Raw genomic sequence first — 229,678 nt, 5'->3', positions numbered from 1 at the left:
AGTGTCACCGCGGAGAGCAGGATGCCGATCGCCACGAACAGCGCGATGGGCGGCGCGGCGATGTCGAACGCGCCGTAGAGCGTGCGCAGCAGGCGCTTGTTCATGTCCCTCGGCCGCGTCGTGGTCACCAGCGCGTACAGCACGCCCGCGAGCATCGACGGGATGATCGGCAGCTCGAAGCCGAGCGCGAGCACCAGCGGTACGAGCGGGGCGAGCAGCGCGTACCAGGGCGCGTCGCCCAGCTGCTTCGCGCGCTTGCGGCTGCGGTCGCCCGCGGGAGCGGCCAGCGACCAGGCGTGCTCGACGCCCTTGCGGCGGGTCTCGACGAGCACGAACAGCACGGCGAACACCACCGCGAAGGGGAACAGCATGAGCATGAAGCCGCGCACGGTCTCCACCGGCAGGTCCAGCGTGGTGGAGAAGAACTGCCAGATCGGCAACTCGAACGGCATCCCGGCCGCGATTCCCATGAGGATGGTGCCCGCGGCGGTGGTCTTCGGCACGCCGACCGCGACCATCGCGGGGATGCCGATGATGCCCGCCATCATCGCGGCGGGCGCGGAACCGGTGACGGTGCCGATGAGCGCGGAGACGACGAGCACGCCGAGCGCGACCACCGTGGGCCGGTCGCCGCCGAACTCGACGATCTTGCGCACGAGTGTGCTGGCGATGCCGGTCTCGGCCATCAGCTTGCCCATCCACGAACCGATGAGCACGGCGATCATCGTGGCGGCCTGCGCGATGGAGCCTTCCTGCAGGACCGTCTCGAGGATGCTGTTCTCGCCGGTGAGCGGCGCGCCCACCACCGCCGCGATCGCCACGCCCAGCAGAACGAGGGCGAAGGCAGTGGGCAGTTTGCGCGTGAGCATCAGGCCGACGCCCGCGAGCATCAGCAGGAGAATGACGATTCCCATGGCGGTACCTCAGTCCTGTGCGAGGGCCCGGACCGCGCTCGCGAGCGCGGCGGTGAGCAGAAGGGGGCTGCGGCCGAGACCGCGGCTCGCGGCGGCGTAGCCGTGCGCGACGAGCTCGTCGGCACCGGCCACGTGTGCGGTGATCCGGAACCTGCCGAGGCGCAGGGCGGTGTGCCCGAGCCGCTCGCGCAGCGCGCGCCGCAGCGCGACGTCGCCGTGCAGTAGCAGGTGGGCTTCCTCGTGCGCGAGAGCGGCGGCACGCAGCGCGCCGTCGGCGTAGGACTCGCGCCAGCCCAGCAGGTCGACGAGCTCCTCGCCGAGAGCGAGGGTGTCGGTGAACAGCTCGACCGTGGGCACGGGACGGGACACGTATTTGGCGAGCAGGAGCTGCTCGACGCCGCCGGCGCGCTCGACGACGCGCGGCGCCCGGTCGCGGCCCTCGCCGACGAGCCCGGCACCGAACTCCGTGGCCACGCTCGCCCAGCGGCGCAACAGTTCCGGAGCGCGGTTCTCGTGGGTCGGCGTGTCGGCCAGCAGCCGGACGCCGAACTCCACATCGGACAGCTCCGCCAGCTCGGCGCACTCGGCGCGCAGTCGCTCGCGCCGGGCGCGGCCAAGCCGGTCGAGGGTCGCGACGGCGGAGCCGCTCATGCGCGGGCCTCCAGCACCGCGATCACCGGCTCGTCGGCGGCCCGCGAGCGCAGTTCGCTGCGCGCCAGCGCGAGCAGCGAGTCCGCGTCCAGTACACCGGAGAGGTCGGCGATGCGCGAGCCGAGCAGCAGTCGCAGAGCGGGGGCGCGCACACCTCCGTCGCCGTAGGACGTGGACTCGGTGATCAGCCGGGTCAGCAGCTCGGGAGCCTCGCCGACCGTGGTCGTCGCGACGTGCGCGTCGGCGGCGTGCAGGCGCACCACGCCGTCGCTGTCGAGGACCCGGACCGGGTGGCGCGGCTTGCGGAACCGGCGCCGTCGCGTGGTGCCGTAGACGGTGTGCGCGGGCGTGCCCGCGAGCACCTCCACCGAAGTCGGATCGACCTTGAGGCTCGTGGCCGCCGCGGTGAGCCGCTCGGTGTCGTCGGCGCGGTGGGCGCGGTCCTGGGTGCGCAGCTCGGTGGCTCCGGTGGCGACGGCGCGCACGGTGTTGGTCTGCGGATCCACCGTCACCTCCACCTCCACGGCCTCCGGTGCGGCGCCCTGCGCCACGACGGCGGCCTCGGCCTCACCCCGCACGCCGAGGATCTGCTCCTGCGTGGCACCGGGGATGATCCGCTCGACCTGCTCCCGCACCAGTGCGAGCGCGACGCCGATGGGGCTGATCACCTCGTTGTGCGCGGCGATGCGGCCCTCGAGACCGGTGTCGGCGGCCAGGTGCGGCGTGACGGCCGCCGCGCCGCCCCCGCCACCGACGAGGACGGCGGTGTCGCGGTCGAGGCGGTAGTCGCGGATCATCGTGTCCACCACCTGGCGCACCTGGCGCACGCCCGCGTCCAGCACCTGCGTCGCGGCACCGGCGACGTCCGTGCCGAGCGCCGCCGCGAGCGGAGTCAGCGCCGCCACGGCCACCTCCGGGTCGCACGCGGCGAAGTCGCCCTGCGGGACCCTGCCGAGCGCGTTGGCCGCGCAGGTCATGGTGATGGCGAACCGTCCGCCGGCGGCGTCGAGCACCACGTAGTCGGCCGGGTCGCCCTCCAGCGGGCGCACGGTGGACAGCGTCGCGTCGCGCAGGTCGTCGAGATCGGCGTAGCAGGCGTAGGGCAGGCCCGCGATGTGCGCACTGCGCGGCCCCACGGCCTGCACCTTGCCGCCGCTGAGCCGCACCATGGAGCCGCCGCCGACCCCGACCGTTCGGACGTCCAAAGCGGACAGATACGACGACCGGCCGAGGATCGTAGCGTGCTTGACCGAGACCTTGCCGCGGCGGATCACGCTGATGTCGGTGGACGTGCCACCGGTCTCCAGGAACACGCCCTCGCTGACGCGTTCCTGCATCAGCGCGCCCGCCACGCCCGCCGCGGGTCCGGAGAGGACGGTCAGCAGCGGGCGGCGGCGCATCTCGGCCAGCGACATGACGCCGCCGTCGCAGCGCATCACCATCAGCGGCGCCTGCACCCCCGCCGCCGTGATGCTCGAGTCCACCAGGTCCGCCGTGGCGAGCATCTTCGGCATGATCGCGGCGTTGACGACCGCGGTGCGGGTGCGTTTGCGCAACCCGTACAGCGAGGTGATCTCGTGCGCGGCCGTCATCGGCAGCCCGTACGGGCGGGCCGCCTCCAGCACCGCCTCCTCGCCGTCCGGCAGGTCCACGCTGAACGGCTCGCTGGCCACGAGCACCTCGGCACCGGCCTTGGTGACCTCCTCCACGGCCGCACGCACACCGTCGACATCACCGGGGTCAGCGACGTGCGCGTAGTGCAGTGGCAAGCGCTTGCCCGGCGTGAGCTCCAGGTTCGCGAGCCCGGCGAGCCGCTTGGTGGGCAGGGAGGCCGTTCCCGTGCCGATACCGACCAGGCCGACCGGCGCCACGTCCCCCTCGAGCAGGGCATTGGTGGCCTGGGTGGTGCCGTGCGCGAGGAACGCGACGTCGTCCGGTGTACAGCCGACGTCCTTGAGCAGCCGGTTCAACGCCTCGACGATGCCGTGCGCGACACCGTCGGCGTGATGGTGGCTGGTCGGGACCTTCACCTGCGCGATGAGCTCCAGCGTGCCGGAGTCGATCGCGACGGCGTCGGTGAAGGTCCCGCCGACGTCGATGCCGACGCGGATGCGGGATGAGGCCACAGTGGACACCTCCTTGTGTCGTGGGACGGCCTAGTAGCCGCGAACGTCCGGCCAGTGGCGCTGGACGCCGCCGCGGTCGAGCACGCGGGCGAACTCGTCGAACCGCTTGTCCTCTTCCTGGACCTGATGGGGCTGCACGTTCTCGGTGAGACAGTGCGCGGCGAGCGCGCCCGCGACCTCGCCGATGTTCCATTCGACGGGGTGCAGGCGGTAACAACCGTTGGTGATGTGGGTGGTGCCGATGTTCTTGCCCGCGGGCAGCAGGTTGCGCACCCGGCGCGGCACGAGCGCGCCGAGCGGGATCTCGAACGGCACGGAGCCGATGTCGATGTAGTTGTCACCGCCGGTGGACGGGTGCAGGTCGATGCGGTAGTTGCCGACGCCGACCGAGTCGCGGTGCTTGGTGCCGCCGTACGGCCCCACGAGGTCGATCGCCACGTCGTGCTCGGTGACCGTGGTGACCGCCTTGATGCGGCGGGCCTCGCGGACGTAAGCCGACTTCGCGAGACCGTCGGCGGTGCCGGTGATGTCGGGGCGGATCCGGAGCCCGGGAAAGCCCGTGCCGCCGTCGGTGCGCGGCGCCTCGGTCTGCAGCCAGTACAGCACCGACCGCGACAGCTCCCTGGCTCCCTCGAGCGCCTCGCGGGCCGTCTGCTCGCCGTCGCCGACGAGCGGCTTGAGCCAGTAGTCGTTGAGCGGCCAGTTGACGAGCGTGATGTCGGAGCCGAAGGCGCCGGGCCGGTGCAGCCCGCGGGCGAGGATGCGGCGGAAGCCCCACAGTTCCTTGTCGCCCGCGTCGGCGCTCTGGTCGGCGTTGACGGCCAGCGGGTCGACGTCCGGGTTGGGCACGAAGGTGCGGTCGACGGCCGCGAGCGAACGCGGGTCGGGCGCCAGGAAGCCGAGCAGCGGGCCGGGCCAGAAGTCGGGCCGGTACGAGCGCCAGAAGTCGTAGTCGGCGGGCCGGTCGATGGTGTGGTTCTCGCCCTCGTGGTGGGAGACGGCGAAGCAGACGGTGATGCCCTGCTGGTTGAGCGGGTCCGCGACGTCGGGGGCGTGCGGCTCGTCGTACTCGGAGCGGGCCTCGGCGCCGAGCACGTGCTCGACCCCGGCCAGCTCCAGCAGTTCACCGGTCTCGGTGGCGTCGATGACGTACGGAGCGGACACGGTGTGCCGGTCACCGTCGCGGACGTCCTCGAACGTGACGGCGCGAACGGTGTCGCCGTCGGCCTGCGCGCCGACAGGGCGGTGCTCGGTGAGCACGGTGAGCCTGCCCGCGGTCCGGTGCGGGGCGAGCATCGACTCCAGCACGGCGAGCGCGACCTTCGGCTCGTGGCAGAGCTTGCTGACCCGGCCCGCGCCCGGGTTGAGCCGCGGCAGGTCGAGCGCCTCGGCACGCATCGGGTACCAGCGGCGGTAGTGCTCGCGGATCGACTCGCGCAGCGCCCGGTAGGAGGCGGTGACGCCGAACTCCTCCACCCAGGGGTGCTCGTCCGGCGGCACGGCCTGCGCGGTGAGCTGGCCGCCGATCCAGTCGGTCTCCTCGGTCAGGACGGCCCTGCGCCCGGCCCGGCAGACGGCGAGAGCGGCGGCCACGCCGCCCAGTCCGCCGCCCACGATGAGGACGTCGGTCTCGGCCGGAGTGGCGGTGGGGGTAGGCATCGGGTGCGTGCTCCTTGTTCGTCGGGCTCGTTGTTCGCGTGCTGGCAACGGTTTTCGGGTCAGGGGGCGGGCGCCGGGCCCGCGGTGTTCCCGGGCCGGAAGGCACAGGCCACCAGGGGCGATTCGGTCTCGCCGGTGGCGAGCAAGGTCGTGAGCGCGCGCACCGCCGCGGCGCCGAGCTCGGCCCTGGGGATGTCGAAGCCGGTGGGCTCGGGTCGTTCGGCGAGGTCGGCCGGCGGCGAGCCGAGCAGCGCCAGTGAGAGGTCGGCGGGCGCGTCGAGCCCGGCGTCCTCGACCGCCGCGAGCAGCGCGCGCCAGGCGGCGCCGGTGTCGGTCTCCTCGGCGACGAACGCGGTGACGCCCTCGGTCAGGCGCCCACGCAGCCAGTCCGCGGTGATGTCCGTGGCCGGATCGGCGGCGCGGACGACGGCGTCTGTCGCGTCGAGCCCGGCGGCGTCGAGCGCCTCGCGCACGCCGCGCTCGCGGTCGGTGGACGCGGGCGCGTCGTCGTCCTCCCGCACCAGCACAACGCGGCGGTGGCCGAGCTCCGCGAGCCTGCGCACCACCTCGGCGCTGGCCTCGACGTAGTCGGCGCCGACCCAGGCCAGGCCCTCGAGCTCGTCGCGACGTCCGATGTGGACGGCCGGGTAGCCGTGCTCGACCAGCCTGCGCAGTTCGTCGGCGGGTACGTGGCGGCCGAGGAACAGGCACCCGTCGGCGAGCCGCACGCGCTCCAGCGCGCCGGAGGTGCCGGCCTGCGCGCCACCGGAACTGGACCCGGTGAACAGCACCAGGTCGTAACCGTGGACCGCCGCCTCCTGCTCCACGCCGACGAGGAACGGGTAGTACGAGTGCTCCACGGCCGTCGGGAACGTGGCGGTGAAGCTGAAGACGCCGAGCAGGTTGTTGCGGGCAGCGGCCAGCCTGCGCGCGGCCGGGTCGGGCACGTAGCCCAGCTCCTTGGCCGCCTCAAGCACCCTGGCGCGGGTGTCGGGGTGGAGCACGATGCCCTGCTTGTTCCCGCCGAGCACCAGCGACACCGTCGTCTGCGAGACCCCGGCCAGCCGGGCGACCTCCGCCTGCCGCGGTCGCCCTCGCCGCGCCTTCGCGGGTGGGTGCTCGGTCATGCGCACTCCTTCGACTAATACGCATTAGTTCCGGACACCAGGTCGTTTTTCGGTGCTAATGCGGATTAGCGAGAAGTGTGCTGCCGGGTCCCGGACCCAGTCAAGAGCAGCGAAAACCTAATATCCGGCTAATATCCCGAACCCCCTGGACCCGCCCTGCCCAGACTGCGGTGAAGGGCACCTTTACTGCGTTGAACGCAGTAAAGGTGCCCTTCACCGCAGGGTGGCGGCCCTGTTGGTGGGCCCGCTCAGTGCGCGAGCATCGGCGGGGTGGGGGCAGCCTCGTCGTCGCCGACCGGCGGGACCGGCGGGCGCTTCGGCAGGAACAGCGCCGGCACCAGGCACAGCGCCACCAGCAGCAGCGACCACACGAACGTGCTCGCGAACGAGTCGGCCGCGAGCACCGCCGCCGCGTCACGCGTCTGCGGGTTCTGCAGTGCGGCCGTGGCCGCCAGCTGACCCTGACTCGTCGGCACCCCGAACTTCCCGGCCAGCAGCGCCGCCAGGATGATCGACATCACCGCGGCGCCGATCGCGCCTGCCGTCTGCTGGATGATGTTGAGCGCGCTGGAGGCCTGGGCGACGTCGGAGTTGCGCAACGTCTGCAGCGCCGCCGACATGATCGGCATCATCGACGCGCCCATGCCGAGGCCGAGCACGAACAGCGACAGCATCAGCAGCCAGTACGGCGTGTCGGCACCGACCTGGGCGAACACCGCGAGCCCCGCGAGGATCACCACGAGCCCGGGCAGCACGATCTTGCCCGCGCCCGCGCGGTCGGCGAACCTGCCCGCGATCGGCATCATCACCATCGCGCCCAGACCCTGGGGCGCCAGCAGCAGACCGGCCTGCAACGCCGACTCCCCGCGCACGAGGATGAAGTACGTCGGCAACAGCAGCATCGCGCCGAAGAACGCCACGGCGAACAACGACATCGTGCCCGCCGCGATGGCGAACGTCCGGTTGCGGAAAAGCCCGAGGTTCACGAGCGGGTTCTCAACCCGCAGTGCGCGCACGATGAAGCCCGCGATCAGCACAATGCCCAGCGACATCGGCAACCACACGCTCGTCTCCCCGATCCCGCCCGCGGCGGGGATGTCGGAGACGCCGTAGATCAGCAGTGCGAGACCCGGCGAGAGCATCAGCATGCCCGGGAAGTCGAACCGGCCAGCGGGCTGCGGCTCGTCCTTCGGCAGCAGCCGCCACGCGAGGTAGAGGGCGACCGCGCCGATCGGCACGTTGATGTAGAAGATCCAGCGCCAGCTCACCGAGTCCACCAGCCAGCCGCCGAGGATCGGGCCCGCGATCGGGCCGAGCAACATCGGCACGCCGAGCACGGCCATGACGCGGCCGACCCGGTGCGGACCCGCCGCCTTCGTCATGATCGTCATGCCCGCGGGCATGAGCATGCCGCCGCCGAGGCCCTGCACCACGCGGAACGCGATCAGCGACTCGACGCTCCACGCCATTCCCGCCACCACAGAACCGACCAGGAACAGTGCGATCGCGAGCATGTAGAGGCGTTTGGTGCCGAACCGGTCGGCGGCCCAGCCCGTCACCGGGATCACGGTCGCGAGGGCCAGCATGTAGCCGGTCGCGACCCACTGGATGGTGTCGAACGACGTCTCGAACTCCAGCGTCAGCTGCTGCAGCGCGACGTTGACGACGGTCGTGTCCAGGATCGCCATGATGGCGCCGAGCACCACGACGCTGGCGACCTTCAGCACCGCCCGGTCGAGTTTGTCGTCAGCGGGCTCGGGTCGATCGCCCGAATTCAGTTCCGAAGTTGTCATCAAAAACCGTTTCTCGTGAAGAAGTCACAACGAAACGGGGTGTCAACAAGAATTCCCCCACTTCAGTGGAGAATCGTACTCGCGGACGATTTCGGCGGGCAACGCGGTTTCTGAGTGTGCGGCGTCACGCCCTCGGCACGGGCGTCGTCGCGACGCAGTTCCGTTCGAGGCTGCCGAAGTACAGCGTGCCCGCACGCTCGCGGACGCCGGAGAGCACGTCGAAACCGTCGATCTCGCCCTCTAGGCGGTGCACGACGTCGCCGAGCGCGGACACTGCGAGCACGCCACACGTGCTGGCCGGCGACGGTTGCAGCCACGCGGGCAGCGCGCGCACCGCCGTACGCACGGGCGCGGGCAGCTTGCGCACCACGTCCAGCACGGGCAGTTTCGAACTCGCCTGCGAGACCCAGATCAGGCCGTCACTGCCCGTGGAAATATTGTCGGGAAAACCGGGAAGATCGTCGACGAAAATGCCTTCGGTGCCCGTTTCCTCACCTTTCAGCCAGAATCGGCGCACGCGGCACGCCGACGTTTCGGCCACGGCCACGAACGACTCGTCGGGCGGCAACGCCACCCCGTTGGCGAATTGCAGCCCCCCGGCGACGCGCTCCACCCGGCCGTCCGGCGCGCGCCGGAACAGCCTGCCGGTTCCGGTCTGCTCGATGAGGTCGTCGCGGTAGCGCTCGATGGAGAACACCGTGGAGGTGTCGGTGAAGTAGATCGTGCCGTCGGAGGCGACGGCGGCGTTGTTGCAGAACACCATCGGCACACCGTCGATCTCGCCGACCAGCGTGCGCACCGCACCGTCGGCGACCGACACCACGAGCAGACCCCGATGCGCGTCACAGACGAGCAACTCCCGCTCGTCGCCGAAGAACTCGATGCCCAGCGGCCTGCCGCCGGTGTCGGCGATCGTGTCGATGCGGCGCCCGCCGGGCCCGACGCGGATGACGCGGCCGTCCTCGAGTCCGGTGTAGACACCGCCGTCGGCGTCCACCAGCACGTCCTCCGGCCCGCGCCCGTTGACCGGGTAGAGCTCCACCTTGCCGAACCGCGCCATGCCGACCGCCTCCTACCGATAGCTGAGCAGCCGCCTCGTCTCACCCTCGAAGTGGCCGTGCTCGTTGAACGACAGCAGGGTCGTACCCGACCTGCCCGTGACGAACTTGGTGATGCCCGCGTTGACGACCACCCGGTTGAACGTGATCAGGCCCCTCGCCGCGTCCCCGGTGGCCAGTCCGCACAGCGTCGCGATCACGCCACCGGAGGTGACGACCACCGCCTGCTCGCCCGAGCCCAGCCGCGCCACCAGCTCCTCGAACGCACCGCGCACCCGCCCGAGAAAGTCGGGCCACGGCTCGGCCGCCGGACTGGCGGCACCCGCCTCGGTCCACGCGGAGAGGGCCGTCTCCAGCGCGGTCTGGTACGCCCTCGGCTCGGCGCCGTCCTGCGTCACCGCGCCGCCGTGGTGGGCGGCGAGGTCGACGTGGTCGTACTCGTTCCATCGGGGGTCCTCCTTCGCGACGGCGTCCGGCGCGAAGCGCGCGAGTGCCTCGGCCGCGGTCGCCCGCTGGCGCGAGAGCGTGCCGCAGCAGACCTCGTTCGCCCGCACGCCACGCCTGCCGAGCTCGTCGCCGGCCAGGCGCGCCTGCTCGGCTCCCCGCTCGGAGAGTACGTCGTAGTCGGCGGCGCCGAAGGAGGCCTGCCCGTGACGCACCAGGTAGATGGCGCCCATGTCAGACGAACCTGCGCAGCTGACCGACCGGCATGAACCGCATGACGGGGCTCAGCAGCACCCAGGGAAACGTCGGGACGTAGGCCCTCGGCCGTTCTTTCTCGATGGCCTTGACCAACGCCGCCGCTCCGCGCGCGTTGCTGCTGAGCAACGGAGTGCGGCCGACCCCGCCGGTCATCTCGGACTCGATGTAGCCGGGCAACAGGGTGGTCACCGCGATGGGCGTGCCGTGCAGCTCGGCCCTGATGCCGTCGGCCAGCGAGGCGGAACCCGCCTTCGACGCGGCGTAGGCGGTGACGTTGCGGGGCAGGCCGCGCAGCGCGCTGAACGACGACACCACCACGAGGTGCCCCGCCTGCTGCTCGCGGAAGATCTCGACCGCGGCCTCGCACTGGGCGAGCGCGGCGACGAGGTTGGTCTGGACGGTCTGCCGGTTGACCTCGAAGGAGCCGGTGCCCACCGGCTGTCCCTTGCCGATGCCCGCGTTGACGATCACACGGTCGAGGGCGCCGAGCTCGTCGCGGAACTCGCGGAAGACGGTGAACACGGCCTCGTGGTCGTTGACGTCGAGCGCGCGGGTGACGACACGGACCCCGTGGCGGCTCTTCAGTTCGTCGGCGAGCTCCTCGAGCCGGTCGGTGCGGCGGGCGCACAGAGCCAGATCGCGCCCCTCGGCCGCGAAGCGGCGGGCCATGCCCTGACCGAGTCCCGCACTCGCTCCGGTGATGACGATGCTCTTCCGGTAGACCATGCGCCGACCCTACCGTTTGGTAACAAAGCCGGTGGCCCGGCGCGAGAGACGCGCCGGGCCACCGGTAGTACGTGCTGGCTGTTGCTGTTGTCCTACGCCGTTGCCGTCAGGCTCACTCGCCCACGTACAGCAGCTTGTTCGCGGTGCCGGGGCTCGCGTTGGTGATCTTGTCCGGCGTCGCGGACTCGGTCAGCGCGGTCTCGACGTCGGCGGGCGCCGCGTCCGGGTTCGCCGCGAGGTACAGCGCCGCGGCGCCGACCACGTGCGGGGTCGCCATCGAGGTGCCGCTGATGGTGTCCTCGCCGCCGTCGTTCCAGGACGAGGTGATGTCCACGCCCGGGGCGTAGAGGTCGACGACCTCGCCGTAGTTGGAGAAGTCGGCCTGGGCGTCGTCGATGTCGCTCGCGGCGACGGTGATGCCCTCCTCGACCCTGGCGGGCGAGCTGTTGCTCGCGTCCTGGCCCTCGTTGCCCGCCGCGATACCGAAGGTGATGCCCGCGGAGATCGCGCCGCTCACGGCGTCGTCGAGCGCCTGGTCGGCGGGGCCGCCGAGGCTCATGTTGGCGACGGACGGGCCGTTGGCGTTCTCGGCGACCCAGTCGATTCCGGCGACGACCTGCTCGGTGGTGCCGCTGCCGTTGGCGTCGAGCACGCGGACCGGAACGAGGTCGACGTCCGGGGCGATGCCGTACTCGGCGCCACCGATGGTGCCCGCGACGTGGGTGCCGTGACCCTGCTCGTCGGTCGGGTCCTCGTCGTTGTCGATGAAGTCGGCACCGCCGGTGACCCTGCCGCCGAAGGTCGGGTGGTCGGCCGTCACACCGGTGTCGATGACGTAGGCGGTGACGCCCTCGGCGCTACCGCTGGGGGCGTAGGTGTCGTCCAGCGGCAGGTCCCGCTGGTCGCTGCGGTCGAGACCCCAGGAAGCCGGGGCCTGCTGGGTGTGGAACCGTTGGTTCTGCGTGACGTACGCGACGTCGCTGTCCGCGGCGAGACGCTTGGCCTCGGCCTCACTGGCCTTGACCGAGAACCCGTCGAGGGCGGTGTCGAAGGTGCGCGAGACGTTGGCGCCATACTCGGACGCGAGGGTCGTCGCGGCCGACGACACGCTGGCCGTGCGAGCCGTGTCCTTGAGGACCACGATGTAGCTGTCCGAGACGGCGGTGGGGCTGTTGGCCGACAGGATCGTGCCTTCGGCCGGCGCCGCCTGCGCCGCGCCCATGTTGGCGGCGACCACGCCGGTGATGCCCGCAAGCACCGCTCCCGTGGTGACGCTCCGCCGTAGCTTTCGCGAGTTGCCCATTGGCTTCCTTCCTCGTCCCCAGCAGTACGGGAAACATGCAAGCTGGAAAGGTCACAGTTGGGCAATAATTCACAGTTACCAGTTGTAGGCCGTTCGGAGTAACCTCTGGTAGTCCGATAGGGGTCTTGATTACCCTGCGAAGCCAGCACCGTGGTCGTTACAGAGCGCTGCTAACCTTGTTCATATCGTTATGGCCGAACGCCGTCGGGGGGCGAGCCGGAAATTGGGTGGCACCGCATTCTCGGCGGCCCTGCGAGGCGCCATTTCCACGAGCGGACTGGGCCTCGACCGCATTCAGGCGCGGCTCCAGGAACACGGAATCACCGTCAGCGTCACCGCACTCAGTTACTGGCAGTCCGGAAAACGCCAGCCGGAACGGCTCAGTTCCATTTCCGCCGTCCGCGCACTGGAACAGATCCTCGCATTGCCCTCGGGAGCGCTACTCGGCCTGCTCCCGCCGCCCCGGCCGAGAGGCACGTCGTCGCGCAGGCGCGCTGACGACACCGCGCGGCCGCTGACGCTCGACGCCGACACCGGCATCGCGCTCGTCGGGCTCCACGATCGCTGCGAGGTCTCCCCTGGTGGCGCGCAGAGCACGGTCACGGCCAAGGCGGTCTTCATGGCGAGCGCGGACGGCCAGGACCGCTGGCTGCTCGCCTACCGCCAGGACGGCCCCGGCACCCAGGCGCCCGCGGTGAGCGCGCTGCGCAACTGCACGATCGGCAGGGTCGAGGTGGACGTCGAGGCCGGGCTCACGCTCGCCGAACTGATCTTCGCAACCCCGATCGACACCGGCGAGACCTATCTCGTCGAGTACGAACTGCGCTACGCCCACGTTCCCGGCCCGCAGTTCCGCAGCACCCATTTCCGCGAGTTCTGGCACCCCATTCCGGAATACCTTCTGGAAGTGCATTTCGGTGCCGGGGAGCCGCCCGCACAATGCTGGCGGTACTCCCGGCCGCGGGACGCCCCCGACGCCGAGACGACCGCGATCAAGATCGACGACGCCAACAGCGTGCACGCCATCGCGCTCGACTTCGGCCCCGGGGTCTTCGGGATCGGGTGGACGTAGCGTCCGCCCCACAACTTTCGTCGGGCGCTCAGCTCAGTTCGCCGCGCAGCAGCTTGCCGGTGGCGTTGCGGGGCAACTCGGCCAGGAACTCGACGTCGCGCGGCACCTTGTACCGCGCCAGGTTCCGCTTGACGTGGTCGCGCACGGTGTCGGCGTCGAGCGAGGCACCCCGCGCGACCACGACGAACGCCTTGAGCCGCTGCCCGTACTCGTCGTCGGGCACGCCGATAACGGCGGCCTCGACCACATCGTCGCGCTCGACGAGGAGGTTCTCCACCTCGACCGGGTACACGTTCTCGCCGCCGGAGACGATCATCTCGTCGTCGCGGCCGTCGATGAACAGCAGCCCGTCGGCGTCGAAGTGCCCGACGTCGCCGCTGGAGAGCAGGCCGTCGATGATCTCCTTGTGCCTGCCGTCGGTGTAGCCCTCGAACGCCAGCCCGCTGCCGACGAACACGCGTCCGGTCACGCCGGGCTCGGTGATCCGGTGGCCCTGCTCGTCGTAGAGCGCAACGCGGCAGCCGACGGGCGCGCGGCCAACGGTGCCCGGTGCACGACGCCAGTCCTCCGGCGTGGCGACGGTGGCCACCGCGACCTCGGTGGAGCCGTAGAGGTTGTGGATGACGTCACCGAAGATCTCGGTGGCCCGGTTGCCGACGCCGGGCGGCAGCGCCGAGCCCGCGACGAAGATGATGCGCACGCTCGACGTGTCGTGCCTGCCGATCACCTCGGGGCCGAGGTCGATGATGCGCTGCAGCATGGTCGGGACCAGCACCACGGCACTGCAGCGGTGCTCGGCGACGGCACGCAGCGTCTGCTCGGCGTCGAACTTGCGGCGCAGCACCACCGTGCAGCCGAGCGCCAGCGAGAGGATGAACTGGGAGATCCCCGTGCCGTGGAACAGCGGCGCGCCCATGAACGTCGCCTCGCCGACCCGCAGCGGGATGCGGTCGAGGAACTGCGCCGAGTGCAGCGGCGAGATCTTGGGCCGCGGCGCGCCCTTCGGTGTGCCGGTAGTGCCGCTGGTCAGCAGCACCAGCCCGCCCGGCTTCTCCGGCGGCGTCACGGGCCGGTCGTCGGCGCTGGCGATGATCTCGTCGAGCACGGGCAGTTCGTGGCCTGCCAGGTCGGAGTCGGTCCACGCGAGGTAGCGGTCGACGCCCTCGATCCCGGAGAGCAGGTCGGTGAACTCCTCGTCGTAGACCAGCACCTCCACCTTCTCGCGCGCGGCGACGTCGGTGAGCTGCGGCTTGGCGAAGCCGGTGTTGAGCAACAGCAGCGGCGCCCCGAGCTTGCCAGCGGCGAGCATGGTGAGGACCAGGCCGCGGTGGTCGCGGCACAGCACGGCGACGGCCGAGCCCGGCCGCACGCCGCGCTCGGACCACGCGCGAGCCAGCGCGTTGGACTGCTGGTCGAGCTGGGAGAAGGTGAGCGGCCCGCGCTCGTCGACGATGCCGACGGCCATCGGGTCGCGGTGGGCCGCGATGCGGACCGATCCGGCGAGCGGGCCGAAGCGGCGGGTCGCGACCAGCGAACGGATCCCCTCGTCGACGCGCGGGAGCGGGACGAGTCCCGCCCGCCACAGCACCTCGACACTGCGGGCCGTCTCGGACACGCGGCTGGCCAACTCGGCCACGGTGGGCGGCCTTCTCATCGGGGCACCTCCTCGAGCTCGACGAACATAACCTACCGGCAAGTAGCTACGGGCGTCGACCGCAACCTGTCGGTGCCCCAGCGCAGAATCACACCGTGCAGCTGATCCTCGCGCGCTCCTCCGGCGCTGTCCACGCCGTGCGCGCCCTCGGCGGCGAGCTCGCCGTGCCCGCCGAGCTGAGCGGGGCTGAACTGGTGGAACACGCCGCGCGCTGGGAGCGGGAACTGCGCCCGCGCTGGGTCTTCGCCTCGGTCGAGCACGACTATCCGCTGCTGCTGGACGGCGGCGTCCGCGTCCACCGCTGTCATGATCTTTCCCTGATCGAGGGAATCCTGTTGGCGCACGAGGGCAGGCACGAGCAGTCGCGCAGCCTCGCCGCGGCCTACGCGCGGGCCCGCGGGCTCGAGCCACCGCCCGACGAGCGGCCCTCCCACCCCGACCTCGACGAGCAGCCCACTCTGTTCGACCCGCGCGGCTCGGGCCTGCCCGACGGGGTGGAGCTGGTGGACGCGATGGAGGTGGTGCTCGCCGAGCAGTTGCGGCGCCTCGAACGGCTGCCGCACCCCGAGCGGCTGCGGCTGCTCGTCACCGCGGAGTCGGCGAGCGCGCTCGCCGCGGCGGAGATGTCTGCCGACGGCCTGCCGTGGCGGGCCGGCGCACACCGGGAACTGCTCACGGAACTGCTCGGCGAACGGGTCCCCGCCGGGCAGCGACCGCGCAAACTCGCCGAGCTGGCAGACCGGGTCCAGGACGCGTTCGGCGGGCGGGCGCTCAATCCCGACGCGCCCGGCAGCGTGGTGCGCGCGTTCGGCAGGGCCGGCATCTCCATCCCGTCGGCGAGGGCGCACGTGCTGCGCGAGCTCGATCACCCCGCGGTCGCGCCGCTGCTGGAGTACAAGGAACTCGCGCGGCTGCACTCCGCGCACGGCTGGGCGTGGCTCGACCAGTGGGTGCACGACGGGCGGTTCCGGCCGGTGTACGTCGTGGGCGGGGTCGTGTCGGGGCGCTGGGCCAGCCGGGGCGGCGCGGCGCTGCAGATCCCGCGCGTGCTGCGCTCGTGTGTGCGCGCCGATCCCGGCTGGAAGCTCGTGGTGGCCGACGCCGCGCAGCTGGAGCCCCGCGTCCTCACCGCACTGTCCGGCGACCGGCAGCTCGCCGAGGTGTCGGGGTCGACGGACCTCTACACGAGCCTGGCCGAGGCGATGTTCCCCGGCGCGGAGGCCTCCGACGAGAACCGCGGCCGCGCGAAGATCGCGATGCTCTCGGCGATGTACGGCGGCACAGCGGGCGAGGCGTCGTCGCTGCTCGCCTTGCTGCGCCGCCGGTTCCCGGCCGCCGTGTCCTATGTGGAGCAGGCAGCGGTGGCGGGCGAACGCGGCGAGCTCGTGCGGTCCCGGCTCGGCCGCACCTCTCCCCCGCCCTCGGCGGCGTGGCGTGCGCTCACCGGCGGCGCGGGCGACGAGGACCAGGCCCGCAGGGCCGCCCGCGACTGGGGCCGGTTCACGCGCAACTTCGTGGTGCAGGCCAGCGCGGCCGACTGGACGGCCGTGCTGCTCGCGACCCTGCGCCGGCGCCTGCCCCATCCGGCGCACCTGGTGCTCTTCCAGCACGACGAGGTGCTGGTGCACACTCCCGCCGAGCTGGCCGAGCAGGTGACCGAGTGCCTCGCCGAGGCGGTCCGCGAGACCGCGACGCGGGTGTTCGGCCCGTCGTGCCCGGTCCGTTTCCCGATGCCCGCCGCGATCGTGGACGCCTACTCGGAGGCGAAGTGAGCCGCTAGACGGCCGACCCCCGGCGCAGGAACTCGCCGTCCGTCAGGTCCAGCACCCGATGCGGGATGCGGCGCTGCCGCAGTGCGGCGGTGCCGTGCTCGGTGGTGACCACGGTGCCGCCCTGGCCCACCACGTGCTCGCCGTCGAAGATCACGGTTCCCGCCGCGACGGTGAGCCGCACCGTCCGCTGTCCACTGTCGACGATCACCAGGTCGGCGTCGGCTCCCGGTGCGATCGTGCCCTTGCCGCGCAGTCCGAACAACGCCGCGGGCGCACGGCTGGTCTTGTGCGCGAGCTGCGGCAGGCTCAGCGCACCGAACTGCACCAGCGCGAGTCCCTGGTCCAGCACCAGGTTGCGCCAGTAGCCGCCGTCGGAGGAGATGGCGTCCACCACGAACTCGCCCGTGCCGTCGAAGCGCACGGTGCCGCTCTCGTCGCGGCGCGCGCAGCTCTGCATGAAGCCGGAGAGCCGCCGGTTCACCGGGAAGCACAGCGACGCGCGCGCGGGGTCGCGCTCCCACACCGCGCGTCCCTCGTCGCCGGTGACCGGCACCGCCTGCCCGGCGTCCTGGCGCAGGCAGTGGGCGAACCCGTCGGCGAAGGCCCGCACGAGTCCCGCCCGGGTGGTCGGATAGCCGCCCATCCGCAGGCAGTTGACCACGATGTGGTCGGTGAACTCGTCGCCGTCGAGCCCGCCGAGGCACAGGTTCAGCGGGGCGAGATGCGCCTCGCTCACCACCTCGGGATGCTGGTGGAGCAGTGTCAGCGCGAGCTGGTTCTCCTCCACGAGCTCGGTGACCGCGCCGCGCAGATAGGCGTTGGTGTGGGCCAGGTGCAGCGGGTGCCCGTCGGCGAGCTGGAGTGCCTCGCGCATGCCGTCGAGGTTGCTGCCGTTGGCGGTGGTGCCCGCGTGGAAGGCGACATAGCAGCCCGCGTCGGCGCCCTCCGCGATGGCACGCGCCGAGGAGCCGGGGTCACTCGGGAAGTGCCCGCCGAGCAGCTTGATCCCGATCGCGCCGTCGCGCAGCGCCGAGCCCACGTCGTCGCGGATCCTGGCCGAGGGCGTGCCGTCGGTGTAGGCGGGCAGCCCCTGCAGACCGAGGATCGTCAGTCCCGCGGCCGAGGCGTGCCACTGGTCGAGCACGGTGCGGAAGTCGAAGAACTCCACCGCCGTCGTCACGCCTGCGCGGGCGAGCCGTTCGTGCGCGGGCGAGCGGCCCTCCGATCCGTGCGCGGCGAGATCGGTGAGGTGCACGTGGCTGTCGACGACGCCGGGCAGCAGCACCAGTCCGTCGGCGTCGATCTCGGTGGTGGCGCTCTCGGTCAGCTCCGGTTCGACGGCCGTGATGACACCGCCCCGCACGCCGACGTCGGCGACTCCCTGTTCCCCGTCGGCGTCGACGACACAGGCGCGGCGGATCAGCAGGTCGAACGTGCGGGTCATGCGGTATCCCTCCGGTGTGCGTGCCGGTCACGCTACGACAGCCCGAAACCTCGATGCAATATCTCTTGCGTATGTTCTTGCACGCGCAACTTTAGCCAACTACCGTCCCCGTTCAGCATCGAGCGCGAGGGAGCCCACCACATGTCCGACGTCCAGCACGAGGCCGCTCCGCCCCAACCGGACGCCGGTGACCGCGTCTCCCCCGGGCTCAAGGCGGCCAGGATCGGGCTGACCGCACTCGCGCTCGGCCTGAGCCTGATCGTCGGGTTCACCGTGGACGGGCCGACCCTGTGGGGGCTCGCTCCCATCGCGATCTACGCGATCCTGGTGCTCGTCGGGCTGGACATCATGCTCGCGAGCGTCGCCGCGCTGTTGTCGGGATTCCTGTTGCTGCACAGCAATCCCATCGACGCAGCGGGCATGCTCGGTGACGCGCTCGGCTCCGACATCGTCGAGATCGGACTGATCATCATGCTGGGCGCCGGGCTGGGCGAGGTGCTCACCCGCACGCAGGGCGCCACGTTCCTCGTGCGCATGATCGTCGACCGGTTCGGCGTGGACACCGCCGTGCGAGCACAGCTGAGCATCATGATCGCCTCGGGCGTGCTGGTGATCGCGCTCGGCACGCTCATCGGCGCCTTCGCCATCGCCGCACCCATCGTGATCCCCATCGCGGCCCGGCTCGGCTTCACCCGCTCCTCCACCGCGCTGATGATGTTCATCGGCGGGGCGTGCGGCATGTTCGTGGCGCCGTTCGTGGGCTCGATGGTGGCGATCAGGGAGTACTCCGGCATCAGCTACCCGGAGTACGTGCTCACCGCGGGCGGCCCGCTGACCATCGTGTGCTTCGCGGTCGGTTTCGTGGTGATCCGCTGGTGTCAGCGCCACCCGGTCTCGTCCGACGACTACTACGACGAGCGCGAGATCGGCGAGCCCGACGCGGTGCTGCCACCGAGCGCGCGCCGCAGCACCGTCGCGTTCCTGATCTCGTTCGCGGTGCTCGTCGTCTACGGCGTGGTCACCAAGGCGGGCACGTCGTTCGCCGTCGTCGCGCTGGTCCTGATGGCCGTGGTCACCGGGATCGCCGCGCGCATGCCGATCAACACCGTGCTCAAGGCGATCTACGAGGGCTGCGGCCGACTGGTCGACATGTTCCTGCTGTTCTGGATGCTGGCCGCGCTGCTCGCCGTGGTGGAGGAGCTCAAGCCCTACGACGTGCTGCTGGAGCGCTTCGGCACGGACCTGAAGGCACTGGGCGTACTGGGTTTTTTGATCGTGGTCGCGCTGATCGGCTGGCTCGGCATCTCGGGCGCGTCGGCGGCGCAGGTGATCGTGATCGACCGGGTCTTCGGCCCAACGGCCGACGCCCTGGGCGTGCCGGTGGCGGCGTGGGCCGTGGTGCTGCTGTGCTCCTGCCAGGCCGACACCTTCGGCCCGTTCCCCGGACCGAACATGATCTCGCCGATGGCGTTCGCCCGCTCCACCGCGTTGAAGCGGATGATCTACTGCGGCTGGATCCTGCTGGCGGCCTCGCTCGCCGTGTACGTCATCCAGCTCGCGCTGCTGTCGTGAGCCCCGCGGTCTAGACGGCGGCGTCGTCGAGCGCGCGCAGCACCCGCTTGACCGACACCGGGTAGGCGGTGCGCAGGGTCTGGGCGAAGAAGCTGACGCGCAGCTCCTCGATCATCCAGCGGATCTCGGCCAGCTCGGGTCCCGGCGCGGTGCGCGGCGGCAACGTGTCGAGCACCGCCCGGTACTCCTGCCACAGCCAGTCGACCTCCCGCAGGCGCTCGACGTCGCGCGCCGGGTCGCCCGGCAGCTTCTCCAGCCTGCGCTCGATCGCCCTGACGTAGCGCACCAGGTCGGGCAGCCGGTCGTACCCGGTCGTGGTGACGAAACCGTTGTGCACCAACGAGTCGAGGTGCGCTCGGATGTCGGCGAGCGACTCCGTGAGCGCGTCGCCACGGGTGTCGGCGAGCCTGGCCTCCACGTCGTGAGCGGCGCGCAGCACGTTCTCCACCTCGCGCAGCACGGTCAGCACCGTGCCGTTGAGGCTCGTGCGCACCCGCTCCAGCAGGGCCGCGAACCCGGCCTCGTCCCACGAGGGACCGCCGCCCTCGGCGACGAGCTTGTCCACCGCGCAGTCGACGCAGTCCTCCAGCAGCCCGGCCACGCTGCCGTGCGGATTGCGCGTGAGCACGAGTTTCGCCGTGTTGCCGAGGTTGCGGTTGAGGTACTTCATCGGCGACGGCACGTTGAGCCGCAGCAGCCGCCGGGTGCCCTCCCACATCGCCGTGCGCTGCTGGCCAGGGGTGTCGAGCATGCGCACGGCCACGCTGTCGCCCTCGTCGACCAGCGCCGGATAGGCCTTCACCTCGTGCCCGCGCCGCCTGGCCTGGAACACCTGGGGCAGCTCGCCGAACGTCGCCGTGGTGAGCCCGGCGCGCTCCACGCTGTCGGCCGCGGCGGAGATCGTCTTGCGCAGCCGGTCGCCGAGCCGGTCGCGCAGCTGTTCCAGGTCCTTGCCCTCGGCCAGCGGGCGTGTGCGCTCGTCGACGACGCGGAACGTCATCCGCAGGTGCGCGGGGATCGACTCCGGCTGCCACGCCTCCGGCGGCACGGCGACGCCGCGCAGCGCCTCCAGCTCGTCGGTCAGCACGTCGTACAGCGAGCCACGAGCCGGGTCCACTCTGGACAGTACTTCGCGCGCGGTGTCCGGTGCGGGCACGAAGTTGCGCCGCAGCGCCTTGGGCAGCGACTTGATGAGCGCGGTCACCAGCTCCTCGCGCAGGCCCGGAACCTGCCAGTCGAAGCCGTCGGCGCTCACCTGGTTCAGCACCGGCAGGGGAATGTGGACGGTCACGCCGTCTGCGCCTGCTCCCGGCTCGAACTGGTAGGTCAGTGCGAACCGCAGCTCACCCTGGGTCCACGTGTCCGGGTAGTCGGCCTCGCTCACCGCGTCGGCGGTGGCGTTGATGAGCATGGCCTTCTCGAAGCTGAGCAGGTCCGGCTGCTCCCGCCGCTGCTTCTTCCACCACGAGTCGAAGTGCCGCGACGACACCACCTCGGCGCCCACGCGCTCGTCGTAGAAGGCGAACAGCGTCTCGTCGTCCACGAGGATGTCGCGCCGCCGCGCCCGGTTCTCCAGGTCCTCCACCTCGTCGAGCAGGGCGAGGTTCTCGCGGAAGAACGCGTGGTTGGTGTCCCAGTCACCCTCGACGAGCGCGTGCCGGATGAACAGCTCCCGCGACAGCTCGGGGTCGATGCGGCCGTAGTTCACCTTGCGGCCCGCCACCAGCGGGATGCCGTAGAGCGTCACGCGCTCGTTGGCCATCACCGCGCCCTGCTTGCGTTCCCAGTGCGGCTCCGAGTAGTTGCGCTTCACCAGGTGCTGGGCGAGCGGCTCGATCCACTCCGGCTCCACCCGCGCGTTGACGCGGGCCCACAGCTTCGAGGTCTCCACCAGCTCGGCCGAGGCGACCCAGCGCGGCTGCTTCTTGAACAGCGCCGAGCCGGGGAACACCGCGAACCGCGTGCCGCGCGCGCCCAGGTAGTCGCCCTTCGCGGGGTCCTTGAGCCCGACGTGCGAGAGCAGCCCCGCCAGCAGCGAGGTGTGGATGTGCTGCGGGTCGCCGTCCACGGTGTTGAGCGTGATGCCGAGCTGCTTGGCGAGCTGGCGCAGCTGGCTGAAGATGTCCTGCCACTCCCGCACGCGCAGGTAGTTGAGGAACTCCGCGCGGCACAGCTTGCGGAACTGGTTGTTGGACAACGCCTTCTGCTGCTCGCGCAGGTACTCCCAGAGCTTGAGGTAGGACAGGAAGTCCGAGCTCGGGTCGGCGAAGCGCGCGTGCTGCTGCGAGGCGGCCTGCTGCTTATCGGCGGGCCGCTCCCTCGGGTCCTGGATGGACAGACCCGAGGCGATGATCATGACCTCGCGCACGCAGCCGTTCTTGGCCGCCTCCACGATCATGCGGCCCATGCGCGGGTCCACCGGCAGCTGCGCGAGCTGACGCCCGACCGGGGTGAGGCTGCCCGCCGTGGCGTCGAGTGCGCCGAGCTCCTGCAGCAGCTGCACGCCCGCGGTCACCTGCCGGCGGTCCGGCGGCTCCACGAACGGGAACGCCGAGATGTCGCCCAGCCCGAGCGAGGTCATCTGCAGGATCACCGACGCGAGGTTGGTGCGCAGGATCTCGGGGTCGGTGAACTCGGGACGCGCGTCGAAGTCGTCCTCGGAGTAGAGCCGCACGCAGATGCCGTCCGACGTCCGCCCGCAGCGGCCCTTGCGCTGGTTGGCCGAGGCCTGCGACACCGGCTCGATCGGCAGCCGCTGCACCTTGGTGCGGTGGCTGTAGCGCGAGATGCGCGCCGTGCCGGGGTCGATCACGTACTTGATGCCCGGCACGGTCAACGACGTCTCGGCGACGTTGGTGGCCAGCACGATCCGGCGCCCGCGATGCCGTTGGAACACACGATGCTGATCGGCCGCCGAGAGCCGCGCGTACAACGGCAGCACCTCGGTGTTCGGCAGTTGCAGCGCGGTGAGCGCCTCGCTGGTGTCGCGGATCTCGCGCTCCCCCGACAGGAACACGAGGACGTCGCCCTGTCCCTCGGCCAGCAGCTCGCGCGACGCGTCGACGATCGCCTGCACCTGGTCGCGGTCTTGGTCGGCGTCCGGGTCGTCGGGGTCGACCACCGGCCGGTAGCGCACCTCGACGGGATAGGTGCGGCCCGACACCTCCACCACGGGCGCGTCGTCGAAGTGCCGCGAGAACCGCTCGGGGTCGATCGTCGCGGAGGTGATGATCACCTTGAGATCGGGCCGTCTCGGCAGCAGCTGCTTGAGATAGCCGAGCAGGAAGTCGATGTTGAGGCTGCGTTCGTGCGCCTCGTCGATGATGATCGTGTCGTACTGGCGCAGCATGCGGTCCTGCTGGATCTCGGCCAGCAGGATGCCGTCGGTCATGAGTTTGACGAGTGTGTCGTCGCCGGAGGTGTCGGTGAAGCGCACCTTGTAGCCCACCACCGAGCCCGGCTCGGTGTTCAGCTCGCTCGCGATGCGCTCGGCCACCGTGCGCGCGGCGATCCGGCGCGGCTGGGTGTGGCCGATCTGCCCGCGCACCCCGAGTCCGAGCTCGAGGCAGATCTTGGGCAGCTGCGTCGTCTTGCCCGACCCGGTCTCCCCCGCGACGATCACCACCTGGTGTTCGCGGATCACCTCGGCGAGGTCGTCCTTGTGCTGGCTGACCGGCAGTTCGGCCGGGTATTCGAGCACGGGCACGACCTCGCGCCTGCGCTGGACCCGCAGCTCGGCGGTGTCGATGTCGGCGGAGATCCTGGCCGCGACGGCGTCGCGGTCGCGGGACTTGCGCGCGCCGTCGATCCGGCGGCGCAGCCGGTGGGCATCGCGCAGGGTGAGCCCGGACAGCCGGGGCCGCAGCTCATCAAGGGGGGAACGTGTGGACATACCGCGCACCAGCTTACTGGCTGGTGTTGCGCGGCCGGTCCCGCTGCGACACGCTCTAGGCGAAAGATCACGAACCGGACACCGGGGGGCCACGTGATCCGCTACGGCGTCCTCGGGCCACTCACGGTCGACGGCGAGACCGTCTCACCCGGCCAGCAGCGAACCGTGCTGGCCACGCTGCTGATCCAGGCCAATGAGGCTGTGCCCACCACCACGCTCGTCGACGAGCTGTGGCCCGACCGCGCGCCCGGCTCGGCCACCGTGATGGTGCAGATGTGCGTGTCCTCGCTGCGCAAGCTGCTCGCCCCCGGCGTGCCCGCGCGCGACCCGCTGCAGGTGCTGCGCACCTACCGGGGCGGCTACCGGCTCGACGTGCCCGGCGACGCGTTCGACCAGGCCCGGTTCCTCGCTCTCGCCGACCGGGGGCACCGGCTCGCGGAGCGACGCGACCTCGACGGGGCCGCGGACGCGCTGCGGGAGGCACTGGAGCTGTGGCGCGGGCCCGCGCTGCACGATGTCACGGGCGGAGCGGTGGTGAGCGCCCACGCGACGTGGCTGGACGAGCAGCGCGCGGCGGCGCTGGAGCGGCGGATCGCCGTGGAGCTCGCGCTCGGCAGGCACAGCGAGGTGATCGCCGAGCTGCGCGGGCAGGTGGTCGCCGAGCCGACGCAGGAGACGCTCGCCGCACAGCTCGTCACCGCGCTCGCCGCGGCGGGCAGGCAGAGCGAGGCGTTCGCGGTGTTCGAGCAGACGCGCCTCGCGCTGGCCGAGGAGCTCGGCGTCCGGCCGGGCCGCGCGCTGCGCGAGGCCGTGCGGCGGCTGCGCGCACCCGCCGGGGTGGAAGCCCCGACCCGGCCCGCGATCGCACCCGCGCAGCTGCCACCCGACATCGGCGACTTCACCGGCCGCGCCGAGCTGCTCGGCGAGATCGAGCGCGAGGTGCTGTCCGGACCGGACGGGGCACCGCGGGTGCTCGTGCTGTGCGGACAGGGCGGGCTCGGCAAGAGCGCGCTCGCCGTGCGGGCCGCCAACGCGTTGCGCGGGCACTTCCCCGACGCGCAGGTGGTCACGGGCGAGGGCAGCTCCCTCGACGTGCTGGGGCGGTTCCTGCGCGCGCTCGGCGTCACCGACGACGAGCTGCCGTCGTCGCTGTCGGACCGCCAGCACCTGTGGCGCAGTCGCACCGCGAACGCCCGCGTGCTCGTACTCGTCGACGGCGCGCGCGGCGAGCAGCAGGTGCGCGCCCTGTTGCCCGGCGGCAGCGGCTGCGCGGTGCTGGTGACCTCGCGCAGGCGGCTGCTCGGGCTCGAGGGCGCGCACACCGTCGAGGTACCGGAGCTGCCGGAGACCGAGGCACTGGACCTGCTCGCCGCGCTCGCCGGGCGCGCGCGGCTCGACGCCGAGCCGGAGCAGGCACGCGAACTGGTGCGGCTGTGCGGCGGACTGCCGCTCGCGGTGCGCATCGTGGGCGCGAAGCTCGCGGCCCACGCCTACGAGCCGATCTCCGAGCTCGTGGCGCGGGTCGCCGACCGGCACCGCAGGCTCGGAGAGCTGCGCGCGGGTGATCTGGACGTGCGCGCGACCGTCGACGTGAGCTACGCGGAATGCCCGGCGCAGCACCGGCGCGCGCTGCGCCTGCTCGGGCACGCGGGCCTGCCGAGCTGCACCCGCTGGACCGTGGCGACCCTGTTGGACTGCTCCGCCGACACCGCACGCGACGTGTGCGAGGGCCTGGTGGAGGCGCAGCTGCTGCAGGTGGCGGGCCGCGACTCCGTCGGGCTCGTGCGCTACCGGCTGCACGACCTCATCGCCGCGTTCGCCGCCGAACAACCCGAACCCTGCGCGGGCGAGGCGATGGAGCGGCTCGTGCACGGCTACCTCGAACTCGCGGCGCGCGCGCACGACAAGCTCAGGGCGAGCCGGTTCCCGCCCGTCGCGGCCCCGGCTCCCGCCTCGTCGGCCGCGTCCCGCGCGGTCCAGTCCGATCCGGGCGGCTGGCGGCACGAGGAGGCGGGCAACCTCGTGGCACTGACTCACTGGACCTACGCCAGCGGCTGGTGGCGCCACGCCTGGCAGCTGGCCGACGCGTTCGCGGGACTGGCCGAACGCAGGCCGTCGGACCCCGGCGTACGCGACGTCGCCGTTCTCGGCCTGCTCGCCGCCCGCCGCACCCGCGACCGCGCTGCCGAGGCGATGAGCCTGTGCGCACTCGGCGACCTGCGCTGGGAGAGCGGGCGGGCCGGCGTCGCCAGCCGCTACTACAACCTCGCCGGCGCCGCGTTCGAGGAGCTCGGCGACGACCGCGGCCTCGCCAGGGTGCTCACCGCCCGCGCCGACGTCGACATCGAACGCGGCAGGCTCGACCGCGCCCGCGAGGATCTGCGCACGGCGCTGCTGCTGGCCCAGCTGTGCGGCGACCAGGAATGCCGTGGCGACGCGCTGCACCAGCTCGGCTCGCTGCTCGCCGACATCGGCGACCTCTCCGCGGCGCAGGACTGCTTCACCGACAGCCGTCAGCTCGCCGAGTCGCTCGGCTCGCTCGGCGGCGTCGCCCGCGCGGAGAAGCGGCTCGCCGACGTGCTGCGCTGGCGCGGCGAGTACGACGAGGCCCGCGCCCTCCTCGAATCCGCGGTGGAGATCGCGCGCGAACAGGCCGACGTGCACTGGGAAGCGCACGTGCTGCGCTCGCTCGGCGAGGTCGACAGGGCCACGGGCAGGCTGCACGAGGCCGACGTCCGGCTGACCCGCGCGTGCGAGCTGTTCACCGAGCTCGGCCACCGGCACGCGCGGGCGTACGCGCTCTACTCGCTCGGAGAGCTGTACTCCGACCAGGACCTGCCCGACCGCGCGGAGCTCAGCCTCGCCGCGTGCCAGCAGATGTTCCACGCCCTCGACGACCGCCGCGGCCAGGCCTACGCGCTGCTCGGTCTCGGCAGGCTGTGGACTCGCCACGGCGAGAAGGAGGCGGCGATCGCCACCCTGCGCGCCGCCTCGGGCCTGTTCGCCGGACTCGGCTACCGCCGGTGCGAGCAGGTCGCGATCGCCGCGATCCTCGCGGCCGAGGGCCCCGCGCAGGACTCTGACCTGCGGCGTTGACCCGCTTAACGAAACTTTAGGTTTCGTTTAGGGCCTGCCTCTTTCCTTGTCGTCATTGGCAACCGCGTCAAAGGGAAGGAGAGCAGCGTGCGTACGAAAGCGACCACCGCGACAGCGGCCGCGTCCGTCACGGCGGTGGCGGCAGCCGTCGTACTGCCGTTACTGACCGCGGCACCGGCCGCGGCGGCCTCCCGGCAGGACCTGGCGAAGGACGTCCTCGCGGACGACGGCATCACCCTGCTGGACAGCCACGTGAGCGGCAACGATCATCCCGAGTCCACCGCGGAACAGAACGTCATCGACACCTCCGAGGGCAACCCCGCCTCCACCAGCCCCTGGAGCGACGTCGGCGTCACCGACGTCGACCTGTCCACGAACATGCTCGAGGGCATGGTGTCGCTCGGAAAGACCTACTCCTACCGCGTCACCACGATCGCGGGCGGCGACCACAGCGCCACCTCCTACCACTACGCGGGCACCGCGGTCGACATCGACCAGATCGACGGCGACCCCGTGAACTCCGGCAACTCCAAGGTCAGCGAGCTCAAACAGGCCTGTGAGGACCTCGGTGCCGTCGAGATCCTCGGGCCGGGCGACGCGGGCCACGACACGCACGTCCACTGCGCTTGGGAGTCCTGATGAGTACCAGCGGTAAGACCACCATTACCCGGATCGGTGCGATCGGCTCGGCCGCAGCGGTCTTGTTCGGACTGCTCAGCGCTCCCGGCGCGCAGGCGGCCGAGGACGCACACGGCATCGACGTCTCCAACCACAACGGCACCGTCGACTTCGAGGCGGTCAAGGCGGACGGGCAGGAGTTCGCGTTCGTGCTCGCCACCGACGGCACGTCGTTCACCAGCCCCGAATTCGACACGCAGTACGAGGGCGCGGCCGACGCGGGCCTGATCCGCAGCGCCTACCACTTCGCCAGGCCGGGCAGCGGCGCGGCGGCCGACCAGGCCACGCGCTTCCTGGACACGGTGAGCTTCTCCGCGGACGGCAACACGCTGCCACCCGTGCTGGACATGGAGGCCAACCCCGACGGCGCGACCTGCTACGGGCTCAGCGCCTCCGAGATGACCGACTGGATCACGGCGTTTCTGGCCGAGGTCAAGGAGACCACCGAGCGCGACGGCATCATCTACACCAGCCCCGGGTTCTGGAAGGAGTGCACGGGCGACTCCGACGCGTTCGCCGACAATCCACTGTGGATCGCCGACTGGGGCGTGGACAAGCCCTCCACGATCGGCGGCTGGGACGCGCACACCTTCTGGCAGTACAGCGACTCCGGATCGGTCGACGGCGTCACCGGCGACGTGGACGTCAACCGGTTCAACGGCACGGTGGACGAGCTGAAGGCGCTCGCCGCGGGCTCGGCGCGCGGCGCTGCCGGTGCCGCGGCTCCCGCGTCGGCGGAGACCTCCGCCGCGATCACGCGCGACGAGGTGATCGAACGGGCCAAGACGTGGTCCGACGACCCGGTGCCCTACAGCATGGAGAACTACCAGGACGGCTACCGCACCGACTGCTCCGGCTACGTGTCGCTGGCGTGGAAGCTCGACAGCAGCCTGAGCACGGTGACCCTGCCCGACGTGTCGCACCCGATCAAGAAGAGCGAGCTGAAGAAGGGCGACATCATCGGCAATCTCGGGCCGGGCACCGGAGGCGCCGCCGGTCACGTGGTGATCTTCGAGAAGTGGGCCAACGACGACAAGACCGAGTACTGGGCCTACGAGCAGACCCCGCCGGAGACCGTGCACCGCAAGCTGGCCTACCCCTACCCGGGCAAGGACAACTTCGAGCCGCACCGCTTCGACGACATCCAGGACTGAGGTCCACATACCGCCGCGCGGCGGGTCCCGGAGACGGGGCCCGCCGCGCGGTCGTCAGGCCCGGCGCAGCACGGCCGGCGTGAGCTCGGTGATCCGGCGATGACCGGACAGGCCCATGGTCAGGTCCAGGTCGGCGAGCAGGCTGCGCAGCACGTGCCGCACGCCGTCCTCGCCGCCGTGCGCGAGCCCGTAGACCCAGGGCCTGCCGAGCAGCACCGCCCGCGCGCCGAGCGCGAGCGCCTTCACCACGTCCGCGCCCGTGCGCACACCCGAGTCGAACAGCACCTCGAGCCGGTCGCCCACCGCGGCGACGATCTCCGGCAGCACGTCGAGCGAGGCGACCGCGCCGTCGACCTGACGGCCGCCGTGGTTGGACACGACCACGCCGTCCATCCCGGCGTCGGCGGCCCTGCGCGCGTCGTCGGGGTGCTGGATGCCCTTGAGCGCGATGGGCCCGTCCCAGTGCTCGCGCAGGAACGCCAGCGCGTCCCAGCCGCGGTCGGTGCCGGTGATCATCGAGATCCAGCGCAGCACCGCCGAGGGCAGGTCGTCCTCGGGCGCCTTGTCCAGCCGGGAGCGGAACACCGGGTCGCTGAACGGCACCGCCATGCCCTCGCCCTGGAGGAACGGCAGGTACCCGCTGTCGAGATCGCTCGGGCGCCAAGCCAGGGTCCACGTGTCGAGCGTGACCACCAGCGCCGTGTAGCCCGCCTCCCGAGCCCGGCTCAGGATGCTGCCGCACACGTCGGGATCGTTCGGCCAGTACAGCTGGAACCAGCGAGGCCCGTCGCCGGAGGCCTCGGCGACGTCCTCGATGCTGGTCGACGACGCCGTGGACAGGACCACGGGCAGCCCGAGCGCGGCGGCCGCCCGCGCGGTGGCGCGCTCGGCGTCGGCGTGCACGATGGACTGCACCCCGACCGGCGCGAGCAGCACCGGCGCCGGCAACGGCGTACCGAGCACCGTGCTCGAGAGGTCGCGCTCGGTCGCGTCGGTGAGCATGCGCGGCACCAGCCGCCAGCGGTCGAACGCCGCGCGGTTGGCACTGGCGGTGGCGCCAGAACCCGCCGCGCCCGCGACATAGGAGTACGCCTCCGGCCCCATGAGCTCAGCGGCGGCGGCCTCGAGTCTGGTCGCGTCGGTCGTGAACGGCGGTGCCGTCCCGCCGTAGCCCTGCAGGTAGATCTCGTTCTGATACCCCGCGAACTGACCAGCCACGCTGCCGCCTCTCACCGTTCTCGTCCGTGCGGACCAACCTATCGTTGACCTTCGAGCGACTCGAACGCCCAGAATCGGACACATGCACAGCATCAGCGCGTTCGCGCGCCGCGTCGGGCTCACTCCCAGTGCCCTGCGCTTCTACGACGACTGCGGAGTCCTCGCCCCGGCGCGGGTCGACCCGCTCACCGGCTACCGGTACTACAGCGCCGAACAGGAGGAGCGAGCCGTACTGCTGCGCGGACTGCGCGCCGCGGGGGTGCCGCTGGCCGACGTGGCCGTGGTGCTCGACGGCACGCCCGAGGCCGCGCGCGAGCTGCTCCACGCCCACGCCGCGAGGCTGCGCGAGCAGACCGACGCCGCCGGGGCCGCGCTGGCCGAGCTGCTGCGCGCACTCCCGCCGTCCGGACCGGTCCGCACGCGGCTCGGCGGCCCCGAGCTGGCCAGCGCCGTTCGGCAGGTGGTGCCCGCCGCCGCACGGGACGGCGCCGTGCCCGAGCTGCGGTGCGTGCTCATCGAGCTCGCCGTTACCGGGACCCGCCTGGTCGCCACCGACCGCTACCGGCTCGCCGTGCGCGAGCTGAAGCCGCTGGCCACCGACGGTGAACCGCGCGAGCTGCTGGTGCCCGCACCGGCGTTGATCGAGGCCGCGGCGTGGGCCACCCGCAGACCGGAGGTGACCATCGAGGCCGGCACCGGCGAGGCCCGGCTCGTCGCGGGCGACGACACGGCCCCGCTGCCGCTGGCCGAGGGCAGCTTTCCCGCCTACCGCGAGGTGCTGCGCGCGCTCGGCGAGCCCGCGCACCGGGTGCTCGTCGACCGGCTGGCCCTGCGCGACGCGGTCGACGCGGGCTCCTCGCCGTGGGTGCTGGACGTGCGCGCCGACGAGCTGGACGCGGGCGGGACCACGCTGCCCGCCGTGTGCGCGGGCCCGGCGCGCCTCGCGTTCGACCCCGCCGTGCTCGGCCCCGCGCTGGAGGCCGGTGTCGGGCCCGACGTGCTGCTCGAGATCACCGCCGCCGATCGCCCCGTCGTCGTGCGCTCTGCCGACCAGGGCAGCTTCACCACGCTGGTCATGCCCGTCGCCCACCCCTGACCGGAAGGACCTCCATGAACCCCGACAACCCCGTCATCCGCCTGTGCACCGAGGGCATGCGCGCCGAGGCCGACGGCGCCGACGACACCGCCCGCGAGCTGTTCGAACGGGCGTGGGACGCGGCGAGCGACGACTACGAGGCGTGCGTTGCCGCCCACTACCTGGCCCGGCACCAGCCCACGCCGGAGCTGACCCTGCACTGGAACGCCGAGTGCCTGCGGCTGGCGCAGCGGGTCGGCGACGAGCGCGTGGCCGCGTTCCACGCCTCGCTGCACGGCAACCTCGGCCGGTGCCACCGCGAGCTCGGCGACGACGACGCCGCCCGCGAGCACTACCGGCTCGCCGCGAGCCACCTGGCCGCACTGCCGGCCGGGCCCTACCGCGACTGGCTGCGCTACAGCGTCGCCGAGGGACTGCGCGAGCTGTCCGCGATCGAGCCCTCGCCCGCCGCGACCGGCTTCGAGGACCTGCTGCACGCGATGTGCGCGCGCCGCGACCTCCGGTCACTGTGCCTGGTGCTGCCCGCGTACTACGGCGACACCGGGTCCCCCGACGACCGGCAGCTCCTCGCCCAGTCGGCCAGGATGCTGCACTCCGAACGACGGCTGCCCGAACCCGACCAGCGCCGGCTCGGTGAGCTCGCGGCGCTCTGTGAATCCACTGTGGATTGAAAAACGGTCAGTCCTCATTTATCTCACCGGTGAAGAAGAGCAGCACGAAACCGATGAGGCCGAGCAGGAACCACCATCCGTCGGACAGCATGATGGCCGCGACGATGCCGAGCGCAGCGGCCGAGAACGCCAGGATGCGCGAATGTTCCATCGCGGTGCCTTCCCCGAGCTGACGGAAACCGGGTGCCGGTGGAGGACGGCGTCACTCCAGTCTGCCTCCGCTTCGGCGCGAGTGCGGCTCTCAGCGCCCCTCCCGGGGGACCGCACGCGACCGCCACCCCAGCGGTTACGCTCGGGCTCAGATCCCCGCGCCGGGCTCGGCGCGGTCGACGACGGGAGGCGTCAGGACGTGCGGCACGACGTGCTGAGGTGGGTGCCGGGGCTCGCGATACTGCTGCTCCTGGTGAGCGCCTGCGGCGGCGGGGAACGATTCGGGCAGAACGCACCCGTCGAGGCCACGGAGTGGAAGGTCACCAACCCCTTCACCGCGACCGGCGAGATCTCCCCCGAACTGAACATCCTCTCGGACGTGGAGGCGAAGTGCTCGCCCACCACGGTCATCACGAGCAACCCGGCCGCGCGCCGCTGCATCAGCTCGCTGCAGGTGCTGCACGATCCGTGTTTCCTCGACCCCACCGACCCCACGGTGGCCGTGTGCACGCAGAACCCGGCGCGCGACGAGGCCGTGCGGCTCTCGGTCGTCGACGACAGCACACCCGTCGTGCCGGGCTCCCCGCCTCCGGCGCCGCCCGCGACGCCCGAGCTCGAGTCCACCCCGTGGTACGTCGAGCTGGTCGACGGCAGGCAGTGCACGCGCGTGATCGAGCTGCACGACGACCTGCCGACCGTCGACGGCTTCCCGCCGAACTACGGCTGCGGCAACGACGACTACCTCTACGGCTGGCCCGAGGCCCCGTCCGAGGTGTGGACGATGGCCAACCGGCAGGGCTCCGAGGGCCGCACGCACAACGTCGCCGTCCGCACCGCCTGGTACTGAGCTCCCGCGGCTCCGCGACGGGGCACACCGCTCGTCAGGGGTCGCGGAGCCCCGGCCGAGGGGGGAGGGGCACCGGGGCTCCGCGCGGGCCCGCCCCTGGTGGTGGCGGGCCCTGTCCTGCACCGGTCCGCCCCCAGCGCGAACCGGTTGTTCATCAAGATGAACCGATTGGTTCAGCAGTGCACTAGGCCGAACGGGCAATCATTCGTTTCAGGAATATTTAGCACCCCTATGCAAGTTGTCCCGGTACGTGAGTACCGAGACCGCGACCAGACCCGCATCCCCGCCCCAGACCCGCCGCACCCGCACCGCCCGCTACGCACTGGTCCTCGGTGGCCTCACCGCGTTCGGTCCGCTGTCGATCGACATGTACCTGCCCGCCCTGCCCGCGATGGCGGGCGATCTGCGGACCGGTGACGCCACGCTGCAGCTCACGCTCGCCGCGTTCGTCCTGGGCGTCGGCATCGGCCAGCTCGTGCTCGGCCCACTGTCGGACGCCTACGGCAGGCGCAAGCCGCTGCTCGCCGGTGTCGCCGTGTTCGTCGTCGCCTCGGTGCTGTGCGTCGTCAGCCCCTCGGTGGAACTGCTCATCGCGGCGAGAGTGCTGCAGGCGTTCGGTGCCGCGGCGGGCATGGTGATTTCCCGCGCCGCCGTCCGCGACCTCTTCTCCGGCATCGCCATGGCCCGGTTCTTCTCGATGCTCATGCTGGTCACCGGCTTGGCCCCGATCCTCGCGCCCGTGCTCGGCGGCCAGCTGCTGGCGCTGACGTCGTGGCGCGGCATCTTCGGCGCGCTGGCCGCCTTCGGCGCGCTGCTGCTGGTGGTCGCCGCATTCGCACTGCCCGAGACGCTGCCCGAGCACCGGCGCAGGCCCGCGAACCCGCGCGCCATCGTGCGCGGCTACGCCAGACTGCTGCGCGACCGCGTGTTCGTCGGCTACGGCCTCGGCCTCGGTCTCTCCTTCGCCGCGATGTTCACCTACATCTCGGCGTCGTCGTTCGTGCTGCAGACCACCTACGGCCTCGACCCGCAGGAGTACGGCTTCGTCTTCGGCACCGGGGCCGTCGGCCTCGTGCTCGCCGGACAGGTCAACGGCAGGCTCGTCGGCCGCGTCCGCCAGCGCACGCTGCTGTTCGTGGGGCTCACGGGCAACGCCGCGGGCTCGTTCGCCGTCCTCGTCGCCGCGCTCTCCGGCCTCGGGCTGGAAGCGGTGCTGCCCGCCCTGTTCGTCGCGGTCGCCAGCGCCGGGCTCGTGATGCCCAACGCCACCTCACTCGCGCTGAACGACCACCCCGAGATGGCGGGCTCCGCCTCGGCGCTGCTGGGCGTCCTGCAGTTCACCGTCGGCGGCCTGACCTCGCCGCTGGCCGGGTTGTCCGGCGAGAAGTCGGCGCTGCCGATGGCCATGCTGATGACGCTGTTCGGCCTGCTCGCCCTGGTCAGCGTCGGCGTGCTCGCGCGCAGGCGCAGCTCAGACCAGCTCCCCCAGGTCGGCCTCGCGTAGCCGCTGGGCCGACACCCCGACCCTGCCGTCGACGAGCGCCTGCAGCTCGTCGCCGCCGTCCCACACGTTGACGTTCATTGCCGCGCTCACCTGACCGTCGCGCAGCCAGAAAGCCACGAACTCCCTGGCAGCGAGGTCGCCACGCACCACGAGCTCGTCGGTCGCAGGGTCGGCCAGCCCCCGGTACTCACAGCCGAGGTCGTACTGGTCGGTGAAGAAGTACGGGCTGCGCAGGTACGGCTCGTTCTCGCCAATGAGGTTGCCCGCCACGTGCGCGCCCTGGTTCTTCGCGTTGGCCCAGTGCTCGACGCGCACCCGTTGGCCGTAGCGGGGGTGGAAGTGCGAGGCGATGTCGCCCGCGGCGTAGACGTCCGGTGCGGCGGTGCGCAGCCCCGCGTCCACGGCCACGCCGCCGTCGGCGGCGGTCAGCTCGAGACCGGCCGACTCGGCGAGCTCGACGCGCGGCGCCGCGCCCACCGCCACCAGCACCACGTCGGCGGGCAGTTCCGTGCCGTCACCCAGGCGGACACCGCGCACGCCGTCGGCGTCGCCGGTCACCTCGTCGATGGCCGCTCCGAGCCGCCAGGTGACGCCGTGCTCGGTGTGCAGGTCGCGGAACACCGTGGCGACCTCGTCGCCGAGCGCGGCCCGCAGCGGCAGCTCGGCCTGGTCCACCACCGTCACCTCGGCGTCGTGCTTGCGTGCCGCGGCCGCGGCCTCGGTACCGATCCAGCCCGCCCCGATGATCACCACGCGGTCCGCCTTGCGGAACGCCTCGCGCAGCCCGAGCGCGCTGTCGAGGGTGCGCAGCGTGCGGACCCCTGGCAGGTCCGCGCCGGGCACCGGCAGCCGCTTCGGGCGGGAGCCGGTGGCCAGCAACAGCCGGTCGTAGCGGTGCTCGTCGCCGTTCGCGTCGAGCACGAAGCGCTCCTCCTGCTCGACCCGCGTGGCCGTGACGCCTCCGCGCAGGTCGATGTCGTGCGCCGGGAAGAACTTCTCGTCGCGGACCCAGTCGGGCTCGTCGGTGTCACCGAGCAGCAGCCCTTTGGACAACGGCGGCAGCTCGTACGGGCGATGTGTCTCGGAGCCCAGTACCAGCACCTCACCCGAGTAACCGCGCTCGCGCAGCTCGGCCGCGGCACCCGCGCCGGCGAGCCCGCTGCCGACGATGACGATGCGCTTGGGCTCGGACATCCTGATCCCTCCCCAACGAGAACCGTGATGTGGACCACTCGACGCTACACCTGTGGCGAGTACCGTCGCGGGCCGAAAAACTGATATGCCAGTTTCGCGGAGTTTCGCGTCATGGCTGCCGGGCACGCCCGTCGCACCCTCGCACGCACGAAGAAGACCGGGGACGAGACGAGAGGCTATCGACGTGACGGTGCGGGACGAGTGGGCGATCTCCTGCCGGGATCTGGCAGGCCGTAAACGCGAGATGACCGTCTTCGTGAGCGCCGACCGCGTGGTGGTGGTCGCGCCACCGGGTGAAACCGCGGTGCTCGCCCCGCTGGACGTCGGGCGCCTGCGCGCGGCCCTGCGCGACGCGGTGGTGCAGGTGGCCCGCGCCGAGGAGACCGAAGCACAAGAAGAATAATCCGCTTGTTCCACTGTGGACGATCAAGATCGCGGCTCATCCCCTAAGCTCGGCACCATGACGCAGCAAACCTGGGACGCCGTCGACAACTACTTCGCCACGCAGCTCGTTCCGTCCGACCCCGCGCTCGACGCCGCGCTGAAGGCCAGCGACGACGCCGGGCTGCCCGCCATCGCCGTCGCCCCCAACCAAGGCAAGTTCCTCTACCTGCTCGCCCGCATCGCCCGCGCCCGCACGATCCTGGAGATCGGCACGCTCGGCGGATACAGCACGCTGTGGCTGGCCAAGGCGCTGCCGAAGGACGGTCGCGTCGTCACGCTCGAGGCCGATCCCGCGCACGCCGACGTCGCGCGCCGCAACTTCGCGAACGCCGGCTACGCCGACCGCATCGACCTGCGCGTCGGCCGCGCCGTCGACACGCTGCCGGAGCTGCGCGACACCGCACCCTTCGACCTCGTGTTCGTCGACGCCGACAAGCCCAGCAACCCGGACTACTTCCGCTGGGCGCTCGAGCTGACCCGCCCTGGCAGCGTGATCGTGGTCGACAACGTGGTGCGGGCGGGCAAGGTCGCCGACCCCGGCAGCTCCGACGCGTCGGTGCGCGGCGTCCAGCACATGACCGACCTGATGGCGGCGGAGCCGCGCGTCGACGCCACCGCCCTGCAAACGGTGGGCACCAAGGGCTACGACGGCCTCGCCATAGCCCTGGTAACGGGCTAACCCCCGCGAGTCCCCCGCTCAGGCACGCGAGTCCCGCACTCCGGTTCGCGAGTCCCCCGCTGGGGCACGCGAGTCCCCCGCTCAGGCACGTGAGGTCAGCACTCCAGACCGCGAGTTGCCCGGTCCGGGGCGCCGCAGGCGGAGGGTGCCGCGCGATCGCGAGCCTGAGCGGGCAACTCGCGCGCCGGGGCGGGCAACTCGCGCGCCGGGGCGGGGGACTCGCGCGCCGGGGTGGGGGACTCGCGACTCGCCGGTCGGTCCGCGCCGCGCCCAGTCAGGCGCCCAGGGGGGCGCCTCGACGGCGTTGCCCGGCCGGGCGGGGCACCGCACGCATTCGGCCCGGCGGGGACGCCGGTTCGGCGCCCCGGCCGGGCCGGGTGCTCACTACTGCTCGCGGTCGCCCCCGCGAGCTCAGCCCAGGTCGGCGTACAGCGGGTGCTTCTGCGCGAGCACGTCCACACGCGAGCGCAGTTCGGCCTGGGTCGCGTCGTCGACGTCCGGGCGCAGCGCCAGCGCGATCACGTCGGCGACCTCGGTGAAGTCCTCGGCACCGAAGCCGCGGGTGGCCAGCGCCGGGGTGCCGATCCGCAGGCCGGAGGTGACCATCGGCGGGCGCGGGTCGAACGGCACCGCGTTGCGGTTCACCGTGATCCCGATGGAGTGCAGGCGATCCTCGGCCTGCTTTCCATCCAATGTGGACTCCACGAGGTCGACGAGCACCAGGTGCACGTCGCTGCCACCGGTGAGCACCCGGACGCCCGCGGACACGCAGTCCTGCTGGGACAGCCGGTCGGCGAGGATGCGCGCACCCTCGAGCACCCGCTGCTGACGCTCGCGGAACTCCTCGCTCGCGGCGATCTTCAGCGCCACCGCCTTGCCGGCGATCACGTGCTCGAGCGGCCCGCCCTGCTGGCCGGGGAACACCGCGGAGTTGATCTTCTTGGCGTACTCGGCCCTGCTGAGCACGATGCCGCCGCGCGGACCGCCCAGCGTCTTGTGCGTCGTCGTGGTGACCACGTCGGCGTGCGGCACGGGGCTGGGGTGCAGGCCCGCGGCGACGAGGCCCGCGAAGTGGGCCATGTCCACCATCAGCTTGGCCTCCACCGAGTCGGCGATGCGGCGGAACTCCGCGAAGTTCAGCTGACGCGGGTAGGCCGACCAGCCCGCGATGATGAGCTTGGGCTTGTGCTCGGCCGCGAGGCGCTCGACCTCGGCCATGTCGACGAGCCCGGTCTCTTTGTCGACATGGTAGGCGACGACGTTGTAGAGCTTGCCCGAGAAGTTGAGCTTCATGCCGTGCGTGAGGTGCCCGCCGTGCGCGAGGTCCAGCCCGAGGATGGTGTCGCCCGGCTGCAGCAACGCGACCATCGCGGCGGCGTTGGCCTGCGCGCCGGAGTGCGGCTGGACGTTCGCGTGCTCGGCGCCGAAGAGCTCCTTGGCCCGCTCGATCGCCAGCGTCTCCACCACGTCGACGTGCTCGCAGCCGCCGTAGTACCGCTTGCCGGGGTATCCCTCGGCGTACTTGTTGGTGAGCACGGAGCCCTGCGCCTCCAGCACGCCCGCGGGCGCGAAGTTCTCCGAGGCGATCATCTCCAGGGTCGACTGCTGGCGGTGAAGCTCGGCGGCGACCGCGTCGGCCACCTCCGGGTCCACAGTGGACAGATCAGCGTCGAACGAGCTCATTCTTCCTCAGTCCTCCTGGGTGAGTGCGGCGTACGCGGCTGCGTCGAGCAGCTCCGGCAGCGCGTCGGTGCGCACGCGGAACAGCCAGCCCTGATCGTACGGGTCTGCGTTGACGAGCTCCGGTCCGTCGACCACCGCATCGTTGACCTCGGTGACCTCACCGGTGACCGGCGAGTACAGCTCGCTGACCGACTTGGTGGACTCGATCTCGCCGCAGCTCTCCCCCGCCGTCACGGCGGCGCCGGCCTCGGGCAGCTGCACGAACACGACGTCGCCGAGCGACTCGGCCGCGAACGCGGTGACACCGACCGTCGCGACGCCGTCCTCCACGCGGACCCACTCGTGTTCCTTGGTGTAGCTCAGGTTCTCGGGAATGCTCATGACGACCTTTCGAAAGCTCTCAGGAACGCTGGTAGAAGGGCAGCGAGACTACCTTGACGGGCTCCGGGCGTCCCCGGACGTCGGCGGACAGCGCCGTGCCGGGCTCGGCGAACTCGGGCCGCACGTAGGCCAGCGCGATGGGGTGGCCCAGGGTCGGCGACAGCGCGCCGCTGGTGATCTCGCCGACGTCCTCGCCGTCGGCGAGCAGGCGGTAGCCGTGCCGGGGTGCGCGACGGCCGCTGCCCGTGAGGCCGACGAGCACGCGGTCCGGTTCGCGGCGCGTGTCGAGTGCGGCCCTGCCGACGAAGTCGCCGGGCTTGTCGAACTTCACCACGCGGCCGAGGCCTGCGTGGAAGGGAGTCAGCTCGGTGCTCAGTTCGTTGCCGTACAACGGCATTCCCGCCTCGAGGCGAAGCGTGTCCCGGCACGCGAGCCCCGCGGGCAGCAGACCGTGCGGCTCGCCGGCCTCGGTGAGCACGCGCCACACGGCGGCGGCGTGTTCGTTGGGCACGTAGAGCTCGAAGCCGTCCTCGCCGGTGTAGCCGGTACGGGCCAGCAGCACGTCGTGGCCGCCGACGACGGCGGGGATGCTGGCGTAGTACTTGAGCTCCGACAGATCGGCGTCGGCGAGCTTGCCGACGATCGCCGCCGACGCGGGACCCTGCACCGCGATCAGCGCCGTGTCGGCGGAGCGGTCGTCCACCCGCGCGTCGAAGTCGCGCGCCCGCGCGTCGAGCTCGGCCGCCACCACGGCGACGTTGCCCGCGTTGGCGACCACCAGGTAGCGGTCCTCGGCGAGCCGGTAGATCACCAGGTCGTCGAGCACGCCGCCGGTCTCGTCGCACAGCATCGTGTAGCGCGCGCGGCCCGGCTTGACGGCCGAGAGCTTGCCGACGAAGGCGTAGTCGAGCGCGTCGGCGGCCTGCGGGCCGCTCACCTCGATCTCACCCATGTGGGAGAGGTCGAACAGCCCCGCCGCCTCGCGCACGGCGCGGTGCTCGGCCAGCTCGCTCGAATAGCGAACGGGCATCGACCAGCCCGCGAAGTCGGTGAAGGAGGCACCGAGTCCGGTGTGGACCTCGTGCAGTGCGGTCTTCATGTATCAGCCCTCGTAGGAGTCGATGGGCGGGCAGGAGCACACCAGGTTGCGGTCGCCGTAGGCACCTTCGATGCGCCGCACCGGTGACCAGTACTTGCCCTTGGCCGCCGTCTTGCCCGGGTAGACCGCGAGGGCCCGATCGTAGGGCAGGTCCCAGTCCCCGGCGAGTTGCTCGGCGGTGTGCGGCGCGCCCCGCAGCGGGCTCTGCTCCACGGCCCAGCGGCCCGACGCGACGTCGTCGATCTCGCGGCGGATGGAGATCATCGCGTCGCAGAACCGGTCGATCTCGCCGAGGTCCTCGCTCTCGGTGGGCTCCACCATGAGGGTGCCCGCCACCGGGAAGGACATGGTCGGCGCGTGGAAGCCGTAGTCGATGAGCCGCTTGGCCACGTCCTCCACGGTCACGCCCGTCTGCTTGGTCAGCCCGCGCAGGTCGAGGATGCACTCGTGGGCGACGAGCCCGTTCTGTCCCGTGTAGAGCACCGGGTAGTGCGGGGCGAGGCGCGAGGCGACGTAGTTGGCGGCGAGCACGGCCACCTGGGTGGCGCTGGTGAGCCCCTGCGCGCCCATCATCCGCACGTAGGACCACGAGATCGGCAGGATCGACGCCGAGCCGTACGGTGCGCCCGAGATCGGGCCGACGCCGGTCTCCGGTCCCGCCGACGGCAGCAGCGGGTGGTTGGGCAGGTACGGCGCGAGGTGCGCACGCACCGCGACCGGGCCGACGCCGGGCCCACCGCCGCCGTGCGGGATGCAGAACGTCTTGTGCAGGTTCAGGTGCGAGACGTCGCCGCCGAACTCACCGGGCTTGGCCAGCCCCAGCAGCGCGTTGAGGTTGGCGCCGTCGACGTAGACCTGGCCGCCGCCGTCGTGGACGATGCGCGAGAGCTCGGAGATGTCGGTCTCGTACACGCCGTGTGTGGACGGGTAGGTGACCATGATCGCCGAGAGCGTGTCGCGATGCTTGTCCACTTTGGAACGCAGGTCGTCGAGGTCGACGTTGCCCTCCGCCGTGCAGGCCACCACGACCACGCGCATCCCCGCGAGCACCGCCGAGGCCGCGTTGGTGCCGTGCGCCGACGACGGGATGAGGCACACGTCGCGCTCGGCCTGGCCGTTGGCGCGGTGGTAGGCGCGGATCGCGAGCAGGCCCGCGAGCTCGCCCTGGCTGCCCGCGTTGGGCTGCAGCGAGACGCTGTCGTAACCGGTGACCTCGCACAGCCACCGCGAGAGCTGGCCGACGAGCTCGTGGTAGCCCTCGGCGTCCTCGGCTGGTGCGAACGGGTGCAGGCCCGCGAACTCGGGCCAGGTGATCGGCTCCATCTCGGTGGTGGCGTTGAGCTTCATCGTGCACGAGCCGAGCGGGATCATGCCGCGGTCGAGCGCGTAGTCCGAGTCGGCGAGCCCGCGCAGATAGCGCAGCATCGCGGTCTCGGAACGGTGGGTGTGGAACACCTCATGCGTCAGGTACTCGCTGGTGCGCGTGAGCCCGTCCGCCAGCGCACTGCCCGGCTCGGGCGTGCCGTCGGCGCCGAACGCGCGCAGCACCGACTCCAGCACGGCGGGCGTGGTGGTCTCGTCCACGGCCACGCGAACATGATCGTCGCCGTCCTGGCCGAGGTTGATCCCGGCCTCCCTGGCCGCCGCGACCACGGTGGCCGCCCGGCCCGGCACCTTCGCCAGCACGGTGTCGAAGAACCGCTCGTGCACCACCTCGACGCCCGCGGCACGCAGCGCGGTGGCGAGCCCGGCCGCGTGGCCGTGCACGCGCTCGGCGATGCGCTTGAGCCCGTCGGGACCGTGGTAGACGGCGTACATCGAGGCGATCACCGCGAGCAGCACCTGGGCGGTGCAGATGTTGCTGGTGGCCTTCTCGCGGCGGATGTGCTGCTCGCGGGTCTGCAGCGCGAGCCGGTAGGCGGACGCGCCACCGGCGTCGATCGACACACCGACCAGGCGGCCCGGCAGCGAGCGCTCCAGGCCCGAGCGCACCACGAGGTAGCCGGCGTGCGGGCCGCCGTAGCCGAGCGGCACTCCGAAGCGCTGGGTGTTGCCCGCCGCGAGGTCGGCGCCGAACTCGGCCGGCGGCGTGAGCAGGGTGAGCCCGAGCAGGTCGGCGGCCACGCAGTACAGCGCGCCCGCCACCTTCGCGGCCTCACCGATGCCCGAGTAGAAGCCGGGCTCGCGCAGTACGCCGGACGCGCCCGGGTACTGCACGACCACGCCGAAGAACTCCTCGGGCAGGCCCTGCGCGAGGTCCCGGACGTCCACCTCGATGCCGACGGCCTCGGCCCGCGCGCGCACCACCGCGATGGTCTGCGGCAGGCACTCCGCGTCGAGCACGACGACCTGGGACTTCGACTTGGACGCCCGGCGCATCAGCATCATGGCCTCGGCGACGGAGGTCGACTCGTCGAGCATCGAGGCGTTGGCGGTGGTCAGGCCCGTGAGGTCGGCGACCATGGTCTGGAAGTTGAGCAGCGCCTCGAGCCTGCCCTGCGAGATCTCCGGCTGGTAGGGCGTGTACGCCGTGTACCAGGCCGGGTTCTCGAGCACGTTGCGGCGAATGACCGCGGGTGTGACCGTGTCGTGGTAGCCGAGGCCGATCAGCTGCGTCATCGGCCGGTTGCGGCCCGCGAGCGCACGCAGTTCGGCGATGGCCTCCACCTCGGAGGCGGGAGCGGGAAGGTCCAGCTCGCCCGGCGTGCGGATGGCCGAGGGCACGGCCGCCGCCACGAGCGCGTCGAGGCTGCCGTAGCCGCACTCGGCGAGCATCTTGGCCTGCTCGGCCTCGCCAGGGCCGATGTGGCGGGCGGCGAAGGTCGACGACATGAGGAGCTCCTTGTCTCGCGCACGGTTGAAACACCCGTCCGTACTGGGAACTCCCCCTCTGTCATGGCACCTGAGAGTTTCACCGCGCGTACGCACGGCTTTCACCTTGGGTGAGGCTTACGCGAGCCTGCTTTCCAGAGTGGCCTAACCATGGGCGGTAGCGGTACCTGAGAGATTGGTGGGGAGCTTGCTCCTTCGGTGCCCCGTCGTACGGGGACTCTCCCGCCCTGGCTCGAACAGCCTCGATATGGACTTGTAGGCACGTAACCTACGCGTCCGGGATTCGACCGTCCACCAGAACCGCGCGGCAGTGATGAACAACGCGTCCCGCCACGCCCGGGCTCGGACGGTGCTAGCCCAGCGTGTCCATCAGCTCGCGCACGGCGGAACGACCCGCGCGGTTGGCGCCGACGGTGCTGGCGGACGGGCCGTAGCCGACCAGGTGCACACGCGGCTCGTCCACCACGCGGGTGCCGTCGACGCGGATCCCGCCGCCGTGACCGCGCAGGCGCAGCGGGGCGAGGTGGTCGAGTGCGGCGCGAAAGCCCGTGGCCCACAGGATCGTGTCGGCGCGCCAGGTGCTGCCGTCGGCCCAGTCGACCCCGTGCGGGGTGACGCGCTGGAACATCGGCTTGCGGTCGAGGATCCCCTCGTCGATGCCGCGGCGCGTCTCGGGCGTGAGAGCCAGGCCCGTGACCCCGACGACGCTGCGCGGTGGCAGGCCCGCGCGGACCCGCTCGCCGACGTCGGCCACCACGGCGCGGCCGTAGTCGGACGTGAACTCGTGCTCGAGGAACTCCGGTGGCCTGCGCGTCACCCACACGGTGTCGGCGGCGAACGGCGCGATCTCCAGCAGCTGCTGCACGGCGGAGCTCCCGCCGCCGACCACCACGACGCGCTTGCCGCGGAACTCGGCGGCGCCCGCGTAGTCGGCGGTGTGCAGCTGCCTGCCGAGGAAGGTCTCCTGGCCGGGGTAGTACGGCCAGAACGGGCGGTCCCAGGTGCCGGTGGCGTTGAGGATGCCGCGGGCGGCCCACGACTCGGTGGCGCTCTCGACGAGGAACCGGCCGTCGTCGGTGCGGCTCACCGATTGCACGTCGACGGGACGGTGCACCGGGAGGTCGAAGGTGCGCTCGTAGCGGTCGAAGTAGGCCGAGACGACCTCGGACGCCGGGCTGTCACGGTGGGCGGAGGTGTCGCCGAGGGCGAGGCCGGGCAGGTCGTGGATGCCGTGGACCTTGTCGAGCTTGAGCGAGGGCCAGCGGTACTGCCAGGCGCCGCCAGCCCGCTTGCCGTGGTCGAGCACGACGAAGCCCGTCTCGTTGGCCAGCCCCGCCCTGCGCAGGAAGTAGGCGGCCGACAATCCGGCCTGCCCCGCGCCGATGACGGCGACGTCGGTCTCGTGATCAGCCCGCATACCGCCTACAACCGGCCCCACCCGGCACACCTTCCCGCCGGCGCAGTGGCCCATCCCACGCCCGGCGCAGCCGCGCGCGAGCGCGTGTCGTGCACCCGGCCCCGCGAGTCCCCCGCCCAGGCACGCGAGTCCCCCGCTCCGGTACTCGAGTTGCCCGCTCGCGACCACGAGTCGCGCAATCGGGCGCGCTAGTCGTGCACTCCCCGACCGCGAGTTCCCCACGCAGGCGCGTAAGTCCCCCACTCCGGCCCACGAGTGGCCCGCTCGCGACCGACACCAGCTCGGGTCGGCGTCAGCGAGGATGGGCGAGGGAAACGCTTCCGGCGCGCGCGTCGCGCGCCGGCCTCCGCCTGCAGGCCCAGGACTCGTGCGTTCCGGCAGGGAGCTCGCGCGGCGAACGGAGAGTTCGCACGCAAAAGCGGGCGACTCGGGAGCCGGAACGGGGGACTCGCGAGCTGGAGCGGGGGACTCGCGGTCCTGAACGGGGGACTCGCCTGCCTGAGCGGGGGACTCGCGGGTCCGCGTGCGCGGCTCGCGGCTCGGGCGGGTGGGTTGTGCGGGCGTTAGCGGCGGCGGAGGGCTCTGATGATCGCCAGGACACCCAGGACCGCGGCTACGCCGACCACGACCGGGGCCAGCCGCTTCGCGACCGACGCTCCCGCGTAGTCGAAGAGGTCGATCGCCTCGGCTTCCTTGACCGGCTTGACCGACTCGAGCTTCGGCTTCTCGCTCTCGGGGCGGGCCTGCGGGGCCGCCGCACCCGCCGCACCCGACGACGCCGACGCCGCATCCGCCTGACCCGGCGTGGTGTCCGTACCCGCCGGCGCGGGAGCCGCGGGTTCGTCCTTGGCGCTCTTCGCGCCGAGCTCGTCGGCGAGGTTGGTCGCGAACGCGTCCAGGATCTTGCCGCCGACCTCGGAGATCATGCCGCGGCCGAACTGGGCGGGGCGGCCGGTGACGTTCAGGTCGGTGGCGACGGCGCCCTTCGTGGTGTCACCGTCCGACGCGAGCGTCACGGTGACCGTCGCGGCGGCCGTGCCCGCGCCGCGCGCGTCCTTGCCGGAGGCCTTGATCTTGATCTGCCTCGCGCCCTCGTCCTTCTCCAGGAACTCGCCAGATCCCTTGTACAGCAAGGAGACCGGCCCCAGCTTGACCTTCACCGTGCCCTTGAAGGTGTCGCCTTCCACCGACGTCAGCGTGGCCCCCGGCATGCAGGGCGCGACCCGTTCGGGGTCCAGTACCGCCTTCCACACCTCGTCGATGGGCGCCGGGACGGTGAACTCGTGGTCGAGCCGCACGGGCCGACCTCCTTCCTGAGTCGCGGTCAAGCTGCCCCCGAGGCCACTTTAGTTGCGCGGACGCACAACCGAAGTGGCCTCGAGGGGACGAAACTTCAGCCTGCCATGGCCGCGGAGATCGCGCGGCCCGTGAGCACCCGGGCGAGGTGCTGGCGGTACTCGACGTCGGCGTTGCCGTCGACGGTCGGGTTGGTGCCCTCGGCCGCGTGCTCGGCTGCCGCGCGGATCGCCTCGGTCGTCGCGGGCTGCCCGACGAGCGCCTGTTCCACCGCCGTGGCCCGCATCGGAATCGACGACATGTTCGTCAGCCCGATCTTGGCCTCCGCGATCGCGTCGCCGTCGGTGCGCACGGTCGCCGCCACGGCGACCATCGACCACGCCTGCGCGACGCGGTTGAACTTCTCGTAGTGGGCGTGCCAGCCGGTGTGTTTCGGCACCCTGACCTCGACGAGGATCTCGTCCGGCCTCAGCGAGGTCGTGAAGAAGTCCTCGAAGAAGTCGGCCGCCGTCGCGGTGCGCTTGCCGTCCATGCCCTGGATGACCACTTCGGCGTCCAGCGCGAGCGCCGGAGCCAGCAGGTCACCCGCCGGGTCGGCGTGGGCCAGCGATCCGCCGAACGTGCCGCGGTGCCGCACTTGCGGGTCGGCCACCGTGTCGGTCGCCCGCGCGAGCAGCGTCGCGTGCTCGGCGATGAGCGGGTCGCGCTGCACCTCGTAGTGCGTGGTCATGGACCCGATCACGAGGTGGTCGCCCTCCTCGCGCACGCCGCGCAGCTCCGCGACCTTGCCCAGGTCGATGATCTTCGTCGGCGCGGCCAGCCGCACGCGCAGCACCGGCAGCAGGCTCTGCCCGCCTGCCAGGACCTTGGCGTCCTCGCCCGCGTCGGCGAGCGCCCTGACCGCGTCATCCACAGTGGACGGCGCGACGTAGTCGAATGGTGCGGGGATCACTGAGCACCTCCGTGTGCCGCGTCGATCGAACCGAGACCTCCACCGGACTCGGCTCCGGGTCCGCCCGCCGCCTTCTCGCCGGTGCGGATCGCCTGCCACACCCGCATCGGGGTCAGTGGCATCTCGATGTCGTCGACGCCGTAGTGACGGACGGCGTCGACGACGGCGTTCACGACGGCCGGGGTGGAGGCGATGGTGCCCGCCTCCCCGACTCCCTTGACGCCCAGCGGGTTGGTGGTCGACGGCGTTTCGGTGCGGTCGGTGGTGAACTCCGGGAGATCCACCGCCGAGGGCAGCAGGTAGTCGGCGAACGTGCCCGAGGTGAGCGTGCCGCTCTCGTCGTACACCGCCTCCTCGTACAGCGCCTGCGCGATGCCCTGCGCGAGCCCGCCGTGCATCTGGCCTTCCACGATGATCGGGTTGACCACCTTGCCGACGTCGTCGACGCAAACGTACGAACGGATCCGCACGCGCCCGGTCTCGGTGTCCACCTCGGTGGCACACAGGTGGGTGCCGTGCGGGAACGAGAAGTTCTCCGGGTCGTACACCGCGTCGGAGTCCAGCGTCGGCTCGATGCCCTCGGGCAGGTCGTGCGCGGCGAAGACCGCGAGCGCGATGTCGCCGATGCCCGTGGACGTGTCGGTGCCCTTCACCGTGAACTTGCCACCCGCGAACTCCAGGTCGTCCTCGGAGCACTCCATCAGGTGTGCGGCGACCTTGCGGGCCTTGTCGATGACCTTCTCCGTCGCCTTCACCACGGCGATGCCGCCGACGGCCAGCGACCGCGAGCCGTAGGTGTCGAGTCCCTTGTGCGAGGACTGCGTGTCGCCGTGCAGCACCTCGACGTCCTCGAACGGAACGCCGAGCTGGTCGGCCACGATCTGGCTCCACGCCGTCTCGTGTCCCTGCCCGTGCGCGGACGCACCCGTGATCACCTCGACCTTGCCCGTGGGCAGCATGCGGATCGCCGCGTGCTCCCAGCCGCCGGCGCCGTAGTCGAGCGAGCCGAGCACCCGCGACGGCGCCAGACCGCACATCTCGGTGAACGTCGAGATGCCGATGCCGAGCTGGACGGGGTCGTTGCGGTCACGACGTTCCCGCTGTTCCTGGCGCAGCGACTCGTAGCCGAAGAGCTCCATGGCCTTCGCCGTCGCGGCCTCGTAGTTGCCCGAGTCGTAGGTCAGCGTCGAGACCGTGGTGTAGGGGAACTCCTCGTGTTTGATCCAGTTCTGCTCGCGCAGCCGCATCGGGTCCATGCCCAGTTCGGCGGCGAGCTCGTCCATGATCCGCTCGATCGCGAACGTGGCCTCCGGCCTGCCCGCTCCGCGGTAGGCGTCGGTGAGCGTGGTGTTGGTGAACACGTTGGTGCACGCGAAGTGATACGCCGGGATCTTGTAGATCGCGTTGAACATGAACGCGCCCAGGATCGGCACGCCCGGCCCGACCAGGCCGAGGTAGGCGCCCATGTCGGCGAGTAGTTCGACCTTGAGACCGGTGACCGTGCCGTCGCGGGTGGCCGCGATGGTCAGGTCCTGGATCTGGTCGCGGCCGTGGTGCGCGGCGACCATCGTCTCCGACCGGGATTCGGTCCACTTCACCGGTTTGCCGAGCTTCTGTGCCACCAGCAGGCACATGATCTCCTCGGGCAGCACGGCGATCTTGCCGCCGAAGCCACCGCCGACGTCCGGCGCGATCACCCGGATCTTGTGCTCGGGCAGGCCGAGTGTCAGCGCCGACATCGTCTTGAGGATGTGCGGGATCTGCGTGGCGGACCACATGGTGAGCTGCGGGGCGGTCGGGTCGACCATGCACGCGCGCGGCTCCATGAACGCCGGGACGAGGCGCTGCTGGCGGAAGCGCCGTTTGAGCACCACCTCGGCATCGGAGATCGCCTGCTCCACCGGGGCACCGGAACCGGCCTCGCCGGAGTCGAAGATCCACACGGCGTTGCGGTTGGTGCCCAGGTCCTCGTGCACGAGCGGCGCGCCCTCGGCGAGCGCGTTCTCCAGGCCGAGCACCACCGGCAGCTCGTCGTACTCGACGTCGATCTCGGCGAGCGCGTCCTCGGCCTCGGCCGCGCCGCGGGCCACGACCACGGCGACACCCTCGCCCGCGAAGTTCACCGTTCCCTGCGCGAGCACGGGCCTGCGTGGCGACTTCATGTCCGGCGTGATGGGCCAGGCGCACGGCATGCCGATGGCGCCGTCGGGGTCGAGGTCGTCGCCCGTGAACACCGCGACGACGCCCGGCATCTCCTTGGCCGCGGAGGTGTCGATGCTGACGATCTTCGCGTGAGCCATGGTGCTGCGCAGGACGGCGAGATGGACCAGCCCTGGCAGCGTCAGGTTGTCGGTCCAGCGCGTGCGGCCGGTGACGAGCCGCTCGTCCTCCTTGCGAAGCCGGCCTTTGCCGACCTCGGGTTCGATGGTGGCGGTCATCTACTCGCCACCTCCTCCGACGCTCGATGCCGTCCGGCTCCCGGTGTCGGCGACCCGCTCTGCCTCAGGGCCCGCGCCGGGGCGCATGTGGTGAGCCGCGTCGCGCACGGCCTTGACGATGTTCTGGTAGCCGGTGCAGCGGCAGAGGTTGCCCTCGAGACCCTCACGCACCGCGTGCTCGTCGGGGTCCGGGTTGTCGGCGAGCAGGTCGATGGACTGCATGATCATGCCGGGAGTGCAGAACCCGCACTGGAGCGCGTGGTTGTCGTGGAAGGCCTGCTGCACGGGATGAAGCTGGCCGTCGCGGGCGAGGCCCTCGACCGTGGTGACCTCGCTGCCGTCGGCCTGGACCGCGAGCACGGAACAGGACTTGACGCTGTGCCCGTCGAGGTGCACGGTGCAGGCTCCGCAGTTGCTGGTGTCGCAACCGACCACGGTGCCGACCTTGCCGAGTCGCTCCCGCAGGTGGTGCACGAGCAGCGTGCGAGGCTCGACATCGTCGGTGTAGCTGGTTCCGTCGACTGTGACGGTGATGCGCATGGGGCCTCCTGTGGTGGCTCGGCCCGCACGGGGCGGGCCGCTGGGGAACGGCCTGAGCCGATCACCGCCGCCGGTGATCGGCCTCACACTTCGAGCCTGCTACTTTCGGCCCAGTCGGACAACCCCCCGTCTGACGAGCCGACCCTGCTCCATCCGCAGGTGCGGATCAATGTGCGAGACTCGTTCCCGATTCGCGGATCGGGTCCCCCGATCGGTCATCAACTTTCCTGCTCTGCGCCAGATCCGCGTGGAACTACCGTTCCTGTTCGCCGTGGATCCGGCCGTCGAGATCGGACAGCCTGCGCCCGCCGCCGCCCCAGCGCTGCGCGATGATCTCCGCGCCGATCGACACCGCGGTCTCCTCCGGGGTGCGCGCCCCGAGGTCGAGTCCGATCGGCGACGCGAGTCGCTTGAGCTCGACGTCGCCGACCCCGGCCTCACGCAACCGGGCGATGCGGTCGTCGTGGGTGCGCCGCGAACCCATCGCGCCGATGTAGCCGACGTCGAGGCTCAGCGCGACCTCGAGCAGCGGCACGTCGAACTTGGGGTCGTGGGTGAGCACCGTGACCACCGTCCTGCCGTCGATCCGGCCCGCCTCGGCCTCGGCCGCGAGGTAGCGGTGCGGCCAGTCGACGACCACCTCGTGCGCCTCGGGGAACCGCGTCTTCGTCGCGAACACCGGCCGCGCGTCGCACACGGTGACCTCGTAGCCGAGGAACGTGCCCATCCGCGCCATCGCGGCGGCGAAGTCGATCGCGCCGAACACCAGCATCCTCGGCCGCGGCTCGAAGGTGTTGACGAACACCGCCATGCCCTCGCCCCTGCGCTGCCCGTCGGGGCCGTAGTGCAGGGTCGCCGAGCGGCCTCCGGCCAGCAGTCCGCGCGCGTCGTCGAGCACCGCGTCGTCGATGCGCTCCGAGCCGAACCCCCCGCTCGCGCGGTCGGGCCACACGAGCATGCGCCTGCCCAGCAGCGCGGGGTCGGCGTGCTCGATCACGGTGACGACCGCGACGGGCCGTCCCTCGCGCACCGAGGTCACCAGCTCACCCAGTTCCGGCATGGACTCGCGGTCGACGCGTTCCACGAAGATGTCGATGATGCCGCCGCACGTCAGGCCCACGGCGAACGCGTCGTCGTCGCTCACACCGTAGCGCTGCAGCACCGGTGTGGAGTTCTCCACGACCTGCTGGGCCAGTTCGTAGACGGCGCCCTCCACGCAACCACCCGACACGCTGCCCACGGCGGAGCCGTCGGCGGCCACCAGCATCGCCGCGCCGGGCGCCCTCGGCGCGGACGAGAACGTGGCCACCACGGTGCCCACACCCACCGTCTCGCCCTCGGACCACCGGCGGTGGAGTTCGTCCAGCACGTCATGCATCGCGGATCTCCCGGAGAAGTCGTTCCAACGTCGCCAGGCTGTGCCCGGCCAGCAACCGGTCGATGTGCGGGAGCGCGGCGGCGATTCCCGACTGGACCGGAGCGTAACCCTCGTGGCCCGCGTGCGGGTTCACCCAGAACACCGCATGTGCGAGCCTGCGCAGGCGCGCGGCCTGCTCGCCGAGCAGGGACACGTCACCGCGTTCCCAGCCGTCGGAGAACAGCACCACCACAGAACGCCTTGCCAGTCCGCGCTGGCCCCAGCGGTCGAGGAAACCGCGCAGCGTCTCCCCCAGCCTGGTTCCGCCAGCGAAGTCGGCGACGGCCTGCCCCGCCGCGAGCATCGCGCGCTCGGGATCGCGCTGGCGCAACTGGCGCGAGACCCGCGTCAGCCGTGTGCCGAGCGTGAACACCTCGACGTTCGCGGGCGCCGCGCGCACCACCACGTGGGCGAAGCGCAGCAACGAGTCGGAGTAGGGCTTCATCGAGCCGGACACGTCGACGAGCAGCACCAGCTTGCGCGCGCGGGCCCGGTGCCGCGAGTAGGCGAGTCTGCCGGTCTCGCCGCCGTCGGCGAGCATCGCGCGCAGCGTGCGGCGAGGATCGAGCGTGCCCCTGCGCGCGGGCCGGTACCGCGACGACGAGCGCGTCGGCAGGTGCGGCCGCAGGGTGCTCATCAGCTCGCGCAGGTGCCTGCGCTCGGCGTCTGTCAGCTCGCCGAGGTCGCGCTCGCGCAGGATCTCGACGTCGCTGGCGGCGACGGCGAGCTCCTGGCCCGGCTCCTCCTCGCCCGCGCCGCCGTCCTGGTCGCGGGCGACGAGCGCGGCGATCGTGGCCCGCTGCGGGGTCGGCACAGGCGTGCGCGAGCGCAGGGGCGGCGCGGCGGTGAACCACGCGTCGAAGGCCTCGTCGTAGCGCGGCAGGTCGTCGGGATCGGCGCACAGCGTGAGCCTGCCCGCCCAGTAGACCTGCTCCGGATCGCCCGCGTCGAGGCGTTCGACGGCGGCGAGGTAGGCCTGCACGCGGTGGGCGTCGCAGGGCAGCCCGGCTTCCCGCAGCACGGCCGCGAATCCGACGAAGCCGGGCAACGGGTCAACGGTCACCGGAGCGCCCATATCCGCCATTGTGCCCCTGAACCACGCTCCAGGTGGTGGGCACGACTACGCCAGCAGTGCGTCCAGCCTGGCGCGGACACGGTCGAGGTCCTCGCTGTACTTCAGCACTGCGCCCAGCGTGGCGGCTGCCGACTCGGCGTCGAGTTCGTCGCGGTCGAGCGAGAGCAGCGCGCGGGCCCAGTCGAGCGCCTCGGCGACACCGGGCGGCTTGAGCAGCTCCATCGTGCGCAGCCGCTGCACGGCCTCGGCGACCTGTTCGGCCAGCCGCTCGCCGACGCCGGGGATCCGGCTGCGCAGGATGGCGATCTCGCGGGAGAGCCCCGGATGTTCGAGCCAGTGGTAGAGGCAGCGGCGTTTGAGTGCGTCGTGCACCTCACGCGTGCGGTTGGACGTGAGCACCACGAGCGGAGGCACCTCGGCCCGCACCTCGCCGTACTCGGGGATCGTCACGGTGTTCTCGTCGAGCAGCTGCAGCAGGAACGCCTCGAACTCGTCGTCGGCGCGGTCGATCTCGTCGACCAGCAGCACACACGGGGCCGACTGCAGCGCGCGCAGCAACGGCCTGGCGAGCAGGAACCGCTCGGTGTAGAGCGACTGTTCGGCCTCGTCGACGTCGAGCCTGCCGCCCTCCGCGGCCTCCAGCGCCCGCAGGTGCAGCAGCTGGCGGGGGAAGTCCCACTCGTAGAGCGCCTGTCCCGCGTCGATGCCCTCGTGGCACTGCAGGCGGATGAGCGGAAGCGCGAGTGCCTCGGCCAGCGACACGGCCAGCGACGTCTTCCCGGTGCCCGGCTCGCCCTCGCAGAAGAGCGGTCTGCGCATGCGCAGGGCCAGGAACGCGGCCGTCGCCACGCCGTCGTCGGCCAGGTAGCCGATGCCTTCGAGCAGCTTCGTCAGGTCGTGCGGTGAGCCGACGGCTGCGGTGCTGTCGTCTGTCACACCCCGAAGCCTAGATGGATCTCGGTTCCCGCACGGAACGAAGTCGTCAGCCGACTCCGTGGCCGGGGGTGTCCACGTCGGTGCCGCTGCCGAGATCGGAGCACTCCACGAGCGCCACGTCGGAGCGGCCGGACAGCCAGCCGCGCGCGCCCTTGTCGCCGACGGCCTGCTCGGCGATCTCGGCCCACCAGCGTCGCCCGAACAGCACGGGGTGCCCCGGCACGCCGTCGTAGGCGGCGCGCGCCACCGCCTCGGGACCGCCGCGCGCGAGCAGCCGCGCGATCACCTCGGGGCCCACCCACGGCAGGTCCACGAGGTGCACCAGGCCCGCGTCCGGCCGTTCGCCGAGCACCGCCAGCGCAGCCAGTCCGGTGCGCAGCGAGGCGCCCATGCCCTCGGCCCAGTCCGGCGCGACGACCACGTGCGCGGCGTCCGGCACGAGCGGGCGCGCCTGCTCGGCACCGGCACCGAGCACCACGACGACGGGCGCGCACCCGCCTTCGGCGAGCACGCGCACCGCGCGGGTCACCAGCGCCTCGCCGTCGAGCTCGGCCAGCGCCTTCGGCTTGCCGAACCGCGTGCCCGCTCCGGCGGCGAGCAGCACGCCCGCGGTGCTCACGACACGCGCGCCGGCGAGGAAGGTGACGTCATGGCGAGGTCCTGTTCGATGTTCCGGGCCGCGGCGAGCAGCGGCGGCAACAGCTCGGCCCGCACCGACTCGGGGGTGTTGCGGCTGGCGTGCGTGGACAGGTTCACCGCCGCCACCACCTCGCCGCCCGGCCCGTGGATGGGGGCCGCGACCGAGCGCAGTCCCTCCTCCAGCTCCTGGTCGACGAGCGCGTATCCGTTGGCGCGCACCGACTCCAGCTCCGTGCGCAGCGCCCCGGCCGTGACGATGGTGTGCGACGTGAGCTGCTCGAACGAGGCCTCCGCGAGGAACTCGTCGAGCCCGGCTCGCGACAGCCCGGCGAGCAGGACGTGCCCCATCGACGTGGCGTGGGCGGGAAAGCGCGTGCCGACGTTGATCGTCACGGCCATGATCCGCGAAACCGCGACCCTGGCGACGTAGACGATGTCCGCACCCTCCAGCACCGACACCGAGCTCGACTCGTGCACCTCGGCCGAGAGCCGCTCCAGGTGCGGCTGCGCGACCTCGGGCAGCGACATGCTCGACAGGAACGCGTATCCCAGCTCCAGCACCCGGGCGGTGAGCGAGAAGTACTTGCCGTCGGTGCGCACGTAGCCGAGGTCGACCAGGGTGAGCAGGAAGCGCCGCGCCGCCGCGCGGGTGAGGCCGGTGCTCTTCGCGACGTCGCTCAGCGTCAGCGCGGGCGAACCCGCTCCGAACGCCGTGATGACCGCGAGCCCGCGCTCCAGCGACTGCACGTGGTGCGCGGCGCGAGTGGCTTCTTCTTCCATGCCTGACTCCAGCACAGTGGCGCACAGCGCCTCGACAAGGGGTGGCCTGTTCTAGAGCTCGCCCATCTCGGCCAGCGTGCGCGACGCGATGGCGTACGCCTCGTTGGCCGCGGGCACACCCGCGTAGACGCCCGTGTGCAGCAGCACCTCGGAGATCTCGTCGGGAGTGAGCCCGTTGCCGATCGCGGCGCGCACGTGCATCGCGATCTCGCCGTGACAGTGCAGCGCGGTGAGCACGGCGAGCGTCAGGCAGCTGCGGGTCTTGCGGTCCAGCCCGTCGCGGGTCCACACCGCACCCCACGCGGAGCGCGTGATGTAGTCCTGGAACGGCTGGGTGAACTCGGTCGTGTTGGCCACGGCGCGGTCGACGTGCTCGTCGCCGAGCACGTCGCGCCGGACCTTCATGCCCTCGGAATACGCGTCGTCGCTCATCGCACCGCCTTCAGATGGGTCGTGATCAGCTCGCTGAACCGCTCCGGCCGCTCGACGTTGCCGAGGTGCGCGGCCTGCTCCACGATCTCGAGCCGCGCGCCGGGGATGGACTTGGCGAGCACATCGCCGTGGCCCTCCGGCGGGGTGGCCGGGTCGTCGGCGCCCGCGATCACGAGCGTCGGAGCGGTGATCTCGGGCAGGTCGGGCACCAGGTCCATGCCGCCGATCGCGTGGCAGCACGCGGCATAGCCCTCGGCAGGCGTCGCGGCCGTCATGTGGTGGTACTCGCGACCGAGGTCGGGATGGGCCACGAGCCAGTCGGCGGTGAACCAGCGGCCGATGCTCGTGTCGGCGATGGCCGCCATGCCGCGAGCGCGGGCGTCGTCGGCCCGCTGCCGCCACGACTCCGGCGTGCCGAGCCTGGCCGAGGTGCAGCACAGCACCAGCCCGCCGACCCGCTCGGGCGCGTGCCGCCCGAGCCACATCGCCGTCATGCCACCGAGCGAGAGCCCCACGACGTGGGCGCGCTCGACGCCGAGCGTGTCGAGCAGCTCCAGGACGTCGCCGCCGAGTTCGGCCAGCGTCGCCGGGTGGTCGGGGACGGCGGTGCGGCCGTGGCCACGCTGGTCGTAGCGCACCACGCGGAACCCGGCCGAGATCAGCGGTCCGACCTGTGGGTCCCACATGCTGAGGTTGCTGCCGATCGAGCCCGACAGCACCACGACCTCGCCCTCGGGCGGGCCCTCGACCACATGGTTGACCTTCACTGCCTCTCCTTCCGCTCCCGGTGCGCGGCCAGCGCGCGCCGCACGAACATTCCGGCGCTGCCAAGGTAACCCGAGGGATCCAGCAGTTCCGCGATGCGTGTGCGGGAGAGGTGCTCGCCCACGAGCGGGTCGGCGGTGAGCAGGTCGGCCAGCTCGCCCTCGCCCGCGAGCGCGCGGTGGCAGCAGGCCGTCACCGCGTCGTGCGCGGCGAGGCGGCCCGCCTCGGGAGCCAGCTCGGTGGTGACCCGCTCGGCGAGCAGCACTCCCCCGCTGCGATCCAGGTTGGCGCGCATCGCGGTGGCGTCGACGCGCAGGCGTTCGAGGCTCGATCGCAGCCAGTACACCGCGGATCCGGTGGCGCGCAACAGTTCCGTGAGCGGCCGCCACTCCGAGTGCCACGCTCCGGCCGCGCGCTGGTGCTCCTGTTCCATCGCCGCCAGCAGGTCGGCGACGAGTCCCGGCGTCTGCTTGGCCGAGCCGAGCGCCGCCACGGCGGCCACGGGGTTGCGCTTGTGCGGCATGGTCGACGAGCCACCCGTTCCGGGCGGGCCCTGCTCGTGCACCTCGCCGACGTCGGTCTGCGCCAGCAGCACGATGTCCCTGGCGATGCCGGACACCGCGCCCGCCGTCGCGCCCAGCGCCCCGGCCAGTTCCGCGACGCAGGTGCGGTCGGTGTGCCACGGCAGCACCGGTTCGGCGAGGCCGAGCCGGTCACACAGGGCGCTCAGCACTGGCAGACCGTGCTCACCGAGCGAGGCGAGTGTTCCCGTGGCACCGCCCAGTTGCGCGGGCAGCCGCAGCGCGGCCAGCCGCTCGTCCACGGCACCGAGCGCGGTGAGCCAGCCCGCGGCGGCGAAGCCGAACGTCACCGGCGTGGCGTGCTGCAGCAGCGTCCGTCCGACCTGGACGGTGCCGGCGTGTTCCTCCGCGAGCCGGGCCGCGACGTCGGCGCAGGCGCGCAGGTCGGCGAGCAGCGGCACCAGCGCGCGCGTGGCGACGAGCATCGCCGCGGTGTCCACCACGTCCTGGCTCGTCGCTCCACGGTGCACGTGCCGGGCCGCGTCGCCGCCGACGCGCTCGGTGAGCGCCCGCACGAGCGGACCGGCCGGGTTGCCGATGCCCGTCGCCCGCCTGCCCAGCTCGGCGACGTCGAAGGCGTCCACCTCGCAGGCCGCGGCGATGGCGTCCGCGTGGGTGCGCTCCACGAGCCCGGCGTCGGCCTGCGCCGCCGCCAGCGCGGCCTCGAAGTCCAGCATTCCGCGCAACCACGCGGAATCAGAGGTCTCCTCACGCACGGCGCCTGCCGCGAAGAGGTGATCGAACAACTCAGACATCGAAGAACACTGTCTCGCCCTCGCCCTGCAGCCGCACGTCGAACGTGTAGCCGTCGCCGGACTCGGTGGCGATCAGCGTGCCCCTGCGATCCTCGGGAACCGCGGCGAGCACCGGGTCGGCCGCGTTGGCCTCGGCGTTGCCGGGGAAGTAGATCCGGGTCACCACGCGGTGCAGCAACCCGCGTGCGAACACCGACACGTTGATGTGCGGCGCCTCGCCGGGCAGCGCGCCGGGCACCACGGTGCGGATGCCGTACTCGCCCTCGTCGTTGGTGGGACAGCGGCCGAAACCGCGGAACCCGGACGTCGCACCGCGCGGGTCGTCGGGGTGGTCGAACCGGCCGTCGGCGTCGGCCTGCCACGTCTCGATCAACGCGTCGGGCACCAGCTTGCCCGCACCGTCGTACACGACACCGCGGATCCACACCGCGCCCGGCGTGCCCTCGTCCACCACCGAGGGTCCGTCGTCCCACGGCAGCCCGAGCCCGAGGTAGGGACCGACCGTCTGCGAAGGAGTGCTCATCAGTGCTCGTCCTCCTCTGTGTTCTGCGGGACACCCGCACCCGGTCGGACTCCGCGAGCCGAAAGGCGGAAAGTGTCGCTCACTCGTCCTCCTCGTCCTCGAACGGCGTGGCTTCCCTGCCGCGCAGCACGATGTCGAACTCGAAAGCCAGCGCCCACTCGGGCACCGTCCGGCTCAGGTCGAAGCGCGAGACCATGCGCTGGCGCGCCTTCTCGTCGGGCACCGAGTTGAAGATCGGGTCCTGGGAGAACAGCGGGTCGTCGGGGAAGTACATCTGCGTCACCAGGCGCTGGGTGAACGCGGTGCCGAACACGGAGAAGTGGATGTGCGCGGGCCGCCATGCGTTGTCGTGGTTCTTCCACGGGTAGGCGCCGGGTTTGATCGTGGTGAACTCGTAGCGGCCCTCGCTGTCGGTGACCGCGCGGCCGACACCGTCGAAGTTGGGATCCACCGGGCAGGGCCAGTTGTCCCAGACGTGCTTGTAGCGCCCGCCCGCGTTGGCCTGCCACAGCTCGACGAGCGAGTTCGGCACCGGGCGGCCGTCGCCGTCGAGCAGCCTGCCGTGCACGATGATCCGCTGCCCCTGCGGCTCCTCGGGGTGCTGCCGCGTCAGGTCGTTGTCGAACTCACCGAGCCTGCCCGGACCGAGCAGCGGCCCGGTGATCTCGGTGAGCTTGTGCGGCAGCAGCACGAGCGGCTGCTTCGGGTGCCGCAGTCCGGTCGACTTGTAGCCCGGCGAGTCCAGCGGAGGGTGCGTCCCCTCCGGATCCCGCCGGTACCTCGGCAGGATGAGACCCGAGTCCGACAACGCGGTCATGAAACCTCCTTGGTTCACGCCTCGAGGACGACGGCCAGCCCTTGGCCGACGCCGATGCAGATGGCGGCCAGTCCCCAGCCGCCGCCCCTGCGCCGCAGCTCGTGCGCCAGCGCGCCGAGGATGCGCCCGCCCGACGCACCGAGCGGGTGCCCGATGGCGATGGCGCCACCGTTGACGTTGACGATCGCGGGGTCCAGCTCGGGCCAGTCGGCCAGGCACGCGAGCGACTGCGCGGCGAAGGCCTCGTTGAGCTCCACCGCGGCCAGGTCGGCCCAGCCGATGCCCGCCCGCCGCAACGCCAGCTCCGCGGCGCGCACCGGGCCGATGCCGAACACGTCCGGGTCGACCCCGGCGGCTCCCCTGCCCGCGACGCGGGCCAGTGGCGTCGCGCCGAGCCGGCCGGCACCGGCCTGGTCGCCCAGCAGCACCGCCGACGCTCCGTCGTTGAGCGGCGAGGAGTTCCCGGCCGTCACCGTCCCCTGTGGACGGAAAGCGGGCTTGAGCTTGCCGAGCTTCTCCAGGCTCGAATCGGGCCGGATGCCCTCGTCGCGCGCGAGGTCGGTGCCGGGCACGGGCACCACGTGGCCGTCGTGGAAGCCCGCGTCCCACGCCGTGGCGGCGTTGACATGGCTGCGCAGGGCGAACTCGTCCTGCTCGTCGCGGCCGATGCCGTAGCGCTCGGCGAGGATCTCGGTGCTCTCCCCGAGCGAGACCGTCCACTGCCGCGGCATCGCCGGGTTCACCATGCGCCAGCCGAGCGTGGTGGAGTACATCGTCTCGTGGCCGTTGGGAAAAGCCTTGCCCGGCTTGGGCAGCACCCACGGGGCGCGGCTCATCGACTCCACGCCACCGGCCACCACCACGGAGGCGTCGCCGACCGCGATCGTGCGGCTCGCCTGTATCGCCGCGTCGAGCCCCGATCCGCAGAGCCGGTTCACGGTGCCGCCGGGCACGCTCGTCGGCCAGCCTGCCAGCAGCGCGGCCATGCGGGCGACGTTGCGGTTGTCCTCGCCGGCGCCGTTGGCGTCGCCGAGCAGCACCTCGTCGACGGCGGAGGGGTCGAGGTCGCCGCGCTGTGCGAGTGCGCTCAGCACATGCGCGGCGAGGTCGTCGGGCCGCACGCCGGACAGCGCGCCGCCGTAGCGGCCGAAGGGCGTGCGGACCGCGTCGAGCACGAAGACGTCGCCCGTCACTTCGCCTCCTTCAGCGCGCGCAGGGTGGCCAGCTCGGTCTCGCTCGGCGAGTCGGTGCGGGACAGCTCCGGTGAGACCGTGAGGTCCCAGCCGGTCGCCTCGCGCACCTGCTCCACCTCGACGCCCGGGTGCACCTGGCTGAGCACCAGTTCGCACGTCTCGGGGTCGGGACGGAAGATGCCGAGGTCGGTGATCACCAGCGTGGGACCGGCGCCGGGCAGGCCCAGCCGCTCGCGGTCGCCCTTGCCGGAACCGTGGCCCACCGAGGTCACGAAGTCGACCTTGTCGACGAAGCTGCGCTTGCTCTGGCGCACCACCACGTACACCTCGCGGCACGACGCGGCGATCTCGGGAGCGCCACCCGCGCCGGGCAGCCGGACCTTCGGGTTGGCGTAGTCGTCACCGATCACGGTGGTGTTGATGTTGCCGAACTTGTCGAGCTGCGCTGCGCCGAGGAAGCCGACGTCGATGCGGCCGGGCTGGAGCCAGTAGTTGAACACCTCGGGCACACCGATCACGGCGTCGGCGGTCTCGGCGAGGATGCCGTCGCCGATCGAGGCGGGCAGCCGGTCCGGTTTGGACCCGAGGGTGCCCGACTCGTAGATCAGCACGAGGTCGTGGGCGTGCGTGCGCCGCGCGAGGTTCGCGGCGGTGGAGGGAAGGCCGATGCCCACGAAACAGCGCTGCCCGGCGCCGAGCGCCCTGGCCGCGGCGATGGACATCATCTCGTCGGAGGTGTAGGTCTGCGCGTCGGTCGTCGTGCTCACTTGTCCGTCACCTCCATGTCGAACACCTTCTCGCGGAGCCAGTCCTCGAACGAGTCCCTCTTCCGCCCAATGGAATCCCATTCCTCGTAGTAGGCGTTGTCGCGGTCGTAGTAGCCCTGCGCGTACGAGGGGTGGGCGCCGTGCGGCGCCTCGGCGACGCACGTGACGGCCCAGCTCGGCAGGATCACCTGACCCGGGACCGGCTCCAGCTCGTCGACGACCTCCTCGACGGTCACCAGGCTGCGCTTGGCGGCGAGGACGGCTTCCTTCTGCACGCCCACCAGCCCCCACATCTGCACGTTGCCCGCACGATCGGCCCGCTGCGCGTGGATGACCGAGACGTCGGGGTTCAGCGCGGGAACCGCGGCGAGCTGCTCACCGGTGAAGGGACACGTGATCTGCTTGATCGTGTCGGTGTGCTTGGGCAGATCCGTGCCGGAGTAGCCGCGCAGCACCGCGAACGGCAGCCCCGAGGCACCCGCGACGTAGCGGTTGGCCATGCCCGCGTGGCTGTGCTCCTCGATCTCCAGAGGCACCGGCCACTCGTTCTGCACGGCGTCGCGGAACCGGTGCAGCGAGCCGACTCCGGGGTTGCCGCCCCACGAGAAGATCAGCTTGCGCGCGCACCCGGCGCCGATGAGCTGGTCGTAGACGATGTCGGGCGTCATCCGCACCAGCGTGAGGTCCTTGCGCCGCTGGCGGATGATCTCCTGGCCCGCCGCGTGCGGGATCAGATGCGTGAATCCCTCCATGGCGACCACGTCGCCGTCGTGCACGAGCCTGCCGACCCCCTCGGCCAGCGAAACGATCTCTGCCACGTTGCCACACCTCGATGTTCGCATTACGCACACAAGTTCTACATATGAACTTATCCGCCTCATCCCGCCCGCGTCAACGCAGTGAAGGGCACCTTTACTGCGTTGGATGCAGTAAAGGTGCCCTTCACTGCATGGGTGCGTCGGTGAACCCGCCAGTAAGGTGTCCTTCACTGCAGTGATGAACAGGAGTGGTGGATGACGCGGCCACGGATCGTGGTGACCAGGAAGATCCCGGAAGCGGCAGTGGAGATCCTGCGCGAGGCCGGAGACGTGTGGTCGCCGGAACCGGACCGCCAGCTCCCCGTCGAGGACCTGCACCGCGCGGCCGAAGGCGCCGACGCGATCGTCAGCACACTGCAGGACCCGATCGACGCCGGACTGGCCGACGCCGCCGGAGCGCGGCTCAAGGTCGTCTCGACCGTCGCCGTCGGCTACGACAACATCGACGTGCCCGCGCTCACCGACCGCGGCGTCGTCGTCACCAACACCCCCGGCGTGCTCACCGACGCCACCGCCGACCTCGCCTTCGGGCTCCTGCTCGCCGTCACGCGCAGGCTCGGCGAGGGCGAGCGGCTGCTGCGCGCCCGCGAGCCGTGGTCGTTCCAGCTCGGCTTCATGCTCGGCTCAGGACTGCAGGGCAAGACGCTCGGCATCGTCGGACTCGGCCAGATCGGGCAGGCCACGGCCCGGCGCGCACGCGCGTTCGGCATGGACATCGTCTACTCGGGCCGCCGTCGCGCGCCCGAGGACGTGGAGCGCGAGCTGCGCGCCACCCACGTCGACGGCGACGAGCTGCTGCGCACGGCCGACATCGTGTCGCTGCACTGCCCGCTCACGCCGCAGACCCGGCACCTGATCGACGCCGACGCGCTCGCGGCGATGAAGAGCTCGGCGTACCTGATCAACACCACCCGCGGCCCGGTCGTCGACGAGGGCGCGCTCGCCGAAGCGCTCGCCAACGGTGTCATCGCGGGCGCGGGCCTCGACGTGTTCGAGCACGAGCCCGACGTCCACCCGGGCCTGCTGGAGCTCGACAACGTCGCGCTCGCCCCGCACCTCGGCTCGGCGACGGCCGAGACCCGCACCGCCATGGCCGTGCTCGCGGCCCGCAACGCCGCCGCCGTGCTCGCCGGCGACGAACCCCTGACCCCGGTGAAGGGATGAACTGCATGCGCGTGGTGATCGCACCCGACAAGTTCAAGGGCAGCCTCACAGCGGTGGAGGCGGCCTCGGCCATCGGCGAGGGCGTGCGCGACGTGCTGCCCGACGCCGAGGTGGTCGAGTATCCGGTCGCCGACGGAGGCGAAGGCACCCTGGACGTCCTGCTCGCCGCGGGCGGCAAGCGCGTGGACCTGCGCGTCACGGGACCGCTGTCCGAGCAGGTCGACGCCTGGTACGTCGTGCTCGACGGCACCGCCTACCTGGAGTCGGCGCGCGCGTGCGGCATCGAGTACGTGCAGCCCTCTCCCGAGGTCTCGCTGGCCGCGCACACCTACGGCGTCGGCGAACTGGTGGCCCACGCGCTCGCGGGCGGCGCCAGGCGCATCGTGCTCACCGTCGGCGGCACGGCCAGCACCGACGGCGGCTCCGGCATGCTGCGCGCACTCGGCGCCATGCTGTTCGACACCGACGACCGGCCGTTCGAGTTCGGTGGCGGGCCGCTCGGCGCCGTCGCCGCCGTGGACCTGAGCGCCGTGCGCGAGCAGCTCGGCGACGTGGTCGTGCGCGTGGCCACCGACGTCACCAACCCGCTGCTCGGCCCCGACGGCGCCGCGGCGGTGTTCGGGCCGCAGAAGGGCGCGAGCCCTCGCGAGGTCGAGCAGCTCGAGGCGTCGCTGCGTGCCTGGGCGAGGGCGCTCGAGCGCGCGGGCACCATCGCGCTGGGTGACGTGCCCAGCGCGGGCGCGGGCGGTGGCGTCTCCGGTGGCGCCATGGCCGCGCTCAACGCGACGGCCGAGTCCGGTTTCGAGCTCGTGGTCGAGCTCACCGGCGTGGCGGACGCCCTGCCGGGCGCCGACCTGGCGATCACCGGTGAGGGCTCGCTCGACGAGCAGAGCCTCGCGGGCAAGGCACCCGCCGGGATCGCCGCGCTGGCGCGGCAGCACGACGTCGACGTGCTCGCCATCGCGGGCCGCGTCGCGCTGACGGACGATGACCTCGCCGCCGCGGGCATCGCGGGCAGCCGCGCGCTCATCGACCACGCACCGTCGCTGGAACACGCCCAGCGCGAGGCCTATCCGCTGCTGCGCGAGCAGAGCGCCGAGCTGGTCAGGCAGTGGCTGGTGGCCAGGGGCTGACCACGCACTAGGGCTGGAGCAGGACCTTGATCGCGCGGTCCTGCTTCTTCTGGAAGATCTCGTAGCCGTGCGCGGCCTCGTCCAGCGGGAGCCGGTGCGTGGCGAGATCCTCGACGCCCAGCGGATCGGCCTCGCCCGTGACCAGCGGCAGGACGTCGTCGATCCACGCCTTCACGTTGGCCTGACCCATGCGCAGCTGGATCTGCTTGTCGAACAACGTCATCATCGGCATGGGGTCGACCATGCCTCCGTACACACCGGACAGTGAGATCGTGCCGCCCCTGCGCACGATGTCGATCGCGAGGTGCAGCGCGCTCAGCCGGTCGACCCCGGCCTTCTCCGTGACCTTTGCCGCGACGGGGCTGGGCAGCAGGCTCGCGAACTGCTGGACCAGCGTGCCGAACGGAGCGCCGTGCGCCTCCATGCCGACGGCGTCGATCACCGAGTCGGTGCCCCTGCCGTCGGTGCGATCGCGGACGTAGTCGGCGAGATGCTTGTGCTCACGCAGATCGATCGTGTCGACCCCGTGCCGCCGCGCCATCTCCAGTCGCTCGTCGACGAGATCGACGCCCAATACAGTGCCCGCGCCGCGGAACCTGGCGATCCGGGCCGACAGCTGCCCGATCGGCCCGAGCCCGAGCACGGTCACACTGCCGCCCTGAGGAATACCGGCGTACTCCACGGCCTGCCATGCCGTCGGGACCACATCGGACAGATACAGGAACCGTTCGTCCGGCGGCCCGTCCGGAACCTTGACCGGGCCGAAGTGTGCCTGCGGCACGCGCAACAGCTCCGCCTGCCCGCCGGGGACCTGGCCGTACAGCTTCGTGTAGCCGAACAGGGCCGCGCCCTTGCCGTGCTCGCGCACCTGCGTGGTCTCGCACTGCGTGTAGAGCTTCTGGTCGCAGTACCAGCAGTGGCCGCACGAGATGGTGAACGGCACCACCACGCGGTCGCCCTTCGCCAGGTTCGGCACCGCACTGCCGACATCCTCGACGATTCCGATGGGTTCGTGGCCGAGGATGTCACCCGGGTCCATGAACGAACCGAGCACCTCGTACAGATGCAGGTCCGAGCCACAGATCGCCGTCGAGGTCACCCTGATCACCGCGTCGGTCGGTTCGCGCACCCGCGGGTCGGGGACCTCCTGCACGCGCACGTCCCGTTTGCCGTGGTAGGTCACGGCCTTCATCGTCGGCCTCCCTCCGCGTCGGGTCCGGTACGCGGTGGATACCCCGGATCGCTCAGCCCGACTCCCCAGCGGCGCGCCCGGCGGCGGTCGGCAGCACGACCGGCGGGCTCGGGGAGATCAGGAGCCCGCGGAGATCGACCCCCGCAGAAACGCCGGATGTCCATTGAGGACCGTCAAGCGACACGACACGGCTGGGATGGTCACCGTCCCCACGAACCGCGGGGACGGTGACCGGCCACTCGCCCGGTCAGGCCTCCGGCTGCTGCATCACAGCGAAGTTCAGCTGGCCCTGGTCGTCCTGCTGGACGTCGAGCACCTTGTCATCGAGGAACGAAGCCGCCTGGGGCTCAAGGAAAACCCGAGCACCGCTGTTGGTGCCGAGAACCTCGTCGCCCTCCTCGGGCGCCGGGGCGATCGACAACGCGAGCTGAGCCCCAGCGTCGCTCTCCTCCCGCACCGCGAACCGCAGTCCTGCGGCCTCCTGACCGTCCTGGGAGGTCAGAGCACTGATCGCCTCGACGGCAGCGTCAGTCATCGCAAGCATGTTCGGTGATTCCCTTCGGTTGCTTTCGTGCTGCCACCCCCCACCGTAGGAGAACATGCGCGAACGCGCCGCCCGGCCACCCCGGCGCGTCACCGCTCGATGGCCACGGCCACCGTCGCGGGATCGTGCGCCGGTCCGGGTGGTCGTTCGACGTCGGCGCCGTCGCGGGCTCGCGTGCCCGGCCGGCCGAGCGGCCGTTCTCGCTGCGCACGCGCCCGAATGTCCTTGCAGGGCAACGGCTGTCCGCCGCGGCGTCGGGGCGCCGGGCGGGCGGGGAACTCCGGTCCCCGGCGGGCCACGGTTGGCTCGCGGCTGCCCACCCTCACGAATTCTCTTGTGAATACCTGGTTTCCCGCAGAGTGGTCGCGCGAAACGGAAATGTTTCACCGCGCCGACCCGCCGGGGCTCAGTCCAGGTCGGCGCTCAGGACGTCGGCCCACATCAGCGCGTGCATCGCCACGTCGATCCTCGCCAGCGGATCGGGATCGGCGGCCACGAGGCCGAGATGGAAGTGCGTGTCACCGGGGGCCGCGTTGAGCGAGGCGAGCACCGCTCGCAGCAGCGCCCGCAGCGCGGGTGGCACGTCGTCGATGGACACGGCCTCGTCGTCGCCGTTCACCACATCGGCCACGAAGACACCGCACCCGGGGCGGGCACGGTGTTCGAGGCCGCGCACGACGAGCCCGACCAGCTCGGCCAGCACCGGTTCGAAGAGGTGCCGCTGCGGCCCGTACGACCCGGCGAGACCGGTCAGCACCGTGGTGAGGTCGTCGACGTCGCCGAGCCGCACATCCATCAGCAACTGGTCCGCGAGCCCGCGGACCGGTACCTCCCCCGTACTCACCAGTCCCCGCCTATAGGAGTCCGGATGGCGTCGGCGACCGAGCCGCCCGCCTGGTCCGCGTTCTGGCCCCGGCGGATCGCGGGGCCGCGTGGTTCCCGGGGGGAGTCCTCGGGGGCCACCGGTTCGGCGTCCTCGGTGACGTGGTCGATCGAGTCGTCCAGCTCGGTCGCCGGGGTCGCCGCCACTGGACGCTCGGGCACGTCCCGTTCACCGACGTCGGGCCGCTCCTCACTCAGCCGCTGATCGAGGCTCTCACCCTGCCGCTGCTCGAACGGCGTGGTGCCGAACCGGTCCGCCGCGCTCCAGTGTTCGGGCGGCTCGACGCCCTCCTCCAACGGGTCCACCCGCAGGCTGTCCTCGTCGAGATCCTCCGCGCTGCTCAGCGCGGCGGGGTCGGTCTCGACGGGGTCGGGTGAGCCCGTGTCCTGCGAGGACGCCGCGGATTCCTTGCCGTCGTTCATTCTGGCTTTCCTTCCCAACAGCTCGGGTACGGCTGTACCCGTGGGCCAGGCGCGACAAACGCGTCGCGGCCCCCCTGACGAGCGAGGTTGCGCCGGGCCTGGAAGGATTCCTACGGTTGGGGTCACGGTTGAGAACACAGCCGGAACTGAGGCGGACCATCGGCGAGCGTGCTCGCCTGGATGGGTTCCGCCGATCCCGCTTGTTCCCATCCGACCCTACGGAGGGCCAACCGTGCGAAGTACCGAATCCGACGGCCTCGCCGCCGAGGCGGCGGCCGCCCGAACAAGCTCCCTCGACATCCACGGGCTGCGGATCGAGGCCGACCACCGGCCCGACGGCATCGTGCTGGCCCGCGTCTCCGGGGAGGTCGACCTGCTGTCGGCCCCCGATCTCCGCGCCTGGATCCAGGAGGAGGTCGCTCCGCCGAGCAGCCTCGTGCTCGACCTCGACGGCGTGGGTTTTCTCGGCTCGGCCGGCCTGTCGGTGCTCGCCGAACTGGCCGAGCGCTCGATCGGCCAGCAGTTGCGCTGGGCGATCGTGGCCAGCAGCCGGGTCGTGCTCCGCCCGCTGGAGGCGACCGGGCTCGCCGCCCAGATGCCGGTTCACCCCACCCCGGACGACGCGGTGAGGTCCCTGGCCGCCGAGAACTGAAACGAAGGCCACACCGTTTAGACACTTGTCCAACTTCACGAGTTTGTGAATAACGAGTAGCGTCCCGCACATGGCATCGGTGACCGCGTCACCCGGCGAGCCCCGGCCCGCCGCGCTGGCGCGCATCCGCCATGGGTGGGTCCGCTACGCCCTGCTCTACCTCGCCGCGGGGGCGACGACGACGGGACTGCAGGCCCTCGTGTATCTCGCCGCGCGGGCCCCGTTCGACCCGCAGGCGGCCAACCTGGTGGCCATCGGGCTGACGACGTTGCTCAACACCGAGTTCCACCGGCGCATCACCTTCGCGAACAGCGAGAGCCCACCCGCACGCAGGCATCTGCAGACCGTCCTCACGTTCGCGTACTACGCGGCCGCCGGATCGGTGGCGCTCGGGGCGCTCGACGCGCTGAGCGGCTCGCCCACGCGACTGGAGGAGACCACCGTGCTGGTGGCGACCAGTCTCGCCGGCGGCATCTGCCGGTTCCTGGTACTCCGTTCGTGGGTGTTCGTCTCTCGCGTGAAGATGGACTCGTGACTGATCGCGACGACTCCAGCGCCGACACCGAACCCGACTACCGATTCACGCTGGCCAACGAGCGAACCTTCCTCGCCTGGATCCGGACCGCGCTGGGCCTGGTCGCTGGCGGGGTCGCGGTGCACCAGCTGGTCCCGGGACTGGCCTCGGCGGGCCCGAGGACCGGGCTGGCGACGCTCTGCATCGCGCTGGCCGCCGTGCTCGCCATCGCCAGCTACCCGCGCTGGCGTGCGGTCCAGCTCGCCATGCGCAGGGGTTCCGCGCTGCCGCGCAGCCTCATGCTGATCGTGCTCGCGTGTGGCGTCTCGGTGCTCACGATCTTCGCGGCAGTGCTGGTGCTCGTCGGATGACGGACGGGCTGCAACCCGAGCGCACCGGGCTGGCGTGGCAGCGCACGGCCCTGTCCACCGCCGCGTGCGGACTCCTGCTGCTGCACGCCGCGGCCCGCTCCGGCTGGGGCACGCTGGCCGTACCCGCCGTGGTGGCCAGCGCGAGCGCCATCGTGCTCGCGGTCGTCGGCTGGCGCCGTGAGCGCGTGCTCCGGCGCGACCCGGAACCGCCTCCGCCCAGCCGCGCGCTGATCCTCGGCGTGGCCTTGCTGGTCAGCGCCACCGCACTCACCAGCCTCGCGACGTTTCTGCGCTGAGCGCGCCAGCGCGTTCGTGCAATCGGGGCAACTTTTGTTGATATCTGGATTACCCGCTTGGACGCCTCTAGCATTACGCACAGTGGTCACCGGGCAGGTTGGCTCCCCGCACCTCCGGCCCGAGACCGAAACCCCGACAGCCCGCCGTCCTGGACCCCGGCGGCTACCGCATGTTCATGGTCTGGGAGCCGGCTATGGAAAGTGTCGCCACAGTTCTCGCCCCCGTCGCCGTCAAGGCGGGCAGCGAACCGCAGCCCCACAGGGGCGAGCAACAGCAGCAACTCACGAAAGCCGAACTCGACCCGGTGGTGCAGGCCGCTGCCGCCGGGGACGACTCGGCGGTCGCGACGCTGCTCACCATGATCACCCCCATCGTCACGCGCTACTGCCGCGCGCGCCTCGGCAGGCGTGACCTGTCGTACGTGTCGGCGGACGACGTCGCACAGGAGACGTGCGTCGCCGTACTGCGCGCGCTGCCCACCTATCAGGACCGGGGCGGCTCCTTCTTGTTTCTGGTGCACGCCATCGCGTCGAACAAGGTGTCCGACGCGTTCCGGCTCGTCTCCAGGGAACGCTCCGACCCGACCCCGGAGGTCCCGGAACCCGGCATCGGCGACAACGAGCCGGAACGCCGCGCGCTCAACACCGACCTCGGGCACCGGCTCAACACACTGCTCGCGCGGTTGTCCCACAACCAGCGCGAAATCGTGATCCTGCGCATCGTCGTCGGGCTCTCCGCAGGCGAAACCGCGGAGGCACTCGGCCTCTCCCCCGCCAACGTCCGCACCTCACAGCACCGCGCGCTCGCCCGGCTTCGCGCGCTCGTCAGCCAGGACGGCGGCTTCTGACCCCCGCGCGAGAGCGCACGGACGATCACTCCCCAGGGCCGATGTAGGGCCACCGGCGCGCCATCTTTAGAGTTGTCTCAACACGCGGTTGAGCAAGCAGCCGCAGCGCGCCAGGTGAGTCTCCGGCCGAGAAACCCGAGAGCCTCCCGGCGTTCGCGCGAAGCGAGGCGCTGCACGCTTGCACCGGCCGTGGTCTGCCCGGCTGGTCCAAACCCGTGAGTGACCCCGTGTTCGCGCCTGTCTTCGCGACTGCCGACCGAGGGAGCCACCCATGACATCCACGCACACCCTGCCGATCCCACCGCGCGGTCCCGCGCTCTGAACCGGGCGGTCCGACGCGTGGGGCACACCCGGGAAACTCGTGGCGGAGACGCGGATCTGCTCACCCAGGTCACCGACCTGCAGCAGGAACTCGACGGCCTGCGCCGCGCATTGCGCACGCGCGCCACAATCGAGCAGGCAATGGGCGTGCTCGTCGCCACGCGGCGTTGTCCGCCGCAGGACGCGTTCAAGATCCTCGTCCGGCTTTCCCAGCAGCACAACATCAAGCTGCACCGCATCGCCCAGGCGCTCGTCGAACTGGCTCAGCGCGTCGAGCAGGCCCAGCTCGATCCGCTACTGCACGAGGCCGCAACGAACGGCACGCTGCCCGGCGACGCCGATGGTGATGGGACGGTGTCCGCGAACGCGAGTGACGACGCAGTGCTGCGGCAGGCGCACGTGCTCGCCTCCGCGAGTGACGACGACGTCGACGACACACTGACGGCGCTGTACCAGGTGCTGGTCGATCACGGCTGGGTTCCGCCCCACGACGTGCTCAGCCGTTTGCGAGTGCGGGCTTGAACACCGCTGCCCGCGCCGCTTCCCGCAACGCGGGTAGCGGCACCCGCTTGGCGGTGTCGAGGAACTCGTCCTGGTGCTCGCCGCCGATCTGCCCGAGGGGCAGGTCGCTGAAGCCCGCTTTCCAGAACGGGGCGGCCGCGGCGACGATCCGCTCGGAGTCTGGACCACCAGGGACGGACGCCGTGACGTAGTTGGTGTGGCCGCCGTCGAAGAGATCGTTGAGCATCTCGTGCCGGACGTTGGCCGGGGCCGGCCCCCGCCGATCACGTGCTCGTTGAGGTTCTCGCCCGCTCCGAGGCCCCGCAGGAACGGGCCAGCTCCTGGGTCGTCGCGGCCTTCTGGGCCACGACGGCAGGGTGGTACCGCCTCGTCGGGCACGTCACGAAGGTCATGAGCTCCACGCGCCGGGTGGACTGAGTCACCGCCCCCAGGTGCTCCACGCATACGGCGCATGCCCCTGCTCATCGAGCCAGGGCGAGTGGTGATCGCTCATGACCTCGAAGTCGAAACCGGCCTGCTCCGCCGCGGCGGCGCCCGCCACCAGCTGCCGCGGCCCCGCCTGTTCAGTGAGCAGGGTGTAGCCGAACCGCACGCACTCCCCCTCGTTTCCTGGAGTTCCTCAGCCGAGTGCCGGCTCGACGACCACCGGCTCGGCGACCACCGGCTGAGCGTCGGTCTTGCGCCGCGCGATGGCGTCCCGCCGCTCGGTCTCGTCCAGACCGCCCCAGACGCCGAACGGCTCCTGCACGGTCATGGCGTGGTTCCGGCACTGGACGATCACCGGACAGGTCCGGCAGATCTCCTTGGCGCGAGCGACCCGGTCGGCTCGCGCGAAGCCGCGCTCTCCGTCAGGGTGGAAGAACACGGCGCTGTCGAGATTGCGGCAGTTGCCCTGCCGCTGCCATTCCCAGACCTCCGCGACGGGAGTGGGCAGGCGGGACGTATCGGTCATGCGGTCACCTCCGTGGAAGAGTGCGTTGCGCGCTCGCGCGCGCGGTTTACCCCGGTTTCCGGGAACTCACACCTCATGGCGGCCCCCATCCCCCAGCCGGGTCGTCCTCGTCGTCGAGTGGGACCGATTCGGCCTGGTCGGCGGCGTCTGCCGGATCCGCCTCCAGCGGCACGGAGAGCTCGGCGCGCTCCGCGTCGGCCTCCCGCCGGCACGCCACTGTTCCTCGGCGTCGGAGCGCGGAACCAGGTCGTCGTGCTGGGTCATGATCGGGATGTACCCCGCCCGCGCGGTTCTCAATCCGTACCGTTTCGGGGGTACCGCAAGTACCCCGTACCTCGGGTACCCTTCGCCGCGTGACGGACGGAGCGGACGACCCCGGAGACGGCCGCAGCGCACGCTGGCGCGAGCACCGTGAAGCGAGGCGGGCGCAGTTCGTCGACGCCGCGTTCCGGGCGCTCGACCGGCTGGGTCCCTCCGCGGGCATGGCCGACATCGCCAGAGAGGCCGGGGTCGCCAAACCCCGGCTCTACAGCCACTTCGCCGACAAGGCCGCGCTGCACGACGCCGTGTCGCGGCGGACGTTCGCCCTCGTGCGCGATCGCCTCGCGCCCGCGCTCAGCGGACCGGCGCCGATCAGGGAACGCGTGAGCGAGAGCGTGCGCGCCTATCTCGGCGTGCTCGGCGAGCACCCCAACGTGTTCCGGTTCGTCTGCGCGGCCAGGGCCGGGCGCCAGGCCAGCGAGGAGCGCACGGCGGCGGCCGGGCCCGTCGCGGCGATGCTCGGCGAGTACCTGCGGGCCTTCGGCGTCGAGTCCGAGGGCGCCTCACCCTGGGCCCACGGCATCGTCGGCGCCGTCGAGGCGGCGGGCAACTGGTGGCTCGACCACCCCGAGCTGCCCGAGGAGCAGCTCGCCGACTACCTCACCACCCTCGTCGCGGGAGCGATCGAGGCCGCACTGCGCTCGGAGGGTGTCGCTCTCGGCCCCGACGAGCCGGTGGACCTGCACAGGAAGGACACCCATGGCAGCCACCCGTGAGCACGACATCGTCCTGTTCGGCGCGACCGGCTTCACCGGCGGGCTCACCGCCGAGTACCTCGCGCGCCACGCGCCCGCCGAATGCCGCTGGGCCCTGGCCGGCCGCGATCGCGCCAAGCTGCAGCGCACGCGCGAGCGGCTCGCGGCGATCAACCCTGCCTGCGCTGACCTGCCGTTGCTCACCGCCGACGTCACCGATTCCACGTCGCTGCGTGCCGTCGCCGAATCGGCCCGCGTGGTGATCACGACCGTCGGGCCCTACCTCCAGTACGGCGAGCCGCTGGTCGCCGCGTGCGCGCAGAGCGGCACCGACTACGTGGACCTCGCCGGCGAGCCCGAGTTCGCCGACCGCACCTATCTCGACCAGCACGCGACCGCGCAGCGCACCGGCGCCCGGATCGTGCACGCGTGCGGCTTCGACTCCATCCCCTACGACCTCGGGGTCTACTTCACGGTCGGCAAGCTGCCGAAGGACGTCCCGCTCACCGTGACCGGCCAGATCAAGGTCAGCGCCCAGTTCTCGGGCGGCACCTACTCCTCCGTGCTCGCCGCGTTCTCGCGGGCCAGGCAGATGGCGCGCACCGCCAAGGCACGGCGCCGCGCCGAGCCGTGGCCGAAGGACCGGGCGATCCACACCCCGTTCGGCAGGCCCTCCAAGGACCCCGGCACCGGCCGCTGGCTGGTGCCGCTGCCGACGATCGACCCGCAGATCGTCGCCAGGTCGGCGGCGGCGCTGCCGCGCTACGGACCCGACTTCACCTACCGGCACACCGCGGTCGTCAAGCGCCTGCCCACCATCGTGGTCGCGGGCGCGGGGCTCGGCGTGCTCGCGGTGCTCGCCCAGATCCCGCCCGCCAGGAACCTGCTCGGCAGACTGCGCAAGCCGGGCGAGGGACCGGGTGAGCGGCAGCGGGCGAAGTCCTGGTTCAACGTCCGGTTCACGGGCGAGGGCGGCGGCACGAAGGTGGTCACCGAGTTCGCGGGCGGCGACCCCGGCTACGACGAGTCGGCGAAGATGCTCTCCGAGTCGGCGCTGTGCCTCGCCTTCGACGACCTGCCCGCGACCTCAGGACAGGTCACCACCGCCGTCGCGATGGGCGACGCGCTGCTGGAGCGGTTGCAGGCCGCGGGGCTGACGATCCGCGAGCTGGACTGAGCGGCTCAGGCGACCAGCCTGCGGACCACGGCGTCGGCGAGCAGCCTGCCCCGGTCGGTCAGCACCGCCCTGCCCTCGGCGATCCCGCGCTCGGTGAGCAGCCCCTCGGCCACGGCGGCGCGCGCCTCGCGCACGCCGTCGTCGTCGAGCGCCGACAGCGGCAATCCCTCGACGAGCCGCAGCTCGAGCATCACGCGCTCGAGGTGCCGGTCGGCGTCGGTCAGCAGCTCGTGGCCTGCGACCGGCGCCTCACCCTCGGCGAGCACCGAGGCGTAGCGCGCGGGGTGCTTGACGTTCCACCAGCGCACGCCGCCGACGTGACTGTGCGCGCCCGGACCGGCGCCCCACCAGTCCCCGCCGAGCCAGTAGCCGAGGTTGTGGCGGCACCGGGCACGCTCCGTGGCCGCCCAGTTCGACACCTCGTACCAGTGCAGCCCCGCCGCGCCGAGCAGTTCGTCGATCAGCTCGTAGCGGGAGGCCAGCACATCGTCGTCGGGTGCGGGCAGCTCACCCTTGCGCACCTTGCGCGCCAGCGCGGTGCCGTCCTCCACGATCAGCGCGTAGGCGGACACGTGGTCCACCCCGGCGTCGAGCACGGCTTCGAGCGAGCCGCGCAGGTCCTCGGGACGCTCGCCCGGCGTTCCGTAGATGAGGTCGAGGTTGACGTGCGCGAACCCCGCCGCCCTGGCCTCCTTCGCGGCCGCGACCGGCCTGCCGGGCGTGTGCACGCGGTCCAGCACGCGCAGCACGTGCCGCGCCGTGGACTGCATGCCCAGCGAGACGCGCGTGTAGCCGGCCTCGCGCAGGCCCGCGAAGAACTCGGGCGACGTCGACTCCGGGTTGGACTCGGTGGTCACCTCGGCGTCGTCGGCGAGCCCGAACGAGCCGCGCACGGCGCCGAGCACGGCGGCGAGTCCCTCGGCGCCCAGCAGCGACGGCGTGCCGCCGCCGACGAACACGGTGTCGGCGGGCGGCGGCCCACCGAGCAGGTCCGCGGCGAGGTCGAGCTCGCGGCGCAGGCCCTCGAGCCACGACTCCGGCGAGGCCGCGGTGCCGAGCTCGCCCGCGGTGTAGGTGTTGAAGTCGCAGTAACCGCAGCGGGTGGCGCAGAAGGGAACGTGGACGTACACGCCGAACGGCCGCGTTCCCAGTCCGCTGCGCGCGGAGGGAGGCAGGACGAACCGGTCGGGGGCTGCGGTGGTGCTCACCGCTCCAGTCTTCCACCGGCCTCGCCGGGCCTCGCGCACGCCGCCGACGTGCGCCTATGACGTTGCTCCCACCATGCGGGCGCATCTGGACCACATACTGAGCAGGTGGCACTCTGAGGCCATGACTTCAGCAGGTGTCGCTCTCGTGGTTCGCCGCCACGTCGACTACCTGCGCGTCTCCAGCAGTCTCTGCCGGCTCTGACCTACCGCGTCATTTGCCCGTTTCCGGACAACGTGACGCCGGTGTGCCGCGAACTGCTCCCACCACGGCCTCGTCCAGGGCGCTCCGGCACGCGCGGCGTCGTCCACCGCGATCACCCGCCCTGGAGGACAGGACACATGGCCCCGAACGCAGGCCGCCCCACCCGGACCAAACAGCGTCGCGGTGAGGGTCAGTGGGCCCTGGGCTACCGCGAGCCGCTGAACCCGAACGAGCGCTCGAAGAAGGACGACAACCCCCTCAACGTTCGCGCCCGCATCGAGAACATCTACGCACACGGCGGCTTCGACTCCATCGACCCCGGCGACCTGCGGGGCCGCTTCCGCTGGTACGGCCTCTACACGCAGCGCAAGCCCGGGATCGACGGTGGCCGCACGGCGACGCTGGAGCCCGAGGAGCTCGACGACAGCTACTTCATGCTGCGCGTGCGCCTCGACGGCGGCGCGCTCACCACCGACCAGCTCGCGCTGCTCGGCGAGATCTCCCAGACCTACGCGCGCGATACCGCCGACATCACCGACCGGCAGAACATCCAGTACCACTGGATCCGGGTCGAGGACATGCCCGCGATCTGGGAGAAGCTCGAGGCCGCCGGCATGACCACGATGGAGGCGTGCGGCGACAGCCCCCGCGTCATCCTCGGCTCGCCCGTCGCCGGCATCTCGGCCGACGAGGTCATCGACGGCACGCCCGCGATCGACGAGATCAAGCGGCGTTACGTGGGCGACCCGCAGTACGCCAACCTGCCGCGCAAGTTCAAGACCGCCATCTCCGGCCAGCAGGACGTGGCCCACGAGATCCACGACATCGCGTTCGTCGGCGTCGAGCACCCCGAGCACGGCCCCGGCTTCGACGTCTGGGTCGGCGGCGGGCTCTCCACCAACCCGATGATCGCGCAGCGGCTCGGCGCGTGGATCCCCCGCGACGAGGTGCCCGACGTGTGGGCCGGGGTCATCGGCATCTTCCGCGACTACGGCTACCGCAGGCTGCGCTCCCGCGCGCGCATCAAGTTCCTGGTGAAGGACTGGGGAGCCGAGAAATTCAGGGAGGTGCTCGAGAAGGAGTACCTCGGGCGCGCACTCGTCGACGGCCCCGCGCCGGAGGCGCCGGCGCGCCCGATCGACCACATCGGCGTGCACCGGCAGACCGACGGCCAGTTCTACGTCGGCGGCGCGCCGGTCGCGGGCCGTTCGTCGGGCTCGATGCTGCTCGCGGTGGCCAAGGCCGCCGAGCGGGCGGGTTCGGGCCGCGTCCGCCTGACCCCGCAGCAGAAACTCGTGGTGCTCGACGTCCCCGAGGCCGAAGTGGACGGGCTGAAGACCGAGCTCGCCGAGGCCGGGCTGCAGACGGAGCCGTCCCCGTGGCGCCGCAACGTCATGGCCTGCACCGGCATCGAGTTCTGCAAGCTCGCGATCGTCGAGACCAAGGCGAGGGCCGAGCGGCTCGTCGCCGAGCTCGAGGAACGGCTCGCGGGAATTCAGGACGGTCTGGACAATCCGGTCACCGTGCACCTCAACGGCTGCCCGAACTCCTGCGCCCGCATCCAGGTCGCCGACATCGGCCTCAAAGGTCAGGTCGTCACCGACGACGAGGGCAACCAGGTCGAGGGTTTCCAGGTGCACCTGGGCGGCGGGCTCGGGCTCGATTCCGGATTCGGCCGTAAACTTCGAGGACACAAGGTGACCAGCGCCGAGCTGACCGACTACGTGGAGCGGGTGGTACGGAACTATCTCGCGGGCAGGACTACCGGCGAGAGGTTCGCCCAGTGGGTCACCCGCGCCGAGGAAGCCGAGTTGAAGTGACCGAATCCACTCCCACCCGGGCTACGGCCTTCTACTGTCCGTACTGTGGCGACGAGGATCTCCGACCGGAAGAGAACGGCGCCTGGCTGTGTTCGTCCTGTCGGCGGGTGTTCTCGGTGACTTTCATCGGCCTGCAGATACCGGAGGTGACCCGATGACCGCGGCGGCATCGACCGAAGAACTGAAGGCACTGGCGGAGAGTGCGTCCGAGCGGCTTGCGGACGCGAGCGCGGACGAGGCGCTGCGCTGGGCGGTCGAGCAGTTCGGCGACGACCTGATCGTCGCCTCGAACATGCAGGACGCAGTGCTGGTCGACCTGGCGACCAAGGTGAAGTCCGATGTGGATGTGCTGTTTCTCGAGACCGGCTACCACTTCGCCGAGACCATCGGCACCCGCGACGCCGTCGCGATGGTCTATCCGGACATCACGGTCGTCAACGCCCAGGCAGAACAGACCGTCGCCGAGCAGGACGCCGAGTACGGGCCGAAACTGCACGACCGCGACCCGACCCAGTGCTGCCATCTGCGCAAGGTGGTTCCCCTGCGCAAGACGCTGTCCGGCTACTCGTGCTGGGTCACGGGTGTACGCAGAGTAGACGCACCCACCAGGGCGAACACACCGATCGTGACATGGGACGATCGCAACGGCCTCGTGAAGGTCAACCCCATCGCGGCCTGGAGTGACGAAGAGTTCAACGGCTACATCGCCGAGCACGGGATTCTGCAGAACCCGCTGGTCGACGACGGTTACCTCTCGATCGGTTGCGCACCGTGCACCGCGAAGGTGGCGGCGGGTGCCGACCCGCGCAGCGGCCGCTGGGCCGGGAAGTCCAAGACCGAGTGCGGGCTGCACGCCTGAGGAAGGATGTCATGACCACACTGGAGGCCGCGGCCGACGCGGCGCGGGACAACCTCACCGCGCTGGAATCGGAAGCCATCCACATCTTCCGCGAGGTCGCGGGCGAGTTCGATCGCCCCGTGATCCTCTTCTCCGGCGGCAAGGACTCGACGTTGCTGCTGCACCTGGCGATCAAGGCCTTCTGGCCCGCGCCGGTGCCGTTCCCGTTGCTGCACGTGGACACGGGACACAACTTCGAGGAGGTCATCGACTTCCGCGACCGCGTGGTCGAGAAGTACGGGCTGCGGCTGGTCGTCGCGCACGTGCAGGACTGGATCGACGACGGGCGGCTCACGGAGCGCCCCGACGGCACCCGCAACCCGCTGCAGACGCAGCCGTTGCTGGACACCATCACCGAGCACAAGTTCGACGCCGTCTTCGGCGGCGGCCGCAGGGACGAGGAGCGCGCCCGCGCCAAGGAGCGCATCTTCAGCCTGCGCAACGCCTTCGGCCAATGGGAGCCGCGCAGGCAGCGGCCCGAGTTGTGGAACCTCTACAACGGCAGGCACCGCCCCGGTGAGCACGTGCGCGTGTTCCCGCTCTCGAACTGGACCGAGGCGGACGTCTGGAACTACATCGCGCGCGAGGAGGTCGACCTTCCCTCGATCTACTACGCCCACCAGCGCAAGGTGTACCGCCGCGACGGCATGTGGCTCACCGAGGGACCGTGGGGCGGCCCGCGCGAGGACGAGACGGTCGAGGAGCTGACGGTGCGCTACCGCACCGTGGGTGACGGTTCCTGCACCGGCGCGGTCGAGTCCACCGCGTCCACTGTGGAGGACGTGATCGCCGAGGTGCAGGCCAGCAGGCTGACCGAGCGCGGCGCCACCAGAGCGGACGACCGGCTGTCCGAGGCCGCCATGGAGGACCGCAAGCGGGAGGGGTACTTCTAGCCATGAGCTCTTTGCTGAGGCTCGCCACGGCAGGCAGCGTCGACGACGGCAAGTCGACGCTGGTCGGCCGTCTGCTCTACGACACGAAGTCGGTTCTCGCCGACCAGCTGGACGCCGTGCAGCGCGCCAGCGTCGACCGCGGTCTGTCCACTCCGGACCTCTCGCTGCTGGTGGACGGCCTGCGTTCCGAGCGGGAGCAGGGCATCACCATCGACGTGGCGTACCGCTACTTCGCGACCCCGAAGCGCAGCTTCGTGCTCGCCGACACGCCCGGCCACGTCCAGTACACCCGCAACACCGTCACCGGCGCGTCCACGGCACAGCTCGCCGTGCTGCTGGTGGACGCCCGCAAGGGCGTGGTGGAGCAGACCAGGCGCCACGCCGCCGTGCTCGCGCTGCTGGGCGTACCGCGGCTGGTGCTCGCGGTGAACAAGGTCGACCTCATCGGCTACGACGAGGCCGCCTTCACGGTCATCGCCAAGGAGTTCGCCACGCACGCGGCGTCGCTGGGCTACGCCGAGGGTTCCGTCCTCACGATCCCCGTGTCGGCGCTGGTCGGCGACAACGTGGCCACGAGCTCGGAGAACACGCCCTGGTACACCGGCCCGACGTTGCTCGAGCACCTGGAGACCGTGCCGGTCGCGCCCGACCCGCACGAGGCGCCGTTCCGGTTGCCCGTGCAGTACGTGATCCGGCCGCGCACGCCCGAGTACCCGGACTACCGCGGCTATGCGGGCCAGATCGCGGCGGGCACGGTGCGTCCCGGCGACGAGGTCGTCGTGCTGCCGAGGGGCCTGCGCACCACCGTCGAGAGCGTCGGCACGGCGGACGGGCAGCTCGACGAGGCGGGAGCGGGCAGCTCGGTGACCGTGCTGCTCGCCGACGACCTGGACATCGCGCGCGGTGACCTGATCGCCTCGGCCGCCGACCGGCCCGAGGTGACCGACGAGTTCACCGCCGCGCTGTGCTGGCTGTCGACCAAGTCGCTCCAGCCCGGCGCGCGCGTGCTCGTCAAGCACGGGGCACGCACGGTGCAGGCGCTCGTCGAGGAGCTCAACTCGCGCTTCGACGAGCAGACCCTGTCCACTGTGGAGGGACCGGATTCGCTGGAGCTCAACGAGATCGGCAGCGTCCGGCTGCGGCTGTCGGAGGAGATCCCGGTGGACGACTACGCGGCGAGCGCCCGCACGGGCGCGTTCCTCGTGATCGACCCGAAGGACGGCGACACTCTCGCCGCGGGCCTCGTCGGCGAGCGCTTCAGCGCGCTGGGCGGTTCGGAGCAGTAGTGAGCCAGGCGCCACTCGTCGTGGTCGCGCACGGTAGCCGTGACCCCCGGTCCGCGGCCACCGTGCGCGCACTCGGCGACGTCGTGCGGGCGACAGCGCCCGGCCTCGACGTGCGCGTGGCGTTTCTCGACCTCTCCGAGCCGTCGGTGCCCGACGTGCTCACCACCCTGCACGCCGAGGGACACCGGCACGTCGTCGCGGTGCCCCTGCTGCTCGGCCGCGCCTTCCACGCGCGGGTCGATCTGCCCGGCATCGTCGACGACGTCACCTCCCGGCTGCCCCGGCTGCGGGTCTCGGTCGCCGACGTGCTCGGCGCTGACCCGCTGCTCGAGGCCGTCGCTCTGGACCGGCTGCGCGCCACCGGCGCCGACCTCGCCGATCCGGAGCTGGGCGTGGTGCTCTCCGCGGTCGGTTCCTCGCACGGCCCGGCCAACGACGTCGTCGCCCGCGTGGCCGAGCGCTGGCAGGCCTCCCACGAGTGCCTCGTCGCGCCCGCGTTCGCCAGCGCCACCAAGCCCGACGTGCCCGCCGCGATCGCCAAGCTGCGGGCCCGCGGCGCCCGGCACTTCGCGGTCGCGTCGTGGTTCTTCGCGCCCGGCCTGCTGCCCGACCGCATCCGCGACCTCGCCCGGGCCGCCGCACCCGGCTCCCCCGTCGCCGCCCCGCTCGGCCCGGAGCCGCGCGTGGCGCAGGTCGTGCTCGAGCGCTACGCCGACGCGGTCTCGGCGACCCTGCGTTCGGCCTGACGTCCGCGCCACGGCGTGTGCGAAGGTGTCGGCATGGCTGACGAACTCGTGCACTACGACGTGACGGGTGGGGTCGCGACGATCACGCTCGACTCCCCGCACAACCGCAACGCGCTGTCCGCGCAACTCCGCCGCGAGCTGAGCGACGGACTGGAGCGAGCCATCGCCGACGACGCGGTGCGGGTGGTCGTGCTCACCCACACCGGTTCCGTGTTCTGCGCGGGGATGGACCTCAAGGAAGCCCGCGGCGCGGGCTCGTCGGACCAGGGCGTCAACGAGTTCCCCGCGATCCTCGAGCGCATCTGGACCAGCCCCAAGCCCGTGGTGGCGCGGCTGGCCGGACCCGCGAGGGCCGGCGGCGTCGGCATCGTCGCGGCGGCCGACATCGCGGTGGCCTCCGACAACGCGACCTTCGCCTTCAGTGAGGTCCGCCTCGGACTGATCCCGGCGATCATCTCGGTGACGGTGCTGCCGAGGCTCACGCCACGCGCGGCCCACGAGCTGTTCCTCACCGGCGACGTCTTCGACGCCGAGCGTGCCGCCGTGATCGGGCTGATCAACGCGGCCGTGCCCGCCGAGGAACTGGACGCGACCGTCGAGCGCTACGTCCGCTCGCTCGCCCACGGCGGCCCCGTCGCACTCGCCTCGACGAAGGAACTGCTGCAGGGCGAGAGCGGCCGGGAGATGCCGAAGGCGTTCGCGGAGATGCTCGCCACGTCGTCCCGCTTCTTCGCGAGCGAGGAGGGCCAGGAGGGCATCACGGCGTTCGGCGAGAAGCGCAAGCCCAGCTGGGTCCCCGAGGCCTGAGGCGGCCGCGGCGGCGGGTCAGTCCGCCAGCACCACCGTCAGGGTGCGGCTGTCGCGACGCTCGCCGCCGGGCGCCAGCGCGCGCTGGGCGTCGGAGAGCACGCTGTGCACCGCGAGGTAGGAGCGCGGGTCGGCCTGCTTGAGCACGTCGGAGGCGACCCAGATCAGCACGTGCTCACCGGAGGGCAGCCAGCCCAGGTCGGTGAGGCAGTCGTAGAGCGCGTCGAGGTTGCGGCCGAAGTAGTCCGGGAACGACAGCGCGACGGCGATCGCGTCGATCGTGCCCGCCTTGTCCGCGTGAGCACTGCCGTCGAGCACGTGGGTGAACGCACCCCGGGAACGTGCCTGGTCGGTGACGGCCTGGACGTCAGGGCGAGGCGGGGTGCTCATCGCCTCGGGTCCACGACGAGGAACGACGCGTAGTGGTCTCCGGTGAAGTACAACTCGGTGCCGTCGCCGGTGACGAGCCTGCGGGCGCCGCGGTCCTCGCTGCCCGGCGTGTCGACCGTGTACTCGTGGTAGTAACCGGATGGCTTCTCAGGCAACAATTTCTCCCTATTGCCGAATGTCGTGCCGTCTTTTGCGGGATACGGGAAGGGTCCGCCCTGCTCGATGAGCTGCCAGGTCTGCTCCGCCTCGGGCGGCAGGCTCGACAGCGACACCACCTCGAGGCCCGAGTCCGCGCCCGGCAGGCTACCTGGGCCGTTCGGCGGATCGTCAACCGCCATCACGTCCCTGATCAGCCAGCCACCGAGCACGAGCACGATGAGTCCGACCAGCGCCACACTGATGCGCCTGCGGGAGAACACCCACGCCTCCCTAGGACGTTCTGTCCGCGCCCCGCGCCGAGTGCGCGCGGCCGCGGAACTTGCGGACGCGGTCGGCGACCGCGTCGACACCCCGGTGGATCAGCCAGGCCAGCCCGAAACACAGCGGCACCAGCACGACCATCACCAGGACGAACTGCACGGGAAACCACTGCTGTGCGAGCCACAGCTCGAGGCTGTCCCACCAGCTGGCCACTCCGTCGAACACAACGGAGAGCCTACGCCAGGTACTTTGACGCCATGTTCGCCGTCTATGCCAAAGAAGCCAACCCCGACGAACCGCTCGCCTCGCTGGTCGTGGGCGAACGACCCGACCCCGAGGTCCCCGACGGCTGGGTGAAGGTCTCGGTCAAAGCGGCCAGCCTGAACATGCACGACCTCTGGACGTTGCGCGGCGTGGGGATCAAGCAGGAGCAGTTCCCCATGATCCTCGGCTGCGACGGGGCGGGCGTGCTGGACGACGGCACCGAGGTGGTCATCCACTCGGTGGTCAACGACGAGTCGTGGCGCGGCGACGACACGCTCGACCCCAAACGGACCCTGCTCACGGAGAAGCACCAGGGCACCTTCGCCGACTCGGTGATCGTGCCCGCGCGCAACGTGCTGCCGAAGCCGGCAGGGCTGTCGTTCGCCGAGGCGGCGACGATGGGCACGGCGTGGCTGACGGCGTATCGGATGCTGTTCGTGAAGTCCGGACTGCGGCCGGGGCAGACGTTCCTCGTCCAGGGCGCCTCCGGCGGTGTGTCGACCGCCCTGGTCCAGCTGGGCCGCGCCGCGGGCTTCCGCGTGTGGGTCACCGGCCGCACCGACGAGAAGCGCGAACTCGCCGAGCGGCTCGGCGCCCACCAGACCTTCGAACCGGGCGCGCGGCTGCCCGAGCGGGTCGACGCGGTGTTCGAGACGGTCGGCAAGGCCACGTGGGCGCACTCGATGAAGTCGCTCAAGCCCGGCGGCATCATCGTGGTCTGCGGCTCCACCAGCGGACCCGATCCGAGCGCCGACCTGCAGCGCCTGTTCTTCCTGCAGCTGCGCGTCGAAGGCTCCACGATGGGCACCCGCGACGAGCTGGGCGACCTCCTCTCCTACACCGACCTCGCCGGGATCCGGCCCCAGATCGGTGCCGAGTTGCCGTTCGAGGAGGCCGAGGCCGGCTTCTCGGACATGCAGCAAGGTGCTACCGCGGGAAAGATCGTGTTTGTTCGTTAGTTTCCCATCAGTCGGCTGACCTGGGCATACATCCCACCGACACTGCGCCTTTACGGGTTCGTGTCCACGAAATGGGGCACGAAATTCCGTGTTCTGGTTAACCTGAAAGCATGATCGCAGCGCGGCGAACGGCTTCACCGGAAACGGTGGGACCCGACGCGCCCGGCCCGGAGATCCGGGGCGGGTACCGGCGCTTCGCCGGTTTCCGCACGCGGGTGCTGGAGGTCGGGCCCCGGCTGGTGGAGACCGGTGGCCGCAAGCGGCGGCGGCGCACGACCGCGAAGCCCGCTGGCCCCCGCATCGTGCTGCTGCACGGCTACTGCGACAGCGCCGACACGTGGCGCCCTGTCCTCGAGGAGCTCGCCGAGGCCGGACTGTCGGCGATGGCCGTCGACCTGCCCGGATTCGGCGAGGCCACTCCCCTGCGTCCCGGCGCGATGCTGCCCCAGCTCGACGCGTTCACGGCCGCCGTGATCAGGGAGCAGTCGGCGCTGGGCAGCGTCGTGCTCGTCGGCAACTCGCTGGGCGGCACGATGAGCCTGCGGGCCGCCCAGAACCACCGCCTGCCCGTGGACGGCGTCGTCTCGATCGCCGCTCCCGGCTTCGTCGACTCGTGGCTGATCCGGACCGTCGCGAAGTACCCGCTGGCGCTGCGCCTGTGCGCGTCGCTGCCGTTGCCGGTTCCCGGCTTCGTCGTCCGCTCCATCGCCCAGCAGGTGGTACCCCGGCTGCTCTACGCCGACCTGCGGATGGCCGACGCCGTGCACGTCCGCCGCTTCCTCGACCTGTTCCCCGACTACGACTCCACCACCAGCAGGCTCGCCGAGGCCCGCAGGCTGGTCTCCGAGCTCGAGTCGGCCTACCAGCTCGACCGCGTCACCACGCCGCTGCTGGTCGTCGCCTGCGGCAAGGACCGGCTGGTGAGCGCGGCGTCGGGACGGCAGCTGCACGCCCTCGTGCCGCACAGCAGGCTGCTGGAGCGCGAGGACTGGGGGCACTGCCCGCAGCTCGACGACCCGCGATCGGTCGCCGAGGTGCTCACCTACTTCGCGCAGGGCGCCCGTCGCGACAAGCCCGAGCGCGCGCCGCTGCCTCCCGCCGCGACCGGCGCCGCGGGCTGACCTGCCGGTTCAGGCGAACCGGTTCGCACTGCGGGCCAGCGCGGTCTCGGCCTCGGCGCGCAGCGTCTCGATGATCTCGGCGGCGGGTGCCTCACCGGCCAGCGCGTAGGTCTGGCCCGCCCACAGCGACATCCCCTCGGCGTCACCGGCGGCGCCCGCCGCCGCCCTGATCGGCTTGGTGAGGTTGTTCACCTGCGGGTAGGCCGCGGGCACGGCACCCGAGTGCTCGCGCAGGAAACGGTTGACCAGGCCGCGCGCGGGCCTGCCGCTGAACGCGCGAGTGAACGCGGTGGCCCTGTCCGCCTCGGCCAGCGCGCGCCGCTGCGTGGCGTTGGTGCCCGCCTCGTCCGCGCGCAGGAACGCGGTGCCCAGCTGGGCCGCGACGGCGCCAGCGGTGACCACGGCCGCCACGTCGGCGCCGTGGACGAGACCACCGGCGGCGACCAGCGGCAGGTCCGTCTCCACCGAGACGAGCCGCAGCGCGGCGAGTAGACCGTGCGCCTCACCGCCCTCGGGCCGCCCGGGGTCGTCGGTGAACACGCCGCGGTGACCGCCCGCTTCGAAACCCTGCACGCACAACGCGTCCGCACCCGCGGCCGTCGCGTGCCGGGCCTCCTCGGGCGTGGTGACGGTGACGACCACCGTGGTGCCCGCCTCGTGCAGCCGCTCGATGTCGGGCTCCTGCGGGACGCCGAAGGTGAACGACACCACGGGCACGCGGTACTCCACCAGCAGATCCAGCTTGGCGCCGTACCCGTCGTCGTCCCACTGCGCGGCACCGGCCGCGACGCCGTAGCCCTCGGCCTCGGCACGCATCCGCTCGACGTAGGGCCGCGCGTCCACAATGGCGCGAATGCCGGGCACGAAGAGGTTCACGCCCAGCGAGTCACCGCAGAGCTCCCTGGTCTTGTCGATCTGGTCCGCGAGCGCGGCGGCACCGAGGTATCCACCCGCCAGGAAACCGAATGCTCCCGCGTGCGAAGCCGCGGCGACGAGCTCCGGTGTGGACGGGCCACCGGCCATCGGAGCCACGACCACCGGGACACGCAAGCTGTCGAACATGGGCCAAGCCTACGAAGGCCTCGATCGCGGCTCTGACGCGCCCGGCTTCTGTGATTGTTACCGGCGGGTGAGAAACAACTTCACGGACATGACCATCGGGTAAATGCCTGTCACCCACGCAGGCGACCTCGCGTTTCATGATCGAAAATCGTCCGTAAACCGCCTTGTTAGCCCTTTTGGCCGAGTGCAAGCTGCTCTCGACGCGAGCGACGTTCGCGTCCAACCGAGAGGGAAGAGGACAGCATGACCGAAAACCAGGTGGCCACCCGGAGCACGGCGAAGCGCTGGACCCTGCGGGGGATCGCGGTGAGCGCGCTGATCGTGCCGATGCTCGCCGTCGTGGGCGGCCAGGCTTCCGCGGCCGAGCTGACCCCGATCGCCGAGTACCTGGACGAGACGATCGCGGCCACGTCCGCGTCGCTGGTCGAGGCGCTCGCCGCCCTGCTCGGCGTCTGACCGGCAGCACCGCACGCACACCCTGGGCCGCGCGAGGAACTTCCTCGCGCGGCCCTGTGCCGTCTACGGTGAAGCGATGTCGGCCGACCTCGAACTCGTCCGCGGCCTCGCCCGTGCCGAGCACGGACTGGCGACGCTGGCCACCACGCGGCCCGACGGGACGGTGCACGCGTCCGTGGTCAACGCGGGCGTACTGGACGACCCGGTGTCCGGCACGCCCTCGGTGGCCGCCGTCCTGCTGGGCGGGGCGCACAAGCTCGCGCTGCTGCGCCGCAGCGGCCACGCGACGGTCGTCTTCCGGCGCGGCTGGCGGTGGGCGTCGGTTCAGGGGCCGACGCGGCTCATCGGACCGGACGACCCCGAGCCCGCGGTGCCCGCCGACCGGTTCGCCACGTTGCTGCGTGAGATCTTCACCGCAGCAGGCGGCACGCACGACGACTGGAACGAGTACGACCGCGTCATGGCGGCGGAGCGCCGCACCGCCCTGTTCGTGGAGCCCGCGCGGATCACGAGCCCCTAGGCGGATCAGGAGAGGCGTCGGTCGCCCGGCCGCGGAGCGGGAACCGGTGGAGAACCGTGAACGCCAGCCCGGTTTCGGTGAAACAGATCTCGTCGACTCGCACGCTCGCCCCGACCGGTGCGCGCAGCTCCTGGGCGCAGGCCTCGCCGTGGTGCGATGTCCGCGGATGCGCCACGGTCAGGTGCGGCGGGAAGTCGACGGCGCGAAACGGTGCGGCGAGCAGCGTTTCGCGCAGGCGCGCCCAGCCGCCCTCCACATCCAGCAGTCCGAGGAACGTGCCTCCCTCGCGGGTGAATGACTGTGCCAGCGTCAGGTGAAACGGCGGCTGGTGCTCCGCCACTGCCGCCATCCTGTCGAGGAGCAGCCGTTCGTCGGTGACCTCCTCCGGGTAGCTGAGGGTCACGTGGGGCGGAGCCACCGCGGCCATGACGGGGTCCCAGCGGTGGCGGGCCACGTCGACCTCCTCGGCGACCGTGCCGCCGACGAGAGCGCACAGGTGCCGCCGAGGCCCGGTACGTACCGCCTCGATCAGCCCCCGATACGACGGGTCCGCCAGCGTCAGAGACTCCGTGTCGGCGGGCGCGAACCAGGCGATCGAGTCGTGTTCGTCGGGAGCGGCGTTGACCACGGTGCCGGTCCACTCGCGCACCACCCGGATCTCCACGACGACATCGTCGGTGTGGAGCTCGATGCGGGGTGCCGAGCTCAGAGTCCGTTGTCCGACGGTGATTCCCAGCTCCTCACGCAGCTCCCGGATCAGTGCGGTCGCCGGGTGCTCGCCGTCCTCGACGTGACCGCCGGGCAGATCCCACACGTCCGGATGCCACGCACGCCGGGATGACCGGTGTGCGAGCAGGACCCGCCCCTCGTGCACCAGCAGGGCCGCCACGCACCGGTGGGGCTTCCGCTTCATGCGGGCTTCTCGTGCGTTGCCCGTCGTGCCAGGAACAACAGGATCACCGGCACCAGCAGCAACGGGAACCCCGAGGGCTCCAGCAGGAGGCAGCAGACGAGGGTCCAGACCGTGAGTCCTCCGAGGAGGTAACCCGGCACGAGCTCCTTCGCGCGGCCCATTCTGATGATCAGCAATCCCAGAAGCGCCATCGGTACCGCGCTGCTGCCGATCGACAGCCAGAAGTACGACTGCGACTGCGACAGCTCGGCTTCCAACGTCTCGACGCTCAGCAGGCCGCCGGTCAGCCAGTCGGTCAGGTGCCCGAGAGCCGCGGCCTGGACCACGAAGATGACCAGGTGCACCGATCCGATCAGCACCAGGCTCCGGCCAGCCCAGATCGTCTGCGTGGCGGCTCTGCTGCTGTGGTGCTCCGCTGCCGGCTTCCCGACGCCCGGTGCGTCTTGTCCTCTGTGCACAGTGCTCACCCCACGTTCCCTATCCCGAGCACGCCGCGCACGGCTCGCTCGCCGAGCTCGACATCGTGACCGGTCTTTCCGGCCAGCTGGATCGCCACCGCGTCCACCACCGTGAGGTAGGCGAGGGCGGTGCTGTCGGACGGCGGTCCGGGCGGAATCGTGCCGTCCGCCCGTCCCTTCTCCACGAGGCCGATGCATCGTTCCATCAGCTGGTCGCGCATCTGGCCGATCGCCGCGCCGATGGCGTGGTCGCCGGTCCGGAACTCGTTGCGCAACGTCAGCAGGGCCCGAGCGGCCTCGTGGCGGCAGTAGGAGATGGTCTCGCGCGCCATGATGAGCAGGGCCGAGACCGGATCGGGTTCCACCAGCGCGGCCTGGCCGACCTCGAGCTGCCAGTTCTCGTCGATCCAGTGCACCACCGCCAGCGCGAGCTCCTCCTTGCTCGCGAACTGGTGGTACAGCGCTCCGCGGGTGTAGCCGGCGCCCGTCGCGACGCTCTCCAGTGACAGACCGGCATAGCCGTGCTGGGCGAAGCCCGCCGCGGCCGACTTCAGCAAGGCGTGACGACTCTGTGTGCGCCGCTCAGCCTGAGTGCGACGGGTGTCGTCGTTGCGCGGGGGCATTGTCAGGTCTCCCTGTCTTCCGGGCGGTACTTCAGCCTGCTCATGCGGATGATCAGTGGAATAGCCAGCCGGTAAGGCAGGCGGAGCAGGCGGCCGCGGATTCTGGGGTGCCGCTCCTCGTGCTCGACCCGAGCGCGGAGATGTCGTCCGCGACCGGGATCCGGCAGCGTCGCGCAGACCTCGATCCTGGCCACGTGCTTGATGTTCTTGTACCCGTACTGGCCGGGCGTGACGAGCCGCAACGGCGCGCCGTGGGCGGGATCAAGCGGTGCGCCGTCGAGCCGGTCCGCGAGCAGGACGTCGTGCCCCAGCGCGTCGCGCAGATCGAGCGCGGCGACGACACCGTCCTGGCCGTGCACCACGATCCCCGCCGTCTGGCCGCGAGCGCAGCGAGGCTCCACGAAGGCCGCCCAGAACTGCCCGAACGAGAAGCCCGACCAGGTCAATGACGGAGAGCTCCAGCCCGCGACGCAGTGGAAGTCCGCGACCTGCTCGACGCGCGGAACGGCCTGTTCCAGACGGTGGACCGGGACCCGGAACTCATGCCCAGAGGGGAGAACTACGAGCACCTCGGGTGCACTCGCGACAGCCGGGGGACGCTTCCGGTGGTGGGAGAAGCGCGGGAAGTCCCGGCGGCGCCGCTGGCCAGGCGGAAGAGACGAGCTCGAACCGGGGCCGCCCGTGGCGGTGGTGTGGTGCGTTTTTCGGGAGCGTGACGACTTCGGCATACCGGCTCCTCATACATACATACTTGTATGAATGTAACACGGACGCCAAGGGCTGCGGCATCGGTTGTGTGAGATACCGGGCCCGCCGGTTCAGCGTCGCGCTTCGGCCGACTCGAGCACGGCGACCGAAGCGACCCGATCCATCATCAGAGCCGCGACGTCGCCGAACGCCGCGTCATCGAACACTGGCGTGCTCCCCCACGCCGTGATCACCTCGACCACGGCGCGGTCCCGACCCAGGGCGCTACTTCTTGCCCTTGCCCTTGTCGCCACCGCCGCTGTCCTCAGTGGACAGTGCCGCGACGAATGCCTCCTGCGGCACCTCCACCCGGCCGACGGTCTTCATGCGCTTCTTGCCTTCCTTCTGCTTCTCCAGCAGCTTGCGCTTACGCGAGATGTCGCCGCCGTAGCACTTGGCGAGCACGTCCTTGCGGATCGCGCGAATGGTCTCGCGCGCGATGATGCGCGAGCCGATCGCCGCCTGGATCGGCACCTCGAACTGCTGGCGCGGAATCAGCTCCCGCAGCCTCGTCGCCATCCGGTTTCCGTAGCTGTAGGCGGAATCCTTGTGCACGATCGCGGAGAACGCGTCCACCGCCTCGCCCTGCAGCAGGATGTCCACCTTGACCAGCTCGGAAGCCTGCTCGCCCGACTCCTCGTAGTCGAGCGAGGCATAGCCGCGGGTGCGCGACTTCAGCGAGTCGAAGAAGTCGAAGATGATCTCGGCCAACGGCAGCTGGTACCGCAGCTCCACGCGGTCCTCGGACAGGTAGTCCATGCCGAGCAGCTGTCCGCGCTTGCCCTGGCACAGCTCCATGATGGCGCCGATGAACTCGGACGGGGCGATCACGGTGACCTTGCTGATCGGCTCGTGCACCTCGGCGATCTTGCCCCCGGTCGGCCAGTCCGACGGGTTGGTGACCACGAGCTCCGTGCCGTCCTCCAGGAAGACCTGGTACACGACGTTGGGCGCCGTGGAGATCAGCTCGAGGCCGAACTCCCGCTCCAGCCGGTCGCGCGTGATCTCCAGGTGCAGCAGGCCGAGGAAGCCGCAGCGGAAGCCGAACCCGAGCGCAACCGACGTCTCGGGCTCGTAGCTCAGGGCGGCGTCGTTGAGTCGCAGCTTGTCCAGCGCCTCGCGCAGGTCCGGGTAGTCGGAGCCGTCCATCGGGTACAGGCCCGAGAAGACCATCGGCTGTGGCTCGCGGTAGCCGGCGAGCGGCTCGGGCGCACCGCGGCGCTCCGAGGTGACCGTGTCACCGACCTTCGACTGGCGGACGTCCTTCACCCCGGTGATGAGGTAGCCCACCTCGCCGACGCCGAGTCCCTTGGTGGCCTTCGGTTCCGGCGAGATGATGCCGACCTCGAGCAGTTCGTGCGTGGCGCCCGTCGACATCATCTTGATCCGCTCGCGCGGCGAGATCTTGCCGTCGACGACCCTGATGTAGGTGACCACACCGCGGTAGGTGTCGTAGACGGAGTCGAAGATGAGCGCCCGCGCCGGACCATCGCCGTCACCCACCGGCGCCGGCACCTGGCGCACGACCTCGTCGATCAGGTCGCTGACGCCCTCGCCCGTCTTCGCCGACACCCGCAGCACGTCGGAGGGCTGGCAGCCGATGATGTTGGCCAGCTCCGCCGAGTACTTGTCAGGATCCGCGGCGGGCAGATCGATCTTGTTGAGGACCGGGATGATGTGCAGGTCCTTCTCGAGCGCGAGGTAGAGGTTCGCCAGCGTCTGCGCCTCGATGCCCTGCGCGGCGTCGACCAGCAGGATCGCGCCCTCACACGCCTCGAGCGCCCGGGAGACCTCGTAGGTGAAGTCCACGTGGCCCGGGGTGTCGATGAGGTGCAGCACGTGGTCCTGGTCCCCGAGCCGCCACGGCAGCCGCACGTTCTGCGCCTTGATCGTGATGCCGCGCTCGCGCTCGATGTCCATGCGGTCGAGGTACTGGGCGCGCATGGCCCGTTCCTCGACCACGCCGGTGAGCTGCAGCATCCGGTCGGCCAGGGTGGACTTGCCGTGGTCGATGTGGGCGATGATGCAGAAGTTCCGGATGTGCTCCGGCGGCGTGAACGTGGCGTCGGCGGACGGGCGTGTCTGTGTCACTCGTTACCTCAGGTCGCTCGCGGGTGGCGTCCTCCATGTTCCCATGCCGCCACACCGACATTTCCGGGTCATCCCCGATGCGAGCCTCGCTCGCTCCGTGCTGACCTCGAAATATGAGTTCTGTAGTCGACGAAGCACTGGACAGGGCATTCGGTCATCCCCGCGGTCTGCTGGGCAGACTCGGCGGGGCCCTGATGGCCCACGGCAACGCCGCGACCGAACGGCACGTCGTGGAGGTGGCGAAACCCGGCGACCAGGAGACCGTGCTGGTGCTCGGTCCCGGCCCGGGTGTCGGGCTCGCCGAGGCCGCCGGGCGCGCCCGGCTCGCCGTCGGTGTCGATCCGTCCGACGAGATGCTGGAGCTGTGCCGACAGCGGTGTGCCGACGCGGTGCGCGCGGGGTCCGTCGTGCTGCGCGCCGGCACGGCCGCGGCGACCGGTCAGCCCGAGACGTCGATGGACGTCGTGCTCAGCGTCAACAACGTGCAGCTCTGGGGCGACCGGGGCGCGGCGTTCGCGGAGCTGCTGCGCGTGCTGCGCCCCGGAGGCAGGCTCGTGCTCTCCGCGCACGAGAAGTGGCTGCCCGTGGCCAGGCACGACCTCGCCGCGGAACTGGAGGCGGCCGGCTTCACCGATCTGCAGACGTGGGTCTGGGATCCGCCCGGCCCCATCGCCGCCCGCGCCGCGCAGCTGCGCGCCTGGCGGCCGCTACCGCACTGAACAACCGTCCCGAACTACGGGCGGACGTCCACGCGCAGCGGATGGTCGGACGGGACCTCGACCAGCACGATCCGCGTGCCGTCCGGGTCGGCGATCGACGCCTCGTCGAGCCCCCACGGCTCCCGCCGCGGCCCGCGCTCCGGCTCGACGCCCTTCTCGCGCAGGTCCGCGAGAGTGGCCGCGAGGTCCCTGACCTGCAGCCACAGCGCGACGTCAGGCCCCGGCCCCGTGCTGCCCCTGCCGACGACCTCGAGGAATCCCCCGCCAAGGAAGAACACCGTGCCGCCGGGGAACTCGCGATAGACCGCCAGCCCGAGCGTGTCGCGGTAGAAGGCCGTCGTCACGTCCGGATCCCGGGGATGAACCAGCACCCTGCTGCTCAGCACGTCCATGACCACACCGTCTCACGCCACCCCGCGGACCGGCGCGACGAGCCTGACCAGCGACGAGTGGCCCACCTGGCCGGAGCCCGGACATGGTGCGTTGTTATGCTTTCCCGTCGTTGCCGTGTGGCGTTCCGCCAGGGAGGAAGCCCGGTGAGTCACCGGGGCCACGACAACGCGGCAACGACATCCCGCCGAACGATGTGAGGAGAGCCCCCGTGGCCAACATCAAGTCCCAGGTCAAGCGCATCACGACCAACGAGAAGGCGCGTCAGCGCAACCAGTCGGTCAAGTCGGCGGTGAAGACCGCGGTCCGCAAGTTCCGCGAGGCTGCTGACTCCGGCGACAAGGACAAGGCCGTCGAGATGCAGCGTGCCGCCGCGCGCAGCCTGGACAAGGCTGTGAGCAAGGGCGTGCTCCACAAGAACCAGGCCGCGAACAAGAAGTCCGCGATGGCCCAGCGCGCCAACAAGCTCTGACCCAGCGGACGAGCTTTCGCGAAGCCCCCGGTCGACCACGGTCGCCGGGGGCTTCGTCGTGTCAGGGATCGTGCAGGAGTTGGGTCCGGGTCGTGTCAGGGGTCGTGTCGGCCCGGATCGCGTCGGTCCGGATCGTGTCGGCCCGGGTCGTGCCGGTCCTCGTCGCGCGGGCCCGGATCGCGTCGATCCGCGTCCCGCCGGGTCCGCGTCGTACCGGGTCCGCGTCGTGCAGGTCCGGGTCGGTGCCGAGTCAGAGTCGGTCCGTCAGTTGATCGGTTGGCTCGGTTGGTCGGCCCGACGGTCCATCGGTCGGTCCGACTCGGTCCGCCGGACCGAGTGTTGGTCGGTCCGACTTGGTCCCTCGGTCCGTCAATTGGCCGGTCAGACTTGGTCCGTCAGTCCGCTCGTTGACCAGTCCGACTCGGTCCGTCAGACCGTCAGCTGGTCGGCCGCCGGTCCACGCCGATGCGCGGCTGGCGGCGCGAACGGAGCCGTCGCGACCACGCGTTCGGGGTCAGCGGCGTTCCTTGGCCGCGATGAGATCGAGCACGGCCCGTTCGATCGCGTAGTCCGGATCGGCCGCCGCGCCCTTCACCTCGGCGTTGACCCTGGCGACGATGCGCATGGCCTCCGCCAGCGAGGTTCCGTTCCAGCCACGCGACTGCCCCTGCGCCTTGCGGATCTTCCACGGCGGCATGCCGAGCTCGCCGGCCATCTGGTTCGGGTTGCCCCGGCCCGCCGCCGACACCCGGGCGATCGTGCGGATCGCATCGGCCAGCGCGTCGGCCACCAGCACATGTGGCACACCGATCTGCTGGGACCAGCGCACCGATTCGAGCGCGGCGGCCCGGTCTCCCGCCACGGCCTTCTCGGCGACCATGAAGCCGGTGACGTCAGCGCGGCCGCGGTGGTAGCGGCGCACGGCGTCCTCGTCGACCTTGCCGCCCGAGTCGGCCACGAGCTGCGCCGCGGCGGCCGAGAGCTCCCGCAGATCGGAACCCACGGAGTCGATGAGCGCGACCACGCCTGCCGCGTCGATCCGGCCACCCGCGGTGCGAACCTCGTTGCGCACGAACGCTTCGCGCTCGGCGGGCTTGGTGATCTTGTCGCACTCGGTGACGGTGGCGCCAGCCTTCTTCAGCGTCGCGGGCAGAGCCTTGGCCGCCTTGCTGCGTCCGCCGCCGGTGTGGACCACCACGAGCGCGATGCCGTCCGCGGGCATGGCCACGTAGGACATGACCGCGTCGGAGATCTCCTGCGAGACGTCCTGCGCGCTCTCCAGCACGATCACGCGCCCCTCGCTGAACAGGGAGGGGCTGACGAGCTCGGCGAGCTGCGGGGCTGTGAGTTCGGACACCCGCACCCGGGTCAGCTCGGCGGTGGCGTCGACCTTCCGCGCGGAGTCGAGCACGGCGCGCACCGCGCGCTCGACGAGCAGTTCCTCATCGCCGAGCACGAGGTGCAGTGGCTCTGGTGCGGTGGCTGACGCGGTCACGACGACGATCCTGCCACGGTGACCCAACCCGCACAGCCATGGCACGATCTGATCCTCATGACGTACGCTTCGAAGCGACGTCAGGCGGATTTCCGCCGACCGACAACCGAATACCGCTCATCCAGAGGGGCAGAGGGAACGGCCCGTTGAAGCCCCGGCAACCGGCGTCAGCCTGTCATCTCGATTCCGCGAGGTAGCTGACGAACACGGTGCCAATTCCGACCCGCGTCAGTGGGACAGATGAGGAAAGGACCTCGCGATGACTGCAGCGCTCGAAACCACCAAGTCCGTTGACCTCGGTCCGGCCGTCGAGCTCGTGTCCAAGGAAGAGGGCCACCGCCAGCCGCTGGCTCCGGAGTTCGTCTCCCCCGAGGACTTCTCGCCGCTCGAGGTGGCCTACGACTTCGGCAAGGTGCGCAGGGAGGACATCGAGTCCGGCCCGCGCAACATCTGGCGCTACAAGAAGCTGCTTCCGGTCCCCTCCAACGTCGAGGAGACCCCCAACACCGAGCCGGGCTGTACGAGGCTGGTGCGTGCCGACCGGCTGGCGAAGGCCCTCGGGGTCAAGCGCATCTGGGTCAAGGACGACACCGGCAACCCGACGCACTCGTTCAAGGACCGCGTGGTCGCCGTCGCGCTCGCCGCGGCCCGCGAGTTCGGTTTCGACACGCTGGCCTGCCCCTCGACGGGCAACCTCGCCAACGCCGTCGCCGCTGCCGCCGCCAGGGCGGGCTGGCAGTCGGTCGTGCTGATCCCCTCCTCCCTCGAGCGCGCCAAGATCCTCACCACGGCCGTCTACGACGGCTCGCTGATCGCCGTCGACGGCAACTACGACGACGTCAACCGGCTCGCGACCCAACTCGCCTCCGAGCACGAGTCGTGGGCGTTCGTGAACGTCAACGTGCGGCCCTACTACTCCGAGGGCTCCAAGACCCTCGCCTTCGAAGTCGCCGAGCAGCTCGGCTGGCGGCGGCCTGAGCAGATCGTCGTCCCGATCGCGTCGGGCTCCCAGCTGACCAAGGTCGACAAGGGCTTCCGCGAGCTGGGCCAGCTCGGCCTGGTGGACGAGTCGCCGTACAAGATCTTCGGCGCCCAGGCCACCGGCTGCTCCCCCGTGTCCACCGCCTTCCGCAACGGCCACGACGTGGTCCAGCCGGTGAAGCCCGACACCATCGCCCGCTCGCTCGCGATCGGCAACCCTGCCGACGGTCCGTACGTGCTCGACACCGTCAACCGCACGGGCGGCGCGATCGAGGACGTCTCCGACGAGGAGGTCGTCGAGGGCATCCGTCTGCTGGCGCGCACCGAGGGCATCTTCACCGAGACCGCCGGCGGTGTCACCGTGGCGACCGCGAAGAAGCTCATCGAGGCTGGCAAGCTCGACCCGGACGCCGAGACGGTCCTGCTCATCACCGGCGACGGTCTGAAGACGCTCGACGCCGTCGAGGGCAAGATCGGTCCGAAGGCCACCGTGCCCCCGTCCGCCGACGCGGTGCGGAAGGTCCTCGGCTACTGAGCCGGAGCCGGTGATCCGCGGCGGTCTTGCCCGTCGCGGATCACAGCGCGTGCCCGCCCGCGACCTGCAGCACCTGGCCGGTGACCCAGCGGGCCTGCCGGGACGCCAGGAACACCACGCCATCGGCGATGTCTCCGGGTTCGCCGACACGCCGCAACGGAACCAGATCGCTCACCTGCGCTTCCATGGCGTCGTCCATCCAGCCCGTCTGCACTGGCCCCGGCGCCACGGCGTTGACCCGGATCCCGGTGGGTCCCAGGTCGAGCGCTGTGGCCCGCGTCAGCCCGTCCAGCGCGGCCTTGGACGTGCCGTAGCCGATCTGGCCGGGGAAGGCCCTGGCCGCATCCGTCGAGATGTTGACGACGCACGGCGCGGGCCGCTCCGGCCGGTGGCGGCGGGCGAGCTCGCTGATCAACAGTGCTGGCGCCACCGCGTTGACCCGGTAGTGCCGTTCCAGCCCTTCGGCGGTGAGCTCCCCGATGCTGTCGGGTGTCTCGCAGTGCGCGGCGTTGTTCACCAGCACGTCCACGGGCCCGAGCCTGTCCTCGACGGCATCGAGCAATCGTGAGGCCGCGTCCGGCGCCGCGAGATCGGCCGCGACGCTGACCGCTCCCGTCAGTTCGTCGGCCAAACTCCGCGCCGCCTCGGCGTGCGGGGTCACATGTGCCCATCGGGCCCGCCCGGGCGGTTCCCGCTCCCCTGCATGGTGGTGCACCGCCACGCGCGCGCCCTGTGCGGCGAAGGCCCGGCTGATCGCCTCACCGATGCCACCGCTGCCCCCAGTGACGAGTACGACCTTCCCCGCGAGTCCGGTATCGATCATCGGGCCAGCGTGTCGGGTGCGCCGAAACCCCGGCAACCGAATTAGCGCCACGGCGGATCCCTCATGTCGACGGTCCTCTCCGCACCACGGCCGGCACTCCCCCGTCGGGAACCACGGCGGTGTCTCCGCCGGTGTCGGTACGGGCCACCAGCGCTCCTCCTCTCGTCAGGACGCTCAGCGTCGTGTCGTTGGGGTGTCCGTAGCTGTTGTCGGCGCCGACGCTCACCAGAGCCACCCGCGGCGCCACGGCACTCATGAACGGCGGAAGCGAGTAGCGCGAGCCGTGGTGCGGGACCTTCAGGATCTCGGCGCTCAGGTCCGTGTCCGCGTTGAGCAGATCGCTCTGCGCGGCGAGCTCGACATCGCCGGTCAGCAGCACGCGCCCGGCCGCGGTGTTCGCGCGCACCACCAGCGAGTTGTTGTTGATCTCCGTGCCTTCCTCCAGATCTCCCGAGTCGGGCGCCGCGTACCGCGGCCCGATCACCTCCAAACGCAATGACGGCCAGTCCAGCCGCTCACCCAGTCCGAGCTCGACGAGCGGAATCCCGCGCGTGGACGTCTCCGCCGCGACCTCCCGCCACGCCCAGCGCGGCGAACGGCCAGGACCGACGGCGACCGCACCTACCGCACGCCCTTCCAGTACCGACGCGAGCCCGCCGACGTGGTCGGCGTGGAGATGACTCAGGACCACCAGCGGAACCCGGTCCACACCCAGCCGCTCGAGGCAACGGTCGAGCGGCCCCGGCTCGGGTCCGGCGTCGACCACCACCGCACGTCCCGGCTCGCCGGTCGCGAGCACGAGACCGTCCCCCTGACCCACGTCACACGCCACGACAGCCCAGTCGTCCGGCGGCCAGGACGGCGAGACCACCTGCACCGGCACCAGCACCACCAGCAGGGCCACCAGAGTCAACGCCAGTGCGATCCGCGCTTGCCGGTACCGCAGCGCCAGGACCAGCAAGCCCGCCACACCGGCGGCGAGCAACCCTCCCCACCAGCCCGCCGGCCACGACACCACCGCACCCGGCAGCCCAGCGGCCTCGCGCGCCACGAACACCAGCCAGCTCACGCCGGGACCGGCGACCTGCACCAACACCTCCGCGGCCGCGGGCCAGGGACCGGCCAGCACCGCGGCGACCACTCCGAGCACCGTCACCGGCGCGACCACGGGTGCGGCCAGCAGGTTCGCGACCACCGACACGAGGCTGACCTCGCCCGCCATTCCAGCGATGATCGGCGCGGTGACTACGAAGGCCGCGACCGGGATCGCGAGCCCCTCGGCCACGCCGGCGGGCACTCGTCGGCGGGTCATCGCCTCGGACCACCTCGGCGCCAGCAGCACCAGACCGGCCGTGGCGACCACCGACAGCGCGAAGCCCATGCTCACGGCCATCGCGGGGTCATAGAGAACCAGTGCGCACACCGCCGCCGCGAGTGCCGGCATCGCGGAACGCTGTCTGCCCAGCACGAGTGCGAGCAGACCCACGGCACCCATGACACCGGCGCGCAGGACGCTCGGCTCGTACCCGACCAGCGTCACGTAGCCCACCAGCGCCGCACCGGCGACGATCGCCGAGAGCCGGGGCCCAGCCCGCAGCGCCCGGGCGACCAGCAGCACCGCGCCACAGATGATCGCCACGTTGGAACCGCTGACAGCAGTGAGATGTGACAGCCCCGCGTCCAAGAACTCCTGCTCCACCCGCTCCGGCAGGGCACTGGTATCGCCCACGACGAGCCCGGGAAGCAGCCCCGCCGGCTCGTCGGAGAGCACCCCGCAGACGGTGCGCAAGGCAGCCCTGATCGACTCGGCGCCCACCTGCCACCACGGCGCGTCCCCGGTGTCCTCGGGCGGACCGCGCACGTAGGTGACGGCGACCGTCAGCTCACCCGACCGTGCGGGTGCGAGCACACCCGACGCGGTGACCTCCTGCCCCGGCAACAGCTCGGACCACCCAGCGAACGGCGCGATGAGCAGCACTCGGCCGGTCGAGGCCACGGATCGTTCGTGCACGGTCGCGGAGAGAACGTCCACGGGGACGAGGACCGACCGCGCTCCCCCACGCTGGTCGGCGTAGCCCGCCGAGCGCAATGCCCGCGGCCGCTCCCCGACGACAGCGCGGACGGTGACAGAGCTCCCCTGCCGAGCCTCCTCCCGCAGCGGGTCGTGCTCCGCCGACGACAACCGGATGGCCTGCGGCCCCACGGTCAGCAGGCCGCACACCGCGAGCGCCCCCGCGGCGGCCAGCCGCCGGTCCGGCACCGGCCCGGCGCGGCTACGGACACACCTCCGGGCCACAACCGCGGCGACGACGAGCCCCACCGCACCGAACAGCACACACGCCCACCAGCCCCACAGCAGCCCGCACAGCGCCGACGACCACACCACCACCGCCGCCGGTACCAGCCGCAGGTCCTGACGGCGCGCCACGCCAGAGGACTCGCCCTGCAGCCAGGTGGTCATCCGAGCCGCACCTGGTCACGCAGCTCCTCGAACCGCTTCTCACCGATGCCATCGACCTCACGCAGTTGCTCTACCGCGCTGAACCGGCCGTGCTCCTCACGCCAGTCGAGAATGCGCTGCGCCGTGACCTCGCCGACCCCGTCGAGACTCTCCAGCTCGTCCTGCCCCGCCGCGTTCAGATCGACCTTCGCCTCGGCCTGGCCGCCCGGGGCACCGGGTGCGTCGGCCGGAGCCTCGGGAGCCTGCATTCCCGGCGGCGCGGGAACACCCACGTAGAGCTGCTCCCCGTCGACCAGCCGCCGGGCCAGATTGACGGTCAGCAGATCGGCGTCCCGGTGGGCACCGCCCGCCTTCTCGATGGCATCGGCGACCCTGGCGTCCGGCGGGACGGTGATGAGGCCGGGCTCGGCGACCTTGCCGACGACGCTGACGACCAGTGGTTCGGCGCTCTGCTCACTGGTCGGCGCGGGCGAGGGCGCAGAGGTGGCGGCCGTCTGCGCCACCGGTAGCGGCGGCGGCTGCTCCGGCTCGGGACGGCCGCCCAGCACGAACACGGCCAGGCCGGCCGCGACCGCCACTCCCGCCAGGGCAGTGACGACCGCGATCCTGCGCTGCCTCCGGGGTGGCGCGTTCGCCAACCCGGACGGCAGCCATCGCTCGACAAGGCGGCCGGTCTTACCCGGGGACGCGGCGCCGGACTCCGGCTGCGGAGTCTGCTCATCGCTGACCTGCGCGGCCAGCTGGGCCAGCCGCACCTTCGACGCACCCGGCTGCGGGCGCAGCTCGGGTTCTGGCTGGGGTTCCGCGTCGCCGGAACCAGGCTTCGCTTGGTCGAACACATATTCGACGCTAGGGAGGACGAGCCGACCGGAGCAGTGGAAACTGCCAGGGCTGTGGATTACCCGGGTGATGTGGACAAGTCAGGCCGGACGCTGGACGACCACTCCGAGCACGCCGGGGCCCGTGTGCGCTCCGATCACGGCGCCCAACTCGGACACGACGCACCCGCGGGAGCGCGGCAGCCGCTCCTCCAGCCGCGTCGCCAGCTCGGCCGCGCGCTCCGGCGAGGCCAGATGGTGCACGGCGAGCTCGATCTCGGTGTCTTTGGCCGCCTGCACCGCGAGGTCGACGAGCCGGCCCATGGCCCTGTTCATGGTGCGCACCTTCTCGAGCGGGGTGATCTCCCCACCGTCCATCCGCAGCACCGGTTTGACGGCGAGCGCGGTACCCAACAGCGCGGCCGCGGGCCCGATCCGGCCGCCCCTGCGGAGGTACTCGAGCGTCTCCACCACGAACAACGTCTCCGACCGCTCCGCCGCCTGGACGGCGGCGGCCTCGACCTCCTCGCCCCGCGCGCCGTTGGCCGCCGCGGCGGCCGCGTGCAGCGCCGCGAACCCCAGTCCCATCGCGGTGGTGCGCGAATCCACGACGCGCACCCGGTCAGGCCCCACTTCCTGCGCCGCGATGACCGCGGACTCCCACGTGCCGGACAGCCGTTTCGACAGGTGGACGGACACGACGGTGTCGGCGCCGTCGTCGAGCGCGGCCCGGAACGCGGCTGCGAACGCGGACGGAGTGGGCCGGGACGTGGTCACGATGCGGCGCTGCCCCAGGGCTTCTGCCAGCACCACGGGACCGACATCGACACCGTCGAGCGCGGCGACCCCGTCGACGAGCACGTGGAGCGGGACCACCCGGATCCCATGCCTCTCGGCGAACCCTTCCGGCAGATGAGCAGTGGAGTCCGTGACAACGGCGACCGGCACGAGCGCCAGCCTACGTTCCCGTCCGCCCCGTGGCGGGGGTCGCCGCGCCAGCATCGGGCACCAATGGCGCGATCAGCGCCGCCATGGCCTTGCCGACCGCCTCGTGCCCGTCCCAGCCCCAGTGCATGCCGTCGGTATTGCCCTGTCCGCCGAGCACGTGCTGGCCGACGACGGCGGGCAGATCGAGCAGCGGCACGTCGTCGCGGCGGCCCCACGCCGCGATCTCCTCGGCCGTCTCGTCGCGCGCGGTGTGCACGTAGCCGTAGGACGGCGCCCGGTGCACCGACGGCAGCCAGCCGACGATGGGCAGCGAGGAACGCAGCACCCGCAGCGCGGACGCGGAAGTGGCCAGGTACTGCCCGGTCAGCCGCGGTGGCAGCACGGCGGGCTTGCCGTTGAACGCGACCGCGAGCCTCGGCTGGGCCGCGAGATAGGCGTTGCGGACCACCCGGCGCACGCCGTCTGGCCGCAGGTAGCGCAATCCGGTCCGCAGGTAGGTCGGCAGCGGCGAGGGCAACGAGTCCATACTGCCGATCGCGAGCACGACCACGTCGGCGCGATGCAGGTCCGCCCACACCCTCGGGTCACCGGTGAGCGACCACCAGACGTCCCGTGCCGTCCAGCCGATACCGGCGACGAGCTCCGCGCTGCCGCCGAGTTCCCGCGCCGCCACGTTGGGCCACAGCCGCGGCTCGTCGGACGGATATCCCCCATCGGGGCCGTGAAAGCTCAGCGAGTCGCCGAACACCAGCAGCCGGGGCGAGGTCATGACTAGCCGGTCATGCCCGCGTTGTACGCGTGGAGCCGCCAGACGTCGTCGCGCCGGACGAGCTCGACCCAGTGGCAGTTCGAGATGCCGCCGAGCGAGGGCCACAGCGAAACGGGCAACCCCAGCAGGTGTGCCGTGACCGCGACGATCAGCCCACCGTGGGCGGCCAGCAGCACCGTCTGGTGACCGTCGTCCGAGCGCAGGAGGTCGTTGACGACCTCGCCCGCCCGTTCGGCCACGTCGATGCGCGACTCACCGCCGGGAGGCGCCCACGTGGCGTCGGTGCGCCAGCGGTCGCGTTCTCCCGGTGCCTTCTCGTCGACCTCGGCGCCGGTGAGGCCCTGCCAGTCGCCAAGGTGCGTCTCGCGCAGGCGCTTGTCGATGCGCAGCGGCACGCCGATGGCGTCGGTGAGCACGGTGGCCGTGTCGGTCGCGCGGCGCAGGTCGGAGGCGATGACCAGGTCGGGCTCGAAGCGCGCCAGAGCGGGCGCGGCGAACCGCGCCTGGTTCCAGCCGACCTCGGTCAGCGCGGAGTCGATGTGACCCTGCATCCGGCCTGCCGCGTTGTAATCGGTCTCCCCGTGCCGCCACAGCACGAGCCGTCGCAGGCTCACGGCGTACCCGGTTCCTCGGTGGCCGCGTTCGCCGCACTCTCCTCGAGGCCCTCGACCTCGATGCGGGGGCAGTCCTTCCACAGTCGCTCGAGCCCGTAGAACGAACGCTCGTCGGCGTGCTGCACGTGGATCACGACATCGACGTAGTCGAGCAGTACCCAGCGCCCTTCCCTGGCGCCTTCCCTGCGGACCGGCTTGTGCCCGGTCAGCCGCAGCTTCTCCTCGACGTTGTCGACGATGGCGCCGACCTGGCGCTCGTTGGGTGCCGACGCGATGACGAACGCATCGGTGATGACGAGCTGCTCGGAGACGTCGAGCACGACCACGTCGGTCGCCTTCTTGTCCGCCGCCGCGTGCGCGGCCGCGGTCGCGAGGTCTCGTGCTTCGGCCGTCGCTGTCACGGTGCTCCTTCGGGATCGAACGTGCGTCCGCAGAAGCGTACCCGGAGCCGCCGACGGACCCGTCAGTCCCGGTACAGCCTGCGTTTATCGATATACCGGACAACGCCGTCGGGCACGAGGTACCAGACCGGCTCGCCCGCCTTGACCCGTTCACGGCAGCCGGTGGAGGAGATCGCCATGGCGGTGACCTCCACGAGACTGACCTTTCCCTTGGGCAGGTGGTGGTCGTCGAGGTGGTAGCCGGGCCGGGTGACGCCGATGAAGTGCGCGTATGTGAACACCTCGTCCGCGTCGCGCCAGGTCAGGATCTGTTCGAGCGCGTCGGCTCCGGTGATGAAGAACAGCTCGTCGTCGGGGTACTCGTGCTGCAGGTCGCGCAGCGTGTCGACCGTGAACGTCTGACCGCTGCGGTCGATGTCCACTCTGCTCACGGAGAAGACCGGGTTGGAGGCGGTGGCGATCACCGTCATCAGGTACCGGTCCTCGGCTTTGGAGACGACGCGGTCGGCCTTCTGCCAGGGCTGGCCCGTGGGCACGAAGATGACCTCGTCGAGCTCGAATCGGGACTGGACCTCGCTGGCGGCGACGAGGTGACCGTGGTGCACGGGGTCGAATGTTCCACCCATGACACCGATGCGGCGTGGCGACATGAAAACCCACCCTATACGGCCTGGTGAGACGCGCCGCGAGGGTCGGGCCGTCCCACTCCCCGTGTCGGGGCCGACCCTCGCGGCACGTACCGGTGCGACCGGCGATCTGGGGGAATTCGCCGGGTGCCAGCACACCCCGCGTGCGCTGGCACGCGGAAGTGACTGGCCATCCGACGGGACATGACGCGGACCCTGAGTGTGACCTGCGGCACAATATGGCCGGTTTCCGACAGCGAGGTCTCCGTTCGCTCCGGCCTGGGCAGACATCGTCGGAGCCATGCTGTAGAGCTGGTTCCCGTGGACATCGACACCCTTCGTCAGCGGGCCGAGACCCTGCTGCGTGCGCTCGCCGGACCCGACGCCTCCCTGCGCGAGGACCAGTGGACGGCGATCGAGGCGCTCGTCGCGCACCAGCGGCGCGCGCTCGTCGTCCAGCGCACCGGCTGGGGCAAATCGGCCGTGTACTTCCTCGCCACGGCCCTGCTGCGCGAACGCGGCGCCGGGCCGACCGTCATCATCTCGCCGCTGCTGGCACTGATGCGCAACCAGATCGCCGCCGCCGCGCGAGCGGGCATCAACGCCGCGACGATGAACTCCGCCAACCAGCAGGAGTGGGACGACGTGCAGGCGCGGATCGCCGCGGGTGAGATCGACGTGCTGCTGGTGAGCCCGGAACGGCTCAACAACCCCGATTTCCGCGACTCCGTGCTGCCCAAACTGGCCGCCTCCGCGGGCCTGCTCGTGGTGGACGAGGCGCATTGCATTTCGGACTGGGGCCACGACTTCCGCCCCGACTACCGGCGCCTGCGCACCCTGATCGGCGACCTGCCCGACGGCGTGCCCGTGCTGGCCACCACCGCGACCGCCAACGACCGCGTGGTCACCGACGTCGCCGAGCAACTGGGTATCGGACACCGCTCGGACACTCTGGTGCTGCGCGGTCCGCTCGACAGGGAGAGCCTGCACCTCGCGGTCGTGGAACTACCGACGGAGGCCGCGCGGCTCGCGTGGCTGGCCGAGCAGCTGGACCAGCTGCCGGGTTCCGGCATCATCTACACGCTCACAGTGGCCGCCGCCAACGACGTCGCGGCGCTCCTGTCCGACCGCGGGTACCCGGTGACCGCCTACACCGGCAAGACCGATCCCGCGGACCGGCAGGCCGCCGAGGACGATCTGCTCGCCAACCGGGTCAAGGCGCTCGTCGCCACGTCGGCGCTCGGCATGGGTTTCGACAAACCGGACCTGGGCTTCGTGGTGCACCTGGGCGCACCGTCGTCTCCCATCGCCTACTACCAGCAGGTCGGCCGCGCGGGCCGTGGTGTGCGACGGGCGGAGGTCGTGCTGCTTCCCGGCCGCGAGGACGTGGAGATCTGGAACTACTTCGGCTCGCTGGCGTTTCCCGACGGCAACCGCGTGACCCAGGTCCTCAACGCGCTCGCGTACGCCGACCGTCCATTGTCGACAGCCGCGATCGAGCCGATGGCAGAGCTTTCCCGGTCGCGACTGGAAATGGTGCTCAAGGTGCTCGACGTCGACGGCGCCGTGCGCAGGGTGCGGGGCGGCTGGGAGTCCACGGGCCAGGACTGGCAGTACGACGCCGAACGCTACGAACGCGTCCGCCAGTCCAGGGCTGCCGAGCAGCAGGCGATGCTGGACTACCTCGCCACACCGGGCTGCCGGATGGAGTTCCTGCGCAGGCAGCTCGACGACCCCTACGCCGAGCCGTGCGGCCGCTGCGACAACTGCACCGGACGGCACTGGGCCACCGACGTCTCCGACCAGAGCACCGAGGCGACCAGGGAGCAGCTGAGCAAACCGGGCGTCGAGGTGGCGCCGCGGCGCCAGTGGCCCACGGGCATGGCGTCGCTCGACGTTCCCCTGTCCGGGCGCATCGGCAAGGACGAGCAGGCGGAGCCGGGACGCGTCGTCGGCAGGCTCACCGATGTCGGCTGGGGCGGGCGGTTGCGCGAGCTCGTCGGCGCGCAGGGCGGCGACGCTCCCGTTCCCGACCAGGTGTTCCAGGCGTGCGTGTCGGTGCTCGCGGCCTGGGACTGGGCGGTGCGCCCGGTCGCGGTCGTCGCGCTCGGTTCGTACACCCGGCCGGAGCTGACGCGCGACCTGGCCACGCGGTTGTCACAGATCGGCAGGCTGGAGCTGCTCGGAACCATCGAGGCGCAGGGGCCGCCTCCCCGCAGGGCGAACAGCGCGCAGCGGCTGGCCGACCTGTGGGGGCGACTGTCCCTCCCGGACTCGCTGCGAGCGGCGGTCTCCGGCGCCGGCGGCCCCGTGTTGCTGGTGGACGACCTGGTCGACACGGGCTGGACCATGACCGTGGCCACGCGCCTGCTCCGCCAGGCGGGCGCACCGGCCGTGCTCCCGTTCGCACTCGCGGCGACGGCGTAGAGCGGAATCACCGATGGGGACGCCGACGTCGGGCCACGTTTTGCCTGGGACGACGACCCGCCGTCCTCGCGGTGCTGGGAAAGACCTTCCACCGCACGGCCCCGTGTGGCACAGTGCCAACTCACTATTCGGTGAGGCGGAAGGTCGACATGGTCGAGTCGAACGTGAACGCGCCCGTCAAGCACCGGCTCCCGGTGCGCAGGCTCTTCGCAGCAAGCGTCGGCAACGCCCTCGAATGGTTCGACTGGACCATCTACGCGACGTTCAGCATCTACTTCGCCAGTGCGTTCTTCCCCGGAGAGCTCGCCCAGATCAACACGTTCGCCACCTATGCGCTGGCCTTCTTCTTCCGGCCACTCGGCGGAATGCTGATCGGCCGGTTCGCCGACCTCCGGGGACGCAAGCCCGCCATGATCTTCACGATCGTGCTCATGGCGGGTGGTTCGATCGTCATCGGCATCCTGCCGACCTTCGCGCAGGTGGGCTGGCTCGCCCCGATCCTGTTGCTGCTGGCCCGGGTTGCGCAGGGACTCTCGCTCGGCGGCGAGGTCTCCAATGCCTCGGCCTACCTGGGCGAGATCGCACCGAAGGAGCGGCGCGGGCGCTTCTCGTCGTTCTTCTACATCTCCACCGGCACCGCTGTGCTGCTCGCCTCCGTGCTCGGCTTCACGCTCGCCCGCACGATGGACGACGCGCAACTCGAGTCGTGGGGCTGGCGCATCCCGTTCCTGCTGGGCGGTGTGCTCGGCCTGATCGGTCTCTGGCTGCGGTCCAGCCTCGAGGAGACCGAGCAGTTCAAGGACAACAAGGCCGTGGCACGGAAGGTGTCCCGGCCGCTGTTGACGACCTTGCGCGAGCACCCGCGGTCAGTCGGGCAGCTCGTGGGCTTCACCATGTTGTCGACGCTCTGCTACTACACCTTCTTCAGCGCGCTGACCCCGTTCGCCGTCAACACCCGCGAGGCCGACGACGTGGACGTGTTCCTCGCCCTGTCCATCGCGACGGCGCTCTTCGTAGTCCTGCAGTACCCGATGGGCGTGATCTCGGACCGGTTCGGCCGCAAACCGCAGTTGCTGGTGTGGTCGGCGGCGACGGCGCTGCTGATCGTGCCGCTCTCCACGCTGGTCGGTCCGGGCCTCGGTGGGCTGCTCGTGGTGTTCTGTGTGGGGCTCGGCCTCTACACCGCGATGACGTCGATAGCGCCTGCGATCATGAGCGAGCTGTTCCCGACCTCGTTGCGGGGGCTGGGAATCGGCGCCTGGTACAACCTCACGGTCGCAGTGTTCGGTGGTACCGCGCCGCTCGTCATCACGGCGCTGTCCGACGCCGGCGCGTCCACTGTGTTCTTCTGGTACGTCGCGGTGGCTGCCGCGGTGGCGTTCTTCGTGATCCTGCGGCTGCCGGAGACCAACCGCAGCGAGCTGAAGTAGGAGACGGTCCGCGCGTTATTTCGCCGCGCGGCCGCTCAGGGGCACGAGGTCGTCCGCGTGCACCACCTCGCGGCGCTGTTCCGGCGGGAGCTCGTGGGTCGAGCGGCCGATCAGCTCCGGGAGCTCGGTGACGTCGAAGGCCACCACGCCCCGCGCGACGACCTGCTGAGCGGGGTCGACGAGGTCCACGACATCGCCAGCCTGGAAGTCGCCGTCCACGCCGGTGACACCGGCCGAGAGCAGCGACCTCCTGCGGCCCACCACCGCGGCGACGGCGCCGTCGTCGAGGTGGAGCCTGCCGTGCGAACCCGCCGCGTACCCGAGCCAGAAGCGCCGCGCGGACAGTCGGGTTCCCGCGGCCCGGAACACGGTGCCCACCTCGGCGTCGCCGAGTGCGTCGCGGGCGTCGGCGGCCGCGGCGATCAGCACGGGGATGCCGCTGGAGGCGGCGGTACGTGCGGCGGCGACCTTGGACATCATGCCGCCCGTGCCGAGGCCCGAGCTGGACATTCCGACGGTGAGCCCGTCCAGATCGGACTCACCGGAGATCTCGGTGATGCGACGAGTGCCGCCCGCACGCGGATCACCGTCGTACAGAGCGTCTACATCGGACAGGAGGATGAGAGCGTCGGCACGGATGAGGTGTGCGACGAGTGCGGCGAGGCGGTCGTTGTCGCCGAAGCGGATCTCTTCGGTGGCCACGGTGTCGTTCTCGTTGACCACGGGCACCGCGCCGAGAGCCAGCAGCCGTGAGAAGGTCCGCTCGGCGTTGCGGTAGTGCGAGCGGCGGACGACGTCATCGGAGGTGAGCAGCACCTGGCCGACAGTCAGTGAGTACCGGCCGAACGACTCCGCGTAGGCGTGGGCCAGCGCCAGCTGCCCGACGCTGGCGGCCGCCTGCTGGGTGGCGAGATCCCGGGGCCGGGTGCCGAGTGACAGCGGGGCCAGGCCCGCCCCGATGGCACCCGAGGAGACGAGCACGATCTGCGCGTCCTGCGACACCCGATGTGCGATGGCGTCGACGAGTGCGTCGAGCCTGGCCACGTCGAGACCGTCGCCCGCGGTGGTCAGCGCCGAGGAACCGACCTTGACGACCAGCCGGGAGGCGGTGGCGATCGCCGCACGCGCCACGTCAGTCACCGGTGTTCTCGCCGAGCTCGGCCTCGGGTTCGCCGTCGCGGCGGACCCGCCGGGCTTCCTTGCGGTCCGAGGCGGTGACGCGGCTGCGGTTCTCCAGGCGCGGGTCGGTGCCCCGGCCTGCCAGGTGGGTCATCACGCCCGGCGTCGACGGCTCCCAGTCGAAGCGGTAGTCGCCGATGCTGACCTGGCTGCCGGGCTCGGCACCCATCCTGGCGAGTTCCTCCTCGACCCCGAGCCGGTTCAGCCGGTCGGCGAGGTAGCCGACAGCCTCGTCGTTGCTGAAGTCGGTCTGGCGCACCCAGCGTTCGGGACGCGGGCCGCGCACGATGTAGCCGCTCGGGTCGTCCGGGTCGGACTCCACCGTGAAGCCGGAGTCGTCGACGGCGCGCGGCGACAGCACGATCTTGGTGGGCTCGGCCTCCGGCAGGGAGGCGCGGTAGGACTCGACCACCTCGCCCAGCGCGAACGTCAGCTCGCGCAGCCCCTTGCGGGAGACCGTCGAGATCTCGAACACGCGCAGTCCGCGGGCCTCCAGGTCCGCGCGGACCATCTCGGCGAGCTCTGCGGCGTCCGGCACGTCGATCTTGTTGAGCACCACCACGCGCGGCCGGTCGGAGAGGTCACCACCGAGCGCCGGGGTGTAGCGGGCGAGCTCGTTCTCGAGAGCATCCACGTCGGAGACGGGGTCGCGCCCCTGCTCGTAGGTCGCGCAGTCGATGACGTGCACCAGCACCGCGCAGCGCTCGATGTGGCGCAGGAAGTCGAGACCGAGGCCCTTGCCCTCGCTGGCACCGGGGATCAGGCCGGGCACGTCGGCCATCGTGAACACGGTGTCGCCGGCGGTGACCACGCCGAGGTTCGGCACAAGCGTGGTGAACGGGTAGTCGGCGATCTTCGGCTTGGCCGCCGAGAGCACCGAGATGAGCGACGACTTGCCCGCGGACGGGAAGCCCAGCAGACCCACGTCGGCGACCGAGCGCAGCTCCAGCACCAGGTCGCGTTCTTCGCCGTCCTCGCCGAGCAGGGCGAACCCCGGCGCCTTGCGCGCGCGGGACGCGAGCGCGGCATTGCCCAGGCCGCCGCGGCCGCCCTTGGCGGCGACGAACGTGGTGCCGGGGCCGATCAGGTCGGCGAGCACCTCACCGTCCTCGGTGAGGACGACGGTGCCGTCGGGGACGCGCAGCTCGAGCGTCTCCCCCGCGGCGCCGTTGCGGTTGCCGCCCTGGCCCGGTTTGCCGCTGCCCGCACGGGCGTGGGGGCGGAAGTGGAAGTCGAGCAGAGTGTGCACGCCCGGATCGACGATCAGCAGGACGTCGCCGCCACCGCCGCCGTTGCCGCCGTCGGGGCCGCCGAGCGGCTTGAACTTCTCACGGTGCACGGAGGCACAGCCGTTGCCGCCGCTGCCGGCGGCCAGGTGGATCACCGCGCGATCGACGAAGCGGGATGCCATGTGGAGGTGCCTCTCTACCGGGATGGAAAAACTGCCACATGCACGAAAGAGGGGCGGGTCCGGAAATGTTCCGGGCCCGCCCCTCGTTCGAGAGTGCTAGCGCGTGCTGGCCGGGCCGGCTCAGGCCTCGGCCGGCACGATGTTGACCGTCTTGCGGCCGCGCTTGCTGCCGAACTCGACCGAACCGGCGGCGAGCGCGAACAGGGTGTCGTCACCGCCGCGACCGACGTTCACACCGGGGTGGAACTTGGTGCCGCGCTGACGAACCAGGATCTCGCCGGACTTGACGACCTGGCCACCAAACCGCTTGACACCGAGGTACTGCGGGTTGGAGTCACGACCGTTGCGGGAGCTGGATGCGCCCTTCTTGTGTGCCATCTCTGGTCACCCTCCTCTGAAAGCGTCAGGCTTACTTGCTGATTCCGGTGACCTCGATGCGGGTCAGCTTCTGACGGTGACCCTGCCGCTTGTGGTAGCCGGTCTTGTTCTTGAACTTGTGGATGCGGATCTTGGGACCCTTGGTCTGCTCGACGACCTTGCCGGTGACCGAGACCTTCGCCAGCGCGTCGACGTCCGTGGTGACCTCGCTGCCGTCTACGTACAGCACGGCGGGGAAGGTGTGCTCGGTGCCCAGCTCGCCCTCGAGCTTCTCGACCTCGACGACGTCGCCGACGGCGACCTTGTACTGCTTGCCGCCGGTCTTGACGACTGCATACGCCGACACGGAAGTCTCCTGCTTGCTCGACTGCGGGTGGGGGCTCACGCGACCGGTCCGCTTTCAGCGTCCCAAGCGTCGCGCGCAGCGACCCGCTCCAACGGCGGGCCGCTAGACAGCTTACTTCGCGCCTCGTTCGCGGGGCGCACCGGGGTGGTCATCAGCCGTTCTCCTGCGCGTGCACCGGCGGGCCCGCGGGCCGCGAGGCGGCCCGGCGCGGACGCCGGGTGGTGGAACGCACGGCAGGCGCCGGGACCGAGGGCTGCTCGGGCTCGGACGGCTGCTCCTCGCCCGCCGGGGTCTCCGGCTGAGGCGTGCTGACCTGGTGGGCGGGGGTGTGCCCGTTGAGCGGCTGTGCGGCGGGTTCGGCCGCCTCACGTCCACTCTCCGGCTGCGCGGGGGTCGCGGGGACCTCCGCCGCCGGTTCGGTCCTGGCAGGCTCGGTCTGCTCGGGCTTGGCCGGCTCCTGCGGCGCGGCGTTCCGCGCCGGGGTCTGTTCAGGCTGCGCGGACGAGTCCTGGGCGGCCTGCTCGGCTGGAGCGGACTCCGCCGGGGCGGGTTCGGACTTGGCGGACTCACGCCGCCGCTGCCGCGGGGACCGGTCGCGCTTGTCCTGCTTCTCCGGCTTGTCCTGCTTCTCGGCGCGTTCCGGCTTGTCCGCCTTCGCGGACTCGTCGGCTTCGTCACCCTTCGTGGGCTTGGAGGCGTTGGCCATCGCCTGGACCGCCGTCACGACCGACTCACGCTGCTCGGGCGTCGGAGCGCCGCTGTCGGACGAGCGAGCGGCGTCCTGCTGCTCCTCGCCGCCGCCCTTGCCCCGGCCGCCGCGGGAGCGACGTCCGCCGCCACCACCGCCGTGCTGGTGGCCGTTGCCGTTGCCATTGCCGCCACCGTTGCCGCGGTTGGGCTCGGTGGACACGATCACGCCGCGCCCCTTGCAGTGCTCACACGTCGTGGAGTAGGCCTCGAGCAGCCCGGTGCCGACACGCTTGCGGGTCATCTGCACCAGTCCGAGCGAGGTCACCTCGGCGACCTGGTGCCGCGTGCGGTCGCGGCCGAGGCACTCGGTGAGCCTGCGCAGCACCAGCTCGCGGTTGGCCTCCAGCACCATGTCGATGAAGTCGATCACGATGATGCCGCCGATGTCGCGCAGCCGGAGCTGGCGGACGATCTCCTCGGCCGACTCCAGGTTGTTGCGGGTGACGGTCTCCTCGAGGTTGCCGCCCGAGCCGGTGAACTTGCCGGTGTTGACGTCGATCACCGTCATCGCCTCGGTGCGGTCGATGACCAGGTAGCCACCGGAGGGCAGCCACACCTTGCGGTCGAGCGCCTTGGTGAGCTGCTCGTCGATACGGTGCTCGGCGAAGACGTCACCGTTGCCGACGTGGCGCTTGAGCCGGTCGGTGAGGTCGGGAGCGACATGCTCGACGTAGGAGTGGATGGTCTCCCAGGCCGTCGACCCCTGGACCTCCAGCTTCGCGAAGTCCTCGGTGAACAGGTCGCGCACGACCTTGACCAGCAGGTCCGGCTCTTCGTACAGGAGCACGGGCGAGCTGGACTTCTTGCCGGAGCCGGTGGAGGAGTCCGCCTTCTCCTTGACGACCTCCCACTGGGCCTTGAGCCTGCGGACGTCGCGGGCGAGCTCGTCCTCGCTGATGCCCTCGGAGGCGGTCCGGATGATCACCCCGGCGTCCTCGGGAACGATCCGCTTGAGGATGTCCTTGAGCCTGCGCCGCTCGTTCTCGGGCAGCTTGCGGGAGATGCCGGTGGCGCCGCCCGCGGGGACGTACACCAGGAAGCGGCCGGGCAGCGAGATCTGCGTGGTGAGCCGGGCGCCCTTGTGCCCGACCGGGTCCTTCGTGACCTGCACCAGGACGTTGTCGCCCGAGCTCAGCGCCTGCTCGATCTTGCGGGCCTTGCCCTCCAGACCGGCGGCGTCCCAGTCGACCTCGCCCGCGTAGAGCACCGCGTTGCGGCCGCGGCCGATGTCGATGAACGCGGCTTCCATCGAGGGCAGCACGTTCTGCACGCGGCCGAGGTAGACGTTGCCGACGATCGAGCCGCTGCCCGACGAGGTCACGAAGTGCTCGACCAGCACGTCGTCCTCGAGCACGCCGATCTGCGTGGAGTCGCCGCGCTCGGCGACGACCATGGTCCGCTCGACCGCTTCGCGGCGAGCGAGGAACTCCGACTCGGACAGGATCGGCGCGCGCCTGCGGCCCGCTTCCCTGCCGTCGCGGCGGCGCTGGCGCTTGGCCTCGAGGCGCGTGGAGCCGCGCACGCTGCGCACGCCGTCGCGAGCCTCGTTCTTGTTGTCGGCGGCCTTGGCGTCGCGCACGTGGACGACGGTGTTGGGCGGGTCGTCGGTGCCCGAGCCGTCGGCGCCGTCATCGTCTCCGCCCTTGCGGCGGCGACGGCGGCGACGGCGCTTGTTGCCGCCCTCGCCGTCGGCGTCGTCGGAGTCGGCGCCCTCGTCGCCCTTCTGGGCCTGCTCGTCGGTCTCGTCTGTCTTGGCGTCGCCCTCGGCGTGCTCGCCGTCGCTCTGCTCGTCGGCGGTGTTCTCGTCGCCGCCCTTGCCCCTGCCCCGGCCGCGACGACCGCGACGCCGACGCCTGCGGCCACCGTCGGAGCCGTCACCGGTGTCGCCGTCGGCGCCGTACTGGTCCTGGTCCTCGGCCTCGTCGTCGGCCTGCTCGGGCTTCTCGCCCTTGTCCGACTTATCGGACTTGTCAGCCTTCTCGGGACGGCCGGACTTGTCGCGCTTGTCGGGCCGGTCGGACTTCTCGGGGCGCTCGGCCTTGTCCCCCCGCTCGGGCTTGCCTGCCTTCTCGGCCTTGTCCTGCGACGCGGCGGCCTGCTCGGCGGCGGGCTCCGGCGGGAGGAAGACCGGCGACGGGGCGGCGAACACCGGCGTGTGCACGGCGGCACGCGCGGACTTGGCCCGCTCCGGCTTAGCCTGCTCGGGCTGGGCGGTGGATGTCGCCGGGGCCTGCGCGACGGGCTGCTCCGGCTCGGCAGCGACCTGACCGGGCTGCTCGGCGGGCGCCTGAACGGAGGCAGGCTGCTCGGCGGAAGTCTTCTCGGCGGTGTCCGCGCCGGTCGGTTCGGCGGTCTCCCCGGCCGCCTGGTCCACGGCCCCGAGGGCCTGTGCCACTTGCAACGCCACATCCTTGGGCACGCTCGACTGCACGCTGCGCGCGGTCTCGCCCAGCTCGGCGAGCTTCGCGAGCACCTCACGGCTGCTGGAACCCAGCAGCTTCGCCAGGGCGTGCACCCTGACGCGGTTCGGCAGCTCGGCCAGCGCCCCTGTGATGGATGTGGCGGTAGTCCCGCCGGTGTTCTCGGCGGGTGTCTCCGCGTTCGACATATGTCTCCTTCGCCCCCGGGCGCGTCTGGCAGTCCGCACCGGGCGAGGAACCTCTCCTCGGCACCGGAACCGGCTGGCAGGACGCGGCCGCACAGGGACCGTTTCCTGTTTTGTACCGCCGTGGTGGGTTCACCGCCGACGGGAATCCTTGCCTCTCATGCCACTGAGCAGCCGGTGGTGCCGGCTCGCCAGCAGTGGCGGGTCCCGCGGCGACGTTCTGACCGAACTCCCGCCACTCGGTACCTCCCGAGTCGTCGAGCCGCCTGGCACGCCGAGCGCGCGGCGGCGACGACACGGAGTCCTTTCAGCACGTCACCGGGCCACCGACCATTGCTCACCGCCCGTGTGGCGGTGACAACGGTTCAGCAACCGTCACCCAGTATCCCACACGGCGGCCGGGCTGCCGTGTGGTTGGGGCGCATAGCACCGGCTGGGGGAACTTCCGCCGACAGCTTGTCGGGCCGTCGGCGGCTGGTTACCGTGCGCACGGCAGGGGAAACGGCGTCGGCGTCTCGGTGCGGTCTTCGGAGGTCCAGTGCTGGTGCGTGGGAGTGTGCTGCTCGCCTGCGCGGCGCTCGTCGGCACTACCGCCGTGGCGAACGCGGGGGCCGCGTCCGCCGAGACGTGTTCCGGCTCGGGCGTGTCGCTGCGCTACGTCGTGCTCTTCGACCAGGAGACCTCCGAGCAGTCCGCGGCCGACGAGATCGAGTCCGCCTGCGGCGACCAGTCAATCTACTACCCCGAGATCGGTGTGGCCGTCGCCACGTCGGCGAGCTCGGGCTTCGCCGACGCCATCGGGCCGGACCGCGCCTTCAGCGCGCAGGCCGAGCGGCTGGCGCGGGGCCACTCCCCCGCCGCCGAGTCCGCTGACGAGGCGCTGAGCGGCGGCGCGGTGCCCTCCGAGGACCGCACGAGCGAGCAGTGGGACATGCGGACCATCGGCGCCGACCGGGCCCGCACGATCGAGCCCGGCAGCCCCGACGTCGCCGTGGCGGTGCTGGACTCCGGCATCGACGCCCGGCACCCCGACCTCGCCGAGGCCGTCGACCCTGATCTGTCCGCGGGCTGCCTCTCGGGCGCGCCAGTGTCCACCGAGGACGCCTGGGTGCCCACCGCCTCCACACACGGCACCCACGTGGCCGGCATCGTCGCCGCGGCCGACGACGGCAGGGGCATCGCGGGTGTCGCGCCCGGCGTGCGCCTGGCGTCGGTGAAGGTCGTCGACGACGACGGCTACGTCGATCCCGAGGCCGCGGTCTGCGGGTTCATGTGGGCGGCGCGCTCGGGCATCGAGGTGGCCAACAGCAGCTTCTCCGTCACCTCGCCCGGCATGCCGTGCACCACCAGTGAGGACCAGGGCGTGGTTCGCGAGGCCGTGGCCAGGGCGGTCGAGTACGCGGACTCCTCGGGCACCCTCAGCGTCGCCGCCGCCACCAACGGAGCACTCGACCTCACACCCTCGCCCGGCAGCGGCACCGCCGCACGGGACGACGCCTGTGAGGTGCTGCCCGCAGGGCTGCGCGAGACGCTCGCGGTGTCGGCCGTCGACGCCTCCGGTGTGAAGGCCGGCTACAGCTCGTACGGGCTCGGCGTGATCGATCTCACCGCGCCCGGCGGGCAGTCCGACGACTGTGTGCTGTCGACCATCCCGGGCGGCTACGGCGAGCTGTGCGGCACGTCGATGGCGACGCCGCACGTGTCCGGGGTCGCCGCCCTGCTCGCCTCGGGCGATCCGGACGCGACCCCCGCGCTCTTGCGCGAGGCGCTCGGCGAGCAGGCCGCCCCGGTCGCCTGCCCCGAGAACTACGACCTCAACGGCAACGGCACCCAGGACGCCTACTGCGCCGGATACCTCGGCTACAACGGCTTCTACGGCCGCGGCATGGTCGACGCGCTCGCCGCGGTGTCCGGCGACTCGACCCCCGACCCGGCGTCAGCGGAGCAGGAGACCGGAGAGCCTGCGCGAGGCCCAGTGGACCCCCAGCCCCGCCAGGACGACGAGGTACGCGACGTGCCCGATCATCCCGGCGTCCAGGACCCCGACCGACAGCCCACGCGTGAGCTCGACCGCGTGGTAGAGCGGCAGACACTGCACGACGTACTGCAGGGGCTCGGGGTAGACCGACAGCGGGTAGAAGGTCGTTGAGAAGAAGAACATCGGCATCACGGCGAGGTTGATGTAGTCGAACTGCGACGTGGAGCGCAGGAACGTCGCGCACGCCATCCCGATCGCCGAGAACGCGAACGACACCAGCACCGCCGCGGGCACGAGCAACAGCGCCCACGGGGACGTGACCAGACCGAGCGCGCCCATGACGCCGAAGAACGCGAGCGCGTACAGACCACCCCGCAGCACGGCCCACGCGATCTCGCCGAGCGCGATGTCCAGCGGGCCGATCGGCGTCGCCAGCATCGCGTCGTAGGTCTTCTGGTAGCGGAACTTGAAGAACACGCCGTACGTCGAGTCGAACACCGCGCCGTTCATCGCCGACGCCGCGAGCAGCGCGGGCGCGACGAACGCGACGTAGCTCAGCGGCTGCCCGCCGGGCCCGGTGACCTCGCTGACGAGCTTGCCGAAGCCGATCTGGAACGCCAGCAGGTAGAACAGCGGCTCGAGAAATCCGGACAGGAACACCAGCCAGGCCCGCGAGTACGCGAGCACCGACCGTTCCAGCAGCGCGCTCGCCCTGCCCGCGTAGAGCGAGGGCGGCAGGACGCGCAGCAGCAACCCGCGCCGCGCCGGAGCATCGACAGTGACCATCGCTCACACCACCAGCCGACGGTAGAAGTAGTGCCGCGCGACGAGTCCGCCCGCCGCGAACAGGGCGAGCAGGAACGCCAGGTGCCCCAGTGCGGGGACGAGGTCCAGGCCTCCGAGGGTGACGCCGCGCGCGAGCTCGTTGCCGTGCCACAGCGGCGAGACCCACGCGAGCCACCTGATCGCGACCGGGATCTGCTCGATCGGGAAGAACGTGCCCGCGAAGAGCAGCATCGGCATCACGATGAACCGGAAGATCGACGTGAACCGGGTGCCCTCGTCGTAGGTGGTGGCCGCGATCGCCATGAGCGGGGCCGCGCACGCGACGCCGGTGAGGGCGCCGACGAGCACGACCAGCGCCGCGCCCGCGTTGAGCCATGCCCCGAACGCCCACGCGATGAGCGCGTACACGACGCCCGAGAGCAGCAGCCGCATCGACACCCAGATGAGCTGCCCGCCGAGCACCTGACCCGGCGTGACCGGTGTGGCCGTGACGGCGATGAAGTCCTTCTGCCACTTGAACCCCGACAAGACGGGAAACGTCGACTCGCCGACGGCGTACTGCACGGCGCCCGCCACGAGCAGCGCGGGCGCGACGTAGTGCACATAGGACAGTCCACCGGTGGCGGGTCCCGGCTCCACCTGGGAACCGAACCCGATGCCCATCGCCAGCAGGTACATCAGCGGCTGCAGGCCCGAAGAGTACAGATTGGACGTCCAGTACCGCCGGTACCACGCCCAGTGGCCCTCGACTCGCAGCCATGCCGCGCGCCACGACCCGACGACTCTTCCCGAGGACACCACCGTCATGGCTAGTCCACCAACGACCGGCCGGTGAGGCGGAGGAAGACGTCCTCCAGCGTGCTGCGGCGCACGAGGCTCGACAGTGGCCGCACTCCCCTGTCGTGCACGCGTTCCAGCGCCGCCTCGCCCGTGGGCGTGTAGAGCAGGACGCGGTCGGGCAGGACCTCGACGCGCTCGCCGAGGTCGCTCACCGACGCGACCGCGCCCTCCTGCTCCCCCGGCGCGAAGCGCAGTTCGAGCACCTCGCGGGTGGAGTACCTGGTGATGAGCTCGGAGGGCGAGCCCTCGGCGACCACGCGCCCGTCGTCCATAACCACGAGGCGGTCGCAGAGCTGTTCCGCCTCGTCCATGTAGTGGGTGGTGACGATCAGCGTGACGCCCGCCGACTTGAGCCGGAAGAGCCTGTCCCACAACAGGTGCCGCGCCTGCGGGTCGAGCCCGGTGGTCGGCTCGTCGAGCAGCAGCAGCTCGGGGTCGTTGACGAGCGAACGCGCGATAGTGAGCCTGCGCTTCATACCTCCGGAGAGCGGTTCGACCTCGTCGTCGGCGCGCTCGGTGAGCTGCGCGAACTCCATCAGCTCGTGCGCCTTCTCGCGCACGTGCGCCCTGGACAGCCCGAAGTAGCGCCCGTACACCTGCAGGTTCTGGCGGACGGTGAGCTCGGTGTCGAGGTTGTCCTGCTGAGGCACGAAACCCAGCCGCGCGCGCACGCGCGGCCCCTCCCGATCGGGATCCAAGCCCAGGACGCTCAGCTCGCCGTCGGAGCGCGGGGACACGCACGCGATCATGCGCATGGTCGAGGACTTGCCCGCCCCGTTGGGCCCGAGGAAGCCGAACGCCTCGCCCCGCCGGACATGGAGGTCGATGCCGCGGACGGCCTCGAAGTCGCCGAAGCGCTTCACCAGCGCCTTGGCCTCCACCATCGCCGTCTCGTCAGTACCTGGAGTGCCTGAACCCACGGTGCGCACACTGCCACGCGCCACCGACAGAATCGAGCGGTTTAGCCGACCGTGACGCGCAGCGTCTCGCTCACCCCGTTGACGGTCACCGTCAGCTCAGCCGTGCCCCGGCGCAACGCCGTCAGGGTGCCGGTCTCCGGGTCGAACGACACGACGTCGCGCACCGACGGCCACCGGCCCCGCTCCTCGATGTGGGTGCGCGAACCGCTCCAGTCGGCGCTCACCGGGTAGCTCACCGGCACTGTGCGGCCGCCCTGGTCCAGCTCCGCGCTCACGTCGGCCCGCTCTCCGCGCGCCAGGCGCGCGGGCCCGGACAGGCTCAGCCCGTCGACGTGCGGCCTGGTCTCGATCCGCACCGGCTCGTCCCGGTCCCGGGGATCCATGCTCAGCAGGCTCCAGCCGGTGAAGCCGCCGTCCCCTGGCGCGGCCGACGGCGCCTTGCCCGCGTTGCCGTTGACGAGATACGGCACGCCGTCCTCGCGGCTGAGGTCGAAGACCCCGGCGTGCGAGGTGATCGTGGCGGCGGGCTTGCCCGAGCTCTCCTCGAACTCCGTGAGCCAGTCGGTGAGCAGGTCGGCTTCCTTGCGGTCGGCCAGCTGCGAGTTGCCTGCCGGGGCCGGGTCGTCGACGGGGTGGTGCATCGCGACCACCACGCCCCGCACCGCCCGGTCGGATTCCGCCCTGGAGAGCGCGTCCCGCAGCATGCGCACCTGGTCGAACCCGCCTCCGCGAAGGCTGCCGCGCGAGGTGTCGAGCAGCACCAGCCGGACTCCGTCGACGTCGAGTACGCGGTGCGCCTCGCCGAACTCGGCCTCGAACTCGTCGAGCCCGGTGCCGCCGTCGGCCTCGTGGTTGCCCGGCACGTAGTGCCAGGGCACCCTGCCGTCCAGCTCCTCGTCGATGATCGTGCGCGCGAGGTCGAAGTCGGGTGCGGTGCCGCGGTCGGTGAGGTCGCCGTTGATGAGCACGAGGTCCGGTTCGGCCGCCACGACCTCCCGCATGGTGCGCCGGGCCTGTGCCACAAGCGGGCCGTCGGGGGCGTCGGCGGTGAACTGGACATCGCTGAGCACGGCGATCCGCAGTCCGTTCTGGCTCACCGTGCCGTCGGTGACCAGCGCGGGGTCGTGCGGCTCCTCCTCGGCGGGCGGGTCGGCGGGCGAGGCGACCTGGACGGTCAGGTCGTCGAACACGAGCCTGCCCTCGTACTGCTCGCCGGGCACGTTCTCGACCGCGTAGAAGCGGGTGAGCCGCTGGCCGGACGGCAGCCCCTCGGGCAGCGCGGCCTCGACGTAGCGCCAGCCCGTCCAGTCGACCTCGAGCTCGAGGTCCACCACCGACGCGGCGTTGCCCGCGTCGCGCAGCTCGGCCCGCAGCCACGCGCCTTTGCCGTCGCCGTTGACCCACACGCCGATCCGCTGCGTGCCCTCGGGCAGCGGGAGCGGCTGGTCGGGCGAGACGTAGGCGGCGCGGGTCGCGGTGGTTCCGGTGAGCCGGTAGTCGAGCGCGAGCCCCTGGCCGCCGTCACGGCCCTGCGCGGCCGACAGCGCCGCGCCGACCGCGCTCGGGTACACCGACGCGCGCCAGCCCCCGGGGCCGTCGAGCGGGGCGAGCACTCGCGGCTCGCTGCCCACTGACGCGGCGAGGTGGGTGGTCAGGCCCGCCGCCTTCGCCGTGATCACGGCAGCGCCGCGGTCGGCGAGCGCGGTGACGGCGAACCGGTCGCCACGCTCCTCGACACGGACCACGGACGGGTCGTACTCCAGCTCGACGTCGCGCGGTTCGACCCAGGTGCCGTAGCCGTCGGCGTCGTAGCCATAGACCTGGAACGTGCCGGTGGCGCCCTCGTCGGAGAGCGCGAGCCGCTCGGTGCTCGTGCCGAGCCGTTCGGGCTCGCCCAGCACCGTCAGCGTCGTGGAGCCCTTGCGCAGCCGCTCCGTGGCGACGACGTCGACCTCGGCGCGCTCGGCCTTGTCCCGCCAGTCGGCCCTCGCGGTGAACACCCCGTTCCGGACGGTGCCGCGCAGGGGGTTGGTGGTGTACCAGAGCGGCCTGCTCGCCACGGCGGCTCCGCTCTCGTCGTGGCCACCGGGCTCGAGCACGCGGCTCAGACCGGAGAGCACGCGGTCGGAGTCCTCGCCGTCGTGCGCGGGCGCGGGCCCGAGACCCGTCAGCCTGCCGCTGCCCGGCGCGGTCGCGAAGCCGATTCCGTTGGGCACCAGGCGTTGCCCGCCGTCGGAGGGCGAGTTGTGCACGCTCACGTCCTGCTCGCCCTGCTCGCGGGCCAGCAGCGTCGAGGAGCCGCCGCCGTCGAGGTTCAGCGCGTCGTCCGCGCCGAGGGACTTGAGGTGGCGTGCGAGCTCCAGCTCCGTCATGCCCCTGCTGTCGGTCTGCCTGCCGTCGATGGTCACCAGCCACATGCGGGCGCCGTCGGCGGAGAAGCCGACCGCGGTGCGGGGGTGCGCGGTGGCGGCGTCGACGTCCTGCACCACGCCGTCGCGCACCAGCACATTGTTGCCGCCCACGGCGACCGCGAGGTCACCGGCGTCGCTGCGCGGCGCGAACTCGGTCCCTACCGCGTCACCGGGTTCGAGCGACGCGAGTGCGTCGGCGCCGCCGTCGCGGGCGAGCACCACCGTGCTGCCGCCGGGAATGGGGCCGTCCGCGGGAGTGTCGCGCACCTGCGTCACCACGCCGTCGCGGAGCTCGAGCTCGACCACCCGCTGCGCACCCTCGACCGCGGTGGCGCGGGAAGCCTTGCCCCACAACGGGGTGTAGACGCCGATGCCGTCGCGCGGCAGCACGGCGCCGTTGAAGTTGGTGGCGGGCACGACCGTGCCGCCGGGCAGCGTCAGCGACGCGCTGAGGAACACCTCGGCGAGCCGGGCGGTGCCGTCCTTGGTGATCGCGGCGGTGAGGTTGTGCCCCGCGGCCGGGGCGGTGTGGAGCTCGCCGTCGTCGATGCCGACGCCCAAGGGCGCACCGGTGGCGTTGATGTCGAAGAAGTCGCCGTTGACGCCCGCGACCGCACCCGCACGCGAGAGCTGCTCGGACAGCGGCGTCCGCTCGGACACCGTGCCAGGGCTCAGGTACGTGGGACGCAGGCCCGCGTCCAGGTCGACGGTGAGCGTGTCACCTCGGATCCAGCCCTGCGGGTCGAAACGGTCGAACTCGGTGAGCGTGAGCCCCGGTGCGACGGCGGCCGTGGAGCTGTCGGTGACGAGCGCCTCGCTCGCCTCGGCCGTGGTGGCCAGGTCGACGGGCGGCGGGCCGAGCGGCGCGTCGAGCGGGTCGGCCGCCGACGGCGCGGCGGGCAGGACGACGAGCAGCGCCGCGCACATCGCGGCCACACGTGCAGTTTTCACCGGACACCTCGGATTCCCCAGCGGTCGCGATCATTAGACCGGGCGGGAACCGACGTGGGAAGTACCGCGAGTGAACGGCAGGCGAACCTACGGCGCGGTGCCGCCCGCGCTGATCGTGACGCGGGCGCGGATGCCGCGGAAGTGCTCGTCCACGGCGGCGCGCAGTGCGGGTTCGTCCTTGGCGCGCAAGGCTTCCAGGATCGCGCGGTGACGCTGCGCCGTGACCTCGGGAACGTCGTCGGCCCTCGCCAGAGCGGGATCGAGCGTGTGGAAGACCTTCCAGAACACCTGCAGCAGGTCGAGCACCAGGTCGTTGCCGAGCGGGCGGTAGAGCGTCTCGTGGAAGCGCCAGTCCTGTCCCGGCGCGTAGCGGCCCTGCTCCGCCTCCTTCTCCATCTCGGTCACGGCCTCGTCGAGGGTGTCGAAGTCGAGCCGGTCGTAGGCGGCGAGCACGTGCCCGACGAGGCCGGACTCGATCAGCTCGCGCACCTCGAGCAGGTTGCGGATGTCGGCGTGGTCGCCGCGCACGGACAGCGCGCTGCGGAAGGCCAGTCCCGCCTCGAGCGCCGACAGCGGCACCGAGCCGACGTAGGTGCCGTAGCCGTGGCGGATGTCGACGATCCCGACGGCCTCGAGCGCCTTCATCGCCTCGCGCAGCGGGTGCCTGCTGACCTCGAGTTCCTCCATGAGCTCGAACTCGGTCGGTAGCGGGGAACCGGGGACGAGACCGCGGTCCACGATCAGTTTCTTGATCGACTCCTGCAGCGCACGCTGGTTGGCGCGTGCGCCCGACTGCCGCCCACTCGCCGAGGTACTCACAGGCGTGGAGTCTAGTTGCCCGCCCCTGGCAGGCCCGCCGGGCGCGCTGGCCCGGCCGGGTGTCCGATCTCGTGCTTGCATCCAGCCCTTTCCACCGCTACGGTACCGCTCGACATAGGACATCCTATGTCCTCACATCCAACGGAGGTGCAGGCCATGGCAGCGTCGCCGCCCGCCAGCCCGGGGTCGTTCCGTGAGCTCGACCGAGGACAGCGCAAGGCGTTCTTCGCCGCCTGGCTCGGTTACCTGCTCGACGGCTTCGACTTCATCCTGATCACGCTGATCCTCACCGAGATCGCCGACGAGTTCGATCTCGACCTGACCCAGGCGGCCACGCTCGTGTCCGCCGCGTTCGTGTCCCGCTGGCTGGGCGGGCTGGTACTCGGCGCCATCGCCGACCGCTACGGACGCAAACCGGCGATGATCCTCGCGATCCTCGCCTTCTCCATCGGCAGTGGACTCTGCGGTTTCGCGTGGGACTACTGGTCGCTGTTCATCTTCCGGGCCGTCGTCGGCATCGGCATGGCCGGCGAGTACGGCTCCAGCGCCACCTACGTCATGGAGTCGTGGCCGAAGTCGATGCGCAACCGCGCCACCGGCTTCCTGCTCTCCGCCTACCCGATCGGCACCGTGCTCGCGGCGCTCGCCTACGAGCTGATCGTGCCCGCCGGTGGCTGGCGCTGGCTGTTCTACGCCGGCATCATCCCGATCGCGCTGACGCTCTACCTGCGCCGCGCGCTGCCCGAGGCCGCCGAATGGCAGGCCGAGGTGGGTGATCGCAAGGACGTCACCACGTCGTCGGTGTTGTTCTCGCGCAAGCGACAACTACCCAACGCCGCGCTCGCGGTGGTGCTCTCGACGGCGCTGGTGTTCATCTTCACCGGCTCCGCGGGCGGCGCGATGCCCTATCTGATCGCGCTCACCATCGTGTGTTTCGTGCTGTTCGCCGTCCAGCTCGCCGGGCGACTGTGGCCGGTGATGATCGCGATCATGCTCACGGTGTTCTGCGCGTTCCTGTACTCGTGGCCGATCCAGTCGTTGCTGCCGACCTACCTCAAGACCGATCTCGGCTACGACGCGAGCGAGGTGTCGAACGCGCTGATGTGGGCCGGTCTCGGCTACGCGGCGGGCTCGTGCCTCGCGGGTGTCATCGGCGACAAGATCGGCACGCGCAGGGCCTACGTGCTCGGCCTGTTCACGTCGCTGCTGTTCGTGTTCCCCGTGTTCGCGCTGCCCGCCGGCAACATCGTGCTGCTGTGGGTGCTGCTGTTCATCATGCAGGCCACCAGCCAGGGCATCTCCGGGCTGCTGCCGAAGTACATCGGCGACCACTTCCCCACGCGCCTTCGTGCGGCGGGGCTCGGGTTCTCCTACAACGTCGGCGCACTCGGCGGCGCGGTGGCACCGCTGGCGGGTGCGGCGATCGCGGAGGACATCGGCAGCCTCGGCACCGCCCTCACCGTGCTCGCCGGTTCGCTGACGGTCGTGGTGGCGCTGATCATCGGCTTCAACGTCCCCGCGCGCATCGGCCGCGCACTCAAGATCGACTCCGACGCTCCCGCGTTGCTGCCTCCAGAAAGGAATACCGCCAGTGGTGTCTGACTCCGGACTGTCCCTGCACGGCGTGATCCCGCCGCTCGTCACCCCGCTCGACGAGCGAGGTGACGTCGACCGGCGCTCTTTGGAACGGCTCGTGGCCCACCAGCTCGACGCCGGTGTCGACGGTGTGTTCGTCGGCGGGTCGAGCGGGGAGATCGCCCTGCTCGACTCGGCGGCTCAGCGCGCGGTGGTCGAGACCACCGTGGGCACGGTCTCCGGCGCGGTGCCCGTGCTCGCCGGCGCGATCGACACCGGCACCGCGCGGGTGATCGAGGACGCCAGGCAGGCGGCCGAACTCGGCGTCGACGCCGTCGTGGTGACGCCGCCGTTCTACGTCAAACCGCACCCCGCCGAGATCGTGGCGCACTTCCGGCACGTGCACGAGGCCGTGGACGTGCCCGTGGTGGCCTACGACATCCCGAGCGCCGTCGGCACCCGCCTGCTGCCGGACGCCCTCGTGGAGCTGGCGGAGTCGAAGTTCGTGGTGGCGTTCAAGGACTCCAGCGGCGATCTGGCGACGTTCCGGGAGATCCTCGGCCGGACGTCGCTGCCCTCGCTGAACGGCTCGGAGCTGCTGGCCGACACGGCGGTGCAGCTGGGCGCCGCCGGGCTCGTGCCGGGACTCGGCAACGTCGACCCGCACGGCTACGTGCGGTTGTACCGGGCAGCCAAGGACGGCGACGCCGAGGCGGCGAACACCGAACAGGAGCGGCTCGCGAGGCTGTTCGCGATCACGTCGGTGGCCGACCTCGGCCGGATCGGCTTCACCGCGGGCGCGCTGGGAGGGTTCAAGGCGGCGATGGCGCTGCGCGGCATCCTCGACTGCCCCGCCACCAACCGCCCGCTCGCGCCGTTGTCGACGGACGAGACCGACCGGATCGGCGAGATCCTCGCCGCGGAAGGACTCGGCGCGATCTAGCGCCGCACACGACGAGGGCCACCCGCGCGCGGCGGGTGGCCCTCACGTGCGTCCGGGGTCAGGACACGGGATCGAACGGTGCGCGATCCGGCTGGCAGACCGTGCCTTCCTCCGGCAGTGCGCCGTCGATGAAGTAGGCGTCCAGCGCGGAGTCGATGCACTCGCTGTTGCCCCTGGCGCCGTGGCCGAAGCTCTCCAGCGACAGCAGCCGCGCGTCGCCGAGCCGCTTCGAGGTGCTCACGGCGTCGTCGTACGGGGTCGCCGGGTCACCGAGGCTGTTGCCCACGACGAGCACCGGGTTGGCGGTCTGCTTGTCCCACGGTCCGGCGTAGCGGTCCGGATCGGACGCCGGCCACGAGGCGCACGGCAGCGACAGCCACGTCCACTGGGACCCGAAGCCCGGAGCCTCGCGATCGGCCTTGCGCGCGTGCACCGGCCACGCCCACGGGTTACCGGGATTGTCGGTGTCGGCGCAGAACACCCCGGCGCCCTGCTCCGGCCCCATGTAGGTTGCCCCGTCCTGGTAACCCGGTGTCGGCGCGGACGGCGGGAGCTCGGCCACCGGCGCGCTGCGCGTGCTCAACCCGGGATCGCTCGCGTCGTCGAGCGCCTGGAGGAACTCGGCCAGCGAGGACGAGTTCGCGGCGTCGTAGAGCGCGCCCATCGTCGAGGAGACCGCCATCTGGTAGGTCACCTCGAACGGCTCGGGCTTGTCCGGCGGCGCGATCTCAAGCGGGCCCTCACGCAGGGTCTCCAGGATCGCGTCGTACTTCTCGCCCAGGTCACGGCCGGGCTCGCGGAACGCACAGCGCTCGTCGGCCTGGCAGGCGTCCAGGAAGGTCTCCAGCGAACGCTGCGCCCCGTCGTGGCTGCCGAGCCGGTAGCTGAACGGCGTGAACCGGTCGCCCGGCCGCTCCCCCGTCGTCCACTCCACGGGATCCAGCACGGCGTCGATCGCGACCGCGCCGACCTTGTCGGGGAACAGGTTGGCGTAGACGGTGCCGAGGTGGCTGCCGTAGGAGATGCCGTAGTACGACGTCTGTTCCTCACCGAGCGCCTGGCGCAGCAGGTCCATGTCCCTCGCGACGTTGGCGGTGGACATGTGGCCGATGAGCTCACCCGCGTTCTGCTCGCACAGCTCGGTGCCCTTCGCGGTGTCGGTGATGCGCTGGTGCGTCTGCTCCGGGGTCGCCGGGAACTCGCCTGCCAGCAGCTCACCCTGCGCGGGGTCGTCGAAGCAGCGCAGCGGCGTGCTCGCGGCGATACCCCTCGGGTCGAAGCCCACGATGTCGAAGCGCTCGTGCAGCTCGGGCGTCAGCTCCGGCGCGAAGCGGCCGGAGCCACCGGGCCCGCCAGGGTTGAAGAAGATCGTGCCGAGCTTGTTCTCCTGGTCCTTCGCGGGCAGCTTGCCCAGTGCCAGCGTGATGGTCTTGCCGTCCGGATCGCGGTACGACAGCGGCACCTCGACCTCGGCGCACTCGTATCCCTTGGCCTGGCCCTCCGCACACGGGCCCCACGCCAGCTCGGGCACCGGGGCGCCGTTGGTGCCCAGCACCTCCCGTTGCGGCTGCGCGCTCGCCTGTCCCGCCGTCACCAGCCCCGCCGCCAGCAGCAGCGAGCCGGCGACTCCGAACACTCGTAAACGTTTCACGTCCCCCAGCCCCTTACAGAGATCAAATACCGGTCACGCGCCCGACGGTATCGAAAAGAGCAACCAGCACGCCAGGAATGCGAAAGACCCCCGGCGACACGACGGTCACCGAGGGTCTTTCGGGAAATGGGTGGCTCAGAGGTCGGGGAACCAGAGCTTCAGCTCGCGCTCGGCGGACTCCGGGGCGTCGGAGCCGTGCACCAGGTTGAACTGGGTCTCGAGGGCGAAGTCGCCACGGATCGTGCCGGGCGTCGCCTTCTCCACCGGGTCGGTGCCGCCTGCGAGCTGGCGGAACGCCGGGATGGCGCGGGGGCCCTCGACGGCGATGGCCACCAGCGGGCCGGAGGTGATGAACTCCAGCAGCTCACCGAAGAACGGCTTGTCCTTGTGCTCGGCGTAGTGCTCCTCGGCCACCGAGCGCTCGACGACGCGCAGGTCCATGGCGGCGAGGGTGAGCCCCTTGCGCTCGATGCGCGAGATCACCTCGCCGACGAGGCCCCGCTTGACGCCATCGGGCTTGACCAGAACCAGCGTGCGCTCACTCACGGGGTGTTACTCCTTTGTCAACTGCGAAAACGGTGCTGGCAGCCTAGCGGCCCGGTCACCTGCGCTCCGGGTGCAGGGTCTTCGACCACAGCGAGGCGCCCGCGCCGTCGCGCAGATCGACCGTCAGGTCTCCGCTCGCGCCGTCGATGTTGACCTCGCCGAAGTGCTGGAAACCGTCCATCGGCGACGTGTTCGCCACCGGCGGTGCGTGCACGAACTCCGCCTTCGGGCCGAACGTCGGGTCGAGGGTGTTGGGGCCGAACGCACCCGCGTGCAGCGGGCCGGACACGAACTCCCAGAACGGCTCGAAGTCGGTGTAGGACGCGCGCTCCGGCGAGTAGTGGTGCGCGGCGGTGTAGTGCACGTCAGCGGTCAGCCACACGACGTTGCGCACCCGCCTGCGCGCGATCTCCCGCAGCACCCAGGCCAGTTCGGTCTCCCTGCCGCCCGGCGCGCCCGGCAGCCCGTTCGCGACGCCCTCGATGTCGTCGCCGTCCGGCACGATGAGCCCGATCGGCAGGTCGGCCTGCACGATCTTCCACGTCGCCGTGCTGCGCGCCAGCTCGCGGACGAGCCAGTTGGCCTGCCGCTGCCCGAGCACGTGGCCCGGCTCGGACTTGTCGGAGGTGTTGGCGTCCTTGTAGCTGCGCATGTCCAGCACGAAGATCTCGGCGTGCCTGCCGTGCGAGAAGCTGCGGTACACGCGGCCGTCGACGGCGGCCCTCGCGTCGATCGGGTGCCACTCGTGGAACGCCTGGAATCCCCTGCGGGCCAGCACGTCCACCCGCTTCTCGGTGTACTCGGGCAGGTCCAGGATCTCGCCGGGGTACCAGTTGTTGGTCACCTCGTGGTCGTCCCACTGCACGTAGCTCGGCACGGCGGCGTTGAACGCGCGCACGTTCTCGTCGAGCAGGTTGTAGGCGAACTGGCCCCGGTACTCGTCGAGCGTCTCCGCGACCTTGGTCTTCTCGGGCGTCATGAGGTTGCGCCAGACGCGGCCGTCGGGCAGCGTCACGGTCTCGGTCATCGGGCCGTCGGCGTAGACCGTGTCGCCGCTGTGCAGGAACAGATCGGGGCGCCGCGCCGCCATCGCCGCGTAGGCCGTCATGCCTCCGATGTCGGGGTTGATGCCCCAGCCCTGTCCCGCGACGTCACCGGACCACACCAGGCGCACGTCGGAACGTCCGAGCGGGGCGGTACCGAACCGGCCGAGGACCGGCTCGCTGGTGGCGCGGCCGTCGAGGTCCTCCGCGGTGACGCGGTAGTGCAGCTCCGTGCCGGGACGCAGGCCGGGGATCCGCAGCTTGCCGGTGCCACCGGTCCGCGGGCCCAGCACCGGGCCGCGCATGCGACGGGCGCGCCGGAACGACGGGTCGGCCGAGACCTCGACCAGCATGCGCGAGGGACGGTCGGCGCGGGTCCACACGACCGCGGAGTGGCTGGTGACGTCGCCGGACTGCACACCGTGGGTCAGCACGGGGCGGTCCCTGCGGACGAACGCGGCCGCGGAGCCGGAGCCCAGGACGCCGGTCGCGAGCACGCCCGCACCGGCCAGTCCGGCCTTGAGCACGCCACGGCGGTGGAAGGAAGTCTGTTCGGTCATGCCGCACTTCTATCCGGCCACCTGGGCGCCGGGACGAACGCCAGCTTGCCTGCCGGTGAACGCCTTACGCCTGCTGGCTGGGCAAACGACCCTGCGCCATGCGGATGGCGACGTCCCGGCGCAGCCACATCAGCCACAGCCACACCGCGAGGAACAGCACCCCGACGATCGCCACCGCGGGCAGGCTCACCACGAACGCGATCAGCCCGGCGTGCAGCGCGAGGATCACCCAGATCGTCCACGGCTTGCGCAGCAGGCCGCAGCACACCACGAGCGCCACCGTGATCGCCATGATCGTCCAGCCCTGGAAGCTCGTGATGCCGTTGCCGAGCGTCGCCACGACGGGCAGCGCCAGCGCCACCACGATCGCCTCGAGGATCAGTGTGCCGGCCTGCACGCCGCGGAAACCCTTCATCGGGTCCTTCGCGGGCGGCTTCGGGGTCTGCTCGTCGTGCTCGCTCATACCGGCTCCCTGCCGAACAACGTACGCGCCTCACCCGCGGTGACCACCGAGCCGGTGACCAGTACTCCGCCCCCGGCGAGGGGTTCCTCGGGATCGTCGGTCTGTTCCACGAGCCCGATCGCGGTCTCGATCGCGGTGTCGAGCACGGCCTCGGCCCGCACGCGCTCCTCGCCGAAGACGAGCGTCGCGAGCTGAACGAGGTCCTCCAGTGGCATCGCGCGCTCGGAACCGTTGCGGGTCACCACGATCTCGGCGACCACGGGCTCCAGCGCCTCCAGGATCCCGCGAACGTCCTTGTCCGCCAGCACCCCGACCACGGCGGCGAGCCTGCGGAACGCGAACTCCTCGTCGATGGTCTTGGCCAGCGCGGCGGCGCCGTGCGGGTTGTGGGCGGCGTCGATCAGCACGGCGGGCGCGGCACGCACGCGCTCGAGCCTGCCCGGCGTCTGCACCTCGGCGAACGCCTCGCGCACGGCGTCCTGCACGAGCTGGCGCTCCTTGCCCGCGCCGAAGAACGCCTCGACGCTCGCGAGCGCCAGCGCGGCGTTGTCGGCCTGGTGCTTGCCGTGCAGCGGGAGGAAGACCTCCTCGTACACGCCGCCGAGACCCTGCAGGCGCAGCAGCTGACCGCCGACGGCGATGTCGCGCCCCAGCACGCCGAACTCGCTGCCCGACCTGGCGACGGTGGCGTCGACCTCGACGGTGCGCTCCAGCAGCACGTGCTCGGCGTCGGGCTCCTGCTCGGCGAGCACCGCGACGGCGCCGGACTTGATGATGCCCGCCTTCTCCTTCGCGATGCTCGCGCGGTCGCCGCCGAGGTACTCGACGTGGTCGATGCCGATCGGGGTGATCACCGCGACCTGCCCGTCGGCGACGTTGGTGGCGTCCCAGCTGCCCCCGAGGCCCGTCTCGATCACCGCGACCTCCACGGGCGCGTCGGCGAACGCGGCGAAGGCCATCGCGGTGAGGATCTCGAACTTGCTCAGCAGGGGCCCGTCGGCTTCCGCGCCGCTGTCGACCATCCGCACGAACGGGGCGACGTCGCGGAAGGTGTCCACGTACTTCTCCGCCGAGATCGGCTCGCCGTCGATGCTGATCCGCTCGGTCACGATCTGCAGGTGAGGGCTCGTGTACCGGCCGACGCGCAGGCCCATGCGGGTGAGCAACGCCTCGATCATGCGGGCGGTCGAGCTCTTGCCGTTGGTGCCGGCGACGTGGATCACCGGGTAGGTCGTCTGCGGGTCGCCGAGCAGGTTCAGCAGCGTCGTGATGCGCGTGAGCGACGGCGCGATCTTGCTCTCGGGCCAGCGCTCGTTCAGCTCGGCCTCCACCGCCATGAGCTCGCGGCGGGCCTGCTGCTCGATCGCGGCCTCGTCGACCTCCGGCGGCTCCGGATCGTCCGGCAGCGGCCCGGCGATGAAGTTGTCGCCCTCGGTGAGCTCGGGCGGAAACTCCTGGTCGTCGGTCGACACGCACTACTCCCTGGTGGTTCGGTGTGACCAGCCGAGTCTACGTCCGCACTCGCTAGCCTCGGCCCGTGCCCTTCAACCACAACGACCGCTACCACCCGCGGCTGGTGCGGCTGGTGCCGCCGGGCGCGCGCACCGCGCTCGACGTGGGCTGCGGCTCCGGACGATTCGCCCGCAGGCTCGCCGCGCACGGTCTGGACGTCGAGGGAATCGACCCGTCGGCCGAGATGATCGGCATCGCCACCGCGACCGGCTCACCGGGGCCCGGCACGGTGACCTACCGGCACGAGGACGTGACGACCGCGGAGCTGCCGCAGCGGCGCTACGACGTCATCACGTGCCTGGCGTCGCTGCACCACGTGCCGTTCGAGACGGTGACGCGGCTACGGACGGCACTGGCTCCGGGCGGCGTGCTCGCCGTGCTGGGACTCGCCACCCCGAGCACCGCCGCCGACCACGCGACGTGGCTCGGCGCCGCTCCCGTGAACGTGGCGGCGCGGCTCCTGGTCCACGTGGGCGAGCGCCTCAACGGCGGCGCCGACGACGAACCCAGGGCCCCGGTCAGGGACTGGATCATGTCGATGGCGGACGTGCGCACCGAGGCCGCGCGGCTGCTGCCGGGCAGCACGGTGCGCACGCTGCTGTTCTGGCGCTACCTGCTCAGCTACCGCTCAGTCTGAGCGCTCCCGCGGGGCACAGCTGGACGGCTTCGCGGACGAGCTCGGTGTCGTCGGGACCCGGCTGCTCGGCCAGGGTCACCACGATCCCGTCGTCGTCCTGGTCGAACACCTCGGGCGCGGTCACCGCGCACATCCCGGCGCCGATACAGAGGTCACGGTCGGCTTCGATCACGGTTACTGCCTACCACCTCATGGGTGGTCGCTGCATCCCTGCCCCGCACAGTGGTGAAAGCCATCCCCGGGGAGTTCGACCCGCCGGGGATGGCCTTCGTCAGTTGCCGCTCAGCCCCCGTGGCCGTGGGGGTCGGTACCGGCGAGGAACACGTGGACGTGTCCCAGCCCGGCCGCCACTCCCGCCACGTCGAGCTGGGTCGCCGCCACCGACCACGCCGAGACGGCGTCGTGGTGCAGCTCCCCCGCCAGCGCCCGAAGGCGCTCGGCCAGCTCGCCGGAGGCCTCCTGCGAGGCCGCGAAGGTCTCCACGGCCCGGTCGGCGACCGTGACCGCCCCGGCGAAGCCCGAGCGAGCCAGGTTCACCTCGGTACCACCGGAGGGCCGCTCGGCCCACGGCTCGGCCGCCTCTCGCACGGCCTCCCGCCACCGCGCGACGTCGTCGGCGGTGGCGGAGCCGGACTCGGTGGCCTGCTCGAGGCCCTCGAGCACCGTGGTCACGCCGGCCCTGGACTGCTCGGCCTTGGTGACCAGGTCCCTCGTCAGCTCGGTGTCGCGTTGCCGCTCCTGCTCCTGCAGCTCCGCGACCCGATCCTGATCGGGGCCCGAGTCACCGAAGGCACTCGGCAGCACCAGCACCGCCGCGACCGCCAGCAGCACACCGGCGACCACGCCGGCCAGCGCCCGGGGCCGGAGCCACGGCGGGCGAACCCGCCGCGACTCCGGCTGGTGCGCGGGGCGGCCCGGCAACCGCCCGCGCGTCTTGGCCGATCCCATCAGCCGCGCCACCGTTCGATGAGCGCCTCGGCGTCCCGGACCAGCACCGCCTTCACCTCGGCATCGGCGACCTTGCGCTTCGCCATCTCGGAGAAGACCGTCATCACCTGCGCCGCGGCCTTGGACTTGCCGAACGCGTTGAGCGCGCTCGCCGACGTCAGCGTCGCGTGCAGCCCGAACGAGCTCACCCGGTTGATCCGGCCGTCGTCGGTGAACCGCGTGACGAGCGCCCGCAGATCCCGCACCGACGTGGTCACGGTGAACGTCACGGTCTGCTCCGTCACGTTGCCCGCGTTGTCGGTGGCGGTCACCACGAGCTGGTGCTCACCGAGGTCGAGGGTGTGCAGCGGCACGACCGCGCCGTTCTCCAGCGCCTGCCCGTCCAGCGTGGCCTCGGTGCTCGCGACACCGGAACCGGTGTCGGTCGCCTCGAAGCCGACGGTGAGGTCCCTGGAGTCGCCGTAGGACGCTCCGTCCTCCACACCGGACACCTCGACGGCGGGCGGCTCCTCGTCGGCCGGCACCGCGGCACCGTCGCCCACGATCGTCATCGAGTCGAGGTCGAACGGACCCGCCATGTCACCGCGGAACACGAGGAACAGCTCCGTCGTGCCACCCGGGTCGGTCACCGGCGCCTCGGGCAGCGAGACGTAGTTGTCCCACCCGCCCGTGCTCGGCACGTCGACCTCGGCCACCAGCGGACCATCGGTGGCGCCCGCGCGCAGCTCCACCGCTCCGCCCGCACCGTCCGGTGCGGACACCCGCAGCGAGACCCCGTCGACCCCGGTGAAGTTCACCGGGCTGAACGAGATCCAGTCACCATCGTTGATGTCGCCGATGCGCTTGCCGCCCTCGGCGCCGTCCTGCGAGACGATCCGGATGCCCGAGGAGTCGTTGAAGTACTCGGCCTGCTTGTGCTTGGGCTGCAGCAGAACCGTGTCCCTCCCGGTCAGTGCGGGCACCCCGTCGGCACCCTTGTCGGTGTAGCTGGCGTCGACGGAGTAGTAGATGTTCGCCCCGGCGTGCCCATCGTCCACAATGGTCTCGATTGTGCCCTCACAGGCGTTGATCGGGTCGATCGGGTGGGCATGCGAGTCGTGCCCGAGCGCGGGTTGCACCACGACCTCGGAGCAGTCGATCTCGCCGTCCTCGGGATCGCTGACGTTCACGGAGAACGGCACCTGGTCGCCGAACTCGAAGAACGCGCCGTCGGCCGGCGTGGCCAGCTCCACGGTCGGCGCCGTGTTGCCCACGGTCACCGTCAAGTTCGTGATGCCCTCCTTGCCGGTCTCGTCGGTCACGGTCAGCTGCGCGTTGTACTGGCCCTTCTCGGCGTAGGTGTAGACCGGGTTCGGCTCCGTGGACGTGCCACCGTCACCGAAGTCCCACGCGAAGGTCACGTCGGTGCCCTCCGGGTCGTGCGAGCCCTCGCTGGAGAAGGTGACCTCCAGCGGCGGCTGACCCGACAGCGGCGTCGCCGTGGCCTGCGCGACCGGCCTGCGGTTGCCCTGCGTGTGCTCGATGCGGTACAGGCCCGAGTCGGGGTTGTCGCGGCCGTAGCCGCCGCCCCACTCCAGCAGGTACATCGCACCGTCGGCACCGAAGCGCATGTCCATCGGGGCCAGCGTCTCCTGGCTCTCGTACCACGGGTCGATGTCCAGCAGCGACCCCTGCTCGTCGAGCGCGAAGGTGAAGATCTTGTTGCGGGCCCACTCGTAGAAGAACGCCTTGCCGTCGTAGTACTCGGGGAACTTGACCTCCGACTCGAGCTCGGGGTCGAAGCGGTACACCGGGCCACCCATCGGCGCGGCGCCACCAGTGGCGAGGTCCGGGAACTCCGCCGACTCGCCGTAGCCGTACCAGACCTCGGCCTCCTGCGACGCGGGAAGCTCGGTCAGGCCGGTGTTGTTCGGCGAGTCGTTCACCGGGTTGGCACAGTCGAACTTCTCACCGGAGGTGCCGGTGGCGAAGTCGTAGTCGTTGTAGGCGATGTTGTTGCCCACACAGTAGGGCCAGCCGAAGTTGCCCGGCTCGCGGATGATGTTCCACTCCACCTTGCCGTCCGGCCCCCGGTTGGGGTTGGCGGTGCTGGAGTCGGGACCGTAGTCGGCGGCGTAGATCGTGCCGTCGGTGTCCACACTGAAGCGGAACGCGTTGCGGAAGCCCATCGCGTAGATCTCGGGCAGCGTCTGCTCGGTGCCCGGGGCGAACAGGTTGCCCTCGGGAATCGAGTAGCCGCCCTCGGCCTCGGGGTGGATCCGCAGGATCTTGCCGCGCAGGTCGTTGGTGTTGGCCGACGTCTTCTGCGCGTCGAAGAGGTCCCTGCCCTCGCGCTCGTCGATCGGCGTGTACCCGCTCGACTCGAACGGGTTGGTGTCGTCGCCGACGCCGATGTAGAGGTTGCCGTTCGGCCCGAACGTCAGGTACCCACCCGTGTGGCCGGGCTCGGAACGCCGCGCCGCGGGGATGTCGAGGACCTTCGACTCGGAGGCGGGGTCGATCGTGTTGCCCTCCACCGTGAACCGCGAGACCCGGTTGAACTCCTCGGTGCCCGGCGGCGAGTAGTAGAGGTAGACCCAGCCGTTCTCGTCGAACGCGGGGTCGAACGTGATGCCGACGAGCCCGTCCTCACCACCGGAGTACACCGGCAGGTCCAGCGCCGTCGTCACCGCTCCCGTGGCCGGGTCGAACACCCGGACCTCACCGAGGATCTCGGTGTAGAACACGCGTCCGTCGGGCGTGATGTCCATCGCGGTCGGCGCGCTCGTGTTGGTGTCGAGCGGAACCTTCTCGAACGCGGTGTCCACAGTGGCCGCACAGTCGGCCTCCACAGCGCCGGCCGCGGTCCGCACGCCACCGAGCAGGTGCTGCACGAACTCCGGCTCGCTGTAGGACTCCGTCGGGTGGCCCATCGCCGTGGCCCACACCCGCGCGGTACCGACGTCGCGGCACCAGGAGATCGGGTGGTCGGCGCCCATCGCGTCGCCACCGGGGTTGTAGGTCCGCTCGTCGGCGCTCACGAGCACGTGTGCCTTGCCGCGGATGCTCTCGTCGAAGTTGTACCACTCCTCCGAGCGCTCCCAGCGTTCCGGAAGCCCCGCGGTGGACGGGTGCTGCTTGTCGGCGACGTAGGCCGTGCCGGGCAGCACGCCTGGCGAGTGCGACGGCATGTGGGTGCCCGCGTTCACGAGGTCATCCCACCACGGGAACTCGTTCTCGATGCCCATGTCCGTCGCGTTGTGCACCGCGGCGATGCCGCCGCCGTTGTCCACATAGGTCTGGATGGCCTGGCGCTGCTCGTCGTTCTCCCAGACCATGCCCGAGGTCTGGAACATGATCACGACGTCGTACTCGGCGAGGGAGGCGTCGGTGAAGACGCTTGAGTCCTCGGTGTGGTCGACGGTGAAGTTGTTGTCCGCGGCGAGTTGCTCGAACGTCGCCACACCTGCGGGGATCGAGTCGTGCCGGTAGCCGGCGGTCTTGGTGAACAACAGTGCGTTGAACTCGGGTTCCTGCGCCTGCGCCGCGACGGCCGGGGCGAGCCCGGCCGTCAGCAGCGCGCCGAACATCACGGCGCCGACCCGTGGCAAGAACGTCGTGCGTCTGCTCATGGGTTCCTCACGTATGGGGAAGGGAAGGAGACACGGCGTGCCGGCGCCGTCGAAACCACCGCTAGGACTGGGCTGCTATCACCTCCCGCAGGAAGGCGAGGCCGTCGAAGGCCAGCGCGTCCTGGCTCGGGGCCAGCGGCCGCCAGATGGAGGCCGCGGTGGCGATGCTCTGGTTGTGCGAGGTGAACGACTCGATGCACAACGGGCCGGTGTAGCCCGCGTCGCCGAACGCCGCCACCAGCGCGGGCCAGTCGAGGTGGTCCCGGCCAGGCGTGCCGCGGTCGTTGCCGCACACCTGCACGTGGGCGATGCGCCCGGCGGCACTCCTGATCGCCGCCGGGACGTCGGTCTCCTCGATGTTCTGGTGGTAGACGTCGAGCGCGATCCCGCACGAGGGCAGGCCCTCGATCGCCTCCAGCGTCTGCGCGACGGTGTTGAGCAGGCTCGTCTCGTAGCGGTTGAGCGGTTCCACGCCCACCGCCACGCCCGCGGCCGCCGCGTACTCGGCGACCGGGGCGAGGTTGTCCCGCAGTTCGGCGACACACGCCGCCCGCTCGGCCTCGGTCATCCGCCAGGTGCGGCCGACCGAGGCGTACGCGGGCCCGGCGACCACGGCCGAGCCGATCTCGGCGGCCAGGTCGACACAGCCGCGCAGGTAGTCCTGCGTGGCGGTGATCGTCGCCGGGTCGGCCCGCACCAGCTCCCTGCCCGGCGCCATCACCAGTGTCATCGTGGCGCCGAGCCCGAGGTCGGACAGCAGAGTCGCCGTGTCGGCGGGCTTCCAGTCGTCCAGGTTCTCGACGGGAAGCTCGAGCACGTCGAACCCGGCCCCCGCGACCTTGGGCGCGAGCTCCGCCAGCGACTCGTCGGTCAGTGGCGAGGTCCACACCCACGTGTTGACGCCGATCGCGTGCATTACCGGCATCACCGACATCACTGCCACCGCTGCGGGAAGTCGGGCATGTCCTGGCAGCCGCACAGGCCGTAGTGCAGTGGCGGCATGCCCTCGATCAGGTACTGGTCGAGGTTCGACGAGTCGACCACCGGCTGCGGCAGAATCCACTCCTGCGGCACCTGCTCGCCGTCCAGGATCTTCAGCGCCGCGATCACCGGGGTCCGCCACTGGTAGGTCGGGTACGTCGGGGCGAGCGCGGTGATCCCGTCGGCCTTCCACTTCTGCATGAACTGCTGCTGGTCCTCGCCGGAGATCGCGGGCGGCTCCATCCCGGCGTCCTCGAAGGCCTCCAGCACGGCGACCGCCGCAGTGCCGTCGTCCATCCAGATGCCGTCGATCTGGCCTTCGCGCTGCAGGTAGTCCGACACGATGCTCTTGGCGGTGGCGCTGTCGTTCTCGGTGAACTCGGCGCCGACCACCTGCACGCCGCTGTTCTCGAACTCGCGCTGCGCGGCGGCCCAGCGGTGCTCCAGCACGTCGACGCCGGGCAGTACGCGCAGACCGAGCACCTTGCCGCCCTCGCCGACCTCGCCGGACAGGAACTCCGCGGCGGTGGCGCCGAAGGCGTAGCCGCCGATGGGGTGGATGAAGGTCACGGGGCAGTCGGTGTTGACGCCGCGGTCGAACACCACGACGGGAATGCCGCTGTCACACGCCGATTCGACGGCGGGCGTGAGCGTGGCGGTGGTGTTGGGCGAGACGATCAGCGCGTCGCAGTCCTGCGACACCAGCGAGGCGATGTCGCTGATCTGCTTGTCGTCCTTGGCCTCGGCGTCGAGCACCTTGAACTCGGCGATGTTGTCGTGCAGGTCGGCCTCGGCCTGCATCGTCTTGAAACCGACCTGCCGCCAGGGGTTGTCCACCGACGCGTTGGAGAAGCAGATCTGGTGTGGACCGTCCTTCTGGTACTGGGCGGTGTCGACCATCTCCGGTTCCAGCGCCTGTTCCCACGGTTTGTCCGAAGGCCCCTCCGGGGTGGCGTCGCGTAGTGCGAGCTGACGCTCGTACTCGGCCTGGTCGAAGAACTCCGACTGACCCGCGCTCTCCCCCGGCGCCTGCGACGGTGCCGCGCCGGAATCGGCGGGCAGGTCGCTGGAACACGCCGACAACACCAGCGCGCCCGCGGCCAGCACGACCGTGCAAGCCTTTTTCATGTGGACCTCCTTGTCCGGAAAGGAATCCTGCCGACCGAGGCGTAGGCCACGGCGGCGATGATGATCACGCCTTGCACGGCGGACTCGAGACCGCCGGCAACACCGAGCAGGTTGAGCAGAGAGAACAACGCCTCGAGGGTGAGCGCTCCGGCCATCGCGGCCACCACGGAGCCACGCCCCCCACCGAGCACCACACCACCCAGCACCACGGCGGTGATGACCCGGAACTCCAGGCCCTCACCCACCTGTGCCGAGACTCCGGCGAATCCGCCGAGCAGGATCGCGGCGATGGCGGCCGAGATCCCGGAGAGCACGAACGCGAGCGTGCGCAGGTTCTCGACCCGCCCGCCGCCGAGCCGCACCGACTTGTCGTTGTCGCCGATCGCGACCAGGGTGCGTCCCGTGCCGCCGCGCATGAACAGCACCGCGGCCACCACGAGCGCCGCGAGCAACAGCACCGACCACGGCACCGAACCCAGCAGCGGGACCTCGAACCCTTCCCTGCCGACCACGCGGAAGGCCTCGGACAGCGCGCCGCGCGGCGAGCCGCCGGTCCACAGGAACACGGCGCCGTCGAGGACGAGCAGCATGCCGAGCGTGACGATGAACGACGGCACCAGCAGCCGCGTGGTGATCAGTCCGTTGACGAGCCCGACGAGCGCGCCGGTGACGAGCAGCAGCGGGATCACCCACAGCGTCGCCCCTTCCTCGCCGTCGATGAGTCTCGCCGCGATCACCACCTGTGCCGTCACCAGCGAGCCGACCGAGAGGTCGAACCCGCCGCTGACGATCACGAAGTACTGCCCGATCGCGAGGATCATCAGTGGCGCGGCGCGCTTGAGCAGCGCGAGATACCCGGCGGGCTCGCTGTAGGCGGGGCCGACGAAGGCGAGCGCGATCAGCAGCACCGCCAGTACCGCGAGCACGGGCCCGGTGCCGTCGGCGAGCCGGATCCGGCGGGGTTTGCGTTCCACGGTCGAGGTCTCGGTCATCGCAGCAACCCCCGCCTGCGTGCGTAGAGCGCCACCGCGAGGATCAGCACGGCGCCGCGGACGACGTCCTTGAAGAACGGCGTGACGCCGAGGTCGTCGAAGATCGTGTCCAGCGTCGCCAGGATCAGGACGCCGCCGATCGTGCCCGCGACACCGCCCCTGCCTCCCGCCAGCAACGTCCCGCCGAGCACCACCGCGGCGATCGACTCGAGGTCGTACCCCGCGTCCACACCGACCCAGGGCGCGCCGGAACCGAGCCTGCTGGCGAGGAACAGTCCCGCGAGCCCGGCGGCGACCGCGCACAGCACGTGGACCGTGATGATCGTGCGATCGCTGCGGATACCCGAGAACCGTGCGACCTCCTCGTCGCCGCCGACGGCGTAGACGTGGTAGCCGCCCTTGGTGCGCATCAGGTACCACCACGCGAGCCCGGCGAGCGCGAGCATCAGCAGCGCCGACACCGGAATCGGGCCAATGCGGGCGTAGCCGAGGTGCTGGAACGCGCGGGGCACGTCACCGGACGGTCCGGAGTAAGCGCTTTCGAGATATCCCCTGATGATGAGGGCCATGCCCAGTGTGGCGATGAACGCGTTCACCTTGAGCTTGGTGATCACGAGCCCGTTGACCAGCCCGACACCGGCGGCACAGGCCAGGGTCAGCAACACGGCGGGCACGATCATTCCGGGATCGCCGCCCATGGTCTCCGCGCCGATCAGCGAGCACAGGCCGATCAGGTACGCGACCGAGAGGTCCAGTTTCCCGGTGAGGATCACCATCGTCTGTCCGATGGCGACCAGGCCCAGCGCCGTGCTGCGCGTGAGGATGTTGAGGATGCCGCCCTGGTCTAGCAGCATCCCGCCCCGCGCTGCCACGAGGATGCTGCCCACGATGAGTAGCAGCACCAGAGCCAGGTAGACGATCACGGTCGGTTGCAGGAGCCCGGCGAGGCGCCGAGCCGGGCGCGCGGGCGCCGCGGTGGTGCTCGCCGCCATCACGCGGCCTCCAGCTCGTGCCCGGTGGCGAGCGTCATCACGGCCTCTTCAGTCGGTCCGGCGGGCAGTTCCCCCGCGAGACGGCCCTCGTGCATCACCAGCACGCGGTCGCTCATGCCGATCAGCTCGGGTAGCTCCGACGAGATCATCAGAATCGCCACGCCCTCGCGAGCAAGGCCTCGCAGCAGGTCGTACACCGCCCGCTTGGCGCCGACGTCGATGCCGCGCGTCGGCTCGTCGACCACGAGCACGTTCGGCTCGACGGCCAGCCACTTCGCGAGCACCACCTTCTGCTGGTTGCCGCCGGAGAGGTAGCGCACCTCCTGGTCGGGCCCGCGCGACACGAGGGTCACCGAGCGCAGCAGCGCCGCGAGGTCGAGCGCGCCGAGTCCTCGCGCCCTGCCGAAGGCCGCCCTGCGCACCAGCAACGCGTTGTCCCGCACCGACTGTCGCAGCGCGAGCCCGTCGCCCTTGCGGTCCTCGGTGACGAACGCGATGCCGTGGCGGATCGCCGAGCGCGGCGAGGTCGGCGTCACCGGCGAGCCGTCGAGTTCCACCGTGCCCTCGGTGAACGGGTCCACGCCGCAGATCGCGCGGGCGACGGCGGACCGGCCCGCGCCCTGCAGTCCGGCGAGTCCCACGATCTCGCCCGCGCGCACGTCCAGTCCGATCCCGGAGAGCCGCGCGTTGCCGCCCCCGCGCACCGAGAGCCGGGTGCGGCCGAGGTGGGCCTCGTCGGCGAGGTCGGGGAACTGCGCCTCGAGCGGGCGGCCCACCATGTGGCGCACCAGCTGGTCGGACGTGAGCTCCTTCGTGGGGGTGCACGTGACGAGCTCGCCGTCCTTGAGCACCGTGATGCGCTGGCTGAGGTCGAACACTTCGCGCAGCCGGTGCGAGACGTAGAGGACCGCGATTCCGCGCTCCCGCAGGCGTTTCACGAGTCCGTAGAGCAGCTCGACCTCGTGGTCGGCGAGCGCGGCGGTGGGCTCGTCCATCGCGAGCACCTTCGCGTCGGTGGACAGCGCCTTGACGATCTCCACCACCTGCTGGTGGGCGACGGGCAGCCTCCGCACGGCGGTGCGGGGAGAGATGCCGCGCTCACCGAGACCGTCGAGCAGCTCGGCGGTGTCGGCCTCCATGCGCTTGCGGTCGACCTGACCGCGCCGCACGGGTTCCCTGCCGAGAAAGACGTTCTCCGCGACCGTGCGGTCGCCGAGGAGGTTGAACTCCTGGTGGACGATCGAGATCCCGGCGGCCTGCGCCTGCCGGGGCGAACCGAAGGTCACGTCCTCGCCGCCGAGCTCCACGGTTCCGGCGTCGGGGCGGTGGACACCCGCGAGGATCTTCATGAGCGTGGACTTGCCGGCGCCGTTCTCGCCGACGAGCGCGTGCACCTCGCCCGGATAGAGGTCGAGATCGACATCGCGCAGAACCGAGTTGCCGAAGAACTGCTTGCCGATGGCACGCATCCGCACCGCGGGAGCCTCATCGGTGAGGCCGGTCACAACCATGCGGAAACCATAGCCCGACTTATGCCTAAATCAAGCAAAAGTTTGGACGAATACGGCGAATCGACGTTCGACCTAGACTGAACGGACTCACGAGGTTCGGCCACCGAAGCACCCGTTCGGGACTATCCAGCCGCCGCTCTCACGGTTAGAACTTGAATGAGCACACACCGTGAAAGGAAGGCGCCGCATGCGACGAGTGAGCATCCTCCTGGCCTCGGTTCTCGCACTGACGCTCGTCGTACCCGGCCTCGCCTCGGCGGTGCCACGACAGCAGTTCGAGCACTACGTCGCACTCGGCGACTCCTACACGGCGGGCCCGTTCATCCCGTGGCAGCGGCTCGATCCGCTCGGGTGCGCGCGCTCGACCAACAACTACCCGTCGATGCTCGCCCGCGAGCTCGGCACCCGCTCGTTCACCGACGAGAGCTGCAGCGGCGCCGACACCACGCACCTGACGCAACGGCAACAGGTCCCGCTCGGCGTCAACGCGCCGCAGTTCGACGCGCTGAGGCCCGACACCGACCTGGTCACGCTGGGCATCGGGGGCAACGACCACGGCGTCTTCGGCGACATCGTGGGCGTCTGCCCGGCACTGCGCGGCTCCGACCCGACCGGCACGCCGTGTCAGGACCACTTCACGGTCGACGGCGAAGACACGCTGAAGGCCGCGATCGCCGACACCGGCGAGCGGGTCACCGAGGTCCTCGCCGGAATCCACGAGCGCTCCCCGCAGGCCACGGTGCTGGTGATCGGCTACCCGAGGATCGCGCCGCCGAGCGGCACGTGCCCGGCGGTGCTGCCCTTCGCCGACGGCGACTACGCCTGGCTCGACGACATCGAGCAGACGCTCAACGCCGCGCTCGCGAAGGCCGTCGCCGACGACGGCGCGGCGACGTTCGTCGACCTGTACCCGCCGTCACTGGGCCACGACGCGTGCGCCGGTGGCGACGCGTGGATCCAGGGCCAGCACACCAACCCGTTCGCCGCCGCCTCGTACCACCCGAACCGTGCCGGCATGGCCGGCGTCGCGGCGGAGGTCGCCGCGACGCTCGGCTGAGCCGTCGCCTCTCAGGCGGGCAGGGAGTCCAGGCGCGCGGTGATGCGCTCGATGTCGGCGGCCGCCGTGTCGCGGCGGCCGCGGATCTTGTCCACCACGTCGGCGGGCGCCTTGTCGAGGAACGCCTGGTTGCCGAGCTTGCCCTCGGTCTGCTTGAGCTCCTTCTCGGCCACCGCGAGGTCCTTCTGCAGGCGCTTGCGCTCGGCGGCGACGTCGATCGTGCCCGAGGTGTCCACCTCGACCGTCGCCGCGCCGCCTGCCAGCGCGACCTCGATCGACGCGGTGGCCGCGAAGTCGTCGCCGGGGTCGCCGAGGCGGGCCAGCGCCCGGATCGCCTCCTCGTGTCCGGCCAGCTCCGCGAAGCCGGGACCCGACAGGCGGGTGGTGACGCGCTGACCCGGCTTGAGGCCCTGGTCGGAACGGAACCGGCGGATCTCGGTGACGAGCTTCTGCACGTCGGTGATGCGCGCGTTCGCGGCCGGGTCGGCGGCGGGCAGCGCGGCGACACCAGGCCACTGCGCGACGACGAGCGACTCACCGCCGGTGAGCGTGGTCCACAAGCGTTCCGTGACGAACGGGATGAACGGGTGCAGCAACCGCAGCACCGTGTCGAGCGCGTGCCCGAGCACGGCCCGCGTGCCCTCGGCCCTGTCCCCGGAGAACTGGACCTTCGCCAGCTCCAGGTACCAGTCGCACAGCTCATCCCACGTGAAGTGGTAGAGCGCGTTGGTGGCCTTGGCGAACTGGAAGTCCTCCAGCAGCTCGTCCACTTCGGACACCACAGTCGAGAGCCTGCCGAGGATCCAGCGGTCGGCCTCGGTGAGATCCTCGACGGCGGGCAGCGGCGTGGCCACCGTGGCGCCGTTCATGATCGCGAACCTGGTGGCGTTCCACAGCTTCGTGCAGAAGTTGCGCGAGCCCGCGGCCCACTCCTCCGCCAGCGCCATGTCCGAACCGGGGTTGGCGCCCCTGGCCAGGGTGAAGCGCGTGGCGTCGGCGCCGAAGCGGTCCATCCAGTCCAGCGGGTCGATCACGTTTCCGCGCGACTTCGACATCTTCTTGCCGCTCGCGTCGCGGATCAGCCCGTGCAGGTAGATGTGGTCGAAGGGCTGGACCTCGTCCATCGCGTAGACGCCGAACATCATCATCCTGGCGACCCAGAAGAAGAGGATGTCGTAGCCGGTGGAGAGCACGCTGGTGGGATAGAACTTCGCCAGGTCGGCGGAGTTCTCCGGCCAGCCCATCGTGGAGAAGGGCCACAGGCCCGACGAGAACCACGTGTCCAGCACGTCGGGGTCCTGGTACCAGCCCTCGCCGGAGGGCGGCTGCTCGTCGGGGCCGACGCACACGGTCTCGCCGTCGGGGCCGTACCAGACCGGGATCCGGTGCCCCCACCACAGCTGGCGCGAGATGGTCCAGTCGTGCATGTTGTCGACCCAGTCGAAGTAGCGCTTGGCCAGCTCCGGCGGGTGGACCTGGGTACGGCCGTCGCGCACGGCGTCGCCGGCGGCGCGGGCCAGCGGCTCGACGTTGACCCACCACTGCAGCGACAGCCGCGGCTCCACCACGGTGTCGCAGCGCGAGCAGTGACCGACGGCGTGGACGTACGGGCGCTTCTCGGCCACGATCCGGCCCTGTTCGCGCAGGGCGGCGACCACGGCGGGCCTGGCCTCGAACCGGTCCATGCCCTCGAACGGTCCGTGCGCGGTGATCGCCGCACGTTCGTCCATGATGGACAGCATCGGCAGGTTGTGCCGCCTGCCGATCTCGAAGTCGTTCGGGTCGTGCGCGGGCGTGACCTTCACGGCGCCGGTGCCGAACGCGGGGTCGACGTGCTCGTCGGCCACGATCGGGATGCGACGGCCAGTGAGCGGCAGCTCCACCTCGGTGCCGATCAGATGGGCGTAGCGCTTGTCCTCGGGGTGCACGGCCACGGCGGTGTCGCCGAGCATCGTCTCCGCCCGGGTGGTGGCCACCACGATCGCGTTGTCGCCCTCGCCGTAGCGGATCGAGACGAGCTCACCGTCGTCGTCGGAGTGCTCCACCTCGATGTCCGACAGCGCGGTGTGGCAGCGCGGGCACCAGTTGATGATGCGCTCGGCGCGGTAGATGAGGTCGTCGTCGTAGAGCTTCTTGAACATCGTCTGGACGGCACGCGAGAGGGTCTCGTCCATCGTGAACCGCTCGCGCGACCAGTCGACGCCGTCACCGAGCCTGCGCATCTGGTCGAGGATCTTGCCGCCGTACTCGGCCTTCCACTCCCAGACGCGCTCGACGAAGCGCTCGCGGCCCAGGTCGTGGCGCGAGAGGCCCTCGTTGGCGAGCTGGCGCTCCACCACGTTCTGGGTGGCGATGCCCGCGTGGTCCATGCCGGGCAGCCACAGCACCTCGTAGCCCTGCATCCGGCGACGGCGCGTGAGCGCGTCCATCACCGTGTGGTTGAGGGCATGGCCCATGTGCAGGCTGCCGGTGACGTTCGGCGGGGGCAGCACGATCGTGAACGGCGGCTTGTCCGACGACGCGTCGGCGGTGAAGTAGCCCGCGTCTACCCAGCGCTGGTACAGGTCGGCCTCTTCGTCGGCCGGGTTCCAGGCGTTGGGCAGGTCGGTGTGCTGCTGGGGCGCGTTCTCCGTCACAACAACCCAGTCTACGAACCGTCGATTCCCGATCGTCACCGGCGTAGGCACGCGCTCACCGCGCGGCACTGCCGGGGGTGTGAGCAAGCAGACACCTTCGTGTCGGCGCGAGCCGGAGCCGTGGAGCCGACAATGGCGGACGTGGCACGACAAGCACCGCAGCACGACGTGAACGAGAACGAGCTGGAAGTCGGCAAGCCCAAGGAATGGGCGGCCGGCATTCCCGGAGTGGCGGTCTCGCTGCTGCGGGGATGGGAGCAGATGGGGACCGGCCGTACGGTCCGCACCCTGCGCCTGCTCAACCAGCGCGAGGGCTACGACTGCCCCGGCTGCGCCTGGCCGGAGCCCAGGGAGGCCGACGGCGAGAAGCGCAAGTTCGCCGAGTTCTGCGAGAACGGCGCCAAGGCCGTGGCCGAGGAGGCCACCAAGCGCCGCGTCGGCCCTGAGTTCTTCGCACAGCACTCGATCGACGATCTCGCGGACAAAACAGACTACTGGCTGGGCCAGCAGGGGCGTCTGACGCAGCCGATGGTGCTGCGCGAGGGGGCCACGCACTACGAGCCGATCTCGTGGGACGACGCGTTCCGCCTCACCGCCGACAAGCTCGGTGAGCTGTCCGACCCCAACGAGGCGATCTTCTACACCTCGGGCCGCACCAGCAACGAGGCCGCGTTCCTGTACCAGCTGCTGGTGCGTTCCTACGGCACCAACAACCTGCCCGACTGCAGCAACATGTGCCACGAGTCGTCGGGCGCGGCGCTGTCGCGCTCCACCGGCATCGGCAAGGGCACGGTGTCGCTCGCCGACGTCCACGAGGCCGACCTGATCGTGGTGGTCGGGCAGAACCCCGGCACCAACCACCCGAGGATGCTCTCGGCGCTGGAGGAGGCCAAGGCCAAGGGCGCCAAGGTGATCGCCGTCAACCCGCTGCCCGAGGCGGGCCTGCTGCGGTTCAAGAACCCGCAGAACGTGCGCGGCGTCGTCGGCAAGGGCAGCCCGCTGGCCGACGAGTTCTGCCAGATCCGCCTCGGCGGCGACCTGGCGCTGTTCCAGGCGATCGGCAACCTGCTGCTGTCCTGGGAGGACGCGGCGCCGGGCACCGTGCTCGACACCGACTTCATCGAGAACTCGACCTTCGACTTCGCCGACTACGCCAAGCAGGTCGGCCAGCTCGACTGGGACGAGGTCGACCGCGCGACCGGGCTCTCGCGGGAGCAGATCGCCAAGGTCGCGGGCATGATCGCCGAGTCGAAGCGCACCATCTACTGCTGGGCGATGGGCCTGACGCAGCACAAGCACGCGGTGCCCACCATCGAGGAGGTCGCCAATCTCGCGCTGCTGCGCGGCATGATCGGCAAGCCCGGCGCGGGCCTGTGCCCCGTGCGAGGTCACTCGAACGTGCAAGGCGACCGCACGATGGGCATCTGGGAGAAGATGCCGGAGTCGTTCCTGGCGGCGCTGGAACAGGAGTTCGGCATCCCGGTGCCGCGGGACCACGGTCTCGACGTCGTGGACTCGATCCGCGCGATGCGCGACGGCAAGGGCAAGGTCTTCTTCGCGGTCGGCGGTAACTTCGCCTCGGCCACGCCGGACACCGACCTCACCGAGCGCGCGCTGCGCTCGTGCGAGCTGACCGTGCACGTGTCGACCAAGCTCAACCGCTCGCACGTGGTGCACGGCCGCGCCGCGCTGATCCTGCCGACGCTGGGCCGCACCGAACGCGACGTCCAGGCGGGCGGCGAGCAGTTCGTGACGGTGGAGGACTCCATGTCGGCGGTGCACTCGTCGCGCGGCAGGATCGCCCCGGCGAGCGAGCACCTGCTCTCGGAGGTCGCCATCCTCTGCAGGCTCGCCCGCGCCGTGTTCGGCGAGGACCACACCGTGCCGTGGCGCTCCTTCGAGAACGACTACGACGCCATCCGCGAGCGCATCGCGCGCGTGGTGCCCGGCTGCGACGACTACAACACCAAGGTGCGCCAGCCCGACGGCTTCGTGCTGCCCAACCCACCGCGCGACTCCCGCGAGTTCACGGGGACGCTCACCGGCAAGGCGATGTTCGGCGTCAACGAGCTGGAGTACCCCTCGGCGCCGGAGGGCAGGCTCCTGCTGCAGACGCTGCGCAGCCACGACCAGTACAACACCACGATCTACGGCCTCTCCGACCGCTACCGCGGTGTCGAGGACGGCCGCCGCGTGGTGTTCGTGAGCCCCGAGGACCTGACCGAGCTGGGCTTCGCCGACGGCGAGCTGGTGGACCTGGTGTCCGAGTGGTCCGACACCGAGCGCAGGGCCGAGCGGTTCCGCGTGGTCGCCTACCCGACGGCCAGAGGCTGCGCGGCGGCGTACTTCCCCGAGGCGAACGCGCTGGTGCCACTGGACTCGGTGGCGAAGAAGTCCAACACCCCCGTCTCGAAGGCGATCGTCATCCGCCTCGAACGAGCCCACTGACCGCGGTGAAGGGCACCTTTACTGCGTTGAACGCAGTAAAGGTGCCCTTCACCGCGCGTGGGTGAGCCTCAGGTGGCGGTGGTGGTCGTGACGATCGCGGGCACGAACACCGCGATCATCACCGCCGCGGTCACCTGCTCGACGGCCTTGCGCATGGCCTCGCTCGCCCAGTTGCCCTCGGCGATCTCCTTGGCCCTGCTCTCGATGAGCTTCTGGTCCGGTCCCTCGACGATCCGCTTGGTCACGCCCATGCCGGCGAGCAGCGAGATCAGCGCGCCGGTGCGTTCGGCGGGCTCGGCGCCGTGCACCAGGACGCGCTCCAGCTCCGCGCGGGTCGCCTCCTCGTGCCGGGAGTCCTCCGCGGGCCAGCGGGTGACGGGGAAGAGCTTGAGCACCTTGCCCTGCTCGCGGCGCAGCACACCGCGGTCGGCGAGCCCGGCGAGCAGCCTGCCCGACAGCTTGCCGCCGTCGGACAGCGGCGAGACGGCGTCCTTGGGCTTGCGTCCCTCGACCTTGGCGATCGTCTCGAGCGCGATGTCCAGCGCCTCGTTCCCGGTCGGCGAGGAGTCGCGGAGGACGAGCCTGCCCTGTTTGCCGTCATCGGACTCGTCGGTGACGTCGACGCGGCCGAGCATGGCCAGCTCGATCAGCAGGGCACCGGCCAGCGAGTACTCGAGATTGTTCACCCCGGCGAGCGGCTTGCCCTCCTCGTCGTCGAACACGAGCAGCAGCAGGTCCTCGGCGATCAGCATTCCCGCAGCCTAAGTGGCGGGGGGCCACCGCGCAGGGAAAAGCCTCAACCCGCCGCGGTCCAGTACAGCGCCTGTGCCACGTGGCCGTAGAGCCCCTTGGGGTGGCCTCGGAACAGCGGCTCGGTGCCGAAGAGCACGGTGCGCGCTCCGGCCACACCGGACACCACAGAGGCCTCTCCAGCCGCCTGCGCGGGGCCGTTGCCGTCGTCGCCCGGCAGCCAGTGCCCCGCGACGAGCGGGTTGCCCTCGCCGTAGCGCTGCTCGGCGACCACGCCTTCACCGAGTTCGGTGAACCACAGCGGGGAGTACACGAACGAGTGCTCCGGTGCGGCACCACCGAGCACGCCCTGGACTCCGCTGACCGCGACCACACCGTTCGCGTCGGAGCGCCCCGCGACCGTGGTGACCGGCAGTAGCCCGGCCTCCTCGTTGAACGTCGCGCCCGCCGCGCCCCTGGTGACCACCCCGCCGTCGGCGAGGAAGTCGTCGAGCCGCCCCCGCGCCGCATCGCTCAGTCCCGTGTACGACAGCCCCGCCGACACGAACAGCGTGCCGACCTCGGTGAGATCGAAGCCGTCCTCCAGCGCTTGTGTCGACACGGGACGGACGTCGAATCCCAGCTCCCGCAACACGAACAGCTCGTCCGCCGACGCCGACGCGGCCACGACGGGCGCGGGCAGCGGCGTGCCTCGCTCGCCGGGACCGGCCCGCGTGAACCGGACGCCGAAGCGCTCGGCCGCCGTCTCCACCTGCCGACGCGCCGACGCGGGCACCAGCACGGTGCCGTCGTCGCGGCGGTGCAGAGCGATGTCCTGCCCCGCCAGGAAGTTCACGGCCTGGACGTCCTTGCCGTCGACGACCCGCAGCGCGAGGTCCTTGCCGCGCGGCGCGTCCACCGAGCCCGTGGGCGAGGCTGCCGGCACCGGAGTGGTCCTGACCTTCGGCGCCTGGGAGCGCGAGGCGTCCACGGTCGCGCCCCAGAGCAGCCCGTGGCTCCAGCCGGAGATGTCGTACATCCGGGGCACGTCGGCGGAGATGTCCTTGCCGTCGGCGAGGATCACGTTGGCGAGCCCGCGCTTGGGCTGGCGCATGTCGACCACGTAGGAACCAGCGGCATGGTTCCGGCCCGAGAGCCGGAACGCGTGCTTCGCGCGCGTCACGCGGACGTCGTTGGCGACGAGGTGATCGACCAGCCGCGCCGCCGCGGGCGCCGAGCGCTGCGCCGTGCCAGCGGGAATGACGTAGGCGCGCGGGAACTCGGCGGAGTAGCGGTCCTCCTCGCCGAAGCCGGGCACGTAGCCGTCGGGGATCTCGCGTTGCGACTCCCCCTCCCAGCCGCGGCGGAACACCTCGATCTGGTCGGCGATCAGCTCGCGCCGGTTGTCCTCGGCGTAGGCGATGCCCGCGGAGATCGTGGCCGCGGCGACGTCGGTGTTGATCGCCGAGCGACGGCGCAGCTCCTCCACCGGCAGCGTGTCGTACTCGGTGCGGTTGACGCGCAGCGGCACCTCGACCGTGTGGCCCACCGCGCCGTGGTAGATCGCGTACATGGGCGTGAAGATCGGCGGCCAGTCGTCCCACTCGCCAGGAGGGAAGTCGCGGAACGGGATGTCGGCGCGCGCGGTCTCGGGGTGCCCGAGCTCCGCGATGGCCTTCTCCATGCCGAGCGCGTTCTCGTAGGCGTGCTTGAGGTAGAGGTCGTACTCGTAGTTCTGGCCGTGCGGCGGCGTTCCCGGCTCGATCAGCGTGGTGCCGGTGTAGCCGTGCTCGTCGAGCATCACCAGCGGCTGCGTGCCGATCACGACGTCGCGCACCGCCTTCGACTCCGGCTGGGTCGAGGTGATGTGGTCGCGGTTGACGTCGAAACCGGCCGCGTTGGCCCGCGTTCCCGCCACCCGCCCGTCCGGGTTGTTGGTGACGGTGAAGTAGACGCGCGTGCTGTCGAGCAGCCGGACCTCGGCGGGGTCGGTGGTGGTGGCGAGGTCCTCGATCACGCGCATGGCGCCGTCGGTGCCCTCCCACTCGTCGCCGTGGATGTTGGCGTTGATCCACACGGGCGCCTTGTAGTCGCGCGCGAGCCGGGAGTCCTTCGCCGCGGCGGCCGGGTCGTTCTCGATCCGCTCGCGCCAGCGGTCCTGTTGCCGCGCCTGCTCCGGCGTCTCCGGGGCCGTGACCGTCACGAGGTAGAGATCGCGGCCGAGCGTGCTCTGTCCGATGACCTCGGCCGACACCCGGTCGCTGCGGGCCTGCAGATCGTTCAGCGCGGGAGCGAGGTCGTGGTACGGAAGCAGGCCGAGCTTGACGGCCTTGTCGCCGGCGTCGGTGGGAAAGACCCGCAGCTCGGTCCGGCGTGGGTAGCCCTCCCGGTCGCCGCCCCGGTGGTTCACACCGTGGGCGGCGACCGGCGAGTGGGCGGTCCCGGCGGCGGCCGCGGTCGCGCCGTGTTCGACGTAGCCGGGATCGCGGTGGGCCGAGGGCGTGCCCGCCTGCGCGGGAACGGTGAGCGTGGGCAGCACCAGCGCCAGCATCAGCACCAGCAGGACCCGACGAGCAGAACGCCGCGCGACCACACGAACCTCCCCAGCGCCAGGCAACGTCCGCCAGTCTTTCGGTTCGCTAACGAATTGGCAAGACGCTGATCGTCGCGGGCAGCGTCAGCCGCCGAAGAGCTGCACGACCTTCTGGAACAGCTCGTAGAGCCCGTAGACGAAGGGCACGCCCACCCACAACCAGACGAGGACGAGCAACGGCGTCCTGCGCTGTGGCGCCTGCGGGGTCTGCGAGGTCTGTGACTCGGGTGTCTCGCTCACTTCGCCTCCTTGCCCACGGTGGCCGCCTGGTCGACGGAGGGCTCGTGGAACTTCGAGTTGACCGGGCGCACCAGTTCGTTGGCGACGAAGCCGACGATCAGCAGGCCCATCATGATGAACAGCGACGTCGAGTAGAGGGCCGGGCCCTCCTTGCCCGCCGCCTCCTGGCTGTCGGCGATCGCGTTGACGATCAGCGGGCCCAGCACACCGGCCGCCGACCACGCCGTGAGCAGCCTGCCGTGGATCGCGCCCACCTGGTAGGTGCCGAAGAGGTCCTTGAGGTAGGCCGGGATCGTGGCGAACCCGCCGCCGTAGAACGACAGGATCACCATGGCCGACAACACGAACACGAACGTCGAGCTGTTGGTGGTGAGCGCGATGACCAGGTACAGCAACGCGCCGACACCGAGGTAGAGCCGGTAGATGTTGCGCCGTCCGACGATGTCCGATGTGGACGACCACACGAAACGGCCGAGCATGTTGGTGAGCGAGAGCAGTGCGACGAAGCCCGCCGCGGCCGCCGCGCCGACCGGCGTCGAGGTCTCGCGGAAGAACTCCGTGATCATCGGCGAGGCCTTCTCGAGGATGCCGATGCCCGCGGTGACGTTGAAGCACAGGATCACCCAGAGCAGCCAGAACTGCGGCGTCTTGATGGCGTTGTTGGCCGAGACGTTCGCCGTGGTGATCATCTTGCCGGTGCCGCCATTGCCCGGCTTCCAGCCCGCGGGCTTCCAGCCGTCGGCGGGCACCCGCACCAGCAGCACACCCATCGACATGAAGACGAGGTACACCAGGCCGTGCACGAGGAACGCCGTGGCGATCCCGCTGGTGGTCGCACCAAAGGAGTCGAGCATCTGGCTCGACCACGGCGACGCGATGAGCGCGCCGCCGCCGAAGCCCATGATGGCGATGCCGGTGGCCATGCCGGGGCGGTCGGGGAACCACTTCATCAGCGTCGACACCGGTGAGATGTAACCGATCCCGAGCCCGATACCGCCGATGACGCCGTAGCCGAGCACCACCAGCCAGTACTGCGACGTGGCCACGCCGAGCGCCGAGACGAAGAAGCCGGTGCAGAAGCACGTCATCGAGACGAACATCGCCCAGCGGGGGCCGTTGCGCTCCACGAGCGTGCCGCCGAACGCCGCCGAGAGACCGAGCATCACGATGCCGAGCTGGAACGGCAGCGCGCTCTGCGTTCCGGAGAGGCCAAGGCTCTCCTCCAGCGGCGGCTTGAACACGCTCCAGGCGTAGACCTGTCCGATGGCCAGGTGTACCGACAGAGCGGCCGGGGGAACCAGCCATCGGCTCCAGGTGGGTGATGCGATGCTGTGAGAGCGGTCAAGGAAGCCGAGTGCCACTACGGCACCTCCGTACACTGAATACTGGCAAAAGGATGAAAAGCCTTCGCTTGGCGGAGAATGTATTACAGCAAGTACGCGCTCGCAGCAAAGGGCTGTCGAACGTCGATCGGGTGGGAGTGATCTCCGATGGGCAGGGTGACCGTACGCAGACCGGTTAGCAAACTCGGCCCTGACGGGCAACGTCGCAGGCCCGACGCGCTCGCCGCCGAGGAGCCGCTGGAACTGAGAGTTTCGGGCAAGGCGCTGGCGGTGACGATGCGCACACCCGGCCACGACGTCGAGCTGGCCCACGGGTTCCTGCTCTCCGAGGGCGTCATCGGCTCCCGGGAGGACATCCTCACGGCCCGCTACTGCGACAGCGTCGACGACACCGGCCGCAACACCTACAACGTGCTCGACCTCGCGCTCGCCGAGGGCGTGCCGCCGCCCGACACGGGTGTGGAGCGCAACTTCTACACCACGTCCTCCTGCGGGGTCTGCGGCAAGGCCGCGCTGGACGCGGTGAAACTGCGCACCCGGTTCGATCCCTCCGGCTCGCCGTTCAGCGTCACCACCAGCGTGCTCGCCGGACTGCCCGACGCGCTGCGCGAGAAGCAGCGCGTGTTCGCCGCGACCGGCGGTCTGCACGCGGCGGGTCTGTTCACTCCGGACGGCACGCTGCTGGTCGTGCGCGAGGACGTCGGCAGGCACAACGCCGTCGACAAGGTGCTCGGCTGGGCGCTGCTGGAGGGCCGGATCCCCCTGTCCGACTGCGGCCTGCTCGTGTCGGGCCGGGCGTCGTTCGAGCTGGTTCAGAAGGCCGCGATGGCGGGTATGCCGCTGCTGGCCGCGGTCTCCGCACCGTCGTCACTGGCGGTGGAACTCGCCGAGGAGAACGGGATGTCACTCGTCGGGTTCTTGCGCGGGGAGAGCATGAATCTCTACACCGGAGAGAAGAGGGTCGTCGAGAACTGAAGCCGGCCGGAGGGAGGAGCCGTGCCACCACCGGAGGACAGTCAGGGGCACCGGCCACCAGGTGGTCTGAGCAGGCGCAGCCTGTTGCTGGCCGCCGCGGGCACCGGCGTCGCGGGCGCGGTGACCGCGGGCCTGATCGACCGCTCCCCCGACCGCGTCCTCCACGCGCTGAGCCGCTCGGCCAGTTCCGCGTACCCCTCCGTGCTCACCGGCCCCGGCATCACCAGGGTCGAGCGGATCTACTCCCGGGCGAGGGGCCGGGAGGTCGACGTGGCGCTGGTCCTGCCGTCCAGAGAGCCGCCCGAGGGAATGCCGGTGTCGGTACTGCTGCACGGCCGCAGCGGCTCCGCTCGCAACGCGGCCGCTCCGGGGCTGGCCTACCGGCTGGGCAAGCAGGTCGAGCGCGGCGCCGTACCGTCCTACGGCTTCATCGCCGTCGACGGCGGCAACAGCTACTGGCACGAGCACGCCGAGGGCGACGACCCGCTGGGCATGCTGCTCGACGAGGTACCGAGGTGGCTGCGCGAACGTGGCCTCGGCGGCGCGAAGGGCCTGCCGTTCGCGGCCACGGGCACCTCCATGGGCGGGTTCGGCGCGTTCCTGTACGCGCGCAGGCGCGGCGAGCAGGGCGATCCCGTCGACGCGATCGCCGCGATCTCGCCGGCGTTGCTCACCTCGTGGAGCAAGATGCGCAAGCGCAAGGCCTTCGACGACAAGGCCGACTGGGCGTCGATGGACCCGCTGCTGCACCTCGACACCACGCGCCACGTGCCCACAGCGGTCTGGTGCGGGGAGCAGGACCCGTTCATCGAGGGCGTGCGGGAGTTCATCCGCAAGTCCCGGCCCGAGATCGGCTACACCGCGCGCGGCGGGCACAGCGGCCGGTTCTTCCGCACCGCCACACCCGGTCTGATCTCGTTCCTCGGCAAGCACACGCCCGAGCGGCGCACCGACTAGGAGTGCGCGGCCGCCTCCGGCAGACGCAGGTACACGCGGAAGACGTGACCGTCGGCGGTGCGGTGGGTGCGCACGAGGTCGACGACGTGGTTGACCAGGAGCAGGCCCCTGCCGCCCACCTGGTGCAGCGGCACGGGGCGCCGCCCGGCCAGCGGGTCGGTGAAGCAGCCGGCGTCCTCGACCTCGCAGACCACGTGGGTCCGGTCGGCCCACACCCGCAGCAGCCCGCCACCACCGCCGTGCTGCACGCTGTTGCCGGTCAGCTCGCCCACGGCGAGCGTGAGGTCCTGCACCCGATCCGTCGCCAGCCCGGCTTCCGCCGCGAAGTCGGCCGCGACCTGGCGGGCCTTGGCGAGGTCTCCGACCTCGAAGCCCATCGAGACCGCGTCTGGCGGAGCCTCCAGCGGTTCGTTGTGGCGCGACAACATCGCGTCCGGGTCGAAACGCTCGCTCGTCCTGGCGCCGTCCGAGCCGATCACGACCGGGTGCGTGGCCTCGGCGTCGGCGAGCGTCGTCGCCGCCAGCCGCGCCGCGTCGTACGGGCAGAGGATCGTCGTGGACGTTCCGGCGAAGGCCGCGTTGATCAGCGCCTCGTGCTGCACGCAGGCCGCGTACTCCTCGTCGGTGCGGCCGGGCCAGACGGGCTCACCGATGATGCGGACGGGTCCGTCGTGGCCATCGGCGAAGGCCCGCAGCACCCCGGGGATGATCCGCCCGGGATTGCGGCCCGCCTCGCTCATGTCGACCAGCAGCACCTGGCTCGCCGCACTGCCGAGCGCTCGCTCGATGACGCCCAGGTTGGCCTCGGGTACAGCCACGGCCACGGACTCACCGGCGGCGAGCCCGTCGCGCACGAACGGGACCGTGCCCGCCAGCAGGCTCGTCTCGTCGCGGTAGAACAACGCCGGGTGCGAAAAAGCGCCCGGGTCCGTCTCGCGAATCGTCGTCACAGCTTGCGTCCTCTTCGTTCGACGCATGTCGTCGAATCGAGAGTATCCACTGGCCGATCGAGTGAAACCCTCGTTCAGAGAATTCGGCCGACGAGGGACAGGACCCAGAAGCCGACGGCCGTCGCGAGTGCGGCCGACACCGACCAGCCGAGCAGCTGACGGTCAGTACCCGCGGAGCGTGCCCGCCACGCCGCGAGTGCCGCGACGGCGAACGGAGCCAGCGGCAGCAGCGGCAACGGCGAGAGCCGGGTCAGCGTCGCGGCCACGCACACGGCCACGAGCACGCCCAGCACGATGAGGGTCCCCAGATGCACCCGGGGATGACGCAGGCGCAGCAGCGCCACCAGACGTTCCGCCGCGTCACCGAGCGCCGGTGCGGCCGCCTGCTGCGGCCGGCCCGGCGCCGGCTGCGGAGAGGAGCTCATCGACGGATGTCAGCCCCGCTCAGGCGGACTTCTCGCCGCGCTCGCTGCGCTGCCTGCGCGACGGCTGACGCGAGACGATCGTGGGGTTCACGTTCTCGCGCACGGTCTGTTCGGTGATCACGACCTTGGCGACGTCGTCGCGGCTCGGGATGTCGTACATCACCGGCTGCAGGACCTCTTCCATGATCGCGCGCAGACCACGAGCGCCGGTGCCCCGCAGCAGGGCCTGGTCGGCGATCGCCTCGAGCGCGGTCTTGGTGAACTCCAGCTCGACGTTGTCCAGCTCGAACAGCTTCTTGTACTGCTTGATCAGCGCGTTGCGCGGCTCGGTGAGGATCTTCACCAGCGACGGCTTGTCGAGGCTGGTCACGTTCGCCACGACCGGGAGCCTGCCGATGAACTCCGGGATGAGCCCGAACTTGATCAGGTCCTCGGGCATGGTGTCGGCGAAGACGTCGCTCTCCTCGATCTCGCGCTTGGTGCGGATCTCCGCACCGAAGCCGAGGCCGCGCTTGCCGATGCGATCGTTGATGATCTTCTCGAGGCCCGCGAACGCACCGGCCACGATGAACAGCACGTTGGTGGTGTCGATCTGGATGAACTCCTGGTGCGGGTGCTTGCGCCCGCCCTGCGGCGGCACCGAGGCGGTGGTGCCCTCCAGGATCTTCAGCAGCGCCTGCTGCACACCCTCGCCCGACACGTCCCTCGTGATGGAGGGGTTCTCGGACTTGCGGGCGATCTTGTCGACCTCGTCGATGTAGATGATGCCGGTCTCGGCGCGCTTCACGTCGTAGTCGGCGGCCTGGATCAGCTTGAGGAGGATGTTCTCGACGTCCTCGCCGACATAGCCCGCCTCGGTGAGCGCGGTGGCGTCGGCGATCGCGAACGGAACGTTCAGCAGCTTCGCCAGCGTCTGCGCGAGGTAGGTCTTGCCGCACCCGGTGGGCCCGAGCATCAGGATGTTGGACTTGGCGAGCTCGACCGGCTCGTCCTTGGAGTCCTTGGGGCCGGCCGACTTGTTCTCGGACTGGATGCGCTTGTAGTGGTTGTACACCGCGACCGCGAGCGACTTCTTGGCGTCGTTCTGGCCGATGATGTACTGCTCGAGGAAATCGTGGATGTCAGCCGGCTTGGGCAGCTCGTCGAGCTTGACGTCGCCCGCCTCGGCCAGCTCTTCCTCGATGATCTCGTTGCAGAGGTCGATGCACTCATCGCAGATGTAAACGCCTGGTCCGGCGATGAGCTTCTTCACCTGTTTTTGGCTCTTCCCGCAGAAAGAACACTTCAGCAGGTCTCCGCCGTCGCCGATCCGTGCCATGACCGCTGACCTCGTCCCCTCCGGTGCCCCAGGTGCACCTGATTCGTGTCGCCGGCCCCTACGCGAAGGTGGGGCCGAAGCGCTGCCAATGACGGTACCCGCCCGAAGCGCCCGGCGGGAGGACCAACGGTAATTCCGGGCGTGCGGGTCACCATAGCCCGGCGGGTGGGTGCGTGTCGTCGCCCGACACGCACCCACCCGTTGGTCCGGTGCCGTGACCTCAGATCTGCGGGGAGGAGGCCTTGCGGTAGGGCAGCACCTCGTCGATGATGCCGTACTCCTTGGCCGCTTCCGGCGTGAGGATCTTGTCGCGCTCGATGTCGGCCTTGACCTCGTCGGGCGTCTTGTTGGTGTGCTTGGCCAGGGTGACCTCCATGAGGCGGCGCACCCGCTGGATCTCGTTGGCCTGGATCTCCAGGTCCGACACCTGGCCGTAGGTGCCCTCGGTGGCGGGCTGGTGGATCAGCACCCTGGCGTTGGGCAGCGCGAGGCGCTTGCCCTTGGTGCCCGCCGCCAGCAGCACCGCGGCGGCCGAGGCAGCCTGGCCCAGGCATGCGGTGGTGATGTCGGGGCGCACGTACTGCATGGTGTCGTAGATGGCCATCAGCGCGGTGAACGAGCCACCGGGCGAGTTGATGTACATCGTGATGTCGCGGTCCGGGTCCTCGTGCTCGAGGTGCAGCAGCTGGGCCATGACGTCGTTGGCCGACGCGTCGTCCACCTGCACACCGAGGAAGATGATGCGCTCCTCGTACAGCTTGTTGTACGGGTTGGACTCCTTGATCCCGTAGCTGGTGCGCTCCACATACGAGGGCAGCACGTACCGGGAATGCGGAAGGTACGAGTTGTTCATGATCTTGCTCCTCCTACTGCCCGGTCAGTTCGAGTTCGAGTTCGAGTTCGGGTGCGGGTTCTCGCGGGTCAGCACCTGGTCGACGAAGCCGTAGTCCTTGGCCTCGTCGGAGGTGAACCAGCGGTCGCGGTCACCGTCGGCGAGGATCTGCTCCACGCTCTGGCCCGTCTGGTCCGCCGTGATCCGCGCGAGCTCCTGCTTCCACTTCCCGAACACCTCGGCCTGGATGGCGATGTCGGAGGCGGTACCGCCGACACCCGCCGAAGGCTGGTGCATGAGGATCCGCGCGTGCTGCAGCGCGTAGCGCTTGCCCGGCGTGCCCGACGAGAGCAGGAACTGCCCCATCGAGGCCGCCATGCCCATCGCGTAGGTCGCCACGTCCGGCTCGATGAGCTGCATCGTGTCGTAGATCGCGAAACCGGCGGTCACCGAGCCGCCCGGCGAGTTGATGTAGAAGCGGATGTCCGACTGGGAGTCCTCCGCGGCGAGCAGCAGCAGCTGCGCAGTGATGCGGTTGGCGACCTCGTCATTGACCTCGGACCCCAGCACCACGATGCGCTCCTGCAGCAGCCGCTCGTACACCGAGTCGGTCAGGTTGAGCCCCGCGGTGCTGGTACGCCCCTCTGGCATGTGCTGCGTCACGTCTGCCTGCCTTTTCAGAAGTCTCAGATCTTGCAACCGACCCTAACGAACTCGGGCGGTGCAGAATGCCTGACACCGCCCGAGTTCGCTCAGAGCATGAGAATGGGTCACTTGTTCGGGGTCGCGGCCTCGTCCTCGGTGACCCCGGTCTCACCGGCCTGGGTGTCGTCGTCTGCCGACTGCTCGGTGGCCTCGACGGCCTCGGCAGCGTCATCGGCCTGCGCGTCCGCGTCCGCCTCCTCGGGGCCGAACAGCTCCTCGAGGTCGATGGCGTTGCCCGAGGAGTCGACGACCGTGGTGCCGCGCACCACCGACGCCAGCGCCTTGCCGCGGCGCACGTCCGCGAAGATGGCGCCGAGCTGGCCCGACTGCTGGGCCCGCTGCACGTACTCGTCGGGGCTGACGCCGAAGCGCTGCGCCTGGTAGATGATCCGCTCGGTCAGCTCCGCATCGTTCACCTGGACGTTCTTGTCGTCCGCGACGGTGTCGAGCAGCAGCTGGGTCCGGACCGACTTCTCGGCCTCGGTGCGGATCTCGTTCTCCCACTCCTCGGCGTTGCCGCCCTGGGCCTCCAGCGAGGCCTTGAAGGCGTCCTCGTCGTGGTCGAACGGGTGGATCGCGTCGTGCTTGCGGTTGGAGATCTCGGACTCGAGAACCTTCTCCGGCAGCGGCACGTCCACGCGCTCCAGCAGCGCGTCGAGGACCTTGTCCCTGGCCTCGACACCCTGCTGCATCTTCTTCATGCGGCCGAGCCGCTCGCGCAGGTCGTCCTTGAGCTCGTCGATGGTGTCGAACTCGCTGGCGAGCTGGGCGAACTCGTCGTCGGCCTCGGGCAGCTCGCGCTGCTTGATGCTGTTGACCGTGACGCTGACCTCGGCGTCCTTGCCGGTGTGCTCACCGGCCACCAGCTTGGTGGTGAACGTCTTGGTCTCGCCCTCGGTCGCGCCCACGATCGCCTCGTCGATGCCGTCGACGAGCTGGCCGGAGCCGATCTCGTAGGACAGGCCGGACGTCGAGGCGTCGGGCACCTCTTCGCCGTCGACGGTCGCCGCCAGGTCGAGCGACACGAAGTCGCCGGTCTCGGCGGGACGGTCGACGCCGGTGAGGGTGCCGAAGCGGGCGCGCAGCTCGTCGAGCTGCTCGGCGACCTCGTCCTCGGAGAGCTCGACGTCGTCGACGCTCACCTCGATGTCGGCGAGGTCGGGGAGGGTGATCTCCGGGCGCACGTCGACCTCGGCGCTGAACTCGAGCACCTCGCGGTCCTCGAGCTTGGTCACCTCGAAGTCGGGCTGGCCGAGCGTGCGGACGTCACCGGACCGCACGGCCTCCATGTACTTGGCCGGAATGACCTCGTTGACGACCTCGTCGAGCACCGGGGCACGGCCGATCCGGCTCTCGAGAACGCGGGCCGGGGCCTTGCCCGGACGGAAACCGGGAATCCTGACCTGCTGAGCGATCTTGCGGTAGGCGCGGTCGAAGTTCGGTTTGAGCTCGTCGAACGGCACCTCGACATTGATCTTCACGCGTGTCGGGCTCAGCTGCTCGACGGTGCTCTTCAACGTTTTCTCCTAGCCGGGACGGTATATCGGTATCTGGGGTCGGCCCACCGACCGCAGGTCAGGAGGGGACCGATGTCCGAGTCTAGGCCAGAGAGCCAGCTGCTCGAGCACGGGTCCGCGCTCACCCTTCTATTGGCGCGCTCTCGTCGTCGTCCCGGCGGGGCGGCGCACCGTCGGGACCCGCCGTGCCCTGGCCCGGAGTGGCCTGACGGCCGCCCTCCGTGACGGAATCGAGCACCGCGTCGCCACCCGCCTCGGCGGGTGCCGTGGCGGCGATCGTGACGGTGTCGCCGTCGGCGATGCCGTCGAGCGCCGTCGCGGCGTCGACCGTGTACGTCCTCGTGTAGCCGTCCTCGCTCTCAGCGGTCAACTCGGTGCCGGAGAGCGCGGTGACGGTGCCCGTCTGGGTCAGCTCGGTTCGGTAGCCGCCGTCGCCATCGGACACGACGTACTCACCGTGCAGCGCGGAGCCGACCATACCGCCGGGAGGCGCCTGCGCGCTCGCGCCCGAGGTGTCGGCGCTCGCCGCGTGCACTGCCACGCCGCCCGCCGCCGCGAGTCCCGCGGCGATGGCCACGGCCGCCACCGTTCTGCCAGCCCGTCCGCCACGCCTGCGCTCGGTCGTCGCGGTTCGCTCGTTCTCGCCGGGGTGCGCGTCGCCCCAGCCCTGCTGTCGCTGCTCGTCGGTCATGACCACCACGCTCGACGCGGTCGCTGTGCGTTCCCTGTGCACGCGCGGTGTCGTCGCTGTGACGGCGGGTCCACAGCGGGCGCACAGGTGAGACACATGGTCGACATAGGACCACGCCCGACCGTGAGTTCATGACCGTCACGACGCGCGGCTCCCGGGAGCCCTTCCCGATCCCCTCCGCAGGCACCGACGACACGGCGACCGTGCTCGATGTCGTGGTCCCCGTCCACAACGAGGAGGCCGACCTCGAGCCCTGCATCCGACGGCTGCACACGCACCTGAGCACCACGTTCCCCTACGGCTTCCGCATCACGATCGCCGACAACGCGAGCACCGACTCCACCCTCGACGTCGCGCGGCGGCTCGAGCACGAGTTCGAGCCGGTCACCGTGGTGCACCTGGCCGAGAAGGGCCGCGGCCGGGCGCTGCGCACGGTGTGGTCCACATCGGACGCCGGCGTGCTCGCCTACATGGACGTGGACCTCTCCACCGACCTCGCCGCGCTCTCGCCGCTCGTCGCGCCACTGCTCTCCGGCCACTCCGACGTCGCGATCGGCAGCAGGCTCGCCCGGGGCGCACGGGTGGTGCGCGGGCCCAAGCGCGAGCTGATCTCCCGCGGCTACAACCTGCTGCTGCGGGGCACTCTGGCCGCGCGGTTCTCCGACGCGCAGTGCGGCTTCAAGGCGATCCGCGCCGACGTGGCCCGCGGACTGCTCCCCCACGTCCAGGACACCGCGTGGTTCTTCGACACCGAGCTACTCGTGCTCGCCCAGCGCTCCGGCCTGCGCATCCACGAGGTGCCGGTGGACTGGGTCGACGATCTCGACTCACGCGTCGACATCGTGTCGACGGCGCTGGCCGACCTGCGCGGCATCGTGCGGCTCACCCGCGCCACGGCGACGGGAGCCGTGCCGGTGAGCAGGCTGCGCGACCAGCTGGGCCGAGGGCCCATCGGTGTCCAGACCCCGGGAGTGCCCGTGAGCCTGCCGACCCAGCTCGTCCGCTTCGCCGCCGTCGGAGTCGCGAGCACGCTCGCCTATCTGTTGCTGTTCCTGGCGCTGCGGCTCGGCATGGGCGCGCAGCCGGCGAACCTGCTCGCGTTGCTGGTGACCGCCATCGGCAACACCGCGGCCAACCGGCGGCTGACGTTCGGCATCCGGGGCACGGGCGGTGTGGCGAGACACCAGTTCGAGGGCCTCGTCGTCTTCGGACTCGGGCTCGCGCTCACCAGCGGCTCGCTCGCGGTGCTGCACGCGCTGACCGCGCCGGGCGTCGCACCGGAGCTGACCGTGCTCGTCGCCGCCAACCTCGCGGCCACCGTGCTGCGCTTCCTCCTCTTCCGCGGCTGGGTGTTCCACCCGCGGCGCCAGACCGACCGTGACCGACAGGGAGAACCCACCCCATGACCGCCCTTCTCGCCGCTCCGGCGCCTCGCACGACCGTCGCGCAGAGTCCGCCGCGCTGGGTGCGTCCCGGCGTGGCGGTGCTGCTCGCCGCCACCGCCGTGCTCTACCTGTGGAACCTGTCGGCGTCCGGGTTCGGCAACGGCTACTACGCGGCCGCCGTGCAGGCGGGCACACAGGACTGGAAGGCGTGGCTGTTCGGCTCGCTCGATTCCGGCAACGTCCTCACCGTCGACAAGCCGCCCGCCTCGCTGTGGGTCACCACGGCCGTCGCGCGGGTCTTCGGGTTCTCCAGCTGGACCGTGCTCGCGCCGCAGGCGCTCATGGGCGTCGCCGCGGTGGGGCTGCTCTACCTGACGGTGCGCCGTGTGTCCGGCCCCGCCGCCGGGCTGCTCGCGGGCGCGGCGTTCGCGCTCACCCCGGTGTCGGCGCTGATGTTCCGGTTCAACAACCCCGACGCGCTGCTGACCCTGTTGCTCGTCGCCGGCGCGTACTGCGTCGTGCGGGCCGGCGAGAAGGCGAGTCCGCGCTGGCTCGCGCTGGCAGGGGTGGCGATCGGGTTCGGCTTCCTCACCAAGATGCTGCAGGCGTTTCTGGTGCTGCCCGCGTTCGCGCTGGCCTACCTGCTCGCGGCGCCGACGACGCTGGGCAGGCGAGTGCTGCACCTGTTCGGTGCGGCCGCGGCCGTGGTGGTGTCGGCGGGCTGGTTCGTCGCGCTGGTGGAGCTGTGGCCCTCGGGCTCGCGGCCCTACATCGGCGGCTCGGAGGGCGACAGCCTGCTGGAACTGGCACTGGGTTACAACGGCCTCGGCCGGATCGTCGGCGGCGAGGGCAACATGGGCGGCGGTGGTGGCGGTGACGGCGGCGCCAACACCGGCTTCGGCGGCGCGACCGGGCTGACGCGCCTGTTCGGCGACAGCTTCGGCACCGAGATCTCGTGGCTGCTGCCCGCGGCACTGCTCGGACTCGTGGCGGGACTGTGGTTCACGCGGCGCGCTCCGGGCACCGACCGCGTCCGCGCCTCGCTCGTGCTGTGGGGTGGCTGGCTGCTGGTGACCGGCGTGGTGCTCAGCTACATGAGCGGGACGGTGCACCCGTATTACGCCGTGGCGCTGGCGCCCGCGATCGCCGCGCTGGTCGCGATCTCGGGCCATGCACTGTGGCTGGGCAGGCACAACGTCGCGGCGAGGGCGGTGCTGGCCGGGATGGTGGCGGGCACCGGTATCTGGACCTGCATCCTGCTCGGCCGCACACCCGACTTCGTGCCCGTCCTGCGCTGGGTCGTGCTCGGGCTGGGCGTGGTCGCGGCGACGGCGCTGCTGACGGGCGCGCACGAGTTCCGCAGGCTGGTTCCCGCGCTGGCGACCGTCCTGGTGCTGACACTCGGTCTCGGCACCCTCGCCTACACCGGAGCCACGGCCGCGCAGGCGCACAGCGGCTCGATTCCCATGTCCGGGCCCGTGAGCAGCGGTATGGGCATGGGTGGTCCCGGTGAACAGAGCACCGACGGCGAACTGGCCGAGCTGCTGGCAGGCACCACCACGCGCTGGGCCGCCGCGACCACGGGCGCGCAGGCGGCGGCGAGCCTGGAGCTGGCCAGCGGCAGGGCCGTGATCGGCATCGGCGGCTGGAGCGGCGGCGACCCGGCACCCACGCTCGAGCAGTTCCAGAGCGACGTCGCGAACGGCGAGATCGGCTACTACGTCGAGGGCGGCGGCATGATGGGCGGCCCCGGCGGCGGCTCCAGCGAGATCGGCGACTGGGTCGCGGCCCACTTCGACGCCACCACCGTCGGTGGCCGAACGGTCTACGACCTCACCACGGGCACGACGCGCTGACCGCGGTGAAGGGCACCTTTACTGCACTCAACGCAGTAAAGGTGCCCTTCACTGCGCGCGGCCGGGCTGCTCGTCGTGTTCGAAGACGTCGGGGATGCCGTCGGCGTCGTCGTCGCGGGTCTCGATCTCGTGGATGCGGCGGTACACGCGGTTGCGCAGCCGCAGGATCACCGTGGCGAGCAGCGCGGCGACCAGCGAGCCGGTGAGGATCGCGAGCTTCACGTGCTCCTCGCGCTCGGCGCCGGGCCCGAATGCGAGGTCGCCGACGAGCAGCGCCACGGTGAACCCGATACCGCCGAGCACCGCCATGCCGAAGACGTCGACCCACGCGAGTTCGCCGTCGAGCTCGGCCCTGGTGAACCGCGCCATCACATATGTCGCACCGAAGATGCCGATGGCCTTGCCGAGCACCAGTCCCGCCACGATGCCGATCGCCACCGGGTCGCCGAGCGCGGTGCCGAACCCGGCGAGCCCGCCGACGGTCACGCCCGCGGCCATGAAAGCGAAGACGGGCACGACGATCCCGGCCGAGATCGGTCGCAGGCGGTGTTCGAACCGCTCGGCGAGCGAGGTCCGCTCGCCCGTGCGGGTCAGCGCCGGAACGGTGAAGCCCAGCACCACGCCCGCGACGGTCGCGTGCACCCCGGAAGCGTGCAGCAGCGCCCACGCCGTGACCCCGAGCGGCACCAGCAGCCACCACGAGCGGATCCGGCGCTGCACGAGCAGCGCGAACACCGCCACCGGCACCAGGAACAGCAGCAGCGGCAGGAGCGAGAGCTCGTCGGTGTAGAAGATCGCGATGATCGTGATCGCGACGAGGTCGTCGACCACGGCGAGGGTGAGCAGGAACGTGCGCAACGCCGAGGGCAGGTGCTTGCCGATCACGGCGAGCACCGCGACGGCGAAGGCGATGTCGGTGGCGGTGGGGATCGCCCAGCCACGCAGGGCCTCGCCGTCTCCCCAGTTGACGGCCACGTAGATGAGCGCGGGCAGCACGACGCCGCCGAGCGCGGCGATCACGGGCACGGCCGCCCGGCGCGGGTCCCGCAGATCTCCCGCCACGAACTCGCGCTTGAGCTCGAGGCCGACCACGAAGAAGAAGATGGCGAGCAGGCCGTCCGAGGCCCATTCGGCGAGCGTGAGGTCGAGGTGCAGCGCGGCGGGACCGACCGTGACCTCGCGCAGCGACGCGTAGGAGTCCGAGATCGGGGTGTTGGCCCAGACGAGCGCCACCACGGCGCCCACGAGCAGCAGCATCCCGCCGACGGTCTCCTGCCGCAGGATGTCGGTGACCTGTTTCCACTCCGTCCACGAGGAACGTCGGAACAGCCGGGGCCGGGACGGGGTCGACGAGTTCACGCGGTGCAGTTTAGGAAACGCGGCCTATCGCAGCTTGCGCAGCCACAGCCGCCAGATGATGCCCGTGGGGATGCCGACGGCGAGCACGACGCCGACCACGGCGAGCACGGGCGACGACATCTCCGCGGCGGTCGCGATGGTGGTCAGACCGCCGACGAACAGGGCGAGCATCGCCAGCAGCGCGAGCCCGATCCGGGCCGCGCCCCGAGGGCGCAGTTTCTCCAGCCGCTGAGCGAGCCGCGGATCGTCCTCCGCGAGACGGCGCTCGATCTCAGCGAGCTCCTTCTTCTCCTTGTCGTGCAGTGCCATAACGGCATCACCGAGACCAGTATGTGCTTCTCCCGGCCCTCACGACAGACCCTCATGTGGAGCCGTCGTTCACCCGATTTGTCAGGCTCCTGCCTCCCTGCCCTTCCGGTCACGACCGGCGTGCCGTTAGATTCGCCCCACTCGTCGACGAGGCTGGGAGCGTGTATGTCGGTGCCTGCGGAGGAGGGGCCGGTCCGTGGCCCTTTCTGGTCGCGGCGCGTGCGTGACCCCGCCTCGATCCTCGAGATCGCGCGGCACATCACCGACGACCTCGCCGACGGGCTCTCCGGCCCGAGGGTGCGCTCGGCCGCCAAGGCCATCCGCAGGCTGCTGGCCGCCGACGGCGTCGGCCTCGCCGATCTCTCCGCCAACGTCGTGACCTCCGGTGTGCTGCCGCGCGACGTCGACACCGCCGCGATGGTCGACGAGGTGCTGCACACCGAGAACCGCTGCCGCCGTGCCGAGGTGGTCGCCGAGCCGCTCGTGGTGCACGACGAGCTCGCCGGCGTGCTCGTGGTGGCGGGCACCGCGCGGATGACGGCGCTGCGCGAGGTCGCGAGCCTGCTGGTGGCCGCACTGGAGCGGAGCCTGCTCGAGGAGTCGGCCGAACAGGCGGCCGAGGCCGAACTGCGCGCGCTGCGGGCGGAGATCTCGCCGCACTTCGTCTACAACGCACTGACGGTGATCGCGAGCCTGGTACGCCCCGACCCCGCACGGTCGCGCGAGCTGATGCTCGACTTCGCCGACTACATCCGGTACAGCCTCGCCAGCCACGGCGAGTACACGACGGTGGCCGACGAGTTCCACGCCATCGAGACCTACCTGGCGCTGCAGCGGGCGGTGCTCGGGGAACGGCTGCGCGTGCAGATCCGCGTGGCGCCGGAGGTACTGGCGGTCTCCATTCCCTACCTCGTGCTGCAGCCCATCGTGGAGAACGCCGTGCGGCACGGCATCGAGCGCGAGTCCGACGGCGGCACGGTGACCGTGCTCGGTGAGGCCGAGGGATCGGACTGCGTCATCAGCGTCGAGGACGACGGCGCGGGCATGGACCCCGAGCGAGCACGCGTGCTGCTCGCCGGGGAGGCGGCGGTGAACACGCGGAGCATGGGCCTGGCGAACGTCGACAGACGGCTGCGTAACGTGTACGGGCCGTGGTTCGGTTTGGTGATGGAGACAGCACAGGGCGAGGGCACCAGGGTGATCGTGCGAGTGCCGAGATTCCAGCCGGGAGTCATGCCGTGACGGGCGCGGGGCTGCGCGTGCTCGCCGTCGACGACGTGCCCGCCGCGCTCGACGACCTGTGCAGCCTGCTGCGCGAGGCGCCCGAGGTCGCGGAGGTCACCGCGGCCGCCTCGCCGCTCACCGCGCTGAAGCTGATCCAGAACGGCCAGTTCGACGCCGTGTTCCTCGACATCTCCATGCCCGGTCTCGACGGTCTGGAGCTCGGTTCGCTGCTGCGCAAGCTCGCCGAGCCGCCCGTGATCGTCTACGTCACCGCGTTCGACGAGCACGCCGTCGCCGCGTTCGGCATCGGCGCCGTGGACTACCTGCTCAAGCCGGTGCGCTCCGAGCGCCTCGCCGAGGCGCTGGCCAGGGTCACGCGCATGGCGATGCCGCCTGCCGAGGAGCCGCCGCGCGCCCACTCCACCCCCGACGCGATGGCCGCGCTGCCCGTCGAGTCGGGGGGCCGCACGCGCTACATCCGGCGCAGCGACGTGCAGTTCGTCGAGGCGCACGGCGACTACGTGCGCCTGCACTCCCCCTCCGGTGTGCACCTGGTGCGGATGCCCATCTCGCGGCTCGAGGAGTACTGGGAGAGCGCGGGGTTCGTGCGCACACACCGCGGTTTCCTCGTGGCGCTGGCCGCGGTGCGGGAACTGCGCAGCGACTCCGTCGGCGGGCTGCTCGCCCACACCGACCTCGGCGACGTCCCGGTGAGCAGGCGCCACGCGCGCGAGCTGCGCGAGCGGCTGCTGCACGCGGCGCAGCGCGGCGAGCTCGAACAACCGTCGTGAGCGCCGGGCAGCCATGACCGGTCGCAGGGTCGCCGTCACCAGTCCGCAGACGCGGCTCGCGCACGCGCGCCGCCGCTACCGAGGGCGCTGGCGGCCCACGACCCTCGACCCGGCCGAGGCGCCGCGAGCCGTTGCGCTGTACCGGGTGCAGCTGCGCAGGGCGATCGGCGCGCTGGCGCTGTTGTTCACCCTGATCTTCGGCCTGCCGCTGCTGCTGGCCGTGTGGCCGTCGCTGGGCGGGCTGCGGGTGTTCGGCATTCCCGCGTCGTGGCTGATTCCGGTGGCGGTGCCGTTCCCTGCCATGGTCGCGCTCGGTTTCTGGCACCTGCGCCGCGCGGAGCGGGCGGAGGAGCAGTGATCACGGCGTTCGCGGTGGCGCCGGTCGTGCTCGTCACCCTCCTCATCGGACTGCGCGGGGTCGCGGCGATGCGCACCACGTCGGACTTTCTCGTTGCCTCGCGGCGGGTTTCGCCACTGCTGAACTCGGCGGCGGTGTCGGGTGAGTATCTCTCGGCGGCGTCGTTCCTCGGTGTCGCCGGGCTCGTCGTGAAGGACGGGGTCGGTTCGCTCTGGTACCCCGTCGGGTTCACGGCGGGCTACATCGCGATGCTCACGCTCGTCGCCGCGCCGATGCGCCGCTCGGGCGCGCTGACGGTGCCCGACTTCGCCGAGGCACGGCTGGCGTCGCCGTCGTTGCGCAGGCTGGCCGCCGTGGTGGTGCTGGTGATCGGCGCGCTCTACCTCGTGCCGCAGTTCCGCACCGCGGGACTCGTGCTCAGCGTCGTCAGCGGCACGCCGTACTGGGTCGGCGTCGCGATCTCGGGGGCCGCGGTGAGCGCCACGCTCGCGCTCGGCGGCATGCGCGCGGCCACGTACGTGCAGGCGTTCCAGTTCGTGTTCAAGCTCGTGCTGTTCATCATCCCGGCGATCTGGCTGCTGGTGCAGGCCGGACCGGGCGTGCGCGACGAGGCCGTGAACCCCGTGGAGTTCACGCACTTCGGCGACCAGACGCGCGTCGAGTTCCGCGTGGGAGCGACGCTCGACGTGCCCGAGGGCGCCGAGGAGATCACCGACGACGGCGCGAGGCGGCCGGTGCCGTCCGGCGAGTGGCAGGTGCCCGCGGGCACCACGGTCGAGTTCGCCGAAGGCAGCCGCGTACCCGAGCTGCGCGGCGAGCCGGCACCCGGCGCCGACGGCTGGGAACGCCCGCTGCTGGACCTGCACGACGAGGGACATCCGTTGCTGGGCACGTGGGCGGTGCTCATCGCGACGATGCTCGGCACGATGGGCCTGCCGCACGTGATCATGCGGTTCCACACCAGTCCGGACGGCCGCGCGGCCCGGCGCACCGCGGCGCTGACAGTGGCTCTGCTGAGCGTCTTCTACCTCTTCCCCGGCATCTACGGCGTGCTGGGCCGAGTGCTCGTGCCGCACCTGTACCTGTCCGGGGCCACCGACAGCGCGGTGGTCGCGCTGCCCGCGCAGGTCGACGACGGCACCGTGGGCACGCTGTTCACCGGACTGCTCACCGCGGGCGCGTTCGCCGCGTTCCTCGCGACGTCGCTGGGCCTGCTGCTGGTGGTGGCCGGCGCCATCTCGCACGACCTCGTGCCCGGCGGGCTGAGACAGCTGCGCGTGGCCGTGGTGGGCGCCGCCGTGACGGTGGTGCTGCTGGCCCTGCCCGCGGCCGGGTTCGACGCGGGCACACTCGTCACGTGGGGCTTCACGGTGGCGGCGTCGACGTTCTGCCCGTTGCTGGTACTGGGAATCTGGTGGCGAGGGCTCACGGCTCACGGCGCCATCGCCGGGGTCGCGGTAGGACTGGTCTCGACCGCGGGCGCGTTCCTGCTGACGCTGTCCGGCCCGCCCGTCACCGGCTGGGTGGCGCTGCTGCTCGTGCAGCCCGCGCCGTGGTCGGTGCCGCTGGCCTTCGCGACCATGATCGTGGTGTCCTTGTTCGGCAGGCCCCCACCGTGGTCGACCGCCGCGATGCTCCGCCTGCACCTGGACGAGCACCGGCCCTCGCCGTTCGCCGACCGCGCGACGCTGGCACGTGACCTGGGCCACTCATCGTGGACCGCCCGCCGCTCGTCAGCCGTTCGTCGCATCACTCGCCGGTTGGTCCGCTGACGATTACCCCGGCTCCCCCGCGCCTCCTACTGTGTCCGCCAGCACTTTTCCCGTGCCGTGACGAGGAGGTCACCGTGAGCACCACCGAGCCCTCGACCCATCCGCCTGGGCCGGAAACCTGGGCAGAGGTCCACGCCAGCGCCGAGTTCCAGCAGCTGCGCAAGCGACTGCGGAACTTCGTCTTCCCCATGACCGTGCTCTTCCTCGCCTGGTACCTGCTGTACGTGGTGCTGGCGGACTACGCGCACGGCTTCATGTCCACGAAGGTCGTCGGCAACATCAACATCGGGCTGATCTTCGGCCTGCTGCAGTTCGTCTCGACGTTCGTGATCACGTGGCTCTACGTGCGGTACGCCAACCGCAAGCTCGACCCGATCGCGGACAAGATCCGCGAGGACATCGAGGGAGACGCCCAGTGACCACACTCGCCCAGGGCGTCGAGGGCGGCAACGCCCTGCTCAACATCAGCATCTTCGGGCTGTTCGTGATCGTGACGATGGTGGTCGTGTTCCGCGCCTCGCGAAACACCAAGACCGCGTCCGACTACTACGCCGCGGGCCGCTCGTTCTCGGGGCCGCAGAACGGCACCGCCATCGCGGGTGACTACCTGTCGGCGGCGTCGTTCCTCGGCATCGCGGGCGCGATCGCCGTGTACGGCTACGACGGCTTCCTCTACTCCATCGGGTTCCTCGTGGCCTGGCTGGTGGCACTGCTGCTCGTCGCCGAGCTGCTGCGCAACACCGGCAAGTTCACGATGGGCGACGTGCTCGCGTTCCGGATGCGGCAGACCCCGGTGCGCGCGGCCGCGGCGACGTCCACGCTCGCCGTGTCGTTCTTCTACCTGCTGGCACAAATGGCGGGCGCGGGCGGTCTGGTGTCGCTGCTGCTCGGCATCGAAGCCGACGCGGGCCAGGCCGTGGTGATCGCGGTGGTCGGCGTCGTCATGATCATCTACGTGCTCGTGGGTGGCATGAAGGGCACCACCTGGGTCCAGATCATCAAGGCGGCGCTGCTGATCGCGGGTGCGTTCGCGATGACGGTGTGGGTGCTGGGCCGCTACGGCCTCAACCTCTCCGAGCTGCTCGGTGCCGCCTCGGAGCGCGCGGGTGGCAACGACGCGCTGCTCAACCCCGGTGAACGCTACGGCGTCAGCGGCACGTCCCAGTTGGACTTCCTGTCGCTGGGCATCGCGCTGGTGCTCGGCACGGCGGGCCTGCCGCACGTGCTGATGCGCTTCTACACGGTGCCCACCGCCAAGGAAGCCCGTCGCTCCGTGGTGTGGGCGATCGTCCTGATCGGCCTGTTCTACCTGTTCACCCTGGTGCTCGGTTACGGCGCGGCGGCCATCGTCGGCTCCGACACGATCAGTAACGCGCCAGGCGGCGAGAACTCCGCGGCGCCACTACTGGCACAGGCGCTCGGCGGGCCGGTGCTGCTGGGCTTCATCGCGGCGGTGGCGTTCGCGACGATCCTCGCGGTGGTGGCGGGCCTGACGATCACGGCGTCGGCGTCGTTCGCGCACGACGTGTACGCCAACGTGATCAAGAAGGGCAAGGTCGACAGCAAGAACACCGAGGTCCGGGTCGCCCGCATCACCGCGTGCGTGATCGGCGCGGTCGCGATCATCGGCGGCATCCTGGCCAAGGACCAGAACGTGGCGTTCCTCGTGGCGCTGGCGTTCGCGGTCGCGGCCTCGGCGAACCTGCCGACGATCCTGTACTCGTTGTTCTGGAAGCGGTTCAACACCAGCGGCGCGCTGTGGTCGATCTACGGCGGGCTCACCGTCACGGTCGTGCTGATCATCTTCTCCCCCGCCGTGTCGGGCACGGAGAAGTCGATGTTCACGGGCGTCGACTTCCACTGGTTCCCGTTGCAGAACCCGGGTCTGGTGTCGATCCCCGTGTCGTTCTTCCTCGGCTGGCTCGGCACCGTGTTGTCGAAGGAGCACCTGGAGGACAAGCACAAGGAGATGGAGGTCCGCGCTCTCACCGGAGCCGGCGCGGAGAAGGCCACGAGTCACTAGGCAGGTCTTCGCCGAAGGCCCCCTCGCCCGCGCGGTGAGGGGGCCTTCACCCTGTCAGCGGCCTGCCCTCCCGCGTGGCAGCCCGCATACTCGGGCGCATGTCCTACGACGTCACGCGGATCAGGAAGCACTTCCCGGCGCTGGCCGAAGGCGCAGCCCACTTCGACGGGCCCGGCGGGTCCCAGGTCCCCGACGTGGTCGGTGAGGCCGTGGCGCAGACGTTGTGCTCGGCCGTGGCCAACCGCGGCTCGGTGACGGCGGCGGAGCGCAGAGCCGACGGCATCGTCGTCGCGGCACGGCGCGCGGCCGCCGACCTGGTGGGTGCCGAGCCCGAGGGCGTGATCTTCGGCCGCAGCATGACGCAGCTGACCTACGACCTGTCCAGGGCGCTGGCCACGCAGTGGGGTCCCGGCGACGAGGTGGTGGTGACCAGGCTCGACCACGACGCCAACATCCGCCCGTGGGTCCAGGCCGCCGAGGCGCGCGGCGCCACCGTGCGCTGGGCCGACTTCGACCCGGCCACGGGCGAGCTCGCGGTGTCGGCCGTCGCGGACCTGCTGTCCGAGCGCACGCGCCTGGTCGCGGTGACCGCGGCGTCGAACCTGCTCGGCACCCGGCCCGACGTCACGGCGATCGCCGAGGCCACTCACGCGGCCGGAGCGCTCTGCTACGTCGACGGCGTGCACCTCACGGCGCACACGCCGGTGGACCTGCGCGCGTTCGGCGCCGACTTCTACGTGTGCTCTCCGTACAAGTTCTTCGGCCCGCACCTCGGGTTCGCCGCGGCGAACCCGGCTCTGCTGGAGACCCTGCATCCGGACAAGCTGCTGCCCTCGACCGACGCGGTGCCGGAACGTTTCGAGCTCGGCACGCTGCCCTACGAGCTGCTCGCCGGCACCACGGCGGCGATCGACTTCATCGCCGAGCTCATGCCGGGCACGGGCACCCGCCGCGAGCGTCTGACGACGTCGCTGCTTGCACTGGAGGAGCACGAGGACGCTCTCGCGCGCAGGCTGGAGGACGGGCTCGCGCGGATTCCCGGGGTGACGGTGCACGGCTCGCCCGAGCGGCACCGCACCCCGACCGTGCTGTTCTCCGTCGACGGTGTCGCACCCGCGGCGGTGTACGCGAGGCTCGGCGAGCGCGGGATCAACGCACCCGCGGGCACGTTCTACGCGCTGGAGTGCTCCCGGCACGTCGGGCTGGGCGACACGGGCGCCGTGCGCGCCGGCATCGCCCCGTACACCACGGAGTCCGAAGTGGACCTGTTGCTCTCCGAGGTGGCCGCGCTGGCGTGAGCGCTCAGGGCAGCCGGGCCCAGAAGTCGAGCTAGTGCCCGGCGACGTAGTGGCCATATTGCTACCAGAGTTTCCTTAGCCTGATTGGAAATCCGACCGATGCGCGCCACTCTGCGTGAAGCACTGACAGCGGCGATCAAGGCCCGCGACCGCGTCGCCGTCGCGGCCCTGCGCTCGGCACTCGCCGCGATCGACAACGCCGAGGCCGTTCCCTCCGCTGCCACCGGTGCTGCCGAGGGCATCACCAGCACCGAGCACGTCGCCGGAGCCGCGGCGGGGCTGGGCGCCGCGGAGGCGCAGCGCCGCACCCTCACCGACGCCGACGTCCGCGCGATCGTCGAGCAGGAGGTGACCGAGCGGCTGTCCTCCGCGGAGGACTACGAACGCCTGGGCCGCACCGACCCCGCGGAGCGCCTGCGCGCCGAAGCGGCAGTCCTGACCCGCCACCTCCCCCAGCCCTGACAAGCATGCGGTGAAGGGCACCTTTACTGCATCCAACGCAGTAAAGGTGCCCTTCACCGCAGCTGGGCAGGCGCCCCGGGCAGGTTCGGGTCGTCCGGGGCATGGCGGGCGCCGTCGGCGAACGCGGCCGCGAAGGCCTGCTCGCCCAGCAGCGCCCTGACGCGCTCGGCGATCCGGTCCACGTCGCCGCGTTCCGCGGGCGGCAACGGCGCGCCCACCGAACCGCGCGCCGCGTCGGCGGCACCCAGCAACCTCGCCGCCCGCTCGGGCTCGCCGAGCAGCGACCACGCTCCGGCCAGTCCCTCCAGCGCGAGCGCCAGCACGCGCGGACCGCCTCCCGTGGCCAGCGCACCGCGATATCCGGTCTCGTGCAGCTCCCGCGCGCGCTCGCCGTCGCCGCGCAGCTCGGCGATGAACCCCAGCTCCGCCAACGGAGTCAGCGCCGCGAACGTGTGCACCGCGGCAGGTTCGAGCCACCGCGCCAGCAGCTCCTCGGCCTCGGCCAGGTGACCGCGACGGCGCGCGACGAGCGCGAGCCCGAACTCGGCGTAGGCGGCCAGCGACGAGTTGCCCTGCTCCACGGCCAGGACCCGGGCCCGCTCGTGCTGCGCGTGGGCGGACTCGAGATCGCCGGTCAGCAGCATCACCCGGCCGAGCCCGGCGAAGCGCACCGCGATCTCCGTCCACAGTGCCAGGTCCTGCGCGATCCGCAGCGCACTCGCGTGGTTGCGCGCCGCCTCGGCGTAGTCGCCGGTCACCTCGGCCACGCCCGCGAGGACGTCCAGTGCCTGCAGGCGGCCCCACCGGTCACCCAGCTCCGTGAACAGATCCTCGGCACGCCCGGCATCCCGTTCGACCGCGCTCAGGTCGTCGCGCAGGGCCGCGTACCGCGCCGACGTCACCAGTGTGGCCGCGCAGCCCCAGTCGTCGCCGAGTTCCCGGAAGGTGCGCAGCGCCACCCGCAGGTACCCGCAGGCCACCTCGGCGTCTCCGAAACCCACGCTGGAGAATGCGAGAAACCAGCTCGCCCTGGCCAGTTCGGGACTGCCCGGCGCGAACGCCGACAGCAGTTCCTCGTCGTCGCCGGGCAGCGCGTCGCGGGTGAGCCATCGCGCCGTCCCGGCCCGCCAGACCCGCACCACGGCACGCAGCCGCGCTGGCCCGCCCTCGCGGGCGAGCGCGGAGTCCGCCGCCGCGACCGACTCCCCCTGTCTGCCGCGGAGAAACCGGTACCAGGCGAGCGCGTCCGCCAGGCGCAGTGCGTCGGTGACCCCGGCGTGGGCCGGCACGGCACGCAGATTCGCGACGTCGGCGTCCAGCCGCTCCAGCCAGACCCGCTGCTCCCGGCCCCGCAGGTGCGGCGCGGCGCGCTCGGCCAGCGCGAGGAAGTACGCGACGTGCCCGCGCCGCACGGCGGAGCCCTCGCCGGAGTCGGCCAGCCGCTCCCCCGCGTAGGCCGCCACCGACTCCAGCAGCCGGTACCGCCCTGACGCCGTGCGCACCACGAGCGAGCGCTCGACCAGCCGGGCCAGCGCGTCCACCACCCGCACACCGTCCACAGCGGACTCATCGGCGCACACGCGCTCCGCTGCGTCCAGCGTGCAGCCACCCGAGAACACCGACAGCCTGCGCAGCACCGCGCGCTCGGTGCCGGTCAGCAGATCCCAGCTCCAGTCGAGCACCGCGCGCAGGGTGCGTTGCCGCGCCGGGGTGTCCCGGCGCCGCCCGGCCAGCACGGCGAAGCGGTCGTCCAGCCGCTGCGCGAGCTCGCTCGTGCCGAGCCCGCGCACCCGCGCGGCCGCCAGCTCCAGCGCCAGCGGCAGGCCGTCCAGCCGCGCACAGATCGCGTGCGCCTGTTCGGTGGTGCGCTCGTCCAGCACGAAACCCGGGTCCGCAGCGGACGCGCGGGAAGCGAACAGCTCCACCGAGGCCTCCGGCGACAACGGCTCGACGGCGTGGATCAGCTCACCGCCCACGTCGAGCGGCTCCCTGCTGGTGACCAGCAGGCGCAGGTCCGGCGCCGCGGCGAGCAGCGGGGGAACCAGCGCGGCGACGCCGCCCACCACGTGCTCGGCGTTGTCCAGCACCAGCACGCCGGCCACGCCGCCGACGGTGTCGAGCAGCAGAGACACCGGGTCCGCGGAAGCACCGGAGTGTCCGCCCGCCTTCGCCCCGAACGCCTGGCACACGGCATCGGCCACCGCACCCGTGGCTCCGGTGTCACCGCCGCTCGCGGGCAGCGCGTCCAGCTCGACGAACCACACGCCCTCCAGTTCGTGCGCCATCGCGAGCGCCAGGCGCGTCTTGCCGACACCGCCCGGACCCACGAGGGTCACCAACCGTCCGGTGTGGACCAGTTCGTGCACGCGGTCGATGTCGTCGGCCCTGCCGACCAGCTCGGTCAGCGGCGCCGGGAGCGTCCGGGCAACCGGGCGCGCGGGCGGGGCGGGCCTGAGCTCGGAGCTGTGCCGCAGCACCGCCTGGTGCAGCGCCATCAGCTGCGGACCGGGATCCGCGCCCACTTCGTCACGCAGCCGGGCGCGCAGCTCCTCGAACACCGCGAGCGCCTCCGTCGGGCGGTCGGCCAGGTACAACGCGCGCATCTGGGCCGCCCGCAAACGTTCGCGTAACGGATGTTCGGCGAGGAGCTGTTCCAGTTCGCCAGCCACGAGCACGTGTTCGCCGAGCTCCAGCAGTACCTCGGCGCGGTCCTCAACGGCGACGAGCCACAGGTCGCGCAGCCGGGTGATCACCGGCCGTGCCGCCAGTGAGTCCTCGACATCGGCGAAGGCGGGACCGCGCCACAACGCCAGCGCGTCGTCGAGCGACACGGCCCGTGCCCGGGGATCGGCCTCGGCGCGAGCCCGCTCCAGCAGCGAGGCGAAGCGTCCCGAGTCCAGCTCGGCCTCCGGTACGGCCAGCCGGTAACCACGGGCGCCGGAGACCACCAGCTCCCGCGCACCGGGCTCGGCGTCGTCCAGGACCCGGCGCAGCTGCGAGACCTTCGCCTGCAGCGAGGCCTTCGGGTCGGCCGGGGTGCGCTCGCCCCACAGGCGCTCGATCAGCGCGTCGAGCGGCACCGTCTCGTCGGCGTGGACCAGCAGGTGCGCGAGCAGCAGACGGACCTTGAGCTCGGGCACCCGGACCGGCTCACCCGCTTCCGTCCGCACCTCAACGGCGCCCAACACCCCGAACCGCACGTCACAGACGCTACCCGAGCACGTCCACAGCGGACCCGAAGTGAATCCGAAGTGGCGCCGGTCAACCTGTCGGGGACAGCGGAGCAGATCCCCGAGGAGGAGACATGACGGAACGGCCCCTGCGACTCGTACTGATCGTCGGCAGCACCCGGTCGGGCCGGTTCTGCCCGACCGTCGCCGAATGGTTCGCGGCACACGCCCGCTCGCGCGCCGACGTCGCGGTGGACGTGATCGACCTCGCCCAGGCGTGGCTACCGGATGTGCTGCCCGGCGACGAGGACACCGAACTGCCGCGCCCGGTGCGTGAGCTACAGCCGTGGCTGGCCGAGGCGGACGCGTTCGTGGTCGTCACCCCGGAGTACAACCACAGCTTTCCGGCGCCGCTGAAGAACGCCATCGACTGGTTCTTCGAGGAGTGGCAGGCGAAACCGGTCGCCTACGTCAGCTACGGCGGCATCTCGGGGGGCCTGCGGGCGGTCGAGCAGCTGCGGCTGGTGTTCAACGAGCTGCACGCCACCTCGGTCCGGACCAGCATCGCGTTCCCGAACTTCGACGAGCGCTTCGGCGAGGACGGCACCCCCGTGGACGCGGCGCGCTACGAGAAGTCGGCACACGCCATGCTCGACGAGCTGGTCTGGTGGGGTCACGCGCTGCGCGCCGGGCGGGAACGGACGCCCTTCCCCGCGGGGGCCGGGGAGTGACCGCTCCCCTCGCCGAGCCGAGGGCGGGCGCGCGGGAGTGGTGCGGGCTGGCGTTGCTCGCGCTCCCACTGCTGGTGCTCGCGTTCGACATCAGCGTGCTCTACCTGGCCGCGCCTCAGCTCACGGCCGACCTGGCGCCGAGCGCCACCCAGCAGCTCTGGATCCTCGACATCTACGGGTTCCTGATCGCCGGGTTCCTGCTCACGATGGGCGCTCTCGGCGACCGCATCGGGCGGCGCAGGCTACTACTCGGTGGCGGTGCCGCGTTCGCCGCGGCGTCGGTGCTGGCGGCGTTCGCGCCCAACGCGGAACTGCTCATCGCCGCGAGGGCGCTGCTGGGCGTCACGGGGGCCACGATGATGCCGTCGACGCTGGCGTTGATCAGCACGATGTTCCGCGACGCGCGGCAGCGGTCGTTCGCCATCGCGATCTGGATGACCACGTTCTCGGCGGGTGTCGCCGTGGGTCCGATCGTCGGCGGGATCGTGCTGGAGGCGTTCTGGTGGGGTGCGGTGTTCCTGCTCGGAGTCCCGGTGATGCTCGTGCTGGTCGCGCTGGGACCCGTGCTCCTGCCCGAGCACCGGGATCCCGAGGGAGCACGCGGCATCGACCTGCCCAGCGCGCTGCTGTCGCTGGCGACGACGCTGCCGTTCGTCTACGGCGTCAAGGAGACCGTCGCGCACGGCGCCGGGCCGGTGCCCGCGCTGGCGATGGTGGCGGGCGCGGGCGTCGGCGTGGTGTTCGTACGCAGGCAGCGGCGCTTCGAACACCCACTGCTGGACGTCTCGCTGTTCACGCGCAGGGCGTTCGTCGTCGCCGTGTCCCTGATGCTGCTGGGCACGCTCGCGGTGAACGGGCTGATGTATCTCATCCCGCAGTACCTGCAGCTGCTGCGAGGCGAGTCGGCGTTCGGGGCGGCACTGTGGATGACGCCGATCGCCGCGGTGTCGGTGCTCGCCTCACTGCTCGCGCCGGTGCTGGCCCGCGCGCTCGGGCGCCGGGTGTTCCTCGCGACGGCCGGTGCGACGGCACTGGTGAGCTGCGCCGCCCTCGGCCTCACCGGCGCGGACACCGCCTTGCCGCTCGTACTGGCCCTGGCGTCGGTGGCGGTGTTCGGCATCGCGCCCGTGGGCGTGCTCGGCACCGACCTGGTGGTGGGCTCCGTGCCTCCGGCCCGCGCGGGCTCGGCGGCCGCGGTATCGGAGACGGCGGCGGAACTGGGCGTCGCGGTGGGAGTGGCCGTCACCGGCAGCCTGGTCGCCGCCGTCTATGGCGCGAACCTGGCCGGGACGCTGCCCACCGGTCTCCCCGCCGAGGTGGCGGAGAACGCGCGCGACGGCGTGGCCGCCGCACTGTCGGCCGCCGAGGCACTCCCGCCGGGGCTGGGCGACCGGCTGGTGGAGGCCGCACGCACCGCGTTCGCCGAAGGATTCGCCGCCGCGGGCCTGCTCTGCGCCACGGTGCTGGCAGGGACCATCGCGCTGGCGCTGGCCATCCCCCGCGAACGGAGAACCGACGAAGAAAAGTCGGGGTGACAGGAAGGGATCGCGGCTATTCCGCAGGCCACTCGTACGACAGCTCGTACTTGTCCGAAGGCACGATCATGTCGTTCATCTCGAGCGGGGTCCCGTCGTCGCGGTAGGCGACTCGAGTCACCGTCACGACGGGGATGCCCGGCCCGAGCTCCATCTGCGAGGTCTCATCCGGGGTGGGCATGCGGGCACCGTTCTCGACGTAGGAGCCGATCAGGTGGCCAGCTTCTTCGAGGCGGGCGTAGGCGCCGCCCTCGCCGGTGTCGAGTTGAACGACGAGCGCATTGGCGCGCATCGCCCGGTCTCTCACGGTGAGTGTTGATGATGTTCTCGCTCTTGCCCTAGGAGCGGAGCGAGCACTGCACTAGCCGACCACGTGGCCGGCAACTTTCGCGGTCCCGCGAAAGTTGCCGGTCAGAGGCACAAAAGTCGGGGTGACAGGATTTGAACCTGCGACCCTTCGCTCCCAAAGCGAATGCGCTACCAAGCTGCGCCACACCCCGTTACCGCCACGCCCGGGCGGTGTGCGACCACCTTAGCGTGTACCGCTACACTACCGGGGCGGCTGGTCACCGGTCGCATGCGGGCGTAGCTCAATGGTAGAGCCCCAGTCTTCCAAACTGGTGGTGCGGGTTCGATTCCCGTCGCCCGCTCAAGAGCGCAAACGGCGCCCCTCCCGAGCTCGGGAGGGGCGCCGTTGTCGTAGGGCTGAGCTCGCCGGATCAGGCTCCCGGTGATCCGACTCGATGCACAGCGGTTCCGCGCCACCGCGACGGGTCGTCTTCGAGTTCGGTGCGGTTCCAGTTCCCGCAGTTCGCGGCGGCTTCGTGGGGGGTGCGGAGGAATTCGGAGACGGTGCGGCCGGGGCGGCTGGTGCCGGCGTCTCCGCAGCAGGGGTTCACCGTCGTAGCGGCGTCGGCCATGAACCTGGCCGATCTACCGACGTGCGCGGGATGGTCGAGACCGCGGCGCTGCGGCGGGCGATCGAGCGCGGCACCGTGGAGCGGGAGAGCGAGGTGGTCGCCACCCACCACCGGCTCGCGCGCACCCCGATTCCCGTCCCGGACGGGCCCGACGGCCACACCGACGAGTGGACCCAGGCCCGCGTCGCGTTCCACACGGCCACGATGACGCAGGCAGGCGAGCCGCACGTTGGCGCCCACCAGCCGTACCCCACAGGGCCTCAGCCGTACTCGGCGGAGGCCGGTATGTGCACCGATCCGGACGCGAGCCTGTCCATGGCGAACTTCGGGCCGAACCAGAAATACACGGGCACGATCGAACTGGTCGTGCCCGAGGCGAGCGGCACACTGATCCTTGCCCCCGCCGGGATGATGACCGGCGGCTGGGAGTGGAACTACTGACCGATCTCGGACCGGCTGACGGTCGGCGCACCGGTGCGCCGACCGTCAGCCACGCCCGCTGCTAGTCCGACACCTTCGTGGCCGTCGCCATCGCGCGCTCGGTCTCCCAGAACGCGCGCATCGACACGATCAGCCCGTCCCCGCCCACCTTGTAGACGAACACGCCGTCGGTGTCGACGCGGTAGCCGCCCGGCAGCCAGGTCGTGATCGTGCCGACGTTGGCCACCTCGTCGCCCGCCGCGTGCGAGTCGGCGATCCGGAACTCGAAGCGGTCCACGTTGGCGATCGTCTTGTCCCAGAACGCCGAGATGCCCTCGGCGCCGTGGTGGCCCTTGCCCTCCTCGTCGAACATGGAGGGCCCGACCGGGTCCTCGATGAGACCGTCCGGGTGGAACAGCGCGAGCCACTGCTCCTTCTCCCCCGCCACCACGGCATGCATCGACCGCCACGCCGCGAGGCGCGCGGGCGGCTGCTCGGCGTCCGGATCCCAGCACACGGTGATACTCACGGCTCGCGCCCTCCTCAGAACTTCGTGATGGTCTCGTCGGCGAACTTCTTGATGGCGTCCTTCTTCTGCTGCAGCGGTGCGTCGAAGCCGAGTCCTTCGAACACCCACGGCACGGTGATCACGTCGGTGACGCCGATGTCGGCCTGTTGCCGGTAGCCGTCCACGCCGAACCGGTCGATGCACACGGCCTGGATCTCGAACGGGGTCTCGGCGCGGCCGTACTCCTCGCGCAGTTCGCGCAGCCGGTCGATGGTCGTGCGCAGGTCGTCGAACGTCATCATCGCCGAGGACCAGCCGTCGCCCACGCGGGCGGCGCGGCGCAGCGCGACGTCGGTGTGGCCGCCGATGTAGAACGGCACGGGCCGCGCGGGCGTGGGGCTCATGCGCAGCTTGCCGAAGTCGAAGAACTTCCCGTGGTACTCGACCATGCCGCCGCCGAGGATGAGCCGCAGCACCTCGATGGCCTCGTCGACGCGCTTGCCGCGCTGCTCGTACGGCGCGCCGCACCAGCGGAACTCCTCGGGCGACCAGCCGACGCCGAGTCCGAGGCCGAACCGGTCACCGGTGAGGGTGGCGACCGAGTTGACCTGCCTGGCGAGCAGCACCGGATTGCGTGAGCCGAGCTTGAGTACCGACGTGTAGAACTGGATCCGGCTGGTCACGGCGCCCATCGACGCCGCGGCGACGAGCGGGTCCACCCACGGTGTCTCCTCGTCCCAGAACCGCCTGCCGTCAGGGGTGTAGGGATAGTCCGCGGTCACCGTCTCCGAGTAGAAGAGCGAGTCGGGCAGCGCGATCGAGGCGAAGCCGTACTCCTCCGCGGTCTTGGCGAGCTCGGTGAGTTCGTCGAGCGGAGTGAGGGCCACCGACAGTGTGAACTTCATACCCCAGAACTATAACGTGTTCTAGTTCTGGCTGCCAGCCGGTGATCGGGGACACCGGCTGGCGGTGATCCGGCACACAGGACACGGAGTGCCGACGCGTCCGGATTCCCCAGCACATTCGCAGGTAAACGCGAACGGCGTCACCAAACCTCGATCGCCGAATTGTCGAACACGTCACCGAACCCGGTGAACTGCGAGTTCGCCGTCCGGCTCGGTCGCGTGTTTACCGTTTCCGGTTGCCGTTCGCGGGAAAGCCCGCGGCGGTAGTCGGGGACACATTCACCAGATCCGAATCCGTGTGGAGGAAACGCGTGCCCACGACAACCTGGACGCGCTCGGCGGTGGTCGCCGCCGTCGGCGCAGGAGCACTGCTCGGCTTCTCCGGCACCTCGTCGGCGATCGTGCCCACCGAACAGAGCATCGACGCACCACCCGCATCGGTCGCCCCCGGCGCGAAGGTGACGTTCACCGGCACCCTCACCGGCACGGGCGAGCAGCCCCTGTCCGGCGAGCCGGTGGACCTCGAGTGGCGCACCGGACCCGACCAGCCGTGGTCGGTGTCGCGCACCGTGGAGACCAACGCCGACGGCGTCGCCTCGATCTCCGCGAACATCGAGCGCACCTCGCACTGGCGGATCAACTACCGGGGCGACGAGATCCACGACCCGTCGCTGTCGGCCGAGCGCACCGTCGAGGCGCACAAGCCCGTCAGCCAGCGGATCCTCGACGTCGCGGCCGGCCAGTCCGGCAAGCCCTACTCCTACGGTTCCACCGGACCGGACAGCTTCGACTGCTCAGGCTTCACGAAGTACGTGCACGGCAAGGTCGGCATCCAACTGCCTCGCACGTCCGGCGACCAGCAGTCCACGGTGCCCGCCGTCGCGAAGGGCGACAAGCTGCCCGGCGACCTGCTGTTCTTCACCGACGGCGGCAGCGTGTACCACGCGGGCGTCTATGCGGGCGGCAACCAGATGTGGGCCGCGCCGGAGTCCGGCGACGTGGTGCGCAAGCAGGAGATCTACACAGATTCATACACGGTCGGCCGCGCCTGGTGACCACGATCGGGAACTAGAAGGGTAGCGTCCGCGTTGTCCGGTTCAACGAACCAAAACAACCGGGAGTAACCCATGGGTACCACGATCGTCGTGATCGTGCTCCTTCTGATCGTCGTCGGCGGAGGCTTCTACCTGGTCCGCTCCCAGCAGGAGGCCAAGCGCCGCCAGCTCGAGGACGCCAAGTCGGAGGCACGCCGCTGGCTCGAGCGGCTCGGCGGGCAGGTCCTGAACATCACGGGCACCGACACGGCATCGCAGCAGGCGATGGCCGACGCCGGCGAGCGGTACAACGCCGCGGGCTCACAGATGGAGCAGGCCGAGACCGCGGAGCAGGCCCGGCTGGTCAAGGAGACCGCGCTCGAAGGCCTCTACTACGTTCGCGCGGCACGCGAGGCGATGGGCATGGACCCGGGTCCCGCACTGCCGGCGGACGCCGAGCGGGAACGCGCGGGCAAGGTCACCGAGCACCGCTCCGTGGACGTCGAGGGCCAGCACTACGAGGCGTCGCCGGAGCCCGGCCAGAACACGCCGCACTACTACCCCGGTGGACGCGTGGCAGGCAGGCCGGTGCCGCAGGGCTGGTACAGCGAGCCGTGGTGGAAGCCCGCGCTCGTGGCAGGCGCCTGGGGCCTCGGGTCGATGCTGCTGTTCAGCGCGATGTTCTCCGGCATGGCCGGTATCGCGAGCGCCGGAGCCTGGGAATCCGGTTACGACGCGGGCCAGGAGGATGCCGCGGAGTCCGGTGGCGATGGCGGAGATGGCGGCGACGGTGGTGACGGCGGCGACTTCGGCGACGGTGGCGGAGACTTCGGCGGAGGCGACTTCGGCGGTGGAGACTTCGGTGGCGGTGACTTCGGAGGCGACTTCGGTGGCTTCTGAGTAGCCGCACCACCACTGATCACAGGCTGGCAGGCCGGACATCGTTCCGGCCTGCCAGCCTTTTTTTCGGCCCGGTCCAGCCGGGTAGGTGGCGCGCCACGGCCGGTGCGAGTTCGTCGGCGAGAGAGACCACGACAACAGCCCCAGCAGCACCTCGGCCCGCTCCTGTCCCTCCTGCGCCCGGAAGTCCGCCGCGGAGTCCACGACGACGAGTAGCGTGTCGGCCGGTCGGCCCGGGCGGCCGAAACCCGAACCGAGCCCGCCGTCGGTCAGCCGCAACAGGTCATTGAGACATTCGTGGAAAGCGTCGACATTTCCGTCCGTAGTAGTCGGGAAGCTCCAGGGCATTCGCCATCGTCTCGACAGCGGTCCCGACCGTCGCGCACAGACGGCCCTGAATGCGGACGAGGTGAGTCATCCGATCGCGTTCGAGCAGGCTGAAGAACGAGAAGTGCTGGGTCGCGAAGCAGTTCAGCTGACATCGTCCTGATGGCGCCCGCGAGACATCCGAGGCGCACCTTCGCGCGAGCCGGTGGGTCCCGAGCTCACGCGGGCTGGCAGGTCGGACACCAGTACAGGTTGCGGGCAGCCAGTTCCTTGTGCGCCACCGGAGTTCCGCACACCAGACACGGCTGTCCCGTCCTGCGGTAGACGTAGACCTCGCCGCCGTGCCGGTCCTCGCGCGGCGCGCGCCCGGTCACCTCGGGCAGGTGCTCGTCGGCCACCGTGTCGATCCGGCCGCTGCGCACGCCCGCGCGCATGAGCGTCACCAGATCGTCCCAGACGTCCTTCCACAGCACCGAGTCCAGCGACCTGCCCGGCAGCATGGGCGCGATGCCGTGCCGGAACAGCACCTCCGCGCGGTAGACGTTGCCGACCCCGGCGAGCACCGACTGGTCCATCAGGAGGGCGGCGATCGTGGTGCGGGAGCGGGAGATGCGGTCCCAGGCCAGGTCCGGGCGGGCGTCTCTGCGCAGCGGGTCGGGGCCGAGCCGGTCCTTGATGGCCTCGGCCTCCGGCTCGGTGATCAGCTCACAGCGGGTGGGACCGCGCAGGTCCGTCCAATGTGTCCGGCCGACCAGCCGCATGCGCACCTGCCCGACGGGCGGGGTGTCGGGCAGTTTCGCCTCGGCGAACGTCCCGTACAGCCCGAGGTGGACGTGCACCGTCCCCTGTGGACCGTAGTCGTGGAAGAGGTGCTTGCCGTATGCCTCGGCGCCCCGCAGCTCGTGACCGTCGAGCTGGGCCGCCTCGCCGGCGAAGCGGCCCTGGGGGCTGGCCACCCGCACCGGCGCGCCCGCGTAGCGCCTCTGGTGCAGGCGGGCGAGCCGGTGCAGGGTGTGCCCTTCGGGCATGGGTCTCAGGCCTCCGGCAGGGCCGGCGGGGTTCCGGTGCTCTCGAAGCCGGTGATCTGCGAAACGCGCCTGCTGTGGCGGACGTCCAGGTCGGGCGGCGTCGCCAGGAACGCCTCGACGATCTCGGTGGCCGCGGCCTCGGTGTGCATCCGCGCGCCGACGCCGATCAACTGGGCGTGGTTGTGCTCACGGGTGAGCTTGGCGGTCTCGACGCTCCACGCGAGACCGGCCCGCGCGCCGGGCACCTTGTTGGCGGCGATCTGCTCGCCGTTGCCCGAGCCACCGATGACGATGCCGAGGCTGCCCTCGTCGGCGACCACGCGGCGCGCGGTCTCGATGCAGAACGCCGGGTAGTCGTCGGCCGCGTCGTAGACGTGCGGACCGACGTCGGTCACCTCGTGGCCCTGCTGCTGAAGGTGAGCGACCAGGTGGTTCTTGAGCTCGAAGCCGGCATGATCGGATCCCAGATAGACACGCACGGCACGGAGTGTGCCATCCCCGCAGGGCACGGCCGCCCACCACCCGGCAAGCTGACGTCGTGAGCGTCTTCGAGCAGCCGGGCCACGACGTGAGGCTCGAATGGGGGGCCGAGGGCGTCGCCGCCCTCGCACCCGGGTGCGCCGTGCTGGTCGTGGTGGACGTGCTGTCGTTCTCCACCCGGGTCGACCTCGCCCTCGCGCGCGGCGAGCGGATCCGGCCGGTGCGCTGGCTCAGCCCCGAACCCGCCTGCGGCGACGCGATGCCGCTGAGTTCCCCCAACGGCGCCACGCTCTCGATGGCGGCGAGCGACACCGGGCTCGAGGTCCTCGCCGCCTGCCTGCGCAATGCGCGTGCCGTCGCGCGACGCGCAGTGGCGCTGGCGGCCGGAAAGCCGGTGGGGGTGGTGCCGTGCGGTGAGCGGTGGGGCGTCGTGCTGGGCCCCGAGCCGGGCTCCACCGGGCCGCTGCGGCCGTGCGTGGAGGACCACCTCGGCGCGGGGGCGATGGTGGCGGCGCTGCTCGAACTCGGCGCAGGCAGTCCGTCGCCGGAGGCCACGCTCGCGGAACTGACGTGGCGCTCGGCCGGGGCCGAGGTCGCCGCTCTGGTCACGGGGTCGGCGTCGGGCCGTGAACTGGTCGAGCACGGCAGGGCGGAGTTCGTCGCGCACGCGGTCGCCGCGGACGCCTCGACGGTGGCGCCGCGGCTCGTCAACGGGGTGTACGACCGTGGCTGACGGGCGCTGGCGCGAACTCGGCGACGGCGTGTACGTCCGCCGCCACGCCGAGCTGGACCTCTCGACCGGGCTCGTCGTCGGCGACGGGCGCTGTGTGGTGGTGGACACCCGGGGCGACGCGGCCCAGGGCGCGGAACTGGCCGCCGCCGTGCGCGAGCTGACGCCGCTGCCGTGGACCGTCGCGCTCACCCACGCCCACTTCGACCACGCCTTCGGCACCGCGGCGTTCCTGCCGTGCGCGGTGTGGGCACATCCGGGCTGCGCGCGGGCACTGGCCACCGACGGCGAGACCGACCGGGCCACCTGGGCTCGGCACTACCGCCAGGAAGGCAGGCCGCGGGTCGCCGCCGAACTGGAAGCCACCTCGATCGTGACTCCCGACCGGCTCGTCGCGCAGCGGGGCGAACTGGACCTCGGCGGCAGGCGGGTCGTGCTCGAGCACCTCGGGCCCGCGCACACCGACCACGATCTCGTCGTGCACGTGCCCGACGCCGGCGTGCTGTTCGCGGGTGATCTCGTGGAGCACGCGCCCGGCGGCTCGTTCACCGCCGAGTCGTTCGGCCCCGACACCGTGCTGAGCGGCTGGCCCGCCGCGCTCGACAGGCTGCTCGCGCTGGCGCCGCAGGTCGTCGTGCCCGGCCACGGTGAGCCGGTGGAGCCCGCGTTCGTCACCACGGCACGCGAGACCGTGGCCGCGTTCGCGCAGCTGCGGGCGAGGGTCGAGTCGGGCGAGCTGGACGCCGCCGCGGCGAGACACCTCGCGCCGGGCCCTGCGGACGTCACCGACGCCGCGCTCGGTCTCGGCTAGGTCGTGTCTCAGGTAGCGGGTGAGTCTTGGGCGGATAGTTCTTCCGCCAGTTCCATACAGCGCAGGCGGGCTGGGGAGAAGTCGTAGGGCATCTTGCCGGTGGCTTCGAAGACGCTCATGGAGTCAGCCTGCCGCCTGCCAGAGCCGAGGTCGCCCTCGCCGTCATCGGCGGTGGCAGGGTGCACAGTGTCCCAGGCGTCGAAGAGGGCATCGTCTTCTTTACCCAGGCCGGACTCCTCGATGACGGCCTGCAGGGCGCTTTCGAAGGCGTGCCGCTCGACGGCCACTTGAGCCACCCGTGGATCACCGACGGCGACACTGTCATCGAGTGCCTCCTCGGCGTCATCGATGCGGTCGGAATCCGCCCGCAGAGTGGGATGCGTGGCCAGGACGACGAAGCGGGTGGCCTGGACGGCCGCGCCGAGCGGGCCGAAGATCCGCTCGGTGACCAGCAGACTGTCCAGGTCCGCCTGACGCAGCGAGCCCTCGGGCAGGCTCTTGAGGCGTTCGGTGACGACGTCGGAGAGCAGGCCCATCCGGCTGCCTTCGGACCGCATCCGCTGCACGGCGGTCCGTTGCCGCCGCAATTCCGCCTCCTGCTCGGCGAGGGTTTCCTCCACCCGCTCCAGGATGCCCGCGATACCTTCTCCGCTGTCCGCACCGGCGGAAGCCGTGCCGGTGGTGAAGGCGTCACGGATGTCGTCCAGGGCGATCCCGGCATCGGCCATCTTGCGAATCCACAGCAAGCGGATCATGTCCTCGTACCCGTAGCGGCGGCGGTCATCGCCGCCCCGCTCAGGCTCGGGGAGCAGGCCGATCTCGTGGTAATGGCGAATCGCCCGTGGCGTGCTGCCGACGAAGGCCGCCGCGTCACCGATCTTGACCTGTCGGGGCGGGATGAAAGACGAATCCATGAGCAGGGACCCTTCCTCAAGGCATCGGGACGTGAGTCCACCGGACCACATGCCGCTACGGAAGGTGCAACCCCCATACACACCGCGACACGCTCAGCAGAGAGATCCCCTCTGCCCGCATCTTGATCGTCATCGTGCACGGCGCGCACCGAACCTCAAGCACGGGCTAGCCGGACCGATCAGTTTCGCGGCCCGCGCCGGTCTGTCCCCGTATGCAGATCCAACACGTACTCGCCGTCATGTCCGTCTCCAATATCTCCGCCGCCGAGGAGTTCTACACCCGGCTCTTCGGCAGGCCCCGGGACAACAACCCCATGCCGAACCTCGTCGAGTGGCGGCTCAACGACGGCGGCTGGCTACAGGTGCACGAGGACACCGAGCGCGCGGGCGCGACGCAGGTGAACTTCGCCGTCGACGACCTCACCGCCCTCCGCACGGAACTCACGGGCCGTGGCCTGCGCCCCGGGGCGGAGGAACAGGTGAACAAAGGCGTGCGGTTGTCCCTGATCACCGATCCGGACGGCAACCGCATCACCTTCGTCGGCAGCTTCCGGGTCGTCTACTAGTCGAAGTTCAGACCACCCGTGCGCGTGCGCTTGAGCTCGAAGAAGTCCGGATAGCCCGCGAGCAGGCGCGCGCCGTCGAAGACCTTCACCGCGTCCTCGCCCTTCGGGACGGACGAGAGCACCGGGCCGAAGAACGCGACACCGTCGATGTGCAGCGTCGGCGTGCCGACCTCCGTGCCCACCGGGTCCATGCCCTCGTGGTGGCTCTTGCGCAGCGCCTCGTCGTACTCGGTCGAGGTGGCCGCGGCGAGCAGCTCGGGGGGTGCGGACACCTCGGCGAGCGCCTCCTTGAGGACGACGTCGATGTCCTTGTTGTCCTGGTTGTGATGGCGCGTGCCGAACGCCGTGTAGTAGTCGCGCAGCACCTGCTCGCCCTGCTGCTGCGCCAGTGCGACGGCCACGCGAACCGGCCCCCACGCCTTGTCCAGCAGGTCTCGGTAGTCCTGCGGCAGGTCGCGCCCCTCGTTCAGCACGGCAAGGCTCATGACCCGGAAGCGCAGGTCCAGGTCGCGATGCTTTTCGACCTCCAGGATCCACCGGGACGTGATCCACGCGAAGGGGCACACCGGGTCGAAGTAGAAGTCGACGCGCGTCGGGCCTTCTTGCTGCTCTGTGGGCATGAAGTCTCCTGATTCGTTGCACTCGGCACGGGGTAAGCGACTCTCCTACGGCGGCCAACAGCAGGGACGCGCCAGTTGTTCCCGTCTTGTTCCCGTCTTGTTCCCGTCGCCACGGCCGGTGCTCCCATGATTGGATGCGCGGAGTAGACAGAAACCGACAACCGCTACCAGCACAGAGGTGCCAGTGCCCGCCCCAAATCTGACCCGTGACCAAGCCAAACAGCGTGCCGAACTTCTCGAGGTGGACTCCTACGAGATCGAGCTCGACCTCACCGACGGCAACGGCCGCCCCGGCGAGCAGACGTTCGACTCCAGGACGAGGGTGACCTTCTCGGCTGTGCGCCCCGGCGAGTCGTCGTGGGTGGACATCGTGGCGGACGGTGTCCGCTCCGCCACGCTCAACGGCACCGCACTGGATGTCTCGGGCTACGTCGAGGACGACGGTGTGGCCCTGCCGGAACTCGCCGCGACCAACGAGCTCGTGGTCGAGGCCGACTGCCGCTACATGAACACGGGTGAGGGACTGCACCGCTTCGTCGACCCGGTCGACGACGGCGTGTACCTCTACACCCAGTTCGAGACCGCCGACGCCAAGCGCATGTTCGCGTGCTTCGACCAGCCCGACCTCAAGGCGACCTACCGGCTCACGGTGATCGCACCGAAGGACTGGAAGCTCATCTCCAACGCGCTCGTCGAGTCCCGTGCGGACACCGCCGAGGGCGCCGTCCGCACCGTTTTCGCCGTGTCCGAACGGATTTCCACCTACCTGGTGGCCCTGATCGCGGGCCCGTACGCCGAGTGGCGCGACGAGTACTCCGACGCGCACCGGACGATCCCGCTGGGCATCTACTGCCGCTCGTCGCTCGGCGAGTACATGGACGCCGAGCGTCTGTTCACCGAAACCAAGCAGGGTTTCGGTTTCTACCACGAGAACTTCGGCACGCCGTACCCGTTCTCGAAGTACGACCAGCTGTTCGTACCCGAGTTCAACGCGGGCGCGATGGAGAACGCGGGCGCGGTGACGTTCCTGGAGGACTACGTCTTCCGCAGCCGCGTCACCCGCTACTCCTACGAGCGCCGCGCCGAGACGCTGCTGCACGAGATGGCGCACATGTGGTTCGGCGACCTCGTGACCATGCGCTGGTGGGACGACCTGTGGCTGAACGAGTCGTTCGCCACCTGGGCGAGCGTGCTCGCGCAGGCCGAGGCCACCGAGTACACCGGCGCGTGGACCAGCTTCGCCAACATCGAGAAGTCGTGGGCGTACCGGCAGGACCAGCTGCCCTCGACGCACCCGATCGCCGCCGACATCGTGGACCTGCACGCGGTGGAGGTGAACTTCGACGGCATCACCTACGCCAAGGGCGCGAGCGTGCTCAAGCAGCTCGTCGCCTACGTCGGGCTGGACAACTTCCTGGCCGGACTGCGGGTGTACTTCCGCAAGCACGCGTGGGACAACGCCACGCTCGCCGATCTGCTTGGCGCGCTCGAGGAGGCCTCGGGCCGCGACCTGTCGTGGTGGAGCGCGCAATGGCTGGAGACCACGGGACTCAACTCACTGCGGCCGCGGTTCGAGGTGGACGAGCAGGGCCGGTTCACGTCGTTCGCGGTGCTGCAGAGCGGCGCCAAGCCCGGTGCGGGCGAGCTGCGCACCCACCGGGTCGCGGTCGGCGTCTACGACGACGACGGCTCCGGAAAGCTCGTGCGCACCCACCGCGTCGAGCTCGACGTCGACGGCGAGCGCACCGAGGTGCCCGACCTCGTCGGCTCGGCGGCGGGCAAGCTCGTGCTGGTCAACGACGACGACCTGACCTACTGCACGATGCGCCTCGACAGCGACTCGCTCGTCACGCTGATCGACCGCATCGGCGACATCTCCGAGCCGCTGCCGCGCACGCTGTGCTGGTCGGCAGCGTGGGAGATGACGCGCGAGGCCGAGCTGAAGGCGCGCGACTTCGTGACGCTGGTGCAGCGCGGAATCCACGCCGAGACCGAGGTGGGTGTGGTGCAGCGGCTGCTGCTGCAGGCCCAGACCGCGCTGAACTCCTACGCGGAACAGAAGTGGGCCCGTGAGCAGGGCTGGCCCTCGTTCACGGCAAGGCTTCTGGAGCTGGCCACCGCCGCCGAGCCGGGTTCGGACCACCAGCTGGCGTTCGTGAACTCGCTCGCGGGTTCGGTGCTCGACGACCAGACGCTGACGGTGCTCGCGGGCTGGTTCGACGGCTCCGCCCCGCTGCCCGGCCTCACGGTGGACACCGACCTGCGCTGGCGACTGCTGCACGCGCTCGTCGCGCACGGCAGGGCCTCCGACGCCGAGATCGACGCCGAGCAGGCGCGCGACGACACGGCGACCGGTCGCAGGCACGCCGAGCGGTCGCGGGCGCTGCGTCCCGACGCGGAGTCGAAGGCCAAGGCGTGGCAGCGGGCCGTCCACGACGACGAACTGCCGAACGCGGTCAACGAAGCGATCATCACCGGCTTCTCGCACCCGGCCCAGAAGCACCTGCTCGGCGACTACGTCACGAAGTACTTCGACGTGATCGACGAGGTCTGGACGCGACGCTCCAGCGAGCGCGCGCAGCCGACCGTGATGGGTCTGTACCCGTCGTGGGCGGTGGACACCGACGGGGTGGCCGCGGCCGACGCGTGGCTCGGGGGCGAGCACCCGCCTGCGCTGCGCCGCCTGGTGTCCGAGGGCAGGGCGGGCATCGTCCGCGCGCTCGCGGCCCGCGAGTTCGACGAGAGCTGACCCGGAGAGACGACAGGGCCCCCTCGCCGCGGCGAGGGGGCCCTGTGTGTGTCGGACGAGCGTCAGCTCGGGACTGGGCCCGCCGTGTCGGTCAGCATCCGCAGCCCGCTGACGAGGCCGCCGATCAGGTCGCCCTCCTTGAAGGAGGCGACCATGCTCATCACGGCGAGCTTGGCGCCGCGGTCGGGAAGACGGTGCACGGCGTCGCCGCCGGTCACCACCTCGACGACGCGCTCACCGGGCGACACCGCGATCAGGACGGCCTTGTCGCCACGCTCACCGAGCGAGTCGTGCAGCTGCTCGGCGCCCTTGCGGCTCTCGCTGCCGAGCTCACCGAGGTAGATGCTGAACTCGAGGCCGGACTCGCGGCTGGCCAGCGTCAACGCCTCGTCGAGCCGGGCCAGCTGCGCGGTGGTGAATGGGCCGGATGGAGCAGCGGGTTCGTACATCCGCGCGACCGACACGCGGCCGCTGGCGGTAACGACCGAACCAGGCTGCTCGTCGGTGCCTTCGAGCCCGGTCGACGGGTTCTCCATGGTCAGCTCACCAGCTCCCACTGGCACCTCCCCGGGCCTTGGACGGGCTCGCCGTCTCACCAGCTGCGTGCGGCTCACCGGCGCCGGCCGGGTTGGCACTCCACCACGTCGGCGGGAACTCCCACGCCTGCCCCGGGCGGTACCTCGGCCTCCCCGCGAACTTCGAACGCAGAGTGACCAAGGAGAACGCACCGTAGATGGCGAGCGGGATCACCGCGAAGACCAGGGTCGTCTCGAGGATGCTCACGTGCGCAGGGTATCCGACGGCCGCGCCGGACACCGAACGCGCCACGGTGACGAACCTGCCGCCGAGCGCGCGAAGACGCCCGTCCGCCGCTTGCCACGGTATCGATCCCACGTTGGGCTGAAGCGCCGCTCGCGAAAGGTCGCAACTCACCGTACGGGCGGCGGCACCGGGCTTTCGCGTCTTGTTCCGCTACTGAAATGCTCGTACGTTTTTCACCTGTACGGGCCTTGCGTCTCTCTCCCCCAGCCCCCAAGGTCACACGCCGGTCACAGGAGGACTTGCCATGCTCACCGTCCTGACCCCTGCCGAGTCGAACAGCAACACCGTTACGTCGCTTTTGGCGGAGTCCGTCGAGCGCGGCACCCGCGTCACGCGGGGTACACGTGTCACCTGCGGCACCCGGGTGACGGCGGGTACGCGGGTCACGCGGGGTACTCGGGTCACTCGTGGCACGCGCGTCACCGCCGGAACGCGTGTCACCCGGGGAACGCGCGTCACGCGCGGAACGAGGGTCACGGCAGGCACGCGGGTCACCTGCGGCACGCGCGTCACGCGCGGAACCAGGGTCACCTCCGGAACGCGCGTCACGCGCGGGACCCGGGTCACCCGGGGCACGCGCGTCACCGTCTGAGAGCCGACCCGCCGGATCGACCGGCGAACACGACAGACCATCACGTGAGACACCGACCACGGCACGCCCCTGGCCGCGCGACCTACTACGCGGCCGGGGCGCCGAGGTACTGCTGCCAGAGCGGGTCCGCCTCCGTCGAGTGCGCGAGCAGCCGCCAGTGCGGACCGTGCGGCGCTCTCGGCACCACCCGCAGCCGCCAGCCGATCTCCGACAGCATCTTGTCCGCCTTGCGGTGATTGCATTTCGCGCAACAGGCCACACAGTTCTGCCACGAGTGCGCGCCGCCCCTGCTGCGCGGCACCACGTGATCGATGGTCTCCGCGCGACTCCCGCAGTAGGCGCAGCGGAAGCGATCCCGGTGCATCAACCCGGCTCGCGTGAGCGGAACCTGTGCGCGATAAGGTACGCGCACGTAGGTGCTCAGCCTGATCACCGACGGGACTTCCACGGCCATGGTGGCGGCGTGCAACGTCAGCCCCGCGGGATCTTCGTGAACCACTTCGGCCTTGCCGCAGACGAGCAGGACGATCGCGCGGCGCAGTGGTAACGCGGTGAGGGGCTCGAAAGTCGTGTTGAGCAACAGAACGCGGCGCTTTCCCCAACCGGGTGCCGACGAACCTCCGCCTCCCGGATCACGGGACCGCCGCTGACTGTGCGAGCGGGTGATCCGGCCTGCACGCGCCGGCGGCCCGGTCGGCTGGGGCCCACTGGCATGGGGCCCGCCGATCACGGCGCCCAAGGGCGCGCACAGTCTCGCCTCCAGCGCCTGCCCGGCCGGGTGCCGGGTATGGACGCCGTGGGGGCTCGGTTGTCGGTCTGGCACGCGACCACCTCCACCGGTGCTGCCCTAGTCGACCACAGATAGGGCCCAGAACGCACGTGCGTTAGGCAACGTGTCACTTCCCAGTACGGTTGCGGTTGGGTTCTATGTGGCCGAGAAGCTGCATTCGGGGGGCTCTCAGACTGCGAGCGTGTGCGGCGTCACAAACATGAAAGGAGTCTTCCCCGAAGTGGATCAGTTTCTCAGTGACCCGCCGTCCTGCATCAACGAAGCCGGTACGTGGTGCCAGCAGATCTGGCAGATCACCGGCAACGAGTGGCTGGCGGGCTCGGCGAACTGGCTCGTGGCCAAGCCGCTGCACATTCTGTTGATCCTCGTGGTCGCCGTGCTGGCCCGGTACGCGATCCGCAAGGTCATCGACCGCCTCACCCGCGCCCCTGTCGACGAGGCCGAGAACAGCGACAACGGCAAGCTGCCCGCGCTCCTGCGCCCGCTGCGCGAACGTGCGCCCGAGGTGCTCGGGCCGCTGGTGATCGAAAGACGCAGGCAGCGCGCGAAGACCATCGGCTCGGTGCTCAAGTCGCTGACGTCGGTGGTGGTGTTCGGCCTCGCGTTCGTCCTGATCCTCGGTGAGCTCGGCATCAACCTCGCCCCGATACTCGCCTCGGCCGGGATCGTCGGTGTGGCCATCGGTTTCGGTGCGCAGAACCTCGTGCGCGACTTCCTGTCCGGGATCTTCATGATGCTGGAGGACCAGTACGGCGTCGGCGACATCGTGGACGTGGGCGAGGCCGTGGGCACCGTCGAGGCCGTGGGCCTGCGCATCACCACACTGCGCGACCTCAACGGCACCGTCTGGTACGTGCGCAACGGCGAGGTGCTGCGCGTCGGCAACTCCAGCCAGGGCTACGCCGTGGGCGTGGTGGACATCCCGATCAACTACAACACCGACGTCCAGCGCGCCACGACGCTGCTGCACGACGTCGCCGCCGAGGCCGCCGCGCGCCCCTCGATCGCACCCGACGTGCTGGAGCCGCCCGAGGTGCTCGGCGTCGAGAACGTCACGGCCGAGGGCACACAACTGCGGCTGACGGTCAAGGTCAGGCCGGGCCGCCAGTGGGCGGTGCAGCGGGCCCTGCGCGCCGAGATCCTGCCCGCCTTCGAGCGCGCCGGGTTCGAGCCGCCACTGGGCCGGTTCTACGGCAACGGGGTCTCGGGTACCGGAGCCTGAAGCACGTGAGGACGCACGGCAGAATGGAGAGGTGGCTGACGTGAGCGAGCCGGAGACTCCGGACCCCCGGACTTTCTTCGAGGCGGTGGGTGGTGAACCGACGTTCCGCAAGATCGTCGCGCGCTTCTACGCCGAGGTGGCCGAGGACGAGGTGCTGCTGCCCCTCTATCCGGAGAAGGATCTGGGACCCGCCGAGGAGCGGTTGCGACTGTTCCTGATGCAGTACTGGGGCGGTCCGCACACCTATTCCGACCAGCGAGGGCACCCTCGGCTGCGAATGCGGCACGCCCCGTTCAAGATCGGGCCGATCGAGCGGGACGCCTGGCTGCGCGCGATGCGCGTCGCCGTGGACGAGAGCGGCATCGAGGAGCCGTACCGGTCCCAGCTCTGGCAGTACCTGGAGATGGCCGCACAGTCGATGATGAACAGCTGGGTGTGAGCACGGGTGCGAAGAGCCGGCAGAGACCTGGCCCGGCCCTCGGATCCGAGAACCACAGCCTGGTGGCGTGACGCGGTCTGCTACGAGGTCTTCGTGCGCTCGTTCGCCGACTTCGACGGCGACGGCGTCGGCGACCTCGAGGGCATCAGGGGCAGGCTGGGCTATCTCGATCTGCTCGGCGTGAGTGCGGTGCGGCTGACGCCGTTCTACCTCTCCCCCATGGCCGACGACGGCTACGACATCGCCGGTCCCCGCGCGGTGGACCCGGTGCTCGGCAACCTGGACACCGTCGGCTCGCTCGTCGCCGAGGCGCACGCGGCGGGCCTGCGCGTGGTGATCGACCTCGTCGCCAACCACACCAGCGACAAGCACACGTGGTTCGCCGACGCGCTCGCCGCCGCGCCGGGCTCACCGGAGCGCGGGCGCTACCACTTCCTCGACGGCCGCGGCGAGAACGGCGAGCTGCCGCCCAACGACTGGCGCGCCGACGACGGCGGTCCCGCGTGGTCTCGCGCCGCGGACGGGCAGTGGTACCTGCACCTGTTCGGCCCTGGCACGCCGGATCTGAACTGGGCCGACCCCGAGGTGCACGCCGACTTCGAGCGCACCCTGCGGTTCTGGCTCGACCGGGGCGTCGACGGCGTCCACCTCGCCGCCGCCTCCGGCATGGCGAAGACACCGGGCCTGCCCGATGTCGAGTTATCCGGCGCCGATCCGCGCTTCGACGCCGACGGCGTGCACGACATCCACCAGAAGATCCGCAAGGTGCTCGACACGTACCCGCACGCGGTGTACGTGGGCGAGCCGGCCACGACCGACGAGGCGCGCTTCGCCCGCTACGTGCGGCCCGACGAACTGCACCTCGCCGTCGACCCGAGGCTCGCGCACACCCCGTTCGACGCCGACGCGCTGCAGGCCTCGATCGAGCGCGGCCTGGACACCGTGGCTCGCACGGGATCCCCGCCCGCCTGGGCGCTCGCCGGGCACGATCTGCCCCGGCTGGAGACGCGCTACGGCGGCGGCGAGCGCGGCCTGAACCGCGCGCGGGCGATGGCGCTGGTGCTGCTGGGGCTTCCCGGCGCCGTGTCGCTCTACAACGGCGAGGAACTCGGCCTCACCGGAGCACCGACCCGGGCGCCGATCCCGTGGGAGGGCAACACTCCGCCGTACGGCTTCTCCGCGCTGCCGGGCGCGTGGGAGTCGATACCCGCCGCGTGGGCTCCGTTCACAGTGGAGGCGCAGCTGGAGGACGAGGCGTCCACGCTGTCGCTGTACCGGCGCGCGCTGGAGCTACGCCGGGACCATCCGGCGTTCGAGGGCGAGGAGCTGGAGTGGTACGGCGCGCCGCCGGGCTGCTTCGCCTACCGGCGCAGTCCCGGCGGGCTCATCTGCGCGCTGAACACGTCGGCCGCACCCGTGCCGGTGCCACGCGGCGACGTGCTGCTCGCCAGCGCCGCCCTCGTGGAGGGCAGGCTGGCGGCAGACGCCGCCGCGTGGCTGTGGCTTGCGCCGTGACCGCGGATCAGCGGCGGCCGTAGCTCGGCTGGGTCTGGACGTTGAACTCGTCGTAGCGGACCGACTTCGCCGACGCGGTGCGCGGGTCGTTGATGGCCAGCACGTCGAAGCCCTTCTGGATGTCCGACGAGTAGATGTAGCCGTTGTAGTAGTACGCCGACCACGAACCACCCGTGATGAGCTCGGTGTCCGACAGCGGGCCGCGCTCCCAGTAGCCGATCTCCTTGGGCCGCTCCGAGTTGGTGAAGTCCCACACCGAGACGCCACCCTGGTACCAGGCCTGGACCATGATGTCGCGGCCCTTGACCGGGATCAGCGAACCGTTGTGCGCCACACAGTTCTCGTTCTCGGACTGGTGCCTCGGCAGCTTGTAGTAGCTGGCGAACTCCAGTGACCGCTTGTCGCCGCGCCCCTCGACGTCGTAGATGCCGTTGGCGCCGCGGTTGGGCCCGAACTTCTCGTTGCAGGTCGCCATGCCGCCGCCACCGAGCTCGTCGGTGTAGACGACCTTGGTGCCGTCGTTGTTGAACGTGGCGGAGTGCCAGAACGCGAAGTTGACGTTGTCCTGCACGCGGTCGATCACCCGCGGGTTGAGCTTGTCCGACAGGTCGAACAGGACGCCGTCACCCATGCACGCACCCGCGAGGAGGTTCTTCTCCGGGTAGGCGGTGAGGTCGTGGCAGCCGGTGGTCGCCGAGCGGTTGGTGCCGTCGGGGTTCGGCCCTCCGGGGTTGCCGCCGTCGGGGAAGAGCACCGGCTCCGCCACCACGGCCGCCCGCTCGGGGTGCTTGGTGGGCACCTCGACGATCGAGATCTTGTCGTGCGGGGGCTGGCAGTTCGGCAGGTTCGCCGCGGGCGAGTAGGACGACACGTAGAGGTAGACGGACTTGCGCTTCTTGTCCGGCACCATGGTGTGGGTGTGCGAACCGCAGTCGGTGCGCACCGCCGCCACGTACTCGGGCTTGGCCAGGTTGCTGATGTCGAAGACCTTGATGCCCTCCCACGAGTTCGGGTCGGAGGCCACCGAGGCTTCGCTCGTGCAGGTGTCGTTGGTGCGCGCGTAGTCCGTCGACAGGAAGAGCAGGTCACCGGAGACCGACACGTCGTTCTGACCGCCGGGGCAGAGAACCTGGCTGACGACGCGAGGTTTGTGCGGCTTGCGCACGTCGTAGATCGTGAAACCGTCGTAGTTGCCGACGATCGCGTGGTTCTTGGTGAACGCGATGTCGGTGTTGAAGGCGGACTCCGAGGCGAACGGCCCTTCCTTCGGCAGGTTGGTCAGCTGCCGCATGTTGGGGCTGTGGACGATCTCGTCCACACCGGGGCTCGGGGGGCTCGTGTCCTGCGCGGCGGCGGTACTGGTCGCGGTACCGGCCACCAACACGGCGACCGTTGCGACGAGAATCCCGCCCAACCGAAGACGTCTCCGAGGCTTCACTCTTCAGTTCTCCTCTCGACCGGCAAGGTTCGGGCCTCATTCTCGCCGTGGCACCTTCCGGGTGATAGCGACGAATGGATGGATTTTCCCGGCGCAACCGGCATCCATATTGACTTTCGGCCGGTGCACCGGGTTCGCTTGCGCGCATGGGACGGCGGCTGGCGGCGGGTGTGGCCGTCGTGTTCTTCGCACTGGCGGGCTGCACGGCGGAAGAGGCTCCACCGGAGCAGTCGGCGCCGGACGTGATCATGCCGGACAAGCCGGGCGAGCAGGCGAAGGTCGTGCCCGGTGACGAGGCGGCCGAGCACCGGCAGGAGCCGAAGCCCAACGACGCCGACGTGCGCTACATGACGAACATGATCCCGCACCACCAGCAGGCGATCGTCATGACGGACCTGGCCGAGCAGCACGCCACCGGCGAGCAGGTGAAGGCCATCGCGGGCCGGATCGCCGCCTCGCAGGAGGCCGAGATCTCGGTGATGGAGACCTGGCTCGAGGACTTCGACGCCGCGTCCCCGCACGACGGGCACGGTGACCACGGCGAGCACGGTGGTGGCCACGACCACGCGCAGATGCCGGGCATGGCCACCCAGCAGCAGCTCGACGCGCTGGGCGCGGCCAGGGGCGCCGAGTTCGACCGGCAGTTCCTCCAGCTGATGATCACCCACCACGAGGGTGCGCTGACGATGGCCGAGGAGCAGCTCGGCGGCGGCATCGAACCCCGCGCCATCGCGATGGCTCAGGACATCATCACCGGGCAGACCGACGAGATCGAGCACATGCGGGGCATGGGCGACGCCTGAGTCAGCTCAGCCGGCCCCTCCCGGATCCACGTCCATTCCGGGATCGACCTCGCCCTGATCGTCGCCGAACGTCTCGGTCGCGACCCAGCCCGCTGTCGCCGCGAGCCCCACGAACGGCGCCGCGTCGCCCACCGCTCGCGCCGCCCTGCGCGCGCGGCTGAGCTTCTGTTCCTCCGCCGCGTAGGTGGTGGTCGGCTCGGCGCCCGCAGGCCGGTCGACCCGCCACGGGGTCTCCTCCGTACGCACGCTGTCCAGCCACTCGGCCGTCGGGTCCTCGTTCGGACGCTGCTGCTCGGTCATGGTCTCCACCATGTCACCGGCGCCGCACTCGTGCTAGAGCAACAGTGGCAACAGCGCGTGCCTGCGGCGCAGCACGGCGCCGTAGCGGGCGTCGAGGCGCAGCCACGAGTCGGTCGCGGTCACGCGCACCACGTCGTCAGCGACGGAGGTGTCCACGAAGCCCATGCCGGACAGGGCGAACAGGCACCGCATGGGCACCTTGATCTCGAACGACCCGCCGGACACCGTGAGCACCGTCTGGTCCATCAGCGACGCGGGCGGGGTGCCCTGTGGGCCGACGTTCTCGCGCGCGAGTTCCACGCCGCGGTCGGCCAGGTCGGCGACCACCGCGGCGGGCAGGGTGTCCACCTGCTGCCAGCCGCCACCGCCCTGCGCAGGAAGCTCCGAACGCCACAGCAGATCGCGCGGCGGGCCGGGGTCCATCCGCTCCCCCGGCGTCACCGTGAGCGCGGCCAGCAGCTCGCTGCCCGACACCGAGACGTCGGACGGCGTCACCTCGCCCTCGACGGCCCGCGTCACGAGCACGTCGAACGGCGTGGCGGCCCACGCCTCGAGCACTCCGGGTCCCCGGGAGCGCAGCCGGATCACGGCGTTGCCGTCGAGCCGGACCGCCCTGGCGATGAAGGCACCCAGGGTCTCGCGGTCGGCGGGGTCGGGAATGTACAGCTCGGTCACGACTCGGCTCCTGGAATTCGCGAGCTCAGGAACTCACGCTCGGCGTCGGAGAGCCTGCGCGGCCGCGCCGCGGCGAGGTCGTACGGCGCGAGCGTGGTGCGCGCGAGCACCGCCACGGTGTCCTGTTCGGACGGTCCGCTGTGGACTCGGTAGGCGAGGGTGAACGACGCGCGCTTGAGCTCGCTGAGCGTGATGTCCACCCGGACGTCGCTGCCGGTCACCACGATCGGCGACCGGTAGTCCACCGAGAGGCTCACCACGACGATGCCGTTCACGAAGTCGCTGAGCCCCTCATCGGTGGCCTCGGCGAACAGCAACGGCACCCGGGCCTCCTCGAGCAACGTCACCATGTTCGCGTGGTTGACGTGCCCGAAGGCGTCCATGTCCGACCACCGCGGCCGGACCAGTGTCACGTACTCGCCCATCAGCGCACCGTACTGCGGATCTGCCGCGCGGCCACCGACAGTGTGGCCAGATCGAGCCTGCCGGACTGCTTGATCTCGTCGAGGGTCACGCGCGCCCTGGCCAGCCGCGAGGCGTTGACCTGCTCCCACTTCTCGATCTTGTCCGCCACGGAGTCCTCCGCGTCGCTGTGCTGCAGCGCGTCCAGGGTGATCGAGCGCATCGACAGGTACAGGTCGTCGCGCAGCGCGAGCCTGGCCAGCGCGTGCCAGCGGTTGCCGCGCTCCAGCGCGTTGACCGAGGTCAGCATGCGCTCGAGCCCCAGGTGGTTGGACAGCGCGTAGTACAGCTCCGCGGTCTCGACCGGGCTGCGCTCGGTGTCCAGCCCGACCTCGCGCTCGGCCAGCTCGGCGACCTCGGTGATGTCGAGCAGGCTGTAGCTGTAGAGCAGCAGCGACACCCGCGTCGCCAGCTCGCGCGGCACGCCCTCGGCCACCAGCTCGTCGGCCCGAGCCCGCGCCGCCTCCACCTCGTGCCCGCAGAGCAGCTGGTCGAGCATGGGCATCAGCTGCGCCACCGAGGGACCGAAGCGGGAGGTCTCCGCCCCGACCGCGAGGGGCTGCGGCCGGTTGGTCAGGAACCAGCGCGCCGCGCGGTCGAGCAACCTGCGCGTCTCCAGCACCATGCTGTCGGCGACGTCGGTCGGCACGACGTTGTCGAGCTCGGCGATGCCGTCCCAGAGCGCGGGCAGCCCGAAGACAGCGGTGACCACGGCGTAGGCGCGCACCGCGTCGGTGGCGGTGGCGTTGAGCTCCTCGGCCAGCCGGAACGCGTACGAGATACCCGCACCGTCGACCACCTCGTTGACCAGCAGGGTCGTGGTGATCTGCCGGTGCAGCGGGTGCGCGCCGATCGCGCCGCCGAAGCCTTCCCGCAGTGGCGCCGGGAAGTACTCAGGCAACCGGCGAGAGAAGACCTCGGCATCGGGCAGCTCGCTGTCGAGCAGCTCGTCCTTGAGGTCCAGCTTCACGTGCGCGAGCAGTGTCGCCAGCTCCGGCGAGGTCAGGCCGAGGCCGGACTTCTCCAGTGCCGCGAACTCGCCGTCGGCGGGCAGCGCCTCCAGTTCGCGGTCGAGTGCGCCCTTCTCCTCCAGTGCGCTGACGAGCCTGCGGTGCACCGAGAGCATCGCCACGTCGTGCGCCCTGCTGACGCCCAGCACCGCGTTCTGCCGGTAGTTGTCGGCGAGCACCAGCTCACCGACCTCGTCGGTCATCTCCAGGAGCAGTTCGTTGCGCTGTTCCTGGCCGAGCTCGCCCGCCGACACCAGCTGGTCGAGCAGGATCTTGATGTTGACCTCGTGGTCGGAGCAGTCGACCCCGGCGGAGTTGTCGAGCGCGTCAGTGTTGACCTTGCCACCGTGGCGGGCGAACTCGATGCGCCCGCGCTGGGTCAGACCGAGGTTGCCGCCCTCGCCGACCACCTTCACGCGGAGCTGGCTGCCGTTGACGCGCACCGAGTCGTTGGCCTTGTCACCCGCGTCGGAGTGCCGCTCGTCCTCCGCCTTGACGTAGGTGCCGATGCCGCCGTTCCACAGCAGATCGACCGGAGCGAGCAGGATCGCGTTCACCAGCTCGGCGGGCGAGAGCTTGCGCACGTCGTCGGCCAGCCCCAGCGCTTCGCGCACCTGCGGACTGATCGGGATCGTCTTGGCACTGCGCGGGAAGATGCCGCCGCCCTCGCTGATCAGCGAGCGATCGTAGTCGTCCCACGACGAGCGCGGCAGCTCGAACAGCCGCGTGCGCTCCGCGAACGACGACGCGGCGTCGGGGTTCGGGTCGAGGAAGATGTGCAGGTGGTTGAACGCCGCGACCAGCCGGATGTGCTCGGAGAGCAGCATTCCGTTGCCGAACACGTCGCCGGCCATGTCACCGACGCCGACGACTGTGAAGTCCTCGGACTGGGTGTCGACGCCCACTTCCCGGAAGTGGCGCTTGACGCTCTCCCACGCGCCCTTGGCGGTGATGCCCATCGCCTTGTGGTCGTAGCCCATCGAGCCACCGGAGGCGAACGCGTCGCCGAGCCAGAACCCGTAGCTCGCGGCGACCTCGTTGGCGAGGTCCGAGAACGTCGCCGTGCCCTTGTCGGCCGCCACCACCAGGTAGTTGTCGTCGCCGTCGTAGCGGAGCACGCCGGGCGCGGGCACCGTGCCGCCCTCGACCAGGTTGTCGGTGAGATCGAGCAGGCCGGAGATGAACATCCGGTAGCACGCCACGCCCTCGGACATGTGGGCCTCGCGGTCGAGGCCGGGATCGCCGGTGGGTGTCGGCGGGCGCTTCACGACGAACCCGCCCTTCGCGCCGACCGGCACGATCACGGCGTTCTTCACCGCCTGCGCCTTGACCAGGCCCAGTACCTCGGTGCGGAAGTCCTCCCGGCGGTCCGACCAGCGCAGACCGCCTCGCGCGACCGAGCCGAAGCGCAGGTGCACACCCTCGACCCTCGGCGAGTACACGAAGATCTCGAACGCGGGCCGCGGCTCCGGCAGATCCGGAACCTGCTGCGGGTCCAACTTGAACGCCAGGTACGGACGGGTGGCGCCGTCGGCGTCGGTGACCCAGTAGTTGGTGCGCAGGGTCGCGACGATCACGGCCGACAGCCTGCGCAGGATGCGGTCCTCGTCGAGGCTCACGACCTCGTCGATGCTCGCGTTGATGTCGTCGAGCTGCGCCTGCACCTGCTCGTCGCGGTCGCCCTGGTCCACCGGGCCGAAGCGCGTCTCGAACAGCGTGACCAGCGCCGTGGCGATCCGGGTGTGCCCGAGCACCGTGCTCTCGATGTACTCCTGCGAGTACGGGCTGCCCGCCTGGCGCAGGTACCGGGCGTAGGCCCGCAGCACCGACGCCTGCCGCCACGTCAGTCCGGCCCGCAGCACGAGCCCGTTGAAGCCGTCCACCTCGCAGTCGCCGCGCCACGACGCCGCGAAGGCCTCCTGGAAGCGCACCTGCAGGTCGTGCTCGGCGCCCTTGCCGATCGACTCCAGCACCCTCGGCTCGATGCGCAGGCCGAAGTCGTTGATCCACGAGAGCGTGCCGTCCTCGCGGATGAGCTCGTACGGCCGCTCGTCCACCACCTCGACGCCCATGCGCTGCATCAACGGCAGCACCTTCGACAGCGTCACGCCCTCGCCGACCAGGTAGAGCTTGAACCGCCGCTCGCCAGGGCCCGCGTCCTCGGGCAGGTAGAACGACATGCGGACGTCACCGGGGCCGTCGATGGACTCCAGCGCGCGCAGGTCGGCCAGCGCCACCTCGGCGGAGAAGTCCTCTTTGTACGCCTCGGGGAACATCGCGGCGAAGCGCTGGCCCTGCTCGCTCGCCGACTCCTCGCCCGCGAACGTCACGGCCTTGCCGTCGCCAGCCCGCACGCGGCGTTCGGCCAGGATCGCCTCGACCATCAGGTCGTCCCAGCCGCGCACCGCCTCGTTGAGCCGCTCCTGGATGCGCAGCGTGTCGGGCTCGGACGTCTTCGCCGGATCCGTGTGGACGGTGAAGTGCACCTGCGCGAGCAACGTCTCCCCGAGCCGGGTGCCGTACTCGAGCGACGTGCCCTCGAGCTCCTCGAGCAGCACCTCCTGCATCGCCAGCCGCGAGCGCGTGGTGTAGCGGTCGCGCGGCAGGAACACCAGGCACGAGAAGAAACGGCCGTACGGGTCGCGGCGCAGGAACAACCGCAGCCTGCGCCGGTCGGACAGCGTGATCGCGCCCGTGGCGGTGGAGTAGAGCGACTCCGCGTCGGCGGAGAAGAGGTCGGCCCTCGGCCAGTTCTGCAGCACCTCGAGCATCCGCTGGCCCGAGTAGGACTCCATCGGGAAGCCCGCGCGGTGGATGACCTCGCGCACCTGCCGCTCGATGACGGGGATGTCGAGCACGTCCTCGTGCAGCGCCGACGTGGTGAACATGCCGAGGAACCGGTGTTCGCCACTGACGTTGCCGCGCTCGTCGAACGTCTTCACGCCGATGTAGAAGGGGTACACCGGACGGTGCACTGTGGACGGTGCGCTGGCCTGGGTGAGCACGAGCAGCGTGGGCTCCAGCGCCCTGACCACCGAGTCGGGCCCCGCCGTGAGCCCCCTGGCCGCGAGGCTGTCCTGACGCAGCACACCCAGCCCGGAGGCCAGCGGCGCACGGAGAGCGGGCTCGCCGGTGTCGGGCTCCTCGACGACCTCGTAGTGCCGGTAACCGAGGAAGGTGAAGTGGCCGGCGGCGAGCCAGCGCAGCAACGCCGCGCCGTCACGGACCTCGTCATCCGGCAGCGGCGGCGGGTTGCTGTCGAGGTCCTTGGCGATGCCGTACGCGGCCTCGACCATTTTGCGGGTGTCCTCGACCACCTCGCGCACGTCACCGAGCACGGCCGTGAGCCGGTTGTCGATCTCGCGCGCCCGGTTCGGGTCGCCGATCGGGTCGATCTCGAGGTACATCCAGGACTCGGCCGCGGCGCCCTCCGGCGGCTCGGCGGCGTCGGCGTCGGGGAACACCTCGCGCAGCTCACCGGTCAGATCCCTGCTGACCACGACGATCGGGTGCACGATGCGCTGCACCTGCACCCCGCTGCGGGACAGCTCGGCGGCAACGGAGTCGACCAGGAACGGCATGTCGTCGGTCACCAGCTGCACGACCGTCGCCTCGCGCGCCCAGCCGTCCTCGGCGACGGTGGGGTTCAGCAACCGCACCGCGGGCCTGCCCGGCACGCGCTGCTGAGCGAGTTGCAGGTGCGAACGCACGGCACCGACCAGGTCGACGGGATCGTCGCCGATGATCTCCTCTGCCGGGATGAGCCGGTAGTACAGGCGGATCAGCTCGGCGATGTCCGGCGCCTGCCTGGCGGCGGTGTCGACCAGCTCGTCACGGATCTGTTCCGGGCTCCGCGACCTGCGCGTGGCAAGGCTGGTCTCAGGCCCGCCGACGGGCCGGTTCGAAACACCGGTCGAGCTCATGTCAGGCAACGCAACTCTCCACTCCTGGCCTTGACACCACGATGTGCCGATCCAGGTTTTACCTTACTGTGACTGGGCAATCGAGCACTTTCGGCTCCGGCCACGGGGAGTCACAGCGTCAGTAGTCGTGGCGTTGGTACCCACCGTTGACGCGCCGTGGCTCGTCGCGTTCGTCGTCCACACCGAGCTGTTTGACCAGCGCCGCCGCGCTCGACGTGCCCGCCCGGTGCTCGGCGAGCGCCCTGGCCAGCAGCTCCGCGAGTCCCGCGTCCGCTGGCGGCTCGTCGTCGAGGGTCAGGTCGTGGGCGACCGAACTCGGCTCTGGCGCGGCAGGCTTGTCGTGGTCGGCGGCGAAATCGGGCCCCAGCTCGTCGAGCGGCGCCAGCGACGGCGGCAGCCGCAGCCGCGGCAACCAGCCGTAGCCGTCCGAGGCGGAGCCGCTGTCGCCGCCGTCCTCCTTGGACTGCACCACGGGCTGCTCGGCCGGCGGCGGTTTCTCCTCCGTGGACGGTGTGTCGTCCCAGTTGTTCGCGGCCCGGGCCCCGGTGGCACGGTCGTCGCTGCCAGGGGCGCGCCGCCTGCCGCCGTTCGCGCCGGGCGCGATTCCGAGCCGGTCGAGTACCGAGCGCGCGGCGACCGAACCGTGCTGTGAGTCGTGGCGGGTCGTGCGCGCCGCGGCCCGGCCGGATAGCTCGGCGTCACCGCCGGAGGCCGGGTCGGTCGCCTGCTCCGCCGCCGGGTCTGCGGCCTGGGCACCGGCGCGGAGTCCGCCGACCGGTGCGTCGGCCAGGCCGGATTCCTCCGGCGTGCCACTACCCGGCGAGTCATCGGTCGAGGTGAGGCCGGGTGAGCTCGGCTGTTCGCCGCCCGGTGTGTCACCGGCCGGGCTGCCGACCGACGCGTCGCCGCCCGAGCCGTCACTCAGCACGCTCGCCCAGCCGCCCAGCGAGTCCGCCGGTCGACCACCGAGGATGTCCTCACTGCTCACCGAGGATTCCGTGACCTCGCCACTGCCGCTCGCCTGCGCGCCGCGAGCGGCGGACCTGTCACCGAGCACGTCGGCCCTGATGCGCTCCAGCACCTCGTCCACGGAACTGCCCGACGAGTCCCAGGAGCCGCCGAGCAGCGCGTCGCCGGCCGGAGAGTCGGCAGCCGCGTCCGCCGGTGTCTCGCTGTCCCTGGGACCCGGCACCCGGTCGCCGAGCTCATCGGCTCGCCCGGTCGGCGCATCGGCGTGCGCATCCGCCGAGGCGCCGGACTGCCGCTCGCCGTTCGTGGCTCCGTGCCGTGCCGTGCTCGTGGCGTCGTCGCCGGGCTCCGGCGCGACCCTCAACATCGGGAGCACGACCCTGGGCCGCGACGTCCGGTCGGAGGAAGCGGCGCCGTCGCTGGCATGCCGGGATCCGGTCCCGGCCGACGCCACGGCGGGCTGTGCCTCGGCGCGCCTGGCCGGCACCGCGGGATCGGCCTGCGAGGGCCTTGCGTCGGCTGCCTCGGCGGACCTCGCGGTCTCCGTCGCGGGGGCGGGATCGGCGGGCACGGCGGGCACGGCGGGCACAGCGGGAACGGTGGCCTCGGCGGCGGTGGCGACGACATCGGCCAGATCGACGGGTGCCTGCTCTCCCGAGCCGAATTCGCCGGTGAGCAACGCCCGTGCCTGGCTGCGCGCACGCGCGTGCAAGTGCTCGGACGCGCGGGCGTGGTGCAGGCACGCGATGGCTTCGGCAGGCTCGCCGATGCGCTCTTCGACGTTGGCCAGTTCCAGCCACAGGCGAGCCGCGAGTGCGTGGAGCTCGTGCCTGCCGACGCTGTACAGCGCGTCGCGCAGCATGCGCCCGGCCGCCTCGGCCGAGCCGTTGTTCAGCAGCACTCGGGTGGCGAGGGCGAGCCGCAGCCAGCCCATCGGTGCGACGCTCGCCGCGCGCTCCGGCTGCGCCAGCAAGGGCTGGGCCACCTCGAGCGCGAGTTCTCCCTCGCCTCGGTCGAGCAGGGAGCACACGAGTTCGAGGGTCAGCCGCACGCGGGCGAGCCCGCCGTCGGTGGCCGGGTCCTCGAGCTGGTCGAGGAAACCGAGACCGGTCCGAGCGGCATCGGCGGCGCCCATGACGTCACCGTGGCGCCGCCGGTGCGCCGACACACTGATCCTGATCAGGGCCCTGGCGAGCAACGTGTCGTCGGAGTCCAGCCCGCCGTCGCCCGTGACCAGCCGGTCGCCCTCCATGAGCACCCGGTCGAGTTCCGCCTTGCGCCCCAACGTTCCGAGACACCCCACGAGGTGGCACAACGCCGCCGCGCGCTGGGACGCCGACAGGCCGTTCACCGTCAGCACCGGACGCAGCGCGGCCAGCCCGGCCAGAGGCGCGCCGACGCTGCGGGCGCACACCGCGAGGTCCGTTCGCAGCTGTGCCGCCACGGTGGGCAGGCCCGCGTCCTCGGCCGCCCGTAATGCGGCCACGGCCCTGCCGACGGTCGACGCGCGGTGGCCGAGCTGCACGCTGGCGTGCACGACGACGCTCTCGGCGCGCACCCACAGCTCGTTGTCGCCCGCGGTCTCGGCGAGCGAGGCGGCCCGCTCGCCGAGCACGAGCGCCAGCTCGGGCGCCCGCAACTCGAGTGCGACCGCCTGGTCGACGAGCCGCTTCACGGGCCCCATTGCCTCATCTGCACCGCTGCGAGCAACGGGCGTACGGCCGTTCGCTGTCCGGCCTGCGTGCGTACTGGCTACCACGGGGACTCCGCTCTGTGAGGGCTATTCACATTCCAGCAGAAGTACCCCGGTCAGTCGCGGGTGAGCTTCCGGTGTGTCACCCGGTGTGGCCGGGCGGCCTCGGCGCCCATGCGCTCGACCTTGTTCTTCTCGTAGCCTTCGAAGTTTCCTTCGAACCAGAACCACTTGGAGGGATCCTGGTCGTCGCCCTCCCACGCGAGGATGTGCGTCGCCACGCGGTCGAGGAACCACCGGTCGTGGGAGATGACCACCGCGCAACCGGGGAACTGCTCGAGAGCGTTCTCCAGCGACCCCAGGGTCTCGACGTCCAGGTCGTTGGTCGGCTCGTCCAGCAGGATCAGGTTTCCACCCTGCTTCAACGTCAACGCGAGGTTGAGCCTGTTGCGCTCACCACCGGAGAGCACGCCTGCCGGCTTCTGCTGGTCGGGCCCCTTGAAGCCGAACGCGCTCACGTAGGCACGCGAGGGCATCTCCGTCTGGCCGACGTGGATGTAGTCGAGCCCGTCGGACACGACCTGCCACACCGTCTTGTCCGGCGCGATGCCGCCGCGCTGCTGGTCCACATAGGACAGCTTGACGGTCTCGCCGATCTTCACGGTGCCGGCGTCGGGCTCCTCCAGGCCGACGATCGTCTTGAACAGCGTCGTCTTACCGACACCGTTCGGACCGATCACACCCACGATGCCGTTGCGCGGGAGCGTGAACGACAGCCCGTCGATCAGCACACGGTCGTCGAAGCCCTTCTTGAGCTTGTCGACCTCGACGACAACGCTGCCGAGCCGCGGTCCCGGCGGGATCTGGATCTCCTCGAAGTCCAGTTTCTTGGTCTTCTCGGCTTCCGCCGCCATCTGCTCGTAGCGGTCCAGCCGGGAGCGGGACTTGGTCTGCCTGGCCTTGGCGTTGGACCGCACCCAATCCAGTTCGTTCTGCAGGCGCTTCGCCAGCTTGGCGTCCTTCTTGCCCTGCACCTCGAGCCGCTCACGCTTCTTCTCGAGGTAGGTGGAGTAGTTGCCCTCGTAGCCGACGACGTGGCCGCGGTCGAGCTCCATGATCCACTGCGCGACGTTGTCCAGGAAGTACCTGTCGTGTGTCACCGCGAGCACGGCGCCCGGGTAGGACGCCAGGAACTGCTCCAGCCACAGCACGCTCTCCGCGTCCAGATGGTTGGTGGGCTCGTCGAGCAGCAGCAGGTCGGGCTTCGACAGCAGCAGCTTGCAGAGCGCGACCCGGCGACGCTCACCCCCGGAGAGGTGGGTCACCGCCTCGTCGCCCGGCGGGCAACGCAGCGCGTCCATGGCCTGCTCCAGCTGCGAGTCGAGCTCCCAGGCATCGGCGTGGTCGAGGTCCTCCTGCAGCTTGCCCATCTCTTCCATGAGAGCGTCGCTGTAGTCGGTGGCCATCTCCTCGGCGATCTGGTTGAAGCGGTCGAGCTTCACCTTGATCTCGCCGAGCCCTTCCTCGACGTTGCCGCGAACCGTCTTCTCCTCGTTGAGCGGCGGCTCCTGCTGGAGGATGCCGACGGTCGCTCCCGGCTGGATGAACGCTTCGCCGTTACTCGCCTGCTCGAGGCCCGCCATGATCTTCAGGACGGTCGACTTACCAGCACCGTTCGGACCCACCACGCCGATCTTGGCGCCGGGGTAGAACGCGGTGCTGACGTCGTCGAGGATGACCTTGTCCCCGACGGTCTTGCGCACCTTCTTCATGGTGTAGATGAACTCGGCCATGCTGCGATCGTAGAGCGAGCCCGACTCGTCCTTGACGCCGGTCACCACCCAGCCACTGTCAGTAGATTCTTTTCTCGCAGGGTGATCAGCTCTCTACCCAACGCAGTGCCGCTCGTGGCTCTCACCCGACCGCTGGCCGCTCCCTGTCGCCGTCCACCGCCTCCTCATTGCGCGCAGGCCTCGCCGACTCCCTGTCGTAGCGCTGCTGAGCATGTGCTCTCCCCCTTCACCGTGGTCGTGCTCCGGCATCCAGACTGCGCCCGTTCGGCCCCGCGAAACGGGCAGGAACGGAATCTGTGGACAACCTCGGCCGACAAGAACAACTCGCGGCGAACCGGCTCTGCCGAACGGAAACCGTCGGTGCCGGGAGCTACGGAGTGGCCTACTTCTTGGGCTCACCCTGGTCGGCGAGCTGCTTCAGCATCGCGTTGTACGCGGCCAGATCCTGCTCACCGGTCACTGCCTCGCGGCGGTCTCGGCGTTTGGCCTCCCGCTCGTCCGCCCTCGCCCACTGGACGAGCAGCGCGACCATGACGAGCAGCACGGGAATCTCCCCGGACGCCCACGCGATGCCGCCGCCGAGCCGCTGGTCGGTGAGCAGATCGCCCACCCACGGCAGGTCGAGGCCTCGGTAGAAGCCCTCGCCGATGACGGTCTGCATGTTCATGAGCGTCACGCCGAAGAACGCGTGGAACGGCATGGACGCGAAGACCATCCCGAGTCTGCCCAGCGGCGGCAGCCTGCGCGGAGCAGGGTCGACGCCGATCACCGGCCAGTAGAAGACGTATCCGGCGAGCAGGAAGTGGGCGTTCATCGCGAGATGCGCCCAATGGTGTTCGAGCGCGCCGTCGAAGAGCCCCGAGTAGTACAGGCCGTAGAACGAGCCGACGAACAGCGCCAGCGCGACGATCGGATTGGTGAGCACGCGCGAGATCGGTGAGTGCACGAGCGCGATCAGCCACTCGCGCGGCCCCGGCGGGTTGTCCCTGCCCGCGGCGGGCAGGGCCCGCAGCGCGAGCGTGACCGGCCCGCCGAGCACGAGCAGCACGGGCACCACCATCGACAGCAGCATGTGGTTGACCATGTGGATGCTGAACATGGCCGGCGCGTACCGGCCGACACCCGACGACGTGGCGATCAGCAACACGGCGCAGGCGGCGAGCCAGGCCACGGTGCGACCGACCGGCCACGTGTCTCCGCGCTTGCGCAACCTGCGCACTCCGGCCAGGTAGAGCACTGCGAGCACGATCGCGGCGGTACCGAAGATGAGGTCGAAGCGCCAGTCCGTGAGCAGCCGCCACGCGGTCGGCTCGCCGTTGAGGACGTAGCCGAGGAGCAGCTCCGTGTTGGACGGCTGCGCGGCGACCTCGGCGGGCGGCGGGGTGCGAGACAACGCCGTGGCCAGGCCCATCGTGACGGCCATGATCAGCACCTCGACAGCGGCGAGCCGGACGAGCTGTCCCCCGCCCGCGCCCTCGGAGAGCCCCCGCACGCTGCGCTGGCGCTGCTGGTGCCCGAACACTCCGAGCACGAGCAGGGCCACGACCTTGCCGAGGACGAGCAGTCCGTAGTCGGTGGTGAGCAACTGCCCCGGGCTGACGCGCACGAGTGCGTTGATGACGCCGGAGGCCGCCATCACGATCCAGCTGACCAACGCGATCTTGGAGAACCGGGCCGCTGCGAGCGGGAGGTGGGCGCCGCGTCGCCTGGCGTGGGCGAGCAGCGCGACGAGCCCGCCGACCCACAACGCGGCGCCGACGAGGTGGAACAGCAGGCTGTTGGTCGCCACGTCATGTGAGCCGCCGCTGGCGGAGTGCCCGGTGACCGCGACGGGGATCAGCGCCCCGACGGAGACGAAGAACAGCACCGTCGCCCAGCCCCAGCTCAGGATGAGCCTGCAGCCGAGCGCGAGCAGCAGCGCCAGCAGCGCGGTCCACAGCCACGCCTTCGGCTGCTCGATGGCGTCGACGAAGTTGATGAAGACCTCGGGCCGCAGCACCTCGGTCACGGGACGGCCCGCACCGTCGGCCGCGGTGAAGAACACGGACGCGAGAGCGAAGACGAACCAGACCCACGCCGCGATACCCGCCGTGCGCACGGCGGCGTAGCCGTCGGCCGCGAGCATTCCGGATTTCTGCGGTGGCACCAGGAAAGCGGCGAGCAGCAGCGAGCCGATGCAGACCGCGGCCGCGCCGTCAGCGCCGACCCGCACCACGGTGATGCCGTAGCGCGTGACGATCCCGGGGTCGGTCAGTCCTGCGACGACCGCGCCGGCTCCACCGGAGAGCGCGACGAGCCCCACGGCGACGAACACGGCGAGCAGCGCGCCGATCGTGAGCAGTGGAGCCATTCCTGCCCGGCGGCGGGTGGGAGCGTCCGGGGCAGGCTCGGCTTCGGTGGACACAAATACGAGGGTAAGCCGACGCTGCCGGGCACGATTCAGCGGAGTACGTGCGACGAGTCCCTGGCCACCCGCTCCCGCTCCACGAACCGCTTGGCGGCGAGCGCCGCGGGCGCGATCACGGCGGCGACCAGGCCGACCACGACGAACGAGATCGACAGCGACGTCACGTGTGCGATACCGCCGATCACGGGCGGCCCGGCGAGAAAGCCCGTGTAGGCGATCGCGGTGACGAACGCCACCTCGCGCTCGCCGCCGCTGTTGTCGGGCCGCTTGCCCGCCTCGCCTGCCAGGCCGAGCGCGACCGGGAAGCACGCGGCCAGCCCGGCGCCGGCGAGCACGAACCCGGCGTAGCTGACGGCGGGGATCCCCACCAGCGCCGCGGTGACCACTCCGGTCCCGGCACACGCGGCACCGGCCGTCAGCAGGCGCACCGCCCCGAACCGCGCCTGAGTCCACGAGCCCGCCAGCCGCGCGAACGCCATCGCGAGCGAGAACCCGGCATAGGCCAGCGCCGCGGCGCCTTCGCTCGCGCCCTGCTCGGTGACCAGCAGCAGCGCCGACCAGTCGGAGCTGGCGCCCTCGGCGATGGCGGAGCACAGGGCGATCGCGGCGAGCAGCCACAGTGCGGGACGACGCACCAGCGGAACTCCACCTGCCGGGCGCTCCACCGAGCGCTCGGTGCGCGGCGCGACGCCGGGCAACGCCCGTACGACTACGGCGACCATCAGGGCGCCGATCAGCGCTGCGACCAGGAGATGACGGGTGGGCGACAAGCCGTTGCCCGCCGCCAGCGCAGCACCACCCGAACCGGCGAGCGCACCGAAGCTGAACCACGCGTGGAACAGCGGCATCGTCGGCCTGCCCAGCGTGCGCTCCACGGCCACCCCGGCGATGTTCATGGAGACGTCGAGCGCGCCGGAAGCAGCGCCGAGGCCGAACAGGGCGGCCGCGAGCCACGGCACGGACTGCGCCGAGCCCACCAGCGGCAGGACGAGGCACACCGCCAGCGACGAGCCGAGAATCACCGCGCGCGCACCCACGCGCTCGACGAGCCTGCCCGAGATCGTGGCGGACAGCAGCATGCCGACGCTGGCTCCGAGCAGCGCGAGCCCGAACGGTCCTGGTCCGACGCCGATCTGCTCGCTGAGCGCGGGAGTTCGCGGGGCCCACGAGCCGAGCGTCGCGCCGTTGAAGGCGAAGACCACGATCACCGCAAGCCTCTGCACTCCGGAGCTCCTTTCCCGGGAAACCGTTGCCCCAGCATGTCTTAAGCGCTTCAGAGAACGCAAGGTCCCGGTCCGTCTAGACTGCCGGGGTGGCCAGCACGCGGCGGAGGCAGCCGACACTCGACGACGTCGCGGGCGCGGTGGGCGTGTCCCGCACGACGGTCTCGAACGCCTTCAACCGCCCGGACCAGCTCTCGAGCGCACTGCGCGACGAGATCCTGCGCGCGGCGAAACGACTCGGCTACGCGGGACCCGACCCGGTGGCGCGGAGCCTGGCGACGAAGCGGGTCGGCGCCATCGCGTTCATGCTGGACACAGCGGTGTCGGCGGCGTTCTCCGACCCGGCACTGTCGATCACGCTCGACGCGCTGGCCACCGCGGTCGACGCCGAGGGGCACGCGCTGCTCCTACTGCCGGGAGGCGACCACGGCGGCCCTCCGGCCGGACGGGTGCTGAGCGCTCAGGCCGACCTCGCGGTCGCCTACTCCCTGGCCGACGGAGCACCCGCGCTGCGGGCGGTGCGCGACCGGGGCCTGCCGCTCGTGGTGATCGACCAGCCGCACGTTCCCGGCTCGGCGCGGGTGAGCACCGACGACCGTGGTGGCGCCGAGGCCGCCGCGCGGCATCTGCTCGACCTCGGTCATCGCCGGTTCGCGATCATGTCCGCCCAGTGCCTGTCGGAGCCGAGGGGCGGGCCGATGACCACCGGCGAGGCGATGGGCAGCGCTTTCAGAGACAACCGCGAGCGCCTCGCCGGGTACGTGGACACCCTCGTGGCGGCGGGCGTCGCGGTCGAGCAGGTGCCGGTCTGGGAGACGTCGGGCACCTCGCGCGAGCAGGCTGCCCAGGCGGCCGGGGCCTTGCTGGACCGGGAGCCGAGGCCGACCGCACTGTTGTGCATGTCGGACGAGCTGGCGCTCGGTGCGCTCGCGGCCGCCCGGCGGCGCGGGCTGGACGTGCCCGGGGAGCTGTCGGTGGTGGGGTTCGACGACGCTCCTCCCGCGAGCTGGGCCGAGCCCGCACTGACGACGGTGCGCCAGGATCTGCACGGCAAGGGCACGCTCGCGGGTGAGCTGGCGTTGCGGCTGCTCGCCGGGCGGAAGCCGCCGCCACCGGTGACACTGCCCGTGGAGCTGGTGGTGCGTGCGTCCACCGGCCGGGCGCCTGGATAACACCTCGCCTGTTTACCCACAAGGGACTTCGAGAAAGTGTGGACAACCCCCACCCGAACGGGTTGCGCACGGCCACTTGTCCACAGTCCGGAAATTCCCTCCTGACATTCCCTCGCGTCGTGCCGCATCGTGGACATCAGCACATTCCACGGCGACACACTCGCCCTGAATCTGGGGGAACCACACAATGTCTGGACGCTTTTCCGCTGTGAGCAAGCGAATCCCGCACGCACTGCTGCTGGCCTCACTGGGCGCGCTGTGCGGCGCCGGTGTCGCGCAGGCCGAGCCGGGAGAGCAACCGCCGCTTCCGCCGGGATTCACCTGTGAGCAAGGAGAGTTCTGTGGCTGGTCGGGCGAGTTCTACAGCGGACAGATCGCGCGCTTCGATCTGCGCAACACCAACCCGGAGGAATGCGTTCCACTACCGGAGGGAATCGACGCCCGGTCCTTCGCCAACCGGATCGAGCGGCAGGTAACCGTCTATCAGGATCGACACTGCGCGACAGAGGGCGATTTCAGCACTTTCCCGGGACCGGGCACCTTCGTTCCACAGGCTCCCTATGTCGTGAGGGCGATCCAGATCTGGAACTGACCCACCTATCGCTCCACAACGGCCCGCGAGAAATCCTGGCCGCCCCGAACTGGGCACCCCCACCGGCACGCACGGGGAACGCGTGAACCGGGGTGCCCCAGTTGGGCCGTGTCCCCGAGCGCGGCCCGCCACGGGTGCGCTGCCGATCTGCCCGGCAGCGCACCCGTGGCAACCTGGCCGACACGCCGAGGAAGCTGTGATCATCCAACGACAGTGGGGCACTCACCACCAGGCTGGGTGACGGGTGAAACGATTCGCCGGGCTCGGGCGATCAAGTAGTCAGTGGTGACTAAGCTGATGGCTGAGTGATATGGCCGCAGTGGTCACCATTGGGCCCTCGTAGCTCAGCTGGATAGAGCAAGAGCCTTCTAATCTCTAGGTCGCAGGTTCGAGTCCTGCCGGGGGCGCTCCACCCCTGGTCACAGCGTTGACCAGGGGCTCCGTGCCCTATCTGCCCACGGAAATCCCTGCATGTCAGCCAGACGACGATCTGTCGAGCCGGGGGGCCGGGATCGTCGAACACTCTCCAGCGACGGGGCCGCCGCCGGTCATGCGGGCCCAGGTCTTCGCAGAGCGTGCCCGGCACCGCCCGCCGCGGATACGTCCGTGTGTTAGCTGAGTCACGCACGGTGCCACGAATCGCTCAGCAGACGCGCTGGGGCTCCGACGGGATGTATCTCCGATTCACGACGTCGGACACCCCGCTGACCAGACCTCGGAACACGGCCCGTGGAGCGCGTCGATTCCTCATCGAGATCGCCGAGCTGGTTCGGCGCGCGGGCGAGTTCGAAGGGGGCGTGCCTTTTGTAGACCACGCAAGGGAACGCACCCTCGATCGTGCAGCTGGCGGGCCACCACCGCGAGCCTTCACGTATGTATCCGGTGTGGACGAACGAGATCAGCCGGCCGAGTTCGGTGTCGTCGACGTGGACGGCTCGGGCCCGCCGGGGAACGCGGGTGTTGTTCGACGTCACTCGATCTCACCGAGTCGGCGCTCGGCTACCGGCACTCGTGGTGCGGCGACGTGTTCCTCGTCCCCATGCCGGATGACAACCACGTCGTCTGGTCACGCACCGACAGCGTGGCGTTGTATGTGACACTCGTGTGGATCTTCGTACCGTAGCGCGCCACCCTGCGGCGCGTCCTCGGTCATCGCTCCCACCGTGATTACGGGATACCCGGAAAGGCTCAGTGTGGCATCCGAACCCGGAACCAATCTGCTCATCGTGGACGACGAACCCACGGTGCGAGAACTCCTGGCCGCCACGCTGCGATTCGCTGGATTCACAGTGACTTCCGCCGCCAGTGGCGGCGAAGGGCTGAAGCAGGCGCAACTCAGCACCCCGGATCTGGTGCTGCTGGACGTGATGCTGCCGGACATGGACGGCTTCGAAGTGATCCAGCGGCTCCGGAAGCAGGCCGGCACGGGCCTTCCGGTGCCGGTGCTGTTCCTCAGCGCCCGCGATGATCCCGCGGACAAGATCAACGGGCTCAGCCTCGGTGGCGACGACTACATCACCAAGCCGTTCGACCCCGAGGAGCTGATCGCGCGGATCCACGCGGTGCTCCGGCGCTCCGGTGGCCCGGCGGCGCGCGACACGTTGCGGGTCGCGGATCTGGAACTCGATGTGGACGGACACCAGGTGGTGCGCGCAGGCACCCCGATCCGGTTGTCGCCGACCGAGTTCCGCCTGCTGCGTTACCTGATGCTCAACGCGGGCAGGGTGGTGTCCAAGCGGCAGATCCTCGACCAGGTCTGGGAGTACCACTTCGGCGGAGATCCCAGCATCGTCGACACCTACATCAGCTACCTGCGCCGCAAGATCGACACCGCAGGCTCCAAACTGCTGCACACGGTGCACGGGGTCGGCTACGTGCTCCGCGAGCCGCGGGCATGACGAGCCGGCGGAGGTCGCGCGGGCTGTCGCTGCGCGCTCGGGTGTTGCTGATCGCGAGCCTGCTGCTCGCCGTCGGGCTCGCCGTGGGCAGCACGGTCGTGACCGGATTTCTGCAGAATTACCTGATCGGCCGGATCGACGCACAACTCCGTCCGATGGCGACGGGCATGGCGCAGCAGACACCCTCCCCCGAACCGTTCGCGACGACGATCGCGGTCACCGAGGGCGGCGGATTCTGGGACAACTACGTCGCGTTCCTGGACCCGGACGGCGGACTCATCGAGGACCAGCGCCTCCAGGAGCATTCCAGCGCGACCGATCCCGCACTGCCACACCTGGACATCAACACGGTGGACGCGCGAGGCGGGCGCCCGTTCGAGGTGTCCAGCAAGGACGGTTCGGTCAGCTGGCGAGTACTCGCGCTGACCACGAACAACGTCGCGGTCGACCAAGAATCGTCCAGCGCCCAGGTCCGCCGCGAGACGGTGGTGGTGGCAGCTTCGTTGAACGAGGTGCAGGCGACCATCACGCGACTGAACACCATCTCGCTGGCCACCGGCGTCGGTCTGCTGGTCGTGCTCACCGTGGTGGGGTCGTTCGCAGTCCGGGGCGGGTTACGACCGCTGCGGCGCATCGAACGGACCCTGGCCGGTGTCGCCGACGGCGATCTGAGCCAGCGGGTGCCCGGACTGGCCGCGCCGAACACCGAGATCGGCCGCCTGTCCACCGCGCTGAACGACATGCTCGCGCAGAACGAGGCCGCGTTCGCGGCGAAGGAGCAGTCCGAGTCCAGGATGCGGCGGTTCGTCGCCGACGCGAGCCACGAGCTGCGTACTCCGCTGGTCGGGATCCGCGGATTCACCAAGCTGTTCCGGATGGGCGCGCTGACCGAGCGGGCGGACGTCGAGCGGACCATGGACCGCATCGAGCGCGAGTCCCTGCGACTGACCCGGCTCGTCGAGGACCTGCTGCTGCTCGCACGGCTCGACGAGCAGCGCGATCCGACGGACTCGCTGGAACTCGAACGGATGGATCTGCGCACCGTGGCCGCCGAGGCGCTGCACGACGTGCGCGCGCTCGATCCGTCCCGGCCGGTCGAGCTCACCGGACCGAACGGCGACGCACCCGCCGCCGCACCCACATACGCCGACGAGGCCCGGCTGCGGCAGGTGGTCACCAATCTCGTCGGCAACGCCGTCCGGCACACCCCGGAGGGCACGCCGATCCGCATCGGCGTCGGCACGGTGGACGGCCACGCCGTGCTGGAGGTCGCGGACGAGGGCCCGGGGCTGACCGACGAGCAGCGGACGCGAGTGTTCGACCGGTTCTACCGCGCGGACGACTCGCGCAGCCGCACCGACGACGGCGGAGCCGGACTCGGCCTGGCCATCGTGCACTCCCTGGTCACCGCACACGGCGGCACCATTTCCGTGGATACGGCACCGGGCGCCGGAGCGACGTTCCGAGTGCTGCTGCCGCTCGTCGACGCCGCGAGCGCCGACGAGGCTGAGTGAATCCAGGAACCTCTGGGAGTTCGCTGAACGCCAGGCGGTGCTCACCGGCGGGAACAGGCTCGTCGCTGCCCGCGAACCCCCCGGATTCTCAGAAATCTCCCAGATCGTCTCCGAGATCGCTCAATCGGCGCGGGCAGGCTGTGCTCATCCGGTCATCGAGTACCGGCACACCCAACGCGAAAGGTACAAACCATGTCGAAGAACGCCCGCCGCATCGGTGCCATCGCCGGCCTCGCCCTGCTGCCCGCCATCGCCTTCGGCGGGACCGCCGCCGCGGCCACGGACGGCCAGCCGGCGAACGGCAACCAGAGCCAGACCCAGCAGGTGGAGTCGTCAGCGCAGAAGAAGATCAAGGTCGAGGGCGAGGTCAGCAACATCGAGAAGCGGGGCGACGTCGAGTGGGGCGAGGTGACCGTGATCTCCGTCGCCGCGTACCCGGGCGGGCCTGAGCTGGAGTTCGTGCTGACTCCGGACACCACCATCTCGCTGGGTGACGGCAAGCCGGAGGTCGGTGACAAGGTGACCGCCGCGGGCGAGGTGCAGCAGGACGGCAAGACCGTTCTCGCCGACCACATGGCGTTCCACTGATCCGGCTTTTCTTCTCCCACGGCCGGTGGGCGGCGAGCCCGCCCACCGGCCGAGCCGTTCCGGCGACGATCACAGAACCCGGTCTCCGGGCTTTGGTCGGCTCAGCGTTGTCGCCACGCCAGTGGGGAGATACGCACGGCGGCATCGGCGACACGGCGCGCGGTGTCGGTCGTGAGGCCCTTGAGCGCGCTGTCGATCCACTCCTGCACCCGGGCCACTCCGACGTCGCGGTACTCGACGGCCTGCAGCAGCATCTCGAGTTTGTCGGCGTCGCGCGCACACCGCGCCTCCGGCGTCGCGGCCCCCTCGTACTCGGCCACGGCCTCGCGGACGCTCGCTCGGGCACCGTCGGGCAGCGGGGTCGTCTGGTCCTCGGTGATGTGCCGCGGGTCCGGCTTGTCGACGTAGGGCCTGGCCGTGTGGGGCAGATCGCCGGTGCGGGTCTCCTGACTGTCGTGCCACAGCGCGAGATACGCCGCGCGTTCCGGCACGGCGTTCTCCTCCGTGGCGAGGAGCGCGGCCAGCTGGCTCACGCGCATCGTGTGCTCGGCGACCGACTCGGGGTCGCGCACGCCCGCGTGCCACCAGCCCGCGCGGCGGATGCGCTTGAGGACACCGAGCTCGTAGGAGAACTCGGCGATGCCGTCGGCGGGATCGGTCATGGCGGCCTCCTGGTGGGCGACGCGGATGGCACCGGCCAGCAGCGTACGCACGCCCACGCCGTCCGGCGCGACGACGAGCCGTGGCTCAGTGCGCGGCGAGACCGAGTTCGCGCTCACCGAGGGGCACGAAGTAGGCCGCCACCTGCTCGTCGGTGACCTCGGCCAGTGACGCGGGCGACCACGCGGGATCGCGGTCCTTGTCGATGATCTGCGCGCGGATTCCTTCAGCGAACTCCGGGGTCCGGAACGCCGCCGACGAGATCCGGTACTCCTGGTCGAGCACCGACTCCAGGTCCGGCAACGCCGCGGCGGCGCGCAGTGCGCGCAGCGAGACCGTGAGCGCCGTCGGCGACTTGGACTCGATCTCCTTGGCCGCCGACGCCGCGGCCTCGCCCGAACCGCGCAGCCGGCGCAGGATCTCCGGCACCGAGTCCGCCGCGTAGCAGCGGTCGATCCACTCGGCCTCCGCCGCGAGCCCGCTCGGCGGCGGGTCCTGCGCGACGGCGGCGACCGCCGCGTCGACCTCGCGCTCCGCGAGGAGGTTGAGCAGGCGCGGCAGCTCGTCCGACGGGACGAAGTGATCCGCGAGTCCACAGTGGATCGCGTCGGGCCCCGAGATCTGGCCCGCGGTCAGAGCGATGTGCGTACCGAGTTCTCCCGGAGTGCGCGACAGCAGGTACGTGCCGCCGACGTCGGGAACGAAGCCGATGCCCGTCTCCGGCATGCCGACCCGCGAGCGCTCCGTGACGATCCGCGCCGAGCCGTGTGCCGACACCCCGACTCCGCCGCCCATCACCAGGCCGTCCATCAGCGCCACGTACGGCTTCGGGAACCTGGCGATCGCCGCGTTCAGGCGGTACTCGTCGGCCCAGAACGCCAGCGACTCCTCGCCACCGGCGCTCGCGTCGGTGTGGATCGACCTGATGTCGCCACCGGCACAGAGGCCGCGCTCCCCCGCTCCGTCGAGGACCACGGCACGAACACGGTCATCCGACGCCCATTCCGCCAGAGCGGCGGCGATGGCGCCGACCATCTCGTGGTTGAGCGCGTTGATCACGCGCGGCCGGTTCAGCGTGATGCGGCCGAGGCCGGCTTCGACCCGGACGAGTACGTCGGTTCCAGTCACGGGGCCTTCTCCACTGTAGGCGTCGGCTGACGGTCGGACCATAAAGTAGGACGTCCAACTATGTCGCGCCGATGCGCCGCTCGTCACAGCTCGCGACCGAGTCGGCACGGGGCCGGGACAGCGCCGGAGAGCTCAGCCGCGCGAGCCGGACACGTCGTCGCCGTTCTCGTCGGCGACCACGACGTCGATTCCCCGTTCCCGGAACGGGGCCAGCTCGGCGTCGGTGGCCGAGTCGTCGGTGACCAGTGTCCACTTCGGAGGCATCGGGGCCCACGCGTGGAACGGGCGACGGCCGATCTTGGCGGCGTGCACGAGCAGGTAGACCCGGTCGCTGCGCCGCGCCATCAGTTCCTTGAGCCGGGTCTGGCGGATGTCGGCCTCGCAGATGCCGTCCTCGGCGGTGACGCCGTCGGCGCCGAGGAACACCCGGTCGAACGTGAGGCGTTCGAGCGCCGCCTCGGCGAGCGGGCCGATGAAGCCCTGGCTCTGCGGGCGGAGCAGACCACCGAGGCACTCCACGGTCACCGCGTCGGCCGTGGCGAGTTCCTGCAGCGCCGTCATCCCGGTGGTCACCACGGTCAGCGCGGGAGCGTGCCGCAGTTCGTGGGCGAGCGCGCCCGTGGTGGTGCCCGCGTCGAGCAGCACCGTCTCCCCCGCGCCGATGAGGCGCGCCGCCCAGCGGGCGATGGCCTGTTTGGCCTCGAACTCCTCGCCGACGCGCTGGCGCAGGCTGGCCTCGGGGTGGGCCACGAGCGCCATCGCGCCGCCGTAGGTCCTGGCGAGCGCGCCCGCGCGTTCGAGCTGCGCGAGGTCACGCCGGATGGTCGACGCGGTCACTCCGAAATGCTCGGAGAGCTCGTCCACGTTGGCCAGTCCGGTGGTGGTGGCCAACTGGACGATGGCCTCCCTGCGAAGCTCGGAATCGCGGGGCACTCGCTGTCCCTTCAGCCGACGGAAACCGGCGCCAGGTCCGCGGCCTGGCGCAGAGCCTCGATCATGCTACCCACCTCGGCCTTACCGGTGCCCGCGATGTCAAAAGCCGTGCCGTGGTCGACCGAGGTGCGGATGACGGGCAGCCCCACGGTGATGTTGACGCCCGCCTCGATGCCCAGCACCTTCACCGGGCCGTGGCCCTGGTCGTGGTACATCGCGACGATCAGGTCGTAGTCGCCGCGGCCTGCGAGGAAGAACGCGGTGTCGGCGGGCAGCGGGCCGCGCGCGTCGATGCCGTCGGCGCGCAGGGTCTCGAGCGCGGGCTCGATCTTCTCCTCTTCCTCGCCCGCCCCGAACAGGCCGTTCTCGCCCGCATGAGGGTTGATGCCGCAGACGCCGATGACGGGGGCCTCGATGCCCGAGGCGCGCATCGCCTCGTGGCCACGGCGCACGGTGCGCTCGACGAGACCGGGCTCGATCTTGGCGATGGCGTCGATCAGGCCGATGTGGGTGGTCACGTGGATGACCTTGACCTTGGGCGTCGACAGCATCATCGACACCTCCTCGGTGCCGGTCAGCGCCGCGAGCAGCTCGGTGTGCCCCGGGTACAGGTGCCCGGCGGCGTGCAGCGCCTCCTTGTTGAGCGGCGCCGTGCAGATCGCCTGCACCTCGCCCGACACGGCGAGCTCGGACGCGACGCGCACGTACTGGTAGGCAGCCTCACCCGCGGCCGGGCTCAGCTGTCCCCAGGGCAGGTCGTCGGGCAGCAGGCCGAGGTCGACGACGTCGACGCGGCCGGGCTCGAACCGGGCCTGCGCCACGGACTCGAGGGCCACGACCTCGACGGCCACGCCCTGCACGTCGGCAGCCTGGCGCAGGCGGCGTGCGTCCCCGACGACGAGGGGGCGGCACCGGTCGTAGACGGCCGGGTCGGCGAGCGCGCCGACCACGACCTCGGGGCCGATTCCGGCCCCGTCCCCCATCGTGATGGCGATGACGGGCAAGGGCGAACTCACAGATCCTCCTGAAGATCGGGCTGGTGAAGCTGGGCGGCGATCGCGAGCAGGCTGTCCGGGCCACCGTGGCTGCCGGGGCGGGTCACGATCTCGAGACCGGTGTCGGTGCGCGCGTGCACGGCGCCCGGATGCACCTGGCCGAGTAGGTGGAGGCGCCGCACGCCGAGCGCGTCCAGCCCGCGCCGCGCGGTCTCTCCTCCGGTGAGGGCCACCCGGAGCGGGCCGTCGTGACTGGTGACGACGTCCGCGACGAGGCGGGCCAGGTGCGCGGCGAGCGCGCGACTGTGGGCGGGGTCGAGCGGCGCGGGCCGCACGGTCAGCACCGTGCGGCCGTGGGTGAGCGCGAGGTCCGGGACGTCGAGGGTCACGGGGTCGACGGACAGCACCGGCACGCCGTCGGCGGCCAGCAGCTCCACCTGAGCGCGGGCGCTCGGTTCGGCGGAGCCGACCACCACGAGCACCTGCGCCGCTTCGGCGGCCGACGCCTGCGCGGTGCGCGCAGGACGCGCACGCCCGAACGCGGCGGCGAGTCCGGCGGATCCAACTGCGACCGCATCCTCGACCCGCGCGGTGGCGGCCGCGAGCAGGTCGAGGTCGGCATCGGTCTCCGCGTCGCAGACGGCGATGCGCCCGGTGCGCGCGATCTGCGCGAGCACCTCGGGCAGCTCGGGTGAGCGCAGTTCGTCCAGCTTCACGGGAGTGACCGGCAGCTCTCCGAGCGCGTCCTCGACGGAGGCGGGCCGGTGCTCACCCGGCCCGGGTTCGACGGGCAGCACCACGCGGCCGTTGACCGTCGACCGGCCCGCGACGGGCAGTGCCGGGGTGCACACCACGAGTCCGGTGCGCACATCGCGCACTCCGCGCACCATCGCCTCGACGTTTCCGCGCAGCAGCGAGTCGATCTTGAGGAACACCTGTCCACGGTCGGACAGCGACGCGCGCACCGCGGCGCGGGCGGTCTCCGGGTCGGCCTGACGGATGTCGAGGTCGAGCACCTGCGTGTCCCAATCCTGCGCGGAACGCACAAGATCGACAGTGTCCGCACCCAGGGCCAGCGCCGCCTCCGCGGCGCCGCTGAGGTCGTCACACAAGGCCGCAGCCATGATGTCCGCTGACCTCATGCACACCTCCCTACTTCGCTTACTGCGCGAATCACGCTAACGGTATTGCGCATATCGCGCAAGACTGTCAGAGTGTCGCACCAGCAGGTGCTCCGATGGCGACGGCGCCGGCGGGCAACGGAGGTTCCAGATGCGGACAGTGATGTCACAGACGGCACAGATATCCCGAAGAACTCTGCTCAAGGCACTGGGCGTCGCCGGTGGCGCCGCGGCCGTGAGCGGGCTCGCCGGTTGCGCGGGTCCCACAGGCGGTCCGCCGCCCGGCTCGGTGACCCTCGGGCTCAACCGCTCGCTCGTCTCACTCGACAACAAGCTCAACCAGTTCGACGCGGCGGTCACCGTGCAGCGCGCGGTGCGCCAGGGACTGACGCGGATCGGGCCCGACCTGACCCCGGTGCCCGTGCTGGCGGACCGCTTCGAGCTCACCTCGCCGACCCAGTGGACGGTGCGGCTTCGCGACGACATCCACTACTCCGACGGCAGCCCCGTGCGCATCGAGGACGTCAGCACCGCACTCGAGATGTACGCGCAGGTCAACGGTTCCTACCTCGCCGCGTTCTTCCCGGAGTGGCCGACGGTCGTGCCGGTCGACGACCGCACGTTCACGCTCGAGACCGAACGTCCGCTGCCGGTGCTCGACTACCTGATGGCCAACATCCTCGTGACGCCCGCCGCGGCGAACATCCCCGAGGAGCTGCAGTCCGGCCTCGGCACCGGCCCGTACGTGGTCACCGCCTCCAACCGCGGCACCGGCGAGTACACGCTGCGCCGCAACGACAGGTACTGGGCAGGGGCGCCGCACGTGAAGCAGGTGCAGGTGCGCTTCGTCCCCGAGGAGGCCAACCGCGTGGTGGGGCTGCGCTCGGGCGAGCTCGACCTCATCGACACGATCACGCCAGACTCGGCCGAGCAGCTGCAAGGGCTGCCGGAGGTGCGGATCGAGCGGGTGCGCGGCACCCGGATCAACCAGCTCTTCTACAACTTCCGCAAGCCGAAGGACCACCCGCTGGCCAAGGCGTCGGTGCGGCAGGCGCTGTCGCTGGCCGTCGACGGCAGGCGGCTCGCCGACGAGATCCTCGCCGGTTCCGCGCAGTCCGCGGTCGGGCCGGTGGCGCAGACGCTCAACGGCTCCGTGAAGTGCGGCGCCTATCACTACGATCCCCGCCGCGCCAAGCAGATGCTCGAGGCCGAGGGCATCAACGACGGCGACCTGCGGCTGACGCTGATCTGGGAGTCCGGCGAGTTCGCGGGCGACACCAGCGTGATGGAAGCCGTGGTGCAGATGCTCGGCGACATCGGTGTCGGCGTGACGCTGCGGCAGTTCGAGGCGGGCGGCAACATCTCCGAGTGGCGCCAGGGCAGGGCGGGCGACTGGGACATCCTCGGCAACGGCTACGCCTCCCCCGTCGGCGCGGCACTGCCGATCCTGCAGGGCATGTACGGCGGCACGCCGGAACGTGAGCGCACCCGCGACACCTACCAGGGCTACGTCAACCCCGACGTGCTCCGGCTGCTCGACGAGGCCTACGCCGAGGTGGACCCCGCGCGGCGGCAGGAGATCACCGCGCGCGTGCAGCAGGTGGTGTGGGACTCGTGGCCGAGCATGTGGGCGTTCGTGCCGAACTCGGTGCTCGCCTACCGCAACCGCGTGACCGACGTGGCGCTCGAGGCGACCAACTCCTACGAGCTCGCCAACGTCGGGCTGGAGGCGTGAGGTGACCACTTACATCGTCAAGCGCCTCGGCCAGAGCGCGCTGGTCATCCTGCTCACGATCTCCACCGTGTTCGTGCTGATCCGCATGGCGCCCGGCGACCCGGCCACGGCCTTCGCCGCGCCCAACGCGACCACCGAGGACCTCGCGCAGATCCGCACACAGCTCGGGCTGGACGGCTCGATCCTGTCGCAGTACGTGACGTTCCTCGGCCAGCTGTTCACCGGCGACCTCGGCACGTCCTACTCGTTCCGGGCTCCCGCGTTCGAGGTGGTGCTCGACCGGGTTCCCTACACGATCACCCTCGCACTGGCCGCGGTCATGCTCACGGCCGTGATCGCGCTGCCGCTGGGGATCTGGATGGCCCGCCGCGCCGACACCGGCCGCGAGACGGGCGCCAACATCGTCACGATCGCCGCGCAGTCGATGCCGGAGTTCTGGAGCGGCATCATGCTGCTCACCGTCTTCTCCGTGCTGCTGCCGGTACTCCCGTCGTCCGGGTTCACCACGTGGTCGGGGCTCGTGCTGCCCGCGATCACCGTGGCGCTGCTGCAGGTCGCGCTGATCTCCCGGCTGGTGCGCCGCGAGATGGTGAGCAACCTGACCTCGCCGTATCTCACGGTCGCCCGCGCACACGGGATCGGCGAGCGCAGACTCGTGTGGGGCTACGCGCTGAGCAACTCGGCGATCCCCGTGCTCACCGCTCTCGGCACCCGGTTCGCGGCCATGCTCAACGGCGTGGTCGTGGTGGAGGTCGTGTTCAACTGGCCCGGCGTCGGCTCGCTCGTGGTGCGCGCGCTGGAGACCCGCGACTACCCGCTGATCCAGGCGACGGTGCTCGTCACCGCCGCGCTCGCGATCCTCGTCCAGCTCCTCATCGACCTGCTGTACCCGCTGCTCGATCCGCGGGTCCGCCTCGGAAAGGCCACGGCGCGATGACCACGACCACGGAAACAGAGACCCCGAAGCGGCCCAGCCGCGTCACTCCCGCCCAGCTGCGCGATGCCGGGGTCACCCGGCGCTCCCGCACGGCCAGGGTGAAGATCCGCGTCGGCGCCGTCCTCACCGCACTGGTCGTGCTGCCGGTGGCACTGGCGGATCTTCTGCCACTGCCCGACTCCACCGAGCAGGACCTCGCGTCGCGACGGCTGCCGCCGCTGACCGACGGTCACCTGTTCGGCACCGACCAGCTCGGCAGGGACCTGCTCGCGCGGGTGCTCGACGGCGGGCAGGTGTCGATCCTCATCGGCGTGCTCGCCGTGCTCGTGTCCGGGCTGATCGGGCTCGCCGCGGGTGCGGCGGCCGGCTACTTCGGCGGCTGGGTCGACGCGGTCGTCAGCAGGCTGCTCGAGGCGCAGATGTCCTTGCCACTGCTGATGATGCTGTTGCTCGTGGTGGCGTTGTTCGGGCCGTCGGTGCCCGTGATCACGGCGGTGATCGCGGTCGCGCAGTGGCCCGAGGTCGCCAGGCTGACGCGGTCGATGGTGCTCGTCGAGCGCGAGAAGCCCTACGTCGACGCGGCCCGCACGCTCGGGCTGCCTCATCGCGGCGTGCTCTTCCGCCACCTCGTGCCCAACGTGGTGCGCCAGACGAGCCTCGTCGTGCTCCTGCTGCTGGCGCAGGCCGTGTTGTTGGAGAGCGCGCTGAGCTACCTCGGCGCGGGCCCGGAGCGGCCGTTCGCCACGTGGGGACGGCTGATCTCCGACGGCCAGGACTACGTCACCACCTCGTGGTGGCTCGTCACGCTGCCCGGCCTGGTGATCGTGCTGCTCGTGGTGGGCGTGAACCTGCTCGGCGACGGACTGCGCGACGCGGTCAAGGGCACCAAGAAGGGAGCGACGGCATGAGCAGGCTGGTGGAGGTCGAGGACCTGCAGATCGAGCTGATCACCGCGCGCGGCGTGGTCCGCGCCGTCGACGGCATCTCACTGCACGTCGACCCCGGCGAGACGGTGACGCTGATCGGCGAGTCCGGCTCCGGCAAGTCGACCACGGCGATGGGTCTGCTGCGGCTGCTGCCGCCCGACTTGGCGGTGTTGTCGGGCAAGGCGGTGCTCGCCGGGCACGACGTGATCGCCGACCCGGCCGCGATCACCGGCCTGCGCGGGCGCGTCGCCGGGTTGATCCCGCAGGACCCGATGACCGCGCTGTCGCCCGTGCACACCGTCGGCAGCCGGCTGAGCGAGCTGGTTCGCCTGCGGCACAAGGGAACCAGCCGTCGTCAGGCACGCCTCGCGGCGAAGGAACTGCTGGAGCAGGTCCGCGTGCCCGATCCCGAGCGCGTGCTCACCCGCTACCCGCACCAGCTCTCCGGCGGGCTACAGCAGCGCGTGCTCATCGCGTGCGCGCTCGCGGGCGAGCCGGAACTGCTGGTGGCCGACGAGCCGACCAGCGCACTGGACGTCACCGTGCAGGCAGGAGTGCTCGACCTGCTCATGGAACTGCAGGAACGCACCGGCGTCGCGATCTTGATGATCACCCACGACCTCGGCGTCGCCCGGCTCGTGTCCGACCGCGTGCACGTGATGCGCGAGGGCCGGTTCGTCGAGAGCGGCGACGTCGAACAGGTCGTGGACGCGCCGACCCATCCGTACCCGAAGCAGCTGCTGGCCGCCGTGCCGCGGCTGGCGCCGAAGGAGGTGCCCGCGTGAGCCCGATCCTGGCGGTCGAGGACCTCGTGGTGGAGTTCCCCGGCAGCGGCAAGTCGAAGTTCCGTGCCGTCGGCGGCGTGGGGTTCAGCGTCGAGAAGGGCCGCACCGTCGGCATCGTCGGCGAGTCCGGGTGCGGCAAGAGCACGATCGCGCGCAGCATCGTGCGGCTGCAGCGGCCGACGTCGGGACGCATCCTGCTGGACGGCACCGACATCTCCCGGCTGTCCGAGCGCAGGCTGCGCCCGCTGCGCGCCAGGGTGCAGATGATCTTCCAGGACCCGTACGCCTCGCTCGATCCCCGGCTCACCGCGGGCGACATCGTCGGCGAACCGCTCAAGCTGCGCGGGGTGCGCGACGCGAGTGAGCGCCGGAAGCAGGTGCTGGCACTGCTGGAGCGGGTGGAGCTGCCCGAGAGCGCACTGGAGCGCAGGCCCGCCGAGTTCTCGGGCGGGCAGCGCCAGCGCATCGGCATCGCCAGGGCGCTCGCCTGCAAGCCCGACGTGCTGGTGTGCGACGAGGCGACGAGCGCGCTCGACGTCTCGGTGCAGGCCCAGGTGCTGGCACTGCTCAAGGACATCCAGGCCGAGACCGGCGTGGCCTACGTGGTGATCTCCCACAACCTCGGCGTGGTGCACGAGCTCAGCGACGACGTGCTGGTGCTGCGCCACGGCGAGGTCGTCGAGCACGGCCCGGCGGACACTGTGCTGAACCGGCCGGTGTCCGACTACACGCGCGCGCTGCGCGACGCCGCACTGGACCCGGCGGCCATGACCGGCCGCAAACCCCGGCACCTGCTCGCCGGGATCGGCGCGAGAACAACGGAAAGGAACACATGACTGGCACACCCAGGCTGGTCCTCGGCACGATGACCTTCGGCGACACCGTCTCGGCCGCCGACGCCGAGCGGATGCTCGACGCCGCGCTCGACGCGGGGATCACCGACGTCGACACGGCCAACGGCTACGCCAAGGGCACCACCGAGGAACTGCTCGCGCCACTGGTCGCCGCCCGCAGGGACCGAATCCGGCTCGCCACCAAGGCCGGCATGCCGCACGCCGACGCGGGCGAACACTCGCCGCTGTCGCCGCAGGGCCTTCGCGCCAGCGTCGAGGGCAGTCTCCGCAGGCTCGGCGTGAGCCACCTCGACCTGTTCTACCTGCACCAGCCCGACTACGCGACGCCCATCGAGGACACTCTGAGCACGGTGGCCGACCTGGTGGCGGAGGGCAAGATCCGCGAGCTCGGCGTCTCGAACTTCGCGGCGTGGCAGATCGTGGAAGCCAACCACGTCGCCGACCGCGTGGGCGCGCCCCGGCCCGTCGTGGCCCAGCAGCTCTACAACCTGCTGGCGCGCCGCATCGACGAGGAGTACGCGGCGATGGCCGCGGCGACCGGGCTCGAGACGATGGTCTACAACC

The 229,678-nt window shown here is 71.0% G+C and carries 205 protein-coding genes, 3 tRNA genes, 2 pseudogenes and 2 riboswitches (2 of these 212 only partly in view); of the genes and pseudogenes, 82 read left to right on the top strand and 128 right to left on the bottom strand.

Going from position 1 to position 229,678, the window contains the following annotated elements; all coding sequences use genetic code 11:
• The 10 genes from JHE00_RS19605 to JHE00_RS19560 form a co-directional block, all read right to left on the bottom strand.
• Nucleotides 1-914, bottom strand: the 5' portion of a protein-coding gene (locus JHE00_RS19605; RefSeq protein ID WP_200320079.1) for a TRAP transporter large permease subunit. The gene continues 370 nt to the left of window position 1, outside the view; only the first 914 of its 1,284 coding nucleotides appear in the window; its start codon is at nt 912-914; the stop codon falls past the left edge of the window.
• Nucleotides 915-923: 9 nt separating this feature from the next.
• Nucleotides 924-1,565 (bottom strand): hypothetical protein, encoded by a 642-nt coding sequence (locus JHE00_RS19600; protein ID WP_230424546.1) that lies wholly within the window; start codon nt 1,563-1,565, stop codon nt 924-926.
• Nucleotides 1,562-3,691, bottom strand: coding sequence for a hydantoinase/oxoprolinase family protein (locus JHE00_RS19595; protein ID WP_307832019.1), 2,130 nt, complete (start codon nt 3,689-3,691; stop codon nt 1,562-1,564). Before JHE00_RS19595 ends, JHE00_RS19600 begins: the two co-directional genes overlap by 4 nt.
• A 30-nt stretch (nt 3,692-3,721) precedes the next feature.
• The gene (locus JHE00_RS19590) at nt 3,722-5,350 is read right to left on the bottom strand and encodes an FAD-dependent oxidoreductase (protein ID WP_200320077.1); all 1,629 of its coding nucleotides are present in this window, start codon (nt 5,348-5,350) and stop codon (nt 3,722-3,724) included.
• A 59-nt stretch (nt 5,351-5,409) separates the two neighbouring features.
• The gene (locus tag JHE00_RS19585; protein WP_200320075.1) at nt 5,410-6,477 is read right to left on the bottom strand and encodes a LacI family DNA-binding transcriptional regulator; all 1,068 of its coding nucleotides are present in this window, start codon (nt 6,475-6,477) and stop codon (nt 5,410-5,412) included.
• A gap of 248 nt (nt 6,478-6,725) precedes the next feature.
• Nucleotides 6,726-8,270, bottom strand: a complete 1,545-nt coding sequence (locus JHE00_RS19580; protein ID WP_200320072.1) for a DHA2 family efflux MFS transporter permease subunit — start codon at nt 8,268-8,270, stop codon at nt 6,726-6,728.
• Between the two features lie 124 nt (nt 8,271-8,394).
• The gene (locus JHE00_RS19575) at nt 8,395-9,330 is read right to left on the bottom strand and encodes an SMP-30/gluconolactonase/LRE family protein (RefSeq protein ID WP_200320070.1); all 936 of its coding nucleotides are present in this window, start codon (nt 9,328-9,330) and stop codon (nt 8,395-8,397) included.
• A 12-nt stretch (nt 9,331-9,342) separates the two neighbouring features.
• Nucleotides 9,343-10,005, bottom strand: a complete 663-nt coding sequence (locus JHE00_RS19570; protein WP_200320068.1) for a histidine phosphatase family protein — start codon at nt 10,003-10,005, stop codon at nt 9,343-9,345.
• Nucleotide 10,006: 1 nt separating this feature from the next.
• The gene (locus tag JHE00_RS19565) at nt 10,007-10,756 is read right to left on the bottom strand and encodes an SDR family oxidoreductase (protein ID WP_200320066.1); all 750 of its coding nucleotides are present in this window, start codon (nt 10,754-10,756) and stop codon (nt 10,007-10,009) included.
• 112 nt (nt 10,757-10,868) lie between these two features.
• Nucleotides 10,869-12,059: a S8 family peptidase gene (locus tag JHE00_RS19560; protein WP_200320064.1), complete on the bottom strand. Its 1,191-nt coding sequence runs from the start codon at nt 12,057-12,059 to the stop codon at nt 10,869-10,871.
• A 190-nt stretch (nt 12,060-12,249) separates the two neighbouring features.
• Here JHE00_RS19560 and JHE00_RS19555 point away from each other — a divergent pair, with 190 nt between their 5' ends.
• Complete coding sequence (locus tag JHE00_RS19555) at nt 12,250-13,131, top strand: hypothetical protein (RefSeq protein WP_200320062.1); 882 nt, start codon at nt 12,250-12,252, stop codon at nt 13,129-13,131.
• Between the two features lie 28 nt (nt 13,132-13,159).
• On the opposite strand, the gene JHE00_RS19550 is transcribed toward JHE00_RS19555, so the two are convergent.
• A complete protein-coding gene (locus tag JHE00_RS19550) occupies nt 13,160-14,785 on the bottom strand; it encodes an acyl-CoA synthetase (protein WP_200320060.1) in 1,626 nt (541 codons plus the stop codon).
• A gap of 137 nt (nt 14,786-14,922) precedes the next feature.
• On the opposite strand from JHE00_RS19550, the gene JHE00_RS19545 reads away from it, so the two are divergent.
• Nucleotides 14,923-16,557, top strand: coding sequence for a bifunctional 3'-5' exonuclease/DNA polymerase (locus tag JHE00_RS19545; protein WP_372440478.1), 1,635 nt, complete (start codon nt 14,923-14,925; stop codon nt 16,555-16,557).
• A gap of 4 nt (nt 16,558-16,561) precedes the next feature.
• Here the strand turns inward: JHE00_RS19545 and JHE00_RS19540 are convergent, their stop codons facing one another.
• Nucleotides 16,562-18,001: an amidohydrolase family protein gene (locus tag JHE00_RS19540; protein ID WP_200320056.1), complete on the bottom strand. Its 1,440-nt coding sequence runs from the start codon at nt 17,999-18,001 to the stop codon at nt 16,562-16,564.
• A 141-nt stretch (nt 18,002-18,142) separates the two neighbouring features.
• Here JHE00_RS19540 and JHE00_RS19535 point away from each other — a divergent pair, with 141 nt between their 5' ends.
• The gene (locus tag JHE00_RS19535; RefSeq protein WP_200320054.1) at nt 18,143-19,573 is read left to right on the top strand and encodes a Na+/H+ antiporter NhaC family protein; all 1,431 of its coding nucleotides are present in this window, start codon (nt 18,143-18,145) and stop codon (nt 19,571-19,573) included.
• Between the two features lie 10 nt (nt 19,574-19,583).
• Here JHE00_RS19535 and hrpA read toward each other — a convergent pair whose 3' ends face one another.
• Entirely contained in the window at nt 19,584-23,465 is a 3,882-nt protein-coding gene (hrpA, locus tag JHE00_RS19530) for an ATP-dependent RNA helicase HrpA (RefSeq protein WP_200320052.1), read from the bottom strand.
• A gap of 93 nt (nt 23,466-23,558) precedes the next feature.
• Between hrpA and JHE00_RS35905 the strand changes: the two genes are divergently transcribed.
• From JHE00_RS35905 to JHE00_RS19515, 3 genes are all read left to right on the top strand, one after another.
• On the top strand, nt 23,559-26,561 hold the full coding sequence (locus tag JHE00_RS35905) for an AfsR/SARP family transcriptional regulator (RefSeq protein ID WP_200320050.1): 3,003 nt from the start codon (nt 23,559-23,561) through the stop codon (nt 26,559-26,561).
• 87 nt (nt 26,562-26,648) lie between these two features.
• Complete coding sequence (locus JHE00_RS19520) at nt 26,649-27,200, top strand: carboxypeptidase (RefSeq protein WP_230424545.1); 552 nt, start codon at nt 26,649-26,651, stop codon at nt 27,198-27,200.
• On the top strand, nt 27,200-28,393 hold the full coding sequence (locus tag JHE00_RS19515) for a GH25 family lysozyme (RefSeq protein WP_200320048.1): 1,194 nt from the start codon (nt 27,200-27,202) through the stop codon (nt 28,391-28,393). Before JHE00_RS19520 ends, JHE00_RS19515 begins: the two co-directional genes overlap by 1 nt.
• Before the next feature lie 54 nt (nt 28,394-28,447).
• On the opposite strand, the gene JHE00_RS19510 is transcribed toward JHE00_RS19515, so the two are convergent.
• On the bottom strand, nt 28,448-29,611 hold the full coding sequence (locus JHE00_RS19510; RefSeq protein ID WP_200320046.1) for a lactate 2-monooxygenase: 1,164 nt from the start codon (nt 29,609-29,611) through the stop codon (nt 28,448-28,450).
• 82 nt (nt 29,612-29,693) lie between these two features.
• On the opposite strand from JHE00_RS19510, the gene JHE00_RS19505 reads away from it, so the two are divergent.
• Both JHE00_RS19505 and JHE00_RS19500 read left to right on the top strand, forming a co-directional pair.
• Nucleotides 29,694-30,707, top strand: coding sequence for a DNA polymerase III subunit beta family protein (locus JHE00_RS19505; RefSeq protein ID WP_200320044.1), 1,014 nt, complete (start codon nt 29,694-29,696; stop codon nt 30,705-30,707).
• Between the two features lie 14 nt (nt 30,708-30,721).
• Nucleotides 30,722-31,378 (top strand): hypothetical protein, encoded by a 657-nt coding sequence (locus JHE00_RS19500; RefSeq protein ID WP_200320042.1) that lies wholly within the window; start codon nt 30,722-30,724, stop codon nt 31,376-31,378.
• 7 nt (nt 31,379-31,385) lie between these two features.
• Here JHE00_RS19500 and JHE00_RS19495 read toward each other — a convergent pair whose 3' ends face one another.
• Complete coding sequence (locus JHE00_RS19495) at nt 31,386-31,529, bottom strand: hypothetical protein (protein WP_200320040.1); 144 nt, start codon at nt 31,527-31,529, stop codon at nt 31,386-31,388.
• A 198-nt stretch (nt 31,530-31,727) separates the two neighbouring features.
• Between JHE00_RS19495 and JHE00_RS19490 the strand changes: the two genes are divergently transcribed.
• Together JHE00_RS19490 and JHE00_RS19485 are read left to right on the top strand one after the other, a co-directional pair.
• Nucleotides 31,728-32,375, top strand: coding sequence for a hypothetical protein (locus tag JHE00_RS19490; RefSeq protein ID WP_200320038.1), 648 nt, complete (start codon nt 31,728-31,730; stop codon nt 32,373-32,375).
• 250 nt (nt 32,376-32,625) lie between these two features.
• On the top strand, nt 32,626-33,879 hold the full coding sequence (locus tag JHE00_RS19485; protein ID WP_200320036.1) for a Bcr/CflA family multidrug efflux MFS transporter: 1,254 nt from the start codon (nt 32,626-32,628) through the stop codon (nt 33,877-33,879).
• Here the strand turns inward: JHE00_RS19485 and JHE00_RS19480 are convergent.
• Entirely contained in the window at nt 33,847-35,073 is a 1,227-nt protein-coding gene (locus JHE00_RS19480; RefSeq protein WP_200320034.1) for an NAD(P)/FAD-dependent oxidoreductase, read from the bottom strand. The genes JHE00_RS19485 and JHE00_RS19480 overlap by 33 nt on opposite strands.
• A gap of 184 nt (nt 35,074-35,257) precedes the next feature.
• Between JHE00_RS19480 and JHE00_RS19475 the strand changes: the two genes are divergently transcribed.
• Nucleotides 35,258-35,476 carry a hypothetical protein gene (locus JHE00_RS19475; RefSeq protein WP_200320032.1) on the top strand — a complete coding sequence of 73 codons (219 nt, stop codon included), beginning with the start codon at nt 35,258-35,260 and terminating at the stop codon, nt 35,474-35,476.
• A 57-nt stretch (nt 35,477-35,533) separates the two neighbouring features.
• On the top strand, nt 35,534-36,196 hold the full coding sequence (locus tag JHE00_RS19470; RefSeq protein ID WP_200320030.1) for an O-methyltransferase: 663 nt from the start codon (nt 35,534-35,536) through the stop codon (nt 36,194-36,196).
• A gap of 411 nt (nt 36,197-36,607) precedes the next feature.
• On the opposite strand, the gene glyA is transcribed toward JHE00_RS19470, so the two are convergent.
• The 22 genes from glyA to JHE00_RS19360 form a co-directional block, all read right to left on the bottom strand.
• A complete protein-coding gene (gene glyA, locus JHE00_RS19465) occupies nt 36,608-37,879 on the bottom strand; it encodes a serine hydroxymethyltransferase (RefSeq protein WP_200320028.1) in 1,272 nt (423 codons plus the stop codon).
• Between the two features lie 6 nt (nt 37,880-37,885).
• Complete coding sequence (gene gcvH, locus JHE00_RS19460) at nt 37,886-38,260, bottom strand: glycine cleavage system protein GcvH (RefSeq protein ID WP_200320026.1); 375 nt, start codon at nt 38,258-38,260, stop codon at nt 37,886-37,888.
• Between the two features lie 19 nt (nt 38,261-38,279).
• The gene (gene gcvT / locus JHE00_RS19455) at nt 38,280-39,359 is read right to left on the bottom strand and encodes a glycine cleavage system aminomethyltransferase GcvT (RefSeq protein ID WP_200320024.1); all 1,080 of its coding nucleotides are present in this window, start codon (nt 39,357-39,359) and stop codon (nt 38,280-38,282) included.
• A gap of 3 nt (nt 39,360-39,362) precedes the next feature.
• A complete protein-coding gene (gene gcvP, locus JHE00_RS19450; RefSeq protein WP_200320022.1) occupies nt 39,363-42,191 on the bottom strand; it encodes an aminomethyl-transferring glycine dehydrogenase in 2,829 nt (942 codons plus the stop codon).
• 145 nt (nt 42,192-42,336) lie between these two features.
• A riboswitch (glycine riboswitch) is annotated at nt 42,337-42,426 on the bottom strand.
• Between the two features lie 117 nt (nt 42,427-42,543).
• Nucleotides 42,544-43,608 (bottom strand): NAD(P)-binding domain-containing protein, encoded by a 1,065-nt coding sequence (locus JHE00_RS19445; protein WP_200320432.1) that lies wholly within the window; start codon nt 43,606-43,608, stop codon nt 42,544-42,546.
• Between the two features lie 563 nt (nt 43,609-44,171).
• A complete protein-coding gene (locus tag JHE00_RS19440; protein WP_200320020.1) occupies nt 44,172-44,906 on the bottom strand; it encodes an SRPBCC family protein in 735 nt (244 codons plus the stop codon).
• A 95-nt stretch (nt 44,907-45,001) separates the two neighbouring features.
• Nucleotides 45,002-45,856, bottom strand: coding sequence for an FAD binding domain-containing protein (locus JHE00_RS19435; RefSeq protein ID WP_200320018.1), 855 nt, complete (start codon nt 45,854-45,856; stop codon nt 45,002-45,004).
• Complete coding sequence (locus JHE00_RS19430; protein WP_200320016.1) at nt 45,853-48,294, bottom strand: xanthine dehydrogenase family protein molybdopterin-binding subunit; 2,442 nt, start codon at nt 48,292-48,294, stop codon at nt 45,853-45,855. Before JHE00_RS19430 ends, JHE00_RS19435 begins: the two co-directional genes overlap by 4 nt.
• Complete coding sequence (locus JHE00_RS19425) at nt 48,295-48,834, bottom strand: (2Fe-2S)-binding protein (RefSeq protein WP_200320014.1); 540 nt, start codon at nt 48,832-48,834, stop codon at nt 48,295-48,297.
• A 253-nt stretch (nt 48,835-49,087) separates the two neighbouring features.
• Nucleotides 49,088-50,212, bottom strand: coding sequence for an XdhC family protein (locus JHE00_RS19420; RefSeq protein ID WP_200320012.1), 1,125 nt, complete (start codon nt 50,210-50,212; stop codon nt 49,088-49,090).
• On the bottom strand, nt 50,205-51,326 hold the full coding sequence (locus JHE00_RS19415; protein WP_200320010.1) for a vWA domain-containing protein: 1,122 nt from the start codon (nt 51,324-51,326) through the stop codon (nt 50,205-50,207). The genes JHE00_RS19420 and JHE00_RS19415 overlap by 8 nt, the downstream gene beginning before the upstream one ends.
• A gap of 45 nt (nt 51,327-51,371) precedes the next feature.
• On the bottom strand, nt 51,372-52,262 hold the full coding sequence (locus tag JHE00_RS19410; protein WP_200320008.1) for an AAA family ATPase: 891 nt from the start codon (nt 52,260-52,262) through the stop codon (nt 51,372-51,374).
• 46 nt (nt 52,263-52,308) lie between these two features.
• Nucleotides 52,309-52,881, bottom strand: a complete 573-nt coding sequence (locus JHE00_RS19405) for a nucleotidyltransferase family protein (RefSeq protein WP_200320006.1) — start codon at nt 52,879-52,881, stop codon at nt 52,309-52,311.
• Nucleotides 52,878-53,681, bottom strand: a complete 804-nt coding sequence (locus tag JHE00_RS19400; RefSeq protein WP_200320004.1) for an IclR family transcriptional regulator domain-containing protein — start codon at nt 53,679-53,681, stop codon at nt 52,878-52,880. Before JHE00_RS19400 ends, JHE00_RS19405 begins: the two co-directional genes overlap by 4 nt.
• A 51-nt stretch (nt 53,682-53,732) precedes the next feature.
• Nucleotides 53,733-54,113, bottom strand: a complete 381-nt coding sequence (pcaC, locus tag JHE00_RS19395) for a 4-carboxymuconolactone decarboxylase (protein WP_200320002.1) — start codon at nt 54,111-54,113, stop codon at nt 53,733-53,735.
• A complete protein-coding gene (gene pcaD, locus JHE00_RS19390) occupies nt 54,110-54,880 on the bottom strand; it encodes a 3-oxoadipate enol-lactonase (RefSeq protein WP_200320000.1) in 771 nt (256 codons plus the stop codon). Before pcaD ends, pcaC begins: the two co-directional genes overlap by 4 nt.
• Nucleotides 54,877-56,214, bottom strand: a complete 1,338-nt coding sequence (pcaB, locus tag JHE00_RS19385) for a 3-carboxy-cis,cis-muconate cycloisomerase (RefSeq protein ID WP_200319998.1) — start codon at nt 56,212-56,214, stop codon at nt 54,877-54,879. Before pcaB ends, pcaD begins: the two co-directional genes overlap by 4 nt.
• Complete coding sequence (gene pcaG, locus JHE00_RS19380) at nt 56,207-56,737, bottom strand: protocatechuate 3,4-dioxygenase subunit alpha (RefSeq protein WP_200319995.1); 531 nt, start codon at nt 56,735-56,737, stop codon at nt 56,207-56,209. The genes pcaB and pcaG overlap by 8 nt, the downstream gene beginning before the upstream one ends.
• Nucleotides 56,738-56,816: 79 nt before the next feature.
• Nucleotides 56,817-57,554 carry a protocatechuate 3,4-dioxygenase subunit beta gene (gene pcaH / locus JHE00_RS19375; protein WP_200319993.1) on the bottom strand — a complete coding sequence of 246 codons (738 nt, stop codon included), beginning with the start codon at nt 57,552-57,554 and terminating at the stop codon, nt 56,817-56,819.
• A gap of 14 nt (nt 57,555-57,568) precedes the next feature.
• Nucleotides 57,569-58,747 (bottom strand): thiolase family protein, encoded by a 1,179-nt coding sequence (locus JHE00_RS19370; protein WP_200319991.1) that lies wholly within the window; start codon nt 58,745-58,747, stop codon nt 57,569-57,571.
• Nucleotides 58,744-59,472, bottom strand: coding sequence for a CoA-transferase subunit beta (locus tag JHE00_RS19365; protein WP_230424640.1), 729 nt, complete (start codon nt 59,470-59,472; stop codon nt 58,744-58,746). The genes JHE00_RS19370 and JHE00_RS19365 overlap by 4 nt, the downstream gene beginning before the upstream one ends.
• A 38-nt stretch (nt 59,473-59,510) precedes the next feature.
• Nucleotides 59,511-60,332 (bottom strand): CoA transferase subunit A, encoded by an 822-nt coding sequence (locus JHE00_RS19360; protein ID WP_200319987.1) that lies wholly within the window; start codon nt 60,330-60,332, stop codon nt 59,511-59,513.
• A gap of 195 nt (nt 60,333-60,527) precedes the next feature.
• Between JHE00_RS19360 and JHE00_RS19355 the strand changes: the two genes are divergently transcribed.
• Nucleotides 60,528-61,496 (top strand): 2-hydroxyacid dehydrogenase, encoded by a 969-nt coding sequence (locus tag JHE00_RS19355; RefSeq protein ID WP_200319985.1) that lies wholly within the window; start codon nt 60,528-60,530, stop codon nt 61,494-61,496.
• A gap of 5 nt (nt 61,497-61,501) precedes the next feature.
• Nucleotides 61,502-62,629: a glycerate kinase gene (locus JHE00_RS19350; protein WP_200319983.1), complete on the top strand. Its 1,128-nt coding sequence runs from the start codon at nt 61,502-61,504 to the stop codon at nt 62,627-62,629.
• 7 nt (nt 62,630-62,636) lie between these two features.
• On the opposite strand, the gene JHE00_RS19345 is transcribed toward JHE00_RS19350, so the two are convergent.
• The 4 genes from JHE00_RS19345 to JHE00_RS19330 form a co-directional block, all read right to left on the bottom strand.
• Nucleotides 62,637-63,821: a zinc-dependent alcohol dehydrogenase gene (locus JHE00_RS19345; protein ID WP_200319981.1), complete on the bottom strand. Its 1,185-nt coding sequence runs from the start codon at nt 63,819-63,821 to the stop codon at nt 62,637-62,639.
• 247 nt (nt 63,822-64,068) lie between these two features.
• Nucleotides 64,069-64,365 carry a HesB/IscA family protein gene (locus JHE00_RS19340; protein ID WP_200319979.1) on the bottom strand — a complete coding sequence of 99 codons (297 nt, stop codon included), beginning with the start codon at nt 64,363-64,365 and terminating at the stop codon, nt 64,069-64,071.
• Nucleotides 64,366-64,771: 406 nt separating this feature from the next.
• A complete protein-coding gene (locus JHE00_RS19335; protein WP_307832018.1) occupies nt 64,772-65,209 on the bottom strand; it encodes a hypothetical protein in 438 nt (145 codons plus the stop codon).
• Nucleotides 65,206-65,670 carry a hypothetical protein gene (locus tag JHE00_RS19330; RefSeq protein WP_200319977.1) on the bottom strand — a complete coding sequence of 155 codons (465 nt, stop codon included), beginning with the start codon at nt 65,668-65,670 and terminating at the stop codon, nt 65,206-65,208. The genes JHE00_RS19335 and JHE00_RS19330 overlap by 4 nt, the downstream gene beginning before the upstream one ends.
• 232 nt (nt 65,671-65,902) lie before the next feature.
• On the opposite strand from JHE00_RS19330, the gene JHE00_RS19325 reads away from it, so the two are divergent.
• The 6 genes from JHE00_RS19325 (at nt 65,903) to JHE00_RS19300 (ending at nt 69,194) form a co-directional block, all read left to right on the top strand.
• Entirely contained in the window at nt 65,903-66,322 is a 420-nt protein-coding gene (locus JHE00_RS19325) for an anti-sigma factor antagonist (RefSeq protein ID WP_200319975.1), read from the top strand.
• 70 nt (nt 66,323-66,392) lie between these two features.
• Nucleotides 66,393-66,857, top strand: a complete 465-nt coding sequence (locus JHE00_RS19320) for a GtrA family protein (RefSeq protein ID WP_200319973.1) — start codon at nt 66,393-66,395, stop codon at nt 66,855-66,857.
• Nucleotides 66,854-67,207 carry a YidH family protein gene (locus JHE00_RS19315; protein ID WP_200319971.1) on the top strand — a complete coding sequence of 118 codons (354 nt, stop codon included), beginning with the start codon at nt 66,854-66,856 and terminating at the stop codon, nt 67,205-67,207. The genes JHE00_RS19320 and JHE00_RS19315 overlap by 4 nt, the downstream gene beginning before the upstream one ends.
• Entirely contained in the window at nt 67,204-67,503 is a 300-nt protein-coding gene (locus tag JHE00_RS19310; RefSeq protein WP_200319969.1) for a DUF202 domain-containing protein, read from the top strand. The genes JHE00_RS19315 and JHE00_RS19310 overlap by 4 nt, the downstream gene beginning before the upstream one ends.
• Nucleotides 67,504-67,697: 194 nt before the next feature.
• Complete coding sequence (gene shbA / locus JHE00_RS19305; protein WP_200319967.1) at nt 67,698-68,351, top strand: RNA polymerase sigma factor ShbA; 654 nt, start codon at nt 67,698-67,700, stop codon at nt 68,349-68,351.
• Nucleotides 68,352-68,690: 339 nt separating this feature from the next.
• Nucleotides 68,691-69,194, top strand: a complete 504-nt coding sequence (locus JHE00_RS19300) for an ANTAR domain-containing protein (RefSeq protein ID WP_200319965.1) — start codon at nt 68,691-68,693, stop codon at nt 69,192-69,194.
• Here JHE00_RS19300 and JHE00_RS19295 read toward each other — a convergent pair.
• Together JHE00_RS19295 and JHE00_RS19290 are read right to left on the bottom strand one after the other, a co-directional pair.
• Nucleotides 69,169-69,786 (bottom strand): annotated as a pseudogene (locus JHE00_RS19295) (LLM class flavin-dependent oxidoreductase). The gene JHE00_RS19300 and the pseudogene JHE00_RS19295 overlap by 26 nt on opposite strands.
• Before the next feature lie 27 nt (nt 69,787-69,813).
• Nucleotides 69,814-70,146: a WhiB family transcriptional regulator gene (locus JHE00_RS19290; RefSeq protein WP_200319962.1), complete on the bottom strand. Its 333-nt coding sequence runs from the start codon at nt 70,144-70,146 to the stop codon at nt 69,814-69,816.
• A 353-nt stretch (nt 70,147-70,499) separates the two neighbouring features.
• Here JHE00_RS19290 and JHE00_RS19285 point away from each other — a divergent pair, with 353 nt between their 5' ends.
• The gene (locus JHE00_RS19285) at nt 70,500-71,183 is read left to right on the top strand and encodes a TetR/AcrR family transcriptional regulator (RefSeq protein WP_200319960.1); all 684 of its coding nucleotides are present in this window, start codon (nt 70,500-70,502) and stop codon (nt 71,181-71,183) included.
• Nucleotides 71,167-72,339, top strand: coding sequence for a saccharopine dehydrogenase family protein (locus tag JHE00_RS19280; protein ID WP_200319958.1), 1,173 nt, complete (start codon nt 71,167-71,169; stop codon nt 72,337-72,339). Before JHE00_RS19285 ends, JHE00_RS19280 begins: the two co-directional genes overlap by 17 nt.
• 5 nt (nt 72,340-72,344) lie before the next feature.
• Here the strand turns inward: JHE00_RS19280 and hemW are convergent, their stop codons facing one another.
• Nucleotides 72,345-73,547: a radical SAM family heme chaperone HemW gene (hemW, locus tag JHE00_RS19275; protein WP_200319956.1), complete on the bottom strand. Its 1,203-nt coding sequence runs from the start codon at nt 73,545-73,547 to the stop codon at nt 72,345-72,347.
• A 339-nt stretch (nt 73,548-73,886) separates the two neighbouring features.
• Here hemW and JHE00_RS19270 point away from each other — a divergent pair, with 339 nt between their 5' ends.
• Genes JHE00_RS19270 through JHE00_RS19245 form a run of 7 tightly spaced genes read left to right on the top strand, consistent with a single transcriptional unit; the run spans nt 73,887 to nt 80,199 of the window.
• Entirely contained in the window at nt 73,887-75,569 is a 1,683-nt protein-coding gene (locus tag JHE00_RS19270; RefSeq protein ID WP_200319954.1) for a nitrite/sulfite reductase, read from the top strand.
• Nucleotides 75,566-75,727: an Insertion element protein gene (locus JHE00_RS35155; protein WP_307832017.1), complete on the top strand. Its 162-nt coding sequence runs from the start codon at nt 75,566-75,568 to the stop codon at nt 75,725-75,727. The genes JHE00_RS19270 and JHE00_RS35155 overlap by 4 nt, the downstream gene beginning before the upstream one ends.
• Nucleotides 75,724-76,428, top strand: coding sequence for a phosphoadenylyl-sulfate reductase (locus JHE00_RS19265; protein ID WP_200319952.1), 705 nt, complete (start codon nt 75,724-75,726; stop codon nt 76,426-76,428). The genes JHE00_RS35155 and JHE00_RS19265 overlap by 4 nt, the downstream gene beginning before the upstream one ends.
• An 11-nt stretch (nt 76,429-76,439) precedes the next feature.
• A complete protein-coding gene (gene cysD, locus JHE00_RS19260; RefSeq protein ID WP_200319950.1) occupies nt 76,440-77,360 on the top strand; it encodes a sulfate adenylyltransferase subunit CysD in 921 nt (306 codons plus the stop codon).
• A gap of 2 nt (nt 77,361-77,362) precedes the next feature.
• Nucleotides 77,363-78,646 carry a sulfate adenylyltransferase subunit 1 gene (locus JHE00_RS19255; protein ID WP_200319947.1) on the top strand — a complete coding sequence of 428 codons (1,284 nt, stop codon included), beginning with the start codon at nt 77,363-77,365 and terminating at the stop codon, nt 78,644-78,646.
• Nucleotides 78,646-79,392 carry a sirohydrochlorin chelatase gene (locus tag JHE00_RS19250; protein ID WP_200319945.1) on the top strand — a complete coding sequence of 249 codons (747 nt, stop codon included), beginning with the start codon at nt 78,646-78,648 and terminating at the stop codon, nt 79,390-79,392. Before JHE00_RS19255 ends, JHE00_RS19250 begins: the two co-directional genes overlap by 1 nt.
• Nucleotides 79,393-79,425: 33 nt before the next feature.
• Nucleotides 79,426-80,199 carry an enoyl-CoA hydratase family protein gene (locus JHE00_RS19245; protein ID WP_200319943.1) on the top strand — a complete coding sequence of 258 codons (774 nt, stop codon included), beginning with the start codon at nt 79,426-79,428 and terminating at the stop codon, nt 80,197-80,199.
• 18 nt (nt 80,200-80,217) lie between these two features.
• Here the strand turns inward: JHE00_RS19245 and JHE00_RS19240 are convergent, their stop codons facing one another.
• Genes JHE00_RS19240 through JHE00_RS19230 form a run of 3 tightly spaced genes read right to left on the bottom strand, consistent with a single transcriptional unit; the run spans nt 80,218 to nt 81,234 of the window.
• Nucleotides 80,218-80,589 (bottom strand): barstar family protein, encoded by a 372-nt coding sequence (locus JHE00_RS19240; RefSeq protein WP_200319941.1) that lies wholly within the window; start codon nt 80,587-80,589, stop codon nt 80,218-80,220.
• Nucleotides 80,586-81,008 carry a guanyl-specific ribonuclease gene (locus JHE00_RS19235; RefSeq protein ID WP_200319938.1) on the bottom strand — a complete coding sequence of 141 codons (423 nt, stop codon included), beginning with the start codon at nt 81,006-81,008 and terminating at the stop codon, nt 80,586-80,588. The genes JHE00_RS19240 and JHE00_RS19235 overlap by 4 nt, the downstream gene beginning before the upstream one ends.
• 10 nt (nt 81,009-81,018) lie before the next feature.
• Nucleotides 81,019-81,234: a hypothetical protein gene (locus tag JHE00_RS19230; protein WP_200319936.1), complete on the bottom strand. Its 216-nt coding sequence runs from the start codon at nt 81,232-81,234 to the stop codon at nt 81,019-81,021.
• 32 nt (nt 81,235-81,266) lie between these two features.
• Between JHE00_RS19230 and JHE00_RS19225 the strand changes: the two genes are divergently transcribed.
• Both JHE00_RS19225 and JHE00_RS19220 read left to right on the top strand, forming a co-directional pair.
• Nucleotides 81,267-82,232 (top strand): zinc-binding dehydrogenase, encoded by a 966-nt coding sequence (locus tag JHE00_RS19225; protein WP_200319934.1) that lies wholly within the window; start codon nt 81,267-81,269, stop codon nt 82,230-82,232.
• 110 nt (nt 82,233-82,342) lie between these two features.
• A complete protein-coding gene (locus JHE00_RS19220; protein ID WP_200319932.1) occupies nt 82,343-83,353 on the top strand; it encodes an alpha/beta fold hydrolase in 1,011 nt (336 codons plus the stop codon).
• Between the two features lie 9 nt (nt 83,354-83,362).
• Here JHE00_RS19220 and JHE00_RS19215 read toward each other — a convergent pair whose 3' ends face one another.
• Nucleotides 83,363-84,415 (bottom strand): nitronate monooxygenase, encoded by a 1,053-nt coding sequence (locus tag JHE00_RS19215; protein ID WP_200319930.1) that lies wholly within the window; start codon nt 84,413-84,415, stop codon nt 83,363-83,365.
• Between the two features lie 243 nt (nt 84,416-84,658).
• On the opposite strand from JHE00_RS19215, the gene JHE00_RS19210 reads away from it, so the two are divergent.
• Nucleotides 84,659-84,871 (top strand): hypothetical protein, encoded by a 213-nt coding sequence (locus tag JHE00_RS19210; protein WP_200319928.1) that lies wholly within the window; start codon nt 84,659-84,661, stop codon nt 84,869-84,871.
• 76 nt (nt 84,872-84,947) lie between these two features.
• Entirely contained in the window at nt 84,948-85,391 is a 444-nt protein-coding gene (locus tag JHE00_RS19205) for a pyridoxamine 5'-phosphate oxidase family protein (protein WP_200319926.1), read from the top strand.
• Here JHE00_RS19205 and JHE00_RS19200 read toward each other — a convergent pair.
• The 6 genes from JHE00_RS19200 to lepA form a co-directional block, all read right to left on the bottom strand.
• Nucleotides 85,378-86,304, bottom strand: coding sequence for an NUDIX domain-containing protein (locus JHE00_RS19200; RefSeq protein ID WP_200319924.1), 927 nt, complete (start codon nt 86,302-86,304; stop codon nt 85,378-85,380). The genes JHE00_RS19205 and JHE00_RS19200 overlap by 14 nt on opposite strands.
• On the bottom strand, nt 86,301-86,771 hold the full coding sequence (locus tag JHE00_RS19195; protein ID WP_200319922.1) for a DUF6463 family protein: 471 nt from the start codon (nt 86,769-86,771) through the stop codon (nt 86,301-86,303). Before JHE00_RS19195 ends, JHE00_RS19200 begins: the two co-directional genes overlap by 4 nt.
• Nucleotides 86,768-87,385, bottom strand: a complete 618-nt coding sequence (locus JHE00_RS19190; RefSeq protein ID WP_200319920.1) for a TetR/AcrR family transcriptional regulator — start codon at nt 87,383-87,385, stop codon at nt 86,768-86,770. The genes JHE00_RS19195 and JHE00_RS19190 overlap by 4 nt, the downstream gene beginning before the upstream one ends.
• 2 nt (nt 87,386-87,387) lie before the next feature.
• Complete coding sequence (locus tag JHE00_RS19185; protein WP_200319918.1) at nt 87,388-88,113, bottom strand: molybdopterin-dependent oxidoreductase; 726 nt, start codon at nt 88,111-88,113, stop codon at nt 87,388-87,390.
• Nucleotides 88,114-88,203: 90 nt separating this feature from the next.
• On the bottom strand, nt 88,204-88,335 hold the full coding sequence (locus JHE00_RS35600) for a hypothetical protein (protein ID WP_268958318.1): 132 nt from the start codon (nt 88,333-88,335) through the stop codon (nt 88,204-88,206).
• Between the two features lie 22 nt (nt 88,336-88,357).
• Complete coding sequence (lepA, locus tag JHE00_RS19180) at nt 88,358-90,223, bottom strand: translation elongation factor 4 (RefSeq protein WP_200319916.1); 1,866 nt, start codon at nt 90,221-90,223, stop codon at nt 88,358-88,360.
• 113 nt (nt 90,224-90,336) lie between these two features.
• On the opposite strand from lepA, the gene JHE00_RS19175 reads away from it, so the two are divergent.
• Nucleotides 90,337-90,942, top strand: coding sequence for a class I SAM-dependent methyltransferase (locus JHE00_RS19175; protein WP_200319914.1), 606 nt, complete (start codon nt 90,337-90,339; stop codon nt 90,940-90,942).
• A 14-nt stretch (nt 90,943-90,956) separates the two neighbouring features.
• Here JHE00_RS19175 and JHE00_RS19170 read toward each other — a convergent pair whose 3' ends face one another.
• Nucleotides 90,957-91,334, bottom strand: a complete 378-nt coding sequence (locus tag JHE00_RS19170; protein ID WP_200319912.1) for a VOC family protein — start codon at nt 91,332-91,334, stop codon at nt 90,957-90,959.
• A 209-nt stretch (nt 91,335-91,543) separates the two neighbouring features.
• Between JHE00_RS19170 and rpsT the strand changes: the two genes are divergently transcribed.
• On the top strand, nt 91,544-91,804 hold the full coding sequence (gene rpsT / locus JHE00_RS19165) for a 30S ribosomal protein S20 (RefSeq protein ID WP_200319910.1): 261 nt from the start codon (nt 91,544-91,546) through the stop codon (nt 91,802-91,804).
• A 514-nt stretch (nt 91,805-92,318) separates the two neighbouring features.
• On the opposite strand, the gene holA is transcribed toward rpsT, so the two are convergent.
• Complete coding sequence (gene holA / locus JHE00_RS19160; RefSeq protein ID WP_200319908.1) at nt 92,319-93,299, bottom strand: DNA polymerase III subunit delta; 981 nt, start codon at nt 93,297-93,299, stop codon at nt 92,319-92,321.
• A 114-nt stretch (nt 93,300-93,413) separates the two neighbouring features.
• A riboswitch (SAM riboswitch) is annotated at nt 93,414-93,546 on the top strand.
• 12 nt (nt 93,547-93,558) lie between these two features.
• Between holA and thrC the strand changes: the two genes are divergently transcribed.
• The gene (thrC, locus tag JHE00_RS19155; RefSeq protein WP_200319905.1) at nt 93,559-94,815 is read left to right on the top strand and encodes a threonine synthase; all 1,257 of its coding nucleotides are present in this window, start codon (nt 93,559-93,561) and stop codon (nt 94,813-94,815) included.
• 40 nt (nt 94,816-94,855) lie between these two features.
• Here thrC and JHE00_RS19150 read toward each other — a convergent pair whose 3' ends face one another.
• The 8 genes from JHE00_RS19150 to nadD form a co-directional block, all read right to left on the bottom strand.
• A complete protein-coding gene (locus JHE00_RS19150; RefSeq protein ID WP_200319903.1) occupies nt 94,856-95,638 on the bottom strand; it encodes an SDR family NAD(P)-dependent oxidoreductase in 783 nt (260 codons plus the stop codon).
• Between the two features lie 61 nt (nt 95,639-95,699).
• Nucleotides 95,700-98,099 carry a ComEC/Rec2 family competence protein gene (locus JHE00_RS19145; protein ID WP_200319901.1) on the bottom strand — a complete coding sequence of 800 codons (2,400 nt, stop codon included), beginning with the start codon at nt 98,097-98,099 and terminating at the stop codon, nt 95,700-95,702.
• The gene (locus JHE00_RS19140) at nt 98,096-98,938 is read right to left on the bottom strand and encodes a helix-hairpin-helix domain-containing protein (RefSeq protein WP_307832016.1); all 843 of its coding nucleotides are present in this window, start codon (nt 98,936-98,938) and stop codon (nt 98,096-98,098) included. The genes JHE00_RS19145 and JHE00_RS19140 overlap by 4 nt, the downstream gene beginning before the upstream one ends.
• 81 nt (nt 98,939-99,019) lie before the next feature.
• Nucleotides 99,020-99,865, bottom strand: a complete 846-nt coding sequence (locus JHE00_RS19135) for a DegV family protein (protein ID WP_200319899.1) — start codon at nt 99,863-99,865, stop codon at nt 99,020-99,022.
• 10 nt (nt 99,866-99,875) lie between these two features.
• Complete coding sequence (gene octT / locus JHE00_RS19130) at nt 99,876-100,634, bottom strand: diglucosylglycerate octanoyltransferase (protein ID WP_200319897.1); 759 nt, start codon at nt 100,632-100,634, stop codon at nt 99,876-99,878.
• Between the two features lie 2 nt (nt 100,635-100,636).
• The gene (locus JHE00_RS19125; RefSeq protein ID WP_200319895.1) at nt 100,637-101,248 is read right to left on the bottom strand and encodes a histidine phosphatase family protein; all 612 of its coding nucleotides are present in this window, start codon (nt 101,246-101,248) and stop codon (nt 100,637-100,639) included.
• Complete coding sequence (gene rsfS / locus JHE00_RS19120) at nt 101,245-101,649, bottom strand: ribosome silencing factor (protein ID WP_200319893.1); 405 nt, start codon at nt 101,647-101,649, stop codon at nt 101,245-101,247. Before rsfS ends, JHE00_RS19125 begins: the two co-directional genes overlap by 4 nt.
• Nucleotides 101,650-101,711: 62 nt before the next feature.
• Nucleotides 101,712-102,299 (bottom strand): nicotinate-nucleotide adenylyltransferase, encoded by a 588-nt coding sequence (nadD, locus tag JHE00_RS19115; RefSeq protein ID WP_200319891.1) that lies wholly within the window; start codon nt 102,297-102,299, stop codon nt 101,712-101,714.
• Nucleotides 102,300-102,596: 297 nt separating this feature from the next.
• Here nadD and JHE00_RS19110 point away from each other — a divergent pair, with 297 nt between their 5' ends.
• Both JHE00_RS19110 and JHE00_RS19105 read left to right on the top strand, forming a co-directional pair.
• On the top strand, nt 102,597-104,702 hold the full coding sequence (locus JHE00_RS19110) for a RecQ family ATP-dependent DNA helicase (RefSeq protein ID WP_200319889.1): 2,106 nt from the start codon (nt 102,597-102,599) through the stop codon (nt 104,700-104,702).
• 149 nt (nt 104,703-104,851) lie between these two features.
• Nucleotides 104,852-106,132, top strand: a complete 1,281-nt coding sequence (locus tag JHE00_RS19105; protein WP_200319887.1) for an MFS transporter — start codon at nt 104,852-104,854, stop codon at nt 106,130-106,132.
• Between the two features lie 15 nt (nt 106,133-106,147).
• On the opposite strand, the gene proB is transcribed toward JHE00_RS19105, so the two are convergent.
• The 5 genes from proB to JHE00_RS19080 form a co-directional block, all read right to left on the bottom strand.
• Nucleotides 106,148-107,272, bottom strand: a complete 1,125-nt coding sequence (gene proB / locus JHE00_RS19100; RefSeq protein WP_200319885.1) for a glutamate 5-kinase — start codon at nt 107,270-107,272, stop codon at nt 106,148-106,150.
• Entirely contained in the window at nt 107,265-108,722 is a 1,458-nt protein-coding gene (gene obgE, locus JHE00_RS19095; RefSeq protein ID WP_200319883.1) for a GTPase ObgE, read from the bottom strand. The genes proB and obgE overlap by 8 nt, the downstream gene beginning before the upstream one ends.
• A 120-nt stretch (nt 108,723-108,842) precedes the next feature.
• Nucleotides 108,843-109,100, bottom strand: coding sequence for a 50S ribosomal protein L27 (gene rpmA / locus JHE00_RS19090; RefSeq protein ID WP_200319880.1), 258 nt, complete (start codon nt 109,098-109,100; stop codon nt 108,843-108,845).
• A 31-nt stretch (nt 109,101-109,131) separates the two neighbouring features.
• Complete coding sequence (gene rplU / locus JHE00_RS19085; RefSeq protein ID WP_200319878.1) at nt 109,132-109,446, bottom strand: 50S ribosomal protein L21; 315 nt, start codon at nt 109,444-109,446, stop codon at nt 109,132-109,134.
• Nucleotides 109,447-109,597: 151 nt separating this feature from the next.
• A complete protein-coding gene (locus JHE00_RS19080) occupies nt 109,598-112,804 on the bottom strand; it encodes an Rne/Rng family ribonuclease (RefSeq protein ID WP_200319876.1) in 3,207 nt (1,068 codons plus the stop codon).
• A 541-nt stretch (nt 112,805-113,345) separates the two neighbouring features.
• Here JHE00_RS19080 and JHE00_RS19075 point away from each other — a divergent pair.
• Nucleotides 113,346-114,713 (top strand): annotated as a pseudogene (locus JHE00_RS19075) (S8 family peptidase); the annotation flags it as partial.
• 24 nt (nt 114,714-114,737) lie between these two features.
• Here JHE00_RS19075 and JHE00_RS19070 read toward each other — a convergent pair.
• The 5 genes from JHE00_RS19070 to JHE00_RS19050 all read right to left on the bottom strand — a co-directional run bounded on the left by JHE00_RS19070 (nt 114,738) and on the right by JHE00_RS19050 (nt 121,587).
• A complete protein-coding gene (locus JHE00_RS19070; protein WP_200319874.1) occupies nt 114,738-115,565 on the bottom strand; it encodes an ABC transporter permease in 828 nt (275 codons plus the stop codon).
• A 3-nt stretch (nt 115,566-115,568) separates the two neighbouring features.
• Complete coding sequence (locus tag JHE00_RS19065; protein WP_200319872.1) at nt 115,569-116,372, bottom strand: ABC transporter permease; 804 nt, start codon at nt 116,370-116,372, stop codon at nt 115,569-115,571.
• A gap of 2 nt (nt 116,373-116,374) precedes the next feature.
• A complete protein-coding gene (locus JHE00_RS19060) occupies nt 116,375-117,289 on the bottom strand; it encodes an ABC transporter ATP-binding protein (protein ID WP_200319870.1) in 915 nt (304 codons plus the stop codon).
• A gap of 77 nt (nt 117,290-117,366) precedes the next feature.
• Nucleotides 117,367-120,663 carry a phosphodiester glycosidase family protein gene (locus JHE00_RS19055; RefSeq protein WP_200320426.1) on the bottom strand — a complete coding sequence of 1,099 codons (3,297 nt, stop codon included), beginning with the start codon at nt 120,661-120,663 and terminating at the stop codon, nt 117,367-117,369.
• 111 nt (nt 120,664-120,774) lie between these two features.
• Nucleotides 120,775-121,587 carry a FadR/GntR family transcriptional regulator gene (locus JHE00_RS19050; protein WP_200319868.1) on the bottom strand — a complete coding sequence of 271 codons (813 nt, stop codon included), beginning with the start codon at nt 121,585-121,587 and terminating at the stop codon, nt 120,775-120,777.
• A 75-nt stretch (nt 121,588-121,662) separates the two neighbouring features.
• On the opposite strand from JHE00_RS19050, the gene JHE00_RS19045 reads away from it, so the two are divergent.
• Together JHE00_RS19045 and JHE00_RS19040 are read left to right on the top strand one after the other, a co-directional pair.
• On the top strand, nt 121,663-123,108 hold the full coding sequence (locus JHE00_RS19045; RefSeq protein ID WP_200319866.1) for an MFS transporter: 1,446 nt from the start codon (nt 121,663-121,665) through the stop codon (nt 123,106-123,108).
• On the top strand, nt 123,098-124,024 hold the full coding sequence (locus JHE00_RS19040; RefSeq protein ID WP_200319864.1) for a dihydrodipicolinate synthase family protein: 927 nt from the start codon (nt 123,098-123,100) through the stop codon (nt 124,022-124,024). The genes JHE00_RS19045 and JHE00_RS19040 overlap by 11 nt, the downstream gene beginning before the upstream one ends.
• A 58-nt stretch (nt 124,025-124,082) precedes the next feature.
• Here JHE00_RS19040 and JHE00_RS19035 read toward each other — a convergent pair whose 3' ends face one another.
• From JHE00_RS19035 to folC, 5 genes are all read right to left on the bottom strand, one after another.
• The gene (locus tag JHE00_RS19035) at nt 124,083-125,675 is read right to left on the bottom strand and encodes an alpha/beta hydrolase (RefSeq protein ID WP_307832013.1); all 1,593 of its coding nucleotides are present in this window, start codon (nt 125,673-125,675) and stop codon (nt 124,083-124,085) included.
• Nucleotides 125,676-125,810: 135 nt separating this feature from the next.
• Nucleotides 125,811-126,221 carry a nucleoside-diphosphate kinase gene (gene ndk, locus JHE00_RS19030; protein ID WP_200319862.1) on the bottom strand — a complete coding sequence of 137 codons (411 nt, stop codon included), beginning with the start codon at nt 126,219-126,221 and terminating at the stop codon, nt 125,811-125,813.
• A 55-nt stretch (nt 126,222-126,276) separates the two neighbouring features.
• Complete coding sequence (locus JHE00_RS19025; protein WP_200319860.1) at nt 126,277-127,824, bottom strand: alkaline phosphatase D family protein; 1,548 nt, start codon at nt 127,822-127,824, stop codon at nt 126,277-126,279.
• A gap of 64 nt (nt 127,825-127,888) precedes the next feature.
• Nucleotides 127,889-128,287, bottom strand: a complete 399-nt coding sequence (locus JHE00_RS19020) for a DUF4233 domain-containing protein (protein ID WP_200319858.1) — start codon at nt 128,285-128,287, stop codon at nt 127,889-127,891.
• Entirely contained in the window at nt 128,284-129,759 is a 1,476-nt protein-coding gene (folC, locus tag JHE00_RS19015; protein WP_307832012.1) for a bifunctional tetrahydrofolate synthase/dihydrofolate synthase, read from the bottom strand. Before folC ends, JHE00_RS19020 begins: the two co-directional genes overlap by 4 nt.
• Before the next feature lie 65 nt (nt 129,760-129,824).
• On the opposite strand from folC, the gene JHE00_RS19010 reads away from it, so the two are divergent.
• Nucleotides 129,825-130,436 (top strand): class I SAM-dependent methyltransferase, encoded by a 612-nt coding sequence (locus tag JHE00_RS19010; RefSeq protein WP_200319856.1) that lies wholly within the window; start codon nt 129,825-129,827, stop codon nt 130,434-130,436.
• Here JHE00_RS19010 and JHE00_RS19005 read toward each other — a convergent pair.
• From JHE00_RS19005 to JHE00_RS18970, 8 genes are all read right to left on the bottom strand, one after another.
• Nucleotides 130,417-130,608 carry a ferredoxin gene (locus tag JHE00_RS19005; RefSeq protein ID WP_200319853.1) on the bottom strand — a complete coding sequence of 64 codons (192 nt, stop codon included), beginning with the start codon at nt 130,606-130,608 and terminating at the stop codon, nt 130,417-130,419. The two genes, JHE00_RS19010 and JHE00_RS19005, sit on opposite strands and share 20 nt — an antisense overlap.
• Nucleotides 130,609-130,718: 110 nt before the next feature.
• Nucleotides 130,719-131,384: a hypothetical protein gene (locus tag JHE00_RS19000; RefSeq protein ID WP_200319851.1), complete on the bottom strand. Its 666-nt coding sequence runs from the start codon at nt 131,382-131,384 to the stop codon at nt 130,719-130,721.
• Nucleotides 131,384-134,995, bottom strand: a complete 3,612-nt coding sequence (locus tag JHE00_RS18995) for a ThuA domain-containing protein (protein ID WP_200319849.1) — start codon at nt 134,993-134,995, stop codon at nt 131,384-131,386. The genes JHE00_RS19000 and JHE00_RS18995 overlap by 1 nt, the downstream gene beginning before the upstream one ends.
• Nucleotides 134,996-135,056: 61 nt before the next feature.
• Nucleotides 135,057-135,920 carry a sugar phosphate isomerase/epimerase family protein gene (locus JHE00_RS18990; protein WP_200319847.1) on the bottom strand — a complete coding sequence of 288 codons (864 nt, stop codon included), beginning with the start codon at nt 135,918-135,920 and terminating at the stop codon, nt 135,057-135,059.
• A gap of 8 nt (nt 135,921-135,928) precedes the next feature.
• Entirely contained in the window at nt 135,929-137,104 is a 1,176-nt protein-coding gene (locus JHE00_RS18985; RefSeq protein WP_200319844.1) for a substrate-binding domain-containing protein, read from the bottom strand.
• Nucleotides 137,101-138,096, bottom strand: a complete 996-nt coding sequence (locus JHE00_RS18980; RefSeq protein ID WP_200319842.1) for an ABC transporter permease — start codon at nt 138,094-138,096, stop codon at nt 137,101-137,103. Before JHE00_RS18980 ends, JHE00_RS18985 begins: the two co-directional genes overlap by 4 nt.
• Nucleotides 138,093-139,088, bottom strand: coding sequence for an ABC transporter permease (locus tag JHE00_RS18975; protein ID WP_200320419.1), 996 nt, complete (start codon nt 139,086-139,088; stop codon nt 138,093-138,095). The genes JHE00_RS18980 and JHE00_RS18975 overlap by 4 nt, the downstream gene beginning before the upstream one ends.
• Nucleotides 139,088-140,599: a sugar ABC transporter ATP-binding protein gene (locus tag JHE00_RS18970; protein WP_200319839.1), complete on the bottom strand. Its 1,512-nt coding sequence runs from the start codon at nt 140,597-140,599 to the stop codon at nt 139,088-139,090. The genes JHE00_RS18975 and JHE00_RS18970 overlap by 1 nt, the downstream gene beginning before the upstream one ends.
• Before the next feature lie 187 nt (nt 140,600-140,786).
• Here JHE00_RS18970 and JHE00_RS18965 point away from each other — a divergent pair, with 187 nt between their 5' ends.
• A complete protein-coding gene (locus JHE00_RS18965) occupies nt 140,787-141,656 on the top strand; it encodes an SGNH/GDSL hydrolase family protein (RefSeq protein WP_200319838.1) in 870 nt (289 codons plus the stop codon).
• 11 nt (nt 141,657-141,667) lie between these two features.
• On the opposite strand, the gene JHE00_RS18960 is transcribed toward JHE00_RS18965, so the two are convergent.
• The gene (locus tag JHE00_RS18960) at nt 141,668-144,292 is read right to left on the bottom strand and encodes a valine--tRNA ligase (RefSeq protein WP_200319836.1); all 2,625 of its coding nucleotides are present in this window, start codon (nt 144,290-144,292) and stop codon (nt 141,668-141,670) included.
• A gap of 141 nt (nt 144,293-144,433) precedes the next feature.
• Here JHE00_RS18960 and JHE00_RS18955 point away from each other — a divergent pair, with 141 nt between their 5' ends.
• Complete coding sequence (locus JHE00_RS18955) at nt 144,434-146,740, top strand: FdhF/YdeP family oxidoreductase (RefSeq protein WP_200319827.1); 2,307 nt, start codon at nt 144,434-144,436, stop codon at nt 146,738-146,740.
• Between the two features lie 68 nt (nt 146,741-146,808).
• Here the strand turns inward: JHE00_RS18955 and JHE00_RS18950 are convergent, their stop codons facing one another.
• The 4 genes from JHE00_RS18950 to JHE00_RS18935 form a co-directional block, all read right to left on the bottom strand.
• Nucleotides 146,809-147,492 (bottom strand): GOLPH3/VPS74 family protein, encoded by a 684-nt coding sequence (locus JHE00_RS18950; protein ID WP_200319825.1) that lies wholly within the window; start codon nt 147,490-147,492, stop codon nt 146,809-146,811.
• A 44-nt stretch (nt 147,493-147,536) separates the two neighbouring features.
• Nucleotides 147,537-150,062, bottom strand: coding sequence for a M14 family zinc carboxypeptidase (locus tag JHE00_RS18945; protein ID WP_307832010.1), 2,526 nt, complete (start codon nt 150,060-150,062; stop codon nt 147,537-147,539).
• Nucleotides 150,063-150,146: 84 nt separating this feature from the next.
• Nucleotides 150,147-150,302 (bottom strand): MFS transporter small subunit, encoded by a 156-nt coding sequence (locus tag JHE00_RS18940; RefSeq protein ID WP_200320489.1) that lies wholly within the window; start codon nt 150,300-150,302, stop codon nt 150,147-150,149.
• Nucleotides 150,299-151,663, bottom strand: coding sequence for an L-lactate MFS transporter (locus JHE00_RS18935; RefSeq protein ID WP_200319823.1), 1,365 nt, complete (start codon nt 151,661-151,663; stop codon nt 150,299-150,301). The genes JHE00_RS18940 and JHE00_RS18935 overlap by 4 nt, the downstream gene beginning before the upstream one ends.
• A 129-nt stretch (nt 151,664-151,792) precedes the next feature.
• On the opposite strand from JHE00_RS18935, the gene fdhD reads away from it, so the two are divergent.
• Both fdhD and JHE00_RS18925 read left to right on the top strand, forming a co-directional pair.
• Nucleotides 151,793-152,620 carry a formate dehydrogenase accessory sulfurtransferase FdhD gene (fdhD, locus tag JHE00_RS18930; protein ID WP_200319821.1) on the top strand — a complete coding sequence of 276 codons (828 nt, stop codon included), beginning with the start codon at nt 151,793-151,795 and terminating at the stop codon, nt 152,618-152,620.
• A gap of 21 nt (nt 152,621-152,641) precedes the next feature.
• Nucleotides 152,642-153,577 carry an alpha/beta hydrolase gene (locus JHE00_RS18925; protein WP_307832009.1) on the top strand — a complete coding sequence of 312 codons (936 nt, stop codon included), beginning with the start codon at nt 152,642-152,644 and terminating at the stop codon, nt 153,575-153,577.
• Here the strand turns inward: JHE00_RS18925 and JHE00_RS18920 are convergent.
• The 7 genes from JHE00_RS18920 to JHE00_RS18890 form a co-directional block, all read right to left on the bottom strand.
• Entirely contained in the window at nt 153,574-154,527 is a 954-nt protein-coding gene (locus tag JHE00_RS18920) for an anti-sigma factor RsbA family regulatory protein (protein WP_307832008.1), read from the bottom strand. The two genes, JHE00_RS18925 and JHE00_RS18920, sit on opposite strands and share 4 nt — an antisense overlap.
• Nucleotides 154,528-154,601: 74 nt before the next feature.
• Nucleotides 154,602-154,952 carry a hypothetical protein gene (locus JHE00_RS18915; RefSeq protein WP_200319816.1) on the bottom strand — a complete coding sequence of 117 codons (351 nt, stop codon included), beginning with the start codon at nt 154,950-154,952 and terminating at the stop codon, nt 154,602-154,604.
• Between the two features lie 19 nt (nt 154,953-154,971).
• Nucleotides 154,972-156,270 carry an ATP-dependent Clp protease ATP-binding subunit ClpX gene (clpX, locus tag JHE00_RS18910; protein ID WP_200319814.1) on the bottom strand — a complete coding sequence of 433 codons (1,299 nt, stop codon included), beginning with the start codon at nt 156,268-156,270 and terminating at the stop codon, nt 154,972-154,974.
• Nucleotides 156,271-156,490: 220 nt separating this feature from the next.
• Complete coding sequence (locus JHE00_RS18905) at nt 156,491-157,123, bottom strand: ATP-dependent Clp protease proteolytic subunit (RefSeq protein ID WP_200319812.1); 633 nt, start codon at nt 157,121-157,123, stop codon at nt 156,491-156,493.
• Between the two features lie 24 nt (nt 157,124-157,147).
• Nucleotides 157,148-157,765: a ClpP family protease gene (locus JHE00_RS18900; RefSeq protein ID WP_307832007.1), complete on the bottom strand. Its 618-nt coding sequence runs from the start codon at nt 157,763-157,765 to the stop codon at nt 157,148-157,150.
• Between the two features lie 107 nt (nt 157,766-157,872).
• Nucleotides 157,873-159,324, bottom strand: coding sequence for a trigger factor (gene tig / locus JHE00_RS18895; protein WP_200319810.1), 1,452 nt, complete (start codon nt 159,322-159,324; stop codon nt 157,873-157,875).
• 121 nt (nt 159,325-159,445) lie between these two features.
• On the bottom strand, nt 159,446-160,015 hold the full coding sequence (locus tag JHE00_RS18890; protein ID WP_200319808.1) for a hypothetical protein: 570 nt from the start codon (nt 160,013-160,015) through the stop codon (nt 159,446-159,448).
• A gap of 131 nt (nt 160,016-160,146) precedes the next feature.
• Between JHE00_RS18890 and JHE00_RS18885 the strand changes: the two genes are divergently transcribed.
• Together JHE00_RS18885 and JHE00_RS18880 are read left to right on the top strand one after the other, a co-directional pair.
• Nucleotides 160,147-161,421 (top strand): bifunctional glycosyltransferase family 2/GtrA family protein, encoded by a 1,275-nt coding sequence (locus tag JHE00_RS18885; RefSeq protein WP_200319806.1) that lies wholly within the window; start codon nt 160,147-160,149, stop codon nt 161,419-161,421.
• Nucleotides 161,418-163,256, top strand: a complete 1,839-nt coding sequence (locus tag JHE00_RS18880; protein ID WP_200319804.1) for an ArnT family glycosyltransferase — start codon at nt 161,418-161,420, stop codon at nt 163,254-163,256. Before JHE00_RS18885 ends, JHE00_RS18880 begins: the two co-directional genes overlap by 4 nt.
• Nucleotides 163,257-163,304: 48 nt before the next feature.
• On the opposite strand, the gene nhaA is transcribed toward JHE00_RS18880, so the two are convergent.
• Together nhaA and JHE00_RS18870 are read right to left on the bottom strand one after the other, a co-directional pair.
• Nucleotides 163,305-164,615, bottom strand: a complete 1,311-nt coding sequence (gene nhaA / locus JHE00_RS18875; RefSeq protein WP_200319801.1) for a Na+/H+ antiporter NhaA — start codon at nt 164,613-164,615, stop codon at nt 163,305-163,307.
• A 24-nt stretch (nt 164,616-164,639) separates the two neighbouring features.
• Nucleotides 164,640-164,924, bottom strand: a complete 285-nt coding sequence (locus tag JHE00_RS18870) for a DUF3040 domain-containing protein (RefSeq protein ID WP_200319799.1) — start codon at nt 164,922-164,924, stop codon at nt 164,640-164,642.
• A 165-nt stretch (nt 164,925-165,089) separates the two neighbouring features.
• Here JHE00_RS18870 and JHE00_RS18865 point away from each other — a divergent pair, with 165 nt between their 5' ends.
• The 8 genes from JHE00_RS18865 to JHE00_RS18830 all read left to right on the top strand — a co-directional run bounded on the left by JHE00_RS18865 (nt 165,090) and on the right by JHE00_RS18830 (nt 172,852).
• Entirely contained in the window at nt 165,090-166,166 is a 1,077-nt protein-coding gene (locus JHE00_RS18865; RefSeq protein ID WP_200319796.1) for a sensor histidine kinase, read from the top strand.
• Nucleotides 166,163-166,939, top strand: coding sequence for a LytR/AlgR family response regulator transcription factor (locus tag JHE00_RS18860; protein WP_200319794.1), 777 nt, complete (start codon nt 166,163-166,165; stop codon nt 166,937-166,939). The genes JHE00_RS18865 and JHE00_RS18860 overlap by 4 nt, the downstream gene beginning before the upstream one ends.
• 13 nt (nt 166,940-166,952) lie before the next feature.
• Entirely contained in the window at nt 166,953-167,297 is a 345-nt protein-coding gene (locus JHE00_RS18855) for a hypothetical protein (RefSeq protein WP_200319792.1), read from the top strand.
• Nucleotides 167,294-169,069 (top strand): sodium/solute symporter, encoded by a 1,776-nt coding sequence (locus JHE00_RS18850; RefSeq protein WP_200319790.1) that lies wholly within the window; start codon nt 167,294-167,296, stop codon nt 169,067-169,069. Before JHE00_RS18855 ends, JHE00_RS18850 begins: the two co-directional genes overlap by 4 nt.
• 74 nt (nt 169,070-169,143) lie before the next feature.
• Nucleotides 169,144-169,488: a DUF485 domain-containing protein gene (locus JHE00_RS18845; RefSeq protein ID WP_200319788.1), complete on the top strand. Its 345-nt coding sequence runs from the start codon at nt 169,144-169,146 to the stop codon at nt 169,486-169,488.
• Entirely contained in the window at nt 169,485-171,092 is a 1,608-nt protein-coding gene (locus JHE00_RS18840; protein ID WP_200319786.1) for a monocarboxylic acid transporter, read from the top strand. The genes JHE00_RS18845 and JHE00_RS18840 overlap by 4 nt, the downstream gene beginning before the upstream one ends.
• A gap of 98 nt (nt 171,093-171,190) precedes the next feature.
• The gene (locus JHE00_RS18835; protein WP_200319784.1) at nt 171,191-172,390 is read left to right on the top strand and encodes a cysteine desulfurase-like protein; all 1,200 of its coding nucleotides are present in this window, start codon (nt 171,191-171,193) and stop codon (nt 172,388-172,390) included.
• A 99-nt stretch (nt 172,391-172,489) separates the two neighbouring features.
• Nucleotides 172,490-172,852 (top strand): GatB/YqeY domain-containing protein, encoded by a 363-nt coding sequence (locus tag JHE00_RS18830; RefSeq protein ID WP_200319782.1) that lies wholly within the window; start codon nt 172,490-172,492, stop codon nt 172,850-172,852.
• 53 nt (nt 172,853-172,905) lie between these two features.
• On the opposite strand, the gene JHE00_RS18825 is transcribed toward JHE00_RS18830, so the two are convergent.
• Nucleotides 172,906-176,052: an ATP-binding protein gene (locus JHE00_RS18825; protein ID WP_200319779.1), complete on the bottom strand. Its 3,147-nt coding sequence runs from the start codon at nt 176,050-176,052 to the stop codon at nt 172,906-172,908.
• Between the two features lie 104 nt (nt 176,053-176,156).
• Here JHE00_RS18825 and JHE00_RS18820 point away from each other — a divergent pair, with 104 nt between their 5' ends.
• On the top strand, nt 176,157-176,753 hold the full coding sequence (locus JHE00_RS18820) for an NADPH-dependent FMN reductase (protein WP_200319777.1): 597 nt from the start codon (nt 176,157-176,159) through the stop codon (nt 176,751-176,753).
• Nucleotides 176,750-178,288: an MFS transporter gene (locus JHE00_RS18815; protein WP_200319775.1), complete on the top strand. Its 1,539-nt coding sequence runs from the start codon at nt 176,750-176,752 to the stop codon at nt 178,286-178,288. The genes JHE00_RS18820 and JHE00_RS18815 overlap by 4 nt, the downstream gene beginning before the upstream one ends.
• 16 nt (nt 178,289-178,304) lie before the next feature.
• Here the strand turns inward: JHE00_RS18815 and JHE00_RS18810 are convergent, their stop codons facing one another.
• Nucleotides 178,305-178,580 carry a UTRA domain-containing protein gene (locus tag JHE00_RS18810; protein WP_200319773.1) on the bottom strand — a complete coding sequence of 92 codons (276 nt, stop codon included), beginning with the start codon at nt 178,578-178,580 and terminating at the stop codon, nt 178,305-178,307.
• Between the two features lie 134 nt (nt 178,581-178,714).
• Nucleotides 178,715-178,788 (bottom strand) — tRNA-Pro (locus tag JHE00_RS18805).
• Nucleotides 178,789-178,867: 79 nt separating this feature from the next.
• Between JHE00_RS18805 and JHE00_RS18800 the strand changes: the two genes are divergently transcribed.
• Together JHE00_RS18800 and JHE00_RS18795 are read left to right on the top strand one after the other, a co-directional pair.
• A tRNA-Gly gene (locus JHE00_RS18800) sits at nt 178,868-178,938 on the top strand.
• A gap of 300 nt (nt 178,939-179,238) precedes the next feature.
• On the top strand, nt 179,239-179,649 hold the full coding sequence (locus JHE00_RS18795) for an FCD domain-containing protein (protein ID WP_200319771.1): 411 nt from the start codon (nt 179,239-179,241) through the stop codon (nt 179,647-179,649).
• A 61-nt stretch (nt 179,650-179,710) separates the two neighbouring features.
• On the opposite strand, the gene JHE00_RS18790 is transcribed toward JHE00_RS18795, so the two are convergent.
• Nucleotides 179,711-180,157, bottom strand: coding sequence for a nuclear transport factor 2 family protein (locus JHE00_RS18790; protein ID WP_200319769.1), 447 nt, complete (start codon nt 180,155-180,157; stop codon nt 179,711-179,713).
• A 14-nt stretch (nt 180,158-180,171) separates the two neighbouring features.
• Nucleotides 180,172-181,041 (bottom strand): TIGR03619 family F420-dependent LLM class oxidoreductase, encoded by an 870-nt coding sequence (locus tag JHE00_RS18785; protein WP_200319766.1) that lies wholly within the window; start codon nt 181,039-181,041, stop codon nt 180,172-180,174.
• Between the two features lie 311 nt (nt 181,042-181,352).
• Here JHE00_RS18785 and JHE00_RS35900 point away from each other — a divergent pair, with 311 nt between their 5' ends.
• On the top strand, nt 181,353-182,096 hold the full coding sequence (locus JHE00_RS35900; protein WP_307832006.1) for a C40 family peptidase: 744 nt from the start codon (nt 181,353-181,355) through the stop codon (nt 182,094-182,096).
• A 72-nt stretch (nt 182,097-182,168) separates the two neighbouring features.
• Complete coding sequence (locus JHE00_RS18775) at nt 182,169-182,975, top strand: hypothetical protein (protein WP_200319764.1); 807 nt, start codon at nt 182,169-182,171, stop codon at nt 182,973-182,975.
• 545 nt (nt 182,976-183,520) lie between these two features.
• Here JHE00_RS18775 and JHE00_RS18765 read toward each other — a convergent pair.
• On the bottom strand, nt 183,521-184,330 hold the full coding sequence (locus JHE00_RS18765; protein ID WP_200319762.1) for an Fpg/Nei family DNA glycosylase: 810 nt from the start codon (nt 184,328-184,330) through the stop codon (nt 183,521-183,523).
• A gap of 5 nt (nt 184,331-184,335) precedes the next feature.
• Nucleotides 184,336-184,809 (bottom strand): ribose-5-phosphate isomerase, encoded by a 474-nt coding sequence (locus JHE00_RS18760; RefSeq protein WP_200319760.1) that lies wholly within the window; start codon nt 184,807-184,809, stop codon nt 184,336-184,338.
• 59 nt (nt 184,810-184,868) lie between these two features.
• On the opposite strand from JHE00_RS18760, the gene JHE00_RS18755 reads away from it, so the two are divergent.
• Both JHE00_RS18755 and JHE00_RS18750 read left to right on the top strand, forming a co-directional pair.
• Nucleotides 184,869-185,543, top strand: a complete 675-nt coding sequence (locus tag JHE00_RS18755) for a 2-phosphosulfolactate phosphatase (protein WP_200319757.1) — start codon at nt 184,869-184,871, stop codon at nt 185,541-185,543.
• Entirely contained in the window at nt 185,536-186,351 is an 816-nt protein-coding gene (locus JHE00_RS18750; protein WP_200319755.1) for an MBL fold metallo-hydrolase, read from the top strand. Before JHE00_RS18755 ends, JHE00_RS18750 begins: the two co-directional genes overlap by 8 nt.
• 8 nt (nt 186,352-186,359) lie before the next feature.
• Here JHE00_RS18750 and JHE00_RS18745 read toward each other — a convergent pair whose 3' ends face one another.
• The gene (locus JHE00_RS18745) at nt 186,360-187,265 is read right to left on the bottom strand and encodes a MerR family transcriptional regulator (protein ID WP_200319753.1); all 906 of its coding nucleotides are present in this window, start codon (nt 187,263-187,265) and stop codon (nt 186,360-186,362) included.
• Between the two features lie 239 nt (nt 187,266-187,504).
• On the opposite strand from JHE00_RS18745, the gene JHE00_RS18740 reads away from it, so the two are divergent.
• Nucleotides 187,505-187,831 (top strand): VOC family protein, encoded by a 327-nt coding sequence (locus JHE00_RS18740; RefSeq protein WP_230424541.1) that lies wholly within the window; start codon nt 187,505-187,507, stop codon nt 187,829-187,831.
• On the opposite strand, the gene JHE00_RS18735 is transcribed toward JHE00_RS18740, so the two are convergent.
• Entirely contained in the window at nt 187,828-188,451 is a 624-nt protein-coding gene (locus JHE00_RS18735; protein WP_200319749.1) for a mycothiol-dependent nitroreductase Rv2466c family protein, read from the bottom strand. The two genes, JHE00_RS18740 and JHE00_RS18735, sit on opposite strands and share 4 nt — an antisense overlap.
• A 184-nt stretch (nt 188,452-188,635) precedes the next feature.
• Here JHE00_RS18735 and pepN point away from each other — a divergent pair, with 184 nt between their 5' ends.
• Nucleotides 188,636-191,200, top strand: a complete 2,565-nt coding sequence (pepN, locus tag JHE00_RS18730) for an aminopeptidase N (protein ID WP_200319747.1) — start codon at nt 188,636-188,638, stop codon at nt 191,198-191,200.
• A 62-nt stretch (nt 191,201-191,262) separates the two neighbouring features.
• On the opposite strand, the gene JHE00_RS18725 is transcribed toward pepN, so the two are convergent.
• The 3 genes from JHE00_RS18725 to JHE00_RS18715 form a co-directional block, all read right to left on the bottom strand.
• Nucleotides 191,263-191,757, bottom strand: a complete 495-nt coding sequence (locus tag JHE00_RS18725) for a DUF5130 family protein (protein WP_200319745.1) — start codon at nt 191,755-191,757, stop codon at nt 191,263-191,265.
• On the bottom strand, nt 191,744-191,983 hold the full coding sequence (ctaJ, locus tag JHE00_RS18720; protein WP_200319743.1) for an aa3-type cytochrome oxidase subunit CtaJ: 240 nt from the start codon (nt 191,981-191,983) through the stop codon (nt 191,744-191,746). Before ctaJ ends, JHE00_RS18725 begins: the two co-directional genes overlap by 14 nt.
• Nucleotides 191,984-192,699: 716 nt before the next feature.
• The gene (locus JHE00_RS18715; RefSeq protein ID WP_200320409.1) at nt 192,700-193,197 is read right to left on the bottom strand and encodes an HNH endonuclease; all 498 of its coding nucleotides are present in this window, start codon (nt 193,195-193,197) and stop codon (nt 192,700-192,702) included.
• Nucleotides 193,198-193,624: 427 nt separating this feature from the next.
• Here JHE00_RS18715 and JHE00_RS18710 point away from each other — a divergent pair, with 427 nt between their 5' ends.
• Genes JHE00_RS18710 through JHE00_RS18700 form a run of 3 tightly spaced genes read left to right on the top strand, consistent with a single transcriptional unit; the run spans nt 193,625 to nt 196,580 of the window.
• Entirely contained in the window at nt 193,625-194,626 is a 1,002-nt protein-coding gene (locus tag JHE00_RS18710) for a mechanosensitive ion channel family protein (RefSeq protein ID WP_200319741.1), read from the top strand.
• Between the two features lie 40 nt (nt 194,627-194,666).
• The gene (locus tag JHE00_RS18705; protein WP_200319738.1) at nt 194,667-195,065 is read left to right on the top strand and encodes a globin; all 399 of its coding nucleotides are present in this window, start codon (nt 194,667-194,669) and stop codon (nt 195,063-195,065) included.
• Between the two features lie 6 nt (nt 195,066-195,071).
• Entirely contained in the window at nt 195,072-196,580 is a 1,509-nt protein-coding gene (locus JHE00_RS18700) for an alpha-amylase family glycosyl hydrolase (protein WP_307832005.1), read from the top strand.
• Between the two features lie 7 nt (nt 196,581-196,587).
• On the opposite strand, the gene JHE00_RS18695 is transcribed toward JHE00_RS18700, so the two are convergent.
• Complete coding sequence (locus JHE00_RS18695) at nt 196,588-198,018, bottom strand: LVIVD repeat-containing protein (protein ID WP_200319736.1); 1,431 nt, start codon at nt 198,016-198,018, stop codon at nt 196,588-196,590.
• Nucleotides 198,019-198,164: 146 nt separating this feature from the next.
• On the opposite strand from JHE00_RS18695, the gene JHE00_RS18690 reads away from it, so the two are divergent.
• Nucleotides 198,165-198,821, top strand: coding sequence for a DUF305 domain-containing protein (locus tag JHE00_RS18690; protein ID WP_200319734.1), 657 nt, complete (start codon nt 198,165-198,167; stop codon nt 198,819-198,821).
• Nucleotides 198,822-198,827: 6 nt separating this feature from the next.
• On the opposite strand, the gene JHE00_RS18685 is transcribed toward JHE00_RS18690, so the two are convergent.
• The 8 genes from JHE00_RS18685 to JHE00_RS18650 form a co-directional block, all read right to left on the bottom strand.
• Nucleotides 198,828-199,121, bottom strand: coding sequence for a hypothetical protein (locus JHE00_RS18685; RefSeq protein ID WP_200319732.1), 294 nt, complete (start codon nt 199,119-199,121; stop codon nt 198,828-198,830).
• Between the two features lie 33 nt (nt 199,122-199,154).
• A complete protein-coding gene (locus tag JHE00_RS18680; protein WP_200319730.1) occupies nt 199,155-199,796 on the bottom strand; it encodes a DUF8010 domain-containing protein in 642 nt (213 codons plus the stop codon).
• Nucleotides 199,793-200,221 (bottom strand): acyl-CoA thioesterase, encoded by a 429-nt coding sequence (locus tag JHE00_RS18675; RefSeq protein ID WP_200319728.1) that lies wholly within the window; start codon nt 200,219-200,221, stop codon nt 199,793-199,795. Before JHE00_RS18675 ends, JHE00_RS18680 begins: the two co-directional genes overlap by 4 nt.
• On the bottom strand, nt 200,221-205,191 hold the full coding sequence (locus JHE00_RS18670) for an NAD-glutamate dehydrogenase (protein WP_200319726.1): 4,971 nt from the start codon (nt 205,189-205,191) through the stop codon (nt 200,221-200,223). Before JHE00_RS18670 ends, JHE00_RS18675 begins: the two co-directional genes overlap by 1 nt.
• Before the next feature lie 118 nt (nt 205,192-205,309).
• Entirely contained in the window at nt 205,310-207,844 is a 2,535-nt protein-coding gene (locus tag JHE00_RS18665; RefSeq protein WP_200319724.1) for a hypothetical protein, read from the bottom strand.
• 125 nt (nt 207,845-207,969) lie between these two features.
• Nucleotides 207,970-209,646 carry an energy-dependent translational throttle protein EttA gene (gene ettA / locus JHE00_RS18660; RefSeq protein WP_200320405.1) on the bottom strand — a complete coding sequence of 559 codons (1,677 nt, stop codon included), beginning with the start codon at nt 209,644-209,646 and terminating at the stop codon, nt 207,970-207,972.
• 382 nt (nt 209,647-210,028) lie between these two features.
• The gene (locus JHE00_RS18655; RefSeq protein WP_200320403.1) at nt 210,029-211,996 is read right to left on the bottom strand and encodes a bifunctional copper resistance protein CopD/cytochrome c oxidase assembly protein; all 1,968 of its coding nucleotides are present in this window, start codon (nt 211,994-211,996) and stop codon (nt 210,029-210,031) included.
• Between the two features lie 89 nt (nt 211,997-212,085).
• Nucleotides 212,086-213,276 (bottom strand): MFS transporter, encoded by a 1,191-nt coding sequence (locus tag JHE00_RS18650; protein WP_307832003.1) that lies wholly within the window; start codon nt 213,274-213,276, stop codon nt 212,086-212,088.
• Nucleotides 213,277-213,365: 89 nt separating this feature from the next.
• Between JHE00_RS18650 and JHE00_RS18645 the strand changes: the two genes are divergently transcribed.
• The 6 genes from JHE00_RS18645 (at nt 213,366) to JHE00_RS18620 (ending at nt 219,040) form a co-directional block, all read left to right on the top strand.
• Nucleotides 213,366-214,448, top strand: a complete 1,083-nt coding sequence (locus JHE00_RS18645) for a LacI family DNA-binding transcriptional regulator (protein ID WP_200319722.1) — start codon at nt 213,366-213,368, stop codon at nt 214,446-214,448.
• 187 nt (nt 214,449-214,635) lie between these two features.
• Nucleotides 214,636-215,040 carry a peptidase inhibitor family I36 protein gene (locus tag JHE00_RS18640; protein WP_200319720.1) on the top strand — a complete coding sequence of 135 codons (405 nt, stop codon included), beginning with the start codon at nt 214,636-214,638 and terminating at the stop codon, nt 215,038-215,040.
• A 333-nt stretch (nt 215,041-215,373) separates the two neighbouring features.
• Nucleotides 215,374-215,447, top strand: a tRNA-Arg gene (locus tag JHE00_RS18635).
• Nucleotides 215,448-216,263: 816 nt separating this feature from the next.
• On the top strand, nt 216,264-216,938 hold the full coding sequence (locus JHE00_RS18630; protein WP_200320398.1) for a response regulator transcription factor: 675 nt from the start codon (nt 216,264-216,266) through the stop codon (nt 216,936-216,938).
• On the top strand, nt 216,935-218,452 hold the full coding sequence (locus JHE00_RS18625) for a sensor histidine kinase (RefSeq protein WP_200319718.1): 1,518 nt from the start codon (nt 216,935-216,937) through the stop codon (nt 218,450-218,452). The genes JHE00_RS18630 and JHE00_RS18625 overlap by 4 nt, the downstream gene beginning before the upstream one ends.
• Before the next feature lie 192 nt (nt 218,453-218,644).
• Nucleotides 218,645-219,040 (top strand): hypothetical protein, encoded by a 396-nt coding sequence (locus JHE00_RS18620; RefSeq protein ID WP_200319716.1) that lies wholly within the window; start codon nt 218,645-218,647, stop codon nt 219,038-219,040.
• 101 nt (nt 219,041-219,141) lie between these two features.
• Here the strand turns inward: JHE00_RS18620 and JHE00_RS18615 are convergent, their stop codons facing one another.
• The 5 genes from JHE00_RS18615 to JHE00_RS18595 all read right to left on the bottom strand — a co-directional run bounded on the left by JHE00_RS18615 (nt 219,142) and on the right by JHE00_RS18595 (nt 223,898).
• Nucleotides 219,142-219,702, bottom strand: a complete 561-nt coding sequence (locus JHE00_RS18615) for an HD domain-containing protein (protein ID WP_200320396.1) — start codon at nt 219,700-219,702, stop codon at nt 219,142-219,144.
• 85 nt (nt 219,703-219,787) lie between these two features.
• Complete coding sequence (locus tag JHE00_RS18610; RefSeq protein ID WP_307832002.1) at nt 219,788-220,828, bottom strand: enoyl-CoA hydratase/isomerase family protein; 1,041 nt, start codon at nt 220,826-220,828, stop codon at nt 219,788-219,790.
• Between the two features lie 132 nt (nt 220,829-220,960).
• Nucleotides 220,961-221,761: a DeoR/GlpR family DNA-binding transcription regulator gene (locus tag JHE00_RS18605; protein WP_200319711.1), complete on the bottom strand. Its 801-nt coding sequence runs from the start codon at nt 221,759-221,761 to the stop codon at nt 220,961-220,963.
• 11 nt (nt 221,762-221,772) lie between these two features.
• Nucleotides 221,773-222,777 carry a 4-hydroxythreonine-4-phosphate dehydrogenase PdxA gene (gene pdxA / locus JHE00_RS18600; protein ID WP_200319709.1) on the bottom strand — a complete coding sequence of 335 codons (1,005 nt, stop codon included), beginning with the start codon at nt 222,775-222,777 and terminating at the stop codon, nt 221,773-221,775.
• Nucleotides 222,774-223,898: a four-carbon acid sugar kinase family protein gene (locus tag JHE00_RS18595; RefSeq protein ID WP_200319707.1), complete on the bottom strand. Its 1,125-nt coding sequence runs from the start codon at nt 223,896-223,898 to the stop codon at nt 222,774-222,776. Before JHE00_RS18595 ends, pdxA begins: the two co-directional genes overlap by 4 nt.
• A 130-nt stretch (nt 223,899-224,028) precedes the next feature.
• On the opposite strand from JHE00_RS18595, the gene JHE00_RS18590 reads away from it, so the two are divergent.
• The 6 genes in view from JHE00_RS18590 to JHE00_RS18565 are tightly spaced (at most 1 nt apart) and all read left to right on the top strand, a layout consistent with a single transcriptional unit that may run on beyond the window.
• Nucleotides 224,029-225,612, top strand: coding sequence for an ABC transporter substrate-binding protein (locus JHE00_RS18590; protein WP_230424538.1), 1,584 nt, complete (start codon nt 224,029-224,031; stop codon nt 225,610-225,612).
• 1 nt (nt 225,613) lies between these two features.
• Nucleotides 225,614-226,549 (top strand): ABC transporter permease, encoded by a 936-nt coding sequence (locus JHE00_RS18585; protein WP_200319705.1) that lies wholly within the window; start codon nt 225,614-225,616, stop codon nt 226,547-226,549.
• Nucleotides 226,546-227,457 (top strand): ABC transporter permease, encoded by a 912-nt coding sequence (locus JHE00_RS18580; protein WP_200319703.1) that lies wholly within the window; start codon nt 226,546-226,548, stop codon nt 227,455-227,457. The genes JHE00_RS18585 and JHE00_RS18580 overlap by 4 nt, the downstream gene beginning before the upstream one ends.
• Nucleotides 227,454-228,260, top strand: a complete 807-nt coding sequence (locus tag JHE00_RS18575) for an ABC transporter ATP-binding protein (RefSeq protein WP_200319701.1) — start codon at nt 227,454-227,456, stop codon at nt 228,258-228,260. The genes JHE00_RS18580 and JHE00_RS18575 overlap by 4 nt, the downstream gene beginning before the upstream one ends.
• Nucleotides 228,257-229,096 carry an ABC transporter ATP-binding protein gene (locus tag JHE00_RS18570; RefSeq protein ID WP_200319699.1) on the top strand — a complete coding sequence of 280 codons (840 nt, stop codon included), beginning with the start codon at nt 228,257-228,259 and terminating at the stop codon, nt 229,094-229,096. Before JHE00_RS18575 ends, JHE00_RS18570 begins: the two co-directional genes overlap by 4 nt.
• A protein-coding gene (locus tag JHE00_RS18565; protein ID WP_200319697.1) for an aldo/keto reductase crosses the window boundary here: on the top strand, nt 229,093-229,678 show its 5' portion. Its footprint extends 365 nt past the window's final position; the window shows 586 of its 951 coding nt (coding positions 1-586); it begins with the start codon at nt 229,093-229,095; its stop codon lies off the right edge, out of view. The genes JHE00_RS18570 and JHE00_RS18565 overlap by 4 nt, the downstream gene beginning before the upstream one ends.

The organism is Prauserella cavernicola, from assembly GCF_016595675.1.
Lineage (GTDB): Bacteria > Actinomycetota > Actinomycetes > Mycobacteriales > Pseudonocardiaceae > Prauserella_A > Prauserella_A cavernicola.
The sequence above is the reverse complement of the archived record's forward strand: the minus strand, read 5'-3'. Positions and strand labels throughout refer to the sequence as shown.

Excerpts from the sequence above, each read along its gene's own strand:
- JHE00_RS19515 (WP_200320048.1), top strand. The coding sequence starts at position 27,200 with ATGAGTACCAGCGGTAAGACCACCATTACCCGGATCGGTGCGATCGGC.
- JHE00_RS19430 (WP_200320016.1), bottom strand. The coding sequence starts at position 48,294 with ATGACCGCCACCATCGAACCCGAGGTCGGCAAAGGCCGGCTTCGCAAG.
- JHE00_RS19105 (WP_200319887.1), top strand. The coding sequence starts at position 104,852 with ATGGTCGAGTCGAACGTGAACGCGCCCGTCAAGCACCGGCTCCCGGTG.
- JHE00_RS19585 (WP_200320075.1), bottom strand. The coding sequence starts at position 6,477 with ATGACCGAGCACCCACCCGCGAAGGCGCGGCGAGGGCGACCGCGGCAG.
- JHE00_RS18740 (WP_230424541.1), top strand. The coding sequence starts at position 187,505 with ATGTCCGTCTCCAATATCTCCGCCGCCGAGGAGTTCTACACCCGGCTC.
- JHE00_RS19280 (WP_200319958.1), top strand. The coding sequence starts at position 71,167 with ATGGCAGCCACCCGTGAGCACGACATCGTCCTGTTCGGCGCGACCGGC.
- JHE00_RS18865 (WP_200319796.1), top strand. The coding sequence starts at position 165,090 with ATGTCGGTGCCTGCGGAGGAGGGGCCGGTCCGTGGCCCTTTCTGGTCG.
- JHE00_RS19080 (WP_200319876.1), bottom strand. The coding sequence starts at position 112,804 with ATGTCGAACGCGGAGACACCCGCCGAGAACACCGGCGGGACTACCGCC.
- JHE00_RS18820 (WP_200319777.1), top strand. The coding sequence starts at position 176,157 with ATGACGGAACGGCCCCTGCGACTCGTACTGATCGTCGGCAGCACCCGG.
- JHE00_RS19560 (WP_200320064.1), bottom strand. The coding sequence starts at position 12,059 with ATGGGCAACTCGCGAAAGCTACGGCGGAGCGTCACCACGGGAGCGGTG.
- JHE00_RS19550 (WP_200320060.1), bottom strand. The coding sequence starts at position 14,785 with ATGAGAAGGCCGCCCACCGTGGCCGAGTTGGCCAGCCGCGTGTCCGAG.
- JHE00_RS18590 (WP_230424538.1), top strand. The coding sequence starts at position 224,029 with ATGCGGACAGTGATGTCACAGACGGCACAGATATCCCGAAGAACTCTG.
- JHE00_RS18690 (WP_200319734.1), top strand. The coding sequence starts at position 198,165 with ATGGGACGGCGGCTGGCGGCGGGTGTGGCCGTCGTGTTCTTCGCACTG.
- JHE00_RS18810 (WP_200319773.1), bottom strand. The coding sequence starts at position 178,580 with ATGCGCGCCAATGCGCTCGTCGTTCAACTCGACACCGGCGAGGGCGGC.
- JHE00_RS19225 (WP_200319934.1), top strand. The coding sequence starts at position 81,267 with ATGTTCGCCGTCTATGCCAAAGAAGCCAACCCCGACGAACCGCTCGCC.
- JHE00_RS18880 (WP_200319804.1), top strand. The coding sequence starts at position 161,418 with ATGACCGCCCTTCTCGCCGCTCCGGCGCCTCGCACGACCGTCGCGCAG.
- gcvP (WP_200320022.1), bottom strand. The coding sequence starts at position 42,191 with ATGTCGTCGACCTTCGCCGCCCGCCACATCGGCCCTGGCGAGGCCGAG.
- JHE00_RS19415 (WP_200320010.1), bottom strand. The coding sequence starts at position 51,326 with ATGGGCGCTCCGGTGACCGTTGACCCGTTGCCCGGCTTCGTCGGATTC.
- pcaB (WP_200319998.1), bottom strand. The coding sequence starts at position 56,214 with ATGTCTGAGTTGTTCGATCACCTCTTCGCGGCAGGCGCCGTGCGTGAG.
- JHE00_RS18675 (WP_200319728.1), bottom strand. The coding sequence starts at position 200,221 with ATGGGCGAGTACGTGACACTGGTCCGGCCGCGGTGGTCGGACATGGAC.
- JHE00_RS19175 (WP_200319914.1), top strand. The coding sequence starts at position 90,337 with ATGAGTTCTGTAGTCGACGAAGCACTGGACAGGGCATTCGGTCATCCC.
- JHE00_RS18975 (WP_200320419.1), bottom strand. The coding sequence starts at position 139,088 with ATGGCGGCGAGCACCACCGCGGCGCCCGCGCGCCCGGCTCGGCGCCTC.
- JHE00_RS19200 (WP_200319924.1), bottom strand. The coding sequence starts at position 86,304 with ATGAAGCGGAAGCCCCACCGGTGCGTGGCGGCCCTGCTGGTGCACGAG.
- obgE (WP_200319883.1), bottom strand. The coding sequence starts at position 108,722 with ATGGCATCCCGCTTCGTCGATCGCGCGGTGATCCACCTGGCCGCCGGC.
- glyA (WP_200320028.1), bottom strand. The coding sequence starts at position 37,879 with ATGAGCTCGTTCGACGCTGATCTGTCCACTGTGGACCCGGAGGTGGCC.
- JHE00_RS19565 (WP_200320066.1), bottom strand. The coding sequence starts at position 10,756 with ATGGTCTACCGGAAGAGCATCGTCATCACCGGAGCGAGTGCGGGACTC.
- JHE00_RS18745 (WP_200319753.1), bottom strand. The coding sequence starts at position 187,265 with ATGGATTCGTCTTTCATCCCGCCCCGACAGGTCAAGATCGGTGACGCG.
- JHE00_RS18795 (WP_200319771.1), top strand. The coding sequence starts at position 179,239 with ATGGTCGAGACCGCGGCGCTGCGGCGGGCGATCGAGCGCGGCACCGTG.
- JHE00_RS18830 (WP_200319782.1), top strand. The coding sequence starts at position 172,490 with ATGCGCGCCACTCTGCGTGAAGCACTGACAGCGGCGATCAAGGCCCGC.
- JHE00_RS18765 (WP_200319762.1), bottom strand. The coding sequence starts at position 184,330 with ATGCCCGAAGGGCACACCCTGCACCGGCTCGCCCGCCTGCACCAGAGG.
- JHE00_RS18580 (WP_200319703.1), top strand. The coding sequence starts at position 226,546 with ATGACCACGACCACGGAAACAGAGACCCCGAAGCGGCCCAGCCGCGTC.
- JHE00_RS19350 (WP_200319983.1), top strand. The coding sequence starts at position 61,502 with ATGCGCGTGGTGATCGCACCCGACAAGTTCAAGGGCAGCCTCACAGCG.
- hrpA (WP_200320052.1), bottom strand. The coding sequence starts at position 23,465 with ATGTCCACACGTTCCCCCCTTGATGAGCTGCGGCCCCGGCTGTCCGGG.
- JHE00_RS19365 (WP_230424640.1), bottom strand. The coding sequence starts at position 59,472 with ATGATGTCCATCGCCGCGGCCAGGGCGCTCGGCGCCGGGCAGCGCTGT.
- JHE00_RS18640 (WP_200319720.1), top strand. The coding sequence starts at position 214,636 with ATGTCTGGACGCTTTTCCGCTGTGAGCAAGCGAATCCCGCACGCACTG.
- JHE00_RS19240 (WP_200319941.1), bottom strand. The coding sequence starts at position 80,589 with ATGAGCACCCCGCCTCGCCCTGACGTCCAGGCCGTCACCGACCAGGCA.
- JHE00_RS19000 (WP_200319851.1), bottom strand. The coding sequence starts at position 131,384 with ATGGGATCGGCCAAGACGCGCGGGCGGTTGCCGGGCCGCCCCGCGCAC.
- JHE00_RS19400 (WP_200320004.1), bottom strand. The coding sequence starts at position 53,681 with ATGGAAGAAGAAGCCACTCGCGCCGCGCACCACGTGCAGTCGCTGGAG.
- JHE00_RS19540 (WP_200320056.1), bottom strand. The coding sequence starts at position 18,001 with ATGACCCGCACGTTCGACCTGCTGATCCGCCGCGCCTGTGTCGTCGAC.
- JHE00_RS19190 (WP_200319920.1), bottom strand. The coding sequence starts at position 87,385 with ATGCCCCCGCGCAACGACGACACCCGTCGCACTCAGGCTGAGCGGCGC.
- nadD (WP_200319891.1), bottom strand. The coding sequence starts at position 102,299 with ATGTCGCCACGCCGCATCGGTGTCATGGGTGGAACATTCGACCCCGTG.
- JHE00_RS18615 (WP_200320396.1), bottom strand. The coding sequence starts at position 219,702 with ATGACCGATCCCGCCGACGGCATCGCCGAGTTCTCCTACGAGCTCGGT.
- JHE00_RS19145 (WP_200319901.1), bottom strand. The coding sequence starts at position 98,099 with ATGACCACCTGGCTGCAGGGCGAGTCCTCTGGCGTGGCGCGCCGTCAG.
- JHE00_RS19055 (WP_200320426.1), bottom strand. The coding sequence starts at position 120,663 with ATGTGCGCGGCGCTGCTCGTCGTCCTGCCCGCCGCGCCGTCGGCGGCC.
- JHE00_RS18835 (WP_200319784.1), top strand. The coding sequence starts at position 171,191 with ATGTCCTACGACGTCACGCGGATCAGGAAGCACTTCCCGGCGCTGGCC.
- JHE00_RS19480 (WP_200320034.1), bottom strand. The coding sequence starts at position 35,073 with ATGTCCGAGCCCAAGCGCATCGTCATCGTCGGCAGCGGGCTCGCCGGC.
- cysD (WP_200319950.1), top strand. The coding sequence starts at position 76,440 with ATGACCACACTGGAGGCCGCGGCCGACGCGGCGCGGGACAACCTCACC.
- thrC (WP_200319905.1), top strand. The coding sequence starts at position 93,559 with ATGACTGCAGCGCTCGAAACCACCAAGTCCGTTGACCTCGGTCCGGCC.
- JHE00_RS19470 (WP_200320030.1), top strand. The coding sequence starts at position 35,534 with ATGACGCAGCAAACCTGGGACGCCGTCGACAACTACTTCGCCACGCAG.
- JHE00_RS19245 (WP_200319943.1), top strand. The coding sequence starts at position 79,426 with ATGGCTGACGAACTCGTGCACTACGACGTGACGGGTGGGGTCGCGACG.
- JHE00_RS19570 (WP_200320068.1), bottom strand. The coding sequence starts at position 10,005 with ATGGGCGCCATCTACCTGGTGCGTCACGGGCAGGCCTCCTTCGGCGCC.
- pcaG (WP_200319995.1), bottom strand. The coding sequence starts at position 56,737 with ATGAGCACTCCTTCGCAGACGGTCGGTCCCTACCTCGGGCTCGGGCTG.
- JHE00_RS18775 (WP_200319764.1), top strand. The coding sequence starts at position 182,169 with ATGGGTACCACGATCGTCGTGATCGTGCTCCTTCTGATCGTCGTCGGC.
- clpX (WP_200319814.1), bottom strand. The coding sequence starts at position 156,270 with ATGGCACGGATCGGCGACGGCGGAGACCTGCTGAAGTGTTCTTTCTGC.
- JHE00_RS18985 (WP_200319844.1), bottom strand. The coding sequence starts at position 137,104 with ATGAAAAAGGCTTGCACGGTCGTGCTGGCCGCGGGCGCGCTGGTGTTG.
- JHE00_RS18950 (WP_200319825.1), bottom strand. The coding sequence starts at position 147,492 with ATGCTGATCGCCGAGGACCTGCTGCTGCTCGTGTTCGACGACGAGGAG.
- JHE00_RS18885 (WP_200319806.1), top strand. The coding sequence starts at position 160,147 with ATGACCGTCACGACGCGCGGCTCCCGGGAGCCCTTCCCGATCCCCTCC.
- JHE00_RS19505 (WP_200320044.1), top strand. The coding sequence starts at position 29,694 with ATGCACAGCATCAGCGCGTTCGCGCGCCGCGTCGGGCTCACTCCCAGT.
- fdhD (WP_200319821.1), top strand. The coding sequence starts at position 151,793 with ATGGGCAGGGTGACCGTACGCAGACCGGTTAGCAAACTCGGCCCTGAC.
- JHE00_RS19070 (WP_200319874.1), bottom strand. The coding sequence starts at position 115,565 with ATGGTCACTGTCGATGCTCCGGCGCGGCGCGGGTTGCTGCTGCGCGTC.
- JHE00_RS18785 (WP_200319766.1), bottom strand. The coding sequence starts at position 181,041 with ATGAAGTTCACACTGTCGGTGGCCCTCACTCCGCTCGACGAACTCACC.
- JHE00_RS19500 (WP_200320042.1), top strand. The coding sequence starts at position 30,722 with ATGAACCCCGACAACCCCGTCATCCGCCTGTGCACCGAGGGCATGCGC.
- JHE00_RS18965 (WP_200319838.1), top strand. The coding sequence starts at position 140,787 with ATGCGACGAGTGAGCATCCTCCTGGCCTCGGTTCTCGCACTGACGCTC.
- pcaC (WP_200320002.1), bottom strand. The coding sequence starts at position 54,113 with ATGAGCGACGACGCGTATTCCGAGGGCATGAAGGTCCGGCGCGACGTG.
- JHE00_RS18685 (WP_200319732.1), bottom strand. The coding sequence starts at position 199,121 with ATGACCGAGCAGCAGCGTCCGAACGAGGACCCGACGGCCGAGTGGCTG.
- JHE00_RS18990 (WP_200319847.1), bottom strand. The coding sequence starts at position 135,920 with ATGCCGGTAATGCACGCGATCGGCGTCAACACGTGGGTGTGGACCTCG.
- JHE00_RS18855 (WP_200319792.1), top strand. The coding sequence starts at position 166,953 with ATGACCGGTCGCAGGGTCGCCGTCACCAGTCCGCAGACGCGGCTCGCG.
- JHE00_RS18970 (WP_200319839.1), bottom strand. The coding sequence starts at position 140,599 with ATGGTTGTGACCGGCCTCACCGATGAGGCTCCCGCGGTGCGGATGCGT.
- JHE00_RS18575 (WP_200319701.1), top strand. The coding sequence starts at position 227,454 with ATGAGCAGGCTGGTGGAGGTCGAGGACCTGCAGATCGAGCTGATCACC.
- JHE00_RS18890 (WP_200319808.1), bottom strand. The coding sequence starts at position 160,015 with ATGACCGACGAGCAGCGACAGCAGGGCTGGGGCGACGCGCACCCCGGC.
- JHE00_RS19575 (WP_200320070.1), bottom strand. The coding sequence starts at position 9,330 with ATGGCGCGGTTCGGCAAGGTGGAGCTCTACCCGGTCAACGGGCGCGGG.
- octT (WP_200319897.1), bottom strand. The coding sequence starts at position 100,634 with ATGACCTCGCCCCGGCTGCTGGTGTTCGGCGACTCGCTGAGCTTTCAC.
- JHE00_RS19255 (WP_200319947.1), top strand. The coding sequence starts at position 77,363 with ATGAGCTCTTTGCTGAGGCTCGCCACGGCAGGCAGCGTCGACGACGGC.
- JHE00_RS19210 (WP_200319928.1), top strand. The coding sequence starts at position 84,659 with ATGACCGAAAACCAGGTGGCCACCCGGAGCACGGCGAAGCGCTGGACC.
- JHE00_RS19340 (WP_200319979.1), bottom strand. The coding sequence starts at position 64,365 with ATGCTTGCGATGACTGACGCTGCCGTCGAGGCGATCAGTGCTCTGACC.
- JHE00_RS18735 (WP_200319749.1), bottom strand. The coding sequence starts at position 188,451 with ATGCCCACAGAGCAGCAAGAAGGCCCGACGCGCGTCGACTTCTACTTC.
- JHE00_RS19555 (WP_200320062.1), top strand. The coding sequence starts at position 12,250 with ATGGCCGAACGCCGTCGGGGGGCGAGCCGGAAATTGGGTGGCACCGCA.
- JHE00_RS19150 (WP_200319903.1), bottom strand. The coding sequence starts at position 95,638 with ATGATCGATACCGGACTCGCGGGGAAGGTCGTACTCGTCACTGGGGGC.
- JHE00_RS18665 (WP_200319724.1), bottom strand. The coding sequence starts at position 207,844 with ATGGGGCCCGTGAAGCGGCTCGTCGACCAGGCGGTCGCACTCGAGTTG.
- pcaH (WP_200319993.1), bottom strand. The coding sequence starts at position 57,554 with ATGACCGCGTTGTCGGACTCGGGTCTCATCCTGCCGAGGTACCGGCGG.
- JHE00_RS19220 (WP_200319932.1), top strand. The coding sequence starts at position 82,343 with ATGATCGCAGCGCGGCGAACGGCTTCACCGGAAACGGTGGGACCCGAC.
- JHE00_RS19310 (WP_200319969.1), top strand. The coding sequence starts at position 67,204 with ATGACGGACGGGCTGCAACCCGAGCGCACCGGGCTGGCGTGGCAGCGC.
- JHE00_RS19185 (WP_200319918.1), bottom strand. The coding sequence starts at position 88,113 with ATGCCGAAGTCGTCACGCTCCCGAAAAACGCACCACACCACCGCCACG.
- JHE00_RS19330 (WP_200319977.1), bottom strand. The coding sequence starts at position 65,670 with ATGAACGACGGCAAGGAATCCGCGGCGTCCTCGCAGGACACGGGCTCA.
- JHE00_RS19205 (WP_200319926.1), top strand. The coding sequence starts at position 84,948 with ATGTCGGCCGACCTCGAACTCGTCCGCGGCCTCGCCCGTGCCGAGCAC.
- ettA (WP_200320405.1), bottom strand. The coding sequence starts at position 209,646 with ATGGCCGAGTTCATCTACACCATGAAGAAGGTGCGCAAGACCGTCGGG.
- JHE00_RS19025 (WP_200319860.1), bottom strand. The coding sequence starts at position 127,824 with ATGACCGAACAGACTTCCTTCCACCGCCGTGGCGTGCTCAAGGCCGGA.
- rpmA (WP_200319880.1), bottom strand. The coding sequence starts at position 109,100 with ATGGCACACAAGAAGGGCGCATCCAGCTCCCGCAACGGTCGTGACTCC.
- JHE00_RS19045 (WP_200319866.1), top strand. The coding sequence starts at position 121,663 with ATGGCAGCGTCGCCGCCCGCCAGCCCGGGGTCGTTCCGTGAGCTCGAC.
- JHE00_RS19535 (WP_200320054.1), top strand. The coding sequence starts at position 18,143 with ATGTCCGACGTCCAGCACGAGGCCGCTCCGCCCCAACCGGACGCCGGT.
- JHE00_RS18980 (WP_200319842.1), bottom strand. The coding sequence starts at position 138,096 with ATGACCGAGACCTCGACCGTGGAACGCAAACCCCGCCGGATCCGGCTC.
- JHE00_RS18670 (WP_200319726.1), bottom strand. The coding sequence starts at position 205,191 with ATGAGCTCGACCGGTGTTTCGAACCGGCCCGTCGGCGGGCCTGAGACC.
- JHE00_RS19270 (WP_200319954.1), top strand. The coding sequence starts at position 73,887 with ATGGCCCCGAACGCAGGCCGCCCCACCCGGACCAAACAGCGTCGCGGT.
- JHE00_RS19320 (WP_200319973.1), top strand. The coding sequence starts at position 66,393 with ATGGCATCGGTGACCGCGTCACCCGGCGAGCCCCGGCCCGCCGCGCTG.
- JHE00_RS19215 (WP_200319930.1), bottom strand. The coding sequence starts at position 84,415 with ATGTTCGACAGCTTGCGTGTCCCGGTGGTCGTGGCTCCGATGGCCGGT.
- JHE00_RS18620 (WP_200319716.1), top strand. The coding sequence starts at position 218,645 with ATGTCGAAGAACGCCCGCCGCATCGGTGCCATCGCCGGCCTCGCCCTG.
- JHE00_RS19060 (WP_200319870.1), bottom strand. The coding sequence starts at position 117,289 with ATGGTGGAGGCCAAGGCGCTGGTGAAGCGCTTCGGCGACTTCGAGGCC.
- JHE00_RS19580 (WP_200320072.1), bottom strand. The coding sequence starts at position 8,270 with ATGACAACTTCGGAACTGAATTCGGGCGATCGACCCGAGCCCGCTGAC.
- JHE00_RS19425 (WP_200320014.1), bottom strand. The coding sequence starts at position 48,834 with ATGCGCATCACCGTCACAGTCGACGGAACCAGCTACACCGACGATGTC.
- JHE00_RS19265 (WP_200319952.1), top strand. The coding sequence starts at position 75,724 with ATGACCGCGGCGGCATCGACCGAAGAACTGAAGGCACTGGCGGAGAGT.
- JHE00_RS18655 (WP_200320403.1), bottom strand. The coding sequence starts at position 211,996 with ATGGCTCCACTGCTCACGATCGGCGCGCTGCTCGCCGTGTTCGTCGCC.
- JHE00_RS19600 (WP_230424546.1), bottom strand. The coding sequence starts at position 1,565 with ATGAGCGGCTCCGCCGTCGCGACCCTCGACCGGCTTGGCCGCGCCCGG.
- JHE00_RS18905 (WP_200319812.1), bottom strand. The coding sequence starts at position 157,123 with ATGAACAACTCGTACCTTCCGCATTCCCGGTACGTGCTGCCCTCGTAT.
- JHE00_RS19495 (WP_200320040.1), bottom strand. The coding sequence starts at position 31,529 with ATGGAACATTCGCGCATCCTGGCGTTCTCGGCCGCTGCGCTCGGCATC.
- JHE00_RS19170 (WP_200319912.1), bottom strand. The coding sequence starts at position 91,334 with ATGGACGTGCTGAGCAGCAGGGTGCTGGTTCATCCCCGGGATCCGGAC.
- JHE00_RS18915 (WP_200319816.1), bottom strand. The coding sequence starts at position 154,952 with ATGAGCTCCTCTCCGCAGCCGGCGCCGGGCCGGCCGCAGCAGGCGGCC.
- JHE00_RS19345 (WP_200319981.1), bottom strand. The coding sequence starts at position 63,821 with ATGAAGGCCGTGACCTACCACGGCAAACGGGACGTGCGCGTGCAGGAG.
- JHE00_RS19050 (WP_200319868.1), bottom strand. The coding sequence starts at position 121,587 with ATGCAAGCACGAGATCGGACACCCGGCCGGGCCAGCGCGCCCGGCGGG.
- gcvH (WP_200320026.1), bottom strand. The coding sequence starts at position 38,260 with ATGAGCATTCCCGAGAACCTGAGCTACACCAAGGAACACGAGTGGGTC.
- JHE00_RS19355 (WP_200319985.1), top strand. The coding sequence starts at position 60,528 with ATGACGCGGCCACGGATCGTGGTGACCAGGAAGATCCCGGAAGCGGCA.
- JHE00_RS19590 (WP_200320077.1), bottom strand. The coding sequence starts at position 5,350 with ATGCCTACCCCCACCGCCACTCCGGCCGAGACCGACGTCCTCATCGTG.
- gcvT (WP_200320024.1), bottom strand. The coding sequence starts at position 39,359 with ATGAAGACCGCACTGCACGAGGTCCACACCGGACTCGGTGCCTCCTTC.
- JHE00_RS18595 (WP_200319707.1), bottom strand. The coding sequence starts at position 223,898 with ATGAGGTCAGCGGACATCATGGCTGCGGCCTTGTGTGACGACCTCAGC.
- JHE00_RS19420 (WP_200320012.1), bottom strand. The coding sequence starts at position 50,212 with ATGCATGACGTGCTGGACGAACTCCACCGCCGGTGGTCCGAGGGCGAG.
- shbA (WP_200319967.1), top strand. The coding sequence starts at position 67,698 with ATGGAAAGTGTCGCCACAGTTCTCGCCCCCGTCGCCGTCAAGGCGGGC.
- JHE00_RS19445 (WP_200320432.1), bottom strand. The coding sequence starts at position 43,608 with ATGCGGGCTGATCACGAGACCGACGTCGCCGTCATCGGCGCGGGGCAG.
- JHE00_RS19065 (WP_200319872.1), bottom strand. The coding sequence starts at position 116,372 with ATGACGGTGGTGTCCTCGGGAAGAGTCGTCGGGTCGTGGCGCGCGGCA.
- JHE00_RS19290 (WP_200319962.1), bottom strand. The coding sequence starts at position 70,146 with ATGACCGATACGTCCCGCCTGCCCACTCCCGTCGCGGAGGTCTGGGAA.
- JHE00_RS19020 (WP_200319858.1), bottom strand. The coding sequence starts at position 128,287 with ATGAGCGAGCACGACGAGCAGACCCCGAAGCCGCCCGCGAAGGACCCG.
- JHE00_RS18625 (WP_200319718.1), top strand. The coding sequence starts at position 216,935 with ATGACGAGCCGGCGGAGGTCGCGCGGGCTGTCGCTGCGCGCTCGGGTG.
- JHE00_RS18995 (WP_200319849.1), bottom strand. The coding sequence starts at position 134,995 with ATGAGCAGACGCACGACGTTCTTGCCACGGGTCGGCGCCGTGATGTTC.
- JHE00_RS18870 (WP_200319799.1), bottom strand. The coding sequence starts at position 164,924 with ATGGCACTGCACGACAAGGAGAAGAAGGAGCTCGCTGAGATCGAGCGC.